Source organism: Streptomyces sp. NPDC048248 (assembly GCF_043201875.1).
Taxonomy (GTDB): Bacteria; Actinomycetota; Actinomycetes; order Streptomycetales; family Streptomycetaceae; genus Streptomyces.
This window is the reverse complement of the sequence record NZ_JBICZL010000005.1, coordinates 228448-458579: the sequence shown is the minus strand read 5'-3', so window position 1 is coordinate 458579 and position 230132 is coordinate 228448. Positions and strand designations below refer to the sequence as shown.

At 70.5% G+C, this 230132-nt stretch carries 196 protein-coding genes, 4 tRNA genes, 3 pseudogenes and 1 riboswitch (2 of these 204 only partly in view); of the genes and pseudogenes, 78 read left to right on the top strand and 125 right to left on the bottom strand.

All coding sequences use genetic code 11. The annotated features are described in order from the left end of the window. The 13 genes from ACGFZW_RS13425 to ACGFZW_RS13365 all read right to left on the bottom strand — a co-directional run. A protein-coding gene (locus ACGFZW_RS13425; protein WP_393893206.1) for a sensor histidine kinase crosses the window boundary here: on the bottom strand, positions 1–261 show its beginning. It extends 1095 nt beyond the left edge of the window; only the first 261 of its 1356 coding nucleotides appear in the window; the start codon lies at positions 259–261; the stop codon falls past the left edge of the window. Positions 262–334: 73 nt separating this feature from the next. Continuing rightward, a complete protein-coding gene (locus tag ACGFZW_RS13420) occupies positions 335–1210 on the bottom strand; it encodes an alpha/beta hydrolase family protein (protein WP_393893205.1) in 876 nt (291 codons plus the stop codon). Next, positions 1207–2478 (bottom strand): kynureninase, encoded by a 1272-nt coding sequence (kynU, locus tag ACGFZW_RS13415; protein ID WP_393893204.1) that lies wholly within the window; start codon positions 2476–2478, stop codon positions 1207–1209. Before kynU ends, ACGFZW_RS13420 begins: the two co-directional genes overlap by 4 nt. Next, positions 2471–3379 (bottom strand): tryptophan 2,3-dioxygenase family protein, encoded by a 909-nt coding sequence (locus ACGFZW_RS13410; RefSeq protein ID WP_393893203.1) that lies wholly within the window; start codon positions 3377–3379, stop codon positions 2471–2473. Before ACGFZW_RS13410 ends, kynU begins: the two co-directional genes overlap by 8 nt. Positions 3380–3750: 371 nt before the next feature. Next, positions 3751–4164, bottom strand: coding sequence for a DUF3151 domain-containing protein (locus tag ACGFZW_RS13405; protein WP_393893202.1), 414 nt, complete (start codon positions 4162–4164; stop codon positions 3751–3753). Between the two features lie 142 nt (positions 4165–4306). After that, positions 4307–5833, bottom strand: a complete 1527-nt coding sequence (locus ACGFZW_RS13400; RefSeq protein WP_393893201.1) for an MFS transporter — start codon at positions 5831–5833, stop codon at positions 4307–4309. Positions 5834–5986: 153 nt separating this feature from the next. Then, entirely contained in the window at positions 5987–7009 is a 1023-nt protein-coding gene (gene fbaA, locus ACGFZW_RS13395; RefSeq protein ID WP_393893200.1) for a class II fructose-bisphosphate aldolase, read from the bottom strand. 278 nt (positions 7010–7287) lie between these two features. Then, positions 7288–7830, bottom strand: a complete 543-nt coding sequence (gene pyrE, locus ACGFZW_RS13390; RefSeq protein ID WP_393893286.1) for an orotate phosphoribosyltransferase — start codon at positions 7828–7830, stop codon at positions 7288–7290. 154 nt (positions 7831–7984) lie between these two features. Further along, the gene (locus tag ACGFZW_RS13385) at positions 7985–8896 is read right to left on the bottom strand and encodes an aldose 1-epimerase (RefSeq protein ID WP_393893199.1); all 912 of its coding nucleotides are present in this window, start codon (positions 8894–8896) and stop codon (positions 7985–7987) included. Positions 8897–9007: 111 nt separating this feature from the next. Then, positions 9008–9997 (bottom strand): SRPBCC domain-containing protein, encoded by a 990-nt coding sequence (locus ACGFZW_RS13380; protein WP_393893198.1) that lies wholly within the window; start codon positions 9995–9997, stop codon positions 9008–9010. Between the two features lie 121 nt (positions 9998–10118). Then, complete coding sequence (locus tag ACGFZW_RS13375) at positions 10119–11858, bottom strand: polyamine aminopropyltransferase (RefSeq protein ID WP_393893197.1); 1740 nt, start codon at positions 11856–11858, stop codon at positions 10119–10121. Between the two features lie 114 nt (positions 11859–11972). After that, positions 11973–12494, bottom strand: a complete 522-nt coding sequence (locus ACGFZW_RS13370; RefSeq protein WP_393893196.1) for a DUF2617 family protein — start codon at positions 12492–12494, stop codon at positions 11973–11975. A gap of 361 nt (positions 12495–12855) precedes the next feature. Further along, positions 12856–13131, bottom strand: coding sequence for a hypothetical protein (locus ACGFZW_RS13365; protein ID WP_393893195.1), 276 nt, complete (start codon positions 13129–13131; stop codon positions 12856–12858). Positions 13132–13331: 200 nt separating this feature from the next. On the opposite strand from ACGFZW_RS13365, the gene ACGFZW_RS13360 reads away from it, so the two are divergent. Both ACGFZW_RS13360 and ACGFZW_RS13355 read left to right on the top strand, forming a co-directional pair. After that, entirely contained in the window at positions 13332–14510 is a 1179-nt protein-coding gene (locus ACGFZW_RS13360) for a pyridoxal phosphate-dependent aminotransferase (protein ID WP_393893194.1), read from the top strand. Between the two features lie 252 nt (positions 14511–14762). Beyond that, on the top strand, positions 14763–15974 hold the full coding sequence (locus ACGFZW_RS13355; RefSeq protein ID WP_393893193.1) for a hypothetical protein: 1212 nt from the start codon (positions 14763–14765) through the stop codon (positions 15972–15974). A gap of 80 nt (positions 15975–16054) precedes the next feature. On the opposite strand, the gene ACGFZW_RS13350 is transcribed toward ACGFZW_RS13355, so the two are convergent. Next, positions 16055–16585 (bottom strand): YbjN domain-containing protein, encoded by a 531-nt coding sequence (locus ACGFZW_RS13350; protein ID WP_393893192.1) that lies wholly within the window; start codon positions 16583–16585, stop codon positions 16055–16057. Between the two features lie 117 nt (positions 16586–16702). Beyond that, on the bottom strand, positions 16703–19348 hold the full coding sequence (gene clpB, locus ACGFZW_RS13345; RefSeq protein ID WP_393893191.1) for an ATP-dependent chaperone ClpB: 2646 nt from the start codon (positions 19346–19348) through the stop codon (positions 16703–16705). A 350-nt stretch (positions 19349–19698) separates the two neighbouring features. On the opposite strand from clpB, the gene ACGFZW_RS13340 reads away from it, so the two are divergent. Then, complete coding sequence (locus ACGFZW_RS13340; RefSeq protein WP_393893190.1) at positions 19699–20103, top strand: pyridoxamine 5'-phosphate oxidase family protein; 405 nt, start codon at positions 19699–19701, stop codon at positions 20101–20103. A gap of 438 nt (positions 20104–20541) precedes the next feature. After that, a complete protein-coding gene (locus ACGFZW_RS13335) occupies positions 20542–20946 on the top strand; it encodes a hypothetical protein (protein ID WP_393893189.1) in 405 nt (134 codons plus the stop codon). Positions 20947–21040: 94 nt separating this feature from the next. Here ACGFZW_RS13335 and ACGFZW_RS13330 read toward each other — a convergent pair whose 3' ends face one another. The 4 genes from ACGFZW_RS13330 to dnaK are packed head-to-tail and all read right to left on the bottom strand — an operon-like array spanning position 21041 to position 25249. Next, positions 21041–21496, bottom strand: a complete 456-nt coding sequence (locus ACGFZW_RS13330; protein WP_393893188.1) for a heat shock protein transcriptional repressor HspR — start codon at positions 21494–21496, stop codon at positions 21041–21043. A gap of 1 nt (position 21497) precedes the next feature. Then, complete coding sequence (gene dnaJ / locus ACGFZW_RS13325) at positions 21498–22679, bottom strand: molecular chaperone DnaJ (RefSeq protein WP_393893187.1); 1182 nt, start codon at positions 22677–22679, stop codon at positions 21498–21500. 45 nt (positions 22680–22724) lie between these two features. Further along, positions 22725–23393 carry a nucleotide exchange factor GrpE gene (gene grpE, locus ACGFZW_RS13320; RefSeq protein ID WP_393893186.1) on the bottom strand — a complete coding sequence of 223 codons (669 nt, stop codon included), beginning with the start codon at positions 23391–23393 and terminating at the stop codon, positions 22725–22727. Then, positions 23390–25249, bottom strand: a complete 1860-nt coding sequence (gene dnaK, locus ACGFZW_RS13315) for a molecular chaperone DnaK (RefSeq protein WP_393893185.1) — start codon at positions 25247–25249, stop codon at positions 23390–23392. The genes grpE and dnaK overlap by 4 nt, the downstream gene beginning before the upstream one ends. 309 nt (positions 25250–25558) lie before the next feature. Between dnaK and ACGFZW_RS13310 the strand changes: the two genes are divergently transcribed. Continuing rightward, on the top strand, positions 25559–27826 hold the full coding sequence (locus ACGFZW_RS13310; protein ID WP_393893184.1) for a heterodisulfide reductase-related iron-sulfur binding cluster: 2268 nt from the start codon (positions 25559–25561) through the stop codon (positions 27824–27826). A 361-nt stretch (positions 27827–28187) separates the two neighbouring features. Further along, positions 28188–29135 carry a Yip1 family protein gene (locus ACGFZW_RS13305; RefSeq protein WP_393893285.1) on the top strand — a complete coding sequence of 316 codons (948 nt, stop codon included), beginning with the start codon at positions 28188–28190 and terminating at the stop codon, positions 29133–29135. A gap of 137 nt (positions 29136–29272) precedes the next feature. Here ACGFZW_RS13305 and ACGFZW_RS13300 read toward each other — a convergent pair whose 3' ends face one another. The 3 genes from ACGFZW_RS13300 to dcd form a co-directional block, all read right to left on the bottom strand. Next, a complete protein-coding gene (locus ACGFZW_RS13300; protein WP_393893183.1) occupies positions 29273–30859 on the bottom strand; it encodes a ricin-type beta-trefoil lectin domain protein in 1587 nt (528 codons plus the stop codon). A 257-nt stretch (positions 30860–31116) separates the two neighbouring features. Further along, positions 31117–31614, bottom strand: coding sequence for a phosphoribosyltransferase (locus tag ACGFZW_RS13295; protein WP_393893182.1), 498 nt, complete (start codon positions 31612–31614; stop codon positions 31117–31119). Between the two features lie 130 nt (positions 31615–31744). Further along, positions 31745–32320 carry a dCTP deaminase gene (dcd, locus tag ACGFZW_RS13290; RefSeq protein ID WP_393893181.1) on the bottom strand — a complete coding sequence of 192 codons (576 nt, stop codon included), beginning with the start codon at positions 32318–32320 and terminating at the stop codon, positions 31745–31747. A 547-nt stretch (positions 32321–32867) separates the two neighbouring features. On the opposite strand from dcd, the gene ACGFZW_RS13285 reads away from it, so the two are divergent. Then, positions 32868–32941: transfer RNA gene (locus ACGFZW_RS13285), tRNA-Gly, on the top strand. A gap of 51 nt (positions 32942–32992) precedes the next feature. On the opposite strand, the gene ACGFZW_RS13280 is transcribed toward ACGFZW_RS13285, so the two are convergent. The 10 genes from ACGFZW_RS13280 to ACGFZW_RS13235 all read right to left on the bottom strand — a co-directional run bounded on the left by ACGFZW_RS13280 (position 32993) and on the right by ACGFZW_RS13235 (position 39971). After that, positions 32993–34153 carry a tyrosine-type recombinase/integrase gene (locus ACGFZW_RS13280; RefSeq protein ID WP_393893180.1) on the bottom strand — a complete coding sequence of 387 codons (1161 nt, stop codon included), beginning with the start codon at positions 34151–34153 and terminating at the stop codon, positions 32993–32995. After that, positions 34153–34362, bottom strand: coding sequence for an excisionase family DNA-binding protein (locus ACGFZW_RS13275; protein WP_328688585.1), 210 nt, complete (start codon positions 34360–34362; stop codon positions 34153–34155). The genes ACGFZW_RS13280 and ACGFZW_RS13275 overlap by 1 nt, the downstream gene beginning before the upstream one ends. Continuing rightward, positions 34359–35762: a replication initiator protein RepSA gene (gene repSA, locus ACGFZW_RS13270; protein ID WP_393893179.1), complete on the bottom strand. Its 1404-nt coding sequence runs from the start codon at positions 35760–35762 to the stop codon at positions 34359–34361. The genes ACGFZW_RS13275 and repSA overlap by 4 nt, the downstream gene beginning before the upstream one ends. Before the next feature lie 89 nt (positions 35763–35851). Further along, positions 35852–36160 carry a SpdD-like protein gene (locus ACGFZW_RS13265; protein ID WP_393893178.1) on the bottom strand — a complete coding sequence of 103 codons (309 nt, stop codon included), beginning with the start codon at positions 36158–36160 and terminating at the stop codon, positions 35852–35854. A 23-nt stretch (positions 36161–36183) separates the two neighbouring features. Next, a complete protein-coding gene (locus ACGFZW_RS13260) occupies positions 36184–36339 on the bottom strand; it encodes a hypothetical protein (RefSeq protein ID WP_328688590.1) in 156 nt (51 codons plus the stop codon). Positions 36340–36356: 17 nt separating this feature from the next. Beyond that, a complete protein-coding gene (locus ACGFZW_RS13255) occupies positions 36357–36548 on the bottom strand; it encodes a mobile element transfer protein (protein WP_393893177.1) in 192 nt (63 codons plus the stop codon). 18 nt (positions 36549–36566) lie between these two features. Beyond that, on the bottom strand, positions 36567–37247 hold the full coding sequence (locus ACGFZW_RS13250; RefSeq protein ID WP_393893176.1) for a DUF2637 domain-containing protein: 681 nt from the start codon (positions 37245–37247) through the stop codon (positions 36567–36569). Between the two features lie 90 nt (positions 37248–37337). Then, entirely contained in the window at positions 37338–38693 is a 1356-nt protein-coding gene (locus ACGFZW_RS13245; RefSeq protein WP_393893175.1) for an FtsK/SpoIIIE domain-containing protein, read from the bottom strand. A gap of 2 nt (positions 38694–38695) precedes the next feature. After that, on the bottom strand, positions 38696–39052 hold the full coding sequence (locus ACGFZW_RS13240) for a hypothetical protein (protein WP_393893174.1): 357 nt from the start codon (positions 39050–39052) through the stop codon (positions 38696–38698). A gap of 139 nt (positions 39053–39191) precedes the next feature. Then, the gene (locus ACGFZW_RS13235; protein WP_393893173.1) at positions 39192–39971 is read right to left on the bottom strand and encodes a GntR family transcriptional regulator; all 780 of its coding nucleotides are present in this window, start codon (positions 39969–39971) and stop codon (positions 39192–39194) included. Positions 39972–39989: 18 nt separating this feature from the next. Here ACGFZW_RS13235 and ACGFZW_RS13230 point away from each other — a divergent pair, with 18 nt between their 5' ends. Continuing rightward, positions 39990–40457, top strand: coding sequence for an NUDIX hydrolase (locus ACGFZW_RS13230; RefSeq protein ID WP_393893172.1), 468 nt, complete (start codon positions 39990–39992; stop codon positions 40455–40457). Between the two features lie 347 nt (positions 40458–40804). On the opposite strand, the gene ACGFZW_RS13225 is transcribed toward ACGFZW_RS13230, so the two are convergent. The 3 genes from ACGFZW_RS13225 to ACGFZW_RS13215 are packed head-to-tail and all read right to left on the bottom strand — an operon-like array spanning position 40805 to position 43869. Next, the gene (locus ACGFZW_RS13225; protein ID WP_393893171.1) at positions 40805–41512 is read right to left on the bottom strand and encodes a HEPN domain-containing protein; all 708 of its coding nucleotides are present in this window, start codon (positions 41510–41512) and stop codon (positions 40805–40807) included. After that, positions 41499–42554 carry a DUF262 domain-containing protein gene (locus ACGFZW_RS13220; RefSeq protein WP_393893170.1) on the bottom strand — a complete coding sequence of 352 codons (1056 nt, stop codon included), beginning with the start codon at positions 42552–42554 and terminating at the stop codon, positions 41499–41501. Before ACGFZW_RS13220 ends, ACGFZW_RS13225 begins: the two co-directional genes overlap by 14 nt. Before the next feature lie 31 nt (positions 42555–42585). Continuing rightward, on the bottom strand, positions 42586–43869 hold the full coding sequence (locus ACGFZW_RS13215; RefSeq protein WP_393893169.1) for a DNA methyltransferase: 1284 nt from the start codon (positions 43867–43869) through the stop codon (positions 42586–42588). A gap of 905 nt (positions 43870–44774) precedes the next feature. Here ACGFZW_RS13215 and ACGFZW_RS13210 point away from each other — a divergent pair. Further along, positions 44775–45298 (top strand): annotated as a pseudogene (locus tag ACGFZW_RS13210) (chloramphenicol phosphotransferase CPT family protein). Between the two features lie 211 nt (positions 45299–45509). Here the strand turns inward: ACGFZW_RS13210 and ACGFZW_RS13205 are convergent. The 4 genes from ACGFZW_RS13205 to ACGFZW_RS13190 form a co-directional block, all read right to left on the bottom strand. Further along, entirely contained in the window at positions 45510–45860 is a 351-nt protein-coding gene (locus ACGFZW_RS13205; RefSeq protein WP_393893168.1) for a hypothetical protein, read from the bottom strand. Beyond that, the gene (locus ACGFZW_RS13200) at positions 45857–46354 is read right to left on the bottom strand and encodes a UTRA domain-containing protein (RefSeq protein ID WP_393893284.1); all 498 of its coding nucleotides are present in this window, start codon (positions 46352–46354) and stop codon (positions 45857–45859) included. The genes ACGFZW_RS13205 and ACGFZW_RS13200 overlap by 4 nt, the downstream gene beginning before the upstream one ends. Next, the gene (locus ACGFZW_RS13195) at positions 46354–46578 is read right to left on the bottom strand and encodes a hypothetical protein (RefSeq protein WP_393893167.1); all 225 of its coding nucleotides are present in this window, start codon (positions 46576–46578) and stop codon (positions 46354–46356) included. Before ACGFZW_RS13195 ends, ACGFZW_RS13200 begins: the two co-directional genes overlap by 1 nt. Before the next feature lie 368 nt (positions 46579–46946). Further along, positions 46947–47225, bottom strand: a complete 279-nt coding sequence (locus ACGFZW_RS13190; protein ID WP_393893166.1) for a hypothetical protein — start codon at positions 47223–47225, stop codon at positions 46947–46949. A 79-nt stretch (positions 47226–47304) separates the two neighbouring features. Here ACGFZW_RS13190 and ACGFZW_RS13185 point away from each other — a divergent pair, with 79 nt between their 5' ends. Next, on the top strand, positions 47305–48060 hold the full coding sequence (locus ACGFZW_RS13185; RefSeq protein ID WP_393893165.1) for a GntR family transcriptional regulator: 756 nt from the start codon (positions 47305–47307) through the stop codon (positions 48058–48060). Positions 48061–48591: 531 nt separating this feature from the next. Further along, positions 48592–50718, top strand: coding sequence for an FG-GAP-like repeat-containing protein (locus ACGFZW_RS13180; RefSeq protein WP_393893164.1), 2127 nt, complete (start codon positions 48592–48594; stop codon positions 50716–50718). Positions 50719–50746: 28 nt separating this feature from the next. On the opposite strand, the gene ACGFZW_RS13175 is transcribed toward ACGFZW_RS13180, so the two are convergent. Next, the gene (locus ACGFZW_RS13175; RefSeq protein ID WP_393893163.1) at positions 50747–52219 is read right to left on the bottom strand and encodes a serine/threonine-protein kinase; all 1473 of its coding nucleotides are present in this window, start codon (positions 52217–52219) and stop codon (positions 50747–50749) included. A gap of 771 nt (positions 52220–52990) precedes the next feature. On the opposite strand from ACGFZW_RS13175, the gene ACGFZW_RS13170 reads away from it, so the two are divergent. Then, on the top strand, positions 52991–53521 hold the full coding sequence (locus ACGFZW_RS13170; protein ID WP_393893162.1) for a DUF5994 family protein: 531 nt from the start codon (positions 52991–52993) through the stop codon (positions 53519–53521). An 88-nt stretch (positions 53522–53609) separates the two neighbouring features. On the opposite strand, the gene ACGFZW_RS13165 is transcribed toward ACGFZW_RS13170, so the two are convergent. Beyond that, positions 53610–55199 (bottom strand): alpha/beta hydrolase, encoded by a 1590-nt coding sequence (locus ACGFZW_RS13165; RefSeq protein ID WP_393893161.1) that lies wholly within the window; start codon positions 55197–55199, stop codon positions 53610–53612. Between the two features lie 200 nt (positions 55200–55399). Here ACGFZW_RS13165 and ACGFZW_RS13160 point away from each other — a divergent pair, with 200 nt between their 5' ends. Continuing rightward, a complete protein-coding gene (locus tag ACGFZW_RS13160) occupies positions 55400–56134 on the top strand; it encodes a histone deacetylase (RefSeq protein ID WP_393893160.1) in 735 nt (244 codons plus the stop codon). 43 nt (positions 56135–56177) lie between these two features. Here ACGFZW_RS13160 and ACGFZW_RS13155 read toward each other — a convergent pair whose 3' ends face one another. Continuing rightward, complete coding sequence (locus ACGFZW_RS13155) at positions 56178–56969, bottom strand: TIGR01458 family HAD-type hydrolase (protein ID WP_393893159.1); 792 nt, start codon at positions 56967–56969, stop codon at positions 56178–56180. A gap of 132 nt (positions 56970–57101) precedes the next feature. On the opposite strand from ACGFZW_RS13155, the pseudogene ACGFZW_RS13150 reads away from it, so the two are divergent. Next, positions 57102–58411, top strand: a pseudogene (locus ACGFZW_RS13150) (phosphoribosyltransferase family protein). Between the two features lie 372 nt (positions 58412–58783). On the opposite strand, the gene ACGFZW_RS13145 reads toward ACGFZW_RS13150, so the two are convergent. From ACGFZW_RS13145 to ACGFZW_RS13125, 5 genes are all read right to left on the bottom strand, one after another. Further along, positions 58784–59257, bottom strand: a complete 474-nt coding sequence (locus ACGFZW_RS13145; RefSeq protein WP_393893158.1) for a DUF6344 domain-containing protein — start codon at positions 59255–59257, stop codon at positions 58784–58786. A gap of 315 nt (positions 59258–59572) precedes the next feature. After that, positions 59573–59992 carry a DUF5994 family protein gene (locus ACGFZW_RS13140; protein ID WP_393893157.1) on the bottom strand — a complete coding sequence of 140 codons (420 nt, stop codon included), beginning with the start codon at positions 59990–59992 and terminating at the stop codon, positions 59573–59575. Positions 59993–60047: 55 nt separating this feature from the next. Then, positions 60048–60938 (bottom strand): acyl-CoA desaturase, encoded by an 891-nt coding sequence (locus ACGFZW_RS13135; protein ID WP_393893283.1) that lies wholly within the window; start codon positions 60936–60938, stop codon positions 60048–60050. Between the two features lie 293 nt (positions 60939–61231). Beyond that, positions 61232–61606, bottom strand: a complete 375-nt coding sequence (locus tag ACGFZW_RS13130; RefSeq protein WP_393893156.1) for a hypothetical protein — start codon at positions 61604–61606, stop codon at positions 61232–61234. A 3-nt stretch (positions 61607–61609) separates the two neighbouring features. Beyond that, on the bottom strand, positions 61610–61888 hold the full coding sequence (locus tag ACGFZW_RS13125; protein WP_393893155.1) for a hypothetical protein: 279 nt from the start codon (positions 61886–61888) through the stop codon (positions 61610–61612). Between the two features lie 646 nt (positions 61889–62534). On the opposite strand from ACGFZW_RS13125, the gene ACGFZW_RS13120 reads away from it, so the two are divergent. From ACGFZW_RS13120 to ACGFZW_RS13110, 3 genes are all read left to right on the top strand, one after another. Beyond that, positions 62535–62915 carry a BlaI/MecI/CopY family transcriptional regulator gene (locus ACGFZW_RS13120; RefSeq protein ID WP_393893282.1) on the top strand — a complete coding sequence of 127 codons (381 nt, stop codon included), beginning with the start codon at positions 62535–62537 and terminating at the stop codon, positions 62913–62915. Positions 62916–63263: 348 nt separating this feature from the next. Further along, positions 63264–63539: a hypothetical protein gene (locus ACGFZW_RS13115; protein WP_393893154.1), complete on the top strand. Its 276-nt coding sequence runs from the start codon at positions 63264–63266 to the stop codon at positions 63537–63539. A 274-nt stretch (positions 63540–63813) separates the two neighbouring features. After that, positions 63814–65142 (top strand): LCP family protein, encoded by a 1329-nt coding sequence (locus tag ACGFZW_RS13110; RefSeq protein WP_393893281.1) that lies wholly within the window; start codon positions 63814–63816, stop codon positions 65140–65142. An 87-nt stretch (positions 65143–65229) separates the two neighbouring features. On the opposite strand, the gene cobN is transcribed toward ACGFZW_RS13110, so the two are convergent. Then, positions 65230–68844 carry a cobaltochelatase subunit CobN gene (cobN, locus tag ACGFZW_RS13105; protein WP_393893153.1) on the bottom strand — a complete coding sequence of 1205 codons (3615 nt, stop codon included), beginning with the start codon at positions 68842–68844 and terminating at the stop codon, positions 65230–65232. 124 nt (positions 68845–68968) lie between these two features. Then, positions 68969–69101, bottom strand: a riboswitch (cobalamin riboswitch). A 124-nt stretch (positions 69102–69225) separates the two neighbouring features. Here cobN and cobG point away from each other — a divergent pair. The 3 genes from cobG (at position 69226) to ACGFZW_RS13090 (ending at position 72934) form a co-directional block, all read left to right on the top strand. Continuing rightward, the gene (gene cobG / locus ACGFZW_RS13100; RefSeq protein WP_393893152.1) at positions 69226–70656 is read left to right on the top strand and encodes a precorrin-3B synthase; all 1431 of its coding nucleotides are present in this window, start codon (positions 69226–69228) and stop codon (positions 70654–70656) included. A 77-nt stretch (positions 70657–70733) separates the two neighbouring features. Then, positions 70734–71384, top strand: a complete 651-nt coding sequence (locus tag ACGFZW_RS13095; protein ID WP_393893151.1) for a precorrin-8X methylmutase — start codon at positions 70734–70736, stop codon at positions 71382–71384. Then, positions 71381–72934 carry a precorrin-2 C(20)-methyltransferase gene (locus ACGFZW_RS13090; RefSeq protein ID WP_393893150.1) on the top strand — a complete coding sequence of 518 codons (1554 nt, stop codon included), beginning with the start codon at positions 71381–71383 and terminating at the stop codon, positions 72932–72934. The genes ACGFZW_RS13095 and ACGFZW_RS13090 overlap by 4 nt, the downstream gene beginning before the upstream one ends. Positions 72935–72983: 49 nt before the next feature. Here the strand turns inward: ACGFZW_RS13090 and ACGFZW_RS13085 are convergent, their stop codons facing one another. Continuing rightward, on the bottom strand, positions 72984–73424 hold the full coding sequence (locus ACGFZW_RS13085) for a hypothetical protein (protein WP_393893149.1): 441 nt from the start codon (positions 73422–73424) through the stop codon (positions 72984–72986). Between the two features lie 183 nt (positions 73425–73607). On the opposite strand from ACGFZW_RS13085, the gene ACGFZW_RS13080 reads away from it, so the two are divergent. Beyond that, entirely contained in the window at positions 73608–74363 is a 756-nt protein-coding gene (locus ACGFZW_RS13080; protein WP_393893148.1) for a GntR family transcriptional regulator, read from the top strand. A gap of 10 nt (positions 74364–74373) precedes the next feature. On the opposite strand, the gene ACGFZW_RS13075 is transcribed toward ACGFZW_RS13080, so the two are convergent. Continuing rightward, the gene (locus ACGFZW_RS13075; RefSeq protein ID WP_393893147.1) at positions 74374–75144 is read right to left on the bottom strand and encodes a cobalt-precorrin-6A reductase; all 771 of its coding nucleotides are present in this window, start codon (positions 75142–75144) and stop codon (positions 74374–74376) included. A 17-nt stretch (positions 75145–75161) separates the two neighbouring features. On the opposite strand from ACGFZW_RS13075, the gene ACGFZW_RS13070 reads away from it, so the two are divergent. Then, a complete protein-coding gene (locus tag ACGFZW_RS13070; RefSeq protein ID WP_393893146.1) occupies positions 75162–76334 on the top strand; it encodes a cobalt-precorrin-5B (C(1))-methyltransferase in 1173 nt (390 codons plus the stop codon). Here ACGFZW_RS13070 and cobM read toward each other — a convergent pair. From cobM to ACGFZW_RS13055, 3 genes are all read right to left on the bottom strand, one after another. Next, positions 76331–77110 (bottom strand): precorrin-4 C(11)-methyltransferase, encoded by a 780-nt coding sequence (gene cobM, locus ACGFZW_RS13065; protein ID WP_393893145.1) that lies wholly within the window; start codon positions 77108–77110, stop codon positions 76331–76333. The two genes, ACGFZW_RS13070 and cobM, sit on opposite strands and share 4 nt — an antisense overlap. Beyond that, the gene (cbiE, locus tag ACGFZW_RS13060; RefSeq protein ID WP_393893144.1) at positions 77107–78390 is read right to left on the bottom strand and encodes a precorrin-6y C5,15-methyltransferase (decarboxylating) subunit CbiE; all 1284 of its coding nucleotides are present in this window, start codon (positions 78388–78390) and stop codon (positions 77107–77109) included. The genes cobM and cbiE overlap by 4 nt, the downstream gene beginning before the upstream one ends. 195 nt (positions 78391–78585) lie before the next feature. Further along, complete coding sequence (locus tag ACGFZW_RS13055; RefSeq protein WP_393893143.1) at positions 78586–79344, bottom strand: DeoR/GlpR family DNA-binding transcription regulator; 759 nt, start codon at positions 79342–79344, stop codon at positions 78586–78588. Between the two features lie 220 nt (positions 79345–79564). Between ACGFZW_RS13055 and ACGFZW_RS13050 the strand changes: the two genes are divergently transcribed. The 4 genes from ACGFZW_RS13050 to ACGFZW_RS13035 all read left to right on the top strand — a co-directional run bounded on the left by ACGFZW_RS13050 (position 79565) and on the right by ACGFZW_RS13035 (position 83997). Further along, entirely contained in the window at positions 79565–80671 is a 1107-nt protein-coding gene (locus ACGFZW_RS13050) for an MFS transporter (protein ID WP_393893280.1), read from the top strand. Between the two features lie 278 nt (positions 80672–80949). Then, a complete protein-coding gene (locus tag ACGFZW_RS13045; protein WP_393893142.1) occupies positions 80950–81978 on the top strand; it encodes a cation diffusion facilitator family transporter in 1029 nt (342 codons plus the stop codon). A gap of 165 nt (positions 81979–82143) precedes the next feature. Then, positions 82144–82830 carry a hypothetical protein gene (locus ACGFZW_RS13040; RefSeq protein WP_393893141.1) on the top strand — a complete coding sequence of 229 codons (687 nt, stop codon included), beginning with the start codon at positions 82144–82146 and terminating at the stop codon, positions 82828–82830. Between the two features lie 153 nt (positions 82831–82983). After that, positions 82984–83997, top strand: coding sequence for a hypothetical protein (locus tag ACGFZW_RS13035; RefSeq protein ID WP_393893140.1), 1014 nt, complete (start codon positions 82984–82986; stop codon positions 83995–83997). Positions 83998–84004: 7 nt separating this feature from the next. Here ACGFZW_RS13035 and ACGFZW_RS13030 read toward each other — a convergent pair whose 3' ends face one another. The 5 genes from ACGFZW_RS13030 to ACGFZW_RS13010 all read right to left on the bottom strand — a co-directional run bounded on the left by ACGFZW_RS13030 (position 84005) and on the right by ACGFZW_RS13010 (position 88854). Continuing rightward, positions 84005–84946: an NADP-dependent oxidoreductase gene (locus ACGFZW_RS13030; RefSeq protein WP_393893139.1), complete on the bottom strand. Its 942-nt coding sequence runs from the start codon at positions 84944–84946 to the stop codon at positions 84005–84007. 264 nt (positions 84947–85210) lie between these two features. Beyond that, a complete protein-coding gene (locus ACGFZW_RS13025; protein ID WP_393893279.1) occupies positions 85211–86395 on the bottom strand; it encodes an ABC transporter permease in 1185 nt (394 codons plus the stop codon). An 8-nt stretch (positions 86396–86403) separates the two neighbouring features. Continuing rightward, positions 86404–87264 (bottom strand): ABC transporter ATP-binding protein, encoded by an 861-nt coding sequence (locus ACGFZW_RS13020; RefSeq protein ID WP_393893138.1) that lies wholly within the window; start codon positions 87262–87264, stop codon positions 86404–86406. Next, positions 87261–88364 carry a peptidoglycan-binding protein gene (locus ACGFZW_RS13015; RefSeq protein ID WP_393893137.1) on the bottom strand — a complete coding sequence of 368 codons (1104 nt, stop codon included), beginning with the start codon at positions 88362–88364 and terminating at the stop codon, positions 87261–87263. Before ACGFZW_RS13015 ends, ACGFZW_RS13020 begins: the two co-directional genes overlap by 4 nt. Continuing rightward, the gene (locus ACGFZW_RS13010; RefSeq protein ID WP_393893136.1) at positions 88354–88854 is read right to left on the bottom strand and encodes a hypothetical protein; all 501 of its coding nucleotides are present in this window, start codon (positions 88852–88854) and stop codon (positions 88354–88356) included. The genes ACGFZW_RS13015 and ACGFZW_RS13010 overlap by 11 nt, the downstream gene beginning before the upstream one ends. Before the next feature lie 182 nt (positions 88855–89036). On the opposite strand from ACGFZW_RS13010, the gene ACGFZW_RS13005 reads away from it, so the two are divergent. From ACGFZW_RS13005 to ACGFZW_RS12995, 3 genes are all read left to right on the top strand, one after another. After that, a complete protein-coding gene (locus tag ACGFZW_RS13005) occupies positions 89037–89777 on the top strand; it encodes a response regulator transcription factor (RefSeq protein WP_393893135.1) in 741 nt (246 codons plus the stop codon). After that, a complete protein-coding gene (locus ACGFZW_RS13000; RefSeq protein ID WP_393893134.1) occupies positions 89774–91045 on the top strand; it encodes a sensor histidine kinase in 1272 nt (423 codons plus the stop codon). The genes ACGFZW_RS13005 and ACGFZW_RS13000 overlap by 4 nt, the downstream gene beginning before the upstream one ends. Positions 91046–91368: 323 nt before the next feature. Further along, positions 91369–92229 (top strand): polysaccharide deacetylase family protein, encoded by an 861-nt coding sequence (locus tag ACGFZW_RS12995; RefSeq protein ID WP_393893133.1) that lies wholly within the window; start codon positions 91369–91371, stop codon positions 92227–92229. A 21-nt stretch (positions 92230–92250) separates the two neighbouring features. Here ACGFZW_RS12995 and ACGFZW_RS12990 read toward each other — a convergent pair whose 3' ends face one another. The 3 genes from ACGFZW_RS12990 to ACGFZW_RS12980 form a co-directional block, all read right to left on the bottom strand. After that, positions 92251–92817 carry a VanZ family protein gene (locus ACGFZW_RS12990; protein ID WP_393893132.1) on the bottom strand — a complete coding sequence of 189 codons (567 nt, stop codon included), beginning with the start codon at positions 92815–92817 and terminating at the stop codon, positions 92251–92253. Between the two features lie 237 nt (positions 92818–93054). Beyond that, positions 93055–94344, bottom strand: a complete 1290-nt coding sequence (locus ACGFZW_RS12985; protein WP_393893131.1) for an alpha/beta hydrolase — start codon at positions 94342–94344, stop codon at positions 93055–93057. A gap of 270 nt (positions 94345–94614) precedes the next feature. Continuing rightward, positions 94615–96708: a PhoX family protein gene (locus ACGFZW_RS12980; RefSeq protein WP_393893130.1), complete on the bottom strand. Its 2094-nt coding sequence runs from the start codon at positions 96706–96708 to the stop codon at positions 94615–94617. Positions 96709–97465: 757 nt separating this feature from the next. Between ACGFZW_RS12980 and ACGFZW_RS12975 the strand changes: the two genes are divergently transcribed. From ACGFZW_RS12975 to metG, 4 genes are all read left to right on the top strand, one after another. After that, entirely contained in the window at positions 97466–99004 is a 1539-nt protein-coding gene (locus ACGFZW_RS12975; RefSeq protein ID WP_393893129.1) for a VWA domain-containing protein, read from the top strand. Between the two features lie 352 nt (positions 99005–99356). Next, complete coding sequence (locus ACGFZW_RS12970; RefSeq protein ID WP_393893128.1) at positions 99357–100220, top strand: hypothetical protein; 864 nt, start codon at positions 99357–99359, stop codon at positions 100218–100220. 164 nt (positions 100221–100384) lie between these two features. After that, complete coding sequence (locus ACGFZW_RS12965) at positions 100385–101950, top strand: DHA2 family efflux MFS transporter permease subunit (protein WP_393893127.1); 1566 nt, start codon at positions 100385–100387, stop codon at positions 101948–101950. Positions 101951–102141: 191 nt separating this feature from the next. Further along, a complete protein-coding gene (metG, locus tag ACGFZW_RS12960; RefSeq protein WP_393893126.1) occupies positions 102142–103860 on the top strand; it encodes a methionine--tRNA ligase in 1719 nt (572 codons plus the stop codon). A gap of 211 nt (positions 103861–104071) precedes the next feature. Here the strand turns inward: metG and aspS are convergent, their stop codons facing one another. Continuing rightward, entirely contained in the window at positions 104072–105835 is a 1764-nt protein-coding gene (gene aspS / locus ACGFZW_RS12955; protein ID WP_393893125.1) for an aspartate--tRNA ligase, read from the bottom strand. A gap of 268 nt (positions 105836–106103) precedes the next feature. On the opposite strand from aspS, the gene ACGFZW_RS12950 reads away from it, so the two are divergent. Next, a complete protein-coding gene (locus tag ACGFZW_RS12950; protein WP_393893124.1) occupies positions 106104–108365 on the top strand; it encodes a SpoIIE family protein phosphatase in 2262 nt (753 codons plus the stop codon). Here the strand turns inward: ACGFZW_RS12950 and ACGFZW_RS12945 are convergent. The 3 genes from ACGFZW_RS12945 to ACGFZW_RS12935 form a co-directional block, all read right to left on the bottom strand. Beyond that, the gene (locus tag ACGFZW_RS12945; RefSeq protein WP_393893123.1) at positions 108311–109441 is read right to left on the bottom strand and encodes an AI-2E family transporter; all 1131 of its coding nucleotides are present in this window, start codon (positions 109439–109441) and stop codon (positions 108311–108313) included. The genes ACGFZW_RS12950 and ACGFZW_RS12945 overlap by 55 nt on opposite strands. 124 nt (positions 109442–109565) lie before the next feature. After that, entirely contained in the window at positions 109566–110537 is a 972-nt protein-coding gene (locus tag ACGFZW_RS12940) for a pirin family protein (protein WP_393893122.1), read from the bottom strand. 165 nt (positions 110538–110702) lie between these two features. Next, entirely contained in the window at positions 110703–111176 is a 474-nt protein-coding gene (locus ACGFZW_RS12935) for an SseB family protein (RefSeq protein WP_393893121.1), read from the bottom strand. Between the two features lie 234 nt (positions 111177–111410). Here ACGFZW_RS12935 and ACGFZW_RS12930 point away from each other — a divergent pair, with 234 nt between their 5' ends. The 5 genes from ACGFZW_RS12930 (at position 111411) to ACGFZW_RS12910 (ending at position 118486) form a co-directional block, all read left to right on the top strand. Further along, positions 111411–113237, top strand: coding sequence for an acyl-CoA dehydrogenase (locus ACGFZW_RS12930; protein ID WP_393893120.1), 1827 nt, complete (start codon positions 111411–111413; stop codon positions 113235–113237). Between the two features lie 314 nt (positions 113238–113551). Further along, the gene (locus tag ACGFZW_RS12925) at positions 113552–114844 is read left to right on the top strand and encodes a M18 family aminopeptidase (protein ID WP_393893119.1); all 1293 of its coding nucleotides are present in this window, start codon (positions 113552–113554) and stop codon (positions 114842–114844) included. A gap of 1 nt (position 114845) precedes the next feature. Further along, the gene (locus ACGFZW_RS12920) at positions 114846–116798 is read left to right on the top strand and encodes a BTAD domain-containing putative transcriptional regulator (protein WP_393893118.1); all 1953 of its coding nucleotides are present in this window, start codon (positions 114846–114848) and stop codon (positions 116796–116798) included. A 127-nt stretch (positions 116799–116925) separates the two neighbouring features. Further along, entirely contained in the window at positions 116926–117711 is a 786-nt protein-coding gene (locus ACGFZW_RS12915) for a DUF4232 domain-containing protein (protein WP_393893117.1), read from the top strand. 133 nt (positions 117712–117844) lie between these two features. Then, complete coding sequence (locus ACGFZW_RS12910) at positions 117845–118486, top strand: DUF4232 domain-containing protein (protein ID WP_393893116.1); 642 nt, start codon at positions 117845–117847, stop codon at positions 118484–118486. 59 nt (positions 118487–118545) lie between these two features. On the opposite strand, the gene ACGFZW_RS12905 is transcribed toward ACGFZW_RS12910, so the two are convergent. Further along, a complete protein-coding gene (locus tag ACGFZW_RS12905; RefSeq protein WP_393893115.1) occupies positions 118546–120354 on the bottom strand; it encodes an NHL domain-containing thioredoxin family protein in 1809 nt (602 codons plus the stop codon). Between the two features lie 64 nt (positions 120355–120418). On the opposite strand from ACGFZW_RS12905, the gene ACGFZW_RS12900 reads away from it, so the two are divergent. Next, on the top strand, positions 120419–120913 hold the full coding sequence (locus ACGFZW_RS12900) for an LURP-one-related/scramblase family protein (RefSeq protein ID WP_393893114.1): 495 nt from the start codon (positions 120419–120421) through the stop codon (positions 120911–120913). A gap of 55 nt (positions 120914–120968) precedes the next feature. Here the strand turns inward: ACGFZW_RS12900 and ACGFZW_RS12895 are convergent, their stop codons facing one another. Continuing rightward, positions 120969–121757 (bottom strand): carbon-nitrogen family hydrolase, encoded by a 789-nt coding sequence (locus ACGFZW_RS12895; RefSeq protein ID WP_393893113.1) that lies wholly within the window; start codon positions 121755–121757, stop codon positions 120969–120971. A 144-nt stretch (positions 121758–121901) separates the two neighbouring features. On the opposite strand from ACGFZW_RS12895, the gene ACGFZW_RS12890 reads away from it, so the two are divergent. Then, positions 121902–122726: a maleylpyruvate isomerase family mycothiol-dependent enzyme gene (locus tag ACGFZW_RS12890; protein ID WP_393893112.1), complete on the top strand. Its 825-nt coding sequence runs from the start codon at positions 121902–121904 to the stop codon at positions 122724–122726. 162 nt (positions 122727–122888) lie between these two features. On the opposite strand, the gene ACGFZW_RS12885 is transcribed toward ACGFZW_RS12890, so the two are convergent. Beyond that, positions 122889–124217, bottom strand: coding sequence for a nitrate/nitrite transporter (locus ACGFZW_RS12885; protein WP_393893111.1), 1329 nt, complete (start codon positions 124215–124217; stop codon positions 122889–122891). Then, a complete protein-coding gene (locus ACGFZW_RS12880; RefSeq protein WP_393893110.1) occupies positions 124214–124918 on the bottom strand; it encodes a GntR family transcriptional regulator in 705 nt (234 codons plus the stop codon). Before ACGFZW_RS12880 ends, ACGFZW_RS12885 begins: the two co-directional genes overlap by 4 nt. 386 nt (positions 124919–125304) lie before the next feature. On the opposite strand from ACGFZW_RS12880, the gene ACGFZW_RS12875 reads away from it, so the two are divergent. Beyond that, positions 125305–125481: a hypothetical protein gene (locus tag ACGFZW_RS12875; protein ID WP_393893109.1), complete on the top strand. Its 177-nt coding sequence runs from the start codon at positions 125305–125307 to the stop codon at positions 125479–125481. A gap of 142 nt (positions 125482–125623) precedes the next feature. Here ACGFZW_RS12875 and ACGFZW_RS12870 read toward each other — a convergent pair whose 3' ends face one another. Genes ACGFZW_RS12870 through pdhA (ACGFZW_RS12860) form a run of 3 tightly spaced genes read right to left on the bottom strand, consistent with a single transcriptional unit; the run spans position 125624 to position 129323 of the window. Continuing rightward, the gene (locus ACGFZW_RS12870; RefSeq protein WP_393893108.1) at positions 125624–127087 is read right to left on the bottom strand and encodes a dihydrolipoamide acetyltransferase family protein; all 1464 of its coding nucleotides are present in this window, start codon (positions 127085–127087) and stop codon (positions 125624–125626) included. A gap of 23 nt (positions 127088–127110) precedes the next feature. Continuing rightward, positions 127111–128094: an alpha-ketoacid dehydrogenase subunit beta gene (locus ACGFZW_RS12865; RefSeq protein WP_393893107.1), complete on the bottom strand. Its 984-nt coding sequence runs from the start codon at positions 128092–128094 to the stop codon at positions 127111–127113. Positions 128095–128096: 2 nt separating this feature from the next. Next, positions 128097–129323, bottom strand: coding sequence for a pyruvate dehydrogenase (acetyl-transferring) E1 component subunit alpha (gene pdhA / locus ACGFZW_RS12860; RefSeq protein ID WP_393893106.1), 1227 nt, complete (start codon positions 129321–129323; stop codon positions 128097–128099). A gap of 328 nt (positions 129324–129651) precedes the next feature. Here pdhA (ACGFZW_RS12860) and ACGFZW_RS12855 point away from each other — a divergent pair, with 328 nt between their 5' ends. From ACGFZW_RS12855 to ACGFZW_RS12845, 3 genes are all read left to right on the top strand, one after another. Beyond that, on the top strand, positions 129652–130311 hold the full coding sequence (locus ACGFZW_RS12855; protein WP_393893105.1) for a response regulator: 660 nt from the start codon (positions 129652–129654) through the stop codon (positions 130309–130311). Between the two features lie 150 nt (positions 130312–130461). Further along, the gene (locus ACGFZW_RS12850) at positions 130462–130878 is read left to right on the top strand and encodes a pyridoxamine 5'-phosphate oxidase family protein (RefSeq protein WP_393893104.1); all 417 of its coding nucleotides are present in this window, start codon (positions 130462–130464) and stop codon (positions 130876–130878) included. A 52-nt stretch (positions 130879–130930) separates the two neighbouring features. Further along, a complete protein-coding gene (locus ACGFZW_RS12845) occupies positions 130931–131974 on the top strand; it encodes a phosphotransferase (protein ID WP_393893103.1) in 1044 nt (347 codons plus the stop codon). 161 nt (positions 131975–132135) lie between these two features. On the opposite strand, the gene ACGFZW_RS12840 is transcribed toward ACGFZW_RS12845, so the two are convergent. Further along, on the bottom strand, positions 132136–133740 hold the full coding sequence (locus ACGFZW_RS12840; RefSeq protein WP_393893102.1) for a protein kinase: 1605 nt from the start codon (positions 133738–133740) through the stop codon (positions 132136–132138). A gap of 313 nt (positions 133741–134053) precedes the next feature. Here ACGFZW_RS12840 and ACGFZW_RS12835 point away from each other — a divergent pair, with 313 nt between their 5' ends. Further along, positions 134054–135718, top strand: coding sequence for a protein kinase (locus ACGFZW_RS12835; RefSeq protein ID WP_393893101.1), 1665 nt, complete (start codon positions 134054–134056; stop codon positions 135716–135718). A gap of 140 nt (positions 135719–135858) precedes the next feature. Here the strand turns inward: ACGFZW_RS12835 and ACGFZW_RS12830 are convergent, their stop codons facing one another. The 9 genes from ACGFZW_RS12830 to pdhA (ACGFZW_RS12790) all read right to left on the bottom strand — a co-directional run bounded on the left by ACGFZW_RS12830 (position 135859) and on the right by pdhA (ACGFZW_RS12790) (position 148164). Beyond that, positions 135859–136431 carry a bacterial proteasome activator family protein gene (locus ACGFZW_RS12830; protein WP_393893100.1) on the bottom strand — a complete coding sequence of 191 codons (573 nt, stop codon included), beginning with the start codon at positions 136429–136431 and terminating at the stop codon, positions 135859–135861. Positions 136432–136651: 220 nt separating this feature from the next. Beyond that, positions 136652–137488, bottom strand: coding sequence for a hypothetical protein (locus ACGFZW_RS12825; RefSeq protein ID WP_393893099.1), 837 nt, complete (start codon positions 137486–137488; stop codon positions 136652–136654). Between the two features lie 239 nt (positions 137489–137727). After that, positions 137728–138705 carry an NAD(P)H-quinone oxidoreductase gene (locus ACGFZW_RS12820; RefSeq protein ID WP_393893098.1) on the bottom strand — a complete coding sequence of 326 codons (978 nt, stop codon included), beginning with the start codon at positions 138703–138705 and terminating at the stop codon, positions 137728–137730. Between the two features lie 238 nt (positions 138706–138943). After that, on the bottom strand, positions 138944–140089 hold the full coding sequence (locus tag ACGFZW_RS12815; protein ID WP_393893097.1) for a potassium channel family protein: 1146 nt from the start codon (positions 140087–140089) through the stop codon (positions 138944–138946). Then, complete coding sequence (locus ACGFZW_RS12810) at positions 140086–142092, bottom strand: molybdopterin-binding protein (protein WP_393893096.1); 2007 nt, start codon at positions 142090–142092, stop codon at positions 140086–140088. The genes ACGFZW_RS12815 and ACGFZW_RS12810 overlap by 4 nt, the downstream gene beginning before the upstream one ends. Further along, complete coding sequence (locus tag ACGFZW_RS12805) at positions 142089–143267, bottom strand: DUF6457 domain-containing protein (RefSeq protein WP_393893095.1); 1179 nt, start codon at positions 143265–143267, stop codon at positions 142089–142091. The genes ACGFZW_RS12810 and ACGFZW_RS12805 overlap by 4 nt, the downstream gene beginning before the upstream one ends. A gap of 885 nt (positions 143268–144152) precedes the next feature. Beyond that, positions 144153–145940 (bottom strand): dihydrolipoamide acetyltransferase family protein, encoded by a 1788-nt coding sequence (locus ACGFZW_RS12800; RefSeq protein ID WP_393893094.1) that lies wholly within the window; start codon positions 145938–145940, stop codon positions 144153–144155. Continuing rightward, positions 145940–146974 (bottom strand): alpha-ketoacid dehydrogenase subunit beta, encoded by a 1035-nt coding sequence (locus ACGFZW_RS12795; protein ID WP_393893093.1) that lies wholly within the window; start codon positions 146972–146974, stop codon positions 145940–145942. Before ACGFZW_RS12795 ends, ACGFZW_RS12800 begins: the two co-directional genes overlap by 1 nt. After that, positions 146971–148164, bottom strand: a complete 1194-nt coding sequence (pdhA, locus tag ACGFZW_RS12790; protein ID WP_393893092.1) for a pyruvate dehydrogenase (acetyl-transferring) E1 component subunit alpha — start codon at positions 148162–148164, stop codon at positions 146971–146973. The genes ACGFZW_RS12795 and pdhA (ACGFZW_RS12790) overlap by 4 nt, the downstream gene beginning before the upstream one ends. 223 nt (positions 148165–148387) lie before the next feature. Between pdhA (ACGFZW_RS12790) and ACGFZW_RS12785 the strand changes: the two genes are divergently transcribed. After that, positions 148388–148918 (top strand): Lrp/AsnC family transcriptional regulator, encoded by a 531-nt coding sequence (locus ACGFZW_RS12785; RefSeq protein WP_393893091.1) that lies wholly within the window; start codon positions 148388–148390, stop codon positions 148916–148918. 156 nt (positions 148919–149074) lie between these two features. Here the strand turns inward: ACGFZW_RS12785 and ACGFZW_RS12780 are convergent, their stop codons facing one another. Together ACGFZW_RS12780 and ACGFZW_RS12775 are read right to left on the bottom strand one after the other, a co-directional pair. Then, on the bottom strand, positions 149075–149665 hold the full coding sequence (locus ACGFZW_RS12780; protein ID WP_393893090.1) for a TetR/AcrR family transcriptional regulator: 591 nt from the start codon (positions 149663–149665) through the stop codon (positions 149075–149077). Positions 149666–149667: 2 nt separating this feature from the next. Next, positions 149668–151188, bottom strand: a complete 1521-nt coding sequence (locus tag ACGFZW_RS12775) for a 3-hydroxyacyl-CoA dehydrogenase (protein ID WP_393893089.1) — start codon at positions 151186–151188, stop codon at positions 149668–149670. A gap of 322 nt (positions 151189–151510) precedes the next feature. Here ACGFZW_RS12775 and paaN point away from each other — a divergent pair, with 322 nt between their 5' ends. Beyond that, positions 151511–153193 (top strand): phenylacetic acid degradation protein PaaN, encoded by a 1683-nt coding sequence (paaN, locus tag ACGFZW_RS12770; protein ID WP_393893088.1) that lies wholly within the window; start codon positions 151511–151513, stop codon positions 153191–153193. Between the two features lie 417 nt (positions 153194–153610). On the opposite strand, the gene ACGFZW_RS12765 is transcribed toward paaN, so the two are convergent. The 3 genes from ACGFZW_RS12765 to ACGFZW_RS12755 form a co-directional block, all read right to left on the bottom strand. Further along, complete coding sequence (locus tag ACGFZW_RS12765) at positions 153611–154309, bottom strand: TrmH family RNA methyltransferase (protein WP_393893278.1); 699 nt, start codon at positions 154307–154309, stop codon at positions 153611–153613. 77 nt (positions 154310–154386) lie between these two features. Further along, positions 154387–155856, bottom strand: coding sequence for an HTTM domain-containing protein (locus ACGFZW_RS12760; RefSeq protein ID WP_393893087.1), 1470 nt, complete (start codon positions 155854–155856; stop codon positions 154387–154389). After that, positions 155853–156521 (bottom strand): DUF5819 family protein, encoded by a 669-nt coding sequence (locus ACGFZW_RS12755; protein ID WP_393893086.1) that lies wholly within the window; start codon positions 156519–156521, stop codon positions 155853–155855. Before ACGFZW_RS12755 ends, ACGFZW_RS12760 begins: the two co-directional genes overlap by 4 nt. A gap of 167 nt (positions 156522–156688) precedes the next feature. Between ACGFZW_RS12755 and paaA the strand changes: the two genes are divergently transcribed. The 6 genes from paaA (at position 156689) to ACGFZW_RS12725 (ending at position 161808) form a co-directional block, all read left to right on the top strand. Then, entirely contained in the window at positions 156689–157639 is a 951-nt protein-coding gene (gene paaA, locus ACGFZW_RS12750) for a 1,2-phenylacetyl-CoA epoxidase subunit PaaA (RefSeq protein ID WP_393893085.1), read from the top strand. Next, complete coding sequence (gene paaB, locus ACGFZW_RS12745; RefSeq protein ID WP_393893084.1) at positions 157636–157977, top strand: 1,2-phenylacetyl-CoA epoxidase subunit PaaB; 342 nt, start codon at positions 157636–157638, stop codon at positions 157975–157977. The genes paaA and paaB overlap by 4 nt, the downstream gene beginning before the upstream one ends. Then, a complete protein-coding gene (gene paaC / locus ACGFZW_RS12740) occupies positions 157977–158690 on the top strand; it encodes a 1,2-phenylacetyl-CoA epoxidase subunit PaaC (RefSeq protein ID WP_393893083.1) in 714 nt (237 codons plus the stop codon). The genes paaB and paaC overlap by 1 nt, the downstream gene beginning before the upstream one ends. Continuing rightward, positions 158684–159181, top strand: a complete 498-nt coding sequence (gene paaD, locus ACGFZW_RS12735) for a 1,2-phenylacetyl-CoA epoxidase subunit PaaD (protein WP_393893082.1) — start codon at positions 158684–158686, stop codon at positions 159179–159181. Before paaC ends, paaD begins: the two co-directional genes overlap by 7 nt. After that, complete coding sequence (gene paaE, locus ACGFZW_RS12730; RefSeq protein ID WP_393893081.1) at positions 159181–160230, top strand: 1,2-phenylacetyl-CoA epoxidase subunit PaaE; 1050 nt, start codon at positions 159181–159183, stop codon at positions 160228–160230. The genes paaD and paaE overlap by 1 nt, the downstream gene beginning before the upstream one ends. Positions 160231–160674: 444 nt before the next feature. After that, a complete protein-coding gene (locus ACGFZW_RS12725) occupies positions 160675–161808 on the top strand; it encodes an acyl-CoA dehydrogenase family protein (RefSeq protein WP_393893080.1) in 1134 nt (377 codons plus the stop codon). A gap of 372 nt (positions 161809–162180) precedes the next feature. On the opposite strand, the gene ACGFZW_RS12720 is transcribed toward ACGFZW_RS12725, so the two are convergent. The 4 genes from ACGFZW_RS12720 to ACGFZW_RS12705 form a co-directional block, all read right to left on the bottom strand. Beyond that, positions 162181–162525 carry a rhodanese-like domain-containing protein gene (locus ACGFZW_RS12720; RefSeq protein WP_393893079.1) on the bottom strand — a complete coding sequence of 115 codons (345 nt, stop codon included), beginning with the start codon at positions 162523–162525 and terminating at the stop codon, positions 162181–162183. A 9-nt stretch (positions 162526–162534) separates the two neighbouring features. Continuing rightward, on the bottom strand, positions 162535–163629 hold the full coding sequence (locus ACGFZW_RS12715) for a J domain-containing protein (protein ID WP_393893078.1): 1095 nt from the start codon (positions 163627–163629) through the stop codon (positions 162535–162537). 763 nt (positions 163630–164392) lie between these two features. Beyond that, positions 164393–165856: a DUF2252 domain-containing protein gene (locus ACGFZW_RS12710; protein ID WP_393893077.1), complete on the bottom strand. Its 1464-nt coding sequence runs from the start codon at positions 165854–165856 to the stop codon at positions 164393–164395. Between the two features lie 400 nt (positions 165857–166256). After that, positions 166257–167468: an ABC transporter permease gene (locus tag ACGFZW_RS12705; RefSeq protein WP_393893076.1), complete on the bottom strand. Its 1212-nt coding sequence runs from the start codon at positions 167466–167468 to the stop codon at positions 166257–166259. 18 nt (positions 167469–167486) lie between these two features. On the opposite strand from ACGFZW_RS12705, the gene ACGFZW_RS12700 reads away from it, so the two are divergent. Both ACGFZW_RS12700 and ACGFZW_RS12695 read left to right on the top strand, forming a co-directional pair. Then, complete coding sequence (locus ACGFZW_RS12700; protein ID WP_393893075.1) at positions 167487–167750, top strand: hypothetical protein; 264 nt, start codon at positions 167487–167489, stop codon at positions 167748–167750. 84 nt (positions 167751–167834) lie between these two features. Continuing rightward, positions 167835–168269 carry a MarR family winged helix-turn-helix transcriptional regulator gene (locus ACGFZW_RS12695; RefSeq protein ID WP_393893074.1) on the top strand — a complete coding sequence of 145 codons (435 nt, stop codon included), beginning with the start codon at positions 167835–167837 and terminating at the stop codon, positions 168267–168269. 38 nt (positions 168270–168307) lie between these two features. Here ACGFZW_RS12695 and ACGFZW_RS12690 read toward each other — a convergent pair whose 3' ends face one another. Next, a complete protein-coding gene (locus tag ACGFZW_RS12690; RefSeq protein ID WP_393893073.1) occupies positions 168308–168670 on the bottom strand; it encodes a winged helix-turn-helix transcriptional regulator in 363 nt (120 codons plus the stop codon). Between the two features lie 126 nt (positions 168671–168796). Here ACGFZW_RS12690 and ACGFZW_RS12685 point away from each other — a divergent pair, with 126 nt between their 5' ends. Beyond that, positions 168797–169447: an FMN-dependent NADH-azoreductase gene (locus tag ACGFZW_RS12685; RefSeq protein ID WP_393893072.1), complete on the top strand. Its 651-nt coding sequence runs from the start codon at positions 168797–168799 to the stop codon at positions 169445–169447. 510 nt (positions 169448–169957) lie between these two features. On the opposite strand, the gene ACGFZW_RS12680 is transcribed toward ACGFZW_RS12685, so the two are convergent. Further along, positions 169958–170041: transfer RNA gene (locus ACGFZW_RS12680), tRNA-Leu, on the bottom strand. Between the two features lie 496 nt (positions 170042–170537). On the opposite strand from ACGFZW_RS12680, the gene ACGFZW_RS12675 reads away from it, so the two are divergent. From ACGFZW_RS12675 to pknB, 6 genes are all read left to right on the top strand, one after another. Further along, a complete protein-coding gene (locus tag ACGFZW_RS12675; protein ID WP_393893071.1) occupies positions 170538–171371 on the top strand; it encodes an FhaA domain-containing protein in 834 nt (277 codons plus the stop codon). Between the two features lie 10 nt (positions 171372–171381). Continuing rightward, positions 171382–171909, top strand: a complete 528-nt coding sequence (locus ACGFZW_RS12670; RefSeq protein ID WP_393893070.1) for an FHA domain-containing protein — start codon at positions 171382–171384, stop codon at positions 171907–171909. 120 nt (positions 171910–172029) lie between these two features. Continuing rightward, on the top strand, positions 172030–173598 hold the full coding sequence (locus ACGFZW_RS12665; protein ID WP_393893069.1) for a PP2C family protein-serine/threonine phosphatase: 1569 nt from the start codon (positions 172030–172032) through the stop codon (positions 173596–173598). 23 nt (positions 173599–173621) lie between these two features. Continuing rightward, positions 173622–175019: an FtsW/RodA/SpoVE family cell cycle protein gene (locus tag ACGFZW_RS12660; RefSeq protein WP_393893068.1), complete on the top strand. Its 1398-nt coding sequence runs from the start codon at positions 173622–173624 to the stop codon at positions 175017–175019. Continuing rightward, positions 175016–176485, top strand: a complete 1470-nt coding sequence (locus ACGFZW_RS12655) for a peptidoglycan D,D-transpeptidase FtsI family protein (protein WP_393893067.1) — start codon at positions 175016–175018, stop codon at positions 176483–176485. Before ACGFZW_RS12660 ends, ACGFZW_RS12655 begins: the two co-directional genes overlap by 4 nt. A gap of 146 nt (positions 176486–176631) precedes the next feature. Then, complete coding sequence (pknB, locus tag ACGFZW_RS12650) at positions 176632–178611, top strand: Stk1 family PASTA domain-containing Ser/Thr kinase (protein WP_393893066.1); 1980 nt, start codon at positions 176632–176634, stop codon at positions 178609–178611. A gap of 181 nt (positions 178612–178792) precedes the next feature. On the opposite strand, the gene ACGFZW_RS12645 is transcribed toward pknB, so the two are convergent. From ACGFZW_RS12645 to ACGFZW_RS12620, 6 genes are all read right to left on the bottom strand, one after another. Further along, positions 178793–179533, bottom strand: coding sequence for a class E sortase (locus ACGFZW_RS12645; RefSeq protein WP_393893065.1), 741 nt, complete (start codon positions 179531–179533; stop codon positions 178793–178795). Positions 179534–179559: 26 nt separating this feature from the next. Continuing rightward, a complete protein-coding gene (locus ACGFZW_RS12640; RefSeq protein WP_393893064.1) occupies positions 179560–181026 on the bottom strand; it encodes a class E sortase in 1467 nt (488 codons plus the stop codon). A gap of 44 nt (positions 181027–181070) precedes the next feature. Continuing rightward, a complete protein-coding gene (locus ACGFZW_RS12635) occupies positions 181071–181709 on the bottom strand; it encodes an aminodeoxychorismate/anthranilate synthase component II (RefSeq protein ID WP_393893063.1) in 639 nt (212 codons plus the stop codon). After that, positions 181706–181882, bottom strand: coding sequence for a hypothetical protein (locus ACGFZW_RS12630; protein WP_393893062.1), 177 nt, complete (start codon positions 181880–181882; stop codon positions 181706–181708). The genes ACGFZW_RS12635 and ACGFZW_RS12630 overlap by 4 nt, the downstream gene beginning before the upstream one ends. Positions 181883–181963: 81 nt before the next feature. Next, on the bottom strand, positions 181964–182692 hold the full coding sequence (locus ACGFZW_RS12625; RefSeq protein ID WP_393893061.1) for a class E sortase: 729 nt from the start codon (positions 182690–182692) through the stop codon (positions 181964–181966). Between the two features lie 38 nt (positions 182693–182730). Then, positions 182731–183501: a DUF881 domain-containing protein gene (locus tag ACGFZW_RS12620; protein WP_393893060.1), complete on the bottom strand. Its 771-nt coding sequence runs from the start codon at positions 183499–183501 to the stop codon at positions 182731–182733. A 147-nt stretch (positions 183502–183648) separates the two neighbouring features. On the opposite strand from ACGFZW_RS12620, the gene crgA reads away from it, so the two are divergent. Continuing rightward, positions 183649–183906 (top strand): cell division protein CrgA, encoded by a 258-nt coding sequence (gene crgA / locus ACGFZW_RS12615; RefSeq protein WP_393893059.1) that lies wholly within the window; start codon positions 183649–183651, stop codon positions 183904–183906. A gap of 302 nt (positions 183907–184208) precedes the next feature. Here crgA and ACGFZW_RS12610 read toward each other — a convergent pair whose 3' ends face one another. Beyond that, positions 184209–185114: a rhomboid family intramembrane serine protease gene (locus tag ACGFZW_RS12610; RefSeq protein WP_393893058.1), complete on the bottom strand. Its 906-nt coding sequence runs from the start codon at positions 185112–185114 to the stop codon at positions 184209–184211. 161 nt (positions 185115–185275) lie between these two features. After that, complete coding sequence (locus ACGFZW_RS12605) at positions 185276–185803, bottom strand: peptidylprolyl isomerase (protein ID WP_393893057.1); 528 nt, start codon at positions 185801–185803, stop codon at positions 185276–185278. A 319-nt stretch (positions 185804–186122) separates the two neighbouring features. On the opposite strand from ACGFZW_RS12605, the gene ACGFZW_RS12600 reads away from it, so the two are divergent. Next, positions 186123–186884 (top strand): DUF5324 family protein, encoded by a 762-nt coding sequence (locus ACGFZW_RS12600; protein WP_393893056.1) that lies wholly within the window; start codon positions 186123–186125, stop codon positions 186882–186884. A gap of 541 nt (positions 186885–187425) precedes the next feature. Then, positions 187426–188457, top strand: coding sequence for a hypothetical protein (locus tag ACGFZW_RS12595; RefSeq protein ID WP_393893055.1), 1032 nt, complete (start codon positions 187426–187428; stop codon positions 188455–188457). 160 nt (positions 188458–188617) lie between these two features. Here the strand turns inward: ACGFZW_RS12595 and ACGFZW_RS12590 are convergent. After that, positions 188618–188690: transfer RNA gene (locus ACGFZW_RS12590), tRNA-Ala, on the bottom strand. A 127-nt stretch (positions 188691–188817) separates the two neighbouring features. On the opposite strand from ACGFZW_RS12590, the gene ACGFZW_RS12585 reads away from it, so the two are divergent. Both ACGFZW_RS12585 and ACGFZW_RS12580 read left to right on the top strand, forming a co-directional pair. Continuing rightward, positions 188818–189366, top strand: a complete 549-nt coding sequence (locus ACGFZW_RS12585) for a helix-turn-helix domain-containing protein (protein WP_393893054.1) — start codon at positions 188818–188820, stop codon at positions 189364–189366. 50 nt (positions 189367–189416) lie between these two features. After that, positions 189417–190736, top strand: coding sequence for a protein kinase (locus ACGFZW_RS12580; RefSeq protein ID WP_393893053.1), 1320 nt, complete (start codon positions 189417–189419; stop codon positions 190734–190736). 73 nt (positions 190737–190809) lie between these two features. On the opposite strand, the gene ACGFZW_RS12575 is transcribed toward ACGFZW_RS12580, so the two are convergent. The 12 genes from ACGFZW_RS12575 to dnaA form a co-directional block, all read right to left on the bottom strand. Then, positions 190810–192261 (bottom strand): hypothetical protein, encoded by a 1452-nt coding sequence (locus tag ACGFZW_RS12575; RefSeq protein WP_393893052.1) that lies wholly within the window; start codon positions 192259–192261, stop codon positions 190810–190812. Next, on the bottom strand, positions 192258–194189 hold the full coding sequence (locus ACGFZW_RS12570; RefSeq protein WP_393893051.1) for a VWA domain-containing protein: 1932 nt from the start codon (positions 194187–194189) through the stop codon (positions 192258–192260). The genes ACGFZW_RS12575 and ACGFZW_RS12570 overlap by 4 nt, the downstream gene beginning before the upstream one ends. Positions 194190–194435: 246 nt before the next feature. Then, the gene (locus tag ACGFZW_RS12565) at positions 194436–194570 is read right to left on the bottom strand and encodes a DLW-39 family protein (protein WP_003958712.1); all 135 of its coding nucleotides are present in this window, start codon (positions 194568–194570) and stop codon (positions 194436–194438) included. Between the two features lie 189 nt (positions 194571–194759). Beyond that, a tRNA-Ile gene (locus ACGFZW_RS12560) sits at positions 194760–194833 on the bottom strand. Between the two features lie 88 nt (positions 194834–194921). Then, positions 194922–195587, bottom strand: a complete 666-nt coding sequence (locus tag ACGFZW_RS12555) for a DUF3566 domain-containing protein (protein ID WP_393893050.1) — start codon at positions 195585–195587, stop codon at positions 194922–194924. Positions 195588–195601: 14 nt separating this feature from the next. Then, positions 195602–198220 carry a DNA gyrase subunit A gene (gyrA, locus tag ACGFZW_RS12550; RefSeq protein WP_393893049.1) on the bottom strand — a complete coding sequence of 873 codons (2619 nt, stop codon included), beginning with the start codon at positions 198218–198220 and terminating at the stop codon, positions 195602–195604. A 50-nt stretch (positions 198221–198270) separates the two neighbouring features. Further along, on the bottom strand, positions 198271–200325 hold the full coding sequence (gene gyrB, locus ACGFZW_RS12545) for a DNA topoisomerase (ATP-hydrolyzing) subunit B (RefSeq protein WP_393893048.1): 2055 nt from the start codon (positions 200323–200325) through the stop codon (positions 198271–198273). Between the two features lie 310 nt (positions 200326–200635). Then, a complete protein-coding gene (locus ACGFZW_RS12540; RefSeq protein WP_393893277.1) occupies positions 200636–201157 on the bottom strand; it encodes a DUF721 domain-containing protein in 522 nt (173 codons plus the stop codon). A 41-nt stretch (positions 201158–201198) separates the two neighbouring features. Then, positions 201199–202335 (bottom strand): DNA replication/repair protein RecF, encoded by a 1137-nt coding sequence (gene recF, locus ACGFZW_RS12535; RefSeq protein ID WP_393893047.1) that lies wholly within the window; start codon positions 202333–202335, stop codon positions 201199–201201. Positions 202336–202415: 80 nt separating this feature from the next. After that, the gene (gene gnd / locus ACGFZW_RS12530; RefSeq protein WP_393893046.1) at positions 202416–203294 is read right to left on the bottom strand and encodes a phosphogluconate dehydrogenase (NAD(+)-dependent, decarboxylating); all 879 of its coding nucleotides are present in this window, start codon (positions 203292–203294) and stop codon (positions 202416–202418) included. A gap of 158 nt (positions 203295–203452) precedes the next feature. Beyond that, a complete protein-coding gene (gene dnaN / locus ACGFZW_RS12525; protein ID WP_393893045.1) occupies positions 203453–204583 on the bottom strand; it encodes a DNA polymerase III subunit beta in 1131 nt (376 codons plus the stop codon). A gap of 943 nt (positions 204584–205526) precedes the next feature. Further along, on the bottom strand, positions 205527–207464 hold the full coding sequence (gene dnaA / locus ACGFZW_RS12520) for a chromosomal replication initiator protein DnaA (RefSeq protein WP_393893044.1): 1938 nt from the start codon (positions 207462–207464) through the stop codon (positions 205527–205529). 376 nt (positions 207465–207840) lie between these two features. Between dnaA and rpmH the strand changes: the two genes are divergently transcribed. From rpmH to ACGFZW_RS12475, 9 genes and pseudogenes are all read left to right on the top strand, one after another. Beyond that, positions 207841–207978: a 50S ribosomal protein L34 gene (gene rpmH, locus ACGFZW_RS12515; RefSeq protein WP_030354375.1), complete on the top strand. Its 138-nt coding sequence runs from the start codon at positions 207841–207843 to the stop codon at positions 207976–207978. Between the two features lie 23 nt (positions 207979–208001). Next, a pseudogene (gene rnpA, locus ACGFZW_RS12510) lies at positions 208002–208370 on the top strand (ribonuclease P protein component); the annotation flags it as partial. Between the two features lie 62 nt (positions 208371–208432). Beyond that, on the top strand, positions 208433–208750 hold the full coding sequence (gene yidD / locus ACGFZW_RS12505) for a membrane protein insertion efficiency factor YidD (RefSeq protein ID WP_393893043.1): 318 nt from the start codon (positions 208433–208435) through the stop codon (positions 208748–208750). A 3-nt stretch (positions 208751–208753) separates the two neighbouring features. Beyond that, positions 208754–209902: a membrane protein insertase YidC gene (yidC, locus tag ACGFZW_RS12500; RefSeq protein WP_393893042.1), complete on the top strand. Its 1149-nt coding sequence runs from the start codon at positions 208754–208756 to the stop codon at positions 209900–209902. A gap of 14 nt (positions 209903–209916) precedes the next feature. Further along, positions 209917–210423 (top strand): protein jag, encoded by a 507-nt coding sequence (locus ACGFZW_RS12495; RefSeq protein ID WP_393893041.1) that lies wholly within the window; start codon positions 209917–209919, stop codon positions 210421–210423. A gap of 136 nt (positions 210424–210559) precedes the next feature. Beyond that, positions 210560–211285 carry a 16S rRNA (guanine(527)-N(7))-methyltransferase RsmG gene (gene rsmG, locus ACGFZW_RS12490; RefSeq protein ID WP_393893040.1) on the top strand — a complete coding sequence of 242 codons (726 nt, stop codon included), beginning with the start codon at positions 210560–210562 and terminating at the stop codon, positions 211283–211285. A 307-nt stretch (positions 211286–211592) separates the two neighbouring features. Further along, complete coding sequence (locus ACGFZW_RS12485; RefSeq protein WP_393893039.1) at positions 211593–212663, top strand: AAA family ATPase; 1071 nt, start codon at positions 211593–211595, stop codon at positions 212661–212663. Continuing rightward, entirely contained in the window at positions 212660–213760 is a 1101-nt protein-coding gene (locus ACGFZW_RS12480; protein WP_393893038.1) for a ParB/RepB/Spo0J family partition protein, read from the top strand. The genes ACGFZW_RS12485 and ACGFZW_RS12480 overlap by 4 nt, the downstream gene beginning before the upstream one ends. A 308-nt stretch (positions 213761–214068) precedes the next feature. Continuing rightward, positions 214069–214686 (top strand): GNAT family N-acetyltransferase, encoded by a 618-nt coding sequence (locus ACGFZW_RS12475; protein ID WP_393893037.1) that lies wholly within the window; start codon positions 214069–214071, stop codon positions 214684–214686. A gap of 79 nt (positions 214687–214765) precedes the next feature. Here the strand turns inward: ACGFZW_RS12475 and trxA are convergent, their stop codons facing one another. The 7 genes from trxA to ACGFZW_RS12440 all read right to left on the bottom strand — a co-directional run bounded on the left by trxA (position 214766) and on the right by ACGFZW_RS12440 (position 224576). Beyond that, complete coding sequence (gene trxA, locus ACGFZW_RS12470) at positions 214766–215092, bottom strand: thioredoxin (protein ID WP_030075727.1); 327 nt, start codon at positions 215090–215092, stop codon at positions 214766–214768. Between the two features lie 47 nt (positions 215093–215139). Continuing rightward, positions 215140–216111, bottom strand: a complete 972-nt coding sequence (gene trxB / locus ACGFZW_RS12465) for a thioredoxin-disulfide reductase (RefSeq protein ID WP_393893036.1) — start codon at positions 216109–216111, stop codon at positions 215140–215142. Positions 216112–216228: 117 nt separating this feature from the next. Next, a complete protein-coding gene (locus ACGFZW_RS12460; RefSeq protein WP_393893035.1) occupies positions 216229–216678 on the bottom strand; it encodes a hypothetical protein in 450 nt (149 codons plus the stop codon). Positions 216679–217151: 473 nt separating this feature from the next. Continuing rightward, complete coding sequence (gene sigM / locus ACGFZW_RS12455; RefSeq protein WP_393893034.1) at positions 217152–217886, bottom strand: RNA polymerase sigma factor SigM; 735 nt, start codon at positions 217884–217886, stop codon at positions 217152–217154. A 357-nt stretch (positions 217887–218243) separates the two neighbouring features. Further along, a complete protein-coding gene (locus ACGFZW_RS12450; RefSeq protein WP_393893033.1) occupies positions 218244–219956 on the bottom strand; it encodes a protein kinase family protein in 1713 nt (570 codons plus the stop codon). Positions 219957–220063: 107 nt separating this feature from the next. Next, on the bottom strand, positions 220064–222271 hold the full coding sequence (gene murJ, locus ACGFZW_RS12445; protein WP_393893032.1) for a murein biosynthesis integral membrane protein MurJ: 2208 nt from the start codon (positions 222269–222271) through the stop codon (positions 220064–220066). Positions 222272–222317: 46 nt separating this feature from the next. After that, complete coding sequence (locus ACGFZW_RS12440) at positions 222318–224576, bottom strand: DUF6049 family protein (RefSeq protein WP_393893031.1); 2259 nt, start codon at positions 224574–224576, stop codon at positions 222318–222320. A gap of 243 nt (positions 224577–224819) precedes the next feature. Between ACGFZW_RS12440 and ACGFZW_RS12435 the strand changes: the two genes are divergently transcribed. Continuing rightward, positions 224820–226292, top strand: a complete 1473-nt coding sequence (locus ACGFZW_RS12435; protein ID WP_393893030.1) for a CCA tRNA nucleotidyltransferase — start codon at positions 224820–224822, stop codon at positions 226290–226292. Between the two features lie 102 nt (positions 226293–226394). Here ACGFZW_RS12435 and ACGFZW_RS12430 read toward each other — a convergent pair whose 3' ends face one another. The 4 genes from ACGFZW_RS12430 to ACGFZW_RS12415 form a co-directional block, all read right to left on the bottom strand. Beyond that, positions 226395–226952, bottom strand: a complete 558-nt coding sequence (locus ACGFZW_RS12430; protein WP_393893029.1) for a hypothetical protein — start codon at positions 226950–226952, stop codon at positions 226395–226397. A gap of 90 nt (positions 226953–227042) precedes the next feature. Continuing rightward, positions 227043–228323, bottom strand: a complete 1281-nt coding sequence (locus ACGFZW_RS12425) for an MFS transporter (protein WP_393893028.1) — start codon at positions 228321–228323, stop codon at positions 227043–227045. An 88-nt stretch (positions 228324–228411) separates the two neighbouring features. Further along, entirely contained in the window at positions 228412–229494 is a 1083-nt protein-coding gene (locus ACGFZW_RS12420; RefSeq protein WP_393893027.1) for an inositol-3-phosphate synthase, read from the bottom strand. A 46-nt stretch (positions 229495–229540) separates the two neighbouring features. Then, positions 229541–230132, bottom strand: the 3' portion of a protein-coding gene (locus ACGFZW_RS12415) for a PadR family transcriptional regulator (RefSeq protein WP_393893026.1). Its footprint extends 89 nt past the window's final position; the window shows 592 of its 681 coding nt (coding positions 90–681); the start codon falls outside the window, past its right edge; the stop codon is at positions 229541–229543.

Sequence of the window (230132 nt, the reverse complement as noted above, 5' to 3'; positions counted from 1 at the left end):
GCCGTACACCATGCCGAACGTCCCCAGGAAGACGCAGGCCGAGAAGAACCCGACGGCGGAGTGCGGCAGCCAGCGTGCCCAGCCCCGCATCTTCTGCGGCAGCCAGGGCACCCAGCGGGCCACCTTGGCGTCCTCCAGCGGCGGCATCGGGCGGAAGGCGAAGGCACCGACGAACAGATCCTGGCGCAATCGGTGCAGGGCGCCACGGGCTATCCGGGCCTCTGAGCGCAGGGTGCCCTGCGTCTGGGTCGTCTCGTTCACGGGACAACGGTAGGCAGTGCCGGAGCTGTGTGCGTCCTCACCAGTGGGGATCTACCGGCGTCCCCCTCAGGTACTACGAGGCGGGCGGACTGCTGCCGCGCAGGTCGGAGGGGTCGCCGGGCCGGCCGCCGAGCAGCGCGTCGAGCAGCGTGCGGTACGCCACTGTGCCGGGCGTGACGGGGGCGTAGTGGCCGACGCCGGGCAGCTCGCGCAGCGTCGTGGTGGCCGCACCGCCGTCGGCCGTGGCCGCCGCGGCTGCCGCGAGATACCGGCGGGAGATGTCCAGGGGGACGTCGGGGTCGTCGGTGCCGTGCAGGATCGTGACGGGCAGGCCCGTCGGCGGCCTGCGTGCGGGGTCGGCCGCCGCGATCCGCTCCGCGAGCGCGGGCCCCTCACCTTCCTGCCCCGGCGGCGACCCGACCAGCTCGGCGACCGCGCCGTCGCTCAGGCCGAGCTCATGGGCGCGGGCGAGGTCGGCGACCGGGGAGACCGCGATGACCCGGCCCACGCGGACGCCGGGGCGGGCGGCGGCGAGCAGCGCGAGATGGCCGCCCGCGGAGTGCCCGACGAGGACGGGGCCGCCGGTGTCCGCCGCGCCCGGCCCGGCCTCGGCCGCGACCGTCCCGATGGCCGCCGCCACATCCTCGAACGTGCGCGGAGCCCCACCGCCCGCCCCGACCCTGCGGTACTCGGCCAGGGCGACCAGCAGCCCCTGCCGGGCCAGTTCGGCGGCGAGCGGCGAGAGATGCCGGCGGTCGTAGGCGGCCCGCCAGAACCCGCCGTGCAGCAGCACGACCGTCCCGCAGCGCGCCGCCCGGGGCGTGACCGCGGCGGACGGCGGGGCGTAGAAGTCGACGATCTGGTCCGGATGCGGTCCGTACGCGACCGTCCGGTCCGGCGCCACCGGGGCGAGCCCCAGCAGCGCCGTCTCCTCGTCCGGTGCGCTCACCCGCGGCCCCCGGCCGCCCCCGGCTCCACCTCGGGCTGCGCCCGCAGCACCTCGCCGAGCACCCAGGCGGCCTGCTCCGCGTCCGCGAAGGAGGTGTAGAGCGGGGTGAAGCCGAAGCGCAGCACGTCGGGGTGGCGGAAGTCGCCGACCACACCCCGCCGGATCAGCCCCGCCATCACCTCGCCCGCGTCCGCGCACGCCAGCGACACCTGGCTGCCCCGCCGTTGGTGCTCGGCGGGGGTGACCGAGCGGACCCGGCCCTGCGGTGCGTACGCCGCCACACAGTCGAGGAAGAAGTCCGTCAGCGCCAGGCTCTTGGCGCGGACGTCCTCGATGGTGACGCCGTCCCAGGCCACCAGCGCCGCCTCCAGCGCGAGCAGCGACAGGATGTCGGGGGTGCCGACCCGGCCGCGGACGATGCCGTCGGCCGGGGCGTAGTCGGGGCCCATCCCGAACGGCTCGGCGTGCGAATTCCAGCCGGGCAGCGGCGAGTCGAACCGCTCCTGGAGGCTTTCGCGCACGTAGAGATACGCGGGCGAACCCGGCCCGCCGTTGAGGTACTTGTACGTGCAGCCGACGGCGAGGTCGACGCCGTGCGCGTCCACGCCGACCGGCAGCGCACCGGCGGAGTGGCACAGGTCCCAGACCGCCAGCGCACCCGCGGAGTGCAGGGCTGCGGTGATGCCGGGCAGGTCGTTGAGCCGGCCGGTGCGGTAGTCGACGTGGTTGACCAGCGCCAGCGCGGTCCGCTCGGTGACCTCGTCGCCGATCCTGGCGGGCTCGACGGGGCGCACCGCGAGACCGGTCATCCGGGCAGCGGACCGGGCGATGTAGCCGTCCGTCGGGAAGGTCGTGGCGTCGACCAGGATCTCCGTGCAGCCCTTGCCGGCCATGCGTATCCCGGCGACCACGGCCTTGAAGAGGTTGACGCTCGTGGAGTCGCCGACCACGACCCGGCCGGGCGCCGCCCCGATCAGCGGCGCGATCTTGTCGCCGATCCGCTCGGGCGCCGTCCACCAGCCGGACTCGGACCACGAGCGGATGCGCAGCTCGCCCCACTCGCGGGCGACGACATCGGCCACCCGGTCGGGCACCGCACGGGGCAGCGCACCGAGGGAGTTGCCGTCGAGGTAGACGGTGTCGTCGAGGACGAAGCGGTCACGGAGCGCGCCGATTGGGTCGGCGACATCCAGCTGCTCGGCGCGGCCGGTGTGTTCACGGGCCACCGGCGCCTGCGGGTCCAGGGGGTTCTCGGTGGCGTCAGACATGGCTGCGCGCCGTCCACAGCTCGGGGAAGACGTTCTTGCGGGCCCGCTTCTCCAGCCAGGCCACCCCCGCGGAACCACCGGTGCCCATCTTCGCTCCCATCGCCCGCCGGGTCGCCACCAGATGGTCGTTGCGCCAGCGCCAGACCAGCTCGGCGACATCGGTCAGCGCCTCACCGAGCCGGACCAGCTCGGACTCCTGGCCGCCGGAGTAGATCTCCGCCCAGACGGCCTCGACCGCCGGGTCCGCCTCGTGCCGCTGCGCCGGGTCCCGCCGGAGCACGGCGTCCGGGACGGCGTGGCCACGGCGCGCGAGCAGCCGCAGCACCTCGTCCCACAGGCTCGGCTCCTGGAGGGCCTTCTCCAGCTCGGCGTACTCGCGCGGCGCACCGCGGTGCGGCACCAGCATCGAGGCGGACTTCTCACCGAGCAGGAACTCCAGCCGGCGGTACATCGCGGACTGGAAGCCGGACCCCTCGCCGAGCGCGCTGCGGTAGGCGTTGAACTGCGCCGGGGTCAGCCGGGCGAGCGGCTTCCAGGCGGCGTTCAGCGCCTCCAGCTCGTAGGTGGAGCGCTTGAGCGCGTCCATCGCCACCGTCAGGTCGTCGCGGCGCAGGGCCTCGGCCGCGGTGTGCCACTCATGGACGATGACGGTGAACCACAGCTCCATGACCTGGGTGGTGACCAGGAAGACCATCTCGCCGGGGTCGTCGGAGAGCGGGTGCTGCAGGTGGGTGAGGACGCCCGCCTGGACGTAGTCCTCGTACGGGGTGGTGGTGCTGCTGCCGATGCTCAGATCGGGGGCGAACGGCGGGTCCTGCTCCGTCTCAGGGTGGACCTCGGCGCCGGTGGCCGCGGCACGGCCCGGTTCTTCGACGCTCCGATGGGGAGAAGGCTGCGACATGAGGGACTCCTCAGTGCGAACTACCGGGTAGCGGTCCGCCCCTTCCTTGTCGGCTCGGGAGCCCCGGTCCCCTCGGGCGCGGAACGATCCGGGCCCAGGGAAATCATCCGTGCTGGACAGCGACGGCGCAAGGGCCGACCGCGATCATGCGGTCGGCCCTCGGTCACTGCCCGGTGCGTCGCCCCGGCGGCGCCCGGCGCCCCTCAGCGGCGGCGGAACAGGGCCGCTCGGAGCGCGTCAGGGCGGACCCTGACGGCTCGGACGGAGTGCCGCGCCCGAGGGTGCCCGGAAGCCTGCCCGGCCCGCTCCCAAGGGCCTCCCGGCTGCCGTGGAGCGGCCGGGAGGGCACCGTCGGGGGCAGCCTCCCGCTCTCAGGTGAGCGTGTCGGCCGCGGTCGGCGAGGAGTCCCGCAGGAAGGTCGAGCAGCGCTCGTACTCCTCCTGCTCGCCGATCGCCTGCGCGGCGCGGGCGAGGGCGTGCAGTGCGCGCAGGAAGCCCCGGTTGGGCTCGTGCTCGAAGGGCACCGGGCCGTGGCCCTTCCAGCCGGCCCGGCGCAGCGCGTCCAGGCCGCGGTGGTAGCCGGTGCGGGCGTAGGCGTACGACTCGACGGTCCGGCCGCCCTCGAAGGCGTCGTCGGCGAGCTGCGCCCAGGCCAAGGAGGAGGTCGGGTACTTCGCGGCGACATCGGACGGCGCCGTGCCCGCCGCGAGCAGCTCGCGGGGCTCGGGGTCGTCGGGCAGGTGGGTCGGGGGCGGTCCCCCGAGAAGGTTCTCGTGAATGGCCATGCTCCCAGTCTGCCTGGTCCCGGGGGCGGCGAGCGCCCCGGATCTTCCGGCGGGCAGGCAGCACAGCGGGGGGTCGCCGGGGCCCACGAGGGGCCGTTTGGGCTGGTGGGGGGCCGTTCGTACCAGAAGTCCCGGTCCCGTCCTAGGCCCTCGCTTCCGGTGCCGGCCGATGCGTCTCCCCAGGGTCCAGCGGCGGCGCACTCACCGCGCAGTGGTAGGTGACCTCGGGGTGGCACGGCTCCTCGACCGCCGCGCCGCGCAGGACATTGGTCCGCACCGTCAGCCACGCGATCAGCGCCCCGGCCAGCAGCACACCCGCGCACAGCGGCATGGCACGCCGGAACGTCGACCCGAACTCCTCGGCCGAGCGGTACGACTCCGGGCCCATGCCCACCAGCAACGGCAGCGCGGCCACCGCGACGAGCCCCGCCGCGCGCGCCGCGGCGTTGTTGATGCCGCTGGCCAGGCCCGCCCGGTCCACGTCCACGGACGCCAGGACGGTCGCGGTCAGCGGCGCGACCAGCGTCACCATCCCGGCGCCCAGCACCACCAGGGCGGGCAGCACATCCGCCAGGTAGGAGGCACCGACCCCGACCCGCAGCATCAGCAGCATCCCGGCCGCGCACAGCACGGGCCCGACGGTGAGCGGGATCCGCGGCCCGATCCGCTGGCCCAGCTCCCCGGAACGCGCGGAGAGCAGCAGCATCATCACGGTGGTGGGCAGCAGCGCCGTGCCGGCCGCCAGCGCCGAGTAGCCCACCACCACCTGGAGCTGGAGCACGGCGAGGAAGAAGAAGCCGCCGAATGCCGCGTAGACGCACACGGTGACGGCGTTGATGGCGGAGAACTGGCGGATGGCGAAGATCGACGGCGGCATCATCGGATCCTTCCGACGCCGCTCGACGTGCAGGAAGACCACGCCGAGCAGCACCCCGGCCACCGCCGGAGCGATCACCCCCGGTGCGGCCCCCCGGTCCGGCGCGGCGATCAGCGCATAGGTGACCCCGGCCAGGGACAGTGCGCCCAGCGCCGCACCCGGCACGTCGAAGCCCCGGTGCTCCTTCGCATCCCGCTCCCGGGTCTCCGGTACGTAGCGCAGCGCCACCGGGACGCACACCGCCGCCAGCGGCACATTGACGAAGAACACCCAGCGCCATCCCGGCCCGTCCACCAGCCAGCCGCCGAGGAAGGGCCCGACCGCCGCGGCCACACCGCCCAGTCCGGACCAGGCGCCGACCGCCCGCGCCCGGTCGTCCGGGTGGAAGACGGCCTGCATCAGGGCCAGCGAACCCGGAGTGAGCAGCGCCCCGCCGACGCCTTGCAGCCCGCGGGCCGCGATCAGTACCCCGGCGTTCGGCGCCAGTCCGCACAGCAGCGAGGCCGCGGCGAACCACACCACACCGATGACGAAGATCCGGCGCCGTCCGTAGCGGTCCCCCAGTGCCCCGCCCAGCAGGATCAGCGCCGCGAGGGTGAGCATGTAGGCGGAGACCGTCCACTGCAGGACCGCCAGGTCGGCGTCCAGGTCCTCGCCGATCCTGGGCAGCGCCACATTGACGACGGTGCTGTCGAGCATCGCCATGCCGGAACCCAGCACAGCCGTCAGCAGCACCCAGCGGCCCCGGGGCGAGGACAGGCGGATCGCGCCGGACGTACTCGGCTCACTCATACGCAGAGCATGCCCGCACACGGCGCCGTTCGCCCCCCGTGTTCCGGGCGCCGGGCCCCCGCCCGGCACGCGGAAGGGCTCCGCACCCTGGAGGATGCGGAGCCCTTCTCGAACGGTCGGAGCGGCGCGGATCCGCCGCCCCTCCCGCGCGGACTACTTGATCTTGGTGCCGGTGGAGCGCAGGTTCGCGCAGGCCTCGGTCACGCGCTTGGCCATGCCGGCCTCGGCCAGCTTGCCCCAGCTGCGCGGGTCGTAGGTCTTCTTGTTGCCGACCTCGCCGTCGACCTTCAGCACACCGTCGTAGTTGCGGAACATGTGGTCCGCGACCGGGCGGGTGAAGGCGTACTGGGTGTCGGTGTCCAGGTTCATCTTGACCACGCCGTTCTCCAGCGCGGTGGCGATCTCCTGCTCGGTGGAGCCGGAGCCGCCGTGGAAGACGAAGTCGAACGGAGCGGTCTTGCCGTACTTGGCGCCGACGCCCTCCTGCAGGTCCTTCAGCAGCTCGGGGCGCAGCACGACATTGCCGGGCTTGTAGACGCCGTGCACGTTGCCGAAGGAGGCGGCGAGGAGGTAGCGGCCCTTCTCGCCCAGGCCCAGCGCCTCGGCGGTGCGCAGCGCGTCGTCGACCGTGGTGTAGAGCTCGTCGTTGATCTCGTGGGTGACGCCGTCCTCCTCGCCACCGGTCGGGGTGATCTCGACCTCAAGGATGATCTTGGCGGCGGCGGCCTTGGCGAGCAGCTCCTGGCCGATGGACAGGTTGTCCGCGAGGGTCTCGGCCGAGCCGTCCCACATGTGGGACTGGAAGAGCGGGTTGAGGCCCTTGGCGACGCGCTCCGCGGAGACGTCGAGCAGCGGGCGCACATAGCCCTCGAGCTTGTCCTTGGGGCAGTGGTCGGTGTGCAGCGCGACGGTGATGTCGTACTTGTCGGCCACGACGTGCGCGAACTCGGCGAGCGCGACCGCGCCGGTCACCATGTCCTTGTTGTACTGGCCACCCAGGAACTCCGCACCACCGGTGGAGATCTGGATGATGCCGTCGCTCTCGGCCTCGGCGAAACCACGCAGCGCTGCGTGCAGAGTCTGCGTCGAGGTCACGTTGATGGCCGGGTAGGCGAACTTGCCTGCCTTCGCCCGGTCCAGCATCTCGTTGTAGACCTCGGGAGTTGCGATGGGCATCTGTCCGCTCCTTGTGTATGCGGGTGTGCGTTCTTGGCCCTGACCAGGGGGCGACGACTTCGCCGGGCTCATCTTCCCAGACTCGGCCGTTTGCTCCACATCCCTAGCACGGTGCGCATGACCAAGGGGTGGACGGTTTCACGTGAAACCGTCCACCCCTCGGAAAAGCCACTGGTCAGGGCAGCGGGTGCCTCTTTCCCCGCCCGACATCACGACTTCGTTGCCGCTCGCTCACGGCTCCGCCCGCCCCGGTGTGCGCGAGGTCCGGCCGCCGGGACTCAGCCCAGGCCGAGGTCTCCGAGCTGGTAGCCGGTGAGGTACGGCAGGCCCGCCTCGGCGATGGCGGAGGCGGCGCCGCGGTCGACGATCGTCGCGACCGCAACGACTTCGGCGCCCGCCTCGCGGGCCGCCTCGACAGCGGTCAGCGGCGAGCCACCGGTGGTCGAGGTGTCCTCGACGATCAGTACCCGGCGGCCCTTGATGTCCGGTCCCTCGATACGGCGCTGCATACCGTGCGCCTTCTGCGCCTTGCGCACGACGAAGGCGTCCAGCCGCCCACCGCGTGCGGCGGAGGCATGCAGCATCGACGTCGCGACGGGGTCGGCGCCGAGCGTCAGCCCGCCGACCGCCTCGTAGTCCAGGTCCGCGGTGAGCTCCAGCATCAGCCGGCCCACCAGCGGCGCCGCCTCGCCGTCCAGGGTGATCCGGCGCAGGTCGATGTAGTAATCGGCCTCCTTGCCGGAGGAAAGCGTCACCCGGCCGTGCACCACGGCCTTGTCCTTGATCTGCTGCAGCAGCGCGCCGCGCGTGTCGTCCGGCATTACTTCGTTGACGTCCTCGCTCATGCGCATGAGCTTAGGCCAGCTCAGGACGCCATGGGCCGGCCCGGGGGCCGGACCACCGCCCGGTCCGTGCCGCCTGAGCGGCGGGACGGACCGGGCGGCCCGGCCTCTCCGGCGGAGCCTGTCCGGCGCCTCAGGCCAGGGAGCGCCAGCTCCACGTCGTGGAGATCTCCAGCGGGTCGATCGGGGTGACCAGGCGCGGCCGGGTGTTGAGACCGTTGGGCGGACCCGACTGCGGCTCGACGCACACCGCCGCCTCCTGCTCGTCGTAGATCACCACCCACTCGGCCCGGCTGGCCACCTTCAGCTCCAGCCGGCCCGGCCAGGTGAGAGTGACGTCCACACCCTGCGGCATGCCGAAGCAGTCGTCCCAGGGCCCCGGCTGCGGCGAGAGCCGCCCCCCGGTCGGGAGGTGGTCCTCGCCCCGCTCCTCCTGCCACTCGGCGGTGAAGTTCAGCTGCACCTCCACGTCGCCGCCCTGCGACGCCTCACCCGGCGCGCCGCCCTCCGGTCCGCCGAGGTGGCGTACGAACCACGGGTGCCAGCCGGCCTGCGCCGGGAAGGAGTCGTCGGTCGCCTCGATGCCCATGGTGAGGGTGAGCGACTTGCCGTCCTCGGCCAGCTCCACGAGCTGGGTGACCTTTCCCGGGTACGGCCACGGGGCCGCCGGATCGGCGAGGTCGTAGGTGAACGCGGCGGTCGTCGCCGTCACACGCGCGGTACGCCAGCGAAGGTTGCGGCCGGTTCCGTGGATCGCGTGCGGCGCGGCGTTGATCGGCATCTGGTGCAGTACGCCGTGGCGTTGCCCCGGACCGCCCACGGACACCCCGCTGCGGAACTGCCCGTGGTCGAGCCGCCCGCACCACGGAACCATCGGGAAGCAGCCGTACTTGGCGCCCTGCCGCAGCAGCTCCGTACCCCCGACACGGAGGCTGGCGATACGGCAGCCGTTGTCCGGATGAACGGTCAGTTCGGTGTCCCCGGCGGCCAGTCGCACGCCGGCCGGCGTCTGCGAAGCGCTCTGCGCGGTGTTGTCGGTGCTCACGGAACCGACCCTAACGGTGCCCCCCGCCCCCTGCCCGAGGTCTCACGCCGCAGGCCGCCCCGCCCGGATCGAGTCCGGGCGGTGGCCGACCGGTGGACGCCCGCCCCCGACTCAGCGGCGGCGGCGCAGCACCCGGCCGACGACCACGGCCGAGGCCAGCACCACCGCGGCGGCGGGCGCGGCCCAGCGCAGCGTCGCCGACGTCGAGTTCGCCTCCGGGGCCGGCACCGGCGCGTACCGTCCGCGCGGCGGGGCGTGGTCGACCTCCTCCGCACTGCGCCCGATCATCGTGCGGCGCGCGTGCGCGGCCTCCGCTGGTGTGCCGTCGACGTCATCGTCGTAGCCCTCATAGCCGTCGCCATAGCCGTCGCCCTCCTCCACGTCATCGGCGTCGTCGGCGTCATGGGCACCGCTCGTGCCGTCCGCATCGCTGAGCGGGTCGAGCGACGGCGGCGGCACCTCGGTGTCGAACACCCCGCGCCCGGGCGCCTCGGGCCCACCGGGCGCCTCGGTCGCGCCGGAAGCCTTCTGGTCGATCGGGCCGGAATCCTCCGGCTCACCGGGCGCCTGCTCGGCGGCTTCCGCACCGGACGCGGCAGCGCTCCCCGCCTCCGCCGTCCCGTCCACCGGCCGCTTCGCCAGATCCGCCGCCAGGTTCTCCGCGAACCGGTCCAGCAGCCGGCGCCCGGCGGTCCTGGCGGCCTGGTCGGTGACCTCGGCGAGCCGGCCGTCCCTGCTGACCTTCCCGGTGCAGGTCAAGGTCGTACCGGGGCCGGGCTCGGTGACCGACGAGAGCCGTACGGTCAGCGTCAGCGCGGCGGAGCCGTCGCCCCGGGCCTCCGTCCCCCGGGCCTCGACGGTCACCGGGGCCGCCGCGTCCGCGGCGCCGGAGCCATTCGGCCCCTCGGCGGTGATCTTCAGCGTGCCGCGGTAGGTGATGGTGGCGCTGCCGACGCGCAGGCGCAGCCGACCCTCCGGCTTCTGCGGGGCCGCATCGGCGTCGAGCTGCACCCCTGGGACACAGCGCGCCACACGCGCCGGCTCGGCGAGCGCCTGCCGCACGGTCCCGGCGGGAAACGGAACGTACACCTCATGCTCCATGACATGGGAGCCTACCCAGCGGCCCCCGGACACGTGCCCGCTCCCGCGCAACTTTCTTCCCGCCCCGCCGGCGCCACCCGCCCAGACCCCCGCGCGCCCCGCACCACCGGCGGCTCCGGCCTCACTGGCGGTAGCGCGGGTGCATCAAGGTCGACGGCAGCAGGCCGGTGATGCGGTCGCGCACGGCCTGGCGCTCAGCGGCCCGGAGGGTGGTGGGGGTGACGGTGGCGAGCGGGGGCGCGTCGGGCGCGACGTCCGGCCTCAGCGGCCGGCGCGCTGCCAGCAGAAAGCCCCAGTGCTGGATCGGCCCGGTCGCCGGTGCGGCGAGCGCGCCCCCGGCAGTGGACGCTTCCGGCGCGAGCGGGCCGATCAGGCCGACGGCCCGGTCCGGGCCGCCGGAGAAGTCCGTGAACCTGCCCGGGAAGCGGTAGGGCGCGGTCCGCAGCCCCACCGACCGCAGCGTCGCCTCCACCGTCCAGAACGACCTCCGCCGGGCGACCGGCGGCCCGGCGTGCACCACCAGACGTCCGTCGGCCGCCAGCACCCGCACCGCGAGCCCGTAGAACTCCTGCGAGTAGAGCTTGGTGCTCGCGGTGATCCCGGGGTCGGGCAGATCGGAGACGATCACGTCGTACCGCGGCGCCGCCCGGCCGCCCCTCGCGCCGCCCTGCTCGCGCAGCCAGGTGAAGGCGTCCGCCGTGACGGTCCGCACCCGGGGGTCGCTCAGGGAATGGCGGTTGAGGGCGGACAGCCCGGGGTCGGTGCGCGCCAGCCGCATCAGGCCGGGGTCGAGTTCGACGACGGTCACCGAACGGACCGAGCGGTAGCGCAGGACCTCGCGCACGGCGAGACCGTCGCCACCGCCGAGGACCAGCACCCGGGCGTGCGGGCCACCCGCCATCGCCGGGTGCACCAGCGCCTCGTGGTAGCGGAATTCGGTGTCCGCGCTGACCCGCAGCCGCCCGTCCAGATAGAGCGCCAGCGGCCGGCCGGAACCTTTCCTCCCGCGTCCCGCACGGGCGCCCGCGCCCGTGCCCCCGGTCATCACCACCTCCTGGACACCGGTCTGCACCGCGACCCGCGCCGCCGACCCGTAGACCGCCTTCCGGGCCGCCCGTTCGAACGGTGTGGCGAGGACCGCGCCCGCGACGAGCAGGGCCAGCACCACCACGTTGGCGGTGAGCAGTGCCCAGCGCGCACGGCGGGTCAGATCCCGGCGGAACAGCCACAGCACGAGCGCGCCGCCGGCCACGGCGTTGACGCCGCCGGTGACCAGAGCGCCGGTCAACTGGCCCAGGCAGGGCAGCAGCAGGAAGGGGAACGCCAGGCCACCGACCAGGGCGCCGACGTAGTCCGCGGCGAAGAGGTCGGCGACCGCGCCGCCCGCGTCCTGCCGGCGGACCCGCTGGATGAGCGTCATCAGCAGCGGCACCTCGGCGCCGATCAGCACTCCGATCGCCAGGGAGAAGCCGATGAGCGCGGAGCGCGACTGGCCCAACCAGGCGAACGCGGCGTAGAGAGCCATCGCGGAGGTGCCGCCGACCAGTGCCAGACCCGCCTCGACCGCGCCGAAGCCGACCGCCGCCCGGCAGCGCAGGCGCTTGGCCAGCAGGGCACCGATGCCCATCGCGAAGACCATGACGGACAGTACGACCGATGCCTGGGTGACGGAGTCGCCCACCAAGTAGGTCGCCAACGCGACCAGTTCGAGTTCGTAGACCAGGCCGCAGGCGGCGCAGACGAAGACGACGGCGAGGACGAGCACACGGCCCAGCCCGCACGGCACCGGCAGCCGTGCCGGCTTGATGTCCTCCGGCGGGTCGAGGACGCCGGTGGGAGCGGGCTCTGGCGGCTCGATCATGAAATGAACGCTACGTGACGGTTCCGTGCCCCTTTGTCACCCACAAGAGTGCACTCTCCGTTCTACACCCCGTGGGCGACATCAATTCGGATGCCGCCCACGGAGCCCGCGCCCTCAGGCCGCCGCGACCGCCGCCCGCACCCCGACGCGGGTGCGGGTGGCCACCAGTCGGCCCTCCTGCGGGTAGGCGTGCCAGGTCCGCCAGCGCACCTGCCCCTGCTGACGCTGCGCCAGCATCGCGGTGAAGGCGTGCGGCGAGCCGGGGAACGTCCCGGCCAGGCCGTAGGGGTGTTCCGCCACCAGGGCGAGCAGTTCCTGGGCGCGCCCCGCGAACGAGCCACGGGAGAGCGTCTCCACATGGGCGGCGAATTCGTACTCCCAGTCCCCCAGCCGCTTGGCCACGCCCAGCGGGAGCGGCGTACTGCTCCCGGGCATGCAGGCGACCGTTTCGGAACAGGTGCCGTGCTCCTCCTCCAGGAGCACTTGGTGGGAAGCCCCGAGCAGTCTCAACTGCACCTGGGCGTCGTCTAGTTGAAGATCCAGTACCGCGAGGGCCGGCAGGGGTTCCCTGCCCAGCGCCCACGCGAGGTCGGATGCACGGGTATCGGTGTAGGCCGTCTTCAGGGTCCTGAGCATGGGTCGGCTCCGCAAGCACGCAGTGGATGGTGGGCCGGCCCGCCCTAGAAGGATTCAGGGATGCATGACTGCCTGCCGGCTCGTGCCCACGTGGGGTCCGAGAACTGGGGGATTCTCAAGGGAGAGGGAATCATGGATGCCCCGTCGCCCACAGCGTTTTTACCCATCTTCTCCGGGTTTCCATCCCCTAGAGGGCCTCCCAGTTCAGTTGTTCAACAACCAAGCCGCCGAGGGGCGTTGGCGCAGCTCGGGCCACTGTCCCGGTGCATATGCGAGCAGGCATGAGCCGCATGCATGTGTGCCGACCGGGGGACCTCCGTACGGGTGTGGGCACGGCCCGTACGGAGGTCCCCCGAACGCCTCAGGAACCTCCGCCGCCGCCACCGCCACAGCCGCCGCCACCACCGCCGCCGCCACCGCACGAGGACCCTCCGCCGCAGGAAGAGCCCCCGCCACAGGAGGAGCCGCCATGGTGCCCGCCCGATCCGGAGTCACCGCCGCCGGCCCACCAGCTGCCGCCGCTCGAACCCGCGTACCCCCCGCTGCGTCCGCGCCCCTTACCGGATCCACCCCGCGACGCCATGGCCACCAGGCCGAAGAACACCGCGCAGATGACCAGGAAAATGACGATTCCCATCTGCCTCACACTCCTTCCGTTCCCCCGAAGCGAGGCTTCCGCTCCGTCCGGCGCCCCGTGCGCCGCTCCGGCACCGTCCGGCGCCGATGGCCGCTGCCGTCAGCGGCCGCCCTTGTCTGTCGTGACGGGCTGATGCCCTCGGCCCGAAGGACTCAAAGCACAGTTGAGGAACTCCAGAGGTTCGGCGCAGGATGGCGCCCATGGACCGACCGCTGCTCAACCGCCGCCTCGCCGAATTCGGCACGACGATCTTCGCCGAGATGTCGGCACTCGCCGTCCGTACCGGCGCCATCAACCTCGGTCAGGGGTTCCCCGACACCGACGGCCCCGACGAGGTACGGGAGGCGGCGGTGCGCGCCCTGCGCGACGGCCGCGGCAACCAATATCCGCCGGGTCCCGGGATCCCCGAGCTGCGCACCGCCGTCGCCGCGCACCAGGAGCGCTTCTACGGCCACCTCGGCGTCTCCTGTGACCCGGAGACCGAGGTCCTGGTCACCGCGGGCGCCACCGAGGCCATCGCCGCCTCGCTGCTCGCGCTGCTGGAGCCGGGCGACGAGGTGATCGCGCTGGAGCCGTACTACGACTCCTACGCCGCCTGCATCGCGATGGCGGGCGCCACTCGCGTCCCGGTGACCCTGCGTCCGGACGCGGCGACCGGCTCGTACACCCTCGACCCGGACGAACTGCGCAACGCCGTCACCGACCGCACCCGCCTCATCCTCCTCAACACCCCGCACAACCCCACCGGCACCGTCCTCACCCGCGATGAGCTCGCCGAGATCGCCCGTCTGGCCTGCGAGCGCGATCTGCTCGTCGTCACCGACGAGGTCTATGAACACCTGGTGTTCGAGGGCGAGCACCTCCCCCTCGCCTCGTTCCCCGGCATGCGCGAGCGCACGGTCGCCATCAGCTCCGCGGGCAAGACCTTCTCCTTCACCGGCTGGAAGGTCGGCTGGGTGACCGCCACTCCCGAACTGGTCGCCGCCGTCCGCTCGGCCAAGCAGTTCCTGACCTACGTCTCCGCCGGCCCCTTCCAGTACGCCGTCGCCGAGGCCCTGGCCCTCCCGGACAGCTACTACACCGGGCTGCGCGAGACGCTGCGCACCCAACGCGATGTCCTCGCCGACGGCCTCGCGGACGCCGGCTTCCAGGTCTTCCGCCCCGCCGGCACGTACTTCATCACCACCGACATCCGCCCCCTCGGCGAATCCGACGGCTTCGCCTTCTGCCGTGCCCTCCCCGAGCGCGCCGGTGTCGTCGCCATCCCCAACGCGGTCTTCTACGACCACAAGGACCAGGGCACACCGTTCGTCCGCTTCGCGTTCTGCAAGAGCGTCAACGTCCTGGAAGAAGCCGTCAGCCGCCTGAAGGCACTCTGACGCGCACGGGCACCGGAATCTGCACGGGCACGTGCACGGGCACCTTCAACCGCAGGTGCCCGTGCAGGTGCAGGTTCTGCCGCACGGGCCGCGCCGCCGCCCACCCGATCGGCCGACTGCGGTAGCGCGTTGGGCGGGCGCCGCACAGAGTCGGGGGAGCGGGCGCGAGCCTGCCCGCCGGACAGGGGTCGGTCCGGCAGCCGTCGTTCCTGCCTCCGGTGCGGAGGCCCGCCCCCGCACCGGAGGTGTTCCGTGTCCGCAGAGACCGTCGACACACCGGCCGGAGCCGCTCCCCCCGACAGGGCCGGGGCACCGGACACCCCGCTTCCCAGCCGCCTGCGGATCCGCGCGGCCCTGCGCCGCGCGACGCCCGCCCTCGCCCTGTTCGCCACGATCCGGCTCGCCGGGCTGGTGAGCACCGCGCTGTGGGCGTGGCACACCGGCCGGCACCCGCGCACGCTGCTGGGCGCCTCCTGGGACTCCCGCTGGTATCTGAGCATCGCCCGCCACGGTTACGGCGCGCCCGCACCCACCGGGATGTGGCCCGATCTGCCCTTCGCCGACCTGGCGTTCTTCCCGCTCTACCCCTGGCTGGCCCGGATCGTCGGAAGCCTGATACCCGTCGGCCTGCTGAACGCCGCTCTGCTGGTGGCCTGGGCCGCGTCCGCGCTGGCCGCCTGGGGGGTCTTCGCCGTCGGCGCGCATCTGTACGACCGGCGCGTCGGCACCCTGCTCGTGGTCCTGTGGGCGCTGCTGCCGCACGGCGTCATCGAGTCGCTCGCCTACACCGAGTCCCTGCTGACCGCGCTGTGCGCCTGGTCGCTGTACGCGCTGCTGACCCGCCGCTTCCTGGCCGCGGCGGCGCTCGCGGTGCTCGCGGGGCTGGCCCGCCCCAGTGCTCTGGCCATCGTCGCGGCGGTCGGCGCGGTCGCGGTCACCCACACCTGGCACCGCCCCGGGCCCCTGCCGCTGCGTCTGTGGGCCGCCGCCCTGCTCGCCCCGCTCGGCTGGCTGGGTTACGTCCTGTGGGTGGGAGCGCGCGCCGGCATCGGACCGCTCGGCTACTTCGAGGTCCAGGAGCTGTGGGGCTCACGCTTCGACTTCGGCCACGACACGCTGCGCTCCGTCAAACACCTCGTGCTCTACGGCGACCCGCCGGCACATTTCATGGTCGTCGCGGTCCTGTCGGTGTCCCTGCTGCTCTACGCGCTGCTGGTGCTCGACCGGCCGCCGACGGCGCTGCTCGTCTACACCACCGTCCTCGTGGTGATCGCGCTGGGCGGCACCGGCTACTTCGCCTCCAAGCCGCGTTTCCTGCTGCCGGCCTTCCCGCTCCTCCTGCCCCTGGCGCTGGCCCTGTCCCGGGCGCGCACCCGAACGCTCCTGCTGGCCACGGGCTCCCTGGGCGGCCTCGCGCTGGGCTACGGGATCTATCTCCTGACGGTCGCGGATCTGCCCCTTTAGCCCGAGGGGCGCCCGGCAGACGCACGCGGGCCCCCGGAGCCGATGCTCCAGGGGCCCGCGCAGCCGGATTCCGGTGAGGCTCAGGCCTCGTCGTCGCCCGGCTTCTCGTCGCCTTCGATCTCGGCCTCCAGGCCGAGCTGCTCGACGATCCACTTGTCGAACTCGATGGACGCGCGGACCCAGCTGACCGTGCTCGACACGAAGTGTTCGAGCGAGACGCCGACGCCGATCAGCATCGATGCCTCACCGATCAGCCGAACGGTGCCGTCGTCGTGGGTGTGGGTGTAGGCCTTGGGCCACAGGGTCCGACGGTTCCAGTCGTCGATCGCCTCGAGCAGCTTCGACTTGTCGTCGATGCCGTGCGGACGGTCGTAGAACGTACGGACGGAGAAGATCTGCTGCTCCTCCTCGCCCCGGAACATGAAGTACGTGCGGAACTGCTCCCACGGGGCGGCGAGGTCCCCCTCCTCGTCGACCACGTACTTCAGCTCCATCTGGTCGAGGAGCTGCTTGACGAGATCCTGGTCGGGCACGACGGGACCCTCAGGCCCCGACGGCTGCGGTTCGGGTTGGCCCCCGAAATTCGGAATCGAGGACGGGTCGATGCTCACCGTGGAATTCCCTTCGTATGGTCTTTTGCCATCCTCCCCCATCTCCGCCCCGTCCTGGCAAGCCCGGCCGGGGCGGGCGCAGCGCGAGGGCATCAGCGCCGCGCGGCGCGCCGCAGGTCAGGCCACCGGCCCGACCGCCTCCACGGAGAGGTGATCGCCGTCGACGTCCACCCGGACCGTGTCCCCGTCCAGTACCTCGCCGGCGAGGATCGCGCGGGCCAGCTGGTCGCCGATGGCCGTCTGGACGAGGCGGCGCAGCGGGCGGGCACCGTAGGACAGGTCCGGCATCGAGGTGCTCGGGGCGTCGATGACGGGCTCCTGACCGAGCCAGGCGAGCCAGGTCAGGGCCCGGTCGCTGACGTCGAGGGTGAGGCGGCGGTCGGCGAGGCGGCGCTGGAGGTGGGCGACCTGGATGCGGGCGATCCGCTGGAGCTGGTCCGTACCGAGCGGATGGAAGACCACCAGGTCGTCGAGCCGGTTGAGGAACTCCGGCCGGAAGGACGCCCGGACGGTCTCCAGCACCTTCTCCTTCTTCTGCTCCTCCTTCAGCAGCGGGTCCATCAGCACATTCGAGCCGAGGTTGGACGTCAGGATCAGGATGGTGTTGCGGAAGTCGACCGTGCGGCCCTGGCCGTCGGTGAGCCGGCCGTCGTCGAGGACCTGCAGGAGCACGTCGAAGACCTCGTGGTGCGCCTTCTCCACCTCGTCGAGCAGCACGACGCTGTAGGGGCGGCGCCGGACGGCCTCGGTCAGCTGGCCGCCCTCCTCGTACCCCACGTAGCCGGGCGGTGCGCCCACCAGCCGGGCGACGCTGTGCTTCTCGCCGTACTCGCTCATGTCGATGCGGACCATCGCCCGCTCGTCGTCGAAGAGGAAGTCCGCGAGGGACTTGGCCAGTTCGGTCTTGCCGACGCCGGTGGGCCCCAGGAAGAGGAACGACCCGGTGGGCCGGTCGGGGTCGGCGACACCGGCCCGCGAGCGCCGCACGGCGTCGGACACGGCGCGCACCGCCTCGTCCTGGCCGATCAGCCGCTTGCCGAGCTCCTCCTCCATCCGCAGCAGCTTCTGCGTCTCGCCTTCGAGGAGACGGCCCGCGGGAATGCCGGTCCAGGAGCCGACCACATCCGCGATGTCGTCCGGGCCTACCTCCTCCTTGACCATGGAGCTCTTGGCCTCCTTGGTCGCCTCCTGCTCCGCCTCCGCCTCGGCGGCCTCCTCCAACTCCCGCTCCAGGCCGGGGATCTCGCCGTAGAGCAGCTTGGATGCGGTGTCGAAGTCACCGTCGCGCTGGGCGCGTTCGGCCTGGCCGCGCAGGTCGTCGAGCCGTTCCTTCAGCTCACCGACGCGGTTGAGGCCCTGCTTCTCCTTCTCCCAGCGGGCGGTCAGGCCGCGCAGCTCCTCCTCCTTGTCGGCGAGGTCCTTGCGCAGCTTCTCCAGGCGCTGGACGGATCCGGCGTCGGTCTCGTTCTTGAGGGCGAGCTCCTCCATCTTCAACCGGTCGACGGCGCGCTGGAGTTCATCGATCTCGACGGGCGAGGAGTCGATCTCCATCCGCAGCCGGGACGCGGCCTCGTCCACGAGGTCGATGGCCTTGTCGGGCAGGAAGCGGGAGGTGATGTAGCGGTCGGAGAGGGCAGCCGCCGCGACCAGGGCGGAGTCGGCGATCTGCACCTTGTGGTGCGCCTCGTAGCGGCCCTTGAGGCCGCGCAGGATCGCGACGGTGTCCTCGACGGTGGGCTCGGCGACCAGCACCTGCTGGAAGCGGCGCTCCAGCGCCGCGTCCTTCTCGATCCGCTCGCGGTACTCGTCGAGCGTCGTCGCGCCGACCATCCGCAGCTCACCGCGGGCCAGCATCGGCTTGAGCATGTTGCCCGCGTCCATCGCGCTGTCACCGCCGGCGCCCGCCCCCACGACCGTGTGCAGCTCGTCGATGAAGGTGATGATCTGGCCGTCGCTGGACTTGATCTCCGACAGGACGGTCTTCAGCCGCTCCTCGAACTCACCGCGGTACTTCGCGCCCGCCACCATCGCACCCAGGTCGAGCGCCACCAGCCGCTTGTCGCGCAGCGACTCGGGCACATCGCCCTTGACGATGCGCTGCGCGAGGCCCTCGACGACGGCGGTCTTGCCGACGCCGGGCTCGCCGATCAGCACCGGGTTGTTCTTCGTGCGCCGGGAGAGGACCTGCACCACCCGGCGGATCTCCTGGTCCCGCCCGATGACCGGGTCGAGCCTGCCCTCCCGGGCGGCCGCCGTGAAGTCCGTACCGAACTTCTCCAACGCCTTGTACGTGCCCTCCGGGTCCGCCGTGGTCACCCGCTGCCCGCCTCTCGTCTCTTCGAATGTGGCCAGCAGCTTCTTGGCCGTGGCGCCCTGCTGCGCCAGCAGCTCACCGGTCTTGCCGCCCTTGGCCGCGATGCCGATGAGGAGGTGCTCGGTGGAAACGTACGCGTCCCCGAGCTCCTTGGCGCGCTGCGCGGCGTCCGCGATGACGGCGAGCAGCACACGGTCCGGCTGCGGCGGCGCGACGGTCGAACCCTGTGCGCTGGGCAGCGCGCTGAGCTGCCGCTCGGCGCCCGAACGCAGCACCGCGGCGTCGGCCTCGACGGCCGCGAGCAGGTCGGTGATGTTCTCGTTGTCCTGCCCGGCCAGCAGCGCGAGCAGCAGATGAGCGGACGTCATGTCCGCGTGCCCGGCGGTGACCGCCCGGTCGTTGGCGGCGCTCAGCGCCTCCCGGCTCTTGTTCGTCAGCTCGGCGTCCACGTCGCGCGCTCCTCCTCTTACTCGGCTTACTCGACCTGCTCGGCTCACTCAGCTCTACGGGCTGGGGGCCTGTGGGACTCATCGGGGTCGCGGCGCCTGTGCGGCCGATGCCCCGCGCCCGTAGGCCCATTGTGCCAAATCTGCTCACCCCTGCATGCGATAAGTTGAGTCTATTCCACTCAAGGCAGAAAAGCGGCCCCGTCGACCCCCTTCCACAGTCTCGCGGGCGGCCCGAACCGCCCCGCACGCACCGTCGTGTCCGATGACCGCCGGATCTCCCGGACCCCTTCTTCCGCTCCCGCCGCCTCCGGCCTCCCCCGCCCCGGCGCGCCCGGATTACCCTTCCTCCCATGGCCCACGACCTCGCCGCCCTCAGCCCGGAGTACCTCGCCTTCTGGGGCGAGTACCTCATGCCCACGCTGACCACACTGCGGGCGAACGGCACGCCGCATGTCGTCCCCGTGGGCGTCACCTACGACTCCGGGCAGCGGATCGCACGGATCATCACGCGCAAGGACAGCACCAAGGTCAAGAACGTCCTCGCCGCCGGCCCCGAGGGCGCAACCGTCGCCGTGTGCCAGGTCGACCGCGGCCGCTGGGCGACGCTGGAGGGCATCGCGCGGGTGCGTACGGACGACGCGTCGGTGGCGGACGCCGTGCGCCGCTACGCCGAGCGCTACGGCCGGACGCCGACGCCGAACCCCGACCGCGTCATGATCGAGATCGCGGTGAACAAGGCCCTCGGCCGCGCCTGACCCGTACGACCCACCGACCGGCACCTGGCCGAAACCTGCCCCTGCGCTGCCGCCACCGACCGTCCACCTGGTACCCAGGACCGGTCGGCTCCGAACAGATCCGTACTGGAATCGGCCCTTGGCGATCAGGCGGCATCGCCCGTACCCCTCACACCCCACCTCGCCCCGGGGCGACAACGGGCAACAGACGGCAGCTGGAGGCCGCATGGCGTCGGCAGCACATCCCACCCCGACCGTTCCCCGCCACCCAGGCCCGGCCCCGCCACGCCCCCGCGCCGAGCTCTGCCCGCGCTGCGGTGGCCAACTCGCCGTCAACCAGGACGGATGGAAGATCTGCCACGCCTGTGGTTACGCCTCGCCGCCCGGCGCCGCCCCTCCACCCCGGGCCCTTCGCGGGGGTATCGTCGCCCCCACACTCGCCACGCCCCGGAGGGCACGATGAACCCGGTCCGAGTGACGGCGATCGCCTGCCTGATGCCGCTGTCCGAGCTGGACGAGGATCCGTTCCTGGTCGATGACCGCACCCAGCACGACATGTGCAAACAGTGGGCGGCGGCCCGTGACTACCGCCTGACCTGCCAGCTGAGCCTGCACCGCCTGCGCGCCGATCACCAGGCCCTGTGGAGCGACGTGAAGGCGGGGCTGGTCGATGTGTTCGTGACGCCCAACCGGCGGGCCCTGGAGAACGCCGTCAAGAGCGCCGACGAATTCACCGCCCGCTGCGCCGCTGCGGGTGTCCGCCTGGAGACCGCCGATCTCGACGAGCCGGTCTACACCCTGGCGATGAAGTCGCATGTGCACCGCCGCCTGTCGATGCCGACGGCCGGCTACAACGGCTGCTGACGCCGCTCCGCACGCGAAAAAGGGCCGGGTGACCCGGCCCTTTCCCACACGCTCCGCGAGGTGGCTGACAGCCGGCCGGAGCCGGAGCCGCCCGTTAATCGGCCCCCCGCTTGGGCCGCCACACCACCAGCGCGCTGGTCTGCTGCACATCCTGATAGGGCACCAGGTCACGGCGGTAGGACGCGTGCACCGCGGCCTCCCGCTGCTGCATCGCGCTGGCCGCGCCCTCCAGGGCGCCCTGGAGCTCGGCGACCCGCTGCTGCAGGGCCGCGACCTGGTTCTCCAGCTCGATGATGCGCTTGATGCCCGCGAGGTTGATGCCCTCGTCCTGGGACAACTGCTGCACGGTACGCAGGAGTTCGATGTCCCGGGCCGAGTAGCGGCGGCCCCGCCCGGCCGTGCGGTCGGGCGAGACCAGGCCGAGCCGGTCGTACTGCCGCAAGGTCTGCGGATGCAGGCCGGAGAGCTGAGCCGCAACGGAGATGACGTACACCGGCGACTCTTCGGTCAGTTCGTACGGATTACGACGATGTCCGCCCCGGCTGTCCATCTCAAGCTCCCTTCGCGGCCTGGAACAGCTCCGCCCGCGGGTCCTCTCCCGCGGTCGCCTCGCGATACGTCTCCAGCGACTCTCTCGCCTTGTCGCCGAGATCCTTGGGGACGAGCACCTCGATGGTGACCAGCAGGTCACCCCGGGTGCCGTCCTTGCGGGCCGCTCCCTTGCCACGGGCCCGCATGGTGCGTCCGTTGGGCGTGCCGGCCGGCAGTTTCAGCGTGACCGGCGGGCCGCCCAGCGTGGGCACCTTCACCTCGCCGCCGAGCGCGGCCTCCGGGAAGGTGACCGGCACCGTGACGGTGAGGTTGTCGCCCTTGCGGCCGAAGACCGGGTGGGCATCGACATTCACCACGACATAGAGGTCGCCCGCCGGGCCGCCCTGTTCGCCCGGGGCGCCCTTGCCGCGCAGCCTGATGCGCTGCCCGTTGGAGACGCCCGCGGGGATACGGACCTGCATGGTGCGCGAACTCGTCGCCCGCCCACTGCCCTTGCAGACCTCGCAGGGGTCCTGGGCGATCAGGCCCCGGCCCTTGCAGTCGGCACACGGGTCGGTGAGCGAGAAACCGCCGCCGGCACCCCGGCTGACCTGACCGGTGCCCACACAGGTCGGGCAGACCCGCGGGGTGCCGTGCTTGTCGCCGGTGCCCGAACACGCCTTGCAGGGCGCCTGGCTGGACATCCGCAACGGGACCGTGGCCCCGTCGACCGCCTCGGTGAAGCTGAGCGTCACCTCGGACTCGACGTCCTGGCCGCGGCGCGGCTGCGTACGCGTCCCGCCGCCGCCACCGCGGTTGAACAGGCCGCCGAAGACGTCCCCGAGACCGCCGCCGAAGCCGCCGGCGCCGCCGCCACCTTGACCCGGCGAACCCCCGAAGAGGTCACCCAGGTCGAAGTTGAAGCTGCCGCCGCCCCCGCCGGGGCCGGGCCGGTAGCCGCCGTTGCCGAACAGCGCCCGGGCCTCGTCGTACTCCTTACGGCGCTTGGGGTCCCCGAGGATGTCGTTCGCCTCGGAGATCTCCTTGAAGCGCTCCTCGGCCTTGGCGTCACCCTTGTTGGCGTCCGGGTGGAACTCGCGGGCGAGCTTGCGGTACGCCTTCTTGATCTCCGCCTCGGTCGCGTCCTTCGGGACGCCGAGGACCTTGTAGTAGTCCTTCTCCACGAAGTCCTTGGTGCTCATCCCCGACGTCCCTCCTTCCGCGCGGTTTTCTTTCCTGTCCTCACGTCAGCCCTCTTCCGGGCCACCGTTCTCCTCGTCCGAAGCCTTGGTGTCCTCTTCGGAGGCGGACTTGGTGGTCTGCGTGCCCGGCTGCGGCTCGGCGACGGCGACCCGCGCGGGGCGGATCGTTCGCTCACCGATGCGATACCCGGGCTGCAGGATCGCCACGCACGTCGTCTCGGTGACGTCGGGTGCGTAGGAGTGCATCAGCGCTTCGTGGATCGTCGGGTCGAAGGGCTCGCCCTCCTTGCCGAACTGCTGCAGACCCAGCTTGGCGACCGCGGTCTCCAGCGACTCGGCCACCGACTTGAAGCCGCCGACCAGTTCGCCGTGCTCGCGGGCGCGGCCGACGTCGTCGAGGGTGGGAAGGAGCTCGGACAGGAGGTTCGCCGCGGCGATCTCCTTGACCGTGATCCGGTCCCGCTCCACCCGACGGCGGTAGTTCTGGTACTCCGCCTGGAGCCGCTGGAGGTCCGCCGTGCGCTCGTTGAGCGCCGTACGCACCTGGTCCAGCTGCGCCGTGAGAGCTGTCACCTGGTTGTCGTCCCCGGCCGGGGCCGAGCCCGCCGTTTCGGCGGACTCGGCACTCTGCGCCGTGTCGTCAGGGTTTCCTGCGGACTCGGTGTCGGAGGGGACGTCGGGCTTCTCGTCGAAGCCCGGGGTCTCCTCCGTCACGCGGCACCATCCTTCTTCGGCTTCTCGTCGTCCACGATCTCCGCGTCCACGACGTCATCGGCGCCGTCCGCCGACTGGGCCTGCTCGCCACCGGGGGCCGCGCCCTCGGCGCCACCCGCGGCCTGGGCGTCGGCGTACATGGCCTGGCCCAGCTTCTGGGAGACGGCCGCGACCTTCTCCGTCGCGGTGCGGATCTCGGCGGTGTCCTCGCCCTTGAGCTTTTCCTTCAGCTCGGTGACGGCTTCCTCGACCTCGGTCTTGATCTCGCCGGGGACCTTTTCCTCGTTGTCCTTGAGGAACTTCTCGGTCTGGTAGACGAGCTGCTCGGCCTGGTTGCGGGTCTCCGCGGCCTCGCGGCGCTTGGTGTCCTCGTCCGCGTACTGCTCCGCCTCCTGGCGCATGCGGTCGACCTCGTCCTTCGGCAGCGAGGAGCCGCCGGTGACGGTCATCTTCTGCTCCTTGCCCGTGCCCAGGTCCTTCGCGGTCACGTGCATGATGCCGTTGGCGTCGATGTCGAAGGAGACCTCGATCTGCGGGACACCGCGCGGGGCCGGCGGCAGACCCGTCAGCTCGAACATCCCGAGCTTCTTGTTGTACGCCGCGATCTCGCGCTCGCCCTGGTAGACCTGGATCTGCACGGACGGCTGGTTGTCCTCGGCGGTGGTGAAGATCTCGGACCGCTTGGTCGGGATCGTCGTGTTCCGCTCGATGAGCTTGGTCATGATGCCGCCCTTGGTCTCGATACCGAGGGACAGCGGGGTGACGTCCAGCAGGAGGACGTCCTTGACCTCACCCTTGAGGACACCGGCCTGGAGGGTGGCGCCGATGGCGACGACCTCGTCCGGGTTGACGCCCTTGTTGGCGTCCTTGCCGCCGGTCAGCTCCTTGACGAGCTCGGCGACGGCCGGCATACGGGTCGAGCCGCCGACCAGGACCACGTGGTCGATCTCGGACAGCTGGATGCCGGCGTCCTTGATGACGTTGTGGAACGGGGTCTTGCAGCGGTCCAGGAGGTCCGAGGTGAGCTGCTGGAACTGCGAGCGCGTGAGCTTCTCGTCCAGGTGCAGCGGGCCCTCGGCGGAGGCGGTGATGTAGGGAAGGTTGATCGTCGTCTCGGTGGAGGACGACAGCTCGATCTTCGCCTTCTCGGCGGCCTCGCGCAGACGCTGCAGCGCCATCTTGTCCTTGGCCAGGTCGACGCCGTGGCCGTTCTGGAACTGCTTGACCAGGTAGTCGACGACGCGCTGGTCCCAGTCGTCACCACCGAGGTGGTTGTCACCGTTGGTGGCCTTCACCTCGACGACGCCGTCGCCGATCTCCAGCAGCGAGACGTCGAAGGTGCCGCCACCGAGGTCGAAGACCAGAATGGTCTGGTCGTCCTTCTCCAGGCCGTACGCCAGGGCGGCCGCGGTGGGCTCGTTGACGATACGCAGGACGTTGAGGCCCGCGATCTCGCCGGCCTCCTTGGTGGCCTGGCGCTCGGAGTCGTTGAAGTAGGCCGGGACGGTGATGACCGCGTCCACGACCTTCTCGCCCAGGTACGACTCGGCGTCACGCTTGAGCTTCTGCAGGATGAAGGCACTCATCTGCTGCGGGTTGAAGCCCTTGTCGTCGATGTCGATCTTCCAGTCGGTGCCCATGTGGCGCTTGACCGACCGGATGGTCCTGTCGACGTTCGTGACCGCCTGGCGCTTGGCGACCTCGCCGACCAGCACCTCGCCGTTCTTGGCGAAGGCGACAACGGACGGCGTGGTCCTGGCGCCCTCGGCGTTGGTGATGACGGTGGGCTCACCGCCTTCGAGAACACTGACGACGGAGTTCGTCGTGCCCAGGTCGATGCCGACCGCACGTGCCATTTCAATTCCTCCAGCTGACTTGAGTGGAACAGGCTCAAGCGTGCAACACCGAAGGAAACCTGTCAACAGACCTGAGTCATGCGCACTCAACTTTTATGTCGCGCTTATCGTCACTGACCCTCAGTGAGGCCGCAGCGCCCCCTCAGGGGACCTACAGAGGGTTGCCTTGCGCGACGCAGATCACCGGCCGGGCGGCTTCATGGCGCCGGGGATACTGGGTAACCTCAGCCGCAGACTCAAAAAGTTACCGCTTAGTAGTCCCGCTCAGCTGTCTCTGTTTTCCGCTCTCGCAGGTTCGAGGAGCCCCCAATGCAACTCGCCGCGATCATCGTGTCGCTGGTCCTAATCGCGGTCGGCGTCGCGCTGTTCGGCCGTGCCATCCTGCAGATCTACAACTTCGTACGGCTAGGCCAGCCCGTACCGGCAGGCACCCGCACGGACGAACCCGCACAGCGCACCGTCACGGTCGCCAAGGAGTTCCTCGGCCACACCCGGATGAACCGCTGGGGCATCATCGGCGTGGCGCACTGGTTCGTGGCCGTGGGCTTCTTCTCGCTGCTGCTGACCATCGTCAACGCCATCGGCCAGCTCTTCAAAGCCGACTGGCTGCTGCCCGTCATCGGTGAGTGGGCGCCCTACAACGTCTTCGTCGAGTTCATCGGCACGATGACGGTCGTCGGCATCCTCGTCCTGATCGTCATCCGGCAGCTGAGCAGGCCGGGCGGCGCGGGCCGCAAGTCCCGCTTCGCCGGCTCCAACATCGGCCAGGCGTACTTCGTCGAGGCAGTCATCCTCATCGTCGGCGTCTGCATCTTCATGCTGCACGCGCTGGAGGGTGCCCAGCACCACGTGGACGCCTACGAGGCGTCGTTCTTCATCTCGTACCCGGTGATCTCGTGGCTGGAGGGCATGGACGTCTCGACGCTCCAGAACCTCACCTACTTCTTCGCCGGCCTGAAGATCGCGACATCCTTCATCTGGATGATCACGGTCGCGCTGAAGACGGACATGGGCGTCGCCTGGCACCGCTTCCTGGCCTTCCCCAACATCTGGTTCAAGCGCGAGGCCGACGGCGACGTCGCGCTCGGCGCGCTGCAGCCGATGACCAGCGCGGGCAAGCCGATCGACTTCGAGGACCCGGGCGAGGACGACCAGTTCGGCGTCTCGCAGGTCGAGCACTTCTCGTGGAAGGGCATCCTCGACTTCTCCACCTGCACCGAGTGCGGCCGCTGCCAGTCGCAGTGCCCCGCCTGGAACACCGGCAAGCCGCTGTCGCCCAAGCTGCTGATCATGGCGCTGCGCGACCACACGCACGCCAAGGCGCCGTACCTCCTGGCGGGCGGCGGCAAGGACGAGGAGGGCAACGAGAAGGCGAGCGCCGAGCAGCTCGCCGACGTGCCCGCCGCCGCCCTCGCCGAGGCCGAGCGCCCCCTGATCGGCACGCTGGAGGAGAACGGCGTCATCGACCCCGACGTGCTGTGGTCGTGCACCACCTGCGGCGCGTGCGTCGAGCAGTGCCCCGTCGACATCGAGCACATCGACCACATCGTCGACATGCGCCGCTACCAGGTCATGATCGAGTCCAGCTTCCCCAGCGAGGCCGGCACGATGCTCAAGAACCTGGAGAAGAAGGGCAACCCCTGGGGCCTGGCCAAGAAGCAGCGCCTGGCGTGGACCAAGGAGGTGGACTTCGAGATCCCGGTCGTCGGCCAGGACATCGAGGACCTCACCGAGGTCGAGTACCTCTACTGGGTCGGCTGCGCCGGCGCCCTGGAGGACCGCGCCAAGAAGACCACCAAGGCCTTCGCTGAGCTGCTGCACATCGCGGGCGTCAACTTCGCGATCATGGGCGGCGACGAGAAGTGCACCGGTGACTCGCCGCGCCGCCTGGGCAACGAATTCCTCTTCCAGCAGCTCGGCGCGGAGAACGTCGCCACGCTGAACGCGGCCTTCGGCGAGGATGACGAGGACGAGACGACCAAGAAGCCGAAGTCGTCGAAGAAGATCGTCGCGACCTGCCCGCACTGCTTCAACACCATCGCGAACGAGTACCCGCAGCTGGGCGGCGAGTACGAGGTCATCCACCACACGCAGCTGCTGCAGCACCTCGTCGACGAGGGCAAGCTCACCCCCGTCAACCCGGTCGAGGGTCTGATCACCTACCACGACCCCTGCTACCTGGGCCGCCACAACAAGGTCTACACACCGCCGCGCGAGATCATCGCCAAGGTGCCGGGCCTGCGCAACGAGGAGATGCACCGCCACAAGGAACGCGGCTTCTGCTGCGGCGCCGGCGGCGCGCGGATGTGGATGGAGGAGCGGATCGGCAAGCGCATCAACAATGAGCGCGTCGACGAAGCCCTCTCCCTCGACCCCGACATCGTCTCCACCGCCTGCCCCTTCTGCCTGGTCATGCTCACCGACTCCGTCAACGGCAAGAAGAACGACGGCAAGGCGAAGGAATCGGTCCAGGTCGTCGACGTCGCCCAGCTCCTGCTGGACTCCGTCAAGACGCCCGTGGACCCCGCGGGCGAAGCCGAGACCGAGGACGCGCCCGAGCCCGAGCCGGTGAAGTAACGGCCCACGCTCAGCACCACGGCCGGTCCCGCACTGCGCGGGGCCGGCCGTCGGCGTCTTTTGCGGGAGCGCGTTCAACTCGACACCGCGGACCGGCAGTTTGACGTACGCCTCGGCCCTTGCCGCCTGCGCACCGCCGACCACGGCAGCGCACATCCGGTCCTGCCGATGCGGACGCCCAGGTCCCGCCCGGTGCGGACCCGGCCCGCACCGGTCCTGACCGGCACCACCTGCGCCCCCGCGCCCCTCGGGGACCCCCTTAGGGGATGTCACAGGTCAGCAGCAAACCCCCACCCAGTGGCCGGCTCCGCCACCGAAGCCACCCAGACCAGGTACTTTCGATGACGTGGCTGGATTCAGGATGGGTCGCGGACGGGATGCCCGCCCCGCGCAGGACGGACAGCAGCAGGGGCAGCAGATGCCGTACGGGCAGCAAGGGCCGTACGGACAGCAGCCCCCGCCTCCGCACGGGCAGTGGCAGCAGACGCCGCAGCCGCAGCAGCACTACGGGGGCCGGCCGCAGACGCAGCCGCAGAGCCGCCCGCAGGCGCAGCACGGCGAGCCCGAGTACTTCGGGGACGGCGGCTACCAACCACCACAGTCGTTCGCGCCGTACACCAACGACAACAACCCGGGCCACACACAGCAGTTCAGCGTCGGGGAGGCCCCCGACGCCTACGGCCCGCAGGGCGGATACGACGACGGCCAGGACGGGCAGTACGCCGACGGCGGCGTCTACCGCGCCGGCCGGACGACGGCACCGACCGGCCCCCGGCTGCACTGGAAGCAGCTCCTGTCCGGCATGGTCCTGCGCCCCTCGGCCACGTTCTGGCAGATGCGTGACCACTCGGTGTGGGCCCCGGCACTGATCGTCAGCTTCGTCTACGGCCTGCTCGCGGTCTTCGGCTTCGACAAGGCCCGCGAGGACGTGCTCAACGCCACCCTCTCCAACAGCATCCCGTGGGTGCTGATGACCGGCGTGATGTTCGTCATCGGCAGCCTGATCCTGGGCACGGTCACCCACACCCTGGCCCGCCAGCTCGGCGGCGACGGCGCCTGGGCACCGACCATCGGCCTGTCGATGCTGATCATGACCGTCTCGGACGCGCCCCGGCTGCTGTTCGCGATGTTCCTCGGCGGCGACAGCACCCTGGTCCAGGTACTGGGCTGGCTGACCTGGCTGGCGACCGGCTTCCTGCTGACCACCATGGTCAACAAGTCGCACGACCTGCCCTGGCCCAAGGCTCTGGGCGCCTCCGCGATCCAGCTGGTGGCACTGCTGGCCCTGGTGAAGCTCGGCACCCTGTAGCCGTTCCGTATCGACCGGCCGTACGCCGAAGGGCCCCGCTCCGACCTGCGAGCGGGGCCCTTCGCCATGCCACGGCGCCTCTCCGGGAGGGGGGTCGCCGGCGACCGCACCACCTCGGACGAACCGCTGCGCCTCCGTCAGACGAACCGCTGCGCCGCCGAACCGTCGCACGCCCGCAGCCGCAGCGGATCCTTCGCCGCGTCCAGCGTCAGGCACAGCGCCGGGGCCGCGGCCGGCCGGAGCGTCTCGCCGGCCGCCCGGACGAACTGCTGATGGGCCGCGCCCGAGCAGTTCCACAGCACCAGTGCCGCCCCCGGCTCGTAGCGTCCGCCCGGCACGTCCAGACACCGGTCGTGCGTCAGCTCCACGTGCACCGACCGCTGCTGCGGGTCCAGCCACCAGCTCTGATGGCGCTCCCCGTTGCAGTCCCAGCCGACGACCGCCGTGCCGTTGCGGCTGGCGCCACCGGTCGCGTCCACGCAGCTGCCCGTCCCGGCGTTCTTCAGCGGCCGGTACACGTCGTCCCACGCGCCCGCGAACAGCTTCGGCTGCCCGGTGCTCGCCGGATCGGCGCAGGACGCCTCGCGCAGCCCCGACGTGTACAGCTGCGTCAGGCACGACGCGAAGGCGCCGTGGCCGCGCGCGTTGGGGTGGAAGGACTGGCGCACCGAGTTCGAGTCGGGCGGGAACGGGTTGGTGAGGTCCACGTACAGCCCGCGCGCCCAGGTCTCCTCCATGCACACCTCGTGGCCGTGGAAGAGCCGGGAGGCGTCGAGGTAGGTGGCGCCCGAGTCCCGCGCGGCCTTCCGCATGCCCTTCTCGAAGGCCGGCACGGCGCTGTTGCGTCCCCAGCCCGCGTCGGAGGTGTAGCCCGTGCACCCGCCCGGCAGCTTCCCCGGGAAGGACGGGTTGTCCTCCACGTCCGGACCGATGGGGCTGGGGTACGACATCACCACGAGCCGGTAGTCGCCGTCCGCGTACCCCGCGTCCCGCATCACCGTCCGCAGATCGCCGACCGTCTGCTCGACCTTGGGGACCAGCCCGTCGACCCGGGCCTGCCACCCGGGCCGGTACTTCGTCTCGCAGTTCCCCTGGAGCAGGAACCAGCGGGTGACGCAGTCCGTCATCACCGGACCGAACTGCAGGTCGTCGTTGGCCCCTGCCACCAGCAGGACCATCTTCAGCCGGGTGTTGCGGGCCGCGATGGCCAGGCTGTCGCTCTGCACCGGTTCATCGGCGTACTGCTTGCTGCCGCCGATCCGGATATTGCCGGTGTAGGCGCCCGAGCAGGCCGCGTTGTACGTCACATCGGCCGCGATCCCGGTCCGGTGGATGGCCGCGTCCGGGGACCGGTGGCACCAGTTGTCGGGCCCGTTCGTCCCCGGCTCGTACGTCCCGACGCCCTCGCCGGAGATCTCGCTGTCCCCCAGCGAGATCAACGAGGTCTTGCGCTCGCCGACCGGCCGCACCGCCGGATCGCCGTAGAGCTTCGCCGCCTCCCGCGCCCGCACCTTCTCCAACTCGGGCGGCAGCGGCTTCGCGGTCACCGCCGCGCCCGCCCCGGCGGCGGCCGGGACCGCGGCGGCTGATCCGGCGCCGCCCACCGCCCCGGTGAACGCCACCGTCAAGGCAGCCACCGCGGCCACCAACCCCGGCCGCGACCGGCGACCTCGCCGCCGCCACCGCCGCGCACCTGCCGGCAACTCACGTCTCGCACGCACCATTGGGCCTCCCCTCCGGTCTGCTGTTACCGCCGGTTTCTACTCGGAGGTAGCCACCGGCGGAACACCCGGAACGGGATTGGCCGAAAGGTGCGCAAGGAGAGGGGTCCGTCCGCCAACTGGCGTACGTAGAAGGGTTGCTGATGCTCCATCAGCACATCGGCCAAACCCGGGACGGGCAGGGGGCAGGCGGGTACCCCCAACCCGGGACGGGCAGGGGGCAGGCGGGTACCCCACACCTCCCACACCCAGGCAGCGCCTCAGGCGTCCAGCACCTGGTTCTCCCGACGCACGACCGGCGGCTCGACGCTCCACGGGAAGTTGATCCACTCGTCCGTGCGCTTCCACACGTACTCGCACTTCACCAGCGAATGCGGCTTCTCGTATATGACCGCGCTGCGCACCTCGGCGACCGTCCCCTGGCAGAAGTCGTGCACCAGCTTCAGCGTCTTGCCGGTGTCCGCGACGTCATCCGCGATCAGCACCTTCTTCTCGGAGAAGTCGATCACGTTGGGGACCGGCGCGAGCATCACCGGCATCTCCAGCGTCGTGCCGACGCCGGTGTAGAACTCCACATTCACCAGGTGGATGTTCTTGCAGTCCAGGGCGTACGCCAGACCACCCGCGACGAAGACACCGCCCCGGGCGATCGACAGCACGACGTCGGGCTCGTAGCCGTCGTCCGCGATCGCTTGCGCCAGCTCGCGGATCGCACCGCCGAAGCGCTCGTACGTCAGGTTCTCCCGCACGTCACTCACGTATCTCTCTCAGACCCTCGATGTCCACACGCCACCTACCGGCGCTTCCCCACACCTGCTCGTACTCACCGGACCCACAGAACGCACAGGGCCCATCGGGCTCTCGGGTCCGCCTGGTCCGCCGCATCCGTCAGACCTGCGTACGGTGAAAGTTCATGAAGGACCGGGACGGCGTCGGGCCGCGCTGCCCCTGGTAGCGGGAGCCGTAGTGCGCGGAGCCGTAGGAGTGCTCGGCCGGCGAGGTCAGCCGGAACATGCACAGCTGGCCGATCTTCATCCCCGGCCACAGCTTTATCGGCAGCGTCGCGACATTGCTCAGCTCCAGCGTCACGTGCCCGCTGAATCCCGGGTCGATGAACCCGGCGGTGGAGTGCGTCAGCAGTCCCAGGCGCCCCAGCGAGCTCTTGCCCTCGAGCCGGGAGGCCAGATCGTCCGGCAGCGTGATGACCTCGTACGTCGAGGCGAGCACGAACTCACCGGGGTGGAGGATGAACGCCTCGTCACCCTCCGGAACCACCTCGCGGGTCAGATCCAGCTGCTCCACCGCGGGATCGATGTGCGGGTAGCGGTGGTTCTCGAACACCCGGAAATAGCGGTCGAGCCGCACGTCAATGCTGGACGGCTGCACCATCGACTCGTCGTAGGGGTCGATGCGCACCCGACCTGCATCGATCTCGGCCCGGATGTCCTTGTCTGAGAGAAGCACGCAGATGAGGATACGCGTCCGGGCCGGGCCCCCACCGCACGGCGAGGGCCCGGCCCCACCAGGGGGATCCGGGCCCTCACTCACAGCCTTCTGCCGCTACCGCCTGCTACCGCCCCGCTCACTACCGCTTGGCATGCTCCACGGGCACCGAATGCCGCAGGCGCGCACAGCGCGGGCAGCGCAACAGCCGTCCGGGACCGAGCCGGTCGGTGGTCTGCATCGGGAACGAAGCGGTGCTGAACACATGCCCTTCGGCACAACGTACGACGGTGCGCTCCATCAAGTCCTTCTCCCAACTGCGTGGACAACAAAAGCCACATTAGGGGATGAACTGGGCGCCACTCCACGCGGCACTCCGAGGCCCCACCGTACGCCCCAACTCCCTTACCCCACACCCGCATCCCACCCCGCGAGCCCCGGCAACCACACCGGCCGCCGCCGGCCTCCACACCCACCTCAACACCCTCCGGGCACGCCAAATGCACCGCAGGACGGCCATGGGGTAGAGTGTGCGACGATGCTCCGCCCTCCATCGGAGGCGGCTCGCGCGGGTGTAGTTTAATGGTAGAACATGAGCTTCCCAAGCTCAGAGCGCGGGTTCGATTCCCGTCACCCGCTCCATAGTTGAGGCCCAGGTCGGAGACCTGGGCCTTGTTTGTTGTCTAGACCGCGCTAGGCGTCGCGCACCAGATCCGCACCAGAAGGCCCCTGGGCTGGCTTGCTGCGGGCGGCCCGCACGAGGTCGTCCAGCCCGCTCGCCACTTCCTGTTGCCGCTCAAGATCCGAATGCTGGTAGATGAGTGCCGCCTTCTCCGAGGACTGACCGGCACGGACCATCGTGTCTTTGAGGGTGGCGCCAGATCGGGTCGCCAGGGTGTGACCGGTGTGACGAAGGTCGTAGAAGCGAAAGCCCTCCGGCATGCCGACGAGCGCCCGGGCCTTGCGCCACTTCCGCCCGAAGGTGGACCGCCGGAACGGCTTGCCCTTCTCCCCCACGAACAGCAGTCCGGCCGGCCCCTTCTCCGCGTACCAGTCGAGGTGACGTCGGAGGTCGGTCCTGAGGAAGGCCGGCAGGACCACAAGCCGCTTGCCCGCGTCCGACTTGGTGTCCCCAGGGGCACGACGACCGGTCGTCAGCTCGGGGGCGGCCATGCGGACACGGACGGTCATCGCGTCCAGGTCCACGTCCTTGCGGCGCAGCTCAGCCTGTTCCTCCGGTCGCATGGGGCCGTACGCGCCGAGGAAGACCATCAGCCGCCAGCGAGGCCCGAGGGCGTTGGCGAGCGCGTCGACCTGAGCGACGGTGGCGATCTGACGTTCGGCGGACGACTCCTTGCCGGCGCCCCTGATGCGGCAGGGGTTGCGCCGGATCAGCTCGTCGTCGACCGCGGTTTCCATGATGGCCTTGAGCAGTCGGTAGGACTTGGCCACGGTCGTGGCGGCTCCGGTGGTCGACAGCCGTTCGGTTCGCCAGGTGCGGACGCGGGGCGCGGTGATCTCGTCCAGGTCCAGGCCCTCGAAGGTGGGCAGGATGTGCAGTCGCAGAAGTCGGCGGTAGAGCTCGTCCGTGGTGGCGGCGAGACCACGCTCATCCACCCACTGGAGTGCGTACTCCTTGAAGTTCACCGCTCCGGCATCCGGGTCCTGCCAGTTCCCGCGCGTGAGATCGGCCTCGATCTGTGAGAGCCAGACCTCGGCGTCCTTCTTTGTCTCGAAGGTCTCAGGTGCGCGGAACTCTTGGCCATCCGGCCCCTGGTAGCTCGCGGTCCAGCGGCCGGACCGGTACTGACGCACCGAGCCGAAGCGCCGTCGGGTGCCTTTCGCGTTCCCCATCAGGCGGCCCTCCCGAGACGTGAGCGGCGGCGGATGGGCTGAACGGTGTGCCCCTCGATGTACGCCGTCAGGGCGCTCTCCTTGATGCGTACGTGGCTGCCGACCTTGACGAAGGCGATTCGGCGCTCGGCGATGAGGCGGCGCGGGAAGCGTGCGGTGGTGCCGAGGCGTTCGGCGGCCTGGTCGACCGTGAGCAGGGAGTCGGTCACGATCGCTCTCCTTCCTTGGCAAGGACTTCCCGGGCGGTTTCGCGGTTGGTCTGAATGTCGTGGGCGATGGTGGCGGCCAGGGCGGCTTCACCGGGGGTGTGGCCATGGCCGGCGTACTGCCAGTCGGTCAGGACGAGGACGGTGTCCGGCTGCGTGGGTTCGAGGCCGAGGGCTTCGCGTTCCTGGGCGGCGCGGAAGTCGGCACGTGCCGCACGGAGCTCGCCGAGGGTGGTCGAGTAGCGGCGGGACTTGGAGGAGAAGTGGCCGCGGAAGCCGAGCATGTGGGCCCAGGCCCAGAGGCGGCGGTCCGGGTAGAGCGGGTCCAGGGTCTTGCATGCGGTGATCAGGCGGCGGGTGTGTTCGGGGATCTGGTGGCGGTCCAGCTCGGTGAGTTCGCCGATGCGGCGGTCCAGGCTGCCTGTGGTCTCGGCGGCCTTGGTCGCGTACTTCGCCACGTAGGAGGCCACCGCCTGTTCGGTGATGTCGGAGCCGTCGCCGAACGCCTTGACCGGCCGCACGTCCAGCTGCGTGCCCCAGCGGAAGGTCCGGGTGGGCTGGTCTCCGGCGGCCGGTGCCGTAACTGAGGTGTAGGAGTGCGTGGCTGCGGCGTGGATCGCATCGGTCAGGAGGTCGGCGCTGGCCCAGTAGGGCGGGGGTGTTCCGGGGCCGTCCCGTCCGTCGATGCGAATCACCGCATGAAAGTGGAGGGCGCCGCGTTTCTGGAACTCGGCGACCTTGCCGAAGGAGAGGCGGGCCGATTCCTTGAGGTCGCGTTGGGTGAGGCCGGCGCGGGCGGCCAGTTCGCGGCGGAGGCGGGTGGTGAAGCGCTGCCAGAGATCGCCGGCGTGGTTGTTGAACAGGACGGCGGCGGCGTAGTCGTACGTCTCGGGGTCGAGGGCGGTGCCGAGCGCCGGATCCTCCGTGGGGTGCTGTGTGCCGCAGCGGCAGATGCCTTGGTCGGGCCGGTTGTGGACGGGGCCGAAGGATGGCGCGGTGAGGGTGGCGAAGACGCGGGGATGGTCTCGGACGGTGGCGGGGATGTCGCGGTGGTCGTCTCCGGCCAGGCCGGCGCGGATGAGGCGGTAGGTGTCCCCGGCGTACGTCCAAGCGCAGGCGGGGCAGCGCGAGGCGCGGCGGTTGCCGCAGGCGAGACGGAGCCGGCCGCCGGGCTCGGACGCGGTCGAGTAGCGGTGCAGGGTCTCGCCCGACGTGCGGTCCTTGGTGAGGGTCCAGCCGGTGAGGTGGATCGGGTTGGAGCAGCCGCCGGTGCGGTGGATCTGGTCTGCCCAGCGGTCGTAGTCGGGGGCCGAGGCCACCCTCAGCAGGTCGCCGAGGGTGGTTGGGTCGAGGAGCGTGTCAGGCAGTGGCGACCTCCCGCGTGTGCGGGTCTGGTCGGTCATGATGGGGCTTCCTTCCGGATCTGTGGTTCGGACAGGAGCACGGCTCCCGGGCGGCGGAGACTTGGCGGTTGAGGCCGCCCGGGGGCCGGTCAGTGGTGCGTGCGCTGGGAGGTGAGCAGCGAGCGGAGGACGACGGCGCAGACGGCGACGGATACGCCGGTGATGGCGACCGCGAGGAGCATCGAGACCAGGACGGTGCCGACGACCAGGACGACGGCTGTGCCGCCGCCGACGAGGGCGAGGGCCGTACCGGGCGTGAGTTGGGCGGCCGAGCGGGTCGAGGGCTGAGCGACCGGGGCGGGTGGAGGGGTGTGCCGCACGATGGTGGTCGGTTCGGCGACGGACGGGATGACGAGTCCGGTGGGCGTCGGGTTGGTCGGGATCTTGGGGCGGAACATGGTGGATCTCCCTTCCGTGGGCGTTACTTGACGGCGGTGTCGATGGCGGGGGCCAGGAGGCTGTCGGCGAGGAGGTAGCCGCCCAGCAGGAGTACGGCCACGAGCCACCAGGGCGGGCGGATGAGCTTGATGCCGAGGTATCCGACGGCGATCAGAGCGAGCCAGAGCGGGACGTCCATGGGTTCTCCTCAGTCGTTCAGCGGGCGGTGCAGCGGTGGGTGCGTGCGGCGAGTTGGGCGGCCGAGCGGCTGGAGAAGTCGGCGGACCAGCCGCAGCGGTCGGCGGTGCAGACGGCGGCGTGCTTGGTGCGGCCGTAGTGGTCGCGGTAGGTGCCGATCTGGACGGGGCCGAGTCGCATGACGGAGTGGAAGTGGTCGCGGGCGGGCATGGCGTTTCTCCTTGCTGGTCAGGTGAATTGGGCGGCGATGGAGTCGGCGAGCTGGGGCGGGACGCCGAGGCGGGCCCGCAGGGTGTCGGCGTCGATCGGGTCTCCGGTCCGGGCACGGTGCTCGTCGGCGACCTTGCGGGCCTGGGCGATGAGCGCGGCCGGGACGGGCGCTGGGGCGGGTGCCGACCGGGGCGGTTCGGTGGGCGGTTCAGCCGCGGGGAGTTCGGCGGCGTCCAGCTCGGGCGGACTGGTCAGAGGCTCAGCGGTTGCGACCGGAGCCGGTTCGGGAGTGGGAGCCGAGGTCACTTCGGCCGGCGGAGCCGGTTCGGTGGCTTCGGCCGCACCCTGCGTATGGGCCAGCAGAGTCTCGCCTAGGAAGGCGAGTGCGGGCCATCCGGCGATGCCGAAGCGGAGCCAGGCGGGCGGGTGTTGGAGGTCGAGGAATCCGGCGGTCGCGACGTTGGCGCCGAGTGAGGCCATCAGGGCGATCACGAACCAGCACCAGGCGAGGCGGGACGGGCCGTCGTTGCGGAGTCGCCGCCAGGCCGCGACCAGCAGCAGGTCCACGCTGATGGGGTAGGCCCACGCCTTCCAGCCGTCTTGTCCGGCAGCGGCGGCCAGGTCGTGGAGGTGGGCGAAGGAGAGCGCTCCGGCGATGACGGCTTGTACTAGGACGGCGTCCGGGCGGATGCGTCGCATGACTGTTCTCCTTCCGGGATTTCCGGGATCCGGCATGGCGGGGGTAGGGACCTGGCGCGTCGAGGTGGCGCCGACCTTGGAGCGGGAGGGTCAGGCAGTCGCGGTGGACGCCTTGGTGAGCCGTACGGCGCCGGAGGCCGACGGGGAGACGGCGGGCCGGAAGGCCGCGAGCGCGGGCAGGTCCGGCGTGCGGTCGGCGTACTTGCTGCAGAGGTTGACCGCTTCGCGCAGCGAGGTGTGCGGGGCGCGGATGCGAGACCAGCCGCCGGTCGAGTCACCGGCGACGGCGATACCGGGGGTGTCGGTGGGAATCTGGATGGCGGCCAGTACGGCGTCCGGGGAGATGTCGCCGAAGGCCATGTTGGCGCTGGTCTCGTCGTTGACGCGGTGCGCGGTTCGGCCGGTGAGCTGGGCCCGGAGCATGGTGATGCCGTTGCCGAGTTCGGAGCCGAAGCGTTGGCCGCAGATTTCCAGGTAGATGCCGGCGGCGCGGCCGAGCTGGGCGAGGCGGACGAGTGCGGTGATGATCCGGTCCCGTCGCTTCTCCTCCTCCTTCGAGGCGAAGAGCGCGAGTTCGGCCACCTCGTCCACCAGGACCACGACGGGCGTGGGACGCATGTCCTCGGCCAGATCCCAGATGTCGGCGGCGATCTCCGCGTCGGGGATGTTCACGCTGATGCGCTGTTGTTCTCGGATGAGTTGGTAGACGGACTCCATGTGTGAGACCAGGGCTTCGAGCAGATCGAGGGCGGTGTCCTGGTTGTCGGCGAGGGCGGAGAAGCGGCGAGCGAGCGGGAACAGCTCGACGCCTTGCTTGCAGTCGATGCCGACGAGCGCGACGTCTTGAGCGGCGAGGCCGGCGACAAGGTTGCGCTGGTAGACGGACTTGCCCGACTCGGTGGCCCCGAGCGTGAGCCCGTGCGGGACAGCCCGGTAATCGCGGTAGTGGACCGCTCCGTCCTCGCGCAGTGCGACGGGTATGCGCATCGGAGCGCGGTCGATCTTGGCGGGCATCTGCACGCGCTTGAGCACGTCGTAGCCCGTCATCCGCAGTTCGACGACGCCGGAGCGGATCTCCCGGGCGGTGACGCCGTACATCCCGAAGGAGTGCCGCAGCCGGTCGGTAGTAGCGGAGACATCGAACGCGTCCTGGCCGGGGCGGAGTTTGAGCCGTAGGACCAGCCCGGTGCGGGTCGGCCGGAGGCGCAGGATGCGCGGGGCGCGCGGCCCGGGGGTCGGACGGTTGGACATCCGGGAGAGTGCGAGCCGCCAGCGCGAGGGCGGGACCGTCAGGCCGCAGGCGTCCATGCCCGAGGCGTACCGGACAGAGACCCGCAGCGCGGCGAAGGTGACCCCGAAGGTCATCCAGTACCAGGCGGGGCGCCGCCACCGCAGTACGAGAGCGGTGGCGACGACCAGCAGCAGTACGACCGAGAGGCGGGCCATGATCAGGCCGCCTCAGCCTGCGAACCACCTGCAGCGAGGGAGGTGACCGCCACGGCGCGGAACGCGATGCCGTGCCGCTTCTGCCCGTTGAACTCGTTCTCCCACGGCCGGGCGATCAGGCCGGTCAGAGCCACCGGCGTGCCCATGCCCAGCTCATCCGAGATCCCGCTCTCGGGAACGGTGACGGACAGGATCTCCACCGCATCGTTGGCGGCGAACATCACGTCCACGGTCATCAGCTTCGCCCCGGTCTCGACGTCCAGGGCGACCTCACCGGTACGGCGGTCCTTGATCTTGGTCTGCGGCTGCTTCGCGACCATCACGGTCGCGGCGGAGGTGTCGACGGGAATCTGACGCACTACGGATCACTCCTATATAGATGCTGGACTCCGTCACTCATGTACATGAGTGACATGAAGAAGAGTGTCTGACTCCTGTACATGAGTCAACCCGCCGCGACAAAGAAGTCGGGGCGGGTTGAGGAGAGTTGAGCGGGCGTCAGTCCGTGGCGGGGATGCGGTAGCTGAAAACGAACTGGTCAGCAGCCATGAGGGTGTCGCAGACCTCCACCACGCGGCCCTCCGTCGTCAGCGCCTCACGGACGAGATGCACGACGGCAGCACCCGGGCTGAGCGCCAGCTCGGACGCTTCGGCCTTGGTCGCCGACCGGGCCTGCAAGGTCTCGACGAACTCGGCGAACTCATGCCCGTGGTCTTCGAGTCGGGCGTAGATGCCGCCACCGCCGGGGTTCTCGGCGAACAGCTCGGGGATGTCCTTCACGACGTCCCACGGCAGGTACGAGCTGGCCGTCTCGACCGGAGTGCCGTTACGGAAGTACAGCCGGCGGCGGACGAGGACCTGAGTGCCGAGCTCGACCCCGAGGCGATCGGCCACGTCCTCCGGGACCTCCATGGGGCCGATGTACAGCACGCTGACCTTGGCCGTGGCACCCGACTGCGCGGACTCCGCCAGATACGCAGCCTTGCCACCCTGCCGGTGCGAGCGTCGGAAGCGGTCGGAGGAACGGTGCCGTACCGGCGGTCGGTCCTTCACGATCGAGCCCTTGCCGTGGCGGGTCTCCACCAGGCCGCTCGCACGAACCTCCACCATCGCCTTACGGATCGTGCCGCCCGAAACGCCGTAGCGCTCGACCAGCTCGGATTCACTCGGCACCATCTCGCCGGGCTTGAGGACCCCAGCCCTGATCTGCTGCACGATGTCGTCGGCGATCTGCACGTATCGAGGTACGGCCCTGCCCCCTCCTACCGCGGTTCCCATAGCTCTCCCCATCCTCCTATGCTCATGTACATGAGTAACAGCGCCTCGGAAGCCCAGTCAACGCCACTGCATTCCGTGTCCGTGGCCGGAGTGGTGGTCCGCGAGGACGGCAAGCTTCTGACGATTCGGCGGGCCGACAACGGCGCTTGGGAACTCCCGGGCGGGGTGCTCGAACTCGAAGAGACCCCGGAGGCCGGCGTACAGCGCGAGGTCTGGGAAGAGACGGGCATCCACGTCGAGGTGGACGAGCTCACCGGCGTCTACAAGAACACGACACGAGGCATCGTGGCCCTGGTCTTCCGCTGCAAGCCGGTCGGCGGCGAGGAACGCACCTCAAGCGAGTCCACGGCGGTCACCTGGCTCACGCCCGACGAGGTAGCGGAGTGCATGCCCGAAGTATTCGCGATCCGGCTCCTGGACGCCCTCGATGGCGCAGGACCTCACGTGCGAAGCCATGACGGCAAGCGGCTGACGCCGACGCGATAGAACTTTCTCTACTTCATCAAGGCGGCTCGCTCCGCTCCCCGCGCGCGGCCCGGCTCCCGGCCGGGCCTGCGCTCCTGTCTCCGCCCCGCTCCAGCCCGGCCGGCGCCCGTGCCGCGCACTGAGCAATCAGCTGCCGGAGGTCAGAGAAGGGGTACGTCGCGGCTGGGGCGGTCGGCTCCACGGCTTTAGGCAGCCACTTTGGGGCGAGCCTCTAAGATCATGGCCCCAACGTCGTGCTTTACCGGGCAGGTCCACAGACTGCCCGACGCGCCATCAGCTTACGAGGCCATGATCACTCGCCCCAAATCAGCTCCAGCCCAAAGCCGCTCCGCCGACCTTCGGTGAGGTCACTTGACGAGATAGTCCTCGCTGGCCAAATACCGGTTCCAGGAGTCGACGAAGTGCGACGAGAAATCGCTCACACTAGCCACATAATATTCAATCTCTCTGATGGACCTCCCCGCCTGCTGGAAAATCTCGTGATACGGAAGATTGCCGTGAGCTAGGTCGTTTCTAGCCATGGCCATCTTCTGAAGAGAACCCGGCCAACCAGGATTAGGGAAAGGGTCTCCAGGGAGCTGATATATCTTCCATAGGCGATAGAAGTGCTCAGGCTTTAGCGTCTTCCCGTCCAATGGCGGTTGAGGGTGACTTTTCTCAATGGGAAACTTCGCAACCTCACTGCACGATTCCAGCGTCGTCGTAAATGATCGACGCTCCCACATTTTTGTCTGGTCCTGGAGCGATCGCAAGCTCTCGAATGCCGTATGGGCAACGACTTGACGCATGCTGGGAATCAGCTGGAGCGTCTGAATGCCAGCAGCATTCAGCTCCTCATGCGTGCGCTGCACGCTAGTCTTGATGAGTGACTCAAGCTCGGCCATAGTGCAAACAATGGCGAGCGCTCGGGCGTCTCTGCTAGCAGAGGACCAAACCTTGCTATCCGTTTGGGAAGTTTGAGTAAAGGCCAGAAATACCTTCAGCTCACCAGTGCGCTTCAGGAAGCGCCCTAGATGGTCGAGGATTTCTTTCCTCAATCCATCATGCTTGACCACTGAAGAGTTCCTTCGCCCGAGTCAGCCTGCGTTCCAACATTGAGCGACTATTACTGCCACCACCACTCGAATTGCGCAGCTCGGCGTCCTCGATCCAGTCTCCTTCAGGCACAACAGGCTGTTGCCCAGATTTGAAGATGTCGGCGACCCCCACAAGACACGCTTCAAACTGCACCAGCGGTGTCGTGGTGGTGCCCGAGCGCAGATAAGGCCCCCCACAAACTTCATGCAAGAAAGCCGCAGATTTCTCGAAGACCTCCCGCTCCTGAACGTAGTCGAAGCTCTTCTGCGAAGCACCCATCACCGTGTTCAGGAAGCGCTCAACCTTGCCATCGAAGACGTCACGATGGTTCTTGTAGGCAAAGAATTTCAGGACCTGCTCCGCCTGCGTACCATCTTCCTGACTTCCTTGCTTGAGTTTGAGGAGTGCATCGAAGTCAGAATTCTGTGCGAGCTCTTCAATGAATACGTTAAACTCACCTCGATAAACGCAGGCACGCACCTCCTGAGGTGTCAGTCGAATGCCACCACGATTGAGGCGTTCGAAAACGTCGAAGCGCACTTCCAGATTACTTTTATCAGTGAGGGCTACCATCTGCAAGGGCTGTCGCCCAAAGAACACCTTAAGGTTCTTCGGGAGCGTAGAATAGGTGACACCGTTCAACTGGGTCAGCTTTTCCAAGCCAGTCAAAACCAGTGGGGTTTTCCTGTTCACCCGCGCTGCTTCGTCAGCATCGGACGATAGAAAGTGAGCGAGAGACGACAGCCGCTGAAGCCCGTCGACAACTTCCCACTGGAATCCCACATTTGTGGCAACGAAGATGGGTGGAACCGGCAGCCCAAGGAAGACGGACTCGATGAATAGCGATGAAGCCTGAGCGTTCCACCGAAACATGCGCTGGTAAGCGGGAGCCACATTGAGCTCCTCTTCAGACATCATGCGCACTAGCTCACGGACAGAAAAATCATGAGAGGCGACGTCTACTTTTCGACGCTCCTCATCCAACTGTGCCAGAAAGGCATCTGCGAGTTCCTCAGGCATTCTTACCCCACCCTTTGGGTTACTTGTGATGCTATGCCTTGCAGAGCGTGACGACGGTTTCCGCCACTTCTGACTTCTTGTACTTCCGAGCAGCCTTATTCAATGAGGTCAGAGTTCGCCGCACGGGGTAGGGGTCCGAGCCACTGAAGGTCCAGCCCCGCAGTACGGCTTCCTCGATACACATGTCTGCCAGTCTTACCGGGACGTCTTTGTAGTACGAATCCTGAACGACGAGATGCAGAAGCCCCCCACGCTTAGCCACTCGGGTTACTTCATCCAAACCCTGCAAAAGGTCGCGCAGGTACTGGACCGCCTGTTTCCGATAATAGCCACTGGATGCTTTACTTGCGTGACTCGAGATCTCGGAAATCAAGGACTGGGCAATGGAGCCCATCTCAAAGTCAATCGGCGCATCGCCCCTAATGAGGGTAGTTCCCATCAGTGCCGATCGCAGTGAGCGGTCTTTCGAAATGTCAACGCCCAGCAAGGCTAGCTCACGGGTGTAAGCGACGGCATAATCGATTCGGGTCAAGTAGGGCGGTGACGTCAATACCAAGTCGATCGACTCTGCCGGCAAAGGGAGAGCGCTGCTATTAGCTGTGGCGAGCTGAAACTTGCCTTTCGCCACTGCGGGTGACTCGCGAATTCGGGATGCGAGAAATTCCTGCTCACAGCTAATAGCGGAGTCAAAATCTGATGCGCCTATCGAGATAAGCTCACCTTCCGACTTTGCCCTCTTTACCCACGTTGGGTTGCTTCCTTCGAAACTCCTCGTCAAAGCTCGTACAGTACGAAACAGCGCCACGTATGACAATGAAGCTTCACCAGAAGGCAAGGATGGAAGATGATTCGCCCACTCTCTGATGCGAGAGATAGATTTCTGATCGAACCACGCTGCCAGTGGGTCATCCTTCGCCGATGTCCCGCTTTTCGGGACAGTTGCAGGGGAAGTCAGGCAAGGGCTCTGTTCATATGAAGAAAGACGCAGACGCGCCACGATATTTGCCACAGGATTTCGGTCAACGCCGATCGCCTCATAGCCCTCATGCTGCGCAGCCAGGGTAGTGGTTCCACTACCGTTCCACGGGTCCAGAACGACCGCACCGGCCGGCAACTGCTGCGAGGCAACGAGAGAGCGCGCCCAGTCATAAGAGAACCCGGCGTAGTAAGGAAAAACGTCAGCCAGACCAGACGTATCTTCTGTCGGCCTCTTTGGCGACAGCGCTGATCGCCCTCGGCTACGGTCAAGGGCAGCCACGCCGGGCAACTCCGGCTGAGCGGCGCGTTGGCTGGTAGCGGTCGCGATCTTCTTCACTGTCCCTCGATGGAGTTCGGCTGACGCGATCAAGATACTAGCGTAGTCAGGCGCATATACCACAGCTGGACTTAGTACCGCAATTACACGTTGCAGCACCTCGTCACCGTGGCTGAGGGGGAGGTGCAGCTCCGACACCGCGAACCCCCGACGCCGCGGTCCTTCGGGCGCAGGCGGACCCTGAACCTTCGAGTGCAAGGTCGTCCAAGAGTGCATGCAATATTGGTTGAAAAGTGACGTACTGACCAACCCGAAGGTCCTCCGGATAAGCGGACCACTCGTGGACGGATGGATTGCCTCAGGCTGGCTGCGGACGGCTGACCAGGAGGGACATCGCCAGGGGCACGGCCCTCCGGAGCCGTTACCCGACCGCACCTTCCGTTGGCTCCCTGCCGATCACCCATACATGGATGAGGCCGCGATCCGCCGAGTAGGGTCACAGCCCGCTATGGGGGAGGGAACGTTGGACCTCAGCGAGGTTGAGAAGGCCATTGACAATGGCTAAGGCTATGCGGCCATCAGCGTCAAGACGCTTCGTAACGCTGTGGGCAGCCCGAGCGAAGAAGAACGTCGTAGCCGAGATCTCTGCTGGCCTCCGGGCAGCTGGTTTCGGTCATGCACCATTTGAGATACCGAAGCGCCAAGATCGGATGGTTCTCGTATACCGCCTCGGCACTGGCAGGGGTGCTGCGCTGATGGCAATGGTGGAAGCAGCCCACGGTGATGGCGAGCAAGCGAACAGCGCCGCGTGGCTCCTAAGCACCATGCTGCCGTTGCTCGACGACCGGTAGGACCTCGCGCATCTTCTGATATCCACGGCTGACATCAACGAGGCCAGAGAGCGGCACACTCGCCCCTGGGCAACCCGTCGTACGAGCCAACGACGGCACTCGGGGAAGTCGAGCATCGCCCGCGAGCTTCTGGGCATCCTGGACGACGGCGTCTTCTTCCACATGGCGGTCGACGGCTTCAACGCGATGCGCAGCAAGCGGGAGCTCGGGGCGGAGGAGCTCGAGGCTGCGCTGCGGCGGACCAGGATGGGCTTTCACCGCTCGATCGCGGCCATGACCAAGGCGGGCAACGACATCGTGGTCGACCATGTGCTGAGCGAGCCTTGGCGGCTGCTCGACTGCCTGACGGTACTGCGGCCCGAGGGCGTGCTGTTCGTCGGCGTCCGCTGTCCGCTGAACGAACTGGCCCGCCGCGAGCTGGCCCGGGGTGACCGCCCATCGGGCCTTGCGGCGCACCAGTACGACCTAGTCCACGGCCACGGCGACTACGACCTGGAATGCGATGCCACAGCACGGCAAGCCCACACGAATGCGCCCAGCGGATCAAGAAGTACCTCCCGCACCGCACCAGCCCCACCGCCTTCACCCGCCACCGGCGACGCTACCTGACGGACGGCCAGGAACCGTTGGCGGTGTGAGCACGCCTGCTCGGCCGTTTCGGTCTCCTCGTGGCCAGGTACCGGAGCCCCGAACCTGATCCGCATGCGCAAGAGCCTGCGCGCGAAGATCTACATCTACGGCTGGAGTACTAGGCTCAGGCGCCCAATCGAAGAACAGTGGCTGCTGTCTCTGGGTCGCAGAAGAGGAGCCCCAGAAACTGCGGCTCCCCTGCCGCTACTTAGGTCGCTGTTAGTCGACGGCCGTCGCTGGCAGTTGAGGCACCTTGTCGCCCCCCTCGCCCGCGGGAGGATCTGTTGGCGGTAGACGGTGACCGCGGCTGATCGCTACCCGGCGCACGTCGCGCAATGCGCCGGCCAGGTCCATCACCAGCAGTCGTAGCTCGTTCGGCCGGTTCCGCCAGTCACTGAGCACCTCGCTCGCGTGCTTCCCGAGCTCGGCTGCGGCTTCCAGTTGCAGCGCTTCGGTGGTGTCAGCCAGACGGGACAGGTAGCTGCCGCTGTTCTCGGTGCTCAGATAGCAAGGCTGACCGTCCGACCCCGACCACGGGAGGAGCCGCAGCTCATTGTTCTGGATCGTCATTTTCCGCTCGTCCCCTCATGGGTCACGTGGTTGGTGATGAAGAGTGCGTCGGTTCGGTCGCCTGGGAGCACCAGGAGCGCGGCCTCGACCACGCGGCCCGTGCGATCGGCTGCCACGCGCGTGATTGCGAGCACTGCCAAGGCTGAGCTGATGCGAAGGGCCGTCGCCTTCTCTGGAGTCGGAGGGCGAGCGGTGACTCGTTCTCGGACCTCGGCCAGCGGCGGGCGGAGCTCTGCCAGCTTCGCCTCAACGCCCTCGTAGCAGCGCGATTCGGCAGGAACGTCGGCCGGCGCGAGCTCGTGAGGTACATAGATACGAGCGAGGCTGTGCGGCGACTTGCCCTGGTGGCTGAGGCAGAGGAATTCGGTGATTGGACTGCTTGCCGATACGCCCAGCAGGCTGATCAGTTGACCGTGCGCCTGGATCCGGCCCGACGAGATCTTGTCTCGGATGTCATCGGCGATGACATGGCGTCGAGAGGGCATGGGGCGCATCACCACCTTCTCAGCGTTCGTAGGGCTACGAGCCGAGTCCGGGAGTGCATGGTGAGCAGCTCACCCGACTCGAACCACAGGCGCTTTGCCCCGCCGGGAAGCTGGAGAAGGTCGGTGACGCGGCACGGGTGACCACCGATCTGGATGACGTCGCCGCGCTGCACGCTGGCAGATGTGATCTCGACAGGGGCGATCGCTGCACCGCTCTGCGCCCGGCCCGTCACTGGAGGCCGTCCGTTCGGACAGGGGCCTCAACCACCGCGTGGCAGGAGCAACTGCACGCCTCGTAGACCACAGGGATGCCGATCGGTGCAGCCGCGGGCGAGGAGTGCGCGCACTCGCCGTGGCTACCGATCCGGCAGGCGGTCGACTGGTAGATAGCGGCCTTCAGGTGGGGCAGGCACACGAGGCTGTTGACGAGGCGGCATCAAAGGGCCTCCGCCGTCGCGGACCAGTTGTGCGCCGAGGGGCCGCAGGGCGCGCCCGCCGGTCGGAGGGGCATCGGGGAATGGTGGCGCCGGCTCCTCGGGGCGCACCGCTCCTCGGTCTGCGAGACGGTGTGGCAGATAGGGTTGAACACGCTGATCAGCTCCTATCGCTGATTGCCAGGCCCCCGGACGTCGCCCGTCGCGGGGGCCGCTGTGCGTACGGCGGCCCATAAGGTGCGGCCGTTCAAGCTGTTGGCGAGGAGCCCGAATCGGTCGGCCTCCGCCACTACTTCCAGGACCTCCCGCCATGACTCGGCGGAGAGCGAGTCCGGTACCTCCGCTTCGATTGACGTGAGTTGGGCGTGCTGTTCCACCCGTGGGGTGAGTCCGACGGCGGACAGCCGGGCTGCGATGCCTTCGGCTCTGGGTTCCGAAGCGGGCACAAGGCAGCCTCCGTCGTCGAGCGATCACCTGGAGTAAAGCTAGTTAACTAGATTAGAGCTAGTGGACTAGATTTTCCATATGCCTGAGCAGCCGCCGTATATCCGCATCGCTGACGAGCTCCGGCGACGGGTCGCGGAGCATGAGTGGACGCCGGGAGACCGGCTCCCGTCGCGCGCCCAGATCGCCCAGGAATGCGGCGTCGGTGAGAACGTCGTTCGTCGCGCTCAGGAGCTGCTGATCTCTCAGGGAGTGCTGGAGGGTCGCGCAGGGTCCGGCACGTACGTCGCTGCTCCTCGCCAGCGCGTGCGCGTGGTTCGTTCCTCGGCACGCGAGCAGCCCAGCGGCAGCCCGTTCCGCGCGGACATGAAGGCCGTGGGGAAGCTGGGCGATTGGGAGAGCCGGACCGAGGCGAAGGTGCCGGCACCGGCTGAGATCGCGTCGCGGCTCGGTATCGACGAGGGCGACTTGTGCGTCCGCACCGTGTACGAGTTCCTCGCCGACGGGAAGCCGGTGCAGCTGTCGACGAGCTGGGAGCCGTACGACCTCACCGCCGGCACGCTCATCGTCCTCCCGGAAGGCGGGCCGCACGCCGGGGCAGGCGTCGTGAACCGCATGGCCGAGATCGGCATCACGGTCAGCCACGCAGTCGAGCAGCCGGAGCCGCGGCAAGCGAATGCCGAGGAGGCATCACTCCTCGGCATCCAGAAGGCCGGCCTCGTCACGCACATCCGGCGGACGTACTACAGCGACGAGGGGCGGCCGGTCGAGACCGCGGACATCGTCGTACCCGCCGCGCTATGCGAGATCGTCTACGAGATCCCCATCGGGCGTTAGCGGGACCGGGCGCTCGCAGTGGCGATTTGGCCGCACGACTAGCGCACCAGAAGTGCACCAGTCGCAGCGGAGAACCGCGGTCAATGGCGGTTCGATCCGAGGGTTTCTCGGCAGTGCCCCGTCGAGCCGTTTCACCTGGTCAGCGCCCATAAGTGCGCCAAACCGCCCGTGATTCCCAAGCTCAGAGCGCGGGTTCGATTCCCGTCACCCGCTCCATAGTTGAGGCCCAGGTCATGGACCCGGGCCTTTCTTGTTGTCCGCGCCGGTTCAGGGGTTTCGCACCCGGATCCGCACCAGAGGGCTTCTGATGCGCCTTCTCGCGGGCGGCTCGTGGCAAGGTCGCCCGGCCCGTTCGCTGCTTCCTGTTGGCGCTCAGGATTCGAACCGCTGTTTCGGCGCAGTGCGTCCGCGCGCTCATACCTCGCTGTTAAGCTCCGTCTCCCGCCTCGGTCGAGGTGGTTGAGGGGCCCCACACCCACGGACTGGTTTCGTCGAGCCGCAGCGGCGGGTCGGGTGTTCTGGGAGGCCTCTTTGAGACGTCATGTCGTTCTGTCCGTCCGCAGGCTGCGCCGCCGGGGTGTCGCCCTGGCCGCTGTGGTGGCCGTCGTTGCGGGGGGCACGACGGTGAGCGGTGCGAGTGCCGTCGATTCGCCGTTGCCACTGCGGACGGACGAGGTCTGGGGCATCGACTTCGCGGGTGGCACGCTGAGCACCGTGGAACGCAGTGCGTCCGGCGACGGTTACGTGATGACGCGGAAGATCGCACCGGACGGATCCACGGCGTCCGCCCGGGTGCCCATGGCGTACGCGGACCGGTACGCCGACGGGGACCACATCAAGCGGGTGCCGTGCGATGCGGGCTCCTGTGTTCCGCTCGTCGGCTCCGGCACGGGCGGCGTCGGAGTGGTTTTCGTGGACGACGGGCAGGAACGGGTCCAGGTCAGGACCGGGCCCGACGCCCTGCAAAGCTTCGGTGAACCCGCCGTCACCGGGGCGCGGTTGGTGGACATGACCGGCCGCTACGTCGCGTACGAGGCGCAGTCGACCGGCAAGCTGTACGTCGACGATGTCGAGAAGTACCGCTCGACCGATGTGCGGATGACCCGTTCGCGTTCCGCGGCCTCCGTGTGGGGCACCCAGTTGTGGAGTGCGGGCACCACCGCGGGCGCCGTCACCGTGACGGACCTCGAACAGAAGAAGGTCGTCGAGACCCTTGCCACGGGCGCGCCCTGCGCGATCAAGGAGCTCCAGGCCGTGGGGCGCTGGGTGTACTGGAGCTGCGGCTCGGCAGGCGCGGCGGGCGTCTACGACCGCACGGCGAAGAAGAGCTTCGCGGTCCCGTCCGGGCCCGCCATGGCCGGCGACGGTTACCTCGTGCGCCATGACAGGACCGCGGGCAAGCTGCTGCTCACCGACTTCCACACCGGAGCGAGCGCCGCGCCCCGGGTAATCGCGGAGCTGCCGGCCGGCACCACCGCCGACCAGCGCAGGCTGACCTGGGCGGTCGACAAGTTCGGTGGGGACATCGCCTACGTCAGCCCCGAAGCGGCCGTGCACGTCGTGCCCAGCGGGGTCCCTTCGCAGCCGCTGGCGAAGATCGAGTCCGAGGTGGATGACGAGGCCATGGACGTCGAAGACTCCCCGTGGGCCGCCACATGGCAGTTCAGCAAGCCGGTGACGTGGACCTTCACGGTCAAGGACGAGGCGGGCCGGACGGTGCGCAGGCTTGCGGGAAGCGCGAGCACGGAGGCGGACGTCCTTTGGGACGGGAGGACCGACGCGGGGACGTACGCCTACAACGGGATGTACAGCTGGGCGCTGACCGCAACGGCTTCCGAGGGGCCGGGCACGTACGGCGCCGGCGGGAAGGTCGGGATGAGTGGTGGCCGCCAGGGACACCACGATCAGGGCGGCCACCGCTACGGCGAACTCGTCACGCTCAACGCGTCGGGTGGCCTGACCCTGCACTTCACGGAGGGCAAGGGTGTCCTCAACTGGAAGCGTTCCGGCTCCGGTTGGCCGGCCGGTTCGACGGCCGTTCCGTTCGGTGACATGGGCAGCGACCGCTGTGCCGAGATGCTCGTACGGATGCCGGGCGGGGAACTGCGCCGGTACGCGGGGAAGTGCGGCAGCGCCTACACACCGGCCGGCAGTCACGCATCGCTGGGGACCGGGTGGAACGCGTACAACGTACTGACCGCTCCCGGTGACCTGACCGGGGACGGCCGCACCGATCTGCTCGCCCGCAAGGCATCGACCGGCGACCTCTACCTCTTCGCCAACAACGGGAACGGCACACTGGCGAGCGGACGGAAGATCCGCTCGGCGTGGACGTCCTACTCGCACATCGTGGGCGTCGGTGATCTCAACGGGGACGGCTTCGGTGACGTCCTGGCCCGTTCGAAGACCGGCACGCTGTACCGGTACGACGGCACGGGAAGCGGCACGCTCCGGGACCGGGTGACGGTGTTCAGCGACTGGGGCCTGTCGTACAACGCGATCGTGGGCGTCGGCGACCTCACCTCTGACGGCAGGAACGACCTGGTCGTACGGGACACGGCCGGGAACCTCTACCGCAACGACGGCAAGGGCAACGGCTCCTTCACGTCCCGGACGAGGATCGCGACGGGCTGGCAGGGATACAAGGGCGTTTTCTGAGCCCGCCCCGCGTCTCCCTTCGCGCCGGTCAGCGTCCGCCGAGGGACCCCGCCCAGTGCTTCAGGCTCGTGTACCAGTGGCCGATCTGGTGTCGCATGCTCCCGCCGCCGGTCACCCAGTCGTGCAGCGGCGGGATGCTCCAGACGGCCAGACCCGCGAGGACGATCAGCACGACGAGTGCGAGCGATGCCTTGAGGAGGATGCGGCGGCGGGGGCGGTCGGCCTTCCCGGTACGTGCCGACGGACTTCGCGGATCAGCCGCGGCCTCGCGAGCCGGCTGGGCTGCTCCGCAGTGCGGGCACTTCGGCGGGCGGCCGGAGGAGGGGGCTTCCGCCGCGTCCTCGTCGCGCTCCTGCGGACGGCTCTCACGCGGCTCCGCCACGGCGCCTGCCCCGCCTGCCGTTGCGTCTCCGCCATGGGGCGCCCCGGTGACGACGGTGTCCGTACGCAGAGGCTGCATCGGGGCGCGAAGGAGGGTGGGCTGCGGGTCCGGGGGCAGGAGCGCGGCGGGATCGGCTGCCGACTCGGGCAGCAGGGCCGGTTCGTCGGTCTCCTCGGTGATCGCGCGCAGGGCACGGGCGAGGCTTGCGGCGCTGGGGCGTTCGAGGGGGTCCTTGCGCAGGCAGTGCTCGACGACGGTCCAGACGGGCTGGGGAAATCCCGCGGGGCGCTCGGGCTCCTCGCTCTGGTGGCGGTGGAGTATTTCCAGTGCGGTGCCGCCCTGGAATGGGGCCTGTCCCGCGATCAGTTCGTAAAGCAGGATTCCGGCGCTGTAGATGTCGACGGCGGAGGTCGGCTGGTGTCCCAGCGCGGACTCGGGTGCGATGTAGGAGGGTGTTCCGACGAATTCGTGGGTGCGGGTGAGACCGGGGGCGTCGGCCAGCCGAGCGATGCCGAAGTCCGTGAGCATCGGCCGTATGTCACCGGCGTCGTCCGCATCGGTGTCGGCGAGCATGATGTTCGCGGGCTTGAGGTCGCGGTGCAGGACGCCGTCGGCGTGGCTGGCGGCCAGGGCGTCCGCGATCCGTTCGGTGAGCCGGACCGCTCCGAGCGGTTCCATGGGGCCTTGTTCCCGCAGGTATCGGTGCAGGTCGGGGCCGTCGATGAAGTCCATGACCAGCGCGAGCAGGTCGCCTTCGACGACCAGGTCGCGGGTACGCACGATGTTGGCGTGGGTGAGGCGGCGGAGCGCGGAGTGTTCCTGGAGGAAGCGCAGCACCACGTCGGGGTCGCCGGCCAGCTCTTCCCTGAGCACCTTGATCGCGACGGTGGCGCCCGGCGCTTCGGTGTCGCTCGGCGCGTCCTGTGTGCCGGTGGGGCGGGCTCGCCACACCGTGCCGGAAGCGCCGCGCCCGAGCGGCTCTTCCAGCAGGTATTTGCTGCCTACCGGTCGCATATCGTCCGCTTCCTGGTCGTTGGAGGGGCGGGCGTCGCGGAGCGCCCGTGGGAGCCGGCCCTCACCGCGCCGTGAAGGCCGCTCCTGCTGGTCGGAGTTGTGCACAGCTCCGGTGCTTCGGCGGCTCTTTCCCGTAAGGGCGAGGCGGCCTGTGTCGCAGTCCTCACAGCGCGATGCCCGCTGCGCCGGACACCGGAACACCCACCGCAGCAGAGCTGGGCCGACAGCATGACATGCCTTCTACCTGCGACAAAATAGCCAGGGTTGTCCACCGGAGCTGCGTTCCGCTTCCGCCCCTTCCGCCTCGCCGCCCATGCGGCGGCTGCTGCCGACAGCTGTGTCCCACATGTATCAGGCGCTTAACTTGTTCAGACAGGTTGCGATGAGATATCGGCTGTCACAGCCCTGCAACAGCCCCCTGCCGGGTGCGGGTGCCGGTTTGAGGTCTCCGGCCCACGGCAAGGGGCGGCACCTCCGCCGCTCCGGAAGACCGCGTGGAGCGCTTCCGCCGGGCCTGGGCCGTGGTCTCCGCCCCAGCCGAATTTCCCGAAGCGGCCCCGGCCTGGCATCGCGGTAAAATGGGGATCGGGTAGGTGCACTCTCACGTGTCACCGCCCGGAAGGGCGACCCCGGCGCTGAATACGCCGGGGTCGTTGTCGTGTGCCCCCATATTCGCGTGCCGGCTCGCCTCGGGTCGATCACTCCGGCCGATGAATTCAGGCGCGAATTCCTGGCTTCGCGTCGGCCCGGCAAGCCGTTTCGGGAGTAATCTGGAGATACCGAGGATATTTCGCACACCGGCTTCCACGCCCGTGTCGTTTTCGGCGATTCACGACACCGGGCGGGTTTTGACCGACCCGGGGCAGGGTTCGCGTCATGACCGCGACCATTCTGTACACGCCGGCGACGGAAGGCCGGACTTCCTCGCTCCCTCTTCGCCTCACGCTCGCACCGGCCGGCACCGCTCCGGCCCTGCTCGACGGGGCATGGTGGCCCCACTCCCGCGACCTCGCGGCGGAACTCCCCGTACTTGCGGCGGCGCTCGACCCGCTGTGGGGGCGGATCACACACGCCACGGTGAACCCCGCGTTCTGGTCGGTCATCCCGCGGAAAGTGCCTGTTGACGGCCATGTGATGCGCGTCGGTTGGTTCACGGCCGAGCAGGACCCGCACAAACTGCTGCTGCTCTCCTACCGCACCGGCCGCTGGGACCTGCTGGTGATTCCGCCGGAGACCGGCACGGCCGAGGCGGCCCGGCTCATGGCCGAGGCCGCCAATCCGCTGAACCCTCTCACCGCGAGCGGTCTGATGGCCGCGGCCGAGCAACGACGCACTGCGGAGGAGGTGGAGATGGCCGTGGTCGCGGTCTGGGACTCCGAGGGCGGCCACGCGGCACGCCTCCGCTGAGAGGCAGGCGGCTACGGCGAGGCAGGGGGGGCCGGTCCCGGTCCGGCCCCCGCCCCGTCACCGCCAGGTTGCGCCACGGCCGCTCGGTTCAGTCCCCGCAGGTGATGTCCGCGTCCGGCCGTCGGCCCTCGGTGAGGAAGGTGTTCACGGTGCGGTCCGCGCACGGGTTGCCGTTGGCGAGGTAGACGCCGTGGCCGCCGTGGTCGACCGTGACGAGACGGGCGCGGTCGGCGAGGGCGGCGCGCATCTTCAGGGCGCCTGCGTACGGGGTGTTGGGGTCACGCAGGTTCTGGACCATCAGGATGTTGGACGGGCCTTCGGCGGTGATCCGGGTGGGTTCCTCGGCCGGTCGGTCCTTCCAGAAGGCACACGGCGTGACGTTGACGGGCATTCCGGCCGTGAGGGGGTGGCGGACACGGTCCTCGGCCACCGCGCGCCGGTACGTGGACACCGACCCTGGCCAGCGCACATCGTTGCAGATGACGGCCATGGTGACTGCCGCGTCACGGTCCGGCAGGGGACCGGCGAGAGCGGCGGGCAGGACCGGCTTCGCCGCCGGGTCCTGAGCCGCCCGGACGAGCCGGGCCGGCTCGGGAAAGAGGTCGTCGTCCTGCAGGGCGATCTGGAGGGCCAGCCGCAGCCGGTTGCCGGTCAGCGGGACGCCCGGGGTGGTCGATTCCTTCGGCTCGCGATCCAGCTTCGCCGCCAGCGCGAGGAACAACGGCCGTACATCCGTGGGCCGTTGGGCCAGTCGTAGCCCTTCTTCGTCCCGGGCGGGGTCCGCACCCCACCGGGCGAAGTCGGGAAAACGGTCCTCCACGCCGACCGCCGTGTTCGCCAGCCAGCCCCGCTCCACCCGGGCCGGGTCGGGGTCACCCGCGCTGTCCAGCACCCAACGGTCGGTGTGCTGCGGGTACTTCTGCGCGTACACGGCGCCGACGTAGGTCCCGTACGAGACGCCCCAGGCCGACAGTTTCCGCTCGCCGAGCGCCTGACGGAAGCGGTCGATGTCGCGTACCTCGTTCGCGGTGGAGAGGCTGCGCAGCACCGCTCCCCCGTGCCGGCCGCACCCGTCGGCGATCCGCCGGGACCTGGCGGCGTTCTCCGCGATGTCGCCGTCCGGGCCGGGCCAGGACCGCAGGGACACCAGGTGCCGGTCATCCGGTTCGAGCACGCAGCTCGTGGACGTGCTGCCGCCGACGCCGCGCGGGTCGAAGCTGACGATGTCGTACGCACCGGCCATCTCCTTGCGCAGTGCGGCCCCCTTCTGCGCGAGGTGTCGCACGCCGGACCCACCCGGTCCGCCGGGGATGAGCAGCAGCGTCCCGCGTCGCGCCGCGGGCCGCTCGCTGCGCAGACGCGTCACGGCGAGGGAGATCTGTGGGCCGTTCGGGTCGGCGTGGTCGAGCGGTACGGGCAGTGTGGCGCACTCCAGGTCGGCGGGGCCGGTGGACGGGGCGCAGGGCCGCCAGGTGAGAGCCGGCGCGGCGGAAGTGCGGGGCGCGGGCTCGGCGTGGGCCGGCCGGGCGGGGGCGGTCACCAGGGTCGCCGCGACGGCGGTGGCGGAGAGCGCGAGGAGTAACGCCCGCTGCGAGCGCCGGGAGGGAGTGGAATGGCGGGCGGGAGGGGGGTTGGGGGTGGGCGGGGTGTCGGATGCGTCGGGGTGGTAAGTCGGCATGTGGTCAGGGTTGTTGAGCGGGGGCGTTCGGCCCATCCGGCAGGCAGCACAGTGTGGGTGGGGGTAGCCCCAGGCGGGGTTGTTCGTGGGTCCCCCGGAACCCCTCATGGGCCTCAGGTGCCCGGTTTCCTGTTTCGGCGGAACGGGGAGGGCTCAAGCCCGATGGCAGCGGAATGCCACGACGACCCAGGAGTGAGTACGTGATCAGGCCCCGACGGCTCGAAGCTCTCGGCGGGTTCCACCGGCCCGTCCGGGACGTCTGGTACGCGGCGTACGGGTCCAACATGCATCTGGACCGGCTGGCCGCCTACCTCCACGGGGGCCGTCCTGCGGGTGGGCGGCTGGCCTCTCCCGGCTGCCGGGATCCGCGCGGGCCGGCCCGTACGGAGGCGGTCCTGCTGCCGGGGCTGGTCTACTTCGCCACCGAGTCGGAGGTGTGGACCGGCGGCCGGGCCTTCTACGACCCCGGGGCGGTCGGCGAAGTTCCCGGCCGTGCCTATCTGCTGACCGCCCAGCAGTTCTCCGACATCGTCGCGCAGGAGATGTACCGGGAGCCGGGGGAGGATCTCGACCTGACGGAGGTGCTCGCGCGGGGCAGGGCACGGATGGGTCCGGGGCGGTACGAAACACTGGTGTGCCCGGGGCAGTTGGACGGCTGCCCGGTGTTGACCTTCACCTGCCCGTGGCAGAGGTCGGATGTCGCGGTCAACGCGCCCTCCGGGGCGTACCTGCGGCATCTCATCGCCGGGATCACGGCCGCGCACGGCTGGAGCGTGCGGCAGGCCGCCGAGTATGTGGCCGGGTGCCCGGGCGCCGACGGGCCGTGGACGGCCGCCGGCATCGCCGCGCTGGCGGAAGAAGCCGGGGCAGAGGGAGTGGTGGGAGAAGACGGAACGGACGGCGGGGGCGAGGTGCCGCCGGTGGGGCGGGAGTGAATCCCGGTCGGGGTGAGCCCGAAGCGGCGGGCGGTCTCCGGCGCTATGTCCGGCCTTCCAGCAGGCCGGGGAGGTCCGCGAAGCTGTCGAGGACGTGGTCGGGGGCGGCGTCCGCCGCCTCGTGGGTCTCCTGCCGGTACTTGCCGGTCCTGACGAGGACGCCGGTGATGCCGCTGCGCTGGGCGGCCAGCACATCGGACTCGATGTCGTCGCCCACCATGAGCGTGGTGCCGGCCGTGGCGCCGAGGTGCGCAAGCGCCGTCGCGAAGAACTCCGCTGAGGGCTTGCCGGTGACCGCGGCCTCCACCCGCGCCGCCCGCTCCAGGCCCGGGAGGAAGGCGCCGGTGTCGAGGTCGAGCCCGTCCGCCGTACGCCAGTAGAGGTTGCGGTGCATGGCGACCAGCCGGGCACCGTGCTGGAGATGCCGGAAGACGGCGTTGAGCGCGGGGTAGCCGAACTCCTCGCCCGCGCCGCCCAGCACGACCACGTCCGGTGTGCCGGCGTCCCCTTCCTCGACGAGCGTGACGCCCCGCAGGTCCTCCCGGACGTCACCGCTGCTGAGGAGCAGGCAGCGGGCGTCCGGGTGGTGCTCCCGCAGGTATCCGGCGGTCACGGCGGGAGCCGTCAGGATGTCGTCGGCGGCGATCGGGAAGCCTGCCCGGGAGAGCTTCTCGGCGATCGCGGCCCGGCTGCGCGAGGTGGTGTTGGTGACCAGCGCCAGCGGCAGATCCGCCGCGCGCAGCTGTTCCATCGCCTCGACGGCGCCGGGCAGGGGCTTCCAGGAGACCGTGAGCACGCCGTCGATGTCGATCAGGACCGCTCCGATTCGTTCCATACGGGCGACCGTAGCCCGGCGGGCCGACGGCGGCGGCCGCCACCGCCCCGACTTGCGAAATGTCCGCACATGAGGTTGTTTCGAAGCAGGTGTGAACGTGGTTACCGTCTCCCCTCGCAGGGGGTGAACACCGTGTTGTTCACTGACCGCGCGGACGCCGGCCGCCGCCTCGCCGAGGCGCTGCAGGGGCTGGCTGACGACGACCCCATGGTGCTGGGACTGCCCCGGGGCGGCGTCCCGGTGGCCTTCCAGGTCGCGAGAGCTCTCCGCGCCCCCCTCGACGTGATCGTGGTCCGCAAACTCGGCGTGCCCTACCACCCGGAGCTGGGCTTCGGCGCCATCGGCGAGGGCGGGGTGCGGGTGATCAGCGACGATGTCGTACGGCGTGGCGGGGTCCGCCCCGAGGATCTTGAGTCCGTCCAGCGGACCGAGGAGGCGGAGCTGGCCCGGCAGGCGCAGCGGTTCCGGGCCGGGCGGCCGCGACTGCCCCTCGACGGCCGGACGGCGATCGTGGTGGACGACGGGATCGCGACCGGCTCCACGGCAGCCGCCGCGTGCCAGGTGGTGCGGGCTCAGGGCGCGGCCCGGGTGGTGCTCGCCGTCCCGGTGGCGCCTCCGGACGCGGCGGCCCGGCTGCGCACCACGGTCGATGAGTTCGTCTGCCTGTCGACGCCGCTGGGCTTCGCCGCCGTCGGCGAGTGGTACGCGGACTTCTCCCAGACGCCGGACGAGGAGGTCGTCGCCCTGCTCGCCCGGGCCGAGGTCACGCCCGGACCGCGCGGCCCCCACCCGCAGCCGGGCTGATGAGGGAGGTGACGGCGGTGGATGTGGACGCGGGCGGCGTACGGCTCGCCGGTGACCTGGCGCTGCCGGACGGCGCCGGAGCCGTGGTGATGTTCGCGCACGGCTCGGGCAGCAGCCGGCACAGCCCCCGCAACCGGGCGGTGGCCGCCGCCCTGAACCGGGCGGGCCTGGGCACGCTGCTCTTCGACCTGCTCACGCCCGCGGAGGAAGCGGACCGGGCGAACGTCTTCGACATCGGGACCCTGGCGCAACGGCTCGCGGGCGCCACCCGCTGGCTGCGCGACCGGGAGGCCGTCCCGGTCGGCTATTTCGGCGCGAGCACCGGCGCGGCAGCGGCACTACGGGCCGCCGCGTCCCCGGGCGCGGATGTCGGCGCGGTGGTCTCGCGCGGCGGCCGCCCCGACCTGACCGGGGCGCGGCTCGCCGACGTCACCGCCCCGACGCTGCTCATCGTGGGCGGCAGCGACACGACCGTGCTGGACCTCAACCGGCAGGCGCAGGCGGAGCTGCGCTGCGAGAACCGGCTGGAGGTCATCGAGGACGCGACGCACCTCTTCGAGGAACCGGGCGCCCTGGACGAGGTCGCCGACCTGGCCCGGGACTGGTTCACGCGGCACCTGGTGGCGGTGGCGCGGTAGCGGGCCTGCGGGCGGGCGCGTTCGCAGCCCGTGGTCGCGAGCCGCGGGCGGGCGGGCCACTCCCGGATGCGCAGCGGGGGCGGCGTGGCCGGCAGGGCCGTGCCCTGTGGCTCGCCGAGGAAGTCTTCGTCGCTCTACGCCGCTGCGGCCGTACGGCTCCGGGGCTCGCGGGCCCTACGTCGCCGCGCCTCTACGTCTTCTCCGTCTCGTTGCGGTCTCCGTGTGCCTGCTCCGCCGTGCCGGTCTGCGTGGTGCCTGCGCCATGGAGCTGCTGCGTGTCCTGCTGCGTCTTTGCGTGCTGCGGCGTCGGTCCGTCACCTCGGCGTCGGCGATGCGTGCTGCTCCGCTTCTTTGCTGCTCCTTGTCCCGGGCTCAGTGCGCGCAGGGGGCGTGCTCGCGGCGGCGGGCCGCCGGGATGGCCGCGGGCATCGTCTGGACGCCGGAGTGCAGCGCGGCCTCCACGGGGAGGGTGGACAGCGGCTCGACGCCGTTGGCCAGGCGCGTGCGCGAGGTCGGTGAGGCGCCGTGGGCCTCGGCGCGGATGCGCTGCTTGATCGTGGGCGGCAGCTGCGGACGGCTGAGCATCCGGACCAGGGAACTCCCCTGGTCGTACCGCGGCGCCGGGGGCTTCGCGGGGACGCCTGCGGTCCCGGGGTCGGGGTCCGGCGGGGTGCTCGGGCCGCGCTGCGCCGGGGTGAAGGGGATCGCCGGGCGCGTCGTGGCCTCGTACAGCGCGGCCTCTCTGCGTGCCGCCGCGGCCGGGGCGGAGACGCCCAGTGCGGCGAGCAGCTTGCCCAGCACGGCCAGGCACACCGCCCAGAACTTCATGACCTTGGTCGCAGCCATGGTCCCTCGCTTTCGGTGAGGATCTCTCCGGGAGATCCACGGGTGGGTCGGCACCGGATCCACAGGGGGATCTGTTGCGTTTTCTTATGATGAGTACGCAATGCGAGGAACCGTGGAGCGACGCCTCTGGATCGGCGTTCTTCGGATGAACAGCACTCGTACGCAGTAGTCGGCCACTCGTCCGCAGTACGTGCCGCAGGCGTCGTGTTGCGGGGGTCGGCATCGTGCCGGTCGCCCCGGGGACCGTCGGCGTCACGCGGGGCCCGACCGCAGACGGCCGGGCCCCGTGGTGGTCAGACGGACGTCAGGCCGATGTCAGGCCGACGTCAGGCCGGTGGTCGCAGCCATCTCGGCCATGATCCGTATGGCCTCGGGCTCGGGCGCCGCGGGCGGGATGACCAGCAGGTCCCAGCGGCCGTTGCCGTGCGAGACCAGGCAGATCGTGTCCGGGCCGGGGCGGTCGGCGATTCTGCGCAGCCGGACGACATGGCCGGCAACGAGGAGCCGGCCGGGCAGCGCGGGCCAGAGCGGGCCGCTCACCGTGGCGTGGGTGATGGGTAGCCAGTCGAAGGGCAGCGCGCCGAGCAGTTCCGGCAGTTCGGTCACCAGGTCCGCCGAGTGCGGCCACCACGCGCCGTCGATCCGGCGTGGGAGCCCGCTGTGCGGCGCGATGGTCAGCCGGGAGACGAGCGGCGGCGCGGGATGGTCGGGCCGGGCGCCGAGGGCGGTGGTCATGGAGTGCTCCTGACGGAGTGCGGACTGTGCGGTGACAGCGCGTGGCCCGGGTCTTCTAGGCGCTGCTCGCCGCCTCGATGCGGCGGGACGCGACCCGTGCCGGGTCCGGCCACCGGACGTCGTACACCCAGCCGAGGCGTTCGAAGATCCGGATCAGCCCGGCGGATAGATCGATCTGACCGCGGTCGACGCCGTGCCGGGCGCAGGTCGGGTCGGCGTGGTGCAGGTTGTGCCAGCTCTCGCCGAACGAGAGCAGCGCCAGCGGCCACAGGTTCGTCGCCCGGTCGTGCCGCCGGGTGCGGAACGGCCGCTCTCCGATCAGGTGGCAGAGCGAGTTGACGCTCCAGGTGACGTGGTGCAGCAGGGCGATACGCAGGAAGCCCGCCCACAGCAGGGCCGTCAGACCGGCGACCCAGGAGCCGCCGATGGCCCAGCCCAGCAGGAACGGCAGGCCGAGGGTGACCAGGCACAGCACGGGGAACGCCCGGTCCACCGCACGGATCCCGCGGTCGGCGAGCAGGTCGGGCGCGTAGTGCTCGTGCGAGGTGGGGTCGTTGCCGAACAGCCAGCCGATGTGCGAGTGCACCAGGCCGCGCAGCTGTCCGCCCAGGCTGGTGCCGTAGCGGTAGGGGGAGTGCGGGTCGCCCGGCCGGTCGGTGAAGGCGTGGTGGCGGCGGTGGGTGGCGACCCAGTCGATGACGTCGCCCTGGAAGCTCAGCGACCCGGCAATGGCGAGGGCGATGCGCAGTGCGGGCTTCGCGGTGTAGCTGCCGTGGGTCAGGCCGCGGTGGAATCCGACGGTGACGCCCAGGCCGCTGATGACGTAGAACACCGCGGCGAGCACGAGGTCGGTGGGGCCGACGACCTTGCCCCACAGCAGCGGGATGGCGATGGCGAGGCCCACGAACGGGGCCAGGACGATGATGCCGGTCACCGTCACATACATCCGCCGCCCGCTACTGGGCGGTGGCTCGGGGCCGTCGGTGGGAAACGGCGAGACGCCGTCGTACTCCTGCTTGCGCGACGGTTGCTGCTGCGGCCCCTGGGCCGGGCCGGTGGTGGATGCGGGGGGATGCGCTGACACAGACACTCCAGGTGCCTCGGGGATGGTGGAGCGGCGGCCGGGGCGTCGGGCTGCTTCCGTGGGCGGGGACGAAGGACGAAGGGACGGAGGGACGGAGGGAGGGGACGAGCGGTTCGGTCGGCTGTCCGGCAGGGGCCCCGGCTCCGGCCGCGGACTCAGCCGGACTCGCCGTGGTGCACGCGCCCGTCGAGGGTGTCGGTCCCGCTGCCGTACCGGCCACGGCGGCGCGGCGGAGCGGAGAGCGCGGGGCCGCGCGAGGTGTGGACCTCGCGCAGGGTGTCGACGGTGAGGTACAGCCGCGTGCCGCTGCCGTCGTCGCCGGCGGGGTAGCTGCGCTGTTCCTCACCGGCGAAGACGCGGTGGATGACCTCGGCGACCTGCCGGGCAGCCTCGGGGGTGGCCGAGACGATCCGGATTTCGGCCAGGCCCGGCGCCGGCAGCGGGTGATCCGTGTGCGGTGCGGCATGACGCGTGTCATAGCTGGGGGTGCTCGCGTCGGCGGCCGGCTGCGGATCGGCACAGATGTTCACAGGTCATCGCCAGTCTCGGGGGCGCGCGTCGTCGTCCGTCAGGGGGTCGCGCGGCGGTCGTTGTGCCGCGTGGCTGCCCGGATGGATGGTGGGGCTCTCGTCCTGCGTGGTCTTGCGCGCCCAGAAGCGATGAGCGGGACGATGGGCCTGGTGGTGCCGCGGTGGTGCCGGATGTCTGTGGGTCGCGAGCCGTCCGGCGGACTGGGAATTCAACTTGACGAGGAAGAGTGCCCCCAGCGCCACCAGCGCGAGCAGCACGATCACGGTCAGCAGAGTCTGCATGGTGCTCACCTCACTCGGGGCGGATCGCCGCAGGTCCCTTGCGCGCCCGGTGTTGTGGAGATCCGAGGACGAGAGCGGCGTGACTGCCGACGTACGTGGTCCCCTCGGTTTCCTCCACCGTACTCCGCCCCCGGCCCGGAAATCCGCCCGAGAGGGTTGATACGGGAGGAACACGGGCGTAAGCGGCGATGACGGAACGACGGCCCACCGATGTCGAGGAGTCCTCCGGGGGTCGGTCGAGCCGGTCGGGACCCCGGGGCGCCCGGCGGCCGCCGGCTCGGGCCCGGCGCCCGGAACACCAGCGCCCAGGCCCTTAGCCGGGGCCCGGGCGCTCAGTAGGATGCCCCGACGTCCCGGCAGCGGGGCACCTGGTGCGACGGGAGACGACGGCATGGGCGGGAAGCCCTCCGGGGAAGCCCTGGGCGATCCCTTCGAGGAGGCACGCGAAGGGCGCGGCGAGGAGCGAAACGAGGAGCCGCACAGAGAGCCGGCCGAAGGCCCCGTCGGCTCCGGCGCGCCCCGCAGCCCCGAGAACCCCGCCCGCTCCGGTTCCCCGCACGACCCCGACGCCGATCCCGACGCCCGCACCGGCCCGGCTGCGCCCGCCCCCGCCGACCAGGGGCGTCGCCGACGCGGGCAGGGGCAGCTGGAGGCCCAGGTGCTCACCGCGCTGCACCGCGCGCCCGGTCCGGCGACCGCCGCCCGTGTCCAGGAGCAGCTCGGCGGCGGCCTCGCGTACACCACCGTGGTGACGATCCTCTCCCGGCTGCACGCCAAGAAGGCCGTCACCCGCGAGCGGGCCGGCCGCGCCTACCTCTGGACGCCGACCGCCGACGAGGCCGGGCTCGCGGCGCTGCGGATGCACCGCGTGCTGGACGGCGAACCGGACCGGGACGCCGTCCTCACCGGCTTCGCCGCCGCGCTCTCCCCGCGGGACGCGCGACTGCTGCGCGCCCTTCTCGACCGCGTGCCGGAAGAGCGGCAGGAGCCCGCCGCCGATCGCCCCGCGCCCGGCGGCGGCAACTGACCGGGGCGCCGGCCCTCCTGGCTCGGTCGTACGCGGAGGCCATCGCAAACCACCGCCCGCGCCTCGTATATCCGTGCTCCCGCAGGCCCCGTGCACCCCGCACGCCTCTCTGCACCCCGCACGCTCCCTCTCCCGCCGTTCGGGCCCGCGCGCGCTCGGCTCCCACGCGCCCCACGCGCCGTTGCCGCATCCGCCCAACACGGCGGTAGCCCCGTTCGTCGTTCTCGGAGCGGTCACGCCCGTGTGCGGGCACACTGATCTCTGACTCTCCTGATTTCTCGGGCTGTTCCGATGCATTTCGGGCAACTTCTACAGTGTTGTAGATACTGCCGGTAGAGTTTCCGGCGGATGCAACAGGCGCGGCCGGAGGGGGAGATGGCGACGAGGTGCGGACTCCTGACCTGGGACTGCCCGCCACCGGAGGCGGAGGTGCGATGGGTCTATCAACCCGTGGAGGTCCACTCCCCGGACGGCACATGGCAGTTGGGCCGGATCAGCGCCTGGTGGACGGACGGCGCGGGCGATCTGTGGTGCCGGCTGCGCACTCTGCCCGGCGGCAGCACCCCCCGGTGGCTGCGTTACGACCCCGAGTCGGTACGACTGCTGACCAGCACCGGTATCTGACCAAGCCCCCTCCCCACCGGCCCTCGCACGCTGCTCCGCCGCCACCCACGGCCGCCGTTGCCGCTCTCTCCCCCACGAAGCACCAGAAGGACCAGAAGGGCAACCGGCCGTGCATGACAGGCAGATCCACCAGCGGGACGACCGAGGGGCCACTGACGCCTCCCGTACGTCCGGGACGGACGGCGGCGCCCGCCGCAGGTCCGGCGGACCGCATCCGCCCGCTCGCTCCGCACGCCGGGCCGGCCGCGGCTCCCGCAAGGCAGGCAAGGTGCGCATGACCCGCCGCGGCCGGATCGTGGCCTGGTCCGCCGGTGTACTCGGCGCGCTGCTGCTCACGGTGACCGGCGCCGGCGCCTGGATCTACCAGCACCTGGACGCCAACATCCGTGGCGCGGACATCGGGCTCGGCGGCGACCGGCCCGTCAACCTCAGCCCCGGCTCGAAGAACATCCTGGTGGTCGGCTCGGACAGCCGCGCGGGCGCCAACGCCAAGTACGGCAAGGGCCTGACGACGATGCAGTCGGACACGCTGATGGTGCTGCACATCGCCGCCAACCGCGAGTGGGCCACCGCGGTGTCCTTCCCGCGTGACTCCTGGGTGCAGATCCCGGCGTGCCGGCGCGGCAACGGCAGCAGCTCCGCCCCGCACCACTTCAAGATCAACGAAGCCTTCTCGATCGGCGGGGAGGGCGGCGACATCGGCAAGGCCGCGGCGTGCACCATCAAGACCGTGGAGAAGAACACCGGTCTGCGCATCGACCACTTCACCTCGGTCGACTTCCAGGGCTTCAAGGGGATGGTCAACGCCCTGGGCGGCATAAAGGTCTGCCCCGAGCACGCCATCCACGACAAGAAGGCCCACCTGGACATGGAGGCCGGCTGTCAGACCGTCAAGGACGAGAAGGCGCTCGGCTACGTCCGTACCCGCTACAGCGTCGGCGACGGCTCCGACCTCGGACGGATCGGCCGGCAGCAGGAGTTCATGAAGGCGCTGGCCGTCCGCGCCCAGTCCAAGCTCACCAGTCCAGGCGAGCTCTACGACTTCCTGGACTCGGCCACCAAGTCGATCACCACCGACAAGGACCTGGCCGGCCTCAAGCCCCTCTACGACCTGGCCGCGACGGTCAAGGACATCCCCAGTGACCGGCTGACCTTCCTGACCGTGCCCAACTACCCCCGCGAAGCCGACGTGCCCACCGACCGGGCCAATGTCGTCTGGCAGTACCCGCAGGCCGGGGACCTGTTCAGCGATCTCGCCCACGACCGGGAGATCGGCGCCGCCGGCAAGGAGAAGCTCGCGCAGGCCGCCAAGAACCCGGTGACCGCGCACGCCGTACGCGTCCGCGTGCTCAACGGGACCGGCACCCCCGGCCGGGCCGCCGCCGCCGCGGAGCAGCTGCGCAAGCTCGGCTTCACGGTCACCACCACAGGCAACGCCCCCGCCGCCGACAAGACCGCCGTCAGCTACCCGGCGGACCTCAAAACCGCGGCGCGCGTCCTCGCCTCGCGCCTCCCCCACGCGAAGCTCAGCCCGTCGGCCGAGGCGACGCCGGGCGAGGTGACGCTCACCATCGGTCCGGACTTCTCCGTCACAGGAGGCTGACCAGGGGCTGAGGGGGCGGACGGCAGGCAAGGGGCGCGGCTTTCGGTGATCTGCCCGCGCGGGCAGATCACCGAAGCGCCGGGCGGGTCAGTCCTCGCCCTCCAGATCACCCTCGGTCTCCAGGAACGCCTGGCGCAGGGCGGCCAGCGTCTCGGCGTCCGGCTTCTCCCACATGCCCCGGGACTCCGCCTCCAGGAGGCGCTCCGCGATGCCGTGCAGGGCCCAGGGGTTGGCGTCCTGGAGGAAGGCGCGGTTCTCCGGGTCCAGGACGTAGGTCTGGGCGAGCTTGTCGTACATCCAGTCCGCGACGACGCCGGTGGTCGCGTCGTAGCCGAACAAGTAGTCGACGGTGGCCGCGAGTTCGAAGGCGCCCTTGTAGCCGTGGCGGCGCATCGCCTCGATCCAGCGGGGGTTGACCACCCGCGCGCGGAAGACGCGGGACGTCTCCTCGACGAGGGTGCGGGTGCGGACCGTCTCGGGGCGGGTGGAGTCCCCGATGTACGCCTCGGGCGCGGTGCCCTTGAGCGCGCGGACCGTCGCGACCATGCCGCCGTGGTACTGGAAGTAGTCGTCGGAGTCCGCGATGTCGTGCTCACGGGTGTCGGTGTTCTTGGCGGCCACCGCGATCCGCTTGTAGGCCGTCTCCATCTCGTCGCGGGCCGGGCGGCCTTCGAGGCCCCGGCCGTAGGCGTAGCCGCCCCAGACGGTGTAGACCTCGGCGAGGTCGGCGTCGGTGCGCCAGTCGCGGCTGTCGATCAGCTGGAGCAGGCCCGCGCCGTACGTCCCCGGCCGGGAGCCGAAGATCCGGGTGGTGGCGCGGCGCTCGTCGCCGTGGGCGGCGAGGTCGGCCTGGGCGTGCGCCCGGATGAAGTTGACGTCGGCCGGCTCGTCGAGGTCGGCGGCGAGCCGTACGGCGTCGTCGAGCAGGCCGATGACGTGCGGGAAGGCGTCGCGGAAGAACCCGCTGATGCGCAGGGTGACGTCGATGCGGGGACGGCCGAGCTCCTCGGCGGGGATGGCTTCCAGGCCGGTGACCCGGCGCGAGGCGTCGTCCCAGACCGGGCGGACACCCAGCAGCGCCAGCGCTTCGGCCACGTCGTCGCCGGAGGTGCGCATGGCGCTGGTGCCCCACAGCGACAGGCCGACGGAGGTGGGCCAGTCGCCGTTGTCGGCGCGGTAGCGCTCCAGGAGGGAGTCGGCCAGGGCCTGGCCGGTCTCCCAGGCGAGCCGCGACGGGACGGCCTTGGGGTCGACGGAGTAGAAGTTCCGGCCGGTCGGCAGGACGTTGACCAGGCCGCGCAGCGGCGACCCGGAGGGGCCCGCCGGGACGAAGCCGCCGTTGAGGGCGTGCACGGCGTGGTCGATCTCGTCGGTGGTGCCGGCGAGCCGGGGGACCACCTCGCGGGCCGCGAAGGTGAGGATGGCGGTCACCGGCTCCCGCTGGGCGGCGGGGAGTTCGGCGGCGACCCGCTGCGCGGCGGCCGGGTCCCAGGACGCGTCCTCCATCGCCTGGACGAGGGCGCGGGCGCGCTCCTCGGTGTCGTCGGCGGCGGTCCGGGTGGCGGCCGACTCGTCCAGGCCGAGCGCCTCGCGCAGACCGGGCAGGGCGGAGGTGCCGCCCCAGATCTGCCGGGCGCGCAGGATGGCCAGCACGAGGTTGACGCGCGCGGGGCCTTCCGGCGCACCGCCGAGGACATGCAGACCGTCGCGGATCTGGGCGTCCTTGACCTCGCACAGCCAGCCGTCGACGTGCAGCAGGAAGTCGTCGAAGCCGTCGTCGTCGGGGCGGTCCTCGAGACCGAGGTCGTGGTCGAGCTTGGCCGCCTGGATCAGCGTCCAGATCTGCGCGCGGATGGCGGGCAGCTTTGCCGGGTCCATGGCGGAGATGGCGGCGTACTCGTCGAGGAGCTGCTCCAGGCGCGCGATGTCGCCGTAGGACTCCGCGCGGGCCATCGGCGGCACGAGGTGGTCGACGAGGGTGGCGTGCACCCTGCGCTTGGCCTGGGTGCCCTCGCCCGGGTCGTTGACCAGGAAGGGGTAGACGAGCGGGAGGTCGCCGAGCGCCGCGTCCGGGCCGCAGGCGGCGGACAGGCCGGCGTTCTTGCCGGGCAGCCACTCCAGGTTGCCGTGCTTGCCGAGGTGGACCATCGCGTCCGCGCCGAAGCCGCCGTCGTCCTGGGAGGCGGCGATCCAGCGGTAGGCCGCCAAGTAGTGGTGCGAGGGCGGCAGATCGGGGTCGTGGTAGATCGCGATCGGGTTCTCGCCGAAGCCGCGCGGCGGCTGGATGAGGATCAGCAGATTGCCGCGGCGCAGGGCGGCGAGGACGATGTCGCCCTCGGGGTTGCGGGAGCGGTCGAGGAACATCTCGCCGGGCGGCGGGCCCCAGTGCTCCTCCACCGACTCGCGCAGTTCCTGCGGCAGCATGGCGTACCAGCGCTTGTAGTCGGCGGCCGGGATGCGGACGGGGTTGCGGGCGAGCTGCTCCTCGGTGAGCCACTCCTGGTCGTGGCCGCCGGCCTCGATGAGGGCGTAGATCAGCTCGTCGCCGTCGCCGGAGACCAGTCCTGGGACCTCTTCGTCGCCGAAGTCGTAGCCGTCCGCCTGCAGTCGGCGCAGCAGGGCGACGGCACTGGCCGGGGTGTCCAGGCCGACGGCGTTGCCGATGCGGGAGTGCTTGGTGGGGTACGCGGACAGCACCAGCGCGAGGCGCTTGTCTGCGGCCGGGATGTGGCGCAGGCGGGCGTGGCGCACGGCGATGCCGGCGACCCGGGCGGCCCGCTCGGGGTCGGCGACGTAGACGGGCAGTCCGTCCTCGTCGACCTCCTTGAAGGAGAACGGGACGGTGATCAGCCGGCCGTCGAACTCGGGGACGGCGATCTGCGAGGCGGCGTCCAGCGGGGACAGCCCCTCGTCGTTCTCCTCCCAGGCGGCCCGCGATCCGGTCAGGCACAGGGCCTGGAGGATCGGTACGTCCAGGGCGGCGAGCGCGCCTGCGTCCCAGGACTCGTCGTCGCCGCCGGCCGATGCCTCGGCGGGCTTGGTGCCGCCGGCGGCCAGGACGGTGGTGACGATCGCGTCGACCGGGCGCAGGGCGTCGATCAGTTCCGGCTCGGGCGCGCGGAGCGAGGCGACGAACAGCGGCAGCGGGCGGCCACCGGCCTCCTCGATCCGGCCGCAGAGCGCGTCGACGAAGCCGGTGTTGCCGCTCATGTGGTGGGCGCGGTAGTAGAGCACCGCCACCAGCGGGCCCTCGATGTCCGTACGGGCGTCCGGGCGCTCCAGCTGTCCCCAGGTGGGGGCGGGCGCGGGCGGTTCGAAGCCGTGGCCGGTCAGCAGCACCGTGTCGGACAGGAAGCGGGCGAGCTGGTCGAGGTTGGCGGGGCCGCCGTGCGCGAGGTAGGCGTGCGACTCGGCCGCGATGCCGACCGGGACCGTGGACGCCTCCATCAGCTGGGCGTCGGGAGCCTGTTCACCGGTGAGGACGACGACCGGCCGCTCCTGGGCGAGCAGCAGGTCCAGGCCCTCCTGCCAGGCACGGATGCCGCCGAGCAGGCGGACGACGACGAGGTCGGTGCCCTCCAGCAGCGCGGGCAGCTCGTCGAGGTCGAGGCGCGCGGGGTTGGCGAGGCGGTACGGCACGGGGCCTGCGGCGGCGCGGGCGCTCAGCAGGTCGGTGTCGGACGTCGACAGCAGCAGGATCACAGGGATGCACCTCGCGAGATCTCACGGGTCACGCCCTGCGGCCCGGTGGTTGCGCGGAGGCGCGGGGGCCGCCCCCCGGAAGATTGCAGCATGCGGCGTCAGGCCTTCCTCGGGGTCCGCGCCCCGGGCGGTAGGAGGACGGCGGGAGTTCCTGGCTCACCCGTGGAACGGGTTCACAGTGGCGGGACCGCGCCGGATTCTCACCGGGCTTCCTCCCTTGGCGCCGTCGCTGGCGTCCGGCGGATCAGCCGACCCACCGACCTGCATAGTAAGGGCTCTGTGCCGGGCGGGGGAGAGCGCCTCCGGGCCCGCCCGCGCGGGCCCCGCTCCCGGTCCGCCTCCCCCGGTCCGCCGTTGCCCGACGTCGGTATGCTCGCCGCCATGCCGCCCTCCCCCTCGCTCCGGCCCGCTGCGGCCGCACCGCCCCTACGGGACCGCGGTGACGCCTGCCCGGGAGCCCTGCGGCTGCACTCCGCCGACGACGGCAGCCTGGCGCGAGTCCGGCTGCCCGCAGGCGACTTGACGGTCCGGCAGGCATCGGCGCTGGGCGACGCCGCGGAGCGCCTGGGCGACGGCCACCTCTCCCTCACCTCCCGCGGCAACGTGGAACTGCGCGGCCTCGCGGAGGACTGCGGCCAGCAGCTCGCGGAGCTGCTGCGCGACGCGGGCCTGCTGCCCTCCGAACGCCACGAACGCGTCCGCAACATCCTGGCCTCCCCGCTCGCGGGTCTGGACCGCCGCACCCCCCCTGACGTGCGGTTGTGGGCCCGTCAGCTGGACGGGCTGCTCTGCGCGAGCGCGTCCGCGACGGCGCTCTCCGGCCGTTTCCTCTTCGTCCTGGACGACGGCAGGGGTGATGTGACGGCGCTCGGCGGTGATGTGAGGTTGGTCGCAGAACCGTGCGGGGAGGCCCGGGGGAGTGTGGCGGAGGCCACCGCCGAGAGCAGTGCCCTGCTGTACGTCGGCGACGACCCGGCGGCCGTGCGGATCTGCGGACCGGACGTCGCGCGCGCCGCGCTCGTCGCCGCCGAGGCGTTCCTCATCGCCGCCGCGGCGAGCGGCAGCGGCGCCTGGCGGGTCCGTGAGCTTCCCGCCGCGCACGCCCTGACCGCGCGCGGTACGGCGGATGCGCTGCGGGCCGCGGGCATTCCGGCCGCGTACGTCCCGGCGCCCGAGCAGCCGCTCCCCGCTCCCGACCACACGAAGGCCCCCGTCCCCGGCATCGTCGAAGGACCCGCGGGACCGGGCGGCTCCCCCGGCCCCCGCGCCCTGTCCGTCCTCGCGCCGCTGGGCCGGCTGACCGTCGCCCAGTGGCGGCTGCTGACCGCGGTGGCGGCCGACGACGGGGCGAGCGCACTGCGGGTCACCCCGTGGCGCGGTGTGATCGTCCCCGGCCTGCCGGCCGCCACGGCCGCACCCCGGCTGGGCGAGCTGGCGGACGCCGGGCTCCTCACCGACCCCGCCTCCCCCTGGCACCGTACGGGCGCCTGCACCGGCCGCCCCGGCTGCGCCAAGTCGCTCTCCGACGTCCGCGCCGACGCCGCCGTCGTGATCACCGGCTCCCCGGTGGGCCCGCCGGAACTCCCCGTCCACTGGTCCGGCTGCGCACGCCGCTGCGGCCATCCGCACGGCACCTGGGTCGACGTCCTGGCGACCGAGGACGGCTACGAGGTGTCCGTCGTGGGACCGGAGGGCCGGCGGTCCGTCCCCGGGAGCGTGGCGGACGACGGGCCTGCCGGCACGACCGCCCGGCTCCGGGACGTCGCCGCGGCCGTCTCCCGCGCCACCGCGACCCCGCCGGCAGCTCCATGACCGCACGACCCATCGCACCACCCGACCCCGCGGCTCCCCGCACAGTTCACAGCACGGCCGACCGCACGACCCATCAGATGACCCACCACCCCGAGGGCACAGTGTTCGACTACGAGAAGGACGGGGCGGCGATCTACCGCCAGTCCTTTGCCACCATTCGCGCCGAGGCGGACCTCGCGGGCCTGCCCGCCGACGTCAGCCAGGTCGCGGTCCGGATGATCCACGCCTGCGGCATGGTCGACCTCGTACGCGACCTGGCCTTCACCCCCGAGGTGGTGGCGAACGGCCGCGCCGCGCTGCGCGCCGGCGCCCCGATCCTGTGCGACGCCAACATGGTCGCAAGCGGCGTCACCCGCAAGCGGCTGCCGGCCGGCAACGACGTGCTGTGCACGCTCGCCGACCCGTCGGTGCCGGAACTCGCCGCCCGCATGGGCACCACCCGCAGCGCCGCCGCGATGGAGCTGTGGCGGGACCGGATGGACGGTGCCGTGGTGGCCGTCGGCAACGCGCCCACCGCGCTGTTCCGGCTGCTGGAGATGATCGAGGAGGGCGCGCCCCGCCCGGCCGCCGTCATCGGCATACCCGTCGGCTTCATCGGCGCGGCCGAGTCCAAGGACGCGCTGATCGCCCACCCGTCGAAGCTGGATCACATCGTGGTGCGCGGGCGGCGTGGCGGCAGCGCCATGGCCGCCGCCGCGATCAACGCCATGGCGAGCGAGGAAGAATGAGCGTGAGCGAGCAGCAGGCCAACGGCGGCCCGAGCGAGCCGCAGTCCCGGGGCCGTCTGTACGGCGTCGGGCTCGGCCCCGGCGATCCGTCGCTGATGACCGTACGGGCCGTGAAGGTGATCGCCGAGGCCGACGTGATCGCGTACCACAGCGCCCGGCACGGACGCTCCATCGCGCGCTCCATCGCCGCTGAGCACCTGCGTGCCGACCACATCGAGGAAGCGCTGGTCTACCCGGTCACCACCGAGTCGACCGACCACCCCGGCGGCTACCGGGGCGCGCTGGACGAGTTCTACGAGGAGGCGGCGGCCCGGCTCGCGGTCCACCTCGACGCGGGGCGCACGGTCGCGGTCATCTCCGAGGGCGACCCGCTCTTCTACGGCTCCTACCAGCACATGCACAAGCGGCTCGCACACCGCTACCCCACCGAGGTCATCCCCGGTGTCACCTCCATGAGCGCCGCCGCGGCCCGCCTGGGCAAGCCGCTGGCCGAGGCCGACGAGGTGCTGACGATCCTTCCCGGCACCCTGCCGGAAGAGGAGCTGACCGCCCGTCTGGCGTCCACCGACGCCGCGGTCGTGATGAAGCTGGGCCGCACCTTCCCGGCCGTCCGCCGGGCCATGGAGCGTTCGGGCCGGATGCCGGAGGCGCAGTACGTCGAGCGGGCCACGATGGCCGGTGAGCGTACCGACCGCCTCGCGGCCATCGACGCGGGCTCGGTCCCGTACTTCGCCGTCGCCGTCGTCCCGAGCCGGATCGCCAACCCGGCTCCGGAGGCGGTGGACGCGGCTGATCCCGCCCCGGGCGAGGTCGTGGTCGTCGGCACCGGACCGGCGGGGCCGCTGTGGCTGACCCCGGAGTCGCGCGGCGCCCTGGCCGCTGCCGAGGACCTCGTCGGCTACACCACCTATCTCGACCGGGTGCCGGTCCGTCCCGGCCAACGCCGGCACGGCTCCGACAACAAGGTCGAGTCCGAGCGCGCCGAACTCGCCCTTGACCTGGCCCGGCGCGGCCGACGGGTGGCCGTGGTCTCCGGCGGCGACCCCGGCATCTTCGCGATGGCCACCGCCGTCCTCGAAGTGGCCTCGCAGGACCCCTACCGGTCCGTTCCCGTACGCGTCCTGCCCGGCGTCACCGCCGCCAACGCCGCCGCGGCCCGGGCGGGCGCCCCGCTCGGCCACGACTACGCGGTCATCTCCCTCTCCGACCGCCTCAAGCCCTGGGAGGTGATCGCCGAGCGCCTGCGCGCGGCGGTCGCCGCCGACCTGGTGCTGGCCCTCTACAACCCCGGCTCCCGCAGCCGGACCTGGCAGGTCGGCAAGATGCGCGAACTCCTGCTGGAGCACCGCGCCCCCGACACCCCGGTCGTCCTCGGCCGCGACGTCGGCGGCCCCGAGGAGTCCGTCCGCACCGTCCGCCTCTGCGACCTCGACCCCGCCCAGGTCGACATGCGCACCATCCTGCTGATCGGCTCGTCCCAGACCCAGGCGGTCCGACGCGATGACGGCACGGAGGCCGTCTGGACACCGCGGCGGTATCCGGAGGCGTGAAGCGCCAGGGGGCGGTGCGAGTGACTGCCCCCTGGCCTCCGTAGGCCGGTCAGCAGGTCTCCCCTCGGCTTCGCGCGTCCGCTTCGGTCACCTGAGCCCCCTTCAGGACGACGTCCGCCAGCCGGTGGACCACATCCGGCCGCGCGTTTCCGAGCGTGACCAGCACCTTTTCCCTGTCCATGCAGGGGCCGTCCAGCCCGAGGGACGGCAGGGTCAGACGCGCGGCGAAGAGGGCTCTGCGCAGCTCGGTCAGGGCGTCCTCTGCCGATGTCCACGGGTCGCCGTCCCGGCGCTCGGGCGCCGGCGGCCCCAGCACGTCGATCAGCCGCCGGGCCACCTCGTGACGTAACGGCTCGACGCTCACATATGCGCGGCCGTGCAGCGGCGGCGCCGCCTGCATCCGGACGAAGAAGCCCCGCGCGAGCAGTGCGAGGTGCAGGTCCTCCGCCAGTTGGGCGCCCATCGCGAGCGCACCCCGATCCCTTTCCATGAATGTCCTCCTCGTCGACGACACACGATCCCGAACATCTCTAGAGATGTTCGGGATATCCCCATGGAAGCCGACGCCACCCCCACCGTCAATGCATCTCTAGAGATGTCACGATGGGCACGTTCATACGAACCCCGGCGAGCTGCCTCTAGGGTGTCCGGAGAGGAAGGAAGTGATCGCTCCATGGCTCAGGGCAACGTCCGGCAGCCCAAGTACCAGCGGATTGCCGAGGAGTTGAAGGCCGCCATCCGGGCGGGCACATACGGCCCGGGCGACCGGCTTCCGGGCGAGAACGACCTCATGGCCACCTACGAAGTGGCCCGCATGACCGTGCGTCAGGCCCTTGGCGTCCTGCAGAACGAGGGCTTGGCAGAGGCACGCAAGGGCGCCGGGGTCTACGTTCGGTCCTTCAAGCCCCTGCGCCGACGCGGACTTCCACGGCTGGCCCGCGACCGATGGGGAACCGGCAGGTCCGTCTGGTCAGCCGACATCGAGGACCGGCCCCTCGACGTGGACCGGGTCGAGGTCACCGAAAGCCCGGCCGACGACCGCGTCGCCGAAGCGCTGGCGCTGTCGCCGCGGGCACCCGTCTGCGTCCGCAGCCGCCGCTACGTGCTCGAAGGCAAGCCGGTCCTCCTCTCGACCTCCTACCTGCCCGCCGACGTGGTCGCCGGATCCGCGATCACCGCGCGGGACACCGGCGCCGGAGGCACGTACGCGCGTCTGGCCGAACTCGGCCACGAGCCCGTCCGCTTCCGCGAGGAGGTCCGCTGCCGGATGCCGTCCGCCGAGGAAGCGGACCGGCTGGCCCTGCCGATGGGCACCCCCGTGATCCTGATCTGCCGCACGGCGCTCACCGAGGACGGCCGCGCGGTGGAGTTCAACGAGATGACGCTGGACTCCGCCTCGTACGTCCTGGAGTACGCCTTCGACGCGTGAGAGCCGACGCCTACAGTTCGGCCACCCATTGCGCCGCTTCCTCCGGTGTCGGCGCCACCGGCACCCCCTCCGGCACCGGTGGGCGTTCCACGATGACGACCGGGATGCCCGCCTCGCGGGCAGCGGTGAGTTTGGGGGCGGTGGCGGCGCCGCCGCTGTCCTTGGTCACCACCACGTCGATGCGGTGCCGGCGCAGCAGCTCGCGTTCGTCCTCCAGGGTGAAGGGGCCGCGGGCGAGGAGGGTTTCCATGCGGGGCGGGTACGGGGGCTCGGGGGCGTCCACGGAGCGCATGAGGAACCAGAGGTCCGTCAGGTGGGCGAAGTGGGCGAGGCCCATGCGGCCGGTGGTGAGGAAGACACGGTGGCCCAGGGCGGGGAGGGCCGCGGCGGCCTCGTCCAGGGAGCCGACCCGGTGCCAGGTGTCGCCCGGGACCGGGACCCAGCCGGGCCGGCGGAGGGCCAGCAGGGGAACATGGGCGGTGGCGGCGGCCTGTGCCGCGTTGTGACTGATCGTGCCGGCGAAAGGATGGGTGGCGTCGATGAGCGCGTCCACCGCGTGCTCGCGCAGCCAGCGGGCGAGGCCCTCGGGGCCTCCGAACCCTCCGATGCGCACGTCCCCCGCCGGCAGCCTGGGCGCGGCGACCCGGCCCGCGAGGGAGGTCGTGACCCGCGGCGCGGCCGGTGTCGCGGTCAGGTCGGCGGCCAGGCGACGGGCCTCGGTCGTACCGCCGAGGATCAGCACATGGCGGCGGCCCTGCGGGCGCGTGGCGGCGTCGTTCACGAGTGGCGGGTCCTTCCATGGCTGAAGCGCAACCGCAGGGTACGGGAGGCCGTAGCGCCCAGCTCGCACACACCGGGCTGCGGCACGGCTGGACGACCGGTGCCTGTGCGACGGCGGCGAGCACGGCCGCCTACACCGCACTGCTGACCGGGGACTTCCCCGACCCGGTGACGATCACCCTGCCGAAGGGACAGACCCCGGCGTTCGCGCTCGCGGTGGAGGAGTTGGCGCCCGACCGCACCGGCGCGATGGCGGGAGTGGTGAAAGACGCGGGCGACGATCCGGACGTGACGCACGGGGCGCTGATCCGGGCGACGGTGCGCAGGTTGCCGGCCGGTTCCGGCGTCGTCTTCAAGGCCGGGCCCGGGGTCGGGACCGTCACCCGGCCCGGACTGCCGCTGGACGTGGGGGAGCCCGCGATCAACCCCGTACCGCGGCAGATGATCCGCGAGCATCTGGCGGCGGTCGCCGCCCGCCACGGCACCACGGCGGACGTCGAGGTGACGGTCTCCGTCGATCACGGCGAGGAGATCGCCCGCAGTACGTGGAATCCGCGGCTCGGCATTCTCGGCGGGCTGTCGATCCTGGGGACCACCGGCATCGTGGTCCCGTACTCCTGCTCCGCCTGGATCGACTCCATCCGGCGCGGGGTGGACGTGGCGCGGGCGGCGGGACGGCGCCATGTCGCCGGCTGCACCGGCTCGACGTCGGAGAAGGTCGCCGTCGCCGTGCACAAGCTCCCCGACGACGCACTGCTGGACATGGGGGACTTCGCCGGCGCGGTGCTCAAGTACATCCGCCGGCATCCCGTCGACCGCCTGACGATCTGCGGCGGCTTCGCCAAGCTCTCGAAGCTGGCGGCCGGGCACCTCGATCTGCACTCCGCACGGTCCCAGGTGGACAAGGGCTTCCTCGCCGACCTCGCCCGCCGCGGCGGCGCGGACGAGGCCCTGGCCACCGCCGTGGCCGAGGCGAACACCGGCCTCGCCGCGCTCCAGCTGTGCGCGGCGGCGGGCGTCCCGCTCGGCGACCTGGTAGCGGCGACGGCCCGCGACGAGTCGCTGACGGTGCTGCGCGGCGCCCCGGTCGCCGTCGACGTCATCTGCATCGACCGGGCCGGGCTGGTGGTGGGCCGGGCGGAGCCGCGGGGCCCGCGGCTCCAGGGCGCACCGGCCCAGGAGGCCCCCTAGGAAGCGCCCCCCGACGGCGCGTCGCACGGCCCGTGCGGGCGTTCGCGGTCCGTGGAGTAGAGGTGGCTGTCGCGGAACTGTTCGGCGCCGAGGGTGCGGCCGACCATGATGACGGCGGTGCGGACGACCCCGGCCGCCTTCACCTGGGCGGCGATGTCGGACAGGGTGCCGCGCAGGACCAGTTCGTCCGGGCGGGAGGCCATCGCGACGACGGCGGCCGGGCAGTCCGCGCCGTAGTGCGGAAGGAGTTCGTCGACGACCCGGTCGACGTACATGGCGGCGAGGTGCAGCACGAGGAGGGCGCCGCTGCGGCCGAGCGTGGCGAGGTCCTCGCCCTCGGGCATGGGGGTCGCGCGCTGCGCGACGCGGGTGAGGATCACCGTCTGGCCGACCGTGGGCACCGTCAGCTCGCGCTTGAGAGCGGCGGCCGCGGCGGCGAACGCGGGGACGCCGGGCACCACGTCGTAGGGCACCCCGGCCGCGTCCAGGCGGCGCATCTGCTCGGCCACCGCGCTGAAGACGGACGGGTCGCCGGAGTGCAGCCGGGCGATGTCGTGGCCCTCTTCGTGCGCGCGGACCATCTCGGCAGTGATGGTGTCGAGGTCCAGCTGGGCGGTGTCGATCAGCCGGGCGTCCGGCGGGCACTCGGCGAGCAGCTCGCGCGGCACCAGGCTGCCGGCGTACAGGCAGACGCCGCAGGCGGCCAGGGTCCTGGCGCCGCGCACGGTGATCAGGTCGGCGGCGCCGGGGCCCGCGCCGATGAAGTGGACGGTCATCGCTCGTGGTTCTCCTGAGGGAGGGAGGGGGACTCGGGCTGCGGCGCCGGGCCGGCCGGTTTGACCGCCGCCCACTGGGTGACCGGCATCGCCTGCCGCCAGCCGGTGAAACCGCCGACCGGCACGGCGTGCGCCACCGCGAGCCGGACCAGGTCGCCGCCGTGCCGGCGGTACCAGTCGGCGAGCAGCGCCTCGGACTCCAGCGTCACCGTGTTGGCGACCAGCCGGCCGCCGGGCGGCAGCGCCTCCCAGCACGCGGCCAGCAGGCCGGGCGCGGTCAGGCCGCCGCCGATGAACACCGCGTCCGGCGTGGGCAGGCCGTCCAAAGCCGCGGGCGCGGGACCGTGCACGACGCGCAGCGCCGGTACGCCGAGGGAGCGGGCGTTGCGGCCGATCCGTGCGGCGCGTACCGGGTCGCGCTCGACGGTGACCGCACGGCACGCACGGTGGGTGCGCAGCCATTCGATCGCGATGGAGCCGGAGCCGCCGCCGATGTCCCACAGCAGTTCGCCGGGGGCGGGCGCCAGGGCGGCGAGGGTGGCGGCGCGGACATGGCGCTTGGTGAGCTGACCGTCGTGCTCGTAGGCGCTGTCCGGCAGGCCTGGGGCGGCCGACAGCCTCAGCGCACCGGGCTCCCGGGCGCAGTCCAGGGCGATGACGTTCAGCGGGTCGGCGGGCGGGTGCGCCCAGTCGGCGGCGGTGCCCTCGGTCAGCCGCTCGCGGTCGCCGCCGAGCTGTTCGAGCACCCGCATCCGGGTGGGGCCGAAGCCGTGGGCGCGCAGCAGGGCCGCGACCTCGCCGGGGGTGTCGGCGCCCGCGGACAGCACCAGCAGGCGGCGGCCGTCGTGCAGGGGGGCGATCAGGTTCTCGGCGGGGCGGCCGACGAGCGTGACGACCTCGGTGTCCTCCACCGGCCAGCCGAGCCGGGCACAGGCGTGGGAGACGGAGGACGGGTGCGGCAGCACCCGCAGCCGCCCGGCGGCCTCGGCGCCCAGGGTCTCGGTGAGCGTCCGGCCGATGCCGTGGAACATCGGGTCACCGCTGGCGAGGACGCAGATCCGGCGGCCGGTGTGCGCGGCGAGGAGCCCGGGGACGGCGGGGCGCAGCGGCGAGGGCCACGGCAACCGTTCGCCCGCGCAGTCGCCGGGCAGCAGGGCGAGCTGGCGCGGGCCGCCGATGAGCACCTCGGCGCGGAGCAGGGCCTGCTGGGAGGCGGCGGGCAGGCCGTCCCAGCCGTCGGCCCCGATGCCGACGACGCAGAGGGGTGGTGCGGGGCTCACTGCCGAGTACCTCAGAGGTCGGGAGGGGAAGGGGACCGGGTGCCGAACTTTACTGACCGGTCGGTGCGTGCCGTTGCGGGGGGAGCACACGAGGTGGCGGGGGAGGTTGGCGCACGGCCCCGGCGGGCGGGCGCCGCGACGTCGCACCGGCACCGGTCACCGGCCTGGGGACCGGTGCGGCGACCGGCACCCGGGTCACACGCGCCGCACCGCCACACCCGCCGCGACCAGGGCGTCGACGGCTTCGTCCGGCGCGTCCGTGTCGGTGACCAGGACGTCGAGGGCGCTCGCCGCTGCGACGAAGGCCAGCGCCGTGCGCGACAGCTTGGTGGCGTCGGCGACCGCGATGACCCGGCGGGCTGAGGCGATCGCCGCGCGCTTGATCGCGGCGTCCGCCAGGTCGTACGCGGTCACGCCGTCGCCGGGTGTCAGGCCGCAGCAGCCGATGACGGCCGTGTCGAAGCGCAGCGCGGCGAGCGATGCCTCGGCCAGCGGGCCGGTCACCGCCAGTTCGCCGGGGCGGGGCTCGCCGCCCGGCAGCAGCAGCTTGAGCGAGGGCGCGCCGACGAGGGCGTTGGCCGCGTGCAGGGAGAGCGGCATGACCGTGAGGGGCCGCTCCCGCAGCGCTCTGGCGACCTCCAGGCAGGTCGTACCGCTGTCGAGGACGACGGACTCACGGTCCGCGATCAGGGCGGCCACCTCGGCGGCGATCCGTTCCTTGACCGCCGTGCCTTCGCGTGCGCGCAGGCCGAACGGCGGCTCCTCGCCGCGCAGCACCAGGCTCCTGGCACCGCCCCGGAAGCGCTCCAGCACGCCCTGTTCCGCCAGTTGCTCCAGATCGCGCCGGACGGTCATCTCCGAGGCGCCGGTGAGCGCGGCCAGTTCCGCGACGCTCAGCCGCTCGGACTCGCGCAGGGCCTGGGTGATCAGGGTGAGCCGGCCTGTACTCGACATCACCACATCGCACACCGATCATGTTCGTAAGTCAAGCTAGCGAACAGAGATTCTGTTCGCTAGCCTTCTTTCGGTGACTGCTCCCAGTGATCCGATCAGCGATCCGACGACCCGTCCGACCGCGGCCACCGCGACGCCCTCCCCACCCGGCCCGCCGGGCCGCCGACTGCGGACGGCCCGGCTCGCCACCTTCGGATTCTTCGCCCTCAACGGCCTCGTCATGGGCATGTGGATCGTGCACATCCCCGCCGTCGAGCAGCGCGCCGGCGTCGGCCACGCGGTGCTGGGCTGGCTGCTGCTCTTCCTCGGCGCGGGCGCCTTCGCGGGGATGCAGCTCTGCGGGCCGCTTACCGACCGCTACGGCAGCCACCGCGTCGTCCCGGCGGGCGGCGTGCTGTGCAGCGCCGCGCTCGTGCTGCCGGGACTCGCGGAGGGTCCCTGGACCCTGGCGGCGGCGCTGCTGGTGCTGGGCTTCGGCAACGGCTGCCTGGATGTCGGGATGAACACCCATGCCGTCCAGGTGGAGCGTGGGTACGGACGGCCCGTCATGTCCGCGTTCCACGCGGTCTTCTCCGTCGGCGGCGTGCTCGCGGCGCTGGCCGGCGCCCGCGCCCTCGGCTGGGGCTGGAGCGCGCCCCTGACCCTGGGCTGCGTCGCGGCCTTCGGCGTGGCCGTCACCCTGCTCGCCACCGCCGGACTGCTGCGGCCGGACACCGAAGGCCGGGACGCCGCGGGGGAGACCGCCGCGCCCGCCACGGAAGGCGCGCCCGCCCGCACCCGCCGCACGCCCTCCCGGGTCTGGCTGCTCGCCCTGCTGGCCCTGGCCCTGATGCTGTGTGAGGGCGTCGCCAACGACTGGAGCGTGCTGCATCTGCGGGACGTCCTGGGCGCCTCCGCCCCGACGGCCGCCCTGGCCTACGGTGCGTTCGCCACGGCGATGACCATCGGCAGGTTCGCCACCGACCGCGTGGTCCTCCGGTTCGGTCCGGTGCGCCTGGTCCGCTACGGCACGGCCCTGGCCGCCGTCGGTCTCACGGCCGCCGCCCTGACCCCGTGGGTGCCCCTCGCCCTCGCGGGCTGGACGCTCTTCGGCATCGGTCTGTCCGGCTGCGTCCCGCAGTTCTTCAGCGCAGCGGGCCATGTCGATCCGGAAGCCTCCGGTGCGCATGTGTCCCGGGTGGCAGGTCTGGGCTATCTCGGCATGCTCGCCGGGCCCGCCGTCATCGGGCCGCTGACCCATGCCGTCCCGCTCAACATCACGTTCCTGCTGCCGGTGGCACTCTGCGTGCTCGCCGCCTGCGCCGCGGGGGTCCTGCGGGCCCGGTGAACGCGGCCGGTGGTCCCGGGGGACGCGGCCGGTGGTCCCGGGGGACGCGGCCGGCATCTCGCCGCCGCGCCCCGGCCGCGCATGACGGCGGCCGCGGGGACACACCGGCCGCCGGACCACGGCCCTCCGTTTCCGCCCCTCCGCAGTTCCCCGCCCCTACCGCTCTGACCAGCGACGATAGGCCGTTTGACGGTAATGACAACGGTCACCGGTGCAGCCTTTGGATCTCCCGCGGAAGTGCGGTTTGCTTCGCAGGACGACCCAGGAAGGAGCGCGCCATGACCGGGCACGACCACGGGCACCACGGGGCCACGGCCCACGGGCACAGCCACGCGCACGCCGTCTCCCCGGACGCCGACCGGCGCTGGCTGCGCGCCGCCCTGATCCTGATCACCGCCTATATGGCGGTCGAGGTCGTCATCGGTTTCGTGGCCCAGTCGCTGGCGCTGATCTCGGACGCCGCCCACATGCTCACCGACGCCGTCTCCATCGCACTGGCCCTGGTCGCGATGCGGCTGGCCGCCCGGCCCGCGCGCGGCGGCTACACCTACGGCCTCAAGCGCGCCGAGATCCTCTCCGCGCAGGCCAACGGCATCACCCTGCTGCTGCTGTCGGTCTGGCTGGCGTACGAGGCGGTCCAGCGGCTGATCTCGCCGCCCGAGGTCACCGGCGGACTGGTCCTGGTCACCGCGCTCTCCGGCGTCGTGGTCAACCTCGTCTGCACCTGGTTCCTCTCCAGGGCAAACCGCTCCAGCCTGAACATCGAGGGCGCCTACCAGCACATCCTCACCGACCTGTTCGGCTTCGTCGCCACCGCGGTCGCCGGCCTGATCGTGCTGACCACCGGCTTCGAGCGGGCCGACGCGATCGCCACGCTCGTGGTCGTCGCCCTGATGCTGAAGGCCGGTACGGGCCTGGTCCGCGAGTCCGGGCGGATCTTCATGGAGGCAGCGCCGGCCGGCGTCGACCCGGACGCGCTGGGCGACCACCTCGCCTCCACCGACCAGGTCGTCGAGGTGCACGATCTGCACATCTGGCAGATCACCTCGGGCCAGCCGGCGCTGTCCGCGCACGTGCTGGTGGAGCCGGGCGGCGACTGCCACAAGGTCCGCCGCACCCTGCAGGAAGTCCTCGACCTGGAGTACGGCATCACCCACGCCACCCTCCAGGTCGACCACGTCGGTGAGCAGGCGTCCGCCGACGAGGTCCTGACCCTGAGCACCGGGCCCGGGCCGGAGCAGCCGCCGGCCGACCATTGCGAGGACACCCACGGCCCGGTCCACCGGCCCGGCGGGTACCGCGAGTAGGACGCGCCCCGCGCCCGACCGGCCGCGCCCACCCGCACAACCCGTCCCGTACCGCCGCGCCATATTGGCCGTTCCCACCGCCACCGTCCCCTCGCTCGGGTGAACCCGGCCCACGGGCAGGGCGGAAGCCGCGGGTACGGCGGGCGGCGGTGCTCGGATGACGGCATGAGAACCGCTGCCGTCTGCGCACTGCTCTGCGCCGCCACGCTCCCCGGACCGTCCTTCGCCGCTCCCGCCCGCCAGGCACCGCCCGGCGGGCCCGTCTCGGTGACGGTGACCGACGGCATCGACCGCGCCGAGCCCGGGGACCGGCTCGGCTACCGCATCACCGTGCGCAACCTGGGCGACACCGACCTGTCCGCGACACGTACCGAACAGCGGATGCCGGCCACCGCCGCCTCGGTCTCGGCCGAGGGCGGCACGGTCGTACGGCGTGGCTCGGGGGAACAGCGGGCCGTCTGGCGCTCCGACCTGCCCGCGCACGCCGTACGGGAGTTCACCGCAACGGCGGTCCTCGGCGAGCGGCCCGCACCCGCCGCCACGGCGGCCCCCGGCACCCTGCGCGCCAACACCACCGTCTGCGTCTATCTGGGCGGCTCCGGCGCTCCGAGCGCCTGCTCGGGCGACGCGGACGACCTCCCGGCGACACGGGAGGAGGACGGGGACGACGGGTGGGTCTGGTGGACCCTCGCCCTGGTGGTCTGCGCCCTGCTCGCCTCGGGCGTACTCCGTGCGGTGCGCCGGCATCGGGAAGGGCGAGGGGACAGCAGGCGCGGCGGGGACGGTGGGCGAGGGGACAGCGGACGCGGCCGGGACGGTGGGCGCGGCAGGCGCGTGGCGGCCCGCCTCTGAGCCGCGGCCCGGTCGCCTCCAGCGGCCGGCCGGCGGCGCGCCACCCGGTCGGCCGCACGGTCACCCGTTGGCACCGGCCCCGCTCGCGGCCGGCGCCCTTTCGGATTTGCCTGGGAGGGCGACAGGTTCGCCGTTCAGGAAGGGCCGGGAGCAATGTCAGCGAGCGCCCCCGCACGCGCAGGCGGCCGGGTGGCGGAGGCGGAGCACGTACCGCAGCCTCCCCGGCGGCCCGGCCGCGCGCTCGGCGGCGGCGTCCTCCTGCTGATCGCGGCGCTGATGCTGCCGCTGAGCCTGACCGCCGTGTGGGCGCGCTCCGAACTCACCGACACCGACCGCTATGTGTCCGCCGTCGCGCCGCTCGCCGCGAACCCCGCGGTCCAGGACGCCATCGTCGACGACGTCACCGACGGCGTGATGGCGCACATCCGGCTCGACGGACTGCTGAAGGCCATTCCACGGGCGGAGCGGCCCGCGCTGCGCCAGCGGTTCACCCGCGGCATCCGTGAGTTCGTCGACAAGCAGGTACGCCAGGTCGTCACCGGCCGCGCCTTCCCCACCGTGTGGAGCGGCGTGCACCGCAACGCCCACCAGGCCCTGGACGGCACCTTGACCGCCTCGGGCAACGCTCCGGTGACCCTCGACCTGACACCCATCATCGAACGCGTCAAACACCAGGTGGCCACCAACGGCCTGGGCATCGACGTCGCCCGCCGCGTCCCCCGCATGGGCACCGAGATCGTGCTGCTGCAATCCCCTGACGTGCCACGGGCGCGCACCGCCTACCAGGCCGTACGCGTCGCCGCGCTGCTGATGCCGCCGGCCGCGGCCCTGTGCCTGCTGGCCGGGCTGCTGCTCGCGCGGCGCAGGCGGCGCGCCCTCATCTGCACCGGGCTCGGGTGCGCCGCGGCGACCGCGTCGCTGGCAGCGGCACTCGTGCTGGTACGCACCCGCGCCGTGGACGCGCTCCCCGCTGTGGTCTCCCGGCCGGCGGCCGAAGCCTTCGCGGACGCCCTCACCGGCTCGCTGCGCACCGCGGTCTGGCTGCTCCTGGGCGCCGCCCTGCTGACCGTGGCGCTCGCCGCCGCCGGGCCGCCCGCCGTCCGCGCGCTCATGGCGACGGCCGCCCACCGGGAAGGCGGACGGCCGGAGCGCTCGGAGCACGGGTGACGGGGGATCAGATCGTCAGCACCGTCTTGCCCTGGGTCCGCCCCTTGCGCTGGGCGGCGATCGCCTCGGGTGCCTCCTCCAGGAGCACCTCTCGGCCCACCAGCACCGTCAGCCGGCCGGAGTCGACCTGCCCGGCGAGGATCTCCAGGAGCTGCGGCGAGGGCCGGTTGACGAAGTTGAAGCCGCGCAGATTGTGCTCGGTCAGCGCGTCCGCGTCGGCAGAGCCGATGGTGGAGACGGCCGTTCCGCCGTCCCGTACGGTTCGGGTCATCGCGCTGAACTCCGCAGGACCGCTGGCCAGATCGATCAGCACGTCCACACCGTCCGGGTGCGCCGCGAGGACCTGGTCGGCGACCGGGCCCACGGTGTGGTCGACGGTTTCCGCGGCTCCCAGATTCCGCATCAGCTCCGACTGGGTGGCGCGGGCGGTGGCGATCACCTCGGCGCCGCGGCCGGCCGCCAGCTGGGTGGTGAAGGTGCCCACCCCGCCGGTCGCGCCGACGATCAGCACCCGTCGGCCCTCGCTGACGCGGGTCTCCTCGACCAGGTTGTAGGCGGTCGTGCCGGCAGTCGGCACGGCCGCGGAGGTGGCGTAGGTGACACTGCGGGCGGCCGGCGCGATCGCCGCCTCGTCGGCGAGCGCGAGTTCGGCGTACGAGCCGCCGCCCCGCTCGGTGCGCTGGAACTGGCCGAACACCGCGTCCCCGACCGTGAACCGCCGTACGCCGGTCCCGATCGCGAGCACCTCGCCCGCCCCGTCGGCCCCCATGACAAGCGGGAACGCGGCGGGCACGGCATCACCGAACACGCCCTCCGCGATCTTCCAGTCGATGGGGTTGACCCCGGCGGCGGACAGCCGGACCAGGACCTCCCCCGGCCCTGGCTCGGGCTGTGGCAGATCCATGAGCTGCGGCTGTTCACCGAATGCGCTGACTGCTACGGCTCTCATCTGGCGTTCCCTTCCACCCTTCCGACCGGAGGCCGGAGTGGATCGTAAGCACGCCGGTGCGGCCGGATCCCGCAGGACGAGAGGCGGTGCCCCGGAAGCAACTCGTACGGCCCCCCGTCTCGCCCGGTCCGGCCGCCGCCGAACGTATGTCCCACGGCCGGCGGCGGACGCGCCGATGGGGGACCGGCACCGATGGGTCGGCCACCCCATCGGAGCCGGAGTCCCGGACGGACACGGCCCCGGGCCCCGCGTCCGTCCGGCGCCCTACACGGCTTGCAGGGCGAGCGTGGGCGAGAGGCGGGCCGCCCGTACGGCCGGATAGAGACCGGCGACGGTGCCGATCGCCAAAGTCGCCCCGAAGCCGCCGGCCACCGCCCACAGCGGCACCACCCACGGCATGCCGCCCGCGGCCGCGAAGGCGTAGGTCGCGGCGGCGCCCAGAGCGATCCCGGCGATCCCGCCCAGGCCGGACAGCAGCAGCGACTCGGTCACGAACTGCAGCCGGATCTGGCCTCGGGTGGCGCCCATCGAGCGGCGCAGCCCGATCTCGTGACGGCGCTCCAGCACCGAAATGATCATGGTGTTGGCGACCCCGACACCTCCGACGAGCAGCGCCACCCCGCCGAGCCCGAGCAGCAGACCGGTGAAGGTCCCCTCCGTCGCCGCCTTCGCCTGGAGCGCCGACGACGGGTCGCTGACCTGGACGTTGCGCGGGTTCTGCGGGTCGACGGAGTGCGGAATGAGGTCCCGCACACGGTGCACCGAGGCGTCGGTGGACCGTTCGTAGATCGCCGTGGGGTGGCCGTCGAAGCCGAGCAGTTCGCCCGCCGCCGTCCAGCCGACCAGAGCGGCCCGCTCGATCTCCGGCGCGAGCGGCAGCGGCCGCAGGATGCCGACGACGGTGAAGTACCGGCCGCCGACGGCCACCTGCTGTCCGGGGCGGCTGATGCCGAGGCGCTCGGCGGCGACATGGCCGAGCACCACCGACGGATAGCGGCCGTTGGCGTCGTTGAGCCAGGTGCCGGACGCCATCGCGCCGCGCAGTGTCCCCAGCAGTCCCACCCCGGCGGCCTTGACCGTGATGCCGCCGGTCTCCTCCACCGGGATCTTCTCGCTGCGCCGTACCGACACCTCCAGATCGCCGGTGGCACCGACCTGCCGGACCCCGTCGATCCGCCCCACCATCCCGGGGGCCTCCTTCGGCAGTTTCACCTCCTCACCGAACATTCCCTGACCCGGCGAGGCGACCAGCATGTTGGTGCCCAACGCGTCGAGTTTCTCCAGGAGTTGTGCCTTGCTGGACGCGGAGATGCCGACCACCGCGATCATCGTCGCGATTCCGATGGCGATGCCGAGGGCGGAGAGCACCACCCGCATGGGGCGGGCGCGCAGCCCGGCCGAGCCGACGTGCAGGACCTCGCGCGGGCCGAGGGACGCCGGGGAGAGCATGCCGCGCCTCACCGCTCCGCGCTCCCGGGGGCCGTGGGCCCGCCGTCCGGACCGGGGGCGACCCGGCTGCCGTACGCCCGGGTCCCGTCGGCCATCGGTCCCTCGTCGGTGACCACTTGGCCGTCGCGGATCCGCACCTGCCGTGGCAGCTGCGCTGCGATGTCGCTGTCGTGGGTGATGACGGCGATGGTGGCGCCCTCCTTGTTGAGGTCGTGCAGCAGTGCCATGACCGCCGCACCGGAGGCGGAGTCCAGGGCTCCGGTCGGTTCGTCGGCCAGCAGCAGGTCCGGTTCGCCGACCACCGCGCGGGCGATGGCCACCCGCTGCTTCTGACCGCCCGACAGCTCGTGCGGCCGGTGTGTCATGCGGTCAGCGAGGCCGACCCGGTCCAGCGCGTCGGCGGCCCGGCGGCGGCGCTCCGCGCGCGGCAGCCCGGAGTAGAGCAGCCCTTCGGCGACGTTGTCCTGTGCGCTGATGCCGGGCACCAGGTGAAAGGACTGGAAGACGAAGCCGATGTGCCGGGCGCGCAGCGCGGAGAGCCTGCGGTCGGTGAGCGAGGCGATGGCGTGGCCCGCGATGGTGACCTCGCCGGCCGTCGGGCGGTCCAGGGTGCCGATGATGTGCAGCAGGGTGGACTTGCCGGAGCCGGACGGGCCGACGATGGCCAGCAGTTCCGCCCGCGCGACCCGCAGGTCCACACCACGCAGCGCGGCGACCCCGCCCGGGTACTCCTTGGTGACTCCGGCCAGCTCGATGACGTGTCCGGGGATACGGCCCGCGGGGTCGGCGGTGCCGCCGGCATCGCCGACCCCGAATTCACCGCGTTCACCGAGACCGCCGAGAGCGCTGAGGTCCGTGCGGGCGCTCATGCCTTCGGCACCCCGACCTTCGTGCCCGGCTTCAGGCCGCCGCCGGATATCTCCACCCTGCCCTGCCCGAACATGCCCAGCTTCACGTGGACATCGCGCACCGTGCCGCCCTCGACGACCTGCACACCGAAGCCGCCGCCGGGCAGCGCGAGAAGCGCGTTCACCGGCACCGTCAGCACGTCCTCGCGGACCTCGCCGACGATGTCGACGGTCACCGGCGCCTGGTCGAACGCGGTGACCTTGCCCGGCTCCGTGAAGGCGATCCGCACGGTGATCTTCGGGGTCCTGCCCGACGGGTCGCTGCCCTCCTCGGTGACATTGCGGTCGACGGAGGCGACCTTGCCCTTGGCCGAGCCGCCGCCGGGCAGCTGCACCGTCACCTCGGTGCCGGGCTTCGCCAGGTCGGCCTGCGCGACATCGAGCTTGATCCGGACCTCCCGCGCGGAGCCGGTGGTGGTCAGCAGCGGACGGCCGGGCGAGACCTGGTCGCCGACCGCCGCCTCCTTCTTCTTGATCCGCACCGCGCCCGGCTGGAAGGAGATCTGGTCCGGACCGGTGGTGCCGGTCTGCTTCAGCCCGTGCGCCTTCTGCCAGCGCTTGACCGCCTCCGTGGTGCCGGGGGTGAACTCCTCGTCCACGGCCAGCGCGTCGCCGTACCCGAGGGCCCGCAGGTTCTCCTTCAGCTGCCGGACGTCGGCGCCCTCGTCGCCCTGCTTCAAGGCGCGGTACATCGGCTTCCCGCCGTACATCAGCCGGACGGCGCGGCCGTCGGTCTCATACAGCGCGCCGTCGCGTTCCACCGTGGAGCCGGTCGCGGGTAGCCAGGTCAACGTGCCCGCCGCACCGCCGTTGACCTTGCGTTCCTTGGCGTAGCCGAGCGATCCGTCGACCTGGGTGCTGCTGCTGAGGTCCTGGCGCCGGACGGTGTCGGTGTCCGGCGGCAGGGCGTCCTTCGGCGTCTGCTGCCCGGTGTCCTGACGCCCGGTGACCGAGCCGATCGCCGCGCCGCCGCCGGCCAGGACGGCCGCGACCACCAGCGCGGAGACGAGATACTTCGTGCGGCCGCGCCGGGTGGCGCGCCGCCGCTCCTCAGCCGGCATTCCGGCCGCCACACGCCGCGTTGGCCTTCTCGAACTTCTTCTTCTCCGCGCCCTTCGGGATCGGCATGGCCTTTTGCATCTCGTCGCCGCCGAACTTCGGGTCGGGCATGTTGAAGCCGTTCTCCCGCATGCACCGGGCGAACTCCAGCGCCTTGTCCTTGTCCGCCTGACTCGGCCCGTCCTGACCGGCGCCCGGCCCGCTGTCCTTGCACTCCTTGAACGCCTTCTTCATCTTCTCCGGGTCGGTCTTCGAGCCGCCGACGACCATGCTGCGCGGGTCCTGCCCCGGCTTGGGCTCCTCGACCTTCACGCCGTGGTCGCGTAGGCACTGGCGGTGCCGGTAGGCAGCGTCCGCCTCCTTGCCCTTGCCGTTCGCGTCGGAGCCGCCGCCCTCGCTCCCACCCGCGCCGCCGCCGGAGCAGGCGGTGGCGAATATCGCCAGTCCCGCCATCAACGATGCCGCCGCCACTGACGCCCTGCGCTGCCTCATGGTTTTCCTCCGTGCCGAATGCGGATGTGACCTGACGCGGCAGAGGCTGGCACCGGGTCGCCTTTCGTTTCTCTAACCATCCGCGGGAAGCGGCGCCACAGCGGTGAATTCCGCAGGTCCGGGCCGGTGCGGCGAAAGACGTTTACACCGCCGAAAGGTGGCTCTCGGGTAGACATGACGCCATGCGCGTTCTGGTGGTGGAGGACGAGGAATTCCTCGCGGAGATGATTGCCGAGGGACTGCGCCGCGACGCGATCGCGGTCGATGTCGCCCACGACGGCCGGGAGGCGCTGGCCAAACTGCGGCTCGGCGCGTACGACGTCCTCGTCCTGGACCGCGATCTGCCGGGGCTGCACGGCGACGAGGTGTGCCGCGAGGTCGTGAGCCGGCGGCTGCTGACCCGGGTGCTGATGCTCACCGCGTCCGGCACCGTACGCGACCGCGTGGACGGTCTGGGGCTGGGCGCCGACGACTATCTGACCAAGCCGTTCGCCTACGAGGAACTGCTGGCCCGGGTCCTGGCCCTGGGCCGGCGCGCCCGCCCGGCCCTGCCCCCGGTCCTGGAGCGGGCCGGCGTCACCGTCGACACCGCCCGTCGCCTCGCCGTCCGCGACGGCCGCCCGCTCGCCCTGTCCCGCAAGGAGTTCGGGGTGCTCGAGGTGCTGCTGCGCGCCGAGGGCGCGGTGGTCAGCGGGGACGACCTGATCGAGGAGGTCTGGGAGGAGCACACCAGCTACCGCACCAACGCGGTCCGCGTCACCCTCAGCAAGCTCCGCGCCAAGCTCGGCGAACCAGCGGTGATCGAGACCGTGCCGGGCGCCGGCTACCGGATGGCCGGCGGCGGGCCGGCGGACGCGGAACCGTCGGCGGACCAGGACCGGCAGCGGACCGACGCGGTCGGGCCCGCGGGCGACGGCGCATGAGCACTTCCGCCACGGACCACCCGATACCGCGCCCCTCGTCGCTCGGTCGCCGCTGGCTCCCCGGCAGCGAACGCGTCCGGCTCACCACCCTCTACGGCGGGCTTCTGGTGCTGGCCGGGGCCATGCTCATCGGCCTGGTCTACGTCCTGGTGCGCAGCGGCCTGTACTCGTCGCTGAGCATGGCGGTCACCACCGCCACGCCCCGCGGTCCCGGTCCCCTCGCCCCGAGCGGCGCCGCCACCGGCGCGCCCGTCCCCGGCCCGACCGTGGCGCCCGCCTCGCCGCTTCCCGGTTATGTCCCGGCGCTCCGCGACGGCGGGCTCTACAGCGTCACCAAGAACATCACCGACGCCGCCGAACAGGCCGCGCTCAGCCGCCTGCTGACCACCTCGCTGATCGCCCTGCTGGTCTTCGCCGTCCTCTCGGTGGCGCTGGCCTGGTGGATGGCCGGGCGGGTGCTGCGCCCGGTCTCCGTGATCACCCGCACCGCCCGCCGGCTCTCCGCCGCCAACCTGCACGAACGCATCGCCCTTGACGCGCCACCGGGCGAACTCAAGCACCTCGCCGACACCTTCGACGGCATGCTCGACCGCATCGAGCAGCTGGTCTCCGCGCAGCAGCGGTTCGCCGCCAACGCCGCGCACGAGCTGCGCACTCCGCTGGCCGTGCAGCGTGCCGCGGCCGAGATCGGGCTGGCCGACCCGGACCCGGACAACGTCAAGCGCATCCGCGGCAAGCTGATCGAGGTCGCCGAGAGCAGTGAGCACCTGATCGAGGGGCTGCTGCTGCTCTCCGTCTCCGACCAGGGCCTCCAGCGCAGGGAGGCGGTCGCGTTCGGTGACCTCGCCGAGAGCGTCGCCGCCGAGTACGCCGACGACGCCTGGCGGCGCGGGCTGACCATCGCCACCGACATCCACCCGCTGACCGTGGACGGCGACCCCGTGCTGCTCGCGCACCTGGTGCGGAATCTGGTCGGCAACGCCGTACGCCACAACCGCCCCGACGGCCGGATCACGCTACGCGTCGACGACCGGACGCTGGAGGTCAGCAACACCGGGCCGCAGATCCCCGACGAGGCCGTCCCGTATCTCTTCGAGCCGTTCCGCCGCCTGGAGGCACGCCGGCACGCCCCGGGAGAGGGCGCGGGTCTTGGCCTGTCGATCGTCGCGTCCCTCGCCCGCGCGCACGCCGCCTCCGCCGCCGCGCACCCCAACCCGGGCGGCGGTCTGACGGTCCGGGTCGCCTTCCCCGCCCGGCTGCCCGCCTGACGGGCGGGTAGCCCGGGCACGTTCCCTTCCTCCTCGGTCCGTTCCCTTCCTCCGCCCAGCGGTGGACACCTCATGGAGCGTTGGGCACCCCCGGAGCAGTAGACACTCCATCTATACATTGCATGTGTACTACGTGTGTATAGTTCCCTCGGTCAGGCGGTTCGAAGTGCGCCGTACCAGGTCACGGGTCGTCGCCGCGGGGCTGCGCCCTGCCTCGGCACCGGCCACCGCCACGGTCGGCACGCCGACCGCCCGCACACCCGCGCGCCACGTCCGCATACGCGTCGACGTCCGCGTGCTCTGCCACGTCCGAGGAGCCCCGTATGCCGAAAAAGATGTCCACGACCCGCCGCCCCGCCATATCCGGGCTGCTGGCGGCCACCTCGCTGGTCCTGGCCCTCAGCGGCTGCGCCGCCTACGACGTCACCGCACCGGCCGACGCCCGCGCCGAGGCGTCCGCCGGGCAGGGGAAGACGAAGGACACCCGGCTCGCCGCAGCCGGGAGGACGGTGGCCGAAGGCGCGCACGAGGACGGGAAGAGGAAGAACCGGCAGGGCACGTCCGATTCCGACATCGACTGCCGCAAGGCCAAGTGTGTCGCTCTCACCTTCGACGCCGGCCCCAGCGAGCACACCCCCCGGCTGCTGGACATCCTCAAGAAGGAGAAGGTGCACGCGACGTTCTTCATGCTCGGTAAGAACCATGTCGCCGACCGCCCCGCCGACGTGCGCCGGATCGACGCCGAGGGTCATGAACTGGCCAACCACACCTGGTCGCACCAAGTCCTCACCGACATCGCGCCGGAGGAGGCCCGCAAGGAGCTGTCCCGCACCCAGGACGCGGTCGAGAAGATCACCGGCAAGAAGCCCCGGCTGATGCGCCCGCCGCAGGGCAGGACCGACGAAGAGGTCTCCCGCATCAGCCGCGAGCTCGGCCTCGCGCAGGTTCTGTGGAGCGTGACCGCCAAGGACTACCGGACCGAGGACTCGGCCCTGATCACCGAGCGGGTGCTCGAACAGACCGAGCGCGACGGCATCATCCTGCTGCACGACATCTACCGGGGCACCGTGCCCGCCGTCCCGGGCATCATCGCGAAACTCAAGCAGCGCGGCTACACGATCGTGACGGTCTCCCAGCTGCTCTCACCGGCCGAGCCCGAGCCCGGGATGGTCTACCGCCCCTGAGAGTCGCGAGCCCGCAGCGCCTCAACCGCTCTTTTCCGCGACGGCCTTGAGCTGTCCGTCGCGTCGGGCGCCGCCGAACCGCTGCCACCAGTGGCGGCGCCGCAGGTGCACCGCATGCCCCAGCTTGCGCCCCAGCAGCAGATAACCGATCAGCGCGCCCGTGCAGTTGAGAATCACGTCGTCGATGTCGAAGGCCCGCCCGGTGATGAGCGCTCCCTGCACCAGCTCCACCAGCAGCATCACCACCGCCGTGGCGGCGCCGACCCGGAGCGTCCCACGGGCGCCCGGCGCCAGCACCGGCAGGAGCACCCCGAACGGCACCCCGAGCACGATGTTGCCGCCGAGCTGCTTGACCGTGTCGGCCAGGTGCGGCTGCCCGAGATAGTCACGGATCGAGTCCCCCGGGCTGAGGTTGGGGTGGGTCAGCGGCACCGAGGACGCCGACGGCGTCAGGGTGAGCCTGGCCAGTACCACCGCGAAGGCCACCATCGCGGCGAACGCCGCGACCAGCAGCAGAACGCGGACGGCCATCGGGGCCCGGCCGTCACGGAGTCGTCGGATATCGCCGTCCTGCTGGGTACGCGTCATGAGACCTCTCCCAGGGGTGCGTCACGTGCCGGGCGCCCGGCCGGACAGGCCCGCATCCGCCACGCCACCTGCGGCGCACCTCCGCGTTCCTGCCGCCCTGCGCGGATACTCACTTCTCCGTACCGGCCGGGAGGCTCGGTTACCCCCGGTGGACCGAACCATGCGGGTGGACGGACGAAGAGGGGGCGCCGGACCACCGGCCCCCCCCGCCTCACTCCTGCTACGCCCCGCGGCGCCTCATCCCCGCGGTTCCGCCTCCACCCGCCTGCGGTCGGAGGGCGACGGCGACGCGGCCGGCGCCTCGGGCCCCGCCGCTCCGTTCACCGGAGCCTGCCCCGGCTTGCGCTCCGTACCGGCCGGCTCGGTGTCCTGCGGGAACGTCAACTGCCGGCTCTGCCACTCCAGGGCGGGGACGACCTCACGCCGCCATGTCGCGAACTGGTGGCTGCCCCGCGGCAGGATGATCGAGTCGACCGTCATCGGCGCCTTCGCCGCACGCAGGAACTTCATGGTGTCCGGGTAACCCGGCTCGCCCTTGCGGCTGCTGGCCACCAGCGCGGAGACCTGAGGCGCGGGCAGATTCGCGAGCCGCCACAGCAGATCGTGCTCCCGCTCCCGCTGCGCGCCGGCCTCGCCGGTGCCGAACAGGCTGCCCGTGGTGAGGTCGTCCTTGATGGCGTAGTCACCGGAGAGCGAGACGGCCGAGGTGTAGATCTTCGGGTTGCGCATCGCCAGCTGGAGCGAGCAGGTGCCACCGGAGGAGTACCCGAACGCGCCCCAGGCACTGGGGTCCCGGCCGACCCGGTAGGCCGACTTCATCGCCTCCGGCAGATCCTGCGTGAAGAACGTCTCGGCCTGCGGCCCGCCCGGCACATCGACGCACTCGGTGTCGCGCGGCGGCGCGATCGTGGGGCGCACCATCACGATCACGGTCGGCTGCATCCTGCCCTGCTCGATCAGCCGCCCCGCGTTCTGCGGCACCTGGAGATGCTGCGCGAGGTTCATGATGCCGCCGGGGTAGCCGCTGATGACGACCATGACGGGGAACCGCTGCCGGCGGAACTGCTGCTGGAAGTACTGCGGCGGGAGATAGACGAACCCGGGGTTGATGGCCCGCGAGCGCCGCCCCATGATGCGTACGGACTCGACCTTGCCGACCTTGTCCGCCGGCCCCTTGGGCAGTCCGGTCACCTGATCGAGGCCCTGCGGACCGGCCGGTTGGACCAGGCCGCCCTTGAGACTCCCGACGGAGGCGTACTGCCCGTCGCCCGCGTTCACCGACACCGGGGCCTTCTCGTTGTTGCCCAGCAGCTCGTCCCAGCTGCCGTAGAACTGGAAGCTGGAATTCACCGCCAGTGCGAGGGCAGACACGATCGACAGCTGCGTGACCACGATGGCACCGAGCCTGCCCAGGACGGGCCGCACCCCGCGCCGCGACAGCCGGGGCCAGAGCCACACCGTGGCGGCCACACAGGCCAGGGCCAGCACGACCACCGTGTATTCGAGCGACTGACTGGTCAGCCCCATGCGCCTACATCTCCCGTCACCCTCGAAAGGGTTCTTGCCTTTTCCGGCCGCCTAGAGGCACAACGGGCGGCTCAGGACAATGGTCACCGGAGAAGAGGGGCTCACCTGCGCATCGGATACCTGAACGACCTACTTCTTACCCAGCTCTTGCCTCCTCGTTTCCGTGGCGTGATGTGGCGGGCCGGGCCGCACGCGGGCGGCTCCCCGGCGGCCCGGCGCCCCTCCCCCCGGTACAGGGGCGCCGGGCTCGCGCGGGGTGGACGGGCGGGGTCAGACCCCGATGTTCCGCCCGTCGGTGCGCCATACGCTCACCACGGACGGGCGCACCAGCGTGCCCGGCCCGTCGGGCCACGTCGACGCCGGCTTCTCCACGCTCGCGCCGTCCAGCTCGCCCGGGTGCTGCACAGCGACCAGCACCCGGCGGTCCTGCACGATCGGGCCGCAGGTCTCGGCCCCCGTCGGCACCGTCAGGAACTGCCGGACCTGGCCTCGCCGTTCCCCCGCGGTCGCCACACCGAACAGCCCGTCATGGCTGCCCAGCGCGTTGCCGTCGGTCGAGATCCACAGGTTCCCGTACGCGTCGAACGTGAGGTTGTCCGGGCAGGAGATGGGGCTGACCTGGTCCTTGGGGAAGCCGCCGAAGTACGTGGCCGGGTCCTCCGGGTCGCCGCACACCAGGAAGAGCCGCCAGTGGAAGCGGTCCGCCGACGGATCGTCCCGGTGCTCGGTCAGCTCCAGGATCTGCCCGTGCTTGTTGCCGTTGCGCGGGTTCGCCTCATCCGCGCCGGCCTTGCCCGCCTTGCCCCGGTCGCTGTTGTTGGTCAGCGCGACGTAGACCCGCCCGGTGCGCGGGCTGGGCTCGACGTCCTCGGGACGGTCCATCTTCGTGGCGCCCACCTTGTCGGCCGCGAGCCGGGTGAAGACGTAGACCTCCTCGGCCGTCATGCCCGGCACGTAGGACGTGTCGCCGCTCGCCAGCGGGATCCATTCGCCCGACCCGTCGAACTCGCCGTCCTTCGGGAGCTTCCCGGAGCCGTCGATCTCCTGCGCTGCGCTGTCGCCGGTGAACTTGGCCGCGTACAGCGTCCCCTCGTCCAGGAGTGTGCGGTTGTGCTCCCGCGCCGCCCGCCCGCCGCCCCGCTTCATGCGCTTGTCGGAGACGAACTTGTAGAAGTAGTCGAACTTCTCGTCGTCGCCCATGTAGAGGACGGGCCGGCCGTCCGCCGTCAGCCGCGGTTCGGCGGCCTCGTGCTTGAACCGTCCGAGCGCCGTCAGCTTGCGCGGGGTCGAGTCGGGGTCGAACGGGTCGATCTCCACCACCCAGCCGAAGCGGTGCACCTCGTTCGGCTCGCGGGCCACGTCGAACCGCTTGTCGAAACGCTCCCACTTGCGCTGGCTGGCGGCGCCGGTGACCCCGTACCGCTTGAGGCGGGCGGCGGCCACCGGGTCGGTGACGGAGCCTCCGTTGGCGAAGTACTGGTTGAAGTTCTCCTCGCCGGAGAGCACCGTGCCCCAGGGCGTGATGCCGCCACCGCAGTTGTTGAGCGTGCCGAGGATTCGGGTGCCCTCGGGGTCCGCGGACGTCTTCAGCAGATGACTGCCCGCGGCCGGCCCGGTGACCTCGAACGGCGTGGTGCCGGTGATCCGCCGGTTGAGGTGGTGGCGGGTCACGGCCGTCAGCTCGCCGGTGCGCCGCTCCTCCTGCGCGACGAGCACGGACAGCCCATGGGCCGCCCAGCCGATCTCGGCCTGCTCACGGGTCGGGGCCTCCGGGTCGTATCCGGCGAACATCAACTGCTCGTCGGTGTACTCATGGTTGATCACCAGCAGCTGCCGGTTCCGCTCGCCCGGCAGGTCCAGCACGGCCATGTAGTCGTTGTTGTAGCCGAACTGCCCGGACTGCGCCGCGGCCGACTGCCGGTCGGGGTGGAAGGCCGGCGCACCCCGCAGAATCGGGTCGCCCCAGCGAATGACGACATTCTGCGCATGCCCCTCGGACACCACCACCGCGTCGGCGGTGTTCGGGGCCACCGTCGCGAACCGCAGCCCCCGCGCCGCCTTGCCGGTCTTCCCGCTCGGGGCGCCCCGGCCCGCGAGCGTGTCGCCTTCGGCCTGCGCCGCGGCCGCCTCCTGCGCGCCCGCGCCGAGCGGCAGGGCGCCACCGGCCGCCCCCGCGACCGTCACCACGGCGGCCGCCCGCACCGCCGAACGCCGCGACAGCGCGCGGCTGATGACATCACCGACATAGTCGTTGTCGCTCACATTGGGCGTTTCGTGAAAACAGGCGTCGCCACAGCGGTACCGGCAGGTCATGGCCGAACGCCCGCCGGGATGCGAGCCGATCAGCGGCAGGAACTTGCGCACGCTCTCCCCCTTGGTATGAATCCGTGGACGAACCGCCCGCACCCTCCGCCGGCCGCGGCCCGCGCCCATGAGGGCCCGAGGCATCGGAGGGCATCGAATGGCGTCGAACGATTCGCCGTGACGCTAAGGGCACCGCCCCGCCGGACGGCGTCGCAAACATGAACGCGGGGTGAATCCGGGGCCACCAGGAGTCATCCGGGTGCCAGGAGACAGGCCGCTCCCGATGGGCGGTCAGACGGCGGGCGGGGAACGGGTGTACCGATTCCGCGGGGAGCCCGCCGGTCGCGTCGGTCGGCAGCACCCGGCGCCCCTACGCGCAGTCAGCGACCTCGTAGGCGGCGCGCACCGCTTCCCGGGTGACGAATTGGCGACGAGTTGGCGTCACGTCGCTCAACGCGTGCGCCCCGCTCGCGAGCTCCGCGCGCGCCCCTGCGCCGACGGTCGAGAAGCGGCCGCCGCACGTCGCTCCGCCGTCCACCATGACAGCCCGTCCCTGGTCAGAAGCTCGACGCGGAGACACACCGACCGCCCGCAGCGCCGCGTCGGACGCCGTCGGCTCCCCGCGCCTTCGCAACGCACGCCCCCTGGCCGAAACCAGATCGTGCCCAGCCACCCCCGGATGGCCCACCACACAAGGCGCGGGGTCCCACGATGAGGCCGGTGCAGGCCGCTACCCTTACGTATCCGTCCTGGTCAGGGACATGTCTGTGCTTCACGGACATTCGCCGCACCCACCACACGCAAGAGAGGTCCGCCGATGGGCATTCGGAGTCTGCTGCGCAACGCTTTCGGTCGCTCCAAGGCGACCCGTGAAGAAACCGGCGCGGTATCGAGCGGCGCCGATACGCCGGAGTCGGCGACGATTCCGGAGGCCCGCGAGGAGTCCAATCCGGCATCCGCCACCGCCGCCCCGGAGGCGGAGGTGCCGGCCGCCCGCACAGCCCCCACCGAGGTCCCCGCACCGGAGCCGACCCCGACGACGGCATCGCTGCCGGCGCAGGGCAGCCCCGTCGACGACCGCACGGAGGCTCCGGCGCGCGAGGAGTCGGCCGTACGGTCCGCATCCGACGCCGAGTCCGCCCGGCCTTCTGACGCGGAGGCCGCGAAGAGCGACGAGCCGACCGAGGCGGCACCGGAGACTACGGAGGCGAAGGCCACCGAGGCCCCCGAGGAGTCGTCAGCCGCCGCGGCCACGCCCGCGACCGACAGCCCCGACACCATTTCCGACCTGGTGAGCCAGGCGTTCGACAAGCCGGCCGCGAGCCCCGCCCCGGCAGCCGGGTCGGCCGAAGAGCCCGCGCAGACCGCGAAGCCCGCGGAAACCGCGACCGGGACGGCAGCGGACGAGCCCGCGAAGGCCGAGCCGAAGCCGGAGCCGAAGCCCGCCGCCAAGGCCGAGCCCGAGGCGCAGGCCGCCGCGAAGCCGAAGGCCGCCACGAAGCGGAAGCCCGCCGCGAAGGCCGAGCCCGAGGTCGGGCCGGAGCCCGCCGCGGCCTCCACGGACACGGCGACCGCCCCTGCCGCCACCCCGGCAGCGGGCGCCCCGGCCGCCGCGAAGGCGGCGGAGGCCTCCCCGGCGCTCTCCCTCAGCAAGGTCGAAGCCACCGCCCCCGGCCTCGTCAGCCTCTACAAGTCCGCGTCCACCACCCTGGAGAAGCACGGCCTCGCGACCCAGCGTGCCGCCGTCTACCTGGTCCTCGACCGCTCCGGCTCGATGCGGAACTATTACAAGGACGGCACCGTCCAGAACCTCGCCGAGCAGGCCCTCGGCCTCTCCGCCAACCTCGACGACGACGGCACCGTCCCGGTCGTCTTCTTCTCCACCGACATCGACGGCTCCGCCGAGCTGGACCTCGCCAACTACGAGGGCCGGATCGAGGAGTTGCACGCCGGCCTGGGCCACATGGGCCGCACCAACTACCACTGGGCCATCAACGCCGTGGTGGAGCACTACAAGAAGTCCGGCAGCACCGCCCCCGCCTTCGTCATCTTCCAGACCGATGGCGCGCCGACCTCCAAGCCGGCCGCGGAGAAGGCACTGTGCGACGCGGCCGGGCTGCCGATCTTCTGGCAGTTCATCGGCTTCGGCGACCCGGACGCGAAGGGCTTCGACTTCCTTCGCAAGCTCGACGACCTGGCCGTTCCGGACAAGCGTGTCGTCGACAACGCCGGCTTCTTCCACGCCGGCCGCGACCCCCGCAGCCTCTCCGCCGACGAGCTCTACCAGCAGCTGATGGTTGAGTTCCCCGAGTGGCTCACCGAGGCCCGCGCCGCCGGCGTGGTCAAGGACAACTGACCTCGCTCGCAACCGCATTCACGTCCACCGGCCGCGGCCGGGCCCCACCGGGCCCGCCGCGGCCGGCGCGTTTGCGCATGCCGGCTCCCCGCCAACTCCCTTTCACTTCCTGCTTTCCGTCCCGTCGGACGGTCCGAAGAAATGCGCGTCAGGATGCGCCGGATGCGTCCGGCGAGCGAATAGCAGCATTCAAACGGCCTGCCCCGACCCGGAATTGCGCGGATAAATACCCGCAGAACCGGCCACCTCATTGCTGGACGCCCCTCTCTCGGGTCCGAAGAGAACCCCGCGGCTATGGTGGGCGTCCGACTCGGGCCGCTTTCCCGGGGCGCACATCACCTGGGGGAGAAAGATGAGCACGCCGCAGCAGCCGCAATCCGGATACGGATACGGGGCCAATCCGGGATACGGCGTGCCCCAGCAGGGCCCGCCGGCCGGCTATCCGCAGCAGCCGGCTCCGCCGGGCCCCCAGCAGCTCGGGGCGTACGGGCAGCCGGCCTACGGCGGGCCGCCGCCCCCGCAGTTCGGCGCACCCCAGCAAACGCCGTACGGCTACGGCGGCCCCGGCATGCCACCGATTCCGCCGAAGAGCGGCACCGCCAAGGTCTGGGGCGTCCTCGGCGCGATAGCCGGCGTCCTCGTGATCGGCACCCTGGTGTCCACCGGCATATTCGACGGCGGCACGAGCGGCGGGAGCACCGCGAACACCGGGCCGAAATACAAGATCACGGTGCCGAGGACGCTCGTCGGCGGGCAGTACACGCTGTCCAAGGACATCTCCCGGGAGGCCCAGAGTTCGGTGCCGACCGACGGGAGCAATTCGCACGGCATGAAGACCGTCGGCGGGCAGTACACCAGCGGCATGAAATCGCTGGTGATGCTCGGCCTCTACGGCACCGTCGACGACCCCGACCTGGCCGTCGACCAGATCATCAACGGTATGACCGAAGACGGAAGGACCGAAGTCGCCGTTGAGGACAAGGAGTTCACACCCCGTGGCGGCGGAAGGCCGCTGACCTGCGGTGTGGACGTACGTCAGCAGATGGGCCAGAAGATCACTCTGGGATTCTGTGTCTGGGCGGATTCCAGCACCAGCGGCAATGTCGCCGAGACCGATGCGGCGGAATTGTCGAAGGACCCGGCGTCGGTCGATCTGCAGGCCCTCGCCGACAAGGCGGGCAAGATCCGCACCGAGGTCACGGCCCCGCTGGGCTGACCGCTCCGCCCGCCCCGCCCCCGTGCGAGGTAGCGCCGGGCTACCTAGGCTGAGTGGGTGAAATATCCCTGTTGCCCGTTTACCCTCGGGCAACCGCGAGGGTCGTACCGGCGTGAGCGGCCGTACCACTCCGCCGGGTCGACGACCGGCGGAGGCGGGTCCTGATGAGCGGAGCGGACCGAACGGGCAGCGCCCGGGCACCCGGCACCACCCCCAGCTGGGCCGCGGAGCGGGAACCGGATCCGCGGCGCTGGTGGGGGCTCGTGGTGATCGCGCTCGCCCAGCTGATGGTGGTGCTGGACGCCACGATCGTGAACATCGCCCTGCCGTCCGCACAGCGCGACCTGGGGATGTCGGACGCCAACCGGCAGTGGATGATCACCGCCTACACGCTCGCCTTCGGCGGGCTGCTGCTGCTCGGCGGCCGGATCGCCGACCTGGTGGGGCGGAAGAAGACCTTCATGCTCGGCCTGATCGGCTTCGCCATCGCCTCCGGGCTGGGCGGCGCGGCATCCGGTTCCGGGCTGCTGTTCGGGGCCCGAGCCCTCCAGGGCGCCTTCGGGGCACTGCTGGCGCCGTCCGCCCTGTCCCTGCTGACCACCACCTTCACCATCGGCAAGGAGCGCAGCAAGGCCTTCGGGATCTACGGCGCCATCGCGGGCGGCGGCGCGGCGATAGGGCTGATCGCCGGCGGACTGCTGACGGAGTACCTGAACTGGCGCTGGTGTCTGTACGTCAACATCCCCATCGCGGCCCTCGCCTTCATCGGCGCCATGGCCTTCCTGCACGACACACCCGCTCGCGGCCGCGCCCACCTGGACGTGCCGGGCGCGGTGCTGGGCTGCGGCGGGCTGGTCGCCATCGTCTACGGGTGCAGCGAGGCGCAGCCGCGGGGCTGGAGCGACGCTCTGGTGCTCACGGTGCTGGTGGGTGGTGCGCTGCTGCTCGTGGCCTTCGCCTGGTGGCAGAACCGGGCCCGCCACCCGCTGCTGCCGCTGCACATCGTGCGGGACCGCAACCGCGCCGGCGCCTTCCTGACCATGGGCCTCGCCCTCATCGCACTGTTCGGCATGTTCCTGTTCATGACCTACTACCTCCAGATCGTGCTCGGATACTCGCCGCTCCGCACGGGCCTGGCGTTCCTGCCGATGACGGCGATGATCATCATCGGCTCGACGCAGATCTCGGCACGCCTGCTGCATCGCCTCCCCCCGCGCATGCTGCTGGTGCCGGGTGCGCTGCTCGCCGCCGTGGGGCTGTATCTGCTGACGTACCTGACGGCGGAGCCCGCGTTCGTCTCGCATGTCCTGCCCGCCGAGCTCCTGGTCGGCCTCGGCATGGGACTGATCTTCATGCCGGTGATCGCCACCGCGACGGCAGGGGTGGCGCCGCAGGATTCCGGCGTCACCTCGGCGACCGTCAACACCGCACAGCAGGTGGGAGGTTCGATCGGAACGGCACTGCTGAACACGATCGCGACATCGAGCAGCGCGACGTACATCGCGTCGCATCTCGTCCGGGCCACGCAGGACAACGGAGGCCGTCTCACTCCGGCCCTGCGGGACACCGTGATCAAGGCAGGCGTGGTGCACGGGTTCACCGTGGCGATCGGGGCGGCAGCCGGGGTGATGCTGCTGGCCGCACTCCTCGCCGGGCTGTTGATCACGGCACGTCCCCCGAAGCACGGGGTCCCGGCGGGCGACGCGGCCTCCGCGGACGCTCCCGCCTGACCCCTCTTCCGCACACCTGACGGCGGCCACCCGGGCACGCCGTCCGCTCCCCGCTGCCCTCGCGCGCCCCGGTGCGCGGGCCCCGGCGGCCCGGTAAAAGCCCGCGCGGACGCCCCCACCCCGTCCAGTACGATATTGACGTTCCGTAAAGCAAATCCTCACTCACCGTAGCGACTTGGGAGCAGCCGGCAATGGCTCGACACCTCATCACCAGCGCCCTTCCGTATATCAACGGGATCAAGCACCTGGGCAACATGGTGGGGTCCATGCTCCCGGCCGATGTCTACGCCCGGTATATGCGCCAGCGCGGGCACGACGTGCTCTACATCTGCGCGACGGACGAGCACGGCACCCCCGCGGAGCTGGCCGCCAAGGCCGCCGGGCAGTCGGTCGACGCGTTCTGCGCCGAGCAGCACGACAAGCAGAAGGCGATCTACGAGGGCTTCAACCTGCAGTTCGACTACTTCGGCCGCAGCTCCTCGCCGGAGAACGTCGAGCTGACGCAGCACTTCGCGCGGAAGCTGCACGAGAACGGATTCATCGAGGAGCGGGCGATCCGCCAGGTCTTCTCGATCGCCGACGACCGCTTCCTGCCCGACCGCTACATCGTCGGCACCTGCCCGCACTGCGGCTACGACAAGGCGCGCGGCGACCAGTGCGAGAACTGCACCCGCGTCCTGGACCCGACGGACCTGATCGACGCGCGCTCGGCGATCAGCGGCAGCGGTGAGCTGGAGGTGCGGGAGACCAAGCACCTCTTCCTGCTCCAGTCGAAGCTCCAGCACGAGGTCGAGGGCTGGCTGGACGGCAACGGCAGCAAGGACTGGCCGACCCTCGCCTCCTCCATCGCGCACAAGTGGCTGACGGAAGGTCTCCAGGACCGGGCGATCACCCGCGACCTGGACTGGGGCGTCCCGGTGCCGGCCGATGTGTGGCCCGAGCTGGCGGCCGAGGGCAAGGTCTTCTACGTCTGGTTCGACGCCCCGATCGAGTACATCGGGTCGACGAAGGAGTGGGCGGACCAGGCGCCGCAGGAGCGCGACTGGAAGTCGTGGTGGTACGAGGCCGACGACGTCCGCTACACCGAGTTCATGGCCAAGGACAACGTCCCGTTCCACTCGGTGATGTTCCCCGCCACCCAGCTCGGCACCCGCGAGCCGTGGAAGAAGGTCGACTTCCTCAAGGCCTTCAACTGGCTGAACTACTACGGCGGCAAGTTCTCCACCTCGCAGCAGCGCGGCATCTTCACCGACGCGGCCCTGGAGCTGCTGCCCGCCGACTACTGGCGCTACTTCCTCATCGCCAACGCCCCCGAGTCGGACGACACGTCCTTCACCTGGGAGCTGTTCTCCGCATCGGTCAACAAGGACCTCGCGGACACCCTCGGCAACTTCGTCAACCGCGTGCTGTCCTTCTCGCGCAAGCGATTCGGCGACGACGTGCCCGCGGGCGCGGAGGCGGGCGCCGCGGAGCAGAAGCTGGGCGAGGAGATCGCCGGGCTGCTGGCCGAGTACGAGGGCCACATGGAGGCGCTCCAGTTCCGCAAGGCGGCGGCCTCGCTGCGCGCCCTGTGGAGCGCGGGCAACGTCTACCTGGAGGAGAAGGCGCCGTGGCTGGAGATCAAGACTGACAAGGACGCGGCGGCGCTGACGCTGCGGACGGCCATGAACCTCATCCACCTCTACGCCGTGGTCTCCGAGCCGTTCATCCCGGCATCGGCGAAGGCCATGCGGGGCGCCTTCGCGCTGGAGAACGACACCGCCGTGTGGGTCTCCCAGGAGGAGGCCAAGGCACTGGCCTCGGTTCCCGCGGGCACGCCGTTCACCGTGCCGCCGGTGCTCTTCGCGAAGATCACCGAGGACGACCTGGAGTCCTACCGCGAGCGCTTCGGCGGCGGGGACGACGCCTGACGGCCGCGCGGGCGCCCCGGCACCCTTTCCTGCATGCCCTCGGACCCACCGGTCCGGGGGCATGCGGCGTTCCGGGGCCACGTGCCCGGCCCGGGCCACCCACCGCGACGTGCCGCCGCATCCGGCAGCAGCGCGCACCGGACGCGGCAAGGCCGAGGGCCCGGCACCCTCTCGGGTCCCGGGCCCTCGGCCGGTGTACGTGCCGCCGCCGCTACTTCACCTGCGGCTTGCGGAGGGAGAGGTGGAGCTCCTTGAGCCGGGCCTCCTCGACCTCGCTCGGGGCGCCCATCAGCAGGTCCTGGGCGTTGCCGTTGAGCGGGAAGGCGATGGTCTCGCGGATGTTGGGCTCGTCGGCCAGCAGCATGACGATGCGGTCGACGCCGGGGGCGATGCCGCCGTGCGGCGGGGCGCCGAACTTGAAGGCGCGGAGCATGCCGCCGAACTCCGCCTCGACGGAGTCCTTGTCGTAACCGGCGATCGCGAAGGCCTTGTACATGACCTCGGGCTCGTGGTTACGGATCGCGCCGGAGGACAGCTCGGTGCCGTTGCAGACGATGTCGTACTGCCAGGCCAGGATGTCCAGCGGGTCCTTGGTCTCCAGCGCCTCCAGGCCGCCCTGCGGCATGGAGAACGGGTTGTGCGAGAACTCGATCTTGCCGGTGTCCTCGTCCTTCTCGAACATCGGGAAGTCGACGATCCAGCAGAAGCGGAACTCGTCCTCGACGAAGTGCCCGGTGCGCTTGGCCGCCTCGACGCGGACCGCGCCCATGATCTTGGAGACCTCGTCGAACTCACCGGCGCCGAAGAAGATCGCGTGACCCGGCTTGAGGTCCAGCGCCGCGACCAGCGACTTCACGTCGTCCTCGGTGAGGAACTTGGCGATCGGTCCGCTCAGCGTGTTGTCGTCGCCGACCCGGACCCAGGCCAGGCCCTTCGCGCCCTGCTGGACGGCGAAGTCACCCATCTGGTCGAAGAACTTCCGCGACTGGTCGGCGGTGTCCGGCACCGCGAGGGCGCGGACGTGCTTGCCGGCGAAGGCCTTGAAGCCGGAGCCCGCGAAGACGTCGGAGACATCCACCAGCTCCAGCTCGGCGCGCAGGTCCGGCTTGTCGGAGCCGTACTTGAGCATCGACTCGCGGAACGGGATGCGCGGGAAGGGGGAGGTCACCCTGCGGCCGTTGCCGAACTCGGTGAAGAGCTCGGTCATCAGCTTCTCGACGGGCCCGAAGACATCTTCCTGCTCGACGAAGCTCATCTCGATGTCGAGCTGGTAGAACTCGCCCGGCGAACGGTCCGCGCGGGCGTCCTCGTCGCGGAAGCAGGGCGCGATCTGGAAGTAGCGGTCGAACCCGGCGATCATCAGCAGCTGCTTGAACTGCTGCGGAGCCTGCGGCAGCGCGTAGAACTTGCCGGCGTGCAGACGGGAGGGGACCAGGAAGTCGCGGGCGCCCTCGGGGGAGGTCGCGGACAGGATCGGGGTCGCCATCTCGTTGAAGCCGAGCGTCACCATCTTGTGCCGGATGGCGGAGATGACGGCGGTGCGCAGCATGATGTTGCGGTGCATGCGCTCGCGGCGCAGGTCGAGGAAGCGGTATTCGAGGCGCTTCTCCTCGTTGACCCCGTCGTCCGCGTTGATCGTGAAGGGGATCTGCTCGGCGGCGCCGAGCACCTCGACAGCGCCGACCTCGATCTCGATCTCGCCGGTCGGCAGGTCGGGGTTGACGTTGTCCGCGCCGCGCGCGCTGACCTTGCCGTCGATGCGGACGACGGACTCCTTGGTCAGCGAGCCGAGCGCCTCGTTGGCGGGGGTGCCGGGACGGGCGACGAGCTGCACCAGACCGTAGTGGTCGCGCAGATCGATGAAGAGGATGCCGCCCAGGTCACGACGATTGTGCAGCCAGCCGCTGAGGCGGACGTCGGTGTCGACGTCCGCGGCTCGGAGCTCGCCGCAGTTATGGGACCGGTACCGATGCATCGCTCATCCAAGTCGTCGCGAGTCGAGGTGGGGAGTTGTGGGAGAAGGGGAGACACGGGACTCGAACACCCGATCGATCACCCGGTGGATCACCCGAAAGACCACCCCAGTGTTGGCATAACCGCTCCAGGTTACCGCCCCGGCCCCCAGCGTTTCGTTGACATATACCCATCAGGATTCGCCCAGGGGTGCCCGGGGAGCACGGCTGGGACGAGGGTCACATCCAGCTCACTGGCAGGGCTCCGGCAAACCCACATAAAGTGATGCAATGCGCACCAAGGATCTCCTGGCCGCCATCGCGACCGGCCTGTGGCGCTGGGACAACGCGACGGGCCGGGTGACCCTGGACGCCGAAGCCGCCCGGCTGCTCGGGCTGCCCGCGGAGCCCGTCGAGCTGACCGAGGCCGCGGTGCGCTCCCGTTTTCATCCCGTCGACTTCGCCGAGATCAACGGCGTGGTGAATCTGGCCATCGCCGAGGAGACGCTCGCCGAGGCACGGCTGCGGATCGTCGACGAGCGCGGCAGGGTGCTGCGGATCGTCCGCTCCCGCTCCCGCCCCCGCATGGTCGACGGTGACTTCGAGCTGGTCGGCACCCTCCAGGAGGTCCCCGAGCCGACGCCGGGCACCGCCGCCGCGCACACCCCCATCACCGGCGACTGGCGCCGCTCCCGCGAGGCGTTCCTGCTCGACGCGGGACGCGCCCTGGCCGAGGCCCGCTCCACCGCCGAGGTGCTGCGGGTGGCAGCCGGCCTCTCCATGCCGGGGTTCAGCCCGGACGGCCTCGCCGTCTTCGGGATCGAGGGCGACCGGGTCTCGGTCATCGGCCACCACGGTCACCACGCCGGCGACGAGCAGCCGTTCCTCGACATGCCGCTGGACACCGACTACCCGGCCGCCGAGGTCATCAGGACCGGCCGGGCGATCTACCTCCCCACGCCCGAGGACTACCGCAGCCGCTTTCCGGCGACGTGGCCGCTGGCGTCCCGCTTCGACCGGACGTCGTGGGCGTTCCTGCCGCTGGTCAACGCCGGCCGGACGGTCGGCGCCTGGATGGCGGGCTTCGCCCGACCGGTGTCCTTCACGCCCGATGAGCGCTCGGTGCTCACCACCGTCGCCCGGATGCTGGCCCAGGCGCTGGCCAGGGCCGGGGTGCAGGAGTCGCAGCAAGAGCTGTCGGTGGGGCTGCAGCGCAGCATGATGCCGACGGTGCAGCCGGACATCCCCGGGATGAAGGTCGCGGCCCGCTACGTCCCCACCGGCGGCGGTCTGGAGGTCGGCGGCGACTGGTACGACATGATTCCGCTGCCGTCCGGCCGGATCGCGCTGGTCATCGGGGACGTCCAGGGGCACGACGTCCGGGCCGCCGGCCTGATGGGACAGCTGCGGATCGCGCTGCGCGCCTATGCCTCCGAGGGCCACCACCCCGACGCGGTGCTCTCCCGGGCCTCCCGCTTTCTGGCCGGGATCAACGAGACCGCGTCCCGGGACGACGGCGAGGACCAGCGCTTCGCGACCTGCCTGTACATCGAGGTGGACCCGGCGACCGGTCTGCTCGACATCGCCCGGGCCGGCCACCCGGACCCGGCGATCCGGCTGAGCGACGGCACCCTGCTGGTGCGCCCCACCGCGGGCGGCCTGCCGCTGGGTATCGACCCGGACAGCGACTACCCGACCACCCGGCTCGTCCTGGAGCCGGGCGAGACCATGCTGGTGTGCACCGACGGTCTGATCGAGACCGGCGGCCACGACCTGGAGACCGGCTGGGCCCGGCTGCGCGACCTCATCGAGGCGTACGAGGGCGGCGAGGACGGCGTGGCGCTGGAGAAGCTCGCCGACACCCTGGTGCAGGCCGTGCACGGGCCGCCCTCGCACCACACCACCGGGCCGCTGGTGGACCGCCGTGAGGACGACATAGCGGTCCTGCTGCTGTGCCGCGAGGGCGGCAGCTGCGGGGTGGGCGCCGGCGGGCGGCTGGCGCAGCAGCCGGTGCGGCGCACGGTGCTGTCCGTCGCGCAGGCCGAGCCGGAGCGGATAGCAGCGGCGCGCCGGCAGATCCGGGACGTGCTGCACGACTGGGCCGACCCGGAGCAGGTCGACTCGGCGGAGCTGCTGGTCTCCGAGATGGTCACCAACGTCCTCACCCACACCGACGGGGACGCGCTGCTGGTCGCCGAGATCTCTGGGGAGCGCGGCGGCCGGCGCCTTCGGGTCGAGGTCTCCGACGGCAGCGACGAACTTCCGCATCGCCGCAGCCCCGGCGAGCTGGCGTCATCGGGGCGCGGCCTGGTCCTGATGGACCTGCTGGCCGGCTCGTGGGGCGTGGACCCGCGCGGGGACGGCAAGTCGATCTGGTTCGAGAGCCACGAGGACCAGGGCGTACTCGCCGATGCCGTGCCCCGGCACGGGCTCGCGCCTGCGGGCGCGCAGAGCCGGCAGGCGCCTGCCCCCTCGGACGCCGGCCCGGTGCTCTCCCGTCAGGAGGAATTCGCGGAGGAGCCCGCCGAGTCGGCTCCCGAGTCCGCTGCGTAGTGCCGGCGCAGCTCGTGGAGCACGCCGGAGACGGCCGCGGTCAGCGGTACGGACAGCAGCATGCCGAGGATCCCGGCGACGCTCGCGCCGGCCGTGATCGCCAGCATCACCGTCGCCGGGTGCATCTGGACGGTGCGGCTCTGGATCATCGGCTGCAGGATGTGTCCCTCCAGCACCTGTACGGCCAGAACGACGCCCAGCACCCACAGCGCGATCACGAAGCCGCGGTCCGCGAGCGCCACCAGGATCGCCACCGCGCCGGAGATGAACGCGCCGAGGTAGGGGATGTAGGCGCCGACGAAGACCAGCGCGCCCAGCCCGAGCGCTCCCGGCACCTGGAGGATCAGCAGGCCCACGGTGATGCAGAGCGCGTCGATCAGCGCGATGAAGGTGGTGCCGCGCATGAAGCCCTCGATGGACTGGAAACCGCGGCGGGCCATCCGCTCCAACTGGGGCGCCGAGGTGCCGGGCGCCCAGTCGTGCAGGGAGCGCACCGCCTTGTCCGAGTCGCGCAGGAAGAAGAACGTCAGCAGCAGGGCGAGCACCGCAGCGGCGAGGGCCTGACCGACGACGCTGACCCCGGTCAGCAGTCCGGACGCCGCCGTGCCGCCGAACTTGCCCAGCAGTTCCTTGGCGTTGGAGGCGAGATCCTCCAGTGAGGTGCCGGCCGAACCGAAGTGCTGGGAGAGGTCCTGGGCGGCTTCCTTGAGCGAGGTGATGATCTGGTCACCGGTGTCGACGAGCGCGCTGACGACGATGTAGCCGGCGCCGCCGACCACGATCAGCAGCACGGCGCAGGTCAGCCCGGCGGCCAGGGAGCGGTTGAGCTTCATCGCCACCAGGCGCCGGTACAGCGGCCCGAGCAGCGCGCTGCCCAGCAGTGCCAGCAATACCGGCGTGAGTGCCGCGCTCAGCTCGACGAACACCCACACGCCGACCGCCACCACGGCGGTGACCAGCAGTCCCACCCCGCACCAGGCCGCCGCGCGGCGGGCCGCCACGGGCAGCAACGGCTCTTCCTGCGGCACCCGGCCGCGGTCGTCGTCCGGTCGGCCGTGTTCCGAATCGTTTCGCACCGGGACAGTCCACCACGGGCGGGCCGCGGGCGGCAGAAATTACCGGCGGACGACGGCACCGCGCGGGCCCGGGGTGCGGGCCCGCGCGGTGCGGGCGGAAGTGCCGGAGGGCAGGGCGCGGCCCCTACAGACCGCCCTCGGACATCCCGTGCACGGCCGGGATCGTGCCGAGCCGGCCCTTCTGGAAGTCCTCGAACGCCTGCTGCAGCTCTTCCCTGGTGTTCATGACGAAGGGCCCGTAGTGCGCCATCGGCTCCCGGATCGGCTGACCGCCGAGCAGCACGACCTCGAGATCCGGCGCGTTCGCGTCCTGCTTCTCGTCCGCGCGGACCGTCAGTGACGAGCCGGGGCCGAACACCGCCGTCTGGCCCAGGTGCACCGGCCGGCGCTCCGTGCCGACGGTGCCGCGCCCGGCGAGGACGTACGCGAGGGCGTTGAAGTCCTCGCGCCAGGGAAGCGTGATCTCCGCGCCCGGCGCGAGCGTCGCGTGGACCATGGTGATCGGCGTGTGTGTGATGCCCGGCCCCTGGTGACCGTCCAGCTCACCGGCGATGACGCGCAGCAGCGCACCGCCGTCCGCGGACGTCAGCAACTGGACGGTGCCGCCGCGGATGTCCTGGTAGCGCGGGGGCATCATCTTGTCCTTGGCCGGCAGGTTCACCCACAGCTGCAGGCCGTGGAAGAGGCCGCCGGACGTGACCAGGTGCTCCGGCGGCGCCTCGATGTGCAGGAGGCCCGAGCCGGCCGTCATCCACTGGGTGTCGCCGTTGGTGATGGTCCCGCCGCCACCGTTGGAGTCCTGGTGGTCGAAGATGCCGTCGATGATGTAGGTGACGGTCTCGAAGCCCCGGTGCGGGTGCCAGGGCGTGCCCTTCGGCTCCCCCGGCTGATAGTCCACCTCGCCCATCTGATCCATCATGATGAACGGGTCGAGGTGCTTGTAGTCGAGCCCGGCGAAGGCCCGGCGGACGGGGAAGCCCTCGCCCTCGAAGCCGCTCGGCGCGGTGGCGACGGCGAGCACCGGGCGGGTGCGGGCCTCGGCGGGCGCCGCCACACGCGGCAGGGTCAGCGGGTTCTCAACGGTCACAGCGGGCATGACGGCCTCCTCGGTCGTTCGTCATTCAATTTAGTTGAAGAGTGAACAACTGGCAAGGCGTGCGGCATTCCCGCCCGCGTTTGCGCAGGTCAACAGGTTCGAGGAAGCCCGTAAGGGCACGACCGAGGAGCGCCCGGCCGCTCTCCGGCCGCCGGGTGCGGGCAATCAGCCGTACATCCGCCGCATCGCGAAGTCGACCATCTGCTCCACGGCCTTGGCATCGAAGACCATCCGGTGGTCGCCCTCCATGTCGAGGACGAAGCCGTAGCCGGTCGGCAGCAGGTCGAGCACCTCGGCGCCGGTGATCACGAAGTACTTGGACTCCTTGCCCGCGTACCGCCGCAGCTCCTTGAGCGAGGTGAACATCGGGATCACCGGCTGCTGGGTGTTGTGCAGCGCCAGGAAGCCGGGGTTCTCCCCGCGCGGGCAGTAGATCTTGGACGTCGAGAAGATGCCCTGGAAGTCCTCGGCCGACATCGAGCCGGTGGTGAAGGCGCGCACCGCGTCGGCGAGCGAGGGCGGGGACGGCTCGGGATACAGCGGCTGCTCGCCGTAGCCCCCGGGGGGCGGTTGCTGCGGCGGGGGCGGCGCACCGTACTGCTGCTGCCCTGCACCCGTGTTCTGGTCGTAGCCGTACATGCCGCACAGCGTACTGAGTTGGCGCGGCCGGCACCGGCCCCCTGCCGAAGCCGGCAACTCCGCCCGCGGACCTGCCCGTACGGCCGACGCCACACGCGCCCCACAAGGGACGCTCGTCACAGATGGGCGGTTAGGGGTTGCTTCTTTATTACTGGTGGGTAGCATCATGAGTAGCTACTTGCTGGTATTGCGTTTTGAGGTCCCTCCCTCCCGAGCCTTTACGGAGCCGTACCCATGGGCCACTACAAGTCGAATCTCCGCGACATCGAGTTCAACCTCTTCGAGGTGCTCGGCCGCGACAGTGTGTATGGCACCGGGCCGTTCGCGGAGATGGATGTCGACACCGCCAAGAGCGTGCTCTCCGAGATCGCCCGCCTGTCCGAGAACGAGCTGGCCGACTCCTTCGCGGACGCCGACCGCAACCCGCCGGTCTTCGACCCGGAGACCAACACCGCGCCGGTCCCGGACACGTTCAAGAAGAGCTACCAGGCGTTCATGGACGCCGAGTGGTGGCGGCTGGGCATCCCGGAGGAGATCGGCGGCACCACCGCGCCGCGCTCGCTGCTGTGGGGCTTCGCCGAGACGATCCTGGGCGCCAACCCGGCCGTGTGGATGTACTCCTCCGGCCCGGCCTTCGCCGGCGTGCTCTTCGAGGAGGGCACCGAGCAGCAGAAGCACATCGCCAAGATCGCCGTGGACAAGGCCTGGGGCTCCACGATGGTGCTGACCGAGCCGGACGCGGGCTCGGACGTCGGCGCCGGCCGCACCAAGGCCGTCAAGCAGGAGGACGGCTCCTGGCACATCGAGGGCGTCAAGCGCTTCATCACCTCCGGCGAGCACGACATGTCGGAGAACATCCTTCACTACGTCCTCGCCCGCCCCGAGGGCCACGGCCCCGGCACCAAGGGCCTGTCGCTCTTCCTCGTCCCGAAGTACGAGTTCGACTTCGAGACCGGCGAGCTGGGCGCCCGTAACGGCGTCTACGCGACCAACGTCGAGCACAAGATGGGTCTGAAGGCCTCCAACACCTGCGAGATGACCTTCGGCGACCGCCACCCCGCCAAGGGCTGGCTCATCGGCGAGAAGCACGACGGCATCCGCCAGATGTTCCGGATCATCGAGTTCGCGCGGATGATGGTCGGCACGAAGGCCATCGCGACCCTGTCGACCGGCTACCTCAACGCCCTGGAGTACGCCAAGGAGCGCGTGCAGGGCCCGGACCTGGCCGCCTTCACCGACAAGAGCGCGCCGCGCGTCTCGATCACCCACCACCCCGACGTGCGCCGCTCGCTGATGACGCAGAAGGCGTACACCGAGGGCATGCGCGCCCTGGTGCTCTACACCGCGACGGTGCAGGACGAGATCCTGATCAAGGAGTCCGCTGGCGAGGACGCCACGGCCGAGAACCGCCTCAACGACCTGCTGCTGCCGATCGTCAAGGGCTACGGCTCGGAGAAGTCCTACGAGCAGCTGGCGCAGTCGCTGCAGACCTTCGGTGGCTCCGGCTACCTCCAGGAGTACCCGATCGAGCAGTACATCCGGGACTCCAAGATCGACACCCTCTACGAGGGCACCACCGCGATCCAGGGCCAGGACTTCTTCTTCCGGAAGATCGTCCGGGACCAGGGCCAGGCCCTGACCGTGCTGTCCGACGAGATCAAGACGTTCCTGGCGGACGGTGTCGGCGGTGCGGAGCTGGAGCAGGCCCGCGGCGAACTGGCCAAGGCCGCCGCCGACCTGGAGGCCATCGTCGGCGCCATGCTGACCGACCTCGCGGCGACCGAGAAGGACGTCAAGTCCATCTACAAGGTGGGCCTGAACACCACCCGCCTGCTGCTGGCCTCCGGCGACGTCGTCATCGGCTACCTCCTCCTCAAGGGCGCTGCGGTGGCCCACGAGAAGCTGGCCGGCGCCTCCACGAAGGACAAGTCCTTCTACACCGGCAAGATCGCCGCGGCGAAGTTCTTCGCCCACAACGTCCTGCCGGGCGTCTCCGTCCAGCGCAGTCTGGCCGAGTCCGTCGACCAGTCCCTGATGGAGCTCGACGAGGCCGCCTTCTGATCGTTCCCATCGTTCGGGGCGTTGCGGGAAGCGGGTCCGCGCTTCCCGGGACGCTCCTGATCACGGGACGCTCTTAGAGGTCTCTCAGAATCAGTGGCAAGACTGACGGTGCCCGCCTCCCTTCCCCCGGGGAGGCGGGCACCGTCATGCCCCGGAGCCGGTCGCGCCCCGGGAAGATCCGCCCGCCGGGAGAACCGGAATGCAACACTCCGCCGGAAGATCCGGTGCGGTATGCATCCGTCCTGGCCGGAAGGGAGCGGAGTCACCCCCCTGGGGCGCGGGGAAAGCGGCGTCCGGCTCCTTATGCTGAACTCATGAGTCATTCCGCCCGCTTCGATCGCGGCCACACCGACGACCTGATGTCCTTCCTCGCCGCCAGCCCGTCGCCCTACCACGCGGTGGCGAACGCAGCGGCGCGGCTGGAGAAGGCCGGCTTCCGGCAGGTCGCGGAGACGGACGCGTGGGACGGCGAGAGCGGCGGCAAGTACGTCCTGCGCGGCGGCGCCCTCATCGCCTGGTACGTCCCCGAGGGCGTGAGCGCCGCGACCCCGTACCGCATCGTGGGGGCGCACACCGACTCGCCCAATCTGCGCGTCAAACCGATCCCGGACACCGGCAACCGGGGCTGGCGGCAGATCGCCGTCGAGATCTACGGCGGCACCCTGCTCAACACCTGGCTCGACCGCGACCTCGGGCTCAGCGGCCGGGTGACGCTGCGCGACGGCAGCAACCGGCTGGTCAACGTCGACCGTGCGCTGATGCGGGTGCCGCAACTCGCCGTGCACCTCGACCGATCGGTCAACGCCGACGGGCTCAAGCTCGACAAACAGCGCCACATGACGCCGATCTGGGGCCTGGGCGAGGTCGCGGAGGGCGATCTGATCGCGTTCGTCGAGGAGGAGATCGGCGTCCCCGCCGGGGACGTCCGCGGCTGGGACCTGATGGTGCACAGCATCGAGGCGCCGGCCTACCTGGGCCGCGACCGCGAGCTGCTCGCCGGGCCGCGCATGGACAACCTGCTGTCCGTGCACGCCGGCACGGCCGCGCTGGCCGCCGCGGCCGCAGGGGGCGGGCTGACCACCATCCCGGTGCTGGCCGCCTTCGACCACGAGGAGAACGGCAGCCAGTCCGACACCGGAGCCGACGGCCCGCTGCTCGGCACCGTGCTGGAGCGCTCGGTCTTCGCCCGGGGCGGCTCCTACGAGGACCGCGCCCGCGCCTTCGCCGGGACTGTCTGCCTGTCGTCCGACACCGGCCACGCCGTCCACCCCAACTACGGCGAGCGGCACGAGCCGGGGCACCACCCGATGCCCAACGGCGGCCCCATCCTGAAGGTCAACGTCAACCAGCGGTACGCCACCGACGGCAGCGGTCGGGCCGTGTTCGCGGACGCCTGCGAACGGGCAGGGGTGCCCTGGCAGTCCTTCGTGTCCAACAACTCCATGCCGTGCGGCACGACGATCGGCCCGATCACCGCCGCCCGGCACGGCATCGCCACGGTCGACATCGGGGTGGCGATCCTCTCCATGCATTCGGCGCGCGAGCTGTGCGGCTCCGAGGACCCCTACCTGCTGGCGAACGCCCTGACGGCCTTCTTGGAGGGCTGAGTTGGAATTCTCACTGCTGGGCCCGATCTGCGTCGCGACCGGCTCCGGGGAGCTGGCACTGGGGCCCGCCAAACGGCGCAGTGTGCTGGCGCTGCTGCTGTTGCAGCCCAACACCACCGTCCCACTGGAGCAGTTGATCGACTCCCTGTGGGAGGACGAGCCGCCCGAGCACGCCAGGACGGTCGTCCAGGGGCATGTCTCGCGGCTGCGCGCCACCCTCGCCGAGGGCGGCGCGGACGCCTACGGCATCGAGCTGACCACCCACGGCTCGGCCTATCTGCTGCGGCTGCCCGAGGAACTGATCGACGCCCACCGGTTCGGTGAACTGGTCGCACTGGCACGCCCCGAGGCGGCCCCGGCCGACGCCGTACCACTTCTGCGCGAGGCGCTCGGACTGTGGCGCGGGCCGGCGCTGACCGGCACGGTCACCAGTCCACCCTTCGCTGCGGCCGCCCACGCGCTGGAGGAGCGCAGGCTGACCGCCGTCGAGGCGCTGGCCCGCGCCCACGGCGCACTCGGCGAACACGAGCAGGCCGCCGCCATCCTGTACTCCGCCGCGGTCGGCCACCCGCTGCGCGAAGGCCTGATCGCCGCGCTGATGCGGGCGCTGTTCCGCACCGGGCGGCAGTCCGACGCGCTGGAGTGGTTCCACCGCACCCGCCGGCTGCTCAACGAGGAACTGGGCGTCGACCCCGGCGAGCGCCTGAGCGGCGCGTACGAGGAGATTCTGCGGGCGGAGGCGGCGGACGGGCGCAGGACCGCCGCCGGTTCCGGCGCGCGCGGCCAGGGGCGCGACGGCGCGGACCCGCGAGCCGCCGCGGGCCGGGTGCCGGAACAAGGAGGCGCCGGTCCGGCCGGGACGCACGACGCGCAGGCCGCGACGTCTGCCGGCGGCACCCGGCAGACGTCCGGGCGGGCCGTGGCGGCGCCGCGGCTGCTGCCCAGGCCGCCCGCCCGCTTCCTGGGCCGGGACGACCAACTCGGCTCCCTGACCGATGCCCTGACCGACCGTACGACGAGTGAGAGCCCCCTCGCGGTGGTCGCGGGACCGGCCGGCGTCGGCAAGACCGCCTGCGCCGTGCAGTGGGCGCATCTGCACGCCGCGGACTTCCCCGACGGGCAGCTCTTCGCCGATCTGCGGGGGTTCGGCGAGGGCGACGAGGCGCCGCCCGCCGAGATCCTGCGGGACTTCCTGCTCGCGCTGGGCACGCCGCCCGAGCGGGTGCCCGGCTCCGCGCAGGCCGCCTCGGCCCTGTTCCGGTCCCTGGTCGCCGACCGCAGACTGCTGGTCGTCCTCGACAACGCCCGCAGTTCTGCACAGGTCAGGCCGCTGCTGCCGGGTGGTCCGCACTGCGCCACCGTCGTCACCAGCCGCAGCCGGCTGGACGGCCTGGTCGCCACCGACTGCGCCCGACCGGTCGGCCTCCAGGCCCTCGGGCACGAGGAAGGCGCGGCGCTGCTCGGCGCCATGCTCGGCCAGGAGCGGGTCGCCGAGGACCCTGCCGCCGCCCGGGAACTGGTCGCGCTCTGCGACGGTCTGCCGCTCGCGCTGCGGGCCGCCGCCGCCCAGCTGACCGCACGGCCCCGCTGGCGGCTGGCCCGGCTCGCCGCTGCGCTGCGCGACGAACGGCGGCGGCTGGCCCTGCTGTCGGCGGAGGACAGCGGGATCGCGGCGGCGCTGCGAATGTCCGTGGCCCGGCTGTCGGCGGACGACGCACGGCTGCTGAGCGCCCTGGCGACCAGCGCCGACGGGCATCTGAACGCGTCCGTGGCGGCCGCCCTGGCCGGCTACGACCCCGAGCGCACCCAGGACGGCCTGGATCGGCTCGCCGAAATGCATCTGGTCGACGAAGAGGCCACCGACGTCTACACGATCAGCACGCTCACCCAGCTGTTCGCGCGCGACGAGAGCGGTGAGGGGGAGCCCGGCAGCGATACCGGCGGGAGCGGCTGACCTGCGACGAAAAGCGCACGGGAAGGCGTTAGGCGGGCGTTAGCGGCACGGCAGCCGCACGACAACGGCGAGCGGCAGTGTTGTCGGCAGACCGCAGGACGCCACCACCGACCGGGGGAGCCCACACATGCCGCGCACCGACGCCACGCACACGACCGCCACGGACAGCAGCCACCGCACCGCCCGTGACCGGCGCACGCCCCGGAGCCGCACGCTGCGGATCGCCGCGGCCACGCTGACGGCCGTCGCGGCGCTCGGCCTCACCGCCTGCGGCAGCCAGGGCGAGGGTCTCCACACCAGCAGCGGCAAACCGTTCAACCCGGCGCCACAGGAGTCCGCGGACAGACCCGCCAAGGACGCCGCCGCACCGGCCGAGGCGGACGGCAAGGCCGGGCAGCGGAGCGGGGCCGGCGCCGCGGAAGGGGCCTCCACCGGTCACGAGAACGCCGCCACCCCCGCGACCGGCGGCGGCAAGAGCGCGGCCCGGGGTGCCGCCTGCGACGCGGCCGAGATCCGCATCGTGGCGAAGTCGGTGCCCCGGCCGATCAACCACCTGCTGCTGGAGGCAACCAACACCTCCGGCACCACCTGCGACCTCTACGCGGCCCCGTACCTGCGCTTCGGTGACGCGCAGTCCCCGCTGGCCGAACTGCCCGACAGCAAGCCGCAGTCCGTGGTCACCCTGGCCCCGGGCGCCACCGGCTACGCGGCCGTCATGACCTCCTCGGCCGACGGCGCCGGCAGCAACGGGCACACCGTGACCTCGCTGGAGGTCCATCTGCCCGGCCGCGACGGCAAGGGCAGCGTCGGCGGCCCTGCTCAGGTGGCGCTGCCCGGCGGCTCGGCCCACATCGACGACAGCGCGTGGGTGACGTACTGGCAGACGGACGCGTCCGACGCCCTCACCTGGTGATCGGCCGTCCCCCGCTTCCGGCACCCCCGGCGGGAGGCGCACCGGCCCTGGCGCATCGGAGGGCACTCGCTATCGTGGCCATGCCATGACAGACACGCTCCGCTGATCGCAGTGACTCACTGGGGGAACCACCATGACCGCACGCCGATCCCGCCGCCGCTCCGCCGCGTATGCCGCGCTGGCCCTCGGGCTGGCCGGCTCGCTCGCTCTGACGGGCTGCAACAGCCACTCCAAGAAGTCGAAGAAGAGCTCCTCCTCATCGACGTCCAAGAGCAAGAAGCGCAAGATCATCGGCGGTGGCGGCGCAGCGGCGGGTGCGGGCGCGGCGTCGCACCGGTCGTCCGACTGCAAGGCGAGCGCCACCAAGCTCGGCGTCACGCACCGGCCGGACCCCTCCCGCCTGGTGATCACCTATGAGAACCGGAGCAGCGCGCCCTGCCACCTCTACTACGCGCCGGTGATCCGCCTCGACCGGTCCGAGGTACCGCTGCAGCCCCTGCACGAGGAGTCGGCGGTGATGGCGCACCGGGCCACCGTCCCCGCCCACGGCAAGGCCTTCGCGGTCATCCCGACCAACACCGCGGCCACCAAGGGCGCCCACCTGAACACCATGGACATCAGGTTCTCCGACAGCCACGGCGACCCCCGGGCCCTGAGCGCCGACATCGGCTTCTCGAAGTACCAGCCCACGGTCGCCGCGAGCAGCAAGGCCAAGGTCGGCGAGTGGTACACGAGTCTGGACCTGGCCGACCTGAAGTCGGGTACCGACAAGTGAACACCGCAGCCGGGGGCGCCGGCCGTCGCTGACGCGCCGAAGCCCCTGACTGCTCCGTCCTACTCCGCGTCCAGCCCCGCCAGGACGAGCCCCAGCCGGGCCACCCCGCCGTCGGCGACCCGGACCGGTACGCCCCAGTCCTGCTGGTGCACATGGCAGGCCGGGTACTCGATCTCCGGGTCGTCGTCACAGGACGCGGCCATCGCCGAGACGTGCAGCACGCCCTCGGTCACGCCGTCCGCGAGCACCAGGTCGCGCGCGAGGTCGCTGCCGGGGCCCGAGCCCTCGGCGAGCAGCTCCGGCGGCGTGGCGCTGACCAGCAGCCGCGTCGAGGGACCGTAGCGGGTGTCGAGCTTCTGGCCCGCCGGGGCCTGGAAGACCACATCGAGCCGCAGCGCCCCGGGCGCCACCTCGGTGGCCGCGCGCTGGGTGCGGTGCGCCACCGACTCGACGCGTACGGCTTCCTCGGGGAGGCGCAGCCGGGTCAGGCGGTGCCGGGCCGACTCCACCACCACGATGTCGCCGTCGACGAGGACCGCGGCCGAGGGCTCGCGCAGATCCGTCGCCAGCGTCGTCACCTCGTCGCTCGCGGGGTCGAAGCGGCGCAGCGCGTGGTTGTAGGTGTCCGCGACGGCGACCGAGCCGTCGGGCAGCGCGGTCACGCCCAGCGGGTGCTGCAACAGCGCCTGGCCGGCGGCGCCGTCCCGGTGGCCGAAGTCGAACAGGCCGGTGCCGACGGCCGTCCGGACGACATGGCCGTCGCCGCTCTCGGCCCGCTCCACCCACCGCAGCGCGCTGGTCTCCGAGTCGGCGACCCACAGCCGGTCGCCTGCCGCGGCGAGCCCGGAGGGCTGTGCGAACCATGCCTCGGCGGCCGGGCCGTCCACCAGCCCCTCGTTGGTCGTGCCCGCCGCGACCTCGACGGTTTCGGTGGCCGGGTCGTACGTCCACAGCTGGTGCACGCCGGCCATCGCGATCCACAGCCGGTCCTGCCACCAGGCCAGATCCCAGGGCGAGGAGAGGTCCACCTCGCGGGCCGGGCCCGAGGTCGGCGAGCCCTGCCACCACTGCTTGCCGGTGCCGGCCACGGTCTCCAGGGAGCCGCTCTCGGGATCGAAGACCCGCAGGGCGTGGTTGACGGTGTCGGCGACGGCGACCCGGCCGTCGGGAAGCAGGGCCAGGCCCTGCGGTTCGCTGAACGCGTCGGGGCCCAGCCCGCGCTCGCCGCCACCGATCCGGCGCAGCACCTGCTCGCCGTCCGGCGCCAGCTCCACGAGCTGGTGGCGTGTGGTGTCCGAGACGAGGAAGGTACCGGCCGGCAGCCGCACCGCCTTGCCGGGGAAGCGCAGGTCCGTGGCGACCGGCTCCGGAGGGACGTACGGGCCGTCGCCGCGCCGCAGCGTGCCCTTCGCGCCGTGCTCGGCCTCCAGCTCCTCGACGAGCTTCTCGATGGCGTGCGCGTGGCCCTCACCCGCGTGCTGGGCGACGACATAGCCCTCGGGGTCGATGACCACGAGCGTCGGCCAGGCCCGCACGGCGTACTGCTTCCAGGTGGCCAGCTCGGGGTCGTCCAGCACGGGGTGCTCGACGCCGTAGCGCTCGACGGCGTCGACGACGGCCTGGTGCTCGGCTTCGTGCACGAACTTCGGCGAGTGCACGCCGACGATCACGACGGTGTCGCGGTGCCGCTCCTCCAGCTCCCGCAGCTCGTCGAGAACATGCAGACAGTTCACACAGCAAAAGGTCCAGAAGTCGAGGATGACAATGCGTCCTCGCAGGTCGGAGAGGGTCAGATCCTTGTTGCCGGTGTTCAGCCAGCCACCCTTGCCGATCAGCTCGGGGGCCCGGACGCGCGCACGTGAAGCCATGTGCACATTCAACGTCACCCCGCTGCGTGCGCATTCCGCAGGGGCCCCGGGGAACACCTCACCCATGAAATTCCTCGTACGCGACCGGATCTTCGGCATCGGTGACGACTACTGGATCGAGGACGACCACGGGCACCGCGCCTTCCTCGTGGACGGCAAGGCGCTGCGGCTGCGGGAGACCTTCGAGCTGAAGGACCTCGACGGGCGGGTGCTGGTCACGATCCGCAAGAAGATGCTCAGCCTGCGGGACACGATGACCATCGAGCGGGACGACCAGCCACTGGCCACCGTCAAGCGCAAGCGGCTCTCGCTGCTGCGCAACCACTACCGCGTGGAGCTGGTGGACGGCACCGAGCTGGACGTCAGCGGCAAGATCCTCGACCGGGAGTTCGCGATCGAGTACGACGGCGAGCTGCTCGCCGAGATCTCGCGGCGCTGGCTGACGGTGCGCGACACCTACGCGGTCAACATCGTCCACGAGGACGCCGAACCGCCGCTGTTGATCGCGGTCGCGGTGTGCGTGATCCGGCTCGCGGAGCGGGAGCACGGAGAGGACTGACGCCATCCGAGCGACCACGGGGCCGCTCGGATGCTCTCCCCGGCCGACGCCGCGGTCATGGCCGGTCGAGGCCGAGGACGCGGTCGCGCAGCACCGGGAAGTCCGCCCGGGTCTTGGCCACCTTGGCCGGGTCGAGGTCCACGGTCAGCACCTCTTCGTCCGGGCCGGCCTCCGCGAGCACCTCGCCCCACGGGTCCACGACGACGCTGTAGCCGGCCTGCTCGACACCGGCGTGCGTACCGGCGGTGCCGCACGCCAGCACATAGGACTGGTTCTCCACGGCGCGGGCGCGAGCCAGCAGCGACCAGTGCGCACGGCGCCGGGCGGGCCAGCCGGCGGGGACCACCAGCAGCTGCGCGCCGTCCGACACCAACTGCCGGAAGAGCTCGGGGAAGCGGAGGTCGTAGCAGGTGGCCAGGCCCAGCGTGGTCTCGGGCAGGCCGACCGTCACGGCGCGGTCGCCGGCGCCGAGCAGGGTGGCTTCCCCCTGGTCGAAGCCGAAGCGGTGGATCTTGCGGTAGGACGCGGCGAGCCGGCCGTCGGGGGAGAACACCAGCGAGGTGTTGTACAGCGTGCCGTCCGACGCCCGCTCGATGACGGATCCGGCGTGCAGCCAGACCCCGGCGTCCCGCGCGGCCGACGCCATCGCGTCGTGCGTCGGGCCGTCCAGCGGCTCCGCCTCCGTCGCGAACAGATCGGAAGCGAAGGCACCGACCGGCCACAGTTCGGGGAGCACCACGAGGTCGGCGGCGCCCTGCTCGCGTACGAGCGAAGCCACCCGCGCCCGCCGGGAATTGACCGATTCCGTCGGGTCCACCCTGATCTGGATCAACGAGGCGCGCACAGTACCACCGCCTAAGCTTTCGAACCGGTCCGCCGTCAAATATCAGCCTACGATGGTCACCCGAAAGCACTGCCGGGGTGCCCGTGCGCAGCGTAACTTAACTGCACAGACAGCAGCCCGCGTACGAACCGTCCGAGGGGTCCCGTGACCGTCCATCCCAGCCTGCAAACCGCCATCGATGCCTGGACACACTCCATAGAAGCGATAGCCGAGCTGGTGACACCGCTCGTCGAAGGCGAATGGAGCTGGGCGACAGACCTCCCCGGGTGGTCCGTCCGCGATGTCGTCTCGCACGTCATCGGCGTGGAGTGCGAGATGCTCGGCGACCCCCGGCCGATCCACACCCTGCCGCGCGATCTCTACCACGTGCGCAGCGAGTTCGCCCGCCGCATGGAGGTGCAGGTCGACGTCCGGCGGCATCACACCGCGCCGGAGATGCTCAGCGAGCTGGAGTACACCGTCATCCGCCGCTCCCGGCAGCTGCGCAACGAATCCCGCGAACCTGACGCCATGACGCGCAGCCCGCTCGGCGAGGAGCGCACCCTGGAGTTCGTGCTCCAGCAGCGGGCATTCGATGTCTGGGTGCATGAGCAGGACCTGCGGCGAGTGCTCGACAAGCCCGGCAACCTCGACTCCCCCGGCGCCCAGGTGACGCGCGATCACCTGATGAAGGCGCTGCCCGTGATCGTCGCGAAGAGGGCCCAGGCGCCCGCCGACTCGGCGGTGGTCTTCGACGTCAGCGGCCCGGTGGAGTTCATGCGGACGGTCCGGGTCGACGCCGAGGGCAAGGGCACGATCGACGGCAGCGTCTCGCTCGGCCCGACCGTGACGCTCGCGCTGGACTGGGAGACCTTCGTCCGGCTGGCCTGCGGCCGGATCCGCCCGGCGGCCGTCGCCGAGCAGATCAAGATCGATGGAGACCGCGAGCTGGCCGCGGCGGTCCTGGACAACTTCGCCGTCACGCCGTAGCGGAGAGCCTCAGGGCGGGTGGTCCGCGGCCGGTGTGAGCATGCGAGAGCGCGCGCCCCGAGGCCCGGGGCGGGGGCTCCGCCCCGTCGTCGGGTTTCACGTGAAACGCCGGCAGTGCCTGCGGCGGCCCCACGGCGGGCCGCCGCCACAGGCCGGGAACCGTCACACGGGAACGTGCACCGCCTCGACCCGGCTGACCACCAGCCGCTCCCGCTCCCGCCGCGCCGCGCGCCGACGCAGCCGCAGAATCTGCGAGACGCCGAGCGCTTCCAGGACGAAGAGGGAGAGGAAGGCGATCCGGTAGTTGTCGCCGGTCGCGTCGAGGAGCACACCCACGGCCAGCAGGGTCGTCATCGAGGCGGTGAATCCGCCCATGTTGACGATGCCGGAGGCGGTGCCCTGCCGCTCCGGCGTGTTCGCGGGCCGGGCGAAGTCGAAGCCGATCATCGAGGCGGGGCCGCAGGCGCCCAGCACCACACACAGCGTGACCAGCAGCCCCATGGGCGCGTGCGCGGTCGGCCACGCCAGCGTGATCCCCCACATCAGCGCGGTGGCACCGACGGTTCCGAGGGCCAGCGGCATACGTGCGGCGTGATGGCGGGCGATGACCTGGCCGAAGATCAGTCCGACGACCATGTTGGACAGCACCACCAGGGTGAGCAGCTCCCCGGCGGTGCCGCGGGACAGGCCCTGCGCCTCCACCAGGAACGGCAGCCCCCACAGCAGCAGGAAGACCATCGCGGGGAACTGGGTGGTGAAGTGGACCCACATCCCGAGCCGGGTACCGGGCTCCCGCCATGCCTCCGTGATCTGCCGCCGCACGAACGCGGGGCCGGTGTGCTCGGCGGGCGCCGGGGGCGGCTCGTGGCCCTTCGGGTGGTCCTTGAGGAAGAGCAGCAGCAACGCCAGGACCACGAGACCGCCCACCGCGCTGGCGGCGAAGGTCGGGGTCCAGCCGAAGCTGTGCAGGAACCGGGCGAGCACGAGGGTGGAGATCAGGTTCCCCGCCATGCCGACCAGTGCGGCGATCTGCGCGATCATCGGCCCGCGCCGGGCCGGGAACCACCGGGAGCCCAGCCGCAGCACGCTGATGAACGTCATGGCGTCACCGCAGCCGAGCAGCGCCCGCGAGCCGAGCGCCATGGCGTACGACTCGGAGAGCGCGAAGCCGAACTGACCGAGCGTGTAGAGCACGACCCCGAGGGTCAGCACCTTCTTGGGCCCGAGCCGGTCGACCATCAGGCCGACGGGTATCTGCATCCCCGCGTACACGAGCAGTTGCAGGATGGAGAAGGTGGACAGCGCGGAGGCATTGATGTGGAAGCGCTCGGCCGCGTCCAGTCCGGCCACACCGAGGCTCGTACGGTAGGTGATCGCGACGAAGTAGACGGCGACGCCGATGCCCCAGACCGCCATGGCCCGGCGGCCGCCGGGCGGGTCCGAGGGCAGCAGGCGCGCCGAGGCGCCGCTCGCCGGTGTGCCGCCGCTCATCGCACGTCCCCCTGCGCGAGGTTGCGGACCCAGCTGACGTGCCGGTGCACGGCGTCGGTCGCGGCGTCCGGATCACCGGCCCGCAGCGCATCGAGGATCTCCGCGTGCTCGGCGAGGTTCTTGGCGATCCGGTCGGGGTGCGCGTGCATCACCGCGACCCCCATCCGCAGCTGCCGGTCGCGCAGCTGCTCGTAGAGCCGGTCCAGGATCTGGTTGCCGGCGTTGCGCACGATGGCGGCGTGGAAGGCCCGGTCCGTGACGGACACGGCGGCCAGATCCCCGGACTCGACCTGCTGCCGCATCGTCTCCAGCAGCTCGGTGAGTTCGTCGATCAGCGTCTCGCCCGCGGGCACCGCCTTGGCCGCCGCGTGCTTCTCCACCAGCAGCCGGGTCTCGACGACGTCGGCGATCTCCTGCGCGGAGACCGGCAGCACCAGCGCACCCTTCTTGGGGTAGAGCTTGATCAGCCCTTCGACCTCCAGCCGCAGCAGGGCCTCGCGCACCGGGGTGCGCGAGACGCCCACGGCCTCGGCGAGCTCACCCTCGGTGAGCAGCATGCCGCCCTCGTAGCGGCGCTCCAGGACGGCGTCCTTGATGTGCGCGTAGACCCGCTCGGCGGCGGGCGGCGCCTTGGTGGCCTGCTTGGCGGGCCGGTCGGCGGCGGATTCCCTGGCGGCTGTGCGGGTCGGGGCAGTGGGCATGCGCACAGGATAGATACAACAGGTATGCGTGCGGCGGAGCATTCCGCGATGCGGACAACAGGGGCCGGGGGCAGCCACAGAGCCGGGCGCCCGGCGTACTCTCGGCCCATCCCGGCCGTCGGCGGCCACCCTGGCGGTCGGTGGCCGTCCGGGCGGTCGGCGGGGCCCGCCGGTACCTGCCGGACGCCGTCGCCGTGCGCCTCCGGCGCCGGGAAGGCCCCACCCGTCGGCGCCCGCCCCGAGGGTCGTCTCTGCCGCAAGGGGGAGGAGGGGTCAGACTCAAGTCTGATGCGAGTCCGTACCTGACGCGTACGCAGCGGCCCGGATCGCGTGGCTGAATGGAGGCAGGGAGCCGGAAAGGCTTCGTCACCCAAGGGGAGTTGAGCATGCAGCCCAGGACGACCGCCGGCCGCCGCACCCGGAACACCGTCGTGGTGGCCCTGATCGTCGCGGCGCTGTGGGCGGGTGCCGCCATCGCGCGCGGCGCCGCGCCCGGCGAACGCACCGGCCCGACCGGCCCGGTGGCGCACTTCAGCCGCGCGGTGGAACTCATCCGGGGCTGAGCGGCCCCAGGGCGGCGGTCACGCCGCCGCCCGGTGGACGGGCGCGCGCCCCTCGCGCGCCGGTCCCCCACTCGAACGCGCCGGTGGCCCGCCTGCACACGCAAGCGGGCCACCGGTACGCGGGCGGCTCATCCCGGGGTCATCAGCCCCAGGTGATCAGCCGCTTGGGGTGTTCCAGCACCGCCGCGATGTCGGCGAGGAGCTTGGAGCCCAGCTCGCCGTCGATCAGACGGTGGTCGAAGGACAGCGCCAGGGTGGTGACCTGACGCGGCTTCACCTTGCCCTTGTGAATCCACGGCTGCAGCTTGACCGCGCCGAAGGCGAGGATCGCCGACTCCCCCGGATTGAGGATCGGCGTGCCCGTGTCGACACCGAAGACACCGACATTGGTGATCGTCACCGTGCCGCCGGCCATCGCCGCCGGAGAGGTCTTGCCCTCCCGCGCCGTCGCCACCAGGTCACCCAGTTCCGCGGCGAGCTGCGGCAGCGTCTTGACGCCCGCGTCCTTGATGTTCGGCACGATCAGCCCGCGCGGAGTGGCCGCAGCGATCCCGAGATTGACGTAGTCCTTGAGGACGATCTCCTGACCGGCCTCGTCCCAGGACGCGTTGACCTCCGGATGCCGCTTGATCGCGACAAGGAACGCCTTGGCCACCAGCAGCAGCGGATTGACCCGCAGCCCGGCCATGTCCGGGTCCTGCTTGAGCTCCTGGACGAGCTTCATCGTGCGGGTCACATCGACGGTGATGAACTCCGTGACGTGCGGCGCGGTGAAGGCACTGGCCACCATCGCCTGCGCGGTCGCCTTACGGACACCCTTCACCGGCACCCGCCGCTCACGGGCGGCCGCATCGACAGTGCCGACCGTGCCGGCGGCTTCCGGTGCGGGCACCTCGGTGGCGGACGGCGTGGCCACCGAAGGAGCCGGCGCCGGTGCGGCGGCGGCGTGCACGTCCTCGCGGGTGATGATCCCCTCGGGGCCGGTCGGGATCACGGCGGTCAGATCGATGCCGAGGTCCTTGGCCAGCTTGCGCACCGGCGGCTTGGCCAGCGGCCGGCCGGCGGGCGCGGCAGGCGCCTGCGGGACGGCAGGTGCCGGGGCGGGCGCGGCCGCAGCGGGTGCCGCCCGCCCGTTCATCTCCGCCTGAAGCCCCGCGATCACGGGCTCCGACTGGGCCGGCACTCCCGGCTGCGGCTTGCGGGCCCGACGCTTGGTCGAGGACGGCGCGGCGCCGTAGCCGACGAGCACCGCCTGCCTGCCCTGCGGCTCCGCGTCGTCATCGGCGGCTTCGGCGGCCGGCGGGGCCGCCGCCTGCTGGGCCTGCGCCGGTGCCGCGGGCCCGGCGCCCGGGTCGGTGTCCACCGAGATGATGACGGTGCCGACGTCGACCGTGACGCCCTCGCCGAAGTTCAGCTCGTGCACCACCCCGTCGAAGGGAATGGGCAGTTCGACGGCGGCCTTGGCGGTCTCGACCTCACAGACGACCTGGCCGTCGGTGACGGTGTCGCCCGGCTGGACGTACCACTTGAGGATCTCCGCCTCGGTGAGCCCCTCGCCCACGTCGGGCATCTTGAACTCACGGAAGCGCTGATCAGTTGCGGTCATGGTCACGACTCTCCTCAAGCCCTTCAGTACGCCAACGCGCGGTCAACGGCGTCGAGCACCCGGTCCAGTCCCGGCAGGTACTCGTCCTCCAACCGGGAGGGCGGATACGGAGCGTGGAACCCGCCGACCCGCAGGACCGGGGCCTCCAGGTGGTAGAAGCAGCGCTCCGTGATCCGGGCGGCGATCTCCGCGCCGGTACCGAGGAAGACCGGGGCCTCGTGGACCACGACCAGCCGGCCGGTCTTCTCGACCGACGTCTGGACGGTGTCGAAGTCGATCGGGGAGAGCGAGCGCAGGTCGACGACCTCGACCGACTTGCCCTCCTCCGCCGCGACCTTGGCGACATCGAGGCAGACCTTCACCATCGGGCCGTAGGCGGCCAGCGTGAGGTCCGATCCGGCCTGTGCGACGCGGGCCGCGTGCAGCGGATCGGGGATCGCCTCGGTGTCCAGCCGCGACTTGTCGTGGTAGCGGCGCTTGGGTTCGAAGTAGATGACCGGGTCATCGCCCGCGATGGCCTGCTGGAGCATCCAGTAGGCGTCCGAGGAGTTCGAGGGGGAGACGCACTTGAGGCCCGCGACGTGCGCGAACAGCGCCTCGGGGGATTCCGAGTGGTGCTCGACCGCGCCGATGCCGCCCGCGTAGGGGATGCGGATGACGACGGGCACCTTGACCTTGCCCAGCGCCCGCGCGTGCATCTTCGCGAGCTGGGTGACGATCTGGTCGTAGGCGGGGAAGACGAAGCCGTCGAACTGGATCTCCACGACGGGGCGGTAGCCGCGCAGGGCCATGCCGATCGCGGTGCCGACGATGCCGGACTCGGCGAGCGGGGTGTCGATCACCCGGTCCTCGCCGAAGTCCTTCTGCAGCCCGTCGGTGACGCGGAAGACGCCGCCGAGCTTGCCGACGTCCTCGCCCATGACGAGGACCTTGCTGTCGGCCGCCATGGACGTCCGCAGCGATTCGTTGATCGCCTTGGCGATGGTGATCTTCTCGAAGACTGCCATGGTCAGTTCCCCTCCGCGGCGGCATCGGCGTCGGCGAAGGACGCCTGGTACGCGGCGAACTGCGCGCGCTCCTCATCGACGAGCGCGTGCCCGTCGGCATAGACGTTCTCGAAGATCGCCATGGTGTCCGGGTCGGGCATCGCCCGTACGACGTCGCGGACCCGCTTGCCCAGGGCCTCGCTCTCCTCCTCGATCGAGGCGAGGTAGGCGTCGTCGACGAAGCCCTCCGCCTCCAGATACGTCCGCAGGCGCTCGATCGGGTCCTTGGCCTCCCAGGCCAGCGTCTCCTCGTCGGCCCGGTACTTCGTCGGGTCGTCGGAGGTGGTGTGCGCGCCCATGCGGTAGGTGAACGCCTCGACCAGCGTCGGGCCCTGGCCGGTGCGGGCGCGCTCCAGCGCCGCCTTGGTCACCGCAAGACAGGCCAGCACGTCGTTGCCGTCGACCCGGACGCCCGGGAAGCCGTAGCCGCGGGCGCGCTGGTAGAGCGGGACACGGGTCTGCCGCTCGGTGGGCTCGGAGATCGCCCACTGGTTGTTCTGGCAGAAGAAGACGACCGGGGCGTTGTAGACCGCGGAGAAGGTGAAGGACTCGGCGACATCGCCCTGGCTGGAGGCGCCGTCACCGAAGTACGCGATGACCGCGGAGTCCGCGCCGTCCTTCTGCACACCCATCGCGTAGCCGGTCGCGTGCAGGGTCTGCGAGCCGATGACGATGGTGTAGAGGTGGAAGTTGTTGCTGTTGGGGTCCCAGCCGCCGTGGTTGACCCCGCGGAACATGCCCAGCAGGTTCGTCGGGTCGACGCCACGGCACCACGCCACACCGTGCTCGCGGTAGGTCGGGAAGACGTAGTCGTCGTCGTGCAGCGCGCGGCCGGAGCCGATCTGTGCGGCTTCCTGGCCCAGCAGCGAGGCCCACAGACCCAGCTCGCCCTGGCGCTGGAGAGTCGTCGCCTCGGCGTCGAATTTCCTCGTCAGCACCATGTCGCGGTAGAGACCGCGCAGTTCCTCGGGGGAAAGGTCGATCGCGTATTCGGGGTGCTCGACCCGCTTGCCCTCCGGGGTCAGCAGTTGTACGAGCTGATCCTGCTCCGCCTGGTCGCGCCGGTCCGCAGGGCCGGTTTCCGCGCCCTTGGCGGTCGCGGCCTTCTTGGCCGGCGACGCCTTTTTGGCGGTGGTGCGCTTGCTGCCGGCGCGGGTGGTTTTCCGCTGGGCAGTGCCTTCCACGGTCACGTGCTGCTCCTCCGTCTGTCCGGCCCCCGGGGTCCGCCGGTGGCCGTATTGCGGCTCACCCGGTATCCGATACGGCGCACGGGGTGTGTGCGAACGCGGCCGGATCCGGGTGGAACAAAGCGTCCCGGACAGTGGCCTGCTCATTGCACGTTACCCATTGTCAAAGCCTAAGTGGAAACGGCGCTGACCTGCGATTTTGCTTGGATTTCCAAGTAAATCGCGGGGGCTGGGAACAACTCCTGGTCACAGCGTTGCAGGCCGCCGGGACAACGGCACGTTATATCGGTGACCTGGAGCACGGGAAGGGTTGGTGTGTGAGACTGAGGCCGTGCACGAAGACGGAAAAATCACGGTATTCCTGCTCGATGACCACGAAGTGGTCCGGCGCGGCCTGCACGAAATGCTGTCCGCCGAAGCGGACATCGAGGTGGTCGGGGAGGCAGGCACCGCCGCAGATGCCCAGGTCAGGATCCCTGCGACCCGTCCGGACGTCGCCGTGCTCGACGTCCGCCTCCCGGACGGCAGCGGCGTCGAGGTCTGCCGGGAGATCCGTTCGCAGAACGATGCGATCAAATGCCTGATGCTCACGTCATATGCCGACGACGAGGCGCTCTTCGACGCGATCATGGCCGGTGCGTCCGGGTATGTCCTCAAGGCCATTCGGGGTAACGAGCTGCTCTCCGCGATCCGCGACGTGGCGGCCGGCAAGTCCCTGCTGGACCCGGTGGCGACCGCCCGGGTGCTGGAGCGGCTGCGCGACGGCGACGGCCCCAAGGGCGACGACCGCCTCGCGAACCTCACCGACCAGGAGCGCAGGATCCTCGAACTGATCGGGGAGGGACTGACCAACCGGGCCATCGGCGAACGGCTCCATCTCGCCGAGAAAACAATCAAGAATTACGTCTCCGGCCTGCTCGCCAAACTCGGTATGGAACGCCGTTCGCAAGCCGCCGCGTATGTCGCCCGAATGCAGGCGGAAAGGCGCTGACCAGGCCCGGAACAGATGCCGACCGCGCCGTTTCCGTAGCTTTCCGACATCGCGAATGCACGGACGGGCCCGGCGGTTCGGGACCAAGGTCCCCTCCTCTCGGGGCTGCCGCCCCTACTGCCGCTCCGGCCGGCCGCGCAGTCTGAGGAAATGCCCACCGACGACACGTACGCCATCGAGCTGCTCGGCCGCACCGCCTACGGGCGGGTCTCGGCGAGCCGCCGGGCGCTGCCCTTCACCGCCGTCACCCGGCATCTCGTCCTCGACGGCCGGCTGACCGTGCGCCTGCACCGCGGCCACGGCTACCACCGGGCGCTGGACGGCAGCGTGGTCGCCTACCAGGCCGACAACGCCCACAGCGACGCGTGCGACACCTGGTCCGTACAGGTCACCGGCACCGCCCGCGCGCACGATCCCGGCGCCGGCGAGCGGGCCCTCTTCGGGCAGTCCCCGCTGCTGGCGGACGGTGAGCCCTACGATCCGGTGTACCTGCGCATCGCGCCGCGGTTCGTGACGGTGCACCGCCTCTCGGACGACCCCTCCTCCCGATATGCGCACTCTGCGTAACGCCTTCCGGTAAGCCCGCTTCGCGGCATGTAGTTGATCTAACATCTGGCGCGTGCTGCGCTCATCTGTAGCCCGGACGGCTGCCACGCCCGACGGGCACACCCTCGGATCCCTGCTGCGCCGCTACCCGGGCGCCCAAGAGCCGCTGTCGTGCGAACCCGTCGCCGAGGGCCTGCTCAACCACGGCTACTTCCTCGCCACCACCCACGGGCGCTACTTCCTCAAGCACCACCTCGACGGAGACCTCGGCGCCCTCACCCGCCAGCACCGGGCCACCCGCAGGCTCGGCGCCCTCGGCCTGCCGGTCGCGCCACCGATCGCCGACGCGGACGGCCGGACCGTCACCGTGCTGGACGGCCGCTGCTACGCCCTGCACCCCTGGATCGAAGGCGGACATCTCGGCGGCGCGGCACTCACCGGCGACCGGTCCCGCCGGCTCGGCGCGCTGCTCGGCCTGGTGCACACCGCCCTGGAACAGGTGATGGCGGATACTCCGCACCCGCCCCGCCCGCCCGGTGCGGAGGCCGCCGCCGACCCCGCGCGGACCTTCGAGATGATCGACGACCTGCTGGCGCTGGCCCGCCGCGCCCGCCCGCGCACCAGCTTCGACGAGCTCGCCGAGCACCGGCTGCTGGAGCGCAGAGCGCTGCTGGAGCGACAGGCCCACCGGCGCCCCGCGGCAGGTGCGCAGCCCGCGGCGGGATGGGTGCACGGCGACTTCCACCCCCTGAACGTGCTCTACCGCGGCGGCGAGCCGGCCGCGATCGTCGACTGGGACCGGCTCGGCGTCCAACCGCGCGCCGAGGAAGCGGTACGTGCCGCCGCGATCTTCTTCGTCCGCCCCTGCGGCACCCTCGACCTGGCCAAGGTCGCGGCGTACGCGGGCGCCTACCGCAGCGCCTGCGGAGCCGGGCCCGGCGAACTCGCAGCGGCCGTGCACCGGGTCTGGTGGGAGCGGCTGAACGACTTCTGGATGCTTACCTGGCGCTACCGCCTGGGCGACCGCCGCACCGATCCGCAGTTCCCGGCGGCGGCCGCACTGGCGGTGTGGTGGACCCGCGAATACACACGGGTCCAGGACGCCTTCACCGGCTGAACCAGCTCGGCGCGACCGGGCCTCCAGGGCTCGGCGGGGCCGTGTGCCGCCCGCCCCCGTCGTGGAACACGAAACGGGCCGGGCTCCGATGATCCGGAGCCCGGCCCGCCATGTCGTTCCTGCCGTCGGCCCGACGGGGTCCCCGCCCGGCCGGTCCTTCGTCAGCCGTTGGTGCCGAGCGGACCGCCGTCGACGCCGGTGGTCGTGCCGCTGTCCGTCCCACTGGTGGTGCCGGAGTCGGTGCCGCTGGAGGTGCCGCCGTCCGAAGTCCCGCCGTCCGAGGTCCCGCCGTCCGAGGTGCCGCCGTCGGCGTCGTCGGTGGGCGGCACGGACGTCGGCGGGGTGGAAGTCGGCGGCTCCGAGGTGGGCGGCGAGGACGTCGACGGGGTGGTGGGCGGCGTGCTCGGCGGCTCGGTGAACGGGCCGGAGTCGCCACCCGTACCGCCCGGTTCGGTCTGCGGCGTGGAGGGCTCCTCCGTGGGCGGCTCGGAGGTCTTGTCCTCCTTCGACTGGCTCGGCGAAGGCGACTTGGTGGTGTCCGGGCCGGTGTTGCCGCTGTTGGCGTTCTGGAGCGCGAAGGCGACACCCACCGCGATCGCGATCACCGCGAGCGCCGCGATCAGCCAGATCTTGCCGCGGCCGCCCTTGCCGGGCCGCTGCCCGCCCTCGAACCCACCGTCGTCCGCCCGCATACCGGGCGGCAGGATCGGGTTCGCCGCCGTGGATCCAGAATCGGGGTGCGGCAGTGCGGTGGTGGCGGCGGTGCCCATGGCCGGGGTGCTGCCACCCTCGTGCATCGAGACCGGGCCGGTGTTCCAGGTGCCGGTGTGCCCGCCCTGCTCGTGCAGCATCTGCAGGGAGTACTGCACCAGCCCGCGCATCTCCTCCGCGGACTGGAAACGGTCGTCGGGGTCCTTCGCCAGCGACCGCATCACCAGGCCGTCCAGCTCCGGCGGCACCGCCTCGGCGACCTCCGACGGCGGCACCGGCATGTCCTGAACATGCTGGTAGACGACCGAAAGCGGGGTCTCGCCGGTGAACGGCGGCCGCAGGGCGAGCAGCTCGTAGAGCAGACACCCGGTGGCGTAGAGGTCGGAGCGGGTGTCGACGGTCTTGCCGAGCGCCTGCTCCGGCGAGAGGTACTGGGGGGTGCCCATGACCATGCCGGTCTGCGTCATCGTGGACGCCGCGCCGTGCAGGGCGCGGGCGATGCCGAAGTCCATCACCTTGACGGCGCCGCTGTGCGTGATGATGACGTTCGCGGGCTTGATGTCACGGTGCACGATGCCGTGCTGGTGGCTGTAGGCCAGCGCCTCCAGCACACCGGAGACGATGATCAGCGCCTGGTCCGGCGGCGGGGCGTCGGCGTTGAGCAGCAGATCGCGGATGGTGCGGCCCTCGACCAGCTCCATGACGATGTACGGCACGGTGTTGCCGCCGACGAAGTCCTCGCCGGAGTCGTAGACCGCGACGACCGCGTGGTGGTTCAGGCCGGCGACGGACTGTGCCTCCCGCGTGAAGCGGGCCTTGGACACCGGGTCCTCGGCGAGGTCGGCGCGCAGCAGCTTCACGGCGACGGTGCGGCCGAGCCGCACGTCCTCGGCGGCGAACACCTCCGCCATGCCACCCCGGCCGAGCCGGTGCGTGAGCCGGTAGCGGCCGTCGCCGACCAGCCCGCCGTTGCCCCACATCTCCGGTGCGTCGGGGATATTGGAGCCGGTGGCGTCAGGATCGGACGGGCCCTGGGGGCTCTGCGTCGGTGCCATCGGTCCTCGCCGTCGATTCGGTCCGCGTGAGAGCGGTAAGGTCTCGGTCTTCGCTAGAGCACGCTACAGGCTCCGCGACACCCGCCGGTCCGAAGTGGACCGGCCATCAAACCTTCCGGGCACCCGGTGTCGCAAGTTCACCAGGGGTATGAAGAGCCCCAAAACGTCTCACCACCGTGACGGGATCTTGCACATCTGGTCACGGAACGGGCACACGGCTTGACGTGTCCGGGGCCTGGGGCAGACTTGGCTGCGGAATTCCAGAATTTGATCGCGATACGTGCGGGTAGTGCGCCTAGGGGGAAGCAAAACGATGAGCCAGGACGGCGCTCAAGGCCAATTCGAGGGCCGTTCGGTCGGCGGCGGACGCTACCAGCTTCGTGATCTTCTCGGTGCGGGCGGAATGGCTTCCGTGCACCTTGCATACGACAGCGTGCTGGACCGCGAGGTCGCGATCAAGACCCTGCACACCGAGCTCGGCCGAGAACAGGCATTTCGCGAACGCTTCCGCCGCGAAGCACAGTCGGTGGCAAAGCTCACGCACACCAATATCGTCTCGGTCTTCGACTCCGGTGAGGACGAGCTCGACGGCGGCATGGTGCCGTACATCATCATGGAGTACGTCTCCGGGCAGCCGCTGCGCTCGGAACTCGACGCCGATGTCGCCCGGCACGGCGCGATGCCGACGGAAAAGGCGCTGAAGATCACCGCCGATGTGCTCGCCGCCCTGGAGGCGAGCCATGAGATGGGCCTGGTCCACCGGGACATCAAGCCCGGCAACGTCATGATGACCAAGCGCAATGTCGTCAAGGTCATGGACTTCGGCATCGCCCGCGCCATGCAGTCCGGCGTGACGTCCATGACGCAGACCGGCATGGTCGTCGGCACCCCGCAGTACCTCTCGCCCGAGCAGGCGCTGGGCCGCGGCGTGGACGCCCGCTCCGACCTGTACTCCGTCGGCATCATGCTCTTCGAGCTGCTGACCGGGCAGCTGCCGTTCGACGCCGACTCCCCGCTGGCCATCGCCTACGCGCATGTGCAGGAGGAGCCCCCGGTCCCGTCGAGCATCAACCGCTCGGTGCCCCCGGCCGTGGACGCCCTGGTGGCGCGGGCGCTGAAGAAGAACCCCAACGAGCGGTTCCCGACCGCCGAGGCGATGCGCGACGAGTGTCTGCGCATCGCCGGATCCGCGCAGTCCGGCGCGACCCCGCTGATCATCAGTGAGGGCCCGCGGGCGCGCACCAGCGGCTCGTCGGTCTCCTCCGCGGTGTTCCCCGCCGCGAGCGGCAACCCGCACACCCCGGCGCCGCCGAGCGTGCAGCAGCCGTATCAGCCGACACAGGCCGCCTTCGGGCCCTCAACGCCTCCGCCGCCGCCGAACAACGCCTATCCGACGCCGGCGCCGGCTCCGACGCCCACGCCGTTCCACGGCGGGGGCTTCCAGGCTCCGCCGCCGTACACCCCGGCCCCCGTGACGGCCTCGATGCCTGCGGGCGGCGGCCCGGGCGGGCGGAAGAACAACACCCCGGTGATCGTCGTCTCGGCGATCGTCGGCGTCGTCGTGGTCACCGCGATCGCGATCGGTATCGGTCTGAGCGCCGGCTCCAGCGGCACCGAGGGCACCGACGACACCCCGACGTCGACCTACACGCCGTACTCCTACACGCCCTCGCCCAGCGCGAGCGTGCGGCCGGAGGACAAGACCGCGACGATCCTGTCGTCCGAGTGCAGCAGCCCCACCAAGAGCTACAGCGACAAGGGCAAGATCCTCTTCCCGTCCTTCCGCTTCAAGAACCTGGACTCGGTGAAGGCCTGCATCGAGGCGGCCGGCTGGAAGTACAAGATCGTGAAGGAAGAGGACAGCTCGATCTGGGGCAAGAACACCGTCACGGATCAGACCCCCGCGGCCATCAGCTGGTGGTACCCGAGCAGCAACGACACCATCGAGCTGACCATCTCGACCGGTCGTAGCGGCTGATCGACGCAGGCCGTCAGGCCCGTAAGCGCAGAAGGGGCCGGCACGCAGTGCGTGCCGGCCCCTTCCGTGTGCCACTTCCTCGTTCCGCGCCGCTCCTTCGGTCTTCACGGGCAGCGAGCGGTCGGCCCGACCGTCAGTCCTCAGAGGTACGGGCCGGAGCGGGCGCCGCCGTGGGCGGGGTGCTCCTCATCGCCTTCGAGCGGGCCGGCACCGGGCGGGAGCGCACGGCGCATCGATTCGAGTTGGGCGCGGGCCGCCATCTGCTGGGCGAACAGCGCGGTCTGGATTCCGTGGAAAAGGCCCTCGAGCCAGCCCACCAACTGGGCCTGGGCAATGCGCAGTTCCGCCTCCGTGGGCACCGAGTCCTCGGTGAAGGGCAGGGAGAGCCGCTCCAGCTCCTCCACCAACTCGGGCGCCAGCCCGTCCTCCAGCTCCTTGAGCGAGGTGGCGTGGATGTCCTTGAGCCGGACGCGGCTCGCCTCGTCCAGCGGAGCGGACTTCACCTCTTCCAGCAACTGTTTGATCATGCTGCCGATACGCATGACCTTCGCAGGCTGCTCGACCATCTCCGTCACCGGCACCTCGCGACTCTCGTCACCCTCGTCCCCGCCACCGGAGCCACCGGAGCCGGCGCTACCGAGCGCCATGCCATCCGGGCCGACAACCAGGACGTGCGGGCTATCCTGCGACCGTTCGTTCATCGGCATATCCATGCCGCCATTCTCTCGTATCGGTCCTCAAGAAACGTGGTGCCCCCAGGGGAGGGTGATCCACCGCGTCGGAGCGAAGTCGTTGTGCGCGCGATCTTTGTACGCCCGTGCGAGCCCCTGGTCGGGGCGTGCGGCGGCGGACTCACCGGACAGGCGTGAGGACCTCTCGGACCGGCCTGCGCGCCTCGTGGGACCGCCGCTGTTTCACGTGAAACGGCGGGGGTCAGCGGCGGCGCAGCCGAAGGCCGAGAAAGGCGAGGCCGAGGCCGGTGAGAGCAAGGCCGGTGCCCATGGGAAGGACGCGTTCGACCCGCGCTTCCGGAGCTTCGAAGGTGTACGGACTGCCCTCGGCCGCCGGGCCCGCTTCGAGACCATCCTGCGTGGCGTCGCCCTGCCCCTCGGACGCCCCGGGCGTCTGCCGCGGCGCCCCCGGCGCCACGAACCGTTCGCGCGCCTCGGGACGGCGCGGAGGCTTCGCCGGGGCGGCTTTCGTCGGCGCCGGCTTGGAGGCCGGCGGCGACGGTGCGGGCGACGGCTCTGCGGGGGCCGGAGGAATCTGCACGTCGTCGGCCTCGGGCAGGCCGGTCGGCTCGGACGGCTGCGGGCTCTCCGCCGCGGGGGCGTCACTGCCCTCGTCCGGCGGCTCCTGCGCGGACTCCGGCGGGGAGGGGACGTCCGTCGGCGGCGGGGAGGGGTGGTGCGGTTTCGGTGCACCCGGGAGGTGGGACGGCGGGTCCGGGAAAGCGGGAAGCAGATCCGGTAGCTCAGGGAAGTCCGGCATCTCCGGGACCGGGTCCCAGTCGTCAGCGAACCCCGCCGGCGCCCCCGGGCGGCCGGGATGCCCCCGCCCCACCCCGGCGCGGCTGCCGGCCAGCGGCAGATCCGCCGGAGCTGCGTCGGGCCGATCTTGCGGGTGACCGAGGTGCGGGGGACGGTCGACCGGTGTTCTCTGCTGGTCGGAGGCTGTCGCGGTGGTTACCGCCACCTGGAGGGGGAGGACCGCAGCGAGCACCAGAAGGCTGGTGGCGATGCGCGAACGGAACCGTGGAGCCACGACCATTGCCCCCTCCGTGCCGAGCCGTCGAGTGACGTGTCCAGCGTCACATCTCTCAAGATTTCCGGCATCTCGAGCAGGTCGTTCGAGCGAGGAGACGGCCGGGACTCATCACCTGGTCACCTGGGCCAACCGGCGCAACGGGCCCCGACGACCCGCAGCGCCGGCTGGATCCCTCGCGGACAGGGCTCGCGCGGGACGGCCGGGGGCGGGCCCGTGGGCCCGCCCCCATGCGGCCTGCCGCGTCAGACCGTCAGCACGACCTTGCCGACGTGCGTGCTCGCGTCCACCACACGGTGCGCCTCGGCGGCGTCCGCCATCGGGATCGTGCGGTCCACGATCGGCCGGACCTGGCCGTTGCCGATCAGTGGCCACACGTGTTCGCGCACGGCGGCGACGATGGCCGCCTTCTCGTTCAGCGGACGGGCACGCAGCCCGGTGGCGGTGATCGCGGCACGCTTGGACAACAGCGCCGCGAGATTCAGCTCCGCCTTCACGCCACCCTGCATGCCGATGATCGCCAGCCGCCCGCTCACCGCAAGCGCCTTGACGTTCTTCTGCAGGTACTTGGCGCCGATGATGTCGAGGATGACGTCCGCACCCTTGCCGTCGGTGGCCTTGCGGATCTCCTGGACGAAGTCCTGCTCGCGGTAGTCGATGAGGATGTCCGCGCCCAGCTCCGCACAGCGCGCCAGCTTCTCCGGACCGCCGGCGGTGACCGCCACGCGCGCACCGACCGCCTTCGCCAGCTGGATCGCCATCGTGCCGATACCGCTGGCGCCGCCGTGCACCAGCAGCGTCTCGCCGGGCCGCAGGTGCGCGATCATGAAGACGTTCGACCAGACCGTGCACGCCACCTCGGGCAGCGCGGCGGCCTGGATCAGGTCGAGGCCCGGCGGCACCGGCAGGACCTGACCGGCGGGCACGGCGACCTTCTCGGCGTAGCCGCCGCCCGAAAGCAGCGCGCACACCTCGTCGCCGACGGCCCATCCGCTGACGCCGGGGCCGACCTCCGCGATCCGGCCGGCGCACTCCAGACCGGGATACGAGGAGGAGCCGGGCGGTGGGTCGTAGAAGCCCTGACGCTGGAGCAGGTCGGCGCGGTTCACCGCGCTGGCCACGACCTCGACCAGCACCTCACCGTCGGCGGGCTGCGGATCGGGCACGTCCGCCCAGACAAGTGCTTCGGGGCCACCGGGCTCGGGGATAGTGATCGCTCGCATGGGCGCGAGGCTACTCGCCGTCCGCCCGTGGGGCGACGGGGCGGGGGCGGCAACCGCCACAGGAGCGGCGATCGCGGAGAGCGCCACCGAGGCCGCGCGACATGAGGCGCCGACAGGTCACGGGACCAACTGCCGGACGCCGTAACGGGGATGACGAACACGGCGACGCCGGCCAGCCACCCGTCAGCCCGGGTACCGGCCCGCCCCCGATGCGCCGGCCCACATCACGTCCCTGCCGCTACTCGCCCGCCCGGCGCATCGGGGAGACACCGCTGCCGGGCGTCGGCCCGTGAGAGCGGCCGGACTGCCTGCCCTGGAGGGGCTGCTCCTCCGTCGGGGCCGCCCGGACGATCGTGATCAGCCGGTCCGCCGTCTGCAACGGGCTGGCCGCCGGATCGTCATAACCGAGGAGGCGGTGGCCTCGCAGGACCGACACGACCAGGTCCTCGGTGTCCCGGACGGACTTGCCGACCTCCGCCTTCACCACCGGCCGCTCCACCAGGTCGAGGCCGCTGCCCTGCTGGATCAGATCCTCCATGACCGTGCCCGCGCTGGGGCTGAGGACGGAGAGCCCCAGCAGCCGGCCGGCCGCGCTGGCGGAGGTGATCACCGAGTCGGCGCCGGACTGCCGCAGCAGCGGGGCGTTCTCCTCCTCGCGCACCGCGGCGACGATATTGGCCTTGGTGTTCAGCTGACGCGCGGTCAACGACACCAGCACCGCGGTGTCGTCGCGCTGGGTGGCGATGACGACCTGCCGGGCGCGCTGGATCTCGGCCCGCAGCAGGACATCGCTGCGCGTCGCGTCGCCGACCACGCCCGCGAAGCCGTCGGCCACCGCGGCGTCGATCACCTTGGCGCTCGGGTCGACGATGACGATGCGGTCGCGGCTCAGGCCCGTGGCGCAGAGGGTCTGGGCGGCACTGCGGCCCTTGGTCCCGAAGCCGACGATGACGGTGTGGTCGCGCAAGGCGTTTCTCCAGCGTTTCAGTTGCCACTGCTCACGGGTGCGTTCGGTCAGCACCTCCAGTGTGGTCCCGACCAGGATGATCAGGAAGAGCACCCGCAGGGGCGTGATGAGCAGGATGTTCAGCAGCCGCGCGGTGTCGCCGTAGGGGACGATGTCGCCGTAGCCGGTGGTCGAGAGGGTGACGGTCGCGTAGTAGACGCAGTCGAGGAGGTCGACGCTGCCATTGGCGTTGTCGTGGTAGTCGTCCCGGTCGATCCAGACGATGAAGACCGTCGCGACGAGGACGGTGAGCGCCATCAGCAGGCGGCGAAAGACCTGGCGCAACGGCGCCATGGGGGTGCGGCGCGGCAATATGACCCGACGCGAGTGATCCTCGGGGATCTCGCGCGCGGCGGCGTCCTGGGACGGGAGCTTCACGCGGTGCCTCCGGCGGGGGGCGCGGGGAACGGGGAGCCCGTGGAGTGTGTCCCGGACGGCGGCCACGGGGCGGACGAATCGGAGGCGCCGACCGGGCCGTACGCCGTGTCGGGTGTGGCCCAGCCTCCCGCGCCACCGGCCGACCAGGGAAGATCCAGCAACTCGACCTCATCACCGCGGTCCGCGCCACCTGCCGGGATCACGGCGAGCGCGTCGGCGGCGGCGATCCCACGCAGCATGGCGGGCCCGTTGTAGTGCAGTGGCGCCGCCATCACGCCGTGCTGGTCGTCGTCCCGGTAGGCCACCGGGACGAGCCGGGTGTCGTGCGGATGCCCGTAGACGGCTCCGGCAAGCGGGGTGGGGTAGGCCGTGGCCGGGCGCCGGGCGGCAAGCGTTCGCAGCAGCGGCTCGGCGAGGGTGAGCAGTCCCGAGACGGCGGCGAGCGGGTTGCCCGGGAGGCCGACGAGGTGGCGGTGCGGGGTGATCCGGGCGAGCAGCATGGGATGCCCCGGACGTACCGCCACACCGTCCACCAGCACCTCCGCGCCCAGGCGGCGCAGGGTGGGGTGGACATGGTCGACGGGCCCCGACGCGGTGCCGCCGGTGGTGATGATCACGTCGGCGGTGGATCCGGCGATGGCCGCGTACAACGTGTCGGCGTCGTCCGCGAGGTGGCGGGGCGCAGCCGCCTCGGTGCCCAGCGCACGCAGCCACGGCGCGAGCATCGGCCCGAGCGCGTCCCGGATCCGGCCCTCCTGCGGCAGTCCGTGTTGCAGCAACTCGTCGCCCAGGATGAGGACTTCGACACGGGGGCGGGGGCAGGTGGTCAGCTCGTCGTAGCCGGCCGCAGCGGCCAGGCCGAGGACGGCCGGGGTCACCAGGGCGCCGACGGGCAGGAGTTGGTCACCGCGGCGGCACTCCTGGCCGCGGGGCCGGATGTCCTGGCCGGGCGACGGGGGCCGGATGGCGTACAACCGCGCCCGGCCGTCACCGAGGCCCCGAACCTCGCAGTGCTCGCTGCGCAGGACGGCGGTCGCGTTGCCGGGCACCCGCGCGCCGGTGGCGATCCGGATCGCATGGCCGTCGGGGAGCATGCCGACGGGGGCGTGACCGGCCAGGATGCCGGGGTGCGAGCCGGCCGGGACCGCGGCGTCGGGGTCGACGGGCCGGTCCTCCTCCTGCTCGGTGAGGTCGGCCGCGTCGGGGACGAGGGGGCTCGCGACCTGGCCCTTTGCGCCGTCCGCCGCGCCGGCGCTCCCGCCGTCCGCCGGGCGGTCGAGCCGCCAGGGGCCCGGGCCGGACACCGCCCAGCCGTCCATGGCCGAGGTGTCGAAGGACGGCAGATCGGTGAGCGCGGTGAGGGGCGCGGCCAGCGTCCGGCCGAGTGCCTCATCGAGCGACGACGTCTCGGGGGCGAGCGGCCCGGCCGCGGCACGCGCGGCAACCTCACGGGCCGTCCCCCAGGGAGCGGCGGGGACGTCCGAACGGTGCGCGCCGGGGGCCGGAGTGCGGTGGGCGGCGGCTGCGGGGCCGGCGTCCTGGGTGGAGCGGGGGGTCCGGCCTGGCTGGGGGGACTGACCGGGCTGGCGGGTCTGATCGGGGCGTGGGGTCTCTCGGGCGTCCGCGGGGTTGCGGGGGCCGTTGGGGCCGCTGGGGCCGTGGGAACTGCTGGGGCCCTGGGGGCGGCCGTGGTCCTGGCGATAGCCGGGGGAGGGCGCGTCGTCGGGGGAGGGCACCTCGCCTGCCGGTCGGGCTGCGCCCCGGCCATCGCCGCTGTCGGCGCCGGGACGGGAGGCGGAAGGGCCACGAGAGGCTGAAGCGCTTCCGGAGGCGGACCCCCAGAGGGCCTCGCATACGTCGAAGGTGCCGGATTCGCTGCCCTTGGCAGAGCCGTTGTTCTCGTACGGCCCCCGGGGTGCCGCAGGACGTACCCGCGCCGCTCCGCGACCGTTGGCCAGCGCGAGCGCGTCGGCGAGCGCGGCGTCGAAGTCCCCGTCGGTCATGTGGCGGTCTTCTTCGCGTTGTCCGTGTGCTTGTCGCCGGCCGTCTTCATTTCGCTCTCGGTCTTCTTCTCGCCGTCGGTCTTCTTTTCGCCGTTGGTCTTCTGTGCGTTGTCCGTGGTGCCGGCGGGGCCGTCCGGCCGGTCGCTCTCGGTGCCCTCCGCGGCCCACCGGTTGGCCAGCGCGGCGGCCTTGGCGGACAGCTCGGCCACGTCACGGCCCTGTTGGCCCGCAGCGAAGCCGATCAGAAACGTCGTCAGCGGAGCTGCGGGGCGGGTCACCCCGTGTGCCGCGTCCCGCGCGAGATCGAGAAGTACCGGCGTGTCGACATCGAGTTCGATGCCCAGCTCGGCCTTGACTGCGGTGATCCATTCGTCCAACACGTTTCCATGCTCCCTGATCCGGGCGCGTGCAGCGCTGATGTCTTCCCAGGTGTCGCAGTCGAAGGATGCCGTGGACGTGGGATCCGGGACCCGTTCGAGCGTCAATCGGGACGTCAGCGCACGCAGCGGCAGCCCGGCCAGACCCCCGTGCGCGGCACGCAACCACTCCAGCTCCCGGCGCAACGGCTCAACCCGATAGGCGGCCACCAACGGCTGATCCCGCCCCGCCCTGTCCCGCAGCAGCGCCCCGTCGGGGGGCGTGACCGTACTGGGGGAGGCGTCAGTGCGGGGGGCGTCAGCGCGGGTGGTGTTCTCCTCGGGAGCGCCGGGGCTGGGCGTGGCGTGAGCAGCGGCGCCAGGACGGGGGTTGATGTATTCGGCGGCGGGGCTGGGGTTGATGTTTTCGGCGGCGTGGCGGGGGGCGCCTTCGCCGGCTGCAGCTTCATCGGCCGACTGCGTCGCAGCGGTCAGCAGGTCGCGTACGGTCGCGGCCGTCAGGAAGGGCAGGTCGGCCGAGAGCACAAGGACCGTAGGGGCGGTGGTCTGCCGCAGACCGGCGTCCAACGCGGCGAGCGGGCCGCCACCGGGCGGATCCTCCAACGCGCGGCGAACCTCGCGGCTGGTCGAACGCCGGGGGCCGACAACGACCGTCACCGCGGCATCCGGGCAGGCCGCGAGCACGCGGTCCAGCAGGGGGCGGCCGCCGACGGACAAGGCGGGTTTGTCCGCCCCGCCGAGCCGACGGGCCGCACCTCCGGCCAGCACGATGGTGTCGTAGTCGGTGTGGTCGCTCACCCCATGAGTATCGCCGGGAGCGTCGTCATCACACAGGGGCCACCGAGTCACTGTGGTTACAGAGCGGTCACCGAGCCCCCACCGCCACGGAGAGGCCCCGAGTCACGGCCCGGGGCCGCACGGACAGAACAGTCACCGATCCACCACGGCCCGCCCGACAGGCCCGTCACCGATGAACAGAACACGGAACGGCATGCTCCCAGGCCCCGGAGTGCGATTCGTCGGCCTCCAGGCCTTCGGGCCGCCTTCTCTGGGGGTTCAGGTTCTCCGGGGCTTCAGGCTCTCGGGCCGCAGGCCCCGGACTGCAGCGCATCGGAGTGCCGTGCCTCGGACTCCGATGCCTCTGGGACCCCCTTCTCTGGGACTTCGTGCGTCGGGCCTCAGTCCGTCCGGTCTCAGGTCCGTCCAGTCTCAGGTCCGTCCGATCTCAGGTCCGTCCAGTCTCAGGTCCTCGGGGCTTCGGTCCTCGGGGCTTCGGTCGTCAGCCCAGCCTCGCAAGCTGCGGCCCCCATATGGCCCAGGACCCGCATGGCCGCAGGGCGGAAGGGCGGTGGGGGGCGGTGGGGCGCCGGGACGCCGGAGCGCCGGAGCGCCAGGGCGGTGGGACGCCGGAGCGCCGGAGCGGAAGCAGAGGGACCACGGGCTCGGAGGCCACGGTGCCCAGCTGTCAGAACCACAGGCCGGCATGGGGGACGAGCCGCAGGCCCCACACCCAGCTCCCAGATCAACCGCCGACCCGCCGACCCGCCGACCCTCCGACCCTCCGACCCGCCGACCCCCCGACCCGCCGACCCGCCGACCCGCCGACCGCGTCAACGCCTACAGCACGCGGATCCGCTTCATCCCAGGCGGCAGCGGGCGAACCAGCGGCCGCGGCCGCCGCAGTTACAGCGCCCGCAACAGCAGCGCCGGCTGTTCCACGCAGTCGGCCACGAACCGCAGGAAGCCGCCCGCCGTGGCACCGTCGCATACCCGGTGATCGAAGGTGAAAGAGAGCTGGACCACCTGCCGGACCGCCAACTCACCGTTGTGCACCCAGGGTTTGGCGGCTATCCGGCCGACACCCAGCATCGCGGCCTCGGGGTGGTTGATGATCGGTGTGGAGCCGTCGACCCCGAAAACGCCGTAGTTGTTCAGGGTGAAGGTGCCATGCGTCATCTCGGCGAGGGACAGACCGCCGCTACGCGCGGTGTCGGTGAGCCGGGCGATCTCGTCGGACAGTTGCTCCGCCGTACGGGCATGGGCGTCCCGGATCACCGGCACCACCAAACCGCGCTCGGTCTGGGCAGCGAAGCCCAGGTGGACGGCGGGCAGCCGGACGATCTCCTGGGATTCCGTGTCGACGGTCGCATTCAGCTCGGGGTACCGCGCCAGCGCGGCCGTGCACACCCTGGCCAGGAGCGCGAGCAGAGACACCTTGGCGGCGCCCGGCACGTTCATCGCCTTGCGGGCGGCGAGGAGTTCGGTGGCGTCCGCGTCCACCCAGCAGGTCGCGTCCGGGATTTCCCGTCGGCTGCGGCTGAACTTCTCGGCTGCGGCCCCGCGCATCCCACGCAGCGGGATCCGTTCCGCACCCGGCGCAGTCCCGACCCGGGTCTCGGACGCGGGCCCGGAGACGCCCCCGACGCCGGAGATGAGGGCATCCCTCGCACCCGTACGGGACCCGGCCCCAACCGTGCCCGTCACGCTCGCACCGACCGCGTCCGTACCGACCGCGTCCGTACCGAGGGCGTCCGTCGCGCCCGTACCCGCAGCGGTCGTCCGAACCGTTGCGGCACCACCGGCAGCATGCTGCTGTCCATGAATGGCGCGCTCGACATCCGTACGGAGAATCAGGCCCTCCCGCCCGGTTCCCGTCACGTCTCGCAGATCCAGACCGTGCTCCCGCGCCATCCGGCGGACCAACGGTGAGATGACGGCCACGGTGCGGCTCTCGGAAGCCTCCGCCTCCGGACTCACCGACTCCGCTGCCCCGTAAGCTCCGGCAGATCCAGCGGTTCCCGCTCTCACTGCAGTCCCGGCAGGCCCGGCAACCGCTGCTGCCCCCTCCGACACAACACCACTGGTATCCGCGATTCCGTCAGCTGTCCCCGCTGGGGTGGAGCCGACCGCCTCACTCCGTGCCCGGCCTTCCGTCCCGGGGGACCGCGGTCCGCCCGACGCAGGGCCTCCGCCCGCCCCCGGCCGGATGCGCCGTCGCCGCGCCGCGGACGCACTCGTGCCGTACCCGACGAGCACATTGCCCGATCCGGAATCCGCCGACCCCGAGTCCGCCGACCCTGAGTCCGCCGATGCCGAGGGGGCCGATCCCGCCCGTGCCGCGCCCGCGTCCGTGCTCCGGTCCGACGCGCCCGTGCGCCCGGAAGCCGTCGGCCCCGCCTCGCCGGAGTCCGTGGCCGGCCCACCCGTCTCAAGGTCGTCCGGCACCGCCCCAACGGCGACCGTGACCAGCGGCGCTCCTACCGGGACCTCCGCGCCCTCCTCACCGAAACGGGCGGTCACCACGCCCCCATAGGGGCACGGCACCTCCACCAACGCCTTGGCGGTCTCGACCTCCACGACCGGCTGGTCGATGGCCACAACCTCGCCGACCTCGACCATCCAGTGCACGATCGTCGCCTCGGTGAGGCCCTCCCCCAGGTCGGGAAGGGTGAATTCACGGACCACGGCCATCACTCACCACGTCCCTCGGTCCAGTCCGACTCCCACTGGAGGCGGGCGACGGTGTCCAGAATCCGGTCCACGCCCGGCAGGTGGTGCCGCTCCAGCATCGGCGGCGGATACGGGATGTCGAATCCGGCGACGCGCAGAACCGGCGCCTCCAGGTGGTGGAAGCAGCGCTCCGTGATCCGCGCCGCGATCTCGCCCCCCGGGCCGCCGAAGCCGGTCGACTCATGGACGACCACCGCTCGTCCGGTGCGCCGCACGGAGGCACAGACCGTCTCGTCATCGAACGGCATCAGCGAACGCAGGTCGAGGACTTCCAGATCCCAGCCCTCCGCCCGGGCGGCCTCGGCCGCCTCCAGGCAGACCGGCAGCGACGGGCCGTATGTGATCAGTGTGGCGCTGTCCCCGCGGCGGCGGACCTCGGCACGGCCTATGGGGGCGACCGCCGTGGGGGCGTCGGGCGACCAGTCGGCCTTGGACCAGTACAGCCGCTTGGGTTCGAGGAAGATGACCGGGTCGTCGGAGGCGATGGCGGCACGCAGCAGCCCGTAGGCGTCCGCGACGGTTGCCGGGGTGACGACCTGAAGGCCGGGGGTGGCGAGGTAGTACGCCTCGGAGGAGTCGCTGTGGTGCTCGACCCCGCCGATCCCGCCGCCGTAGGGAATGCGGATGGTCAGGGGCATCGGCATGGCGCCGCGGGTGCGGTTGCGCATCCGCGCGACATGGCTGATCAGCTGCTCGAACGCCGGATAGGCGAACGCGTCGAACTGCATCTCCACGACCGGCCGCAGCCCGTACATGGCCATGCCGACGGCGGTGCCCAGGATGCCGGCCTCGGCGAGCGGGGTGTCGCTGCAGCGGTCCTCGCCGAACTCCTTGGCCAGGCCGTCGGTGACCCGGAAGACACCGCCCAGAGTGCCGACGTCCTCCCCCATGACGTGGACCGTCGGGTCCTCGGCCATGGCGTCGCGCATCGCGCGGGTGAGCGCCTGCGCCATGGTGGCGGGCTTGCGCGCGGTGGCCGGAGCGATGGTCGTCATGGTCGGTCCCCCTCGGCGGACTCGGTGGCGGTGGCCGGCTCCTCGGTGTGGCCGGCGGCCTCCGCGTCCAGCTCGGCCCTCAACTGGGCGGCCTGCTCCCGGAGTTGCCCGGTCTGCTCGGCGTACACGTGGGTGAACAGGTCCATGGGGTCGAGCTCGGGATCCTGATTCATCCGGTCCCGCAGGCCGGCCGCCAACTGCTCCGCGCCGTCCCGCGTGTCGCTCAGGAATTCCTCCGTCAGCAGGTCACGCGCTTCCAACTCGCTCTCCAGTAGGGCTATCGGGTCATGCGCCCGCCAGGTCTCGACCTCGGAGTCGGTGCGGTAGCGGGTGGCGTCATCGGCGTTGGTGTGGGCCTCGATGCGGTAGGTGACGGCCTCGACCAGAGTCGGGCCACCACCGCTGCGGGCCCGCTGCACCGCTTCGGTGAGCACCTCGTGCATCGCGGGCGCGTCATTGCCGTCGACGAGGCGGCCCGGCATGCCGTAGCCGACCGCCTTGTGAGCCAAGGACGGCGCGGCCGACTGCTTGGCGAGCGGTACGGAGATCGCGAAGCCGTTGTTCTGGACGAGGAAGACCACCGGGGCCTGCCAGACCGCCGCGAAATTCAGCGCCTCATGGAAATCGCCCTCACTCGTGCCGCCGTCGCCGACCATCGCCAGAGCGACGACATCGTCACCCTTGAGGCGAGCGGCGTGCGCCAGGCCGACCGCATGCGGGAGTTGGGTGGCGAGGGGGGTGCACAACGGGGCGATGCGGTGCTCGCGAGGGTCGTATCCGGTGTGCCAGTCGCCCCGCAGCAGGGTCAGCGCCTGCACGGGGTCGAGGCCGCGGGCAACGGCGGCGAGGGTGTCGCGGTAGCTGGGGAAGAGCCAGTCCCGGTCCTCGAGCGCCAGCGCGGCCGCGACCTCGCCGGCCTCCTGACCCGTGGAGGACGGATAGACCGCCAGTCGCCCTTGTCGGGTCAGGGCGGTGGCCTGCGCGTTGAACCTGCGGCCGCGCACCAGCTGGGTGTACAGCCGCGTCAGCAGTCCGGGGTCGAGCCGCCGCGCGGCCTCCGTCCCCAGCAGGCGGTACGGCTCGGCGTCGGGCAGGAGGGGCGCCGGGTCGACGCGCGGCCGCCAGGCGGGCGGCGGGCCGGACAGGCCGCTCTTGTTCCTGCTGCTGCCGGGCTGCTCAAGGACCGTCATGACGAGCACCTCCTCGAATCGAAGGGGTGGCGCGGAGCGCCTCATAGGGGTGGGGGGCGGGCGACGGGTGGGCAGGATGCAATCGGTCGGGGCGGGTAGCCCTTCCCTACCGATTGTTCGGTCGCTGATGCATTTTGGCTACAGGCGGGGTCGGCCTGTGGACAAACGGTTCTCCACAGCTTGTGATGAAGTCAGGGTGTCCACAAAGGGGAGGCGGGACCACATGCCGGACGAACAGATGGCCAATCCCGGCGGTCGGCCGCCGGCGGCGCCCGTGCCGCCCCCTCCCGCCGCGCGGCCTCTGGACACCATCGACCGGTCGATCCTGCGCATGCTGCAGACCGACGGGAGGGCCTCGATACGCTCCGTCGCCGAGCGCGTGCATGTCTCGCGCGCCAATGCCTACGCCCGGATCAACCGGTTGATCGAGGACGGCGTGATACGCGGCTTCAGCGCCCGCGTCGACCAGGAACGCGCAGGTCAGGGCGCGTCCGCATACATCACGCTGAAGATCGTGCAGAACTCCTGGCGGACCGTACGCGCCCAGCTCACGGCGCTGCCCGGAGCCACCCACATCGCGCTGGTCAGCGGCGATTTCGACGTACTGCTCCTGGTCCACACCAAGGACAACCGCGAGCTGCGGGAGCTGGTCCTCACCCGGATCCAGTCGATCCCGGAAGTGCTCAGCACCCGCACCCTGCTGGTCTTCGAGGAAACCGACCTCGGGACGGAACACGGGCCCGAACAGCAGTGACCCACAGCCGCAGGGGCCCCACAGACATACGGCCTTCCGGAGAGCCGCGCACGCCCCGCTGCCGTACGACCGGGTGATGCGCCGCCCAGGGACGAAGGTCCCCGGGCCCCAGCCATGACCACACGGCGGCTCACGGCCTCCGGGCGGCCGGGCCCCTCAGGACCTGCGCAGGCCCGCGAACGCCGTCCGCACCACGGCGTCGGCGACCTCGTCCCGGCTGGCCGCGCCCCCGCGCCCGGGCCGGTACCACTCCACGATCGAATTGATCATTCCGAAGAGCAGCCGGGTGGCCAGCCGGATATCGACATCGGCCCGCAGATCCCCCTCGTCGGCCGCCCGCTTGAGCAGGTCGGCGACCTGGTGGTCGAACTCGCGGCGGCGCTCCATGGCCCACCGCTCACTGTCGGTGTTTCCGCGCACCCGCAACAGCAGCGTGACATAGGGCAGTTCGTCCATCAGCACCTCGGCCTCACGCCGGGTGACGTACTCCAGCCGCTCGATCGCCCGCCCCTCGACGGCACCGGGCTCCTCCAGCACACCGAACAGCCCGTCCAGGGCCCGGCTTATCGCCCGGTGCAGCAGCTCTTCCTTGCTGCGCACGTGGTGGTAGATCGAGGACTTGGAGATGCCGGCCGCCTTGGAGAGGTGCTCCATGGAGGTGCCGTCGTACCCGCGCTCGTTGAACACCTCCACGGCGACCGCGAGCAGCGAATCGGGCGTGTAGGTGTCGCGCTTGGCCATGGTCATGATTAGAGCACCTGTCCCTGCACTTCCGCACGGCGCCGCAGTGCCCAGGAGGGCGCGTAGCGGCCGCCGGGGCTCTGGTGGTCCAGGGATTCCAGCAGATCCCGCACCCAGCGGGCGCCGAGGCGCTCTGCCCACTCCAGGGGGCCGCAGGGGTAGTTCACGCCCAGCCGCATCGCGGTGTCGATGTCCGCCGGGCTCGCGACCTCGCGGGCCACGGCGTCCACCGCGAAGTCGACGATCATGGCGACCGTCCGAGCGACGATCATGCCCGGCACGTCCCGGACCACGCTGACCTGCTTACCGAGGGCCTGGAACAGCCCGACCGCCTCGGCGAGGTCCGCTTGGGAGGCGGCCTCCGAAGGGGCGAGGGCGATCCGGGTCGCGGCGCGGTAGTCGAGCGAGAGATCGAAGCGGACGCACCGCCCGTGGGCACCGCTCGTCGCCGGATCGCCGCTGGTCAGACCCAGAGCAGCCCCGCCCGGCAGCCGGATGACGCCTGCGCGGTCCCCGTCCGCACGCTCCCCGGTGATCTTGATGCCGGCTTCCTCGATCAGCTCGCGCAGTACCCCGGCGGGGCCGGGCAGCTCGCCGTGCAGACCGACGCTCTCCGGAGCGGGGCCCGGGGCAGCCGTCCGCGGCTCGGGCCGCTCGGCGCCCTCGGCGTAATCGAACCAGCCGCGCCCGGCCTTGCGGCCGTGCAGCCCGGATTCCACCAGCCGCCGCTGCGCCAGGGACGGCGTGAATTTCGGGTCCTGGAAGAAGGATGTCCACACGGAGTGCGTGACCGCCTCGTTCACGTCCTGGCCGATCAGGTCGGTCAGCTCGAACGGGCCCATCTTGAAGCCGGCGCCCTCCCGCAGCACGGCATCGATCGTCGCCGGGTCCGCTGCCCGCTCCTCGTAGGCGCGCAGCGCTTCGGCGTAGAAGGGGCGGGCGATGCGGTTGACGATGAATCCGGGGGTGTCCGCGCAGCGCACCGGCGTCTTTCCCCAGGCCGCGGCGGTGTCGTACGCGGTGGTGGCGGCTGCCTCGTCGGTGGCGAATCCGCTGATGACCTCCACGAGCGGGAGCAGCGGGGCGGGGTTGAAGAAGTGCAGGCCCACGAACCGCCCGGGGTGCCGCAGGGGGCCGGCGACTGCGGTCACGGACAGCGAGGAGGTGTTGGTGGCCAGCAGACAGTCCGCCGGAACGATCTCCTCCAGGGCGGTGAACAGCTGCTGCTTGGCGGGCAGTTCCTCCAGAATCGCCTCGACGACCAGCGCGGCGTCGGCCAGGTCGGCGAGTTCGGCGGCGGGGGCCAGCCGATCGCGCGCCGCGTCCCGCTCCCGCGCTGTGATCCGGCCTTTTTCGGCGAGCCGATCCAGCCGCCGCACGAGGGCCGCGGCTGCCTCCCCGGCGCGCCCCGGTGCCGCGTCGTAGAGGCGTACGCGATGGCCGGCGACCAGCGCCACCTGCGCGATTCCCTGTCCCATGGTGCCGGTACCGACCACTGCCACGGTGCTGCTGGTCTCTATTGCCGTCATGCCGACAGATCCTCCCCGACCGAATTGTCCACAGGTTTGCCGGGCCCTCTTGCCCCGACCGATCGTTCGGTTACTCTAACTCCGTCGGGTTGTCCGCTCCCAGATCCACGACCGCTGTCCACCCCATCCACTCCGGCCGGCCACCGCGCGGCCACACCGCACCACTCCCACTTTCACCCCTCAGCCCTTGCCCGCACCTTCGCCCCACAGCTCTTCCCGCAATCCGCACCTCCGCATGCCGCACCCCCGCACTTCCCCTTCCGCACCTCTGCTTTCCGCCCCCATCCGCTCTCCGCCCGGCTCGACGAGGAGTTGGTCATCGATGGCCGCCGAAATGACCGCAGCGCAGTTGATCGCGAAGCACCGCCCGACCCTCGACCAGACGCTGGAGGCGATCAACAGCCGCGCGTACTGGTCCCCCCACCCGGAGAACCCGAAGGCGTACGGCGAGGACGCCGCGCCCGCGGGTCTGGCCGCCTTCGAGGCGCTCCGCGGCAAGCCGTTCGACCTCGACCAGCCCGGTACGGACGACTGGGTGGGCGAGGAAGTCTCGCCGTACGGCCCGGAGTTGGGCATCAGCTATCCGCATCCGGATGTGGACGTCCTGCTGCCGAGCATGCGTGCCGCGATGCCCGCCTGGCGGGCCGCGGGGCCCGAGGCGCGGGCCGCGGTGTGCCTGGAGATCCTCGCGCGGATCAGTGCACGCACCCATGAGTTCGCGCAGGCCGTCATGCACACCAGCGGACAGGCGTTCATGATGGCGTTCCAGGCGGGCGGCCCGCATGCGCAGGACCGCGGCCTGGAGGCGGTGGCCTACGCGTACGCCGAGCAGACCCGCACCCCGGAGCAGGCGGCGTGGTCCAAGCCGCAGGGCAAGCGGGACCCGCTGGAGCTGACCAAGACCTTCACCGCCGTGCCGCGCGGTGTCGCGCTGATGATCGGCTGCAACACCTTCCCGACGTGGAACGGCTACCCCGGCCTCTTCGCCTCGCTGGCCACCGGAAACCCGGTGCTGGTCAAGCCGCATCCGCGCGCCGTGCTGCCGCTGGCCCTGACGGTCAAGGTGGCGCGTGAGGTGCTCGCCGACGCCGGCTTCCCGGCCGATCTGGTCTGCCTGGCGGTGGACAGGCCGGGTGAGGGCCTCGCCAAGACGCTGGCCGTCCGGCCCGAGGTCCGCATCATCGACTACACCGGCTCGACCGAATTCGGCGACTGGCTGGAGACGCATGCCCCTCAGGCGCAGGTCTTCACGGAGAAGGCCGGCGTCAACACCGTCGTCATCGACTCCACCGACAACTACAAGGGCATGCTCAGCAACCTGGCCTTCTCGCTGTCGCTGTACAGCGGCCAGATGTGCACCACCCCGCAGAATCTGCTGATCCCCCGCACCGGCATCACCACGGACGCCGGCCCGAAGTCGTACGACGAGGTCGTCAGTGACCTCGCGGGCGCGGTGAGCGGACTGCTCGGCGACGACGCACGGGCCAACGCCCTGCTGGGCGCGATCGTCAATCCGCAGGTCAAGGAGCGCATCGAGGCCGCGGCCGGCCTCGGTGAGGTGGCGCTGGAGTCCCGCGCCGTGGCCCACCCCGAGTTCCCCGACGCGACCGTCCGTACGCCGGTGATGGTCAAGCTGGACGGCGCCGATCCGGGCTCCGAGGCGGCGTATCTGACGGAGTGCTTCGGCCCGGTGTCCTATGCCGTTGCGGTCGATTCCGCGGCCGACGGGGTGGAGCTGCTGCGGCGCACGGTCCGCGAGAAGGGCGCCATGACGGTCGGCGCGTACACCACCTCCGCGGAGGTCGAGCAGCTGATCCAGGATGCCTGCCTGGAGGAGTGCGCGCAGCTGTCGCTGAACCTGACCGGCGGCGTCTATGTGAACCAGACTGCGGCCTTCTCCGACTTCCACGGCTCGGGCGGCAACCCGTCGGCCAATGCCGCGCTGTGCGACAGCGCGTTCGTGGCGAACCGCTTCCGGACGGTGGAGGTGCGCCGGCCGGCGTAGGGGCTCAGCGCGGGGCCCGGCAGTGCCCGAATGGTGGTGCCGGGCCCTCGGGGCTGTGGAAGGTGAGCGGTTCGACGCCTGCCGTCCACGGCCCTCGGCCCTCGGCCCACCAGCCCTTGCCCGCCGCCCCTCGTACGCCGCATCCAGGTGTCGGCGTACGGCTCACGCGTCGAGTCGGCGGGGGCGGTGGCTTGCCGGGCGCACGCCGTGACGGACCTGGATGGGCGCGAGCAGTGCCCCATGGAGGCTCAGGGCCCCCGGGCCCCGCAGGCTCCGCGGGAATGCGGGCAATCACGCCCGCAGGCGCGCCCACCGTGCCGTGACACCTGGCCCGGCCTGCCGTGGCGCGACGCGGCAAGAGCGCGCCGCGTCCTTGTGACCTCAGAGGCCGCAAGAGCGCGCCGCGTCCTTGTGACCTCAGAGGCCGGCCTCGGTCGGCGCCTCGATGTGGGCATGGCGGCCGATCCAGGCATGCATGGCGATAGCGGCCGCGGCACCCGCGTTGATCGAGCGGGTCGATCCGAACTGCGCGATCGAGCACACGACGGAGGCATGGCGGCGCGCCTCCTCGGTCAACCCCGGCCCCTCCTGGCCGAACAGCAGCACACAGCGGCGGGGCAGCACGGTCGTCTCCAGCGGCACCGCGCCGGGGAGGTTGTCGATCCCGATGATCGGCAACCCTTCGGCGGCGGCCCAGGCGGTGAGGTCCTCGGTGTCCGGGTGATGCCGCACATGCTGGTAGCGGTCGGTCACCATCGCGCCGCGCCGGTTCCAGCGACGCTGCCCGACGATATGGATCTCCTTGGCCAGGAACGCGTTCGCGGTCCTGACGACCGAGCCGATGTTGAAGTCGTGGCCCCAGTTCTCGACGGCCACATGAAAGTCGTGGCGTCGGGTGTCGAGGTCCGCGACGATCGCCTCCCGCGTCCAGTAGCGGTACTGGTCGACAACATTGCGCCGGTCCCCGTGCGCGAGCAGCTCTGGGTCGTAGTGCTCACCCTGTGGCCAGGGCTCGGGGTGCGGGCCGACGCCGACCTTGGGGCCGTACCCCTCGTCGTACTGGACCGCCTCGGTGGCCGGGGCCACCGCAAGGGCGGCACCGGCGCCGTCGGCCAGGGTGCTGTTGCCGCCCGGGACGGTGGGCTGATCCACGGGGTCGGTCCGCTCGCTGCCCTGGACGGTTCTCTCGCTGCTCACCCCACGAGCGTATGGCCACCGTCCCCGCTCTGTGTACGGGCCTCCGGTTCACCGCCCGCGGGCCCCTCGGCCCCGGCGTGGGGTCCCCTGCGGGAGAACAGCCGGTCGCGCAGCTCGGAGATCCGTGCGGAGAGCCAGGTAAGGAAGTTCGTCGGCAGGAAGACCGCGTCCGCCGCGATCATCGCGAGCGAGAAGAACGGCAGGCCGAGAAGGAACGCGATCGAGAGGTGCTCACAGATCATCGCGACCAGCAGAACGTTCTTCAGGCGGCGGTTGAAGAGCGTGAACGGGAAGGCGACCTGCACCATCACCGTGCCGTAGGTGATGATCATGACCATCAGCCCGTTGCTGCCCAGCGCATCCGACAGCGCGGGCCATGGCGAGAAGTAGTCCAGGTGCATCGGGTAGAAGACGGCGGTGCCGTCCTGCCAGCGCGAACCCTGGATCTTGTACCAGCCGGCCGTGGCGTAGATCAGGCAGACCTCGACCACGATCACCAGCAGGGCGGCGTTGTGCGCGAGCTTGGCGAGGGTGTCCAGGACGATGCGCGGCTCCCCGGGGGCATGCCGCTGCACCCACCACCACACGCCATGCGTCACCCACAGGAACCACAGCGTCAGGCCCCAGCCAATGTGCGGGAACGGGCCGTTCTCGAACCAGGTGAGGCCGTAGTTGCCGAGCAGCTGCGCCACGGCCAGCCCGAGGCCGAGGACCGCCCACAGGATGACGCCGGGAAGGTCACGGGCGGGGCGTGCGACGGCGTCCGGGGCCGCGTCGGCGGCTGTGCCGGATTCGGCCTCCCTGGCCGCGGCCGCCGCCCGCTTCGCACGTCGTGCGTCCAGCGACCACACCTGCCCGCACCGGGTCAGCACGAGATACATCGACATCAGGTGGATGACGTTGTCGCCGCCGTCACCGACGAAGATGCTGCGGTTCTGCAGGGAAAGCACACCGATCATGAACAGCACCGACATGGTGCGGGTGCGCCAGCCCAGCATCAACAGCGCGCTGGACACGATGGCGAGCAGGTAGACGCACTCGAACCAGGCATTGCCGTCCGACCAGGGCAGCACGGAGAAGGCGTGGTTGCCGTCGAAGAGCCGGCGCGCCATGTCCAGGTCCCAGGGGTTGTCAGGCCCGTAGAGATCTTGGCGGTTGGGCCATTCCCGGAGCAGGAACAGCAGCCATGTCGCGGCGAAACCGATGCGGATGACAGCGGTTTGGTAAGGGGCCATCGCATGGCTGCTGACCCGTGCGAAGCCCCGGCCTATGGCGCGCTCGATGCGGGTCTCTTCGTAAGGGGCAGGCGACGGCTCCCGTGCTTCCTGCTGAGGGGCGGGATCCTGCTGAGGTGCCGGATCCCGCGATTCCGGTGACTTCTTCGGGTCCCTCGGCTCCGGAGGGTGCGGCTGCCGGCTGTGCTGCTGGTGTGTGCCCTGCGGCTGCTGCGGCGTCGGTGAAGTCACGAGTTCGTCGCCCCCTCGGGCAGGTCGTCTGCGGTGACCTGCCACCAGGGCAGCACGCGGTACACGGGCTTTTGGCTGATCTTCTCGTTGCTCCACGGCGGCGGGCTGACCGGCGTCGTCTTCGAGCGCAGCTGGACGCGCTCGACCCTGCCGCCCTCGGCCCACTCGGCGCCGAGCCGGAGCATCACGATGCGGCGGACATAGCTCTCCGAGAGCTCGCCGCGCGGCCCGGTGGAGCGGTTCTGCGCATTGTGCGAGTTGAGATAGAACTCCCATCCCCGGCGCAGCTGGTTCTGTTCGGTGTGGCTGGGGAGCGGGTTGTGGTGGATGGCCCGCCCGTCCCGCGCGGTCAGATCCGTCCAGCCGGTGGTGCGGGACTCCCCGGATTCGGTGCGCAGCTGCGCCCGGGCCTGGACAGCGATGTTCTGCTGGAGGGGGTTGGGTGCGAACAGCTTCCAGTTCTGCTCGTACTCGGGATAGACGTAGTCGCCGATCAGGGTGCCTTGCTGTTTGCTCAGCGTGTTCGACGGCGCGACATGCAAAAACATCATGGCCAGATGTATCGCGACGACCACGGCGAAAGCGCAGCCTGCCGTGCCTATGACGATCCGCGAGGGTAGCGAGAGCGCAGCCAGTGGCTGCGTTTCGTCCCCGTATGACTGCATTCCCGCCCCGTTCCCAGAATCCACTCGGCTGACTCCGCCACGGAACCGTACCTAGGCGGCCGCACCGGGCACACCCTTCCCCGAGTTATCCACAGGCTTGACACCCGCGGTCCGCCCACTCACCATTGAACCGAACGATCGGTCGGTCGGGAGCGAGGGGGCACAACATGACGACGATCGCGCCGGAAGATACGGCTCGCGAGGCGGTATTCGACGCCACCGTGGCCGCGGACGAGCGCATTGAGCCGCGGGACTGGATGCCGGACGCCTACCGCTCGTCCTTGGTGCGGCAGATGGCACAGCACGCCCACTCCGAGATCATCGGCATGCAGCCGGAGGCCAACTGGATCACCCGGGCCCCCTCACTGCGCCGCAAGGCGATCCTGATGGCGAAGGTGCAGGACGAGGCGGGCCACGGCCTGTATCTCTACAGCGCCGCCGAGACCCTCGGCACCAGCCGGGAGGAGCTGCTCGACAAGCTGCACTCCGGCCGCCAGAAGTACTCCTCCATCTTCAACTACCCGACCCTGACCTGGGCCGACGTCGGAGCCATCGGCTGGCTGGTGGACGGCGCTGCAATCACGAACCAGGTTCCGCTGTGCCGGTGTTCGTACGGCCCCTATGCCCGCGCCATGGTCCGCGTCTGCAAGGAGGAGTCCTTCCACCAGCGGCAGGGCTACGAACTCCTGCTGGCGCTCAGCCGCGGCACCGAGGCCCAGCACGCCATGGCTCAGGACGCGGTGGACCGCTGGTGGTGGCCGTCCCTGATGATGTTCGGCCCGCCGGATGACGAGTCGGCGCACTCCGCGCAGTCCATGGCCTGGAAGATCAAGCGCCACTCCAACGACGAATTGCGCCAGCGCTTCGTGGACGTCTGCGTCCCGCAGGCCGAAGCCCTCGGGCTCACGCTCCCCGACCCGGACCTGACGTGGAACGAGGCACAGGGCCATTGGGACTTCGGCCCGATCGACTGGGACGAGTTCCGCGAGGTGCTCAAGGGCAACGGCCCCTGCAACGAAGAGCGGATCAACCGCCGCCGGAAGGCTCACGAGGACGGCGCCTGGGTGCGCGACGCAGCCGCCGCACATGCGGCCAAGCAGGGGGAGGCGACCCGATGACGACACCACGCCCCACACGGCCCACCGGGGACACATCAAACGGGGCCGGCGCGGCTTCCACCGACTGGCCCCTGTGGGAGGTGTTCGTGCGCAGCCGGCGCGGCCTGTCGCACACCCACGCCGGCAGCCTGCACGCCCCCGACGCCGAAATGGCACTGCGTAACGCCCGGGATCTGTACACCCGCCGCTCCGAGGGCGTCTCCCTTTGGGTGGTGCCCTCCGCCCAGATCACGGCCTCGTCCCCCGACGAGAAGGACGCGTTCTTCGAGCCCGCCGGTGGCAAGCCCTACCGCCACCCGACCTTCTACGAAATCCCGGACGGGGTGCAGCACCTTTGATGAACGCCACGGTCACCCCGGCCCTTGCCCTCGGGGACGACGCCCTGATCCTCTCCCACCGGCTGGGCGAGTGGGCTGGCAATGCGCCGGTCCTGGAGGAAGAAGTCGCCCTGGCCAACATCGCGCTGGACCTGCTCGGTCAGGCGCGCATCCTGCTCTCCCTCGCCGGCGACGAGGACGAACTGGCCTATCTGCGCGAGGAACGGCAGTTCCGCAACCTCCAGCTCGTCGAGCAGCCCAACGGCGACTTCGCGCACACCATCGCCCGCCAGCTGTACTTCTCCACCTACCAAGAGCTGCTCTTCGAGCATCTCGCCTCGGGCGCGGACGAGTTGGCACCACTGGCAGCGAAGGCCGTCAAGGAAGTCGCCTACCACCGCGACCACGCCCAGCAGTGGACGCTGCGCCTGGGCGACGGCACCGACGAGAGCCACGCTCGCATGCAGCGCGCCGTCGACGCCTTGTGGAAGTTCACCGGGGAGCTGTTCGAGCCGGTCGACGGCCTGGACGTACCCCTGCCCACCCTCCACGACGAGTGGACGACGCGCATCACCGCCATCCTGAGCCGCGCCACCCTCACCGTCCCTGACGGGTCCCAGCGGGGCGCTTGGACGGCCGGCGCGGGACGCCAGGGACTGCACACCGAGCCGTTCGGCCGGATGCTCGCCGAGATGCAACACCTCCACCGCAGTCACCCGGGGGCGACATGGTGACCACCACCGCCCTCGAAGAGGAGCTGCGCGCGCTCGCCGGCTCGGTTCCGGACCCGGAGCTACCGGTGCTCACCCTCGCCGAGCTCGGCGTGGTGCGCGACGTGAAACTGACGGCACCGGACCGCGTCGAGGTGTGTCTCACACCCACCTACACGGGCTGCCCCGCCATCGAGGCGATGTCGGCGGACATCGAGCGCGTACTCCACGACCGCGGCATAGCCGAAGTCGAGGTCCGTACGGTCCTCAGCCCGCCGTGGTCCACCGACGCGATCACCGACGAAGGCCGCCGGAAGCTGGCCGAGTTCGGCATCGCGCCGCCCCGGCCCACGGGCCCGGCAACCGGACCGGTCGCCGTCGATCTCGCCATCCGCTGCCCGCACTGCGGATCGACCGACACCACCCTGCTGAGCCGCTTCTCCTCCACCGCCTGCAAAGCACTGCGTCGCTGCGAGTCCTGCCGCGAACCCTTCGACCACTTCAAGGAGTTGTGATGTTCCACCCGCTCCGGGTCCGGGAGATCGAACGGCTCACGGACGACGCGGTGGCTGTCACCTTCGCGGTCCCACCCGAGCTGCGCGACACCTTCCGGCACACCCCCGGGCAGCACATCGCGCTGCGCCGAACGGTCGACGGCCAGGAGATCCGCAGGACGTACTCCATCTGCACCCCGGCCACCGATGAGCCCGTGCTGCGGGTGGGGATCCGTCTGGTCGAGGAGGGCGCCTTCTCGACATACGCGCTCAAGGAGCTGATGGAGGGCGACACCGTCGAGGTGATGGCCCCGGCCGGCCGGTTCACCCTGGAACCCCGACCCGGGCACTTCGTCGGGATCGTCGGCGGCAGCGGTATCACCCCCGTGCTGTCCATCGCCGCCACCCTGCTCGCCCGAGAGCCGGACGCCAGCTTCTGCCTGATCCGCAGCGACCGCACGGCGGCCTCCACGATGTTCCTGGAGGAGGTGGCCGACCTCAAGGACCGCTACCCCCAGCGATTCCAGCTGGTCACCACTCTCTCCCGTGAGGAGCAGCAGGCCGGCCTGCCGTCCGGCCGGCTCGACGAGGAGCGCCTGCGTGCCCTGCTGCCTGCGCTGCTGACGGTCGAGTCGGTGGACGGCTGGTTCCTCTGCGGGCCCTACGGCCTCGTCCAGGGCACCGAAAAGGCCCTTCGGGCACTGGGAGTGCCCCGCGGGCGCCTCCACGAAGAGATCTTCCACGTCGCCGTCGGCACCACCACCCCGGGCGCTACGACCACACCCGTGCCCGCCCACAGCTCAGTGACCGCCACCCTCGACGGCCGCTCCGGCAACTGGCCGGTGCAGGACGGCGAATCGCTACTGGAGACCGTGCTGCGCAATCGTGCGGATGCGCCGTACGCCTGCAAGGGCGGCGTGTGCGGCACCTGCCGGGCGTTCCTGGTGTCGGGCGAGATACGCATGGACCGGAATTTCGCTCTGGAGGCGGAGGAGGTCGACGCCGGGTACGTACTGGCCTGCCAGTCACACCCCGTGACCGAAAAGGTGGAGCTGGACTTCGACCGCTGACCAGGCGTCCGCCGGCGACCTCGTCACTGAGGTCGTCCGTCCGGCCTGCGCGATGTCACCCGGGGAGCAGACGGGCGCCCTGACAGCATCGCCGGGCTCAGACGGTCGCAGGCCGACTTGCTTTGACCTCTCCCGGAGCCGCCCTCGGCGCTACAGATCACAGGCGGGCGCCTGTCGACAGCCACTCCTCTCCGCAGGCGCCTGCTCGCCCTCGCCCGTAGGCCGGCGTTCGCCCCAGTCACGCCACATTGCCTGGCGCCAGCCCCCTGCCCCCAACCCCACACGCACGCCCACACGCACAGCCACGCCAAGCACCCAGCCGTCCGTCTTCAACCGCCCGCGCCCACCCACACCCATTCCTCCGTTGGCGCCATTCCCAATTCCTGCAACCTGTTCTACCTTGACGCTTCGTCAGATTCAGGCGCCGCGTGGGAGGACAGACCAGTGGACTTCACCTTCACCGAGGAGCAACAGGCCGCCGTCGAAGCAGCGAAGGCCGTCTTCTCCGGGGCCGCTCCTGATGGCGTACCCAGCCCTGCGCTCACGACAGGAGCCGTTGCCGACGACTTCGACCGCGCGCTGTGGCGCAAGCTCGCCGACGCCGATCTGTTGAGCCTGCCGGTCCCACCCGAACACGGCGGAGCCGGCCTGGACCCGATCGCCCTCTGCCTGGTGCTGCGCGAATCGGCCAAGGTTCTGGCACGGGTGCCGCTCCTGGAGTCCGGCGCCGCCGCCCTCGCGATTCAGCGCCACGCGAATGCCGAGCTCCGCTCCGAGGTCCTGCCCCGCCTTGCCACGGGCGATCTCGTCGTGACAGTCGCAACAGCAGGCCGCACCGGGCACGACTCGGCCGAACTCTCCGTGGAAGCCCGGAAGGAGGGTGCCGCGTGGATCCTCGACGGCAACCAGACCGCAGTCCCCTGGGCGCCGACGGCCGACCAGATCTTGCTTCCCGCGCACACACCTGACGGCCACACCGTTCTTGCCCTCGTATCCCGCGCCGACGACGGCGTCTCTCTCGACGACCAGATCTCCACCAGCGGGGAGCGCTACGCCGAGGTCCGACTGAACTCCGTACACATCGAGGCCCGGGAGATGATCACCGACCCAGGCGCATGGGAGTCGCTACGGAACATCCTCACCGTCGGCACCTGCGCGTCGGCCCTGGGCCTCGGCGAACGTGTTCTCTCCATGACCAGCGACTACACAAGCAAGCGCGAACAGTTCGGCTTCCCGGTGGCCACATTCCAGGCAGTCGCCGTCCAGGCCGCGGACCGCTTCATAGACCTACGTGCCATGGAGGCCACGCTCTGGCAGGCCGCCTGGCGCATCACCACCGACGCGACCGGTCCGCTGCCGGCAGCCGGGGACGTCGCGGTCGCCAAGATCTGGGCCTCCGAAGGCGTCCGCCGCGTCGTCCAGACCGCCCAACACCTGCATGGAGGCTTCGGCGCCGACACGGACTATCCCCTGCACCGCTTCCACGCCTGGGCCAAGCAACTCGAACTCTCCCTCGGCCCCGCGGCCGCCCACGAAGAGGCTCTCGGCGACCTACTGGCGGCGCACCCCCTGAGCTGAAACGCCAAGCGGAGTGGCCGCCCAATCCGCCCCACGCCAGCAGCCTCGGGACACGCAGCAATCCCTGCCCACGCAACAATTCCCCGCCCTAACGGGGAAGTGCAAAGAAGACGCCGCGCCCCTCACGACGCCTCGCCAATGAGGGCGAGCCCGGGGGCGGCGTACGGGGCCAGGAGCCCGGGCTCGGCGTCGGCCTTAAGCGCAAGGGGATCGGCGCGCTGCCGCCGACCGCTCAACATCCCGATGGTCAGCCCGCCCCCGGCTGCTAAGCCATCAACATCCGGTCCGCAGCACTGGCACCGGCACCGGCACCGGCACCGGCACCGGCACTGGCACTGGCACTGGCAGGACGATTGCCCGCCCGACGGTCCGCTAAATGACCGTCCCGGCGCCGCCCTTGCCATCCGACACGGGACGGCCGGCGGCCTCCCATGCCTGCATGCCGCCATCGACGTTCACCGCATCCAGGCCCTGCTGGATCAGATACTGCGCGACCTGAGCCGAGCGGCCGCCGACCCGGCACAGCACATAGACCTTGCCGTCCTCAGGGGCAGCCTCGGTCAACTCGCCGTATCGCGCGACGAATTCGCTCATCGGGATGTGCAGCGCGCCCTCGGCGTGCCCGGCTTCCCACTCGTCGTTCTCCCGGACGTCCAGGAGGAAGTCATTCGACGTGAGAGCGTCGACACCGACCGTGGGCAGAGAACCAAATCGCATACCTCGACGCTACCCGACCAGCTGCGCGAGGTACGCCTCGCGCTCCGCCACGTCGGCAAGCAGCTTTTCGGCGATCTCCTCGAGCAGGGCGTCCGGGTCCTGCGGCGCCATCTTGATCATCGCGCCGATGGCGCTGTCCTCCAGCTCCGCCGCGACGGCAGCCAGCAGCTCCTTGCGCTCGGCCAGCCACTCCAGACGCGCGTACAGCTCCTCGCTCTCGCTGAGCCGCTCCTCGACAGGCGCAGGACCGGACTCCCACTCCCGGACCAGCTCCCGCAGTGCCGCCTCATCGCCACGGCCGTACGCCGCATTGACCCGGGCGATGAATTCGTCCCGCCGCGCCCGCTCCGCGTCGTCCCGCGCCAGGTCCGGATGAGCCTTGCGCACCAGGTCGCGGTAGACCTTGCGGGCCTCCTCGCTGGGGCGGACCTTCTGCGGCGGCCGCACCGGCTGCTCGGTGAGCATGGCCTGCGACTCGGGGAACAACCCCTCCGAGCCGATCCAGCCGTGAAAGAGCTCCTCCACATCCGGCATAGGCAGAACCGAGGCACGCGCTTCCTGCGCCTTACGGATGTCCTCGGGTGCGCCGGTACGTGCCGCCACGGCCTCGGCGATCTGCGCGTCCAGCTCGTCCAGGCGCGCGTACATCGGGCCGAGCCGCTGGTGGTGCAGCCGGGAGAAGTTCTCGACCTCCACCCGGAAGGTCTCCACCGCGATCTCGAACTCGATCAGCGCCTGCTCCGCCGCCAGCACGGCCTTCGCCAGCCGCCTGGTCGCCTCATCGGCCGCCTGCTCACCAGGCGCATCCGCGGCCACCTGGCCGGCCTCGTCACCGCCCTGAGCAGCCTCGGTACGGGCAGCGCCCTCGGAGACGTCACCGCCACCCCCGGCACCGCTGTCGCCACCGACGGACTGGTCACTCTGACCACTGCCGTAGCCGTACTGACCGCCGGGCGCGTCCTGGCCGGCGCGCGAGCCGTCCTGACCGCCACCGCGGGCGTCCGATGCCTGCGGGGCGGCCGGGGCATCCGGTGTGCCCAGCGCGTCCGATGCGTCCGGTCGGTCCTGGCCGTCCTGCGCGTTCTCCGCGTGCGAGTTCGTCACCCGGTCAGCGTACGGCCCGTATCAGCCGACACTCTCCGCAGCCATTCGCCTCCTCTTGGACGCCCGGGCCAGTGAGCTACGTCGTCGTCCACGAGCCGCCGGGCGATCGCCGAGTCTCAACCGGGTGCTCCTCGGCCCTCGGCCCCGCCCTGGACCACCGCAGACATGCGTACGACCAGGTCCACGCCCCAACCGTCGGCGCCGCAGCCGCAGCCGCCGCTGGCCGGGTGCGGATCGGCCAAACGAGTACTCCCATCGCCCAGCCCATCGGATTCTGGCGCCTACACCACCGGAGCCTCCCCGGACCACTGGAGCCTCCCCGGCCGGCGTCGCGGCGCCCACCGCCGGAGACGGCACCCGCCGCAGCACCAATGCCCCTCTTCCCTCTCCCCCGGGGGCCCCGCCCCCACCCACCCCACCCCACCCCCACGCAAGACCGCACGACAACGCAACACCGCACGACAATCACGACACGACACCGTTCCGCGCCGCATCGCATTGCCACCGGCGAATACCCCTCACCCGCGCGTGCCTGACACCCGCGCGCGTGCCCACCTGCCCACGCCCAGCGCCCGGAAGTCAGGCCCCGTGTGCGGAGCGCCACCGGCTAGAGGCCGCCGAGCCCCGCCGTTTATAGCCACGGCGCGGACGATGGCGCCGAAGAGGAAGGCACCCCCGGCGCCCGGCTGCCAGGCTCTCGTGCCTACGCGCCTACTACCCACGCCCCGCGCGTACCCGCGACCGGACGCGTGCGCCGTCCCCCTCAGACCCCCATCTCCGCAGCGATGCGGCCGCTCTTCACCGCCTCGACCAGGTCGGCGTGGTCGGCCTCGGTTCGGTCCGCGTAGGCGACTGCGAAGTCCGCCAGCGCCTCGTCCAGGCTTTCCCCCTTGCCGCAGTAGCCGGCCAGCACCCGAGGGTCGGCACTGTGCGCGTGGGCCCGCGCCAGGAGGGCGCCGGTCATCCGGGCGTAGTCGTCCATCTGGTCGTCGGCCAGCTCCGTCGGATCCACGCTTCCCTTGCGGTTCCTGAACTGTCGGACCTGGAACGGTCGTCCTTCACGCCGACCGTCGTCCGTGCCCGTTCGCGCCCCCGGCCCGCCCACGGAGCCCACGTCGGGCGCCGCTATGTCCCGCACCGTCGTCCAACCCAGCAATATGTCGCTGACGACCTGCATACGCCGCTGACCGAGCACTATCCGCCGCCCCTCGTGGGCCACCGGCTGCGCGGCAAAACCCGCCCTTTCCACATGCGGCGCCAGCACCGAGCTACGCGCTTCTTTCACCTGGAGCACCAGTGGCTCTCCTTGGTGATCCAACAGCAGCACCACATAGGAGCGCAGGCCCACGCTTCCCGTCCCCACCACGCGGAAAGCCACATCGTGCACGGCGTACCTGGCCAGCAGCGGTCGGCGGTCTTCGGGGACCGTCTCCAGGTAACCGCTGAGCGAACCGGCCACCGCCGCCGCTTCTTCATCCGATATCCGCCGCAGCACCGGTGGGGCATCCACGAACCGCCGACCGCCGTCCGACGCCTCCTCGGTCGCCTTCGCGGCGAACTTGGCGCTGGTGTTCTTACGGGCCTTCTGCTCCACCCGCTCCAAGGTGCCCAGCAGGTCCCTGGCATCGGTGTGGGAGACCAACTCCTCGTCGGCGATGGCGTTCCACGACTCGATGACGGGCAGCTTCGCCAGCAGCCGCATCGTGCGCCGATAGGCGCCCGCAGCATCCTGCGCCGCCGTGCGGCACCTGTCCTCCCCGGCCCCCGCCTCCCGGCCCGCCAGCACCAGCGACACAGCGAGCCGCTTCACGTCCCACTCCCACGGGCCGTTCAGGGTCTCGTCGAAGTCGTTGAGGTCCATGACGAGACCGCCGCGGGCATCACCGTAGAGGCCGAAATTGCCGGCATGCGCGTCGCCGCAGATCTGCGCGCCCACGCCCGTCACCGGGCCGGCCGCCAGGTCGTGCGCCATCAAGCCGGCGGACCCGCGGAGGAACGCGAAAGGGCTTGCGGCCATCCGCCCGACCCGTATCGGGGTCAGCTCCGCAAGGCGTCCGGCATTGGACAGCTCGACCGCCGCGACCGCGTCGGGCCGTCCCGCCGCGTCCGGCAGCACCGCCTGCTCCGCGCGAGGCACCCGCTCCCGCAGGGCCCGGCCCGCCGCCTTGGGTGACGGCCCCTCCGCCTTCGGCCTGGCGAACCCCGCTACGTGCGGCACACGCGTCATCGCGACCACCTCCCCCTTCACGAACTGCATCGGTTCGGCCCGCCGGCCGATTCCGGCTTCGCCTGACCATGACGTTATCGAGAGATCCGCCACCCGGCTCAGACCTGTGGATAACTCTTTGCACCGACGTGCGGGACGGTCGGTTGGACCGCTCACCACCCAAAAACGGCACCCCGGATACTGCCTCCCAAAACCCGCCCAGCCCTCCAGCCCCCCAGCCCCAAATCACCCCGCAACAGCCCCCCAGCTCCCCCAACACCTCCCCGCCTCACACACCCGCCCCCTCACCCCACCACCACACAACCGCAGCCCCCACCACCCCTCACCCCTCCAACACAAGCGGGCGCCCGCCCAGGCCCCACCCCGGACAGACGCCCTACCGACCGACCACAGACCCCGGCTACACCCCCACCGCCTCTTCCATCTCCTCTTCCATCTCCTCCTCGCCCCCTCCGACGTGCTCGCCCGCCTCCCGGTCAGCAGTCGTCGCCCGAGCAACAGGCGCCTCCCGCCCCGGAGCCGTCGCCCGCTCCGGAACCGTCGCCGCCACCGCGGCCGCCGCCACCGCCGCGGCATTGGCTGCCGCAGTCCTCTCCGCGGTACGGCGACGCCGCTCCGCCGCAGCGGCCACGCCGACCACCAACAGCCCGACGACCAGCCAGCACACCAGTGTCACGAGATGCCCGGTCAGACCGTGGCCGGCGAAGTAGACATGGCTGCGGACACCCTCGACGAAGCCCGCCCCGTTCCAGAAGGAGTGCAAGGCCGCGAAGAAGCCGTGCTGCATCTCGGGCCGGAAGATGCCGCCGGACGACGTGAAGTTGAGCATCACGAACAGCGTCATCACACCGAGCGTGGTCCAGCGCTTGAGGAAGGTGTGCAGGCCGGTACCGATCAGCAGGATGCCCGCGGAGTACAGCCAAGCCATGCCCCACAGCCCCGACAGACCGTGGTCGACGAGGTGGAAGACCGGTCCCGCGAACACCGTCCCGATGATGCTCACCACGAAGGACGTGCCGATCGCCAGCAGCGCCCTGAGCCGGAGCGGCAGCACGGCTCCGGCGCCGCCGATCACCGCGACCGAGGCGTACGAGCCGATGCTGATCGCGACCAGGAGGAAGAAGATGCCCTGGCCGGTCGGGTCGTCCTCCGCGGGCGGCGCCACGTCCGTGACCTTCAGCGGTGCGCCCTGCTCTGCCGCGATGGGGGTGAACACCTTCTGCACCACGGAGGCGCTGGTGTCGGACCCGGCGGTCGCCACGATCAGCTCGGGCGCCGGCTTCACCGCAGCCCGCGCGCCCGCAGCCCCTTCGCCCGCGGCCGGCCCTCCTGCCTTCGCGCCCCCTGCCTTCGCGCCCCCTGCCTTTGCGCCCTCTTCCACGCCATCCGTGTTCACCACATAGGCGCCGAAAATGTCCTCGTGCTTGAGCTGCTCGACCGCGGCGGCCCGGTCGGCGACCGTCCGCACAGCCAGGTCGCCGCCCGACTTGTCGTTGATCGACTGAGCGAGCAGCTGGGCACTCTGACCCGACCCGACGACGGCGACGGGCAGGTGGTGCGGCTGCGGGTTCGCGAACGCGCCCAGGTAGGCCAGGCCCATGCCGATACACATCAGCAGTGGGGTGATCAGGTGCGTCAGGACGTGGCGCAGGCCGGCGGAATGGCCGGAGCGATGTGCGCCACGTTGTACGCCCGGGTGCTCGGCACGCTGATCGCGGGACGGCTCGCTCCGGCGGCCGTTGGGCAGCTCGCCTCGATGGGGCCTCAGCTCTTCGCCAGGGGCCCGCGGCTCTTCGCGAGGGAACCGCAGCTCGTCGCTGCGGTGATCGCGCACGGCACCGCTGTGGTGATCGGGATGACGGACCGGACTCATGGGGCAGGCCTTCTCAGCTAGTCGTCTCAGCTGTCGCCAGTAGTTGGCTAATACAACTCTCAATCCACGTTGTACTATACAACTACTTCTACGAAAGGCAACGCCGTGGCCCACCGCGACGAGTCCGTCGAGACCATCCAGCAGGAGATGACCGCGTTCGCCCGGCGGGCCCGCGCGACCGCCGCCCGTATGCATCCCGAACTGTCGCTGGTCTCCTACACCCTGCTCGCCCACCTCGACGACCAGCACGGATGCCGCGCCACGGACCTCGCCGCGCACTACCTCCTGGACAAGTCGACGGTCAGCCGGCAGATCGCCGCACTGGAAAAGCTGGGCTTCGTGGAGCGCCGCGTCGACCCGGACGATCACCGGGTGCAGGTGCTGCATCCCACAGCGAAGGGCGCCCAGGTGCTCGCCAACGTCACCGCGAGCCGCCGTCAGGCCTTCCACGAGCGCCTGGCCGACTGGGACGAGACCGACCTGGACCGCTTCGCGACGTACCTGCTCCGCTATAACGCCGCCCAGGAGAAGCACGGCTGACAGAGCCGCCCCGCCCCGCCCCGCCCCGCCCCCAACACCTACTGCCGGAACTGCTCCGGACACTGCCCCCCGTCGGCGAGGTAGGTCTCGGCCCACCGCGCCAGCTCCTTGAGTGAGGAATCCATCGCCAGGCCCGCCTCTGTGAGCCGGTACGCCACGCGCAGCGGGGGCCCCGCATCCACCTCGCGGACGACCAGGCCCGTTCCCGCCAGCTCCATGAGGCGGTCGGACAGCATGCGCTCACTGATGCCCGGGATCGCCCGCCGCAGATCGGCGAAGTGCACCGGCCCCGCCATCAACGTCGCGACGATCAAGCCGGTCCAGCGCTTCCCGAAGAGCTCGAAAACGCGGGCCATGCCGTCGTCGACCTTCCTGCACACCGCCTCGCCGTGGTCCGCCATGACCCCAGAGTACCGCGCTTCCGTTGGGTACTGCGGAAAAGTAAGCTCCTGTGGTAAGAATAGTGACGTACGGAATTCCACCCACGTGCCCGCACCGTCCGGCCGCGAACCGAAGGACCGATCCCCATGGCCACGCTTCTGCACATCGACTCCTCCGTCTTCCCCGAGGGCGGCTCCGCCTCCCGCTCGGTGACCGCGGCCTTCCGCAAGGCATGGGAGGAGCAGCACCCCGACGGCACCGTGATCCACCGCGACCTGGCGGCCGACCCGGTGCCGCACCTCGACGGCGCCGGCGCCTCTGCCGCCTTCGTCGACCCCGCCACCCACACCCCGGAACAGCAGGCCGCCTTCGCACTGCGCACTCAGCTCGTCGAAGAGGTGGAGCAGGCGGACGCGATCGTCATCGGCGCGCCGATGTACAACTTCACGATCCCCTCGACGCTCAAGGCCTGGCTCGACCAGGTGATCATCATGGGCCGCACGGTGGGCGCCGAGCCGAGCGCCAAGGGCACCCCGGTCACCGTCGTCGCCAGCCGCGGCGGTTCGTACGCGCCGGGGACCCCCCGCGAGAACTTCGAGTACGTGCAGAACTACCTGCAGTCCGTGCTGGCCGACAGCTTCGGTTTCGACGTGGAATTCATCGTTCCGGAGTTGACGATGGCCCCCAACAACCCGGCGATGGCCGAGCTCATCCCGAAGTTCGAGGCCTCCCGCGACAAGGCCCACGCAGACGCCACTGCCAAGGCCAAGGCCCTCGCCACGCGCCTGGCCGCCTGAACGCCGGAGCTCACCGCGTCGCCCCGGGGAGAAGGACACGAGGCCCTGCCCGTGCCCGACGATCCGGGGCTCGCGCCTCCCCTCCCCGAAAGCGCCGCCCCCGGGCCGACCCTCCAGGAGAAATGTCCACGCGAGGTCCGGGCGCCCGACCCGAGCGGCGACCGCCCCGCAGGCGGCGACCCGGCGCTTCCCCGCCGTGAGACGCCCCACACGACACCGACACCCCGCCGCTGACGGCCACCACCCGCCGCCTCAAATGTGACGCAGCCCTCAGGGAGCGGCGCCCGTGACGCAGCCCTCGCAAGCGGCGACCGGTGCCTTCGTAGCCGAATCTCTCTCCGGCACCCACTCCCGGGAGGACCGGGGCCGGGCGGATTCGGGAGCCGAGGGGCCGGGCCCGGCTCAGCACGCCCCGCCCCGCGCCCTCCGAGCCGCCCCGACACGCAACATCCGCCAACAACGAGAAAACCCCTGGTCCCGGATTTCTCCGGAGACCAGGGGTCTCATCTGTGCGCGAGGGGGGAGTTGAACCCCCACGCCCTTTCGGGCACTGGAACCTGAATCCAGCGCGTCTGCCTATTCCGCCACCCGCGCATGGGTGCTGCCGATCGATTCTCTCACGCGATCCGGGCTGTTCCGTCCGGGTCTTGTGCGAGCGCCTGTCGACATGCAGAACATTAGCACGCTGTCGAGGGTGCCTTCACACGCCTTTCCCCCGGTCCCCGCCCCGCAGCCGGCATGCGGCACAGGGCCGCCGCTCACCGTGCTGTTGGCCGAGCGGCTCCCTCAGGGTTCACACTCTCGGTGTCCGCCACCGGGGGCGCGTCCCTCTCCGGCGGACCGGGCGCGCGGTCTCCGGCCACCCGCCCGGCAGGAGAGGTCAGTGGTTGCGGGACACTGTTTGCGGGGCACCTCTACGATCGCAGTGCACAAGCAGTGGGCAAGGAGAAGGAAGCACCGGGCAACCCTGTGAGGGGCGACACTCGTCCTCCAGGCGGGAAAGGGGAACCAGCCGATTTCCCTACGCGTGGATACGATCAGTAAGCAGTACCAGGACGACCCCGACGAAGACTGAGGAAGGAGGTGCCCCGTGGGAGTACTGAAGCGTTTCGAGCAGCGTCTCGAAGGTCTCGTCAACGGCACCTTCGCCAAGGTGTTCAAGTCCGAGGTGCAGCCGGTGGAGATCGCCGGGGCGCTGCAGCGCGAGTGCGACAACAACGCCACCATCTGGAACCGCGACCGCACGGTCGTCCCCAACGACTTCATCGTCGAACTGAGCACCCCTGACTACGAGCGGCTGAGCCCCTACAGCGGGCAGCTCGGCGACGAGCTCTCCGGCATGGTCCGCGACTACGCCAAGCAGCAGCGCTACACCTTCATGGGCACGGTCAAGGTGCACCTGGAGAAGGCCGACGATCTCGACACCGGCCTGTACCGCGTGCGCAGCCGCACCCTCGCCTCCAGCTCGTCCCAGGAACCGGGCCAGGCAGCCGCCGCCCAGCGCGCCTCCGTGGCGCCGCGCGGCGGTCAGCCGGGCGGAGGTCACGTGGGCCCGCCCCCCATGCCCTCGTCCCCGCCTCCCGGCGGCGCGCAGCCCGTACCCCGTACGGCTCCGCCCAGCGCGGGACCGCAGCCCTACGCGCAGACCAGGCGCTGGATCGAGATCAACGGCACCCGCCACCAGATCTCGCGCCCGACGCTCGTTCTGGGCCGCAGCACCGACGCGGACGTACGGATCGACGACCCGGGTGTCTCCCGGCGTCACTGTGAGATCCGGGTCGGAACGCCCCCCACGATCCAGGATCTGGGCTCCACGAACGGCATCGTGGTGGACGGGCAGCACACCACTCGCGCTAATCTCCGCGACGGCTCACGCATCGTCGTGGGCAGTACCACCATCGTTTACCGGCAAGCCGAAGGGTGAAGCGGGGGCAATGTCAGAGCTGACCCTCACGGTCATGCGGTTGGGTTTCCTCGCCGTACTGTGGCTGTTCGTCATCGTGGCCGTTCAGGTCATCCGCAGCGATCTGTTCGGCACGCGTGTCACACAACGCGGCGCCGCACGGCGCGGGCAGGAACCGCGTACGCAGCGTCAGGCTGCGCCGCCGCAGCAACCGCAGCGCCGCCAGGAGAGCGGCCGCGGCAACAACAACCGTCAGCGCCGAGGCGCCCCCACGAAACTGGTGGTCTCCGAAGGCACGCTGACGGGCACTACCGTCGCTCTCCAGGGCCAGACCATCTCTCTGGGCCGTGCGCACGACTCCACGATCGTGCTGGACGACGATTACGCGTCCAGCAGGCATGCCAGGATCTACCCGGACCGTGACGGCCAGTGGATCGTCGAGGACCTCGGTTCCACCAACGGCACGTACCTGGACCGGACCCGGCTGACGACCCCGACACCGATTCCGCTGGGAGCCCCGATCCGCATCGGCAAGACCGTCATCGAGCTGCGGAAGTAGTACGACAATGAGCGAGCGGAGCGAGCGAGCCGCGGCGGTCCACTCGGCGGACCCCGGCGTGCTCCCGACCGGAGGGTGGGCACCGTGCGGATGTACCCCGAACCGACGGGTGAGGTGCGCATGAGCCTGTCACTGCGCTTCGCCGCCGGATCGCACAAGGGCATGATCCGGGAGGGCAACGAGGACTCCGGCTACGCCGGTCCGCGTCTGCTCGCGATCGCCGACGGCATGGGCGGCCAGGCCGCCGGTGAGGTCGCCTCATCGGAGGTGATCTCCACGCTCGTCCAGCTCGACGACGACGTGCCGGGTTCGGACATCCTCACCTCCCTGGGCACGGCCGTGCAGCGCGCCAACGACCAGCTGCGGGTCATGGTCGAGGAAGACCCTCAGCTGGAGGGCATGGGCACCACGCTGACCGCCCTGCTGTGGACCGGCCAGCGGCTGGGCCTGGTGCATGTCGGCGACTCGCGCGCCTACCTGCTGCGCGACGGCGTTCTCACCCAGATCACGCAGGACCACACCTGGGTGCAGCGGCTCGTCGACGAAGGCCGGATCACCGAGGAAGAGGCCACCACGCACCCGCAGCGTTCGCTGCTGATGCGCGCGCTGGGCAGCGGCGATCACGTCGAGCCCGACCTCTCCATCCGTGAGGTGCGGGCCGGCGACCGCTACCTGATCTGCTCCGACGGGCTGTCGGGGGTCGTCAGCCACCAGACGATGGAGGAGACCCTCGCCGGCTACCACGGGCCGCACGAGACCGTGCAGGAGCTGATCCAGCTCGCGCTGCGCGGCGGCGGGCCCGACAACATCACCTGCATCGTCGCCGATGTCCTGGACGTCGACGGCAATGACACGCTGGCCGGGCAACTCAACGACACCCCCGTCATCGTGGGCGCCGTCGCCGAGAACCAGAACCAGCTCAGCGACCCCAGCACCCTCCAGACTCCGGCGGCCCGCGCCGCGGAGCTGGGCCGCAGAGACGTCCCCCCGGGGCCGCCCGGAGGCGCCTTCGGGCCGCCCGGGAGCGGCGGGCACGATGTCGGCGGGCCCCCGCAGGGCTCGTTCGGCGCGTTCACCGACGAGGACTTCCTCAAGCCCCGGCGGCGCGGGAAGTGGCTCAAGCGGTCGCTGTTCATCGCCCTCGCGCTGGCCGTCGTCGGCGGCGGTCTCTACGCCGGCTACCGCTGGACGCAGACCCAATACTTCGTCGGCGCCAAGGACGACCACGTCGCGCTCTACCGCGGCATCAGCCAGGACCTGGCGTGGATCAACCTCGACGACGTCGATGAGGATCACCCCGAGATCGAACTCAAGTACCTACCGCTGTACCAGCGCAACCAGGTCAAGGAGACGATCGCGGTCGACAGCCGGACCCAGGCGACCCAGAAGGTCACCGAACTCGGCAAGCAGGCCGGCGCCTGCCGCAGCAAGGAGCAGCGGGAGGCCGCCGCGCGGGAGGCCGCGCGGCAGAAGGCCGCCCAGGAGAAGGCCAAGCACGCCGGCGGAACGGCCGGTTCGGCGGACGGCAAGACCGGTGGCACCGGCGACAAGACCAAGGCGGACAACTCGTCGCTGCCGGGTGCGCTCGCGCCGTCCCCGACCGCCACTCCCACTCCCGCACCCACCACCAGCCAGGCCCCCTCCGAGGAGCAGCAGAAGCTGGAAAAGAATTGCAGCACCCAGCAGTGAGGGCGTAGGGGGCCGTACATCTCATGAGCAGTACCACCAACACCACCACCATCGGCACCATCGGAGCCCCGAGCCGCCGCAACACCGAGCTGGCGATGCTCATCTTCGCGGTGCTGATTCCGGTGTTCGCGTACATCAACGTCGGTCTGGCCAAGGAGGGCTCGGTCCCCGCCGGCGTCATCGGCTACGGCCTCGGTCTCGGCCTGCTCGCGGGCGTCACGCACCTCGTCGTTCGCAAGTGGGCGCCGTACGCCGACCCGCTGATGCTGCCCATCGCCACCCTGCTCAACGGCCTGGGTCTGGTCTTCATCTGGCGGCTCGACCAGGAGCCGCAGATCACCACCGACCAGCTGGGCGGGGCGATGGCCCCGGGCCAGCTGATGTGGTCCACGCTCGGCGTCGCGCTCTTCCTCGGGGTGCTGATCTTCCTCAAGGACCACCGGGTCCTGCAGCGCTACACCTACATCTCGATGGTCGTCGCGCTGGTCCTGCTGATCCTGCCGGTGTTCTTCCCGGCGAAGTTCGGTGCCCGCATCTGGATCACCATCCCCGGTGTCGGATCGCTCCAGCCCGGTGAGTTCGCGAAGATCGTCATCGCGGTCTTCTTCGCGGGCTACCTGATGGTCAAGCGGGACGCGCTGGCGCTGGCCAGCCGCCGCTTCATGGGCCTGTATCTGCCGCGTGGCCGCGACCTCGGCCCGATCATCGTCATCTGGGCGCTGAGCCTGATGATCCTGGTGTTCGAGACCGACCTGGGTACCTCGCTGCTCTTCTTCGGCCTGTTCGTCGTCATGCTGTACGTCGCGACCGAGCGGACCAGCTGGATCGTCTTCGGTCTGCTGCTCAGCGCGGGCGGCGCCGTGGCGGTGGCCACCTTCGAGTCGCACGTCCAGACGCGAGTCCACAACTGGCTCAACCCGCTGGAACTGGCCAACGGCGGTGTCACCGAGACCGCGCAGGCGATGTACTCCTTCGGCTCCGGCGGCATCCTCGGCTCCGGCCTCGGCCAGGGCTACTCCCGCCTCATCGGCGGTATCGCGCCCAAGAGCGACTACATTCTCGCCACAGTCGGCGAGGAGATCGGCCTGGGTGGCCTGATGGCGATCCTGTTGCTCTACGGCCTGCTGATCGAGCGCGGGATCCGTACGGCGCTGGCCGCCCGTGACCCGTTCGGCAAGCTGCTCGCCGTGGGCCTGTCCGGCGCCTTCGCGCTGCAGGTCTTCGTCGTCGCCGGCGGTGTGACCGGTCTCATCCCGCTGACCGGTATGACCATGCCGTTCCTCGCCCAGGGTGGCTCGTCCGTGATCGCCAACTGGGCACTGGTCGGGATCCTGCTGCGCATCAGCGACACCGCGCGCCGGCCCGCCCCCGCCCCCGCCCCGTCCACCGACGCCGAGATGACTCAGGTGGTCCGCCCGTGAACAAGCCCCTGCGCCGGGTCGCGATCTTCTGCGGCCTGCTCGTCCTCGCTCTGCTCGTCCGCGTCAACTGGGTGCAGTTCGTCCAGGCCGACGAGCTGAAGAACGACACCCACAACCGGCGTGTCGCGATCGAGCGCTACAGCACGCCGCGCGGCAACATCGTTGTCGACGGCAAGGCCATCACCGGCTCCACGACCACCGACAGCGGCGACTTCAAGTTCAAGCGGACTTACAAGAACGGCCCCATGTGGGCGCCGGTCACCGGCTACGCCTCGCAGGCCTTCGACGCCAACCAGCTGGAGAAGCTCAACGACGGCATCCTGTCCGGCACCGACGACAAGCTCTTCTTCAGCCGCACCGTCGACATGCTCACCGGCGGCAAGCAGAAGGGCGGCGACGTCGTCACCACCCTCGACGCCAAGGCGCAGAAGGCGGCCTTCGAGGGGCTCGGCGACAAGAAGGGCGCGGTCGCCGCGATCAACCCGGAGACCGGCGCGATCCTGGCGCTGGCCAGCACCCCGTCCTACGACCCGTCGACGTTCGCCGGCATGAGCGACAAGGACGCCGAGGCCTACAACGGTCTGCAGAAGAAGAACAACCCGGACGAGCCGATGCTCAACCGGGCACTGCGCCAGACCTACCCGCCCGGCTCGACCTTCAAGGTCGTCACCGCCGCCGCGGCGCTGGAGAACGGCCTCTACTCCGACGCGGACTCCAAGACGGACTCGCCGCTGCCCTACACGCTCCCCGACACCTCGGGCGTCGAGCTGAAGAACGAGGGCAACATCCCCTGCGAGAACGCCAGCCTGCGCGAGGCGATGCGCTGGTCCTGCAACACCGTCTTCGGCAAGATCAGCGCCGACCTCGGCAACAAGAAGATGAAGGCCGAGGCGGAGAAGTTCGGCTTCAACAACGCGAAGATCGACACTCCGGTCCGGGCCGCGGAGAGCATCTACCCCACCGACAACCGGCCGCAGAACGCGATGGCCGGTATCGGTCAGGCCTCCAACCGTGCCACGCCGCTGCAGATGGCCATGGTCGCCTCGGCGGTCGCCAACGGCGGCAAGCTGATGAAGCCGTACATGGTCGAGCAGCTGGTCGCGCCGAACCTCAACGTGGTGCAGCAGCACACTCCGAAGGAGATGAGCCAGCCGCTCCAGCCGGAGAACGCCCAGAAGGTCCAGGACATGATGGAGACCGTGGTCAAGAACGGCACGGGAACCAATGCCCAGATCGCGGGCGTCACAGTCGGTGGTAAGACCGGTACGGCGCAGCACGGCGAGGACAACAAGGACAACCCCTACGCCTGGTTCATCTCGTACGCGAAGACCGACAAGGGAACGCCCGTCGCGGTCGCCGTCGTGATTGAGAGTTCCGACACGATCCGCGACGACATCGCGGGCGGCAAGCTCTCCGCTCCCATCGCCAAGAGCGTTATGGAGGCGGTACTCGAAGGCAAGAAGTGACTCGGGTCATGCCAATACCGGTCGGATATCAGGTTGCGGCTGCGGCCCGAGCCGGTGCTCAGCGCCGGGTACCGTATGCCCGAACAGCACACCGCCGGACCACACACCGGTGCGGTCGGGACTGACGGAGAGGGCTGGAGAAGCTTATGGAAGAGCCGCGTCGCCTCGGCGGCCGGTACGAGCTGGGCTCGGTGCTCGGCCGCGGTGGCATGGCCGAGGTGTACCTCGCGCATGACACCCGCCTGGGCCGCACCGTAGCTGTGAAGACGCTCCGGGTGGACCTCGCCCGTGACCCGTCCTTCCAGGCCCGGTTCCGCCGTGAGGCCCAGTCGGCCGCCTCGCTGAACCATCCGTCGATCGTCGCGGTGTACGACACCGGCGAGGACTACGTCGACGGGGTCTCGATCCCGTACATCGTCATGGAGTACGTCGACGGGTCCACGCTGCGTGAGCTGCTGCACTCCGGCCGGAAGCTGCTGCCCGAGCGCTCCCTGGAGATGACGATCGGCGTGCTCCAGGCGCTGGAGTACTCCCACCGGGCCGGCATCGTCCACCGCGACATCAAGCCGGCCAACGTCATGCTGACGCGCACCGGCCAGGTCAAGGTCATGGACTTCGGCATCGCCCGCGCCATGGGCGACTCCGGGATGACCATGACGCAGACCGCGGCGGTCATCGGCACCGCGCAGTACCTCTCTCCCGAGCAGGCCAAGGGCGAGCAGGTCGACGCCCGCTCCGACCTGTACTCCACCGGCTGTCTGCTCTACGAGCTGCTCACGGTCCGGCCGCCGTTCGTCGGTGACTCGCCGGTCGCGGTGGCCTATCAGCATGTCCGCGAGGAGCCGCAGAAGCCGAGCAACTTCGATCCCGAGATCACGCCGGAGATGGACGCCATCGTCCTCAAGGCGCTGGTCAAGGACCCCGACTACCGCTATCAGTCGGCGGACGAGATGCGCGCCGACATCGAAGCGGCGCTGGACGGCCAGCCGGTCGCAGCGACGTCCGCCATGGGTGCCGCGGGCTACGACCAGGACCAGCCCACCACGATGCTGCGTCCGCAGGACCCGGCGGGCCAGACCTCGATGATGCCGCCGATGAACCCGAACGACGGCTACGGCTACGACGACCGGGGCGACCGGCGGCGGGGCGGCGGCAAGAAGAGCAACCTGTCGACGATCCTGCTCGTGCTCGCGGCCGTGCTCGTCCTGGTCGGTGCGATCTTCATCGGCAAGGCGATGTTCAGCGGCGGCAACACCGGCGGCACGGTGCCCGTCCCGAGCCTCATCGGCAAGACGCTGAAGGAGGCCAAGGAGAGCGGGGTCAACGGCAGCTTCAAGGTCGTCGAAGGCGGCAGCGAGGCCTGCGACAACGCCAAGAAGGGCCAGGTCACCCGGCAGAGTCCGGAGGCCACCGAGGAGATCGAGAAGAACGAGACGGTCACCGTCACGATGTGCACGGGGGCCGTCAAGATCACGGTTCCCGACGTCAAGGGTCTGACCCTGGACGAGGCGACGTCGGACCTCAAGGCCAAGGGTTTCACCGACATCGAGACCAAGAGGGTGGTGTCCGAGCGTGAACCCGGCCGCGTGGCCGACCAGGACCCCCAGCCGGGCGCCAAGAAGCCCAAGAACATCACGATCACGCTGTCCATCGCCCAGGCAGAACAGAAGGTCTCGGTGCCGGATGTCATCGGCCAGGACTTCGAGGCGGCGAGCAAGCAGCTGACGGACCAGAACCTCCAGGTCAGCAAGCAGGAGCAGGAAGTGAGCGACCCGACTCAGGTCGGGAAGGTCACCGCCATGGACCCGGGGGCCAACACCCAGGTCAAGAAGAACTCGACGATCACTCTGACCGTCGGCAAGGCCGCGGCCCAGACGCCGGTCCCGAATGTCGTCGGTCAGAAGGTGAAGGACGCCAAGCAGATCCTTCAGCAGGCGGGCTTCAACAACATCCAGTTCGCCGACGGCAGCGCCCAGGACGACAACGCCCGGGTGGTCACGCAGGACCCGGCCGCGGCGACCCCGTCCGACCCCAAGACCACCACCGTGACGCTGACCACCCTGGGTGGCGGCGGTGGGGACGACGGCGGCGGCATCTTCGGCGGACCGTTCGGGGGCGACAGCTAGCCTCCCGTACGACGCGCGTACGACAGAGCCCCGGTGGCCCGTGATGGGCGACCGGGGCTCTGTCGTGGTCGTGCGTGGCTGTGGGCGTCCCGCCTGGCGTGAGGGACGGCAGAAGCGGTCGTGGGAGGCGCGGGAGTGGGTGGTGCGGTCCGCGAGGGGGGCGGCGCCAGGACCTGGTTGGCTAGCGCAGTTCCTTCGGCGGAGTGCGGTCCGCGTCGACCTTCTCGGTGCGCTCCAGCTCGCCCCAGACGACGTAGCGGTAATTCGAGGTGTAGACCGGGGTGCAGGTCGTGAGCGTGATGTAGCGGCCCGCCTTGCTCTTGCCGGACTCCTTGGGGACGTCGTCGAGAACGTCCACGTTGTACTTCGAGGTCTCGGCCAGGGTCGAGTAGACCTTGTAGACGTACCAGGTGTCCTGCGTCTCGAAGACGATCGCGTCGCCGTTCTTCATCTTGTCGATGTTGTGGAACTTCGCACCGTGACCGTCGCGATGCGCGGCGAGGGTGAAGTTGCCCTTCTCGTCCTTCGGCAGCGCGGACTTGACCGGCTTGGTGTAGTAGCCCGCCACACCCTCGTTGAGGACCTTGGCGTTGGTGCCCTTCCTGACCAGCACCTCGCCGTTGTTCATGGCCGGTACGTGCAGGAAGCCGATGCCGTCCTTGGTGTCCAGGTCGCCCGGCCCCTTGGGGGTGTCGTCCGCCCAGTGCCGGCGAATCTGATCACTCTGCTCGTGCGCTTCGCGGTCGGCGAGGACGTTGGTCCACCACAGCGAGTAGACGACGAACAGGCCCAGGATCAGTCCGGCCGTGATCAGCAGTTCGCCGATGACGCTGACAACGGAGGCGATCATCCTCCGTGCGCGGCGCGGCTTGGGTGACGACGGGGACCGGTCGGTGTCCTCGTCGTGTCCGGTGACAGTCACCGCGTAGTCCCCTTTTTTACGTTCGCTCAGCTGACGAGCGCATCCGGCTTGCCCTTGCTCCGCGGCCGCTCCTCGACCATCTTGCCCCAGACGATCATCCGATAGGTACTGGTGAACTCCGGGGTGCAGGTCGTGAGCGTGATGTAGCGGCCCGGGCCGGTGAAGCCCGAACCGGGTGGCACCGGGCCGATCACGCTGGTGTTGCCGGGTGAGGTCTGCGGGAGGATGCTCTCCATCTCGTACGTGTAGTACGAGGTCTTGGTCTCCACAACGATCTTGTCGCCCTTGGTGAGCTTGTTGACGTAGCGGAACGGCTCACCGTGGGTGTTGCGATGGCCCGCCACCGAGAAGTTGCCCTTCTTGTCCCAGGGCATCGCCGTCTTGATCCCGCTGCTCTTGTCGTAGTGGCCGACCATGCCGCGGTCGAGCACCGTGTGCTTGTCGATGCCCTCGGCCACCGGCGCCTTCACGTCCAGCTTCGGGATGTACATGATCGCGAAGCGCTCCCCGGCCACGAGGTTCTTCTTCTCCTGGCCTCCGTGGTCCCACTCGTTCTGGAGGGTGTTGGCGGCGCCGCCGGCCTCCTGCTCGGCCAGGACGTTCGTCCACCAGAGCTGATAGGTGACGAACAGCAGCATCAGCACGCCGAGGGTGATGAACACCTCACCCACCGCGCGGCTGATGATCAGGCTGGGGCTGTCCTTGGCCGCTCGTGCAGCGCGGCGGGCCTCCAGCCGGGAGGTCGGGGCCGCTGCCGACGTCCGTTCGGCGGCCGCTGCGGCGGCGGCCGCACCGGCCCCGTGGCGACCGTGCTTACCGCCGCGCTTGGCGGCCTCCTGCGCGGCCTTGCGCCGGGCCGCACGGCCCCCTGGGGTGGGCGTAGCGTCCGTTTCACGTGAAACAGCGTCTGCGTCGCGCCCGGCACCCGGCTTCTCGGCCTGGCGCAGCGCCATCGTCTCGTCGTCCCACGCCTTCTCGGTCACCGGCGAGGGAGTGGGGGCCGGCACCGGTGTCGCGGCCGGAGCTGACGGCTTCGGGCGCGTGAACGGCTCGGCGGGGGCGTACGTCTCCGGTCGCGGCTCGGCCGGTGCGGTGTAGGAGTCGTAGCCCGAGGGGTAGCCCTGGTCGGATCCGGTCTGTCCGGGCACCTGGCGCTGCTGCCGCCGCGGTGCCGACGGTCCGTACGTCCCCGCTCCCCCGAGGGAGGGACGCGCGGGAGGCTGCTGGGCGGTCTGGTCCGGCTCCAGATGCGGCCGGAACCAGGGTGACCCCTGCCGCGCCGGCTCGTGACCGGCCTCCGCGGGCTCCCCCGCGGGCCGGGCGGCGTCCGCATACGGGTCCTGGGAGGCGGCCTGAGCCGGGGCGGCCCGGCCGGGCAGCGGATCGTTCAGCGGGTCGCTGAGCTGTCCGACGGCGGCCTCGAACGCCTCGGGCTGCTTGTACGGGTCCGGTGGTTCGTGCTGATCCTGTGGCGCGTACTGCTGGGAGGGCACGTACGGCTCGTAGGGTCTCCCTTCACGCTCTGGGCGCAGGGCGGTCACGCGCCGGCCTTGCCAACCACCGGGGCGAGCCCCGTCGAGCGCTGCACAGCCCCCTCGTCGCCGCACTCCACCAGCCAGTTGGCCAGCATCTTGTGCCCCCACTCCGTCAGGACCGACTCGGGGTGGAACTGCACGCCCTCCACCGGGAGTTCATGGTGCCGCAGGCCCATGGGGATGCCGGACTCGGTCCAGGCGGTGACGACCAGCTCGTCGGGGACGGTGTCCCGCTCGACGGCCAGGGAGTGGTAGCGGGTGGCGGTGAAGGGGGTGGGCAGGCCGGAGAAGACGCCGGCGCCCTGGTGCGTGACGAGGGAGGTCTTGCCGTGCAGCAGCTCGGGCGCACGGTCCACCACGCCGCCGTAGGCGACCGCCATCGACTGCATGCCCAGGCAGACGCCGAAGACGGGTACCCCGGTGTCCGCGCAGTGCCGGACCATTTCCACGCAGACGCCGGCCTGCTCGGGCGTACCGGGCCCCGGCGACAGCAGGACGCCGTCGAAGCCGTCCTGGGCGTGGCCGAGGGCGACCTCGTCGTTGCGCAGCACCTCGCACTCGGCACCCAGTTGGTAGAGGTACTGGACGAGGTTGAAGACGAAGCTGTCGTAGTTGTCGACAACGAGAATGCGTGCGGTCATCGGGAGGCTGCCATCCCTTCGTCGACGGTGACGTCATTGAAGGGGAGCAGCGGCTCCGCCCACGGAAAGACGTACTGGAAAAGCACGTAGACGACCGCCAGCACCAGCAGAAGTGAAATCAGCGACTTCACCCATGTGTTGCCCGGCAGATGCCGCCAGATCCAGCCGTACATGCTGTCGCTGTCCCCTTGCCGATGCCGTTGACGATGACGATTGCCCCACCAGACTAAGGGGAGAGAGCGGGCGCCGGAGGGTCAGCCGGCCAAAGCCGATGGCCTTCCCTGTTCCACGGGTTGGGTGGAATCCAGGTGCGCCCAGGCGATCAGCCGGTGGCTGTGGCCCCATTCCGGCTCGCAGGTGGTCAGCGTGAGATAACGGCCGGGGCCGTTGTAGCCGGACTTCCGCGGTACCGGATCGATCACCCCGGTGTCTCCGGGCAGCGTCGTGTAGGGCCGGTTGTCGATTCGATAGGTGAACCAGGTCGTGCCGTCGTTCACCACCACGGCGTCGCCGGGCCGCAGCTCCGGGAAGTCCTTGAAGGGGTCGCCGTAGGTCCTGCGGTGCCCGGCGACCGCGAAGTTGCCGGTGGCGCCGAGCCGCGCGGTCCGGTCGTAGTGGCCCAGGCCGCGCTTGAGGGTGTCGACGGCGGTGCCCTGGAGTACGGGCTTGGCCCAGTCCGCGCCGAGGCGCGGGATGTACATGACCGCGAAGGACTTCCCGTCCCGGTAGAGGGGCCGGTGCGGGCGGCTGGCGCGGGCGTCCGCGGCGCCCCCCGGTGCCGCTTCGCCGCTTCCGCTGCCGTCCGGTCCGCCGGCCACCGGCCCGGCCGCCCACCGGTGCTCCAGCTCGCCGATCTCGCCGTCCATGGCGCTGTCGGCCCGTACGCCGGTCCAGAAGAGCAGATAGGCGACGAAGAGGACGATGAGGGTGCCGAGGGTGACGCAGAATTCGCTGAACGTCCTGACGATCCACCGCACCGTCATGCGGCTCCGCCCCTCCCCGCCGTCCCGCGGCGGGCGGGCTACGGCTTCACAGGCTGTGCGTAGTGGAGCTCCACTGTGCCGGAGTAGCCGGGAAGAGTCACCGCTTCGTGCTGGTCGACTTTCCAGCCGAGGCCGTAGGCGTTCACGTACTGCAGGTAGTTCTGGATGGCGGGGGAGGCGGTCAGCGCGCGGTTCAGGGCCTCGCGGTCGCCGACGGCGGTGACCTTGTACGGCGGGGAGTAGACCCGGCCCTGGAGGATCAGGGTGTTGCCGACGCAGCGCACCGCGCTGGTGGAGATCAGCCGCTGGTCCATGACCTTGATGCCCTTGGCGCCGCCCTGCCACAGGGCGTTCACCACGGCCTGCAGGTCCTGCTGGTGGATGACCAGGTCGTTGGGCTGCGGTTCGGGCAGCCCCGGGATCTTCGCGGTGGCGTTCGGCGGGGCGTCGGTGAGGGTGACGGTGACGCCGGAGCCGGTGAGCTTCTTGGTGCCGGCGTTCTCCTCCAGCGCCTTGAGCTTGGCGTCATCGGCCTTGGAGCTGCCGTTGTCGCGCTGTGCGAGGGCGTCGACGTCCTCACGCAGGGCCGCGTTACGGTCGTCCTGGGCGCCGTTCTTGTGGCTGCGCTCCTGGATGAGGTCGGACAGCCGCAGCATGGAGTCGTCCGAGCGCAGATTGGTGCCGCGCGCGGTGTCGAAGCTCAGCCAGAACAGCAGGCCGGCGAGCGCGAACACGGTGAGTGTGAGAAGGCGTACGGGCCGCAGCCGAAAACGGGCGGGGCGGCCGGAGGAGTCAGCGGAATTGCTCAACGTACCCTTACTCCTTACGACGCCGCGGAAGCACTACGCTAACGGACGCCCGGGCGAGGAACCGATCCCCGCCGCTTCCCAACCCGGCTCCCATTCCGTACAGCCCCCGTCGGATGGGGGAGCAGCACATCGACAGGAGAGTTCCTCGTGCCGAAGTCACGGATCCGCAAGAAGGACGACTTCACGCCGCCGCCGGCGAAGCAGACCACCAGTCTGAAGATGACGTCGGGCCGCAGCTGGGTCGCACCGCTGATGCTGGCGATGTTCCTCATCGGGCTGGCCTGGATCGTTCTGTTCTACGTGTCCGAGGGCGATCTGCCGATCAAGGACATGGGCAACTGGAACATCGTGTGCGGTTTCGGCTTCATCGCGGTGGGCTTCGGCGTATCCACCCAGTGGAAGTAGCGCAAGCCCTGCCCAAGGCCATCCACACGGTTATCCACAGCCGGGGAAAACTTCAGAAGATCTGTGGATAACCCTCTGGAGGTTGACGCCGGTGTGACCGGCGCCGACAACCTCCACACCCCGCCTTCCCTTGTTCTTACTGGGGAAACGCAGGTCAGCGGGGCCCTGAACGGGTGTTCCCCACAGGTTGCGCAAGATCCGCCACACACTGTGGACAACGTGTCGCGGAGGGCCCCACCGTCCTGGTCATCCCCACCAGGCGGAGGCGGGACGGGGCCCCTCCCACACCCCCTCCCAAGGGGTCAGCCCATCAGCTGGGCGGTCCGCACCCACACCACCGCGGCGATGGCCAGCAGCGCCACCGCACAGGTCGCGACATGGACCTGCGTCCGGCGCTCGCGCGGGGCATGCACCATGCCGAAGGCCACCGCGGCGCCGACCACCAGGCCGCCGACATGGGCCTGCCAGGCGATATTCGGCCACAGGAACGTGAAGACCAGGTTGAGGCCGAGCAGGATCAGGACCGGCTTCATGTCGTAGTTCATCCGCCGCATCAGCACGGCGGTCGCGCCCAGCAGGCCGAAGATCGCGCCGGAGGCGCCGAGCGAGGGCTGGTTCTGCGCGGCGAGGAGATACGACAGGGCGCTGCCGCCCAGACCGGACAGCAGGTAGAGCGCGATGAAGCGGGCGCGGCCGAGCGCCGCCTCCAGCGACGGGCCCAGCCACCACAGCGACAGCATGTTGAAGGCGAAGTGCGGCAGCTGCTGGTGCAGGAACATCGCACTCACCAGGCGGTACCACTCGCCCTCCGCGACGCCGGCGAGCTGCGCGCGGTTCGGGTCGAAGGCGAGACCGAGCATGTCGAGCCGGTCGACGAGGTCGTCGCCGGTCGCCAGTACGGCGATGAGGACGGCGGCGTTGATACCCAGCAGGATCTTGGTGATCAGCCGCGGATCGGACGCGATCGTGCCACCGGCGATCGTGCGCGGCACCGTCGCCTGCGCCGTGTGCCCGGTGCCGCCGCCACCGCGGACGCAGTCCGGGCACTGGAAGCCGACCGAGGCACTGACCATGCAGTCGGTGCAGATCGGCTTCTCGCAGCGGGTGCAGCTGATGCCGGTCGTGCGGTCCGGATGGCGGTAACAACCGGGCAGGCTGTCACCCTGTGCGTTCTGCGGCTCCTGCGGGCTGCCTGGCACCTGGTCCATCGCTTCCCTCGTCCTCTTCTCCGTCGGGGCGTCTCAACGCACCGCCCCGCCCGGAGTACGACCGGGCGGGGCGTATTGGTTCCCTGGGCGGGCTGCTTCCGGTCCGCGCTCCGGATCCGGGGTGGGCCGGAGGCCGTGCGGACCGGGCGAACCGGACCTGCTCAGCGGCTCTCGACGACGACCGTGTTGATGACCACGTCCTGCACCGGGCGGTCGGTGCGCGGGTTGGTCGGCGTGGTGCCGATGGCGTCCACGACCTTCTTGCTCGCCTCGTTGGTGACCTCACCGAAGATGGTGTGCTTGCCGGTGAGCCATGCGGTCGGCGAGACGGTGATGAAGAACTGCGACCCGTTGGTGCCCGGACCGGCGTTGGCCATGGCCAGCAGGTAGGGCTTGTTGAAGGACAGATCGGGGTGGAACTCGTCGGCGAACTCGTAGCCCGGGCCGCCGGTGCCGTTGCCCAGCGGGTCGCCGCCCTGCAGCATGAAGCCCTCGATCACCCGGTGGAAGACCGTGCCGTCGTACAGCCTGTCCGTGGTCTTCCGGCCGGTCTCCGGGTTGGTCCACTCCCGCTCGCCCTTGGCGAGCTCGACGAAGTTCCTGACCGTCTTCGGTGCATGGTTCGGCAGGAGCCGGATCTCGATGTCGCCCTGGTTGGTCTTCAGGGTGGCGTAGAGCTGTTCAGCCACGGTCTACCTTCCATAAGTCTTCTCTGACGGCTCCCGATCCTCGCACGGTCGCGCCCGCCCGGCGCTCGGCCTGCGCCCCCGGACGGCGTCGTACAGATTTCTTTCCTGACTCCGGTCGGGCGGTAGCGGGGCGTCGGGCGGTAAATCGTGGCATTGTCATCACAAGGCTCCGGAAGGTCCCCAATGACCCGGATGCCCGCTCGCACATGCCGTACGGAGGGTGAGCAGGCATGATCTTCAATCGGGTGGACAGGCGACACAGCAGACATGGGGGACCAACCCCCAAAGCCCCGGACACGCCACCGAGGAGGAGGATCCCGTGACCCGCAAGGACAGCGTGCGCGCCGCGACCGGTACGGCCAGGGACAGCGTGCGGCACGCCGCGGAGGTGGTGGCTCCGTATGCCGGTACGGCCAAGGACACCGCCGTGCACTTCGCTCATGAAGCCCGCACCCGCGTGGCCCCGAAGGTGGCCGAAGCCGCTCATGAGGCCCGCACCCGCGTGGCTCCGAAGGTGGCCGAGGCCGCTCAGCAGGCCCGGACCCAGTACGACGCCCATCTGCAGCCGCGCCTTGAGCACGCCCGGGGCGCGCTGCCTCCCAGGGTCGACGCCGCCGCCCACCGCGCCGCGCACCGCACCAAGGCTGCTGCGCGCCAGGCCGCCGACTACACAGGACCGCGTCTTGAGAACGCCGTGGTCACCGCCCGAGCCGCCGCCGAACCGGTACGCGACGAGGCGGTCACCCGTGGCACCGCGGCGCTCGCCGCGCTGCGCGGTGGGGTGACGGCCCGCGAGATCGAGAAGCTGGTCAAGAAGCACAATCGCCGTGCCCGCGCGGGCAAGTTGGCCAAGCGGCTCGCGGTGCTCGGCATCCTGGCGGGCGGCGCGGTCGCCGCCTGGAAGTGGTGGGACAAGCAGGCCAACCCCGACTGGCTGGTCGAGCCGCCGGCGCCCACCGAGGTCGGGGACCGGCGCCTCAACGCCGTCGATGGGAGCGAGGGCGCGTCCCTCGACCCCGAGGTGCAGGCGAAGCAGGCGGAGTCGGAGTCCGACGAGCGACGCCGCGGCAACACGGCCTGAGACAGGCCACCACCCTCATTGCACGGGCCGGGCCCGCCACCCCTTGATCGGGTGGCGGGCCCGGCCCTTGCCGTGGCGGACCGGGGCCTGGAGGCAGCCGGCCCGCCGGTGATCAGCGAGCGAAGGACGGCACCAGCGCCCCGTAGGGGGCACGTCACCGAAGTGCGCGGGTGATTCCTCGCGGTCGTGACGGCAGGGCCGGTGAGGCCCCTTCGAGCAGCTCCGGTGAGTGCCACCGCGACCTCGTGATCCAGCGACCGCCGACGGCGCGACGAGGCGAAGCACCACACCTTCGCCCCCCGGCGGGTTGCTGACGAACCGACACCATCCGCACCCCGCACGCCCGCTGTCGCCGTATCGGATTTCCCGGGTGTGGCGAAGCGCGACGCGCCCGGCGGTTCGGCGTGGCGTCCACCGGATGGCCTTTTCGAATGGCGCGTGCGGCCATGGGGGCAGTTGGCTGAGCATCAGCATGCTCAACGCTCGCTGAGTGTCAGCGCCTCCGGTGTTTGGCGCTCCCCCTCGTTCAGTGGAGTCCTCGATGTCCTCCGAACAAGCACTTCTCGGCCACGGCGACGCCGACCTGTCCTCGACAGACCCCGACGAGACCCGCCCGCCCGCTACCCCGGAAGCCGCATCCGTCCGCACGCTCGTGTGGGCGGCAGCCACCAACCGCCCCCTGGAGGAGGTCGCCGCCCTGGTAGCACTCCTCAAGCGCAACGGTGACGACTACCACTCCGCCGACGAGGCACTGCGCGTGGCTGCAGTCACCCGTCCGGTGAGCGAGGTGGCGCCGCTGGTCGCACTGCTCAACGATCCGCGCACATCGGAATCGTGCCACGAGGCGCTGCGCGCGGCGGCCATCGGCCGGTCGGTCGAAGAGGTCGCGGAACTGATCTCACTGTTCGGCCGCACCGACGACCACGGCGCGTCGGCGAAAAGCCGGAACGACGACCGGTCCTACCCCGGTGGCGACCCCGTGGCCGGCACCTGGGCCGTCCCTCTCCAGCCCGAGCCCGCTCCCCCCGACCCGGTCGACGCCGCACAGGCGTCCACCCAGAACCAGCGCGTGATGTGGGGCAGCACCACGCCCTATCCGAAGCATCCCCCGCGCGTGACCGCCCGGAGCGACGATCACTCCGAGGGCCACGGAGGCTCACCGTACCGACCGGACTACAACACCGGCGGAGTGCTGCGGTCCACGCTTCGCTGGCCGGCGGCCGTGGCCCTGGCCGCCTGCGGACTGAGCCACCTGCCGGTGGGCGGGCCGCCAGGACAGTCCGGGGGCGGCCTCGCGGTGACCATCGCCGTGGTCTACATGCTGCTGGCCGGCTGGCTCACGGCCCGGGACACGGCCCTGGCCTGGACGGCGAGCGCGAGCGCGGCCGTGGCCGTCATCATGCTCCACGCACTGTCGCGGGTCGGTCTCGTGGACCCGCTGCTGATCCTGGGTGATGCCACCGCCTGGCCGGAAATGCTGGCGGTGGGGCTCGCCGTGGCGAGTGCCGCGCTCTCCGCCGCCGCGCTGCTGTGGCGCCCCCGGCAGGTGGGTGTGTCCCCGGCACGCGCGTAACCCGCCGCGGTACATCGGCCGGTGAACTCCCCGGACCCGCCCTTTTGTCGTCCCACCCTCGGGCGCTCCGCGGAACCCCAGGGTCCCGCGAACCCCCGATCCCACGAAAAAAAGGCCCTCCGACCAGCGTTAACAGCTGGTCGGAGGGCCTTTTTGAAGGTGGAGCCTAGGGGAGTCGAACCCCTGACATCTGCCATGCAAAGACAGCGCTCTACCAACTGAGCTAAGGCCCCTTCGCGCACCAGGGTACCCGGTGCCCGACCGCTTTCCCGACCGGGTATCGCCGGGCCCGGTCGCTCTCCGTAGGATGCCTCGCGAGATTCGCGGCAGCGAAGCGCATCGGGGAGATGGGGAGACGGCATGGACGCAGCACAGCAGGAAGCCACCGCGCGGGCTCGGGAGCTGCAGCGCAGTTGGTACGGGGAGCCTCTGGGCGCGCTGTTCCGCCGTCTCATCGACGATCTCGGTCTCAATCAGGCGCGGCTCGCCTCCGTGCTCGGCCTGTCCGCCCCGATGCTGTCCCAGCTGATGAGCGGGCAGCGCGCGAAGATAGGCAACCCGGCCGTCGTGCAGCGCGTGCAGGCTCTGCAGGAACTGGCCGGACAGGTCGCCGACGGCAGTGCGAGCGCCGCCGAGGCCACCGACCGCATGGACGAGATCAAGAAGACGGCCGGCGGCTCGGTGCTGAACAACACCGCGCAGGCCACCTCGTCGACGGGCGCAACGACCGTGCGGCGTGTGGTGCGCGAGATCCAGTCGCTGCTGCGCTCGGTCTCGGACGCGGGGGACATCATCGATGCGGCGAACACCCTCGCCCCGACTCACCCCGAGCTGGCAGAGTTCCTCCGGGTCTACGGTGCCGGTCGCACCGCCGACGCGGTGGCCCACTACGAGGCGCACCAGGGATAGCGGGATGCTCCGCGGCGAAGTCGCGGGGCCAGGAAGGCGAACGGGGCGCAATGGGTGAGATCTTCGCCGCTCGGTACGAGCTGATCGATCCGATCGGTCGAGGCGGTGTGGGCGCGGTGTGGCGCGCCTGGGACCACCGGCGCCGCCGCTATGTCGCGGCCAAGGTGCTGCAGCAGAGCGACGCGCACACACTGCTGCGCTTCGTACGCGAACAGGCGCTGCGCATCGACCATCCGCATGTGCTGGCCCCGGCGAGCTGGGCCGCCGACGACGACAACGTCCTGTTCACCATGGACCTGGTCAACGGCGGATCGCTGGCGCATCTGATCGGTGACTACGGCCCGTTGCCGCCGCGGTTCGTGTGCACCCTGCTGGATCAGCTGCTGGCCGGTCTGACGGCGGTGCACGCGGAGGGCGTGGTGCACCGCGACATCAAGCCGGCGAACATCCTGCTGGAGGCCACCGGCACCGGCAGGCCGCATCTGCGGCTGTCCGACTTCGGCATCTCGATGCGCAAGGGCGAGCCCCGGCTCACCGAGACCAACTACGTGATGGGGACGCCCGGTTACTTCGCGCCCGAACAGATGCTGGGTGCCGAGCCGGACTTCCCCGCGGACCTCTTCGCGGTCGGCCTGGTCGCGCTCTACCTGATCACCGGCACCAAGCCGGACTCCGAGGCGCTGGTCAGACGGTTCGAGCAGCACGGCATCCCGCACGCGCCTGAGGGCGTTCCCGAGCCGCTGTGGCAGGTGCTGGCCTCGCTGCTGCACCCGGACCCCGACGCACGGTTCAAGACGGCCACCGGGGCGCGCAAGGCGATCCTGTCGGCTGTCGAGCTGCTGCCCGACGCGACGATCGAGGACGAGATCGTCGAGGTCTTCGACCACATAGGGCCGCTGCCGGCGGGCTTCGGCCCCGACGGCCCCCTGACGAGCGGGGGCGCCGACGCCGCCCAGGGCACCACGGCGGCCGGCCCGGCATCGATGTCCGATACCGGAAGCTTCCCGCTCGCCCCTCCGGAGCCGCGCTTCGCCGCGCCGCAGCAGCCGAACACCCCGCCCATACCGACGCCCGCCCCGGTGACGGGCGGCCACCCCGTCCCGTCACCACCTGCCACCCCGCCGCCGTCCCCGATCCCGGTGTACGAGCCCACGGCGGCCGCCCGGCCGGGGCAGTCGGCGACCCGCCCCTACACGGCCGGCCACCACTCGGTAGCCGGGCAGGCCCCGTTCGGCGCTCCTGCCCCCGCGGTGCGGGCCGTCGCCTCGCCGGCAAGGAGACCCGGACCGCCCCCGAAGGTCGCGGTCCCGGTGCTGATCGTCGCGTTGCTGTGCATCGCGGTGGGCGTCTGGGCCCTGATGGCGTCCTGAGCCGCAGGACGGCCCGTACGGGCCGCTCCGGCCGGTCGGGGGCGTAGCAGCCCCATCGGCCGCCCCTGCGCCGCTACCAGCCCCGCGGCGGCCCGAACTGCCCGTCCTGCGACGTCTGCCCGCCCGGCTGGTCCTGCGGCGTCCGCCCGCCCTGCCGGGGGAGCTGCTGCCCCGGCCAGGAACCGTCGGCCTGCACCTGCGGGCCGGCTCCGGAAAGCGCGGCGCTGCCGGCGTCCGGTGCACCCGATGCCGCGGCCCTGCGCCGCGCCACGACGGTCCAGGACGCCAGGCACGTGAGCAGCACGACGCCCACGCCGATCCCCGCGTAGGCCACCGTCCGCAGCGTGTCGCTCTTCGCCGCATCCTGCTCGCTCTGTCCCTTGTCGGCCATCTCCCGCTCCTCGGGCGTCACGGAGAAGTCGCCCGCCGGACCTGCATAGCCCGGCCCCGGCTTCGGCGTACCGCGCACGTCCACGCGGAGGGTGAGGTCGGCCCCCTTGGGGAAGAACTGCGCCGCGTCCGGGTGCAGGGTCACCTCCAGGTAGTACCAGCCCGCGAACCGCATCGCGCTGATCTCGTCGGTGGTGTGGAAGCGGTTGCCGTAGGCGACCGGCGCGGTGAATTCCTTCGCGACGGCGAGCTTGCCGTCGTACGGGACGAAGTTGTCGTCGCTGACCGCACCGCGCGCCGGGTTGTGGACGCCGAGCCCGAGCGCGTCGGGGACGTACTCGGTGGCCCCGGTCTTGGCGTTCGGCAGCTCGGCCCGCAGGTTGAGCTGCTGGCCCCAGTCGACCGGTACCCGGTAGAAGCGGGTCTCGCCGGGCAGGATCCGGTCCTTCCAGACGCCGGTGCCGACCGATCCGGCGTCGTTGAAGCCGGTTCCGCCCTTGGCCGTGCGCTTGCCGGAAGCCGTGGGCGGTGCGGGTGTGACGGTGGGCCAGCTGCCCTCGCCCGGCTGTCCCGGGGTGCTGCCCTTGAGCGCGGGCTCGCTGAGATAACCCACCTCGATCGGCCAGCTGTCGGGCCCGGAGGTGGCCGACCCCTCTCGGCTGATCACCAGGTAGTAGGGGCCGGCCTCCTGACACTGCGTCCGGTCGGTGCCGATGCGCCTGCTGGCGTAGTCGGCGATGGGGTAGGCCGTGTCGCCGCCGTGGAAGGTCGGGGTGGCGTCCGTGCTGCAGGTGTTGCCGCTGCTGTCCTGGACGCTGACGGTCAGGCGGTCGCCGGAGTCCTCGACCTTGGTGCCGGGCGCGGGCGCGGCGACCGCGGAGAAGTAGGCGCTGGACTTGGCGTCGAGGGTGACCGCGTAGTAGTTCGTCTCCCCGCGCCCGATGGCGTCGGTGTACAGGCCGGGCGTGATCTGGGGCGCGTCCGCGGCACTGGGGGTGCCCTCCGCGGCCTTGGCGTCCTCCGCCGGCCGGTAGGCGGGCGGCTCCGCGGCCGTGGCCACCGCCCCCGGCGTGAGCGCCACCACCGCGAGCGCCGCAAGCGCGGCGAGAACCCTGTGTGCCGTCCGCCCCGTCACCACGAGCCACCTCTCATCGGATCCCCGTTCCCACCGTCCGGATGCTGCTTCCTGCGGGCTCGCAGGAAGGCCACCGCCAGGCCCGCGAGCAACAGGGCTCCCACGCCGAAGGAAACCGCCGCCACGACCGGGCCCGCGGCCCATCCTGCCCGGCCGCCGGCACCGTCCGCCGCCGAGTCCCCGGTCCGGTCCGCGGCCGCCCCGGCCTTGGCCGCGGCCGCTCCGGCCTGCGGACCGGCCTTCGCCTTGCCGAGCACCGCGATACGCAGCACCACCCCGATCCGCGGGTTCTCGGCGATCTCCGCGGCCTTGGCGCCCAGCGTCACCGCGATGTAGAAGTCGCCCGTGCGGTGCACGGGAAGGGTGTTGGGGTGGCTCTCGTAGCGGTTGGTCCAGGCGACGGGCACCGTCCCCATGCTCAGCGACGCCAGCCGGCCGTTGTAGGGGACCTGCGGGCTGAACTCACCGGTGCCGCTGCCGACCGGGGTCCGCGACGGGGTGTAGACCTGGGTGCCCGCGTAGGAGGTGCCGGCGCTGTGGCCCTTGAGCGTGGGCTCGTTGGCGAACTCCACGTCGTAGCGCAGCTGCTGGCCCCACCCGACCGGGACCTTGTACCAAAGGGTCTGGGAGGGAAGGATCTTGTTGCGCCACACGCCCTGGGCGAGCGGGCGGGCGTCGTTGAAGCCGGTGCCACCGGTGACGTCCTCGGGCGCGGTGGTCGGCAGGGTGGCGTCCTTGCCGCCCGCGCCGAAATCCGGCTCCGACTGGGCGGGCGTGACGCCCTTCTTCAGCGGGGCCTCGATGTCGAAGGTCAGCTCCAGCGGCCAGCGTGTGGCGTCCGAGCCCTTGGCGGCCTTGCGCTCGACGACGAGCCAGTACCGCCCCGCCTTGTCGCAGCCGTTGGTGCCGCGCTCCGAGGGAATCCGGCTGACGCCCGAGGTGAGCGGCGTGGCGCCCTCCTGCTGGCCGAACATCTGCGAGGTGGAACCGCAGGCGCTGTCCGTGCCGTACGCGATCCTGGTGCGCAAGGTGTCGAGGGAGTCGACGGCCGCCCCGGGCTGCGGCACCACCGTTGCCGAGAAGTTGGCCGTCGAGGCGGCATCCAGATCGGTGGCGTAAAAGCGCTCTTCGTTGGGCCCGATGGTGTCGAGGTACTGCCCCGGGGCCAGGGTGGGCGCGCCGCCCGCCGTGGCGGTGCCACGGACCTTCTCCCCCTTGAAGCGGTAGCCGTCCGCGGAAAGTTGCCCCGCCCGCTGCAACTGTCGGGCGAGCGCAGCGGCGTCCGGGGCGTCGTAGTACCGCCCGTTGCCGGCCTTCGCGACGCACTCCAGCTGCCGACGTGCCGCGCCCGCCACCTGGAAGCCGATGGCGTCGATGTGCAGATCGACACCGGAAGCCGCCAGTTGGGCCGCGACCCGGCAGGGCGGCGGTGTCTTGCAGGTGTCCTCGCCGTCGGAGATCAGCAGGATCGTGCGCTTGCCGATCGCGCCGCCTGCGGCCTTGGGCAGGTCGGCTGCGGCCTTGCGCAGCGACAACCCGATGGGGGTGTCACCTTTGGGGGTCACCCCCGCGACCGCCCGCTTCATGCCTGCCCGGTCGAGGGGCGAGACGGGCTGCGCGAGACGGGTGTCGTCGCAACCTTGGGGCTTGTCGGCGCCGTAGACCCGCAGTCCGGTCGGGTAGCCGTCGGGGAGCGCGTCGACGACCGTGCCGACGGCCTTGCGGGCGGCGGCGATCCGGGTGCTTCCGGAGCCGTCCTTTTCGGCCATCGAACCGGACGAGTCCAGCACCATCACCATGCCGGTGCCGTCGGCGGCCGGCGCCGAGGTCGCTGCCGGTACGGCCGCCGCCTGGAGCGGTGCCGCGGCGAGGGCCAGCAGCAGCCCGCCGAGCAACGCCACCGCCCCCCTGCGTGGTCGTCGTGCCATGTCCCCTTGTCCCCCTTGGTCCCACATGTCACATCACACACATATGAACTTTGCTACTGCAACCTAATGGTGTGCTATAGCAAATTCAAGAGTGGGGCCATTACGGTCCTGCAACGGCCGAATCCCCACGGCCACCGGCCACCCCCGCGGCACCACGGGCCCCGCGCCCTCCCCGCCCCGGACGCACGAAACCCCGGTCACCTAGGGGCAACCGGGGTTCGTACGCAATGTGCTGCGCGTTGGGTCTCACACACCCGAACCTGCGGGCACGGAGTCGGTCGCCTCCGTCCACAGATCCTGCTCGGCGCGATCCGCCTGGATCTGGCGGTACACGAGGAGCCCGCCGATGGCGGCCAGTGCGACCAGGAGAAGCTTCTTCACCGCGCGACCTCGTCTTTCGTTGACGTAGGGGACCTATGGGGGCCGATGATACACACCGACCGATACCGATCGGTTATCTAGCCCGCACCCGGCAACCGCCCCGCGAAGGGCCCGGCGCGCACCCAACTCGCGGCCCGGCACAACGAATCGGCCCGGCCGGAGAGATCTCCGGCCGGGCCGATTGTGCAGTGCGGCTACCAGGACTTGAACCTGGGGCCTCTTCCTTATCAGGGAAGCGCTCTAACCGTCTGAGCTATAGCCGCGCGTTCGCTGCACCGAAAGATTAGCGCACTTCAGAGGCGTTCCCAAAATCGGTTCCCGCAGCGCTCGGAACGGGCTCCCATCAGGGTCTCACTCGTCCTCGGCGAGGGTGAGCTCCACTCCGCCGACGAAGCCAGCGGAGAGGTTGTAGATGAAGGCGCCGAGTGTGGCCAGCGCCGTCGCCAGCACCACGTCGATCGCCGAGATGATCCCCGTGAACAGCAGCACCCGCGGCAGCGAGAGGAACGACTGCAGATCGAAGCCGCCCCCGTCCCCGGAGCCGGTCGCCTCGCTGAGCGTCCCGCCGACGGTGGAGAAGACGCCCATCGCGTCCATCACCATCCACAGCACCGAGACGGCCACGACCGTGCAGATGCCCAACGCGATGGAGAGCAGGAAGCTGACCTTCATCACCGACCAGGGATCGGCACGGGCCACCCGCAGGCGGGCCTTGCGGGTGCGCGGCGTCGTACGTGCCCCGGTGCGCGGCAGACGCACCGACTGCCCGCCGGCCTTGCCTCCGCCCGTGCTGTACGCCTGGGGCGGCTGGTACGGCTGCTGACCGCCCTGAGCCTGCGGTTGCGGCTGCGGCTGGCGCGTATCGGTCACGGTTCCCCCCTCGTAGGAGCCCTCGTCCCGGGGGCCGCCGGATGCGGCGGAGCCACGGGCGCTGTTGTCCTTCACGGTCGCGGGTCCGGACGGGGAGGCCTTGCTGTCTCCCGGTCCACCCGCCGCAGCGCCCGTGGCTCCACTCACGACTACTCCTCGTGCTACTCCGCCGCGGGCTGCTCGCCCTCGGCTGCGGGCTCGGTTCCCTCGGCCGCGTCGGTCTCGTCGGGCTCGATCCCGTCGACCTCTTCGGCCTCACGACCGGCCTCGGCGTTCCGTGCGATGCCGACCACGGCATCTCGCTTGCCCAGGTTGATCAGTTGGACGCCCATGGTGTCACGCCCGGTCTCACGCACCTCGTTGACCCGCGTACGGATCACTCCACCGCTCAGCGTGATCGCGAGGATCTCGTCGGTCGCCTCGACGACCAGCGCGCCGACCAGCGAGCCCCGGTCCTCCACGATCTTGGCGGCCTTGATGCCCAGGCCACCGCGGCCCTGGACGCGGTACTCGTCGACCGGGGTGCGCTTGGCGTAGCCACCGTCGGTGGCGGTGAAGACGAACGTACCGGCTCGGACCACGTTCATCGAGAGCAGTTCGTCGCCCTCGCGGAAGCTCATGCCCTTCACACCGGACGTCGCACGTCCCATCGGGCGCAGCGCCTCATCGGTGGCCGTGAAGCGGATCGACTGCGCCTTCTTGCTGATCAGCAGCAGATCGTCGTCCTCCGACACCAGCTCGGCGCCGATCAGCTCGTCGTCCGTGCCGTCCTCCTGCTCGCGCAGGTTGATCGCGATCACACCGCCGGAGCGCGGCGAGTCGTAGTCCTTCAGCGGCGTCTTCTTCACCAGGCCGGCCTTGGTGGCGAGCACCAGATACGGCACGGCCTCGTAGTCCCGGATCGCCAGGATCTGCGCGATCTGCTCGTCCGGCTGAAACGCCAGGAGGTTGGCGACGTGCTGACCGCGCGCGTCCCGCCCGGCGTCCGGGAGCTCGTACGCCTTCGCGCGGTAGACCCGGCCCTTGTTCGTGAAGAACAGCAGCCAGTGGTGGGTGGTGGAGACGAAGAAGTGGTCGACGATGTCGTCTTCCTTCAGCTTCGTGCCCCGTACGCCCTTGCCGCCGCGCTTCTGCGAGCGGTAGTCGTCGGTCTTCGTCCGCTTCACATAGCCGCCACGGGAGATCGTGACGACGATGTCCTCCTCGGCGATCAGGTCCTCGATGGACATGTCGCCCTCGAAGGGCACCAGCTTGCTGCGCCGGTCGTCGCCGAACTTCTCGACGATCGCGGCGAGTTCCTCGCTGATGATCTGCCGCTGGCGCTCCGGGGAGGCCAGGATGGCGTTGTACTCGTTGATCTTCCGCTGCAGCTCGTCGTGCTCGGAGGTGATCTTCTGGCGCTCCAGGGCGGCCAGCCGGCGCAGCTGCATCTCCAGGATGGCGTTGGCCTGGATCTCGTCGATCTCCAGCAGGCCCATCAGGCCCTCGCGCGCCACCTCGACCGTGTCACTGCGCCGGATCAGCGCGATGACCTCGTCGATGGCGTCCAGCGCCTTGAGCAGACCGCGCAGGATGTGGGCCCGCTCCTCGGCCTTGCGCAGCCGGAACTTCGTCCGCCGGACGATGACCTCGACCTGGTGGTTGACCCAGTTGCGGATGAACGCGTCCAGGGACAGCGTGCGCGGCACGCCGTCGACCAGGGCGAGCATGTTCGCGCCGAAGTTCGTCTGCAGATCGGTGTGCTTGTAGAGGTTGTTGAGGACGACCTTGGCGACCGCGTCCCGCTTGAGCACGATGACCAGGCGCTGGCCCGTCCGCGAGGACGTCTCGTCGCGGACGTCGGCGATGCCACCGATCTTGCCGTCCTTGACCAGGTCGGCGATCTTCTGCGCGAGGTTGTCCGGGTTGGTCTGGTACGGCAGCTCCGTCACCACCAGGCACTGGCGGTTCTGGATCTCCTCGACCGCCACCACCGCGCGCATCGTGATCGAGCCACGGCCGGTGCGGTACGCCTCCTCGATGCCCTTGCGGCCCACGACGAGCGCGCCGGTGGGGAAGTCGGGGCCCTTGATGCGCTCCATGAGCGCGTCGAGCAGCTCTTCGTTGGAGGCGTCCGGGTGCTCGAGCGCCCACTGCGCGCCGGCCGCGACCTCGCGCAGGTTGTGCGGCGGGATGTTCGTGGCCATGCCGACCGCGATGCCGGCCGAGCCGTTGATGAGCAGGTTGGGGAAGCGCGCCGGCAGAACCGTCGGCTCCTGGTTACGGCCGTCGTAGTTGTCCTGGAAGTCGACGGTCTCCTCGTCGATGTCCCGGAGCATCTCCATGGCCAGCTGCTTCATCTTGCACTCGGTGTACCGCATGGCCGCGGCCGGGTCGTTGCCCGGAGAACCGAAGTTGCCGTTGGAGTCCACCAGCGGCATGCGCATCGACCACGGCTGGGCCAGGCGCACCAGGGCGTCGTAGATCGAGGAGTCGCCGTGCGGGTGGTACGTACCCATGACGTCACCGACGACGCGGGCGCACTTGTAGAAGCCCTTCTCGGGGCGGTAGCCGCCGTCGTACATCGCGTAGAGCACGCGGCGGTGCACCGGCTTGAGGCCGTCCCGCACGTCGGGAAGCGCACGCGAGACGATGACGGACATCGCGTAGTCGAGGTAGGAGCGCTGCATCTCCGTTTCGAGCCCGACGGGCTCGACGCGCATACCCACGCCTTCGATGGCGGCGGGGGCGCCCTCGGCGGTCACGCCGTCAGGGGTCACAGGAGTGTTCTCGTCGGCCATGCTGGTTCAAAGTCCTTTCGAGCTGCGGCTGTTGTACGGGCCGACAGGGCTCAGATGTCGAGGAAGCGGACGTCCTTGGCGTTGCGCTGGATGAAGGAGCGCCGTGCTTCGACGTCCTCACCCATCAGCACCGAGAACAGGTCGTCCGCGCGGGCCGCGTCATCCAGCGAGACCTGGCCGAGGACACGGTGGTCGGTGTCCATGGTCGTGATGCGCAGCTCCTCGGCGTTCATCTCACCGAGACCCTTGAACCGCTGGACCGAGTCGTCCTTGATCCGCTTGCCGGCCTGCTTGCCCATCTCGATGAGTGCGTCCCGCTCCGGGTCGGAGTAGGCGTACTCGAAGTCGTCGCGGCCCCACTTGATCTTGTAGAGCGGCGGGCGGGAGAGGTAGACGTGCCCGGCCTCGACCAGCGGCCGCATGAAGCGGAAGAGGAAGGTGAGCAGCAGGGTGTTGATGTGCTGACCGTCGACGTCGGCGTCCGCCATCAGGATGATCTTGTGATAGCGGAGCTTCTCGATGTCGAAGTCCTCGTGGACCCCGGTGCCGAACGCCGAGATCAGCGCCTGGACCTCGTTGTTCTGCAGGATCTTGTCGACCCGCGCCTTCTCGACGTTGAGGATCTTGCCTCGGATCGGAAGGATCGCCTGGTACTGCGGGTTACGGCCGGACTTGGCCGAGCCGCCGGCGGAGTCACCCTCGACGATGAAGATCTCGCACATCGTCGGGTCGTTGGACTGGCAGTCGCTCAGCTTGCCCGGCAGCGACGCCGTCTCCAGCAGCCCCTTGCGGCGGGTCAGATCGCGCGCCTTACGGGCCGCGACCCGGGCCGTCGCCGCCTGGATCCCCTTGCGGATGATGTCCGCGGCCTCGTTGGGGTTGCGGTCGAGCCAGTCCGTGAGGTGCTCGTGGACGATCTTCTGCACGAAGGTCTTGGCCTCGGTGTTGCCGAGCTTCGTCTTCGTCTGGCCCTCGAACTGCGGCTCGCCGAGCTTGATGGAGATGATCGCCGTCAGACCCTCGCGGATGTCCTCACCGGTGAGGTTGTCGTCCTTCTCGCGCAGCAGCCGCTTGTCGCGCGCGTAACGGTTGATCAGACCCGTCAGCGCCGCGCGGAAGCCCTCTTCGTGCGTACCGCCCTCGTGCGTGTGGATGGTATTCGCGAAGCTGTAGACACCCTCGCTGTACTGGGTGTTCCACTGCATCGCGATCTCGACCGAGAGCAGCCGCTCCTTGTCCTCGGCCTCCACGTCGATGACCGTGGGGTGCACCAGCTCACCCTTGCGGGAGTTCAGGTACTTCACGAAGTCGACGATGCCGCCCTCGTAGTGGTAGCGCACCGAGAGCGGCTTGCCCTCCTCGTCCACGTGGTCCGCGCGCTCGTCCGTCAGCGCGATCGTCAGACCCTTGTTGAGGAACGCCATCTCCTGAAAGCGCCGGGACAGCGTCTCGAAGCTGTACTCGGTGGTCTCGAAGATGTCGCCGTCGGCCCAGAACGTCACCGAGGTGCCGGTCTCGTCCGTCGCCTCCTGCTTGGCGAGCGGCGCCGTCGGCACACCGAGCTTGTACTCCTGTGTCCAGCGGTACCCGTCCGTGCGGACCTCGACCGCCACCCGCTGCGACAGCGCGTTCACGACGGATACACCCACGCCGTGCAGACCACCGGAGACCGCGTAGCCGCCGCCGCCGAACTTGCCGCCGGCGTGCAGCACCGTCATCACGACCTCGACGGCCGGCTTGTTCTCCGACGGCACGATGCCGACCGGGATGCCGCGGCCGTTGTCGACGACGCGGACGCCGCCGTCGGCCAGGATCGTCACGTCGATCGTGTCGGCGTGGCCGGCCATCGCCTCGTCGACGGAGTTGTCGACGACCTCCTGCACGAGGTGGTGCAGACCGCGCTCGCCCGTCGAGCCGATGTACATGCCGGGGCGCTTGCGAACCGCGTCCAGGCCTTCGAGGACAGTGATCGCGCTGGCGTCATACGACTTCTCCACCGAGGAGTCGCCCATGACACCGGCAGGAACCTCCTCTTCTGTGGAAGCCGTGTTGTTCTCGTTGAGGTCGCCGGAGTCGGCCACGAAGCGCCCTTTCTGGCACAGCACGAGCCCTTCCGCGCCTGCGGGGGAGACCCAAGGGAAGACAGGCGGGAGCGGCTACGTCGTTCGACATGTTCCGCGAGTGGGCGGGATTGCCCCCAGTCTACCGGTAGCGCCGACATCCATGGGGGTTTGCAGGCACCTGAGTCGTCATGTGCCGCCCTGAACTGACGTCCGCCGACTCCCCATATTCGAGAAGGGGCCCCAGGACGCTCACGCGGGCACTCAGCGCTTCGGACTGTCAACCTCCGACTACGGTGAGCGGGGTCTCACCCGACACTCCCGTGGACAACGGTGATCAGGTCTCTCCCACGGCTCAGCCGTAGGTGTCCCCCGGGCCCTTGCTGCCGGGTGCGCGCAGCGGGCCGTAGCGCCGTGCGGGGCCGCCGGGGCCCAGTACCTTGATCAGTTTGACGGTGCCCTGCCCGAGGTCCTGGTTCAGCCGCGCCACGAGCTGCGGCGCCAGCAGCCGCAGCTGCGTCGCCCACGCCGTGGAGTCGCACTGCACGGTCAGCACCCGGGCGTCCTCGTCGTACTTCTGCGGCTCGCAGTGCTGCGCCACCTCGGGGCCCACCATCTGCGGCCAGCGCCCCATCACACCGCCGACCGCCGCCGGGGTCTCCCAGCCGCGCTCGGTGATCAACCGGTTGATCGCCGCCCCCAGCGGCAGCGGATCCCGACCGTCGGCGCGCGCACCGGAGCGCAGCCCGCCACGTCTGGCCTGCTTCTTCTGCTGCGCGGCGGCGCCCCGCGCCCGCGCCTGCTCCTTGGCCGCCACCAGCGCCTGGCGGGCCAGATCCACCCCGGACAACTCCGGCGGCTTGGGCTGCTCGGGCACCGCGGCACCCGGCTCCCCGCGCTCCGGCAGCTCCTCGCCGCTCACCGGGCCACCCGCGTCGCGGTGCCGTCGGCGACGGCGAACCGCGCACCGGCCAGCACCCCCGGCACGTCGTCGTCCACCGCCGCGGTCACCAGCACCTGCTCGCCGGGCGCCACCAGCTCCGCGAGCCGCTCGCGGCGACGCGCGTCCAGCTCAGCGAAGACGTCGTCGAGCACCAGCACCGGCTCGTTGCCCTCCGAGCTCAGCAGGTCGTACGACGCCAGCCGCAGCGCCAGCGCGTACGACCAGGACTCGCCATGGCTGGCGTATCCCTTCGCCGGCAGCTCCCCCAGCTTCAGCACCAGGTCGTCGCGGTGCGGGCCGACCAGCGTCACGCCCCGCTCGATCTCGTTCTTGCGGGCCTCGCCGAGCGCCGCCAGGAGCACGCCGTACAGCTCCTCGCGGGTCGTCGCGGCGGCCATCGACTCGCCCGCCGACCCGCGGTACTCCAGCGCCAGCGGCCCGCCACCGGGTGCCAACTGCTCGTACGCCTTGTCCGCCAGCGGCCGCAACGCGGCGATCAGGTCCAGCCGCTGCGCCAGCAGCTCCGCGCCAGCCCGTGCGAGGTGCTGGTCCCACACGTCCAGCGTCGACAGATCCATCTGCCGTCCGCCGTGCCGTCTGGCCAGCGCCGCCGTCTTGAGCAGGGTGTTGCGCTGCTTGAGCACCCGGTCGTAGTCCGAGCGCACGCCGGCCATCCGCGGGGAGCGCGCGGTGATCAGCTCGTCCAGGAACCGCCGGCGCTCACCCGGATCGCCCTTGACCAGCGCCAGATCCTCCGGCGCGAACAGCACCGTCCGGACGATTCCCAGCACATCGCGCGGCCTGACCTGCGAGGAGCGGTTGATCCTGGCGCGGTTCGCCTTGCCCGGATTGAGTTCGAGCTCCACCAGCTGCTGCCGTTCGCCCTGGACGACGGCAGCCCGGATGATCGCCCGCTCGGCGCCCATCCGCACCAGAGGCGCGTCGGAGGAGACGCGATGGCTGCCGAGCGACGCGAGATAGCCGACGGCCTCGACCAGATTGGTCTTGCCCTGGCCGTTGGGGCCCACGAACGCCGTGACGCCCGGGTCGAGCGGGACCTCGACCCGGGCGTACGAGCGGAAGTCGGCGAGCGACAGATGCGCTACGTGCATGGCTACCCGCCGACCTCCCGCGGCTGCTGAACTGCCTTGTACTGCTTGCTTCGTACTGCTCTGCTGCGTGGAACGCGCTGCTACTTCTTGTTCTCGACCGCGTGGCCGCCGAACTGGTTGCGCAGCGCGGCGATCATCTTCATCTGCGGGGAGTCGTCCTGACGGGACGCGAAGCGGGCGAAGAGCGAGGCGGTGATCGCCGGCAGCGGGACGGCGTTGTCGATCGCGGCCTCGACCGTCCAGCGGCCCTCACCGGAGTCGGCGGCGAACCCGCGCAGCTTCTCCAGGTGCTCGTCGTCGTCCAGCGCGTTGACGGCGAGGTCGAGCAGCCAGGAGCGGATGACCGTGCCCTCCTGCCAGGAGCGGAAGACCTCGCGCACGTCCGTGACGGAGTCGACCTTCTCCAGCAGCTCCCAGCCCTCGGCGTAAGCCTGCATCATCGCGTACTCGATGCCGTTGTGGACCATCTTCGCGAAGTGGCCCGCGCCGACCTTGCCCGCGTGAACCGAGCCGAACTCGCCCTCGGGCTTGAGGGCGTCGAAGATCGGCTGCACCTTGGCGACGTCGTCCGTGTCGCCGCCGTACATCAGCGCGTAGCCGTTCTCCAGGCCCCAGACACCGCCGGAGACACCGCAGTCGACGAAGCCGATGCCCTTGGCCTTGAGCTCCTCGGCGTGCTTCTCGTCGTCGGTCCAGCGGGAGTTGCCGCCGTCCACGACGATGTCGCCCGGCGAGAGCAGCTCTGCCAGCTCGTCGACCGTCGCCTGGGTGGCGGCACCGGCCGGCACCATGACCCAGACCACTCGCGGACCCTTGAGCTTTTCCACAAGCTCCTGAAGGCTGTCCACATCGGCCAGGTCCGGGTTGCGGTCGTATCCGATGACGGTGTGGCCTGCGCGGCGGATGCGCTCGCGCATATTGCCGCCCATCTTGCCGAGACCGACGAGACCGAGCTCCATCAAAGACCCTCTTTGCACGTAGTCGTTGCTGTTCGTACCCGGTCCGAGCCTACGCCCGCAGGTGCGTGCACACCTGTGGGCTCAGCCGCTCATCAGAAGCCCGTCAGCCAGTCGCCCCAAGGGCTCCACGGCACCGCCCGGCACCCCCGTCAGCCAGTTCAGCCGGACAGTCGCACCGGCATGATCAGGTACTTGTACGCGTCGTCCGCCTCGGCGTCCTTGGCGGGCCGACCGCTCAGCAGCGCGGGCTTGGTGGACGTCGTGAAGGACAGCTGGGCCACCGGCGAATCGATGGCCGACAGGCCCTCCAGGAGGAAGCCCGGGTTGAACGCGATCGAGATGTCGTCGCCGTCCAGCTCCGCGTCCACCCGCTCCACAGCCTGTGCATCGTCGCTGGAACCGGCCTCCAGGATGAGCACACCCTGCTCGAAGCTCAGCCGCACCGGGGTGTTCCGCTCGGCCACCAGCGCCACACGCTTGACGGCCTCGACGAACGGGGCGGTCTCGATCACGGCGATCGAGTTGAACTCGGTCGGGAAGAGGGTGCGGTACTTCGGCAGGTCGCCTTCCAGCAGACGCGTCGTCGTCCGCCGTCCGGCGCCCTCGAAACCGATCAGGCCCTCACCGGCACCGGAGCCGGACAGCGCCAGCGTCACGGTGTCACCGCTGCTCAGCGACTTCGCGGTGTCCAGCAGCGTCTTGGCGGGCACCAGCGCGACCGCGGAGGCGTCGGCGTTCTCCGGCTTCCACAGGAACTCACGGACGGCGAAGCGGTAGCGGTCGGTGGAGGCGAGGGTGACGGTGTCGCCCTCGATCTCGATCCGCACACCGGTGAGCACCGGCAGCGTGTCGTCACGGCCGGCGGCGATGGCCACCTGGGCGGCAGCGGCGGCGAAGACCTCACCGGGCACGGTGCCGGTGGCGGTGGGCATCGTCGGCAGGGTCGGGTACTCCTCCACCGGCAGGGTGTGGAGGGTGAACCGGGAGGAGCCGCAGACGACGGTCACGCGTACACCGTCGGTGGAAATCTCCACCGGGCGGTTGGGGAGGGCACGGCAGATGTCGGCGAGCAGCCGGCCGGAGACGAGGACGGTGCCGTCCTCATCGACCTCGGCGTCCACCGAGACCCGCGCCGAGACCTCGTAGTCGAAGCCCGACAGGCTCAGGGTGCCTTCCTCCGCCTTCAGCAGCAGGCCCGCGAGGACGGGCACCGGCGGACGGGCCGGGAGGCTCTTGGCCGCCCAGGCCACCGCCTCCGCGAGTACATCGCGCTCCACCCGGATCTTCACCGGAAACCGCCTCCTGCTGTTGCTGGCTCTCGCCCTGCTGGCTTTCGTCGTCGGCTGAGTTGCCGGAGACCAGTCTGACGTACGCCACCGACAGTCGGTGCGGCTCGGGGTCAAGTCGACTCGACCGGTCCGGGACGCTCCCTGGCCAACTTGTGCACAGGCCCCGTTTCGAAGCGAGTTCCCCGGTAGATATCCGTGGTCGTAGTAGTAGGGGCTGTGGAAACCGTGGACAACTGCTTTTGCGCAGGTCAACACGGATTTTTTGTCCACCGGCCCTGTGGGTGGCGGTCGTGGATAAGCGGGCGGTTCTGTGGACCGCCGAAAGTTCTGCACACCCGATGCACAGGCGAGGGGTACTTCTCCCCAGTGCCGTCCCCAGGTTTACCCACGTTCCCCACAGCCCAACCCACCACCTTGGTGTGACCGCTTTCACTCGGCCCGGTGAGAGAGGGTGTTGTGTTGCCGAACAGTGGACAGGGGTGTGGAGAAGCTGGGGACAACACCGCCCCGCCTGTGGGCAGCCGGTGGACAAGCCGAACCTCCCCCTGTGGACGGATCTTTCGTCCACAGCCTGTGGATCAAGGTTGGACACAAATCCACACCCTGCTGACCTCGCCCGATGCCCCGTCAGGACACCCGCCTGTGGATCCCACAGGGATAACTTTCCTCTCCCCAGGATGTGGACGGAAGATTCTCGCCCAATCTGTGGAGGGAGGCCGTGACCCCGCCCGGAATCGAACAGCGGCGGTGCGCCTCCACAGGTTCGGGACGCCGCCGGGAGCGGCCGGAGGCGTTGCAGAGGTGCCGACGACGCTCCCCGGACCGCTCCGTGAACCGTTCGGTACGCCGCCGCACAGGCACGCACGACGAAGGGCGCCCCGGGAACGAGTCCCTGAGCGCCCCTGGGCGCGCCGCTGACGGCCGGCGGTGCCGCCGGCCCGCCTCAGCCGTTCTTGATGCGGTTGGTGAGCTCGGTGACCTGGTTGTAGATGGAGCGCCGCTCCGCCATCAGCGCGCGGATCTTGCGGTCCGCGTGCATCACGGTGGTGTGGTCGCGGCCGCCGAACTGCGCGCCGATCTTCGGCAGCGAGAGATCCGTCAGCTCGCGGCACAGATACATCGCGATCTGCCGGGCCGTCACCAGGACCCGGCTGCGGGAGGAGCCGCACAGGTCGTCGACGGTCAGCCCGAAGTAGTCGGCCGTCGCCGCCATGATCGCGGTCGCGGTGATCTCCGGGGCGGCGTCCTCACCCCCGGGGATCAGGTCCTTCAGCACGATCTCGGTGAGGCCCAGGTCCACCGGCTGCCGGTTGAGCGACGCGAACGCCGTGACCCGGATCAGCGCCCCCTCCAGCTCGCGGATGTTGCGCGAGATCCGCGAGGCGATGAACTCCAGCACCTCGGGGGGCGCGTTCAGCTGCTCCTGCACCGCCTTCTTGCGGAGGATCGCGATCCGGGTCTCCAGCTCGGGCGGCTGGACGTCCGTGATCAGGCCCCACTCGAAGCGGTTGCGCAGCCGGTCCTCCAGGGTGACCAGCTGCTTGGGCGGCCGGTCACTGGAGAGCACGATCTGCTTGTTCGCGTTGTGCAGCGTGTTGAAGGTATGGAAGAACTCCTCCTGCGTCGACTCCTTGCTGGCCAGGAACTGGATGTCGTCGACGAGCAGGATGTCCATGTCGCGGTAGCGCTTGCGGAACGCGTCCGCCTTGCCGTCGCGGATGGAGTTGATGAACTCGTTGGTGAACTCCTCCGAGCTCACGTACCGCACCCGGGTGCCCGGATACAGGCTCCGCGCGTAGTGCCCGATCGCATGCAGCAGGTGCGTCTTTCCCAGACCGGACTCGCCGTAGATGAACAGCGGGTTGTACGCCTTCGCCGGCGCCTCGGCGACGGCCACCGCGGCGGCGTGCGCGAAGCGGTTCGAGGCACCGATGACGAAGGTGTCGAAGAGGTACTTCGGATTCAGCCGGGCGGTCGGCTCGCCGGGACCGGTCGCGGGCGCGGGCTGCGCGGCGAGCGGGCTGGGCGCACCGCTGGGAGCCGGGAGACCGGAGCCAGGGCCGCCGGTGCGCCCGTTGTGGCCCTGGTGCTCGGAGAGGTCGCGGCGCGGCTGGTCATAAGGGGAGCGCGGGCCGTCGGAGTGCTGTGGCGGCCCGGAGCGGTCGGGGCCCTGCGACCGGTAGTCGTTCTGCGACTGATGCTGCTGGTGCTGTATGTGCGAGGGGGGCGGCGAGGCGTAGGGGTCGCGCTCGGGGAATCCGCCCAGCCGCTGCTGCTGCCAGCCGTAGTCGTCGCGAGGGCCGCCACCGCCCATGCCGGAGGAGTGCTGCGGCCAGGAGCCGGGCTCGTGGCGGGGCTGCTGGTGCTGCGGGTAGTCCGGGTAGGCGGGCCGCACGGTGGGCAGATCGTCGCCCTGACGTCCGTATCCCTGGCGGTTGTCATGCCGACTGTCGTGCCGGCCGTCATAGCCGTCGTACGCATCGTGCTGTTGCTGCGACTGATGTTGCTGCTGATGCTGCGGGTGCTGCTGGGATTGGTGCTGCGGCTGCTGGTGCTGCTGGTGCTGCTGCTGAGGCGCGGAAGATCCGGACTGCGCCGGCGACTCCTCGGCGGAGTCGTCCACGGTGATCGCGATCCGGATCGGCCGACCGCACTCATGGCTGAGGGCTTCCCCGATCAGCGGCGCCAGCCTGCCTTCGAGCACGCCCTTGGCGAATTCGTTGGGGACGGCGAGCAGGGCGGTGTCGGCGACCAGCGCCAGCGGCTGGGTGCGCTTGAGCCAGTCCTGGTCCTTCGGCTTGAGGCCGTCGGCCTCCGCTCGCAGGAGGTGGTCGAGGACGCGCGGCCACACTGCGGCAAGATCGGCAGGAACATCAGCCACAGGGCACGCTCTCTCACAGTCCCGCGAATGTGTGATTCTCAGGACGGGCGGGAAGGAATCGGAGTTCGGCCACGGTAGTCAGGCCGGGCCTGGGGATTCAAGTTGTTGTCCACAGGCTGTGCATAGTGTGTCCTGACAAGAACCGGTTGGAGGCTGTCCCGAGCCGGTTTGACCGGATGGCGCAGCCGCGCGTACCGTGCACAGGTCGAGTTGTCGATGGCTGCTGCCGCCTGCCTCCGATGGGCAAAGATCGCGCTCTAGTGATCGTGTAGCGGTGCACTTAGGCGTTGCGAGCTACTCGTGGGCGCACGGTGACAGCCAGTCGACGCCCCACATCTGTCTCTACCGAGACAACAAGCATTCCTGGAGCCCCCGAGTGAGCAAGCGCACCTTCCAGCCGAACAACCGCCGCCGCGCGAAGACCCACGGCTTCCGTCTGCGCATGCGGACCCGCGCCGGTCGCGCCATCCTGGCGACCCGCCGTGGCAAGGGTCGCGCCCGCCTGTCGGCCTGAGCAGCCAGACCTAGGTCCATGACGTGCTGCCTACCGAACATCGGCTGAGGCGGCGCGAGGACTTTGCGACCGCGGTACGCCGGGGACGCAGGGCCGGGCGCCCGCTCCTTGTCGTTCATTTTCGTAGCGGTTCAACGGACCCGCACGCAGCGGGGGAACGTGTTCCCCCGACGCGTGCGGGTTTCGTCGTGAGCAAGGCCGTTGGCATTGCCGTCGTCCGCAACAAGGTCAAGCGCAGGCTGCGTCACCTCATGCGCGACCGGCTGGACCGGCTTCCCGCCGGTAGCCTGGTTGTCGTACGGGCCCTGCCCGGCGCGGGTGAGGCGGACCACGAACAGCTGGCCCGCGACCTGGATGCCGCCCTCCAGCGGCTGCCGGGAGGGGTGCCGAGAGGCTGCAATCCCCCGGGGGACGCCCCCCGGAACCCCGGTCGGGACCCGGGAGGGAGCGCACAGTGAAGTACCCGCTGCTGCTTTTGATCAAGCTGTATCAGTGGACCATCAGCCCCCTGCTGGGCCCGGTCTGCAAGTACTACCCGTCGTGCTCGCACTATGGCTACACCGCCATCGACCGGCACGGCGCGGTGAAAGGGACTGCGCTGACTGCCTGGCGCATCCTGCGGTGCAACCCGTGGTCGCTCGGTGGCGTCGACCACGTCCCTCCCCGGAAGCGTCCGGTTTGGCATCAGCGGCTGAGGAGCCGCCTGGGCGGGCCCACCGTCCCTGAGCCTGTCGCCCAGCCCGAGACTCAGCCCAACGCCCAAGGAGCCTGATTCGTGGACACGATCCTCGGTCCCCTCTATATCGCTGTTTCCTGGATCATCGTCCAGTTCCACTCGTTCTACAGCCTCATCTTTGACAAGGACAGTGGCGCGGCGTGGGGTCTGTCCATCGTCTCGCTGGTGGTACTGATCCGTATCTGCCTGATCCCGCTCTTCGTGAAGCAGATCAAGGCGACGCGGAACATGCAGGCGCTCCAGCCGAAGATGAAGGCGATCCAGGAGCGGTACAAGAGCGATAAGCAGCGCCAGTCCGAAGAGATGATGAAGCTCTACAAGGAGACGGGCACCAACCCGCTCTCGAGCTGTCTTCCGATCTTGGCGCAGTCGCCGTTCTTCATCTCCCTGTACCAGGTCCTGAACCACATCGCCCAGAACAAGACTGTCGGCGTCATCGACCAGCCGTTGCTGGAGAGCGCGCAGAAGGCACACATCTTCGGCGCACCGCTGGCCGCGAAGTTCCTGGACAGCGCGGAGAAGATCCAGAGCCTGGGTGCTTCGCTGGTCGACGTCCGGGTCGTCACGATCATCATGATCGTTCTGATGTCGGCCTCGCAGTTCTACACGCAGCGCCAGCTGATGACGAAGAACGTCGACCTCACGGTGAAGACGCCGTTCATGCAGCAGCAGAAGATGCTGATGTACGTCTTCCCCATCATGTTCGCCGTCTTCGGCATCAACTTCCCCGTCGGTGTTCTCGTCTACTGGCTGACCACCAACGTGTGGACCATGGGCCAGCAGATGTTCGTCATCCGCCGTAACCCCACCCCCGGCAGCAAGGCCTTCACGGAGCGCCAGGATCGCCTGCGTGCCAAGGGCAAGCTGGTCGAGGACCCGGCCGAGGTCGAGGCGAAGAAGGCCGTCGAGGAGGCGCGCCAGAACCGCCAGCAGCCCAAGCGTCAGCCGAAGTCCAAGCGCCAGCACACCGCCGGCGCGGGGGCGTCGAGTGCGGGTGCCCAGGGCCGTACGCGTGCCGGTGCGTCGGGAACGGGTGCGACGAAGAAGCAGTCGCTGGAGAAGAAGGCCCCGCAGGACAGCGAGACGAAGGGCGACACCCCCGAGAAGGGCTCCTCCTCCGGCTCCCGTAACACCAAGTCCGGACAGCGCAAGGGCCAGCAGCGCCCCAAGCACCCGTCCAAGAAGTAAGAAGGAGTCCTTTCGTGACGGACACGACCCCTGCCACCAAGGGCACCGACACCCTGTCTCGCCTGGAGCAGGAAGGCGAGATCGCGGCCGACTACCTCGAGGGTCTGCTGGACATCGCCGATCTCGATGGCGACATCGACATGGATGTCGAGGCCGACCGAGCCGCTGTGTCGATCATCAGCGACTCGACCAGCCGTGACCTGCAGAAGCTGGTGGGCCGGGACGGTGAGGTGCTGGAGGCGCTGCAGGAGCTGACCCGGCTCGCCGTGCACCGCGAGACCGGCGACCGCAGCCGTCTGATGCTGGACATCGGGGGCTTCCGGGCGCGCAAGCGTGAGGAACTGGCGGAGATCGGCGCGAAGGCGGCCGAGGAAGCCAAGGGCACCGGCGAGCCCGTGAAGCTCGACCCGATGACGCCCTTCGAGCGCAAGGTGGTCCACGACGCCGTGGCGGCGGCCGGACTGCGCAGTGAGTCCGAGGGCGAGGAGCCGCAGCGTCGAGTGGTCGTCCTCCCGGCCTGACGTCTCAGCGCTCCAGATTGTCTTTTGGCCCCGTCTGCTCGCAGGCGGGGCCAAATCTTGTCAGCGTTCTGTGTTATCCCGGGGCGTAACCCGGGCTCCCGGCAGCAACAGCAGTCCAGTGGAAGGGGCGGTTCCCGTGACGGAGGCAGCAGCGGAGCTCCCTCCCGCGCCGAAGGCGGCGCAGGAGGTATTCGGAGAGCGCTTTGCGGAGGCCGTGCGGTACGGCGAACTGCTCGCGGACGCGGGGGTGCGGCGGGGGCTCATCGGCCCGCGTGAGGTGCCCCGGCTGTGGGAGCGGCACCTGTTGAACTGCGCGGTCCTCTCCGAGGTGGTGCCCGAGGGCGTCTCGGTCTGTGATGTGGGCTCGGGAGCCGGGCTGCCCGGCATTCCGCTGGCTCTCGTGCGGCCGGACCTGAAGATCATGCTCTTGGAGCCGTTGCTGCGGCGGACCAACTTCCTGCAGGAGGTTGTCGAGCTGCTCGGGCTGGACCACGTGACGGTGGTCCGAGGGCGGGCCGAAGAGGTCATGGGCAAGCTTCCTCAGGTGCATGTGGTGACCGCGCGGGCCGTCGCTCCACTCGATCGTCTCGCCGGCTGGGGTGTTCCCCTGCTGCGTCCGTACGGCGAGATGCTGGCGCTCAAGGGCGATGCCGCCGAGGAAGAGCTCAAGGGGGCGCGAGCGGCCCTCAGCAAGCTGGGTGTGGTGGAGACCTCGGTGGTGCACGTCGGTGAGGGCATCGTGGACCCGCCGTCGACGGTCGTGCGCGTCGAGGTGGGGGAGAGCCCGGGCGGAGTGCGCTTTGCCGCCAAGCGGGCGAAGGCCGCGCGAGTAAGCCGTGCGTCGCGGGGGCGCCGCCGCTGAGGCTCGAATGCCGGAGATGTGCTGGCCGGCGGCGCTGTGATGGGTGTGGCGTCCGCCGATCGGCTGCGAATGGTGAATTATCCAAATGCCATCAAAACGGCATAGGACGGAGTGTCGCGGCTGAATCGGGCGCGACGCTGGCATCGTGTTTCACGTGAAACGTCGTTCTCTGCTGCAAGGGATTATCAGTCGTGGTCGGGCGGCTGCCGCGCCGCGTGACCGTAAGCCCACGAGGGTCAGGGAAGTATCCACAGAGGTGGATTCATCCACAGGAGAACGGACCTCACTGGTTCACGACACCGAAAGCATGGCAGGCTCTGCACATTGCGAGCCTGATGTCGAGGAGAGTGAATCCGTGCGGTCCGACGCCAACATCGCGGGACCGATGACCGATCCGGTCCCCGGTCCCCGTAGCGAGTCGTTCGGGGACGACGTTTCACGTGAAACGCCGCCCCCGATGGACGACACCCCGATCGGTCGTGCCGCGCAGCTGGCGGTGGAGGCACTCGGCCGGGCGGGCGAGGGGCTGCCACGACCCGAGCAGACCCGGGTCATGGTGGTGGCCAATCAGAAGGGCGGGGTCGGGAAGACCACGACCACCGTGAACCTGGCGGCCTCTCTCGCCCTGCACGGGGCACGGGTTCTGGTGATCGACCTCGACCCCCAAGGCAATGCGTCGACGGCGTTGGGAATCGACCACCACGCCGAGGTGCCGTCCATCTATGACGTCCTGGTGGAGAGCAAGCCGCTCTCGGACGTGGTGCAGCCGGTGGTTGATGTGGAGGGGCTGTTCTGTGCGCCCGCCACGATCGACCTGGCCGGTGCCGAGATCGAGCTGGTCTCGCTGGTGGCACGCGAGAGCCGGCTGGATCGCGCAATCAAGGCGTATGAACAGCCGCTGGACTACATCCTCATCGACTGCCCGCCCTCGCTGGGCCTGCTGACCGTGAATGCGTTGGTCGCGGGCGCCGAGGTGCTCATCCCGATTCAGTGCGAGTACTACGCGCTGGAGGGGCTGGGACAGCTACTGCGCAACGTGGACCTCGTGCGGGGCCATCTCAACCCCAAGCTTCACGTCTCGACCATCCTGCTCACCATGTATGACGGGCGCACCCGGCTGGCCTCCCAGGTCGCCGACGAAGTGCGCAGCCACTTCGGTAACGAGGTGCTCCGTACGAGCATCCCCCGCTCGGTGCGCATCTCGGAGGCGCCGAGCTACGGGCAGACGGTTCTCACCTACGACCCGGGATCCAGCGGATCGCTCTCGTATCTCGAAGCGGCCCGAGAGATCGCGATGCGCGGGGCTCCCCAGACCGGGGGCCAAGGCCTCAGCGTCAACTACGAAGCACAGCACAGCATGTCGGAGGGGACTCAGTGAGTGAACGACGTAGAGGACTGGGCCGCGGGCTCGGTGCGCTGATCCCCGCGGCACCGCAGAGCACGGACCAGGCCGGGCCTGTGGTCGGCCGGGGAGCCACGTCGCCGACGGCCGTACCGGTCTTGTCGCCGGAGCGGGGCGTCGCAGCGGCGAAGGTCGCCGGGCTTCCGGCGCACGGTGTTTCCCGTGAAACGGAGGAGCCGCCGGAGCCGGAGACGACCAGCGAGACGGCGACGGAGGTAGCCGGCGCGCATTTCGCCGAGGTGCCCCTCGACGCGATCACGCCGAACCCACGACAGCCGCGTGAGGTCTTCGACGAAGACGCTCTCGCGGAACTGGTCACCTCCATCCAGGAGGTGGGCCTGCTCCAGCCGGTGGTGGTACGTCAGACCGCACCGGAGCGCTATGAGCTCATCATGGGCGAGCGTCGCTGGCGGGCATGCCGTGAGGCCGGTCTGGAGAAGATCCCCGCCATCGTCCGTGCCACGGACGACGAAAAGCTGCTGCTCGATGCGCTCCTGGAGAACCTCCACCGGGCGCAGCTCAACCCCTTGGAAGAGGCAGCCGCCTACGACCAGCTGTTGAGGGACTTCAAGTGCACGCATGACGAGTTGGCTGACCGCATCGGGCGGTCTCGCCCGCAGGTCTCCAACACCTTGCGTCTGCTGAAACTCTCTCCGTCCGTTCAGTCGCGGCTCGCTGCGGGTGTGCTCTCCGCGGGGCACGCGCGTGCGCTGTTGTCGGTGGACGACCCCGAGGAGCAGGATCACCTCGCACGCCGCATTGTGGCGGAGGGGCTGTCGGTGCGTTCGGTCGAGGAGATCGTGACGCTGATGGGGTCGAGTCCCAAGAGCGCGAGCAAGACGAAGGGGCCCCGCGCGGGCAACCGGGTGTCACCCGCTCTCACCGGTTTGGCCTCCCGCCTCTCGGATCGTTTCGAGACCCGGGTGAAGGTGGACCTGGGCCAGAAGAAGGGAAAGATCGTCGTCGAGTTCGCCTCGATAGACGATCTTGAGCGCATCCTCGGCACCCTCGCTCCCGGCGAGGGACGTGTGCTGGGGAAGTCGCTGGCCGAGGAGAGCGACGAAGAGGCGTGAGCCGACCGCCTGCACCGTGAGGGCGGGCCGTGATCCGGAGTCCATACCGGAACACGGCCCGCCCTTTGCTCTCTGACGGTACCGGTGCCCGTAAAGGGTGGATACGATGCGATCGGGTAGGGCGCCCATCCACGGAGAAATACCTCAGATCGAGGAGAGGCCATGCGATCGGTGAGCCGCACCGGACTGTTGGCCGTAGGTTTCGGCCTAGCAGCGGTGGGAGGCTTCGTCGGCGGACTGCTCAGAGAGCAGGGGTCGCTGACGACACTTCGAGGTGCGGCGGGCGAGGGAAGTGAGGACCTGGCTTCATGGGCCGTCGACTCGTACCGCTCACGCTGGACAACCTTCCGGATCTCCCAAAGCGCTGCCGCTCCTGCGTCTTTTGGGAACTCGACCCCGTCAGCGGCGAAGCCGCAGTAAAGGCGGGCAGACCCGAGCTGGAAAAGGAAGCTTGGATCTCGGCGGTGCTACTGGAGTGGGGATCCTGCGGACGCGTCGTCTACGTCGACGATGCGCCGGCGGGCTTCGTGATGTACGCGCCTCCGGCCTATGTTCCGGGGTCCACGGCCTTCCCCACCAGCCCGGTGTCTCCGGACGCGGTGCAACTGCTCACCGCGTTGCTGCTACCCGAATACCAGGGCCAGGGTCTCGGCCGGGTCATGGTGCAGACAGTGGCCAAGGACCTCATTCAGCGGGGCTTCAAGGCCATCGAGGCTTTCGGGGACGCACGGTGGACCGAGCCGGCTTGCGTACTGCCCGCCGATCATCTGCTGGCGGTCGGCTTCAAGACCGTACGGCCCCATCCACGCTTCCCACGGCTCCGGCTGGAGCTGCGAGCCACCATCTCGTGGAAGGAAGACGTCGAGCTGGCACTCGACCGGTTGCTGGGGGCCGTCCAGAAGGAACCCGCTCTCCGGCCGCTGTAGAGCGTGGTGCCACGGATCGAAGAACGGGCCCGCCCTCTGATGAGGGCGGGCCCGTTTCCCGTGAAACGTGACGCGTGACTCAGGCGAGGTAGTCCGACAGGTCCCGCTCGATCGCGGCCTTCGGCTTGGCACCCACGATGGTCTTCACGACCTCGCCGCCCTGGTAGACGTTCATGGTCGGAATCGACATGACGCCGTACTTGGCGGTGGTCGCCGGGTTCTCGTCGGTGTTCAGCTTCGCGATGACGATCTCGTCGTGCTCGGCGGCAATGGCCTCCAAGGACGGGGCGACCTGGCGGCACGGACCGCACCAGGTGGCCCAGAAGTCGACGAGTACGGGCTTGTCGCTCTTGAGGACGACCTCTTCGAAGTTGTCGTCCGTCACGGTCACCGTGGCGCCGGCCATGGCAATCTCCTTACTGGTGGTGGTGGAAAGGCTGGGGAGGTCCGGGATCAGACGGTGGGAGTCTTCTCCGGCTCGGCGGACTCGCTGTCCGTCAGCGCGGCGAGGAACCGCTCGGCGTCGAGGGCGGCGGAGCAGCCGGTGCCGGCCGCGGTGATCGCCTGGCGGTAGGTGTGGTCGACGACGTCACCCGCCGCGAAGACGCCCTCCAGGTTGGTGCGGGTGCTGGGCGCCTCGACCATGAGGTAGCCGTCGTCGTCCAGGTTCAGCTGGCCCTTGAACAGCTCGGTGCGCGGGTCGTGGCCGATCGCGATGAACAGGCCGGTCACCGGGAGCTCGGCGGTCTCGCCGGTCTTGAGGTTGCGAAGCGTCAGGCCGGAGAGCTTGTTCTCGCCCTGGATCGCCGCGACCTCGCTGTCCCACACGAACTTGATCTTCGGGTCGGCGAAGGCACGCTCCTGCATCGCCTTGCTCGCGCGCAGGGTGTCACGGCGGTGGACGATCGTGACGGACTTGGCGAAGCGGGAGAGGAAGGTCGCTTCCTCCATCGCGGTGTCGCCACCACCGATGACGGCGATGTCCTGGTCCTTGAAGAAGAACCCGTCGCACGTGGCGCACCAGGACACACCGCGGCCGGACAGCTCGTCCTCGCGGGGCAGACCGAGCTTGCGGTGCTGCGAGCCGGTGGTGACGATGACGGTCCTGGCGCGGTGAACCGTTCCCGCGGTGTCCGTGACGGTCTTGATCTCTTCGGAGAGGTCGACCGAGACGATGTCGTCCGGAACAAGCTCGGCGCCGAAGCGCTCGGCCTGGGCGCGCATGTTGTCCATCAGGTCGGGACCCATGATGCCCTCGCGGAAACCGGGGAAGTTCTCCACGTCGGTGGTGTTCATCAGCGCGCCTCCGGCGGTGACAGCACCTTCGAAGACCAGCGGCTTCAGGGACGCGCGGGCGGTGTAGAGCGCTGCCGTATAGCCCGCGGGCCCGGAGCCGATGATGATCACGTTGCGGACGTCGCTCACGGGTGTCTTCCTTGTCTCTGCCGACTGCTGGATGGGGGCTGTCTCGGAACTCTCACCCCACCCAACGGATCCTACGGGTCGAGCATTCCCGCAGTCCCACAGTGCACTGCCCGCCGCTCAGTCTCGCTGGTAGGAGTGGCTCAGCAAGACCTTGCCGGGAGCCGGGGGCGTGGCGGAGATGCAGGAGGAAGAGACGATATACGCGGAGACCCGGGACGGGTCGGACGGGTGCGGCAGGACGACGAGGAAGGCGTCCTTGCCCTCATACCGGCTCTGTGTGGACGCGAGCGGAGTTTCCGTACGCCCGATGCCCTGGCGCACGCACGACGGGATGGTGTCGGCGCCTCCGCGCAGCGGGGTCTCGGGGGAGCTCCGGGTGCCCATCTCCGGGGACTTGTGCGCGCCCTTGGACTTCAGCAGGTCATGAACATGCGAGCCGAGGGTCGCCGAAGTCAGGGCGCTCGTACCGCCCCCGCTCTGTTCTGTGGCCGCGGAGGGGTGGTCCTGACCGTTCCCTGCGCCGTTGGTGGCGGCGTTCTGGATGAGGAGGCCCCCGAGACCGAACACGGCTGCGGCTGCCGCCGTGCCGAGCAGAAGGCGAGGCCAGCGGCGTGTGCGCGGCGACCGACCATCCGTTGTCTGACGGCCCGGACCCGAGGCACCACGAGGCCGGCCTGCCGGCCGACTGGAGGTCGAGCCGCGGGCAGGCCCGCTCTCTCCTGTTTCACGTGAAACAGGAGAAGGCTCCACGGTCGTTTCACGTGAAACGAGCGTCCCCGTGGCGGGAGCCGTGGCATCCAGCAGGGCTTCGGCCGCGAGTGCGGCATCGATGCGTCCTGCGACATCCGCCGGCATTCGGCTCGGGCCGGGCAGTGTCCCGAGAAGTCCGCGGATCTCCTCCAGGGATTCGTAGACGTCCTCGCACAGCGTGCACGAGGCGAGGTGGTCACGCAGATCTGCCGTACGAGACGGCGAGAGCAGTCCGTCCGTGAGATCGGAGATCTCGGAGACCTCCGGGTGCTGACCCGTGCCGGTCGTCGTCACGCTCGCCCACCTCCGCCCTTCACGGCACCTGTGTCGTTCGGCCCTGCCGTCGGTGGGACGGATGTCCCCTGCGCCCGGTTCCTTTCCCGGCCCGCAGGTCCGTTATCCCCGCCGTCAGCGCGCAGATGGGTGACCAAGGGGAGGAGACGGGCGCGGCCACGCGCACAGCGGCTCTTCACCGTGCCGGTGGGGACATCGAGGATGGCGGCTGCCTCGGCGACCGGGTAGCCCTGCATGTCGACCAGCACGAGAGCCGCACGCTGTTCCTCAGGGAGGGTGCGCAACGCGCTGAGAAGTTCGCGGTGCAGATCTTTGCGCTCGGCAGGGACGGCCGCGGATTCGTGGGGCTCCAGGAGCTGCTCCAGGCGCTCGGTCTCCGCGACCGGTGACGTACGCCGGGAGGCGACCTTGCGGGCCCGGTCCAGGCAGGCATTGACGGTGATGCGGTGGAGCCAGGTCGTCACGGCTGACTGTCCACGGAAGGTGTGGGCGGCGCGATAGGCGGAAACCAGTGCGTCCTGAACGGCATCGGCGGCTTCTTCGCGGTCCCCGAGGGTGCGCAGCGCCACTGCCCAGAGCCGGTCGCGGTGCCGGCGGACGATCTCCCCGAAGGCGTCCGGGTCACCCGCTACATGGCGCGCGAGGAGGTCGCTGTCGCTCGGCGGAGTGGACGCCTCGTTGCTCTCTGTGGACACAAGCCCCCCGCTACAGGTACTCACCCTCGCAGCCATTGAAGCTGGTGATGCCCGGAAAGTAAATGAGCAGGCCAAAAATGACGTGAAGACACCAATTCGTCAGGTAATCCCTGGTGGCCTGTTCGCGGCGAAATCCCCTCTTGTGGCCGCACAGGAAATTCTGATTCCCCAACCCAAGCTCTCACCCGATCGCCGCGACGTGCGGCACCTGAAAACAGCGTCCTGGGTTCTTGCCAGGGCCGTTTGCAGACGTGGAGCGAGGAGCGTCCCACGGGCCCTTCGAGGGACCAGGACGATGCGATTGTGCCAGCTCAAAGGCGTCCTTGGATCGATCGGGCCGTCCAAGACAATGCGCCCTCCAGCAGGTGCTGGAGGGCGCATGAGGGCAATATGTCAGCTGCCTGTGACCTTGATTTCCGAAATGCCGCCCCGGAACCAATCCGGGGTGCCGTCGCTCGGCAGTTCCGTGATGTGAATCAGCACATAACGCGTTCGTACAGGCTTGTCGAGGCTCGCGGTCAGCTCTCCGTCGACCTTATTTGCCTTGGTGAGTCGCTGGGAAAAGGCGTCCAGCGACGTCGGGGCGGACGCGGACGGATCAGCGGCGAGGACCTCCGCGGTCTGACCCGGGCGGTACATGCTGACCTTCACGCCGGAAACCTTCTTCTCGCTCCCGAGGTCCACGATGATGCCGCTTCCGTCTGCGCGGCTCGGGAGATTACCGAAGTTCGCCATTCCCTTGAAGCGGCCGGTCACCCAGGCGGTTCCCGCGTCCCCGTCCACTGCGTTGGGCGCTTGCGCGTCGGCGAAAGGCGTGCTCAGCGGCGAGAACTCCGTGGCCTTCTCGATCTGCAGGGGCTTGGCGGCGGGCTTCTCCCCGCCGCCTGGCTGGGAACTGCCCGGCGAGTCGGACTGCTTCTCGCCCTTCAAGAGGGTGTCCGCCAGCTGCCAGCTGCCCAGCCCCAGTGCCGCGATGAGCAGCGCGGAAACAGACCACTTCAGCGCCTTGCCGGTACGGCTGTGCAGCGGGGGCGGCGGGGCGGGCACGGGCTGCACCGGACGACCGGGCCGGCCGTTGCGGCTCGGGGGCTGTCCGTAGGAACCTTGCTGAAATCCGGTGCGCTGATACGGCGGCGGGGTGGTGAAGGACGTCTCGGGGGGGCGGATGCGCGGCATGGCCGCGACCGCCTTGGCCAGCTCTTCCGGAGTGGTGCACGGCTGTTCCTGACGGGAAGCCGTGGCTCCGTCGTTGACCAACGCTCGCATGGCGAGCTCGGACAACCCGCGGTGGACGCCGGCCCGAACCTGATCGGGCGCGATCAAGCCGACGCCCTTCGGCAGACCGGTGAGCCCATAGGCGTCGTTCTCGTAGGGCCAGCGCTGCGTCAGCGCGGCGTACAGCAGCGCTCCGATCGCCTCGGTGTCCGTGCGCTGGGGGTGCTCGCAGCTGATGCCGCGCAGCGCCGCCATGACGGCGAGGCCACGGATGCGGTACTGCCCGGATTCCGTCCGCAGAACCGAGCCGGGGGTGATCCGCAAATGGGCCAGGCCCTCGCGGTGCGCAGCTGCCATGGCCTGGGACACCTGGCTGACCAGCTGGTAGGCGTCGTGTGGTTCGAGTGGACCGCCGGCGAACACGGTGGAGAGCTCGGTGGCGTCCGGCAGCCATTCGTGGACGACGTAGACGAGGTCGTTCTCCTCCACGGCGTCGAGGACCTGAACGAACCGGGGGTCGCCCAGGAGCGCGGAGGAGCGCGCCGCGGACAGCACGGGACGGGCCCGCGGATGGTCGGCGGGCAGGATGTGGACACCCACCGCCCGGCGCAGCTTTTCATCGACCGCACGCCAACTGCTGAAGCCGTCCAGACGGGTGACGCACTCTTCGAGGCGGTAGCGTCTGGCGAGCTTGTGGCCACTGTGCAGTTCCGGTGGCTGGGCATCGGGCCCCGCGGCCGGCTTCTCACCGTTGCCCGCGGCGTCCGCTTCCCCGCCGGATACCTTCTCGGCCTCCGCACCGTCGTCCGTGGCCTTACCCGCCTGGGCGGTCAGCGGTTCCTCACCGCTCGTGTCGGCCACGTCGACGGCAGCCGTGCTCCGTTCCGCCACCGTCGTTCCTGCCTCCCCATCCGTTGCAGGCTCAATGAGCCAAGACAATTGTGCCCACAGTCCGCCACTATGCACGACACACGATGGCGGCCGATGGTTGTGCCCGGTCAGCGCCCCAGCTTGGCGCGAACCATGCCCACCAGGGCATTCAGCTCTTCGATCCGCATCTTTCGCGCGGCGACGAAGAAGACGCCCAGAAGTGCGGCGCCACCCCCCACGAGGGCTGAGAGCGAGCCGAGAACCCCGGTGCCGAGCGCTTGCATGATGCCGTAGACGGCCGCCCCGGAGATGATGGTGGCCGGAATGCTGGCACCGGCCAGCCGCGCGTAGGTGCGGACGATGTGCGCGGTGTCGAGGTCACCGTTCATCCGCTTGCTCAGGCGGCGCCAGGCCACTCCGACGCCGATGATGTAAGCGAGGCCGTAGGAGGCCGCCATGCCGACCACGGCCCAGCGTGCGGGCAGGACCAGGAAGCAGAGGGCGGACGCCGCAGCGTTGACGGCGGCGACGATCACCGTGTTGTAGAAGGGGGTACGGGTGTCCTCGTACGCGTAGAACGCGCGCAGGATGACGTACTGCACCGAGAACGGAATCAGTCCGATACCGAACGCCATCAGCATGTAGCCCATCGGGACACCGGCGCCGGACGAACCGTAGACCAGGGTGCACAGCGGAATACCGAGTGAGAGGAACCCGAAGGAGATCGGGACGATGGCGACCGCCGAGGTGCGCAGGCCCTGGGACATGTCGTCCCGGACCGCGCCGGTGTCACCGTCGTGGGCCGACCTGGCCAGCCGGGGCAGCAGCGCCGCCATCACGGAGACGGTGATGATCGCCTGCGGCATGTTCCAGATCAGCTGCGCGCTGGCGTAGGAGATGAAGCCGGTGCCCGGGTGGCCCTGCTGGTCGGCGGTGTTTCCCGCCCACGTGGACAGCTGGGTGACGACCAGGACGCCAGCCTGGTTGGCGAGGACGAAGAGCACCGTCCACTTGGCGAGCTTGGCGGCCTTGCCCAGGCCGTGGCCTCGCCAGTCGAAGCGCAGCCGCAGCTTGAAGTCCGCGTCCCGCAGGTACGGGATCATCGCCAGGGCCTGGACGACGAGACCGAGGAGGGTGCCGATGCCCAGCAGGCGGATGCCCTCGGAGGGGATGGTGGTGACACCGATGTGCGAGGTCTCGGCCGAGCCGTAGACGCCGATGAACAGGCCGAAGGTGGCGATCATGACGATGTTGTTGAGGACCGGAGTCCACATCATCGCGCCGAAGCGGCCGCGGGCGTTGAGGATCTGGCCCATCACGACATGCAGGCCCATGAAGAAGATCGTCGGCACGCAGTAGCGGGTGAACGCGACGGCGACTTCGTTGGCCGCCGGGTCCCGCGAGATGTCGAACGAGACCAGCTTCACCAGGAGTGGTGCGGCGAACACCGCGAGGACCGTCAGCGCACCGAGGATCACGACGACCAGCGTGAGCAGCCGGTTGGCGTAGGCCTCGCCGCCGTCCTCGTCCTCCTTCATCGCCCGCACCAGTTGCGGGACGAAGACGGAGTTCAGGCCGCCGCCGATGGTCAGGATGAAGATCATCGTGGGCAGTTGGTAGGCGACCTGCCAGGAGTCACCGAGAACCGCGCCGCCGAGCGCCGCGACGATGAGCGCCGAGCGGATAAAGCCCGTGAGCCGGGAGACCATCGTGCCCGCGGCCATCAGTGCGCTGGACTTCAGGAGGCTGGAGGCGCGGCCGCCCGAAGACTTGCCGCCCGCCGCCGCCACGGGAGCGGCTTCCGGTGCGGGCGCTCCTGGCTGCGGCCCCGTCTCGGGTCCCTGGTCCGCGCCGGCTACGGGCGGGCCCACGGGACGCTGGGCATCGTAAGGCTGCTGCTGGTCCCGGAAGAGGTGCGCGAAGGCGTCGGGCTCAGGGCGTTCGTCCGCGGCCTGGGTGATCAGGTCGTCGACGCCCACGAACTGCGTCGTTGCCGCGTCGTCGCCATAAGGAAGATTGCGGGTCGGGCCCTGCGGCTCGGGAGGCGGTGGCGAGGCCCACAACTGGGGGTCGGGTGTATGCCTCGCCGCCGGCGGCTGCTGATACAGCGGATGCGGGGTCTGGCCGGGGGGCGGAGGCGGGTGCGCGGCGCGGTCGTAGAGCGCCTCGGCGACCGGATCCTGCGCCGTCGGGTCCTGGGCGTGGTGTGGATCGTTGCGATAGGCGTCCTGGACATAGGGGTCCTGGGCCGCGGGGACCTGGGGCGTCGCAGGGACCGGCCCCGGGGGGTCGCCGTGGGCGCCCCGGCTGCGGTCACCGTCGTACGGCGCATTCATCGCTGCCCCACCTCATCCGTCGCCGGCCATCCGGCCCCGCCATCTATCAACGGTCCACTTTCTCACCTGAGCCGGACGCGTCCGGGCTTTCCGAACCGGTGTCCGGCGTGGGGTCACTCGGCTGCTCGGGCGTATCGCCGTCCGTGCCGCCATTGTCGCCGTCCGTGTCTCCCCCACCCTCGGCACCGTCGCCGTCGTCGCCGTCGGACCCGTCGTCGCTGCTCTCGGCGGCATGCCGCTTGCGCTGAAGATAGATCCGCACGCCGGCGAGGACGAGCAGCAGGACACCGCCCGCGATCACGAGCATGACCGTTGCGGTGATCTCCGTGACGTTCACCTGGAACGTCATGGGGTCACCGTAGGGCTTGCCGTCGGATGTGTAGAGCTGGGCAGTCACCCAGGCCCGACCGTTGGCGTTCGCCGTGGTGTCGAATTTGAACGACTGGCTGTGGCCGCCGTCCACCTTGATCCGCTGCGACTTGCCCGCGTCCAGACGGTTGGGCTGCGACGAGCTCAGCTCCAGCGTCATGCCCTCGACGCCTTGGACGAGGTTGTTCTGCACCGTCACCGGAATCGTGGCGCTGCGCCCGGAGAGCGTCGCGTCCGACTTCTGGATCAGACTGACCTTCTTGGTCAGACTGCTGAGGTAGCTCCGAACGGAGTTCCGAAAGCCCGTGGCACCCGAGGAATCACCCCGCCACGAGGTCGACATCTCGCGCATTATGGCGGTGCCGAACGGCGTGACGACGCGTTCCGGCTGGTCGAGGATCACCTGGAACTCGTCCAAGGCGGACTGAGTGTCCTGGATCTGCCGAAAGGCCTCGGTCGGCAGCTCCTGCCTGCGGAGAGAGGCCGGGTAGCTCGCTCCGCTCGGGACCTGCCGGTTGGCCGACGGATCCGGCTTCGCCTTCGCAGCGCGGCTGAGGTCCAGGGGCTGTGTCCAGCGCTCCGACTCCAGGGTGCGCAGTGCGGAGGCCATGGCCTGGGCCTGGCTGGCAGAAGGCATGCGCTGCGGCGCGACGACGATACTGCGCTGCCGGCCCGGGCTCTGCCGACCGATCATCTGGGTCTGGGCGAGGAACTCCTGGACCGCGTGGGTCGCGTCCCCGGCATTGGCCATATCGCCTTCGAAAGCACGGGAGAGTCGTGCGTCCGCGACGACCGCCGTATTGCCTCCGCCGATGGGCCGGGCCGCGGTCGGGGTGTACGGAATGCTGGGGTCGCGGAGGCTGTCGCTGCGGCTGATGACGTTGTGCGCGCCGGCCGAGGTGGCGACGTCCACGATCGAAGAGTCGATCGCGCCGTCGACAGGCCAGGCGAAGTCCGTGCGCGGCTTGACGCCGAGAACCGTGTCGACGGTCTTCGAGGCGAGCTCGGTGGCCGGCCCGAGATGGCTCAGAGCCCTGGGCACGCTCCTGCCGTGGTGAGCGAGCGAGGCCAGATCGGGATCGGCGAACGGCAGCGCGACCACCTCGTGGGTCTTCACCGCTTCTTCCAGGTCGGTCAGCCACTGCCTGGCGACCGCCTGGTTCTTGCCCGTGGGGCCGTCCGCGCCGTCGACCTTGTAGGTCTTGGCCATCGCGTCGACGGTGGCGAGCAGGTCGGGGTCGATGACGAAAGTCACCGGCAGGTTCTTGCCGAGCGCGACCATCTGCTGCAGGCGGCCGCCGGGTGCGATCTCCGCGGCGAGATCGTCATTGCGGAACACCGGCGTCTGCTGGGCGTCGGGGTCGGTCTCGGCGGTGAGATGCGTCGAGGAGATCAGCGGCCACATGTACGTGAGCTGCGTCTTCTTGGCGGCGTCCGACTCCTGCCAGGGCAGGAACGTCCGGTCGATGCCCAGCACGTGCTCGTAGGGCGCGGCCGGAGTGCGGCCCGACAGCGAGACACCGAGCTGATACACGCCGTCCTCGCCGAGGTGGAGGTCCTTCACCGGCACGCTGAGGGTGAAGGAGCGGCTCGCACCGGCGTCGAGCCTGGTGACCTTCTCGGTGTGGCCCTTGACCTCCTGGCCGTCCACGCCCGGGATGTAGCCGGTGCGCTTGGCCGCGGCATCGATCGCGCTTCGGCCGCCTAGGGCCGAGCTGCGGCTCATCCCGACATGCGCGTCGGTGATCGCGGTCTTGCTGTCGTTGGACAGCGTCCCGGAGACCGTGACGGTGTCGGACTTGGTGGGAGCCGACGGCGTCATCGAGTCGATGGTGACGTCGACGGTCCGGGAGCCCGTCGGAGCCGCCTGCGCGGAGGGGGCCTGTGGCACCTGGAGAAGCCCCACGAGCAGGGGTACTCCGGTGAGCAGTGCCATGGTCCTTCTCAGCCATCGACCACGCGGCCGTTCAGTCCCCTGGAACCCTGCCGCCTCGGCCACGCGCTCGCCCGTCCCTCGTCGTCGTCAGTGGTCGTCGGAATGTGCGTCCACGAATGGTAACGAGGCCCGCTGCGGCGTGGTGCCGGGGACTGCGCCACATGATCGTGGGCCGGGGACCGGATGTCTGTCCCCTTAATAGGGTGCCGCCTCGTGCGGCACAGGCACGTACTCTGTTCTGTTGTGCCGAACGCCAACAATGACATCGCCCCGCAGCCCGACCGGACTCCGCAGTCGACGAACGCGCTGAGTCACGTACAGCGCCGTGCCGTGAGCGAACTGCTGCGGGTGTCCCCCGTCGCGGACGACCTGGCCCGCCGCTTCCAGGAGGCCGGGTTCACGCTTGCCCTGGTCGGCGGGTCGGTCCGGGACGCGTTGCTCGGCCGTCTCGGCAACGATCTCGACTTCACCACCGATGCTCGCCCCGAAGACGTCTTGAAGATCGTTCGACCGTGGGCGGACGCGGTCTGGGAGGTCGGCATCGCCTTCGGCACCGTCGGCTGCAAGAAGAGCTCGTTCGACATCGAGGTCACCACCTACCGCTCCGAGGCGTACGACCGCACCTCGCGCAAGCCCGAGGTGTCCTACGGAGACTCCATCGAGCAGGACCTGGTCCGTCGTGACTTCACGGTGAACGCCATGGCGGTGTTTCTGCCGCAGAAGGAATTCGTGGACCCGCACGGCGGCCTGGAGGACCTCGCGGCCCGCGTTCTGCGGACCCCGGGGACCCCTGAGGAGTCCTTCTCCGATGATCCGCTGCGCATGATGCGTGCGGCCCGCTTCGCCGCCCAGATCGACTTCGAGGTCGCACCCGAGGTCGTCACCGCCATGAAGGCCATGTCCGAGCGAATCGAGATCGTCTCGGCGGAGCGCGTGCGGGACGAACTGAACAAGCTGATCCTCTCGCCGCACCCGCGCAAGGGACTGCGGCTCCTTGTCGACTCGGGCCTGGCCGAGCGAGTCCTGCCGGAACTGCCGGCGCTCCAGCTGGAAAGTGACGAGCATCACCGCCACAAGGATGTCTACGAGCACTCGCTGACGGTGCTGGAGCAGGCGATCGACCTCGAAGAGGACGGGCCTGATCTGGTGCTGCGGCTGGCGGCCCTTCTGCACGACATCGGCAAGCCCAAGACGCGGCGCTTCGAGAAGGACGGTCGGGTCTCCTTCCACCACCATGAGGTGGTGGGAGCGAAGATGACCAAGAAGCGCATGATCGCCCTGAAGTACTCGAACGACATGGTGAAGGACGTATCGCGTCTGGTGGAGCTGCATCTGCGCTTCCACGGCTACGGAACGGGTGAGTGGACGGACTCGGCGGTTCGGCGCTACGTCCGGGACGCCGGCCCTCAGCTCAAGCGGCTCCACAAGCTGACGCGCTCGGACTGCACCACGCGGAACAAGCGCAAGGCCAACGCTCTGTCGCGGGCGTATGACGGGCTCGAGGAACGCATCGCGCGGCTGCAGGAACAGGAAGAGCTGGACGCGATCCGGCCTGACCTGGACGGCAACGACATCATGAAAATTCTGGGCATCGCCCCCGGCCCTGAGGTCGGTAAGGCATACCAGCACCTGCTCGAGATGCGACTTGAGCACGGCCCGATGGAGCGGGACGCCGCGGTGGCCGCGCTCAAGGAATGGTGGGCCGCCCAAGGCTGAGGGGCGGACGGTGCCGTGTTTCACGTGAAACGGTCGGTGGTGGATCGCCTCGTTTCACGTGAAACACAGCTCGTTCCCCGCGAGACGACAGAGCGGCTCGCTCTACTTCTCGACGGTGAGGCAGAGCACGAACCTGGTGTCGGAACCCCTCCGGCGGTGCTGGCTCTCCGCGTAGGACGTGGTGTTCTGGGGGCAGAGGGACGTGTCGGTGGTGTCCGTGTGGACCTCTGCGACCTTGTACTTGGCCTCGGCCGTGCCGCAGTCAACCACCTCGAGGTCGGGGTTGATCTGGTTGCCGTTGTTCTTCATGCAGTCCCCGACCTCCGCGCTGTCCGCGTCGTCCCAACTGCTCACCCAGAAGAACGCGCCGACGATCAGGGCGAGGACAACGCCGATGCCCTTCAATATCGCCATCGGGGAACGACCGCGGGACGGCCTCGAGGGCGGAACAGGGGAACCGCCCTGCATGTAGGGCTGCTGCGGTGCCTGGGGGTAACCCGGCGGGGGCTGCTGCCCGTAAGGCGCCTGCTGCTGGGGGTACCCATAGCCGGGCTGCGGCTGCCCGTACGGAGCTTGGGGTGCCTGGGGCGCCTGCGGGTACGGGTTCTGGCCGTACGGCTGCTGTCCGTACGGGTACTGGCCTTGAGGCGGTGTGGTCATGAGTGATCCCCCGATTTTGAAGTGTCCAGGCTGAAATACGACGCACGTAAGGTATCGGGTGCGTCAGCGGCCTTCGCAGGGGATGGCCATCTACGGCCGGGACGGCGGTGTCTTGCGGCGCCCATTGCGGACCATTGCCGCGAAGACTGCGGCGTAGAGGCAGGCCACGAAGATCAGCAAAGCAGTTGATCTTCCGTCGGGCGGCAGCATGAGGGCGGCTACCGCCGCGGCACCGACGAAGGCGACGTTGAACAGCACGTCGTAGACGGCAAAGATCCGGCCGCGGAAGGCGTCGTCGACGAAGGACTGCACCACGGTGTCCGTGGAGATCTTGGTGGCCTGGGTGCCCAGCCCCAGCAGGAATGCGGCCGTCAGCATCGGCGCCGGTGCGAAGAAGAGACCGAGGGCCGGTACCAGCACCGCGCCCAGGGCGGCGCAGAAGGCGATCCAACCGAAGGGGTTGAGCCGCTCGACGGCCCAGGGGGTGATGAGAGCGGCGGCGAAGAAGCCCGCTCCTGAGACTCCGACGGTGACGCCGAGCAGGCCCAGACCGTCCGCTTCATCGGTGGTCCAGGCGTAGCGGCACAGCATGAGCACCATGACGGTCAGGGCGCCGTAGCAGAAGCGGACCGTGGTCATGGCGGCCAGTGCGCGTGCCGGCGCGCGCCGCTCCGCTAGGTGCCGCATACCCTCGACGAGGCCCCTCACGGTGCTCAACACGGCTTCCCGCAGGTGGGGTTGGAGCTCGGAGGGGTCAGGTCCCAGCGACCCCGGGGTCAGTCGCAGAGCTGTGACGGACGAGCCGAAGTAGAGGGCCGATGCGAGCAGTACGACGATGGCATCCACGTCGGGGCCGGTGAGCCGCACCGCCAGAGCGAGCCCGCCACCAGCCGTCGCGGCGAGCGTTCCCGCCGTAGGTGTAAGGGAGTTGGCCATGACGAGTCGCTGCTCGCTGTCGACGACCCGGGGGAGGGCGGCGGAGAGCCCGGCCAGAACGAACCGGTTCACGGCGGTCACGGAAAGAGCCGAGGCGTAGAAGAGCCAGTCGGGTACATCGACCATGATCAGTGCCGCCGTCACGGTGGCAAGCGCGGTCCGCAGCAGGTTGCCGTACAGCAACACCTGCCGACGGCGCCAGCGGTCGAGCAGCACTCCGGTGAACGGCCCGAGGAGCGAGTAGGGAAGCAGCAGGATCGCCATGGCCGAGGCGATTGCCGCGGGCGAGGTCTGCTTCTCGGGGGAGAAGACGACGTAGGCGGCAAGGGCTACCTGATAGACGCCGTCTGCCGCCTGCGAGAGAAGCCGTGCGGCCAGGAGGGACCGGAAGTCGCGTAGGTGGAGTAATACGCGGAGGTCGCGCACAGCATGCATGGGGCACAGCTTCACACAGCCTCACACAGCCCGCAGGCCTCCAGGTGCAATACCTGGAGGCCTGCGGAAAGACGGTGCGGTGGGCGCGTCAGCGCTCGACCTCACCTCGGATGAACTTCTCGACGTTCTGGTGCGCCTCGTCGTCGAAGTACTGCACCGGGGGCGACTTCATGAAGTACGAGGACGCCGACAGGATGGGGCCGCCGATGCCCCGGTCCTTGGCGATCTTCGCGGCACGCAGGGCATCGATGATGACGCCGGCGGAGTTCGGGGAGTCCCAGACCTCGAGCTTGTACTCGAGGTTCAGCGGCACATCGCCGAAGGCGCGTCCCTCGAGGCGGACATAGGCCCACTTGCGGTCGTCCAGCCAGGCGACGAAGTCCGACGGGCCGATGTGGACGTTGTCCTCGCCCATCTCGCGGTCCCGGATCTGGGAGGTGACGGCCTGCGTCTTGGAGATCTTCTTGGACTCCAGGCGCTCCCGCTCGAGCATGTTCTTGAAGTCCATGTTGCCGCCGACGTTCAGCTGCATCGTGCGGTCCAGGATGACGCCCCGGTCCTCGAAGAGCTTGGCCATCACGCGGTGCGTGATCGTGGCGCCGACCTGGGACTTGATGTCGTCACCGACGATCGGGACGCCGGCCTCGGTGAACTTGTCCGCCCACTCCTTGGTGCCGGCGATGAAGACCGGGAGGGCGTTGACGAAGGCGACCTTGGCGTCGATGGCGCACTGGGCGTAGTACTTCGCCGCGTCCTCGGAGCCGACAGGGAGATAGCAGACCAGAACATCGACCTGCCTGTCCTTGAGGACCTGGACGATGTCGACCGGGGCCTCCTCGGACTCCTCGATCGTCATCCGGTAGTACTTGCCCAGCCCGTCCAGGGTGTGGCCGCGCTGGACCTGCACGCCGGCGTTCGGCACGTCGCAGATCTTGATGGTGTTGTTCTCGCTGGCGCCGATGGCGTCCGAGAGGTCGAGGCCGACCTTCTTGGCGTCGACATCGAAGGCAGCCACGAACTCGATGTCACGCACGTGGTAGTCACCGAACTGCACGTGCATGAGGCCGGGCACGCGGCTGTCCGGGTCTGCGTCCTTGTAGAACTCGACGCCCTGTACCAGCGAGGCGGCGCAGTTGCCCACGCCGACGATGGCTACGCGAACCGAACCCATTCCGGTTGCTCCCTGTGTTCTCGATGAGGACCTGCACCGCAGGACCTCATGTGGTGGTGTCATCGGACGGATCCGGCCGGGTACCACCCCGGTGCCGGGGCAGGCCGCCCGTATCTCCTGACTGGTCCTTCTTGTCCTGCTCTGCGAGCTCCGGGGCGCGCTGATCGCGTCCGGCGCGCTCACTCTCGATGAGCTCGTTCAGCCACCGCACCTCGCGCTCCACGGACTCCATGCCGTGGCGTTGCAGTTCGAGGGTGTAGTCATCCAGCCGCTCGCGCGTCCTGGACAAGGAGGTGCGCATGCGTTCCAGGCGCTCCTCCAGCCGGCTGCGGCGGCCTTCCAGCACGCGCATCCGGACGTCCCGCGACGTCTGACCGAAGAACGCGAAGCGGACGCCGAAGTGCTCGTCCTCCCACGCATCCGGGCCGGAGTGGGCGAGCAGCTCCTCGAAGTGCTCTTTGCCCGCTGCGGTCAATCGGTAGACGATCTTCGCCCTGCGCCCTGTCAGTGCAGCGGCCGGCACGCCCTCGGGCGCACCGCCCGTCTCCTCGATGAGCCAGCCGCTCGCGACCAGCGCCTTGAGGCAGGGATAGAGGGTGCCGTAGCTGAACGCGCGGAAGACGCCGAGTGAAGTGTTG

Bases quoted from the DNA above. Each gene is read 5' to 3' on its own strand.
- kynU (WP_393893204.1), bottom strand. From the start codon at position 2,478: ATGTCTGACGCCACCGAGAACCCCCTGGACCCGCAGGCGCCGGTGGCC.
- ACGFZW_RS13410 (WP_393893203.1), bottom strand. From the start codon at position 3,379: ATGTCGCAGCCTTCTCCCCATCGGAGCGTCGAAGAACCGGGCCGTGCC.
- ACGFZW_RS13405 (WP_393893202.1), bottom strand. From the start codon at position 4,164: ATGGCCATTCACGAGAACCTTCTCGGGGGACCGCCCCCGACCCACCTG.
- ACGFZW_RS13400 (WP_393893201.1), bottom strand. From the start codon at position 5,833: ATGAGTGAGCCGAGTACGTCCGGCGCGATCCGCCTGTCCTCGCCCCGG.
- fbaA (WP_393893200.1), bottom strand. From the start codon at position 7,009: ATGCCCATCGCAACTCCCGAGGTCTACAACGAGATGCTGGACCGGGCG.
- pyrE (WP_393893286.1), bottom strand. From the start codon at position 7,830: ATGCCGGACGACACGCGCGGCGCGCTGCTGCAGCAGATCAAGGACAAG.
- ACGFZW_RS13380 (WP_393893198.1), bottom strand. From the start codon at position 9,997: ATGGAGCATGAGGTGTACGTTCCGTTTCCCGCCGGGACCGTGCGGCAG.
- ACGFZW_RS13375 (WP_393893197.1), bottom strand. From the start codon at position 11,858: ATGATCGAGCCGCCAGAGCCCGCTCCCACCGGCGTCCTCGACCCGCCG.
- ACGFZW_RS13370 (WP_393893196.1), bottom strand. From the start codon at position 12,494: ATGCTCAGGACCCTGAAGACGGCCTACACCGATACCCGTGCATCCGAC.
- ACGFZW_RS13365 (WP_393893195.1), bottom strand. From the start codon at position 13,131: ATGGGAATCGTCATTTTCCTGGTCATCTGCGCGGTGTTCTTCGGCCTG.
- ACGFZW_RS13360 (WP_393893194.1), top strand. From the start codon at position 13,332: ATGGACCGACCGCTGCTCAACCGCCGCCTCGCCGAATTCGGCACGACG.
- ACGFZW_RS13340 (WP_393893190.1), top strand. From the start codon at position 19,699: ATGGCCCACGACCTCGCCGCCCTCAGCCCGGAGTACCTCGCCTTCTGG.
- ACGFZW_RS13335 (WP_393893189.1), top strand. From the start codon at position 20,542: ATGAACCCGGTCCGAGTGACGGCGATCGCCTGCCTGATGCCGCTGTCC.
- ACGFZW_RS13330 (WP_393893188.1), bottom strand. From the start codon at position 21,496: ATGGACAGCCGGGGCGGACATCGTCGTAATCCGTACGAACTGACCGAA.
- dnaJ (WP_393893187.1), bottom strand. From the start codon at position 22,679: ATGAGCACCAAGGACTTCGTGGAGAAGGACTACTACAAGGTCCTCGGC.
- dnaK (WP_393893185.1), bottom strand. From the start codon at position 25,249: ATGGCACGTGCGGTCGGCATCGACCTGGGCACGACGAACTCCGTCGTC.
- ACGFZW_RS13310 (WP_393893184.1), top strand. From the start codon at position 25,559: ATGCAACTCGCCGCGATCATCGTGTCGCTGGTCCTAATCGCGGTCGGC.
- ACGFZW_RS13305 (WP_393893285.1), top strand. From the start codon at position 28,188: ATGGGTCGCGGACGGGATGCCCGCCCCGCGCAGGACGGACAGCAGCAG.
- ACGFZW_RS13300 (WP_393893183.1), bottom strand. From the start codon at position 30,859: ATGGTGCGTGCGAGACGTGAGTTGCCGGCAGGTGCGCGGCGGTGGCGG.
- ACGFZW_RS13280 (WP_393893180.1), bottom strand. From the start codon at position 34,153: ATGGGGAACGCGAAAGGCACCCGACGGCGCTTCGGCTCGGTGCGTCAG.
- repSA (WP_393893179.1), bottom strand. From the start codon at position 35,762: ATGACCGACCAGACCCGCACACGCGGGAGGTCGCCACTGCCTGACACG.
- ACGFZW_RS13265 (WP_393893178.1), bottom strand. From the start codon at position 36,160: ATGTTCCGCCCCAAGATCCCGACCAACCCGACGCCCACCGGACTCGTC.
- ACGFZW_RS13260 (WP_328688590.1), bottom strand. From the start codon at position 36,339: ATGGACGTCCCGCTCTGGCTCGCTCTGATCGCCGTCGGATACCTCGGC.
- ACGFZW_RS13255 (WP_393893177.1), bottom strand. From the start codon at position 36,548: ATGCCCGCCCGCGACCACTTCCACTCCGTCATGCGACTCGGCCCCGTC.
- ACGFZW_RS13250 (WP_393893176.1), bottom strand. From the start codon at position 37,247: ATGCGACGCATCCGCCCGGACGCCGTCCTAGTACAAGCCGTCATCGCC.
- ACGFZW_RS13245 (WP_393893175.1), bottom strand. From the start codon at position 38,693: ATGGCCCGCCTCTCGGTCGTACTGCTGCTGGTCGTCGCCACCGCTCTC.
- ACGFZW_RS13235 (WP_393893173.1), bottom strand. From the start codon at position 39,971: ATGGGAACCGCGGTAGGAGGGGGCAGGGCCGTACCTCGATACGTGCAG.
- ACGFZW_RS13230 (WP_393893172.1), top strand. From the start codon at position 39,990: ATGCTCATGTACATGAGTAACAGCGCCTCGGAAGCCCAGTCAACGCCA.
- ACGFZW_RS13220 (WP_393893170.1), bottom strand. From the start codon at position 42,554: ATGCCTGAGGAACTCGCAGATGCCTTTCTGGCACAGTTGGATGAGGAG.
- ACGFZW_RS13205 (WP_393893168.1), bottom strand. From the start codon at position 45,860: ATGACGATCCAGAACAATGAGCTGCGGCTCCTCCCGTGGTCGGGGTCG.
- ACGFZW_RS13200 (WP_393893284.1), bottom strand. From the start codon at position 46,354: ATGCGCCCCATGCCCTCTCGACGCCATGTCATCGCCGATGACATCCGA.
- ACGFZW_RS13185 (WP_393893165.1), top strand. From the start codon at position 47,305: ATGCCTGAGCAGCCGCCGTATATCCGCATCGCTGACGAGCTCCGGCGA.
- ACGFZW_RS13170 (WP_393893162.1), top strand. From the start codon at position 52,991: ATGACCGCGACCATTCTGTACACGCCGGCGACGGAAGGCCGGACTTCC.
- ACGFZW_RS13165 (WP_393893161.1), bottom strand. From the start codon at position 55,199: ATGCCGACTTACCACCCCGACGCATCCGACACCCCGCCCACCCCCAAC.
- ACGFZW_RS13155 (WP_393893159.1), bottom strand. From the start codon at position 56,969: ATGGAACGAATCGGAGCGGTCCTGATCGACATCGACGGCGTGCTCACG.
- ACGFZW_RS13145 (WP_393893158.1), bottom strand. From the start codon at position 59,257: ATGGCTGCGACCAAGGTCATGAAGTTCTGGGCGGTGTGCCTGGCCGTG.
- ACGFZW_RS13140 (WP_393893157.1), bottom strand. From the start codon at position 59,992: ATGACCACCGCCCTCGGCGCCCGGCCCGACCATCCCGCGCCGCCGCTC.
- ACGFZW_RS13135 (WP_393893283.1), bottom strand. From the start codon at position 60,938: ATGTATGTGACGGTGACCGGCATCATCGTCCTGGCCCCGTTCGTGGGC.
- ACGFZW_RS13125 (WP_393893155.1), bottom strand. From the start codon at position 61,888: ATGCAGACTCTGCTGACCGTGATCGTGCTGCTCGCGCTGGTGGCGCTG.
- ACGFZW_RS13115 (WP_393893154.1), top strand. From the start codon at position 63,264: ATGCAACAGGCGCGGCCGGAGGGGGAGATGGCGACGAGGTGCGGACTC.
- ACGFZW_RS13110 (WP_393893281.1), top strand. From the start codon at position 63,814: ATGACCCGCCGCGGCCGGATCGTGGCCTGGTCCGCCGGTGTACTCGGC.
- cobG (WP_393893152.1), top strand. From the start codon at position 69,226: ATGCCGCCCTCCCCCTCGCTCCGGCCCGCTGCGGCCGCACCGCCCCTA.
- ACGFZW_RS13095 (WP_393893151.1), top strand. From the start codon at position 70,734: ATGACCCACCACCCCGAGGGCACAGTGTTCGACTACGAGAAGGACGGG.
- ACGFZW_RS13090 (WP_393893150.1), top strand. From the start codon at position 71,381: ATGAGCGTGAGCGAGCAGCAGGCCAACGGCGGCCCGAGCGAGCCGCAG.
- ACGFZW_RS13085 (WP_393893149.1), bottom strand. From the start codon at position 73,424: ATGGAAAGGGATCGGGGTGCGCTCGCGATGGGCGCCCAACTGGCGGAG.
- ACGFZW_RS13080 (WP_393893148.1), top strand. From the start codon at position 73,608: ATGGCTCAGGGCAACGTCCGGCAGCCCAAGTACCAGCGGATTGCCGAG.
- ACGFZW_RS13070 (WP_393893146.1), top strand. From the start codon at position 75,162: ATGGCTGAAGCGCAACCGCAGGGTACGGGAGGCCGTAGCGCCCAGCTC.
- cobM (WP_393893145.1), bottom strand. From the start codon at position 77,110: ATGACCGTCCACTTCATCGGCGCGGGCCCCGGCGCCGCCGACCTGATC.
- ACGFZW_RS13055 (WP_393893143.1), bottom strand. From the start codon at position 79,344: ATGTCGAGTACAGGCCGGCTCACCCTGATCACCCAGGCCCTGCGCGAG.
- ACGFZW_RS13050 (WP_393893280.1), top strand. From the start codon at position 79,565: ATGGGCATGTGGATCGTGCACATCCCCGCCGTCGAGCAGCGCGCCGGC.
- ACGFZW_RS13045 (WP_393893142.1), top strand. From the start codon at position 80,950: ATGACCGGGCACGACCACGGGCACCACGGGGCCACGGCCCACGGGCAC.
- ACGFZW_RS13040 (WP_393893141.1), top strand. From the start codon at position 82,144: ATGAGAACCGCTGCCGTCTGCGCACTGCTCTGCGCCGCCACGCTCCCC.
- ACGFZW_RS13035 (WP_393893140.1), top strand. From the start codon at position 82,984: ATGTCAGCGAGCGCCCCCGCACGCGCAGGCGGCCGGGTGGCGGAGGCG.
- ACGFZW_RS13030 (WP_393893139.1), bottom strand. From the start codon at position 84,946: ATGAGAGCCGTAGCAGTCAGCGCATTCGGTGAACAGCCGCAGCTCATG.
- ACGFZW_RS13025 (WP_393893279.1), bottom strand. From the start codon at position 86,395: ATGCTCTCCCCGGCGTCCCTCGGCCCGCGCGAGGTCCTGCACGTCGGC.
- ACGFZW_RS13020 (WP_393893138.1), bottom strand. From the start codon at position 87,264: ATGAGCGCCCGCACGGACCTCAGCGCTCTCGGCGGTCTCGGTGAACGC.
- ACGFZW_RS13015 (WP_393893137.1), bottom strand. From the start codon at position 88,364: ATGCCGGCTGAGGAGCGGCGGCGCGCCACCCGGCGCGGCCGCACGAAG.
- ACGFZW_RS13010 (WP_393893136.1), bottom strand. From the start codon at position 88,854: ATGAGGCAGCGCAGGGCGTCAGTGGCGGCGGCATCGTTGATGGCGGGA.
- ACGFZW_RS13005 (WP_393893135.1), top strand. From the start codon at position 89,037: ATGCGCGTTCTGGTGGTGGAGGACGAGGAATTCCTCGCGGAGATGATT.
- ACGFZW_RS13000 (WP_393893134.1), top strand. From the start codon at position 89,774: ATGAGCACTTCCGCCACGGACCACCCGATACCGCGCCCCTCGTCGCTC.
- ACGFZW_RS12995 (WP_393893133.1), top strand. From the start codon at position 91,369: ATGCCGAAAAAGATGTCCACGACCCGCCGCCCCGCCATATCCGGGCTG.
- ACGFZW_RS12990 (WP_393893132.1), bottom strand. From the start codon at position 92,817: ATGACGCGTACCCAGCAGGACGGCGATATCCGACGACTCCGTGACGGC.
- ACGFZW_RS12985 (WP_393893131.1), bottom strand. From the start codon at position 94,344: ATGGGGCTGACCAGTCAGTCGCTCGAATACACGGTGGTCGTGCTGGCC.
- ACGFZW_RS12975 (WP_393893129.1), top strand. From the start codon at position 97,466: ATGGGCATTCGGAGTCTGCTGCGCAACGCTTTCGGTCGCTCCAAGGCG.
- ACGFZW_RS12970 (WP_393893128.1), top strand. From the start codon at position 99,357: ATGAGCACGCCGCAGCAGCCGCAATCCGGATACGGATACGGGGCCAAT.
- ACGFZW_RS12965 (WP_393893127.1), top strand. From the start codon at position 100,385: ATGAGCGGAGCGGACCGAACGGGCAGCGCCCGGGCACCCGGCACCACC.
- metG (WP_393893126.1), top strand. From the start codon at position 102,142: ATGGCTCGACACCTCATCACCAGCGCCCTTCCGTATATCAACGGGATC.
- aspS (WP_393893125.1), bottom strand. From the start codon at position 105,835: ATGCATCGGTACCGGTCCCATAACTGCGGCGAGCTCCGAGCCGCGGAC.
- ACGFZW_RS12950 (WP_393893124.1), top strand. From the start codon at position 106,104: ATGCGCACCAAGGATCTCCTGGCCGCCATCGCGACCGGCCTGTGGCGC.
- ACGFZW_RS12940 (WP_393893122.1), bottom strand. From the start codon at position 110,537: ATGCCCGCTGTGACCGTTGAGAACCCGCTGACCCTGCCGCGTGTGGCG.
- ACGFZW_RS12935 (WP_393893121.1), bottom strand. From the start codon at position 111,176: ATGTACGGCTACGACCAGAACACGGGTGCAGGGCAGCAGCAGTACGGT.
- ACGFZW_RS12930 (WP_393893120.1), top strand. From the start codon at position 111,411: ATGGGCCACTACAAGTCGAATCTCCGCGACATCGAGTTCAACCTCTTC.
- ACGFZW_RS12925 (WP_393893119.1), top strand. From the start codon at position 113,552: ATGAGTCATTCCGCCCGCTTCGATCGCGGCCACACCGACGACCTGATG.
- ACGFZW_RS12915 (WP_393893117.1), top strand. From the start codon at position 116,926: ATGCCGCGCACCGACGCCACGCACACGACCGCCACGGACAGCAGCCAC.
- ACGFZW_RS12910 (WP_393893116.1), top strand. From the start codon at position 117,845: ATGACCGCACGCCGATCCCGCCGCCGCTCCGCCGCGTATGCCGCGCTG.
- ACGFZW_RS12905 (WP_393893115.1), bottom strand. From the start codon at position 120,354: ATGGCTTCACGTGCGCGCGTCCGGGCCCCCGAGCTGATCGGCAAGGGT.
- ACGFZW_RS12900 (WP_393893114.1), top strand. From the start codon at position 120,419: ATGAAATTCCTCGTACGCGACCGGATCTTCGGCATCGGTGACGACTAC.
- ACGFZW_RS12885 (WP_393893111.1), bottom strand. From the start codon at position 124,217: ATGAGCGGCGGCACACCGGCGAGCGGCGCCTCGGCGCGCCTGCTGCCC.
- ACGFZW_RS12880 (WP_393893110.1), bottom strand. From the start codon at position 124,918: ATGCCCACTGCCCCGACCCGCACAGCCGCCAGGGAATCCGCCGCCGAC.
- ACGFZW_RS12875 (WP_393893109.1), top strand. From the start codon at position 125,305: ATGCAGCCCAGGACGACCGCCGGCCGCCGCACCCGGAACACCGTCGTG.
- ACGFZW_RS12870 (WP_393893108.1), bottom strand. From the start codon at position 127,087: ATGACCGCAACTGATCAGCGCTTCCGTGAGTTCAAGATGCCCGACGTG.
- ACGFZW_RS12865 (WP_393893107.1), bottom strand. From the start codon at position 128,094: ATGGCAGTCTTCGAGAAGATCACCATCGCCAAGGCGATCAACGAATCG.
- ACGFZW_RS12850 (WP_393893104.1), top strand. From the start codon at position 130,462: ATGCCCACCGACGACACGTACGCCATCGAGCTGCTCGGCCGCACCGCC.
- ACGFZW_RS12840 (WP_393893102.1), bottom strand. From the start codon at position 133,740: ATGGCACCGACGCAGAGCCCCCAGGGCCCGTCCGATCCTGACGCCACC.
- ACGFZW_RS12835 (WP_393893101.1), top strand. From the start codon at position 134,054: ATGAGCCAGGACGGCGCTCAAGGCCAATTCGAGGGCCGTTCGGTCGGC.
- ACGFZW_RS12830 (WP_393893100.1), bottom strand. From the start codon at position 136,431: ATGGATATGCCGATGAACGAACGGTCGCAGGATAGCCCGCACGTCCTG.
- ACGFZW_RS12825 (WP_393893099.1), bottom strand. From the start codon at position 137,488: ATGGTCGTGGCTCCACGGTTCCGTTCGCGCATCGCCACCAGCCTTCTG.
- ACGFZW_RS12820 (WP_393893098.1), bottom strand. From the start codon at position 138,705: ATGCGAGCGATCACTATCCCCGAGCCCGGTGGCCCCGAAGCACTTGTC.
- ACGFZW_RS12810 (WP_393893096.1), bottom strand. From the start codon at position 142,092: ATGACCGACGGGGACTTCGACGCCGCGCTCGCCGACGCGCTCGCGCTG.
- ACGFZW_RS12800 (WP_393893094.1), bottom strand. From the start codon at position 145,940: ATGGCCGTGGTCCGTGAATTCACCCTTCCCGACCTGGGGGAGGGCCTC.
- ACGFZW_RS12795 (WP_393893093.1), bottom strand. From the start codon at position 146,974: ATGACGACCATCGCTCCGGCCACCGCGCGCAAGCCCGCCACCATGGCG.
- pdhA (WP_393893092.1), bottom strand. From the start codon at position 148,164: ATGACGGTCCTTGAGCAGCCCGGCAGCAGCAGGAACAAGAGCGGCCTG.
- ACGFZW_RS12785 (WP_393893091.1), top strand. From the start codon at position 148,388: ATGCCGGACGAACAGATGGCCAATCCCGGCGGTCGGCCGCCGGCGGCG.
- ACGFZW_RS12780 (WP_393893090.1), bottom strand. From the start codon at position 149,665: ATGACCATGGCCAAGCGCGACACCTACACGCCCGATTCGCTGCTCGCG.
- ACGFZW_RS12775 (WP_393893089.1), bottom strand. From the start codon at position 151,188: ATGACGGCAATAGAGACCAGCAGCACCGTGGCAGTGGTCGGTACCGGC.
- paaN (WP_393893088.1), top strand. From the start codon at position 151,511: ATGGCCGCCGAAATGACCGCAGCGCAGTTGATCGCGAAGCACCGCCCG.
- ACGFZW_RS12755 (WP_393893086.1), bottom strand. From the start codon at position 156,521: ATGCAGTCATACGGGGACGAAACGCAGCCACTGGCTGCGCTCTCGCTA.
- paaA (WP_393893085.1), top strand. From the start codon at position 156,689: ATGACGACGATCGCGCCGGAAGATACGGCTCGCGAGGCGGTATTCGAC.
- paaB (WP_393893084.1), top strand. From the start codon at position 157,636: ATGACGACACCACGCCCCACACGGCCCACCGGGGACACATCAAACGGG.
- paaC (WP_393893083.1), top strand. From the start codon at position 157,977: ATGAACGCCACGGTCACCCCGGCCCTTGCCCTCGGGGACGACGCCCTG.
- paaD (WP_393893082.1), top strand. From the start codon at position 158,684: ATGGTGACCACCACCGCCCTCGAAGAGGAGCTGCGCGCGCTCGCCGGC.
- paaE (WP_393893081.1), top strand. From the start codon at position 159,181: ATGTTCCACCCGCTCCGGGTCCGGGAGATCGAACGGCTCACGGACGAC.
- ACGFZW_RS12720 (WP_393893079.1), bottom strand. From the start codon at position 162,525: ATGCGATTTGGTTCTCTGCCCACGGTCGGTGTCGACGCTCTCACGTCG.
- ACGFZW_RS12710 (WP_393893077.1), bottom strand. From the start codon at position 165,856: ATGACGCGTGTGCCGCACGTAGCGGGGTTCGCCAGGCCGAAGGCGGAG.
- ACGFZW_RS12705 (WP_393893076.1), bottom strand. From the start codon at position 167,468: ATGTGTATCGGCATGGGCCTGGCCTACCTGGGCGCGTTCGCGAACCCG.
- ACGFZW_RS12690 (WP_393893073.1), bottom strand. From the start codon at position 168,670: ATGGCGGACCACGGCGAGGCGGTGTGCAGGAAGGTCGACGACGGCATG.
- ACGFZW_RS12685 (WP_393893072.1), top strand. From the start codon at position 168,797: ATGGCCACGCTTCTGCACATCGACTCCTCCGTCTTCCCCGAGGGCGGC.
- ACGFZW_RS12670 (WP_393893070.1), top strand. From the start codon at position 171,382: ATGTCAGAGCTGACCCTCACGGTCATGCGGTTGGGTTTCCTCGCCGTA.
- ACGFZW_RS12665 (WP_393893069.1), top strand. From the start codon at position 172,030: ATGAGCCTGTCACTGCGCTTCGCCGCCGGATCGCACAAGGGCATGATC.
- ACGFZW_RS12660 (WP_393893068.1), top strand. From the start codon at position 173,622: ATGAGCAGTACCACCAACACCACCACCATCGGCACCATCGGAGCCCCG.
- pknB (WP_393893066.1), top strand. From the start codon at position 176,632: ATGGAAGAGCCGCGTCGCCTCGGCGGCCGGTACGAGCTGGGCTCGGTG.
- ACGFZW_RS12635 (WP_393893063.1), bottom strand. From the start codon at position 181,709: ATGACCGCACGCATTCTCGTTGTCGACAACTACGACAGCTTCGTCTTC.
- ACGFZW_RS12630 (WP_393893062.1), bottom strand. From the start codon at position 181,882: ATGTACGGCTGGATCTGGCGGCATCTGCCGGGCAACACATGGGTGAAG.
- ACGFZW_RS12625 (WP_393893061.1), bottom strand. From the start codon at position 182,692: ATGACGGTGCGGTGGATCGTCAGGACGTTCAGCGAATTCTGCGTCACC.
- ACGFZW_RS12610 (WP_393893058.1), bottom strand. From the start codon at position 185,114: ATGGACCAGGTGCCAGGCAGCCCGCAGGAGCCGCAGAACGCACAGGGT.
- ACGFZW_RS12595 (WP_393893055.1), top strand. From the start codon at position 187,426: ATGTCCTCCGAACAAGCACTTCTCGGCCACGGCGACGCCGACCTGTCC.
- ACGFZW_RS12585 (WP_393893054.1), top strand. From the start codon at position 188,818: ATGGACGCAGCACAGCAGGAAGCCACCGCGCGGGCTCGGGAGCTGCAG.
- ACGFZW_RS12580 (WP_393893053.1), top strand. From the start codon at position 189,417: ATGGGTGAGATCTTCGCCGCTCGGTACGAGCTGATCGATCCGATCGGT.
- ACGFZW_RS12570 (WP_393893051.1), bottom strand. From the start codon at position 194,189: ATGGCACGACGACCACGCAGGGGGGCGGTGGCGTTGCTCGGCGGGCTG.
- gyrA (WP_393893049.1), bottom strand. From the start codon at position 198,220: ATGGCCGACGAGAACACTCCTGTGACCCCTGACGGCGTGACCGCCGAG.
- recF (WP_393893047.1), bottom strand. From the start codon at position 202,335: ATGCACGTAGCGCATCTGTCGCTCGCCGACTTCCGCTCGTACGCCCGG.
- gnd (WP_393893046.1), bottom strand. From the start codon at position 203,294: ATGGAGCTCGGTCTCGTCGGTCTCGGCAAGATGGGCGGCAATATGCGC.
- ACGFZW_RS12485 (WP_393893039.1), top strand. From the start codon at position 211,593: ATGGCAGGCTCTGCACATTGCGAGCCTGATGTCGAGGAGAGTGAATCC.
- ACGFZW_RS12475 (WP_393893037.1), top strand. From the start codon at position 214,069: ATGGGCCGTCGACTCGTACCGCTCACGCTGGACAACCTTCCGGATCTC.
- trxA (WP_030075727.1), bottom strand. From the start codon at position 215,092: ATGGCCGGCGCCACGGTGACCGTGACGGACGACAACTTCGAAGAGGTC.
- sigM (WP_393893034.1), bottom strand. From the start codon at position 217,886: ATGGCTGCGAGGGTGAGTACCTGTAGCGGGGGGCTTGTGTCCACAGAG.
- murJ (WP_393893032.1), bottom strand. From the start codon at position 222,271: ATGAATGCGCCGTACGACGGTGACCGCAGCCGGGGCGCCCACGGCGAC.
- ACGFZW_RS12440 (WP_393893031.1), bottom strand. From the start codon at position 224,576: ATGGCACTGCTCACCGGAGTACCCCTGCTCGTGGGGCTTCTCCAGGTG.
- ACGFZW_RS12430 (WP_393893029.1), bottom strand. From the start codon at position 226,952: ATGACCACACCGCCTCAAGGCCAGTACCCGTACGGACAGCAGCCGTAC.
- ACGFZW_RS12425 (WP_393893028.1), bottom strand. From the start codon at position 228,323: ATGCATGCTGTGCGCGACCTCCGCGTATTACTCCACCTACGCGACTTC.
- ACGFZW_RS12420 (WP_393893027.1), bottom strand. From the start codon at position 229,494: ATGGGTTCGGTTCGCGTAGCCATCGTCGGCGTGGGCAACTGCGCCGCC.